288 protein-coding genes, 1 tRNA gene and 17 pseudogenes (2 of these 306 only partly in view) are annotated in these 228,736 nt (G+C 46.3%); 235 read left to right on the top strand and 71 right to left on the bottom strand.

Translation table 11 applies throughout. The features are described 5' to 3' along the window. The 3 genes from RS881_RS47430 to RS881_RS47420 all read right to left on the bottom strand — a co-directional run. Nucleotides 1-307: the 5' portion of an STN domain-containing protein gene (locus RS881_RS47430; protein ID WP_315817213.1), read on the bottom strand. It extends 608 nt beyond the left edge of the window; 307 of the gene's 915 nt are visible here — the first part of the coding sequence; the start codon lies at nt 305-307; its stop codon lies beyond the left edge, outside the window. A 310-nt stretch (nt 308-617) separates the two neighbouring features. Next, complete coding sequence (locus RS881_RS47425) at nt 618-1,205, bottom strand: FecR family protein (protein ID WP_315824835.1); 588 nt, start codon at nt 1,203-1,205, stop codon at nt 618-620. Further along, nucleotides 1,202-2,554 (bottom strand): RNA polymerase sigma factor, encoded by a 1,353-nt coding sequence (locus tag RS881_RS47420; RefSeq protein ID WP_315817212.1) that lies wholly within the window; start codon nt 2,552-2,554, stop codon nt 1,202-1,204. The genes RS881_RS47425 and RS881_RS47420 overlap by 4 nt, the downstream gene beginning before the upstream one ends. A 624-nt stretch (nt 2,555-3,178) precedes the next feature. Between RS881_RS47420 and RS881_RS47415 the strand changes: the two genes are divergently transcribed. The 9 genes from RS881_RS47415 to RS881_RS47375 all read left to right on the top strand — a co-directional run bounded on the left by RS881_RS47415 (nt 3,179) and on the right by RS881_RS47375 (nt 7,701). Next, nucleotides 3,179-3,508, top strand: coding sequence for a DUF4861 family protein (locus RS881_RS47415; protein WP_315817211.1), 330 nt, complete (start codon nt 3,179-3,181; stop codon nt 3,506-3,508). After that, complete coding sequence (locus tag RS881_RS47410) at nt 3,493-3,666, top strand: hypothetical protein (protein WP_315817210.1); 174 nt, start codon at nt 3,493-3,495, stop codon at nt 3,664-3,666. The genes RS881_RS47415 and RS881_RS47410 overlap by 16 nt, the downstream gene beginning before the upstream one ends. Further along, a complete protein-coding gene (locus RS881_RS47405) occupies nt 3,651-3,989 on the top strand; it encodes a DUF4861 family protein (protein ID WP_315824834.1) in 339 nt (112 codons plus the stop codon). The genes RS881_RS47410 and RS881_RS47405 overlap by 16 nt, the downstream gene beginning before the upstream one ends. After that, complete coding sequence (locus RS881_RS47400; protein WP_315817209.1) at nt 3,953-4,468, top strand: DUF4861 family protein; 516 nt, start codon at nt 3,953-3,955, stop codon at nt 4,466-4,468. The genes RS881_RS47405 and RS881_RS47400 overlap by 37 nt, the downstream gene beginning before the upstream one ends. Nucleotides 4,469-4,806: 338 nt before the next feature. Beyond that, on the top strand, nt 4,807-5,139 hold the full coding sequence (locus RS881_RS47395; RefSeq protein WP_315817208.1) for a hypothetical protein: 333 nt from the start codon (nt 4,807-4,809) through the stop codon (nt 5,137-5,139). After that, nucleotides 5,114-6,058, top strand: coding sequence for an ABC transporter permease (locus RS881_RS47390; RefSeq protein WP_315817207.1), 945 nt, complete (start codon nt 5,114-5,116; stop codon nt 6,056-6,058). Before RS881_RS47395 ends, RS881_RS47390 begins: the two co-directional genes overlap by 26 nt. Before the next feature lie 41 nt (nt 6,059-6,099). Then, nucleotides 6,100-7,245 (top strand): ABC transporter permease, encoded by a 1,146-nt coding sequence (locus tag RS881_RS47385; protein ID WP_315817206.1) that lies wholly within the window; start codon nt 6,100-6,102, stop codon nt 7,243-7,245. Then, a complete protein-coding gene (locus RS881_RS47380) occupies nt 7,176-7,481 on the top strand; it encodes an ABC transporter permease (protein ID WP_315817205.1) in 306 nt (101 codons plus the stop codon). The genes RS881_RS47385 and RS881_RS47380 overlap by 70 nt, the downstream gene beginning before the upstream one ends. Continuing rightward, nucleotides 7,474-7,701 carry a transposase gene (locus tag RS881_RS47375; protein WP_315817204.1) on the top strand — a complete coding sequence of 76 codons (228 nt, stop codon included), beginning with the start codon at nt 7,474-7,476 and terminating at the stop codon, nt 7,699-7,701. Before RS881_RS47380 ends, RS881_RS47375 begins: the two co-directional genes overlap by 8 nt. A 396-nt stretch (nt 7,702-8,097) precedes the next feature. Here the strand turns inward: RS881_RS47375 and RS881_RS47370 are convergent, their stop codons facing one another. After that, complete coding sequence (locus RS881_RS47370; protein ID WP_315817203.1) at nt 8,098-8,451, bottom strand: hypothetical protein; 354 nt, start codon at nt 8,449-8,451, stop codon at nt 8,098-8,100. A 277-nt stretch (nt 8,452-8,728) separates the two neighbouring features. Here RS881_RS47370 and RS881_RS47365 point away from each other — a divergent pair, with 277 nt between their 5' ends. The 6 genes from RS881_RS47365 to RS881_RS47340 all read left to right on the top strand — a co-directional run bounded on the left by RS881_RS47365 (nt 8,729) and on the right by RS881_RS47340 (nt 13,772). Further along, nucleotides 8,729-9,109, top strand: coding sequence for a hypothetical protein (locus tag RS881_RS47365; RefSeq protein ID WP_315817202.1), 381 nt, complete (start codon nt 8,729-8,731; stop codon nt 9,107-9,109). Nucleotides 9,110-9,749: 640 nt separating this feature from the next. After that, nucleotides 9,750-10,085, top strand: a complete 336-nt coding sequence (locus tag RS881_RS47360; protein WP_315817201.1) for a hypothetical protein — start codon at nt 9,750-9,752, stop codon at nt 10,083-10,085. Further along, entirely contained in the window at nt 9,995-10,927 is a 933-nt protein-coding gene (locus tag RS881_RS47355) for a sensor histidine kinase (protein WP_315817200.1), read from the top strand. Before RS881_RS47360 ends, RS881_RS47355 begins: the two co-directional genes overlap by 91 nt. Nucleotides 10,928-11,171: 244 nt before the next feature. After that, nucleotides 11,172-12,641 carry a CTQ-dependent lysine 6-oxidase LodA gene (gene lodA / locus RS881_RS47350; protein WP_315817199.1) on the top strand — a complete coding sequence of 490 codons (1,470 nt, stop codon included), beginning with the start codon at nt 11,172-11,174 and terminating at the stop codon, nt 12,639-12,641. Between the two features lie 36 nt (nt 12,642-12,677). Next, nucleotides 12,678-13,100 (top strand): hypothetical protein, encoded by a 423-nt coding sequence (locus RS881_RS47345; RefSeq protein ID WP_315817198.1) that lies wholly within the window; start codon nt 12,678-12,680, stop codon nt 13,098-13,100. Nucleotides 13,101-13,199: 99 nt separating this feature from the next. Next, nucleotides 13,200-13,772 carry a hypothetical protein gene (locus RS881_RS47340; protein ID WP_315817197.1) on the top strand — a complete coding sequence of 191 codons (573 nt, stop codon included), beginning with the start codon at nt 13,200-13,202 and terminating at the stop codon, nt 13,770-13,772. Between the two features lie 300 nt (nt 13,773-14,072). Here RS881_RS47340 and RS881_RS47335 read toward each other — a convergent pair whose 3' ends face one another. The 16 genes from RS881_RS47335 to RS881_RS47260 form a co-directional block, all read right to left on the bottom strand. Continuing rightward, nucleotides 14,073-14,609, bottom strand: a complete 537-nt coding sequence (locus RS881_RS47335; RefSeq protein WP_315817196.1) for a hypothetical protein — start codon at nt 14,607-14,609, stop codon at nt 14,073-14,075. A gap of 837 nt (nt 14,610-15,446) precedes the next feature. Continuing rightward, nucleotides 15,447-15,761 (bottom strand): hypothetical protein, encoded by a 315-nt coding sequence (locus tag RS881_RS47330; RefSeq protein WP_315817195.1) that lies wholly within the window; start codon nt 15,759-15,761, stop codon nt 15,447-15,449. A gap of 1,682 nt (nt 15,762-17,443) precedes the next feature. Then, nucleotides 17,444-18,334 (bottom strand): RHS repeat domain-containing protein, encoded by an 891-nt coding sequence (locus RS881_RS47325; protein ID WP_315817194.1) that lies wholly within the window; start codon nt 18,332-18,334, stop codon nt 17,444-17,446. Further along, nucleotides 18,279-18,839, bottom strand: coding sequence for a hypothetical protein (locus tag RS881_RS47320; RefSeq protein ID WP_315817193.1), 561 nt, complete (start codon nt 18,837-18,839; stop codon nt 18,279-18,281). The genes RS881_RS47325 and RS881_RS47320 overlap by 56 nt, the downstream gene beginning before the upstream one ends. After that, nucleotides 18,779-19,087 (bottom strand): hypothetical protein, encoded by a 309-nt coding sequence (locus tag RS881_RS47315; protein ID WP_315817192.1) that lies wholly within the window; start codon nt 19,085-19,087, stop codon nt 18,779-18,781. The genes RS881_RS47320 and RS881_RS47315 overlap by 61 nt, the downstream gene beginning before the upstream one ends. Continuing rightward, nucleotides 19,071-19,322: a hypothetical protein gene (locus RS881_RS47310; protein ID WP_315817191.1), complete on the bottom strand. Its 252-nt coding sequence runs from the start codon at nt 19,320-19,322 to the stop codon at nt 19,071-19,073. The genes RS881_RS47315 and RS881_RS47310 overlap by 17 nt, the downstream gene beginning before the upstream one ends. A 296-nt stretch (nt 19,323-19,618) precedes the next feature. Continuing rightward, on the bottom strand, nt 19,619-20,866 hold the full coding sequence (locus RS881_RS47305; protein ID WP_315817190.1) for a hypothetical protein: 1,248 nt from the start codon (nt 20,864-20,866) through the stop codon (nt 19,619-19,621). Between the two features lie 14 nt (nt 20,867-20,880). Continuing rightward, on the bottom strand, nt 20,881-21,201 hold the full coding sequence (locus RS881_RS47300; protein ID WP_484557645.1) for a DUF6443 domain-containing protein: 321 nt from the start codon (nt 21,199-21,201) through the stop codon (nt 20,881-20,883). A gap of 47 nt (nt 21,202-21,248) precedes the next feature. After that, entirely contained in the window at nt 21,249-22,763 is a 1,515-nt protein-coding gene (locus RS881_RS47295) for a DUF8696 domain-containing protein (protein ID WP_315817189.1), read from the bottom strand. A 14-nt stretch (nt 22,764-22,777) separates the two neighbouring features. Beyond that, nucleotides 22,778-22,951, bottom strand: coding sequence for a DUF8696 domain-containing protein (locus RS881_RS47290; protein WP_315817188.1), 174 nt, complete (start codon nt 22,949-22,951; stop codon nt 22,778-22,780). A 53-nt stretch (nt 22,952-23,004) separates the two neighbouring features. Next, complete coding sequence (locus RS881_RS47285) at nt 23,005-23,376, bottom strand: DUF8696 domain-containing protein (protein ID WP_315817187.1); 372 nt, start codon at nt 23,374-23,376, stop codon at nt 23,005-23,007. 16 nt (nt 23,377-23,392) lie between these two features. Beyond that, entirely contained in the window at nt 23,393-23,791 is a 399-nt protein-coding gene (locus tag RS881_RS47280; RefSeq protein ID WP_315817186.1) for a hypothetical protein, read from the bottom strand. After that, the gene (locus tag RS881_RS47275) at nt 23,788-23,925 is read right to left on the bottom strand and encodes a hypothetical protein (RefSeq protein ID WP_315817185.1); all 138 of its coding nucleotides are present in this window, start codon (nt 23,923-23,925) and stop codon (nt 23,788-23,790) included. The genes RS881_RS47280 and RS881_RS47275 overlap by 4 nt, the downstream gene beginning before the upstream one ends. Before the next feature lie 87 nt (nt 23,926-24,012). Continuing rightward, nucleotides 24,013-25,977: a hypothetical protein gene (locus tag RS881_RS47270; protein WP_315817184.1), complete on the bottom strand. Its 1,965-nt coding sequence runs from the start codon at nt 25,975-25,977 to the stop codon at nt 24,013-24,015. 140 nt (nt 25,978-26,117) lie between these two features. After that, the gene (locus RS881_RS47265) at nt 26,118-27,128 is read right to left on the bottom strand and encodes a hypothetical protein (RefSeq protein WP_315817183.1); all 1,011 of its coding nucleotides are present in this window, start codon (nt 27,126-27,128) and stop codon (nt 26,118-26,120) included. 150 nt (nt 27,129-27,278) lie between these two features. Beyond that, nucleotides 27,279-28,718: a hypothetical protein gene (locus RS881_RS47260; protein WP_315817182.1), complete on the bottom strand. Its 1,440-nt coding sequence runs from the start codon at nt 28,716-28,718 to the stop codon at nt 27,279-27,281. Nucleotides 28,719-29,508: 790 nt separating this feature from the next. On the opposite strand from RS881_RS47260, the gene RS881_RS47255 reads away from it, so the two are divergent. The 11 genes from RS881_RS47255 to RS881_RS47205 all read left to right on the top strand — a co-directional run bounded on the left by RS881_RS47255 (nt 29,509) and on the right by RS881_RS47205 (nt 38,031). Beyond that, nucleotides 29,509-29,691, top strand: a complete 183-nt coding sequence (locus tag RS881_RS47255) for a hypothetical protein (protein WP_315817181.1) — start codon at nt 29,509-29,511, stop codon at nt 29,689-29,691. Nucleotides 29,692-30,483: 792 nt separating this feature from the next. Further along, nucleotides 30,484-30,711, top strand: coding sequence for a response regulator transcription factor (locus RS881_RS47250; protein WP_315817180.1), 228 nt, complete (start codon nt 30,484-30,486; stop codon nt 30,709-30,711). Between the two features lie 123 nt (nt 30,712-30,834). Continuing rightward, entirely contained in the window at nt 30,835-31,131 is a 297-nt protein-coding gene (locus RS881_RS47245; RefSeq protein ID WP_315817179.1) for a LuxR C-terminal-related transcriptional regulator, read from the top strand. 105 nt (nt 31,132-31,236) lie between these two features. Next, nucleotides 31,237-32,076: a two-component regulator propeller domain-containing protein gene (locus tag RS881_RS47240; protein ID WP_315817178.1), complete on the top strand. Its 840-nt coding sequence runs from the start codon at nt 31,237-31,239 to the stop codon at nt 32,074-32,076. 34 nt (nt 32,077-32,110) lie between these two features. Next, entirely contained in the window at nt 32,111-32,629 is a 519-nt protein-coding gene (locus RS881_RS47235; RefSeq protein ID WP_315817177.1) for a hypothetical protein, read from the top strand. Then, nucleotides 32,626-32,949 (top strand): two-component regulator propeller domain-containing protein, encoded by a 324-nt coding sequence (locus RS881_RS47230; RefSeq protein ID WP_315817176.1) that lies wholly within the window; start codon nt 32,626-32,628, stop codon nt 32,947-32,949. The genes RS881_RS47235 and RS881_RS47230 overlap by 4 nt, the downstream gene beginning before the upstream one ends. A gap of 142 nt (nt 32,950-33,091) precedes the next feature. After that, complete coding sequence (locus RS881_RS47225; RefSeq protein ID WP_315817175.1) at nt 33,092-33,541, top strand: triple tyrosine motif-containing protein; 450 nt, start codon at nt 33,092-33,094, stop codon at nt 33,539-33,541. 44 nt (nt 33,542-33,585) lie between these two features. Next, on the top strand, nt 33,586-34,341 hold the full coding sequence (locus RS881_RS47220) for a sensor histidine kinase (RefSeq protein WP_315817174.1): 756 nt from the start codon (nt 33,586-33,588) through the stop codon (nt 34,339-34,341). Between the two features lie 66 nt (nt 34,342-34,407). Next, on the top strand, nt 34,408-36,654 hold the full coding sequence (locus RS881_RS47215) for a ligand-binding sensor domain-containing protein (RefSeq protein WP_315817173.1): 2,247 nt from the start codon (nt 34,408-34,410) through the stop codon (nt 36,652-36,654). Between the two features lie 154 nt (nt 36,655-36,808). Beyond that, complete coding sequence (locus tag RS881_RS47210) at nt 36,809-37,528, top strand: sensor histidine kinase (protein WP_315817172.1); 720 nt, start codon at nt 36,809-36,811, stop codon at nt 37,526-37,528. 239 nt (nt 37,529-37,767) lie between these two features. Then, nucleotides 37,768-38,031: a sensor histidine kinase gene (locus RS881_RS47205; protein ID WP_315817171.1), complete on the top strand. Its 264-nt coding sequence runs from the start codon at nt 37,768-37,770 to the stop codon at nt 38,029-38,031. A 39-nt stretch (nt 38,032-38,070) separates the two neighbouring features. On the opposite strand, the gene RS881_RS47200 is transcribed toward RS881_RS47205, so the two are convergent. The 3 genes from RS881_RS47200 to RS881_RS47190 form a co-directional block, all read right to left on the bottom strand. Then, nucleotides 38,071-39,045: a YeiH family protein gene (locus tag RS881_RS47200; protein ID WP_315817170.1), complete on the bottom strand. Its 975-nt coding sequence runs from the start codon at nt 39,043-39,045 to the stop codon at nt 38,071-38,073. Nucleotides 39,046-39,264: 219 nt separating this feature from the next. Further along, the gene (locus tag RS881_RS47195) at nt 39,265-39,696 is read right to left on the bottom strand and encodes a LysR substrate-binding domain-containing protein (protein ID WP_315817169.1); all 432 of its coding nucleotides are present in this window, start codon (nt 39,694-39,696) and stop codon (nt 39,265-39,267) included. Nucleotides 39,697-39,725: 29 nt separating this feature from the next. Further along, entirely contained in the window at nt 39,726-40,013 is a 288-nt protein-coding gene (locus RS881_RS47190; protein WP_315817168.1) for a LysR family transcriptional regulator, read from the bottom strand. A 797-nt stretch (nt 40,014-40,810) separates the two neighbouring features. On the opposite strand from RS881_RS47190, the gene RS881_RS47185 reads away from it, so the two are divergent. The 13 genes from RS881_RS47185 (at nt 40,811) to RS881_RS47130 (ending at nt 49,283) form a co-directional block, all read left to right on the top strand. Next, the gene (locus RS881_RS47185; RefSeq protein WP_315817167.1) at nt 40,811-41,071 is read left to right on the top strand and encodes a sigma-70 family RNA polymerase sigma factor; all 261 of its coding nucleotides are present in this window, start codon (nt 40,811-40,813) and stop codon (nt 41,069-41,071) included. Between the two features lie 5 nt (nt 41,072-41,076). Beyond that, nucleotides 41,077-41,250, top strand: coding sequence for a sigma factor-like helix-turn-helix DNA-binding protein (locus RS881_RS60925; protein ID WP_350340027.1), 174 nt, complete (start codon nt 41,077-41,079; stop codon nt 41,248-41,250). Nucleotides 41,251-41,283: 33 nt separating this feature from the next. Next, nucleotides 41,284-42,171, top strand: coding sequence for a FecR family protein (locus RS881_RS47180; RefSeq protein WP_315817166.1), 888 nt, complete (start codon nt 41,284-41,286; stop codon nt 42,169-42,171). Between the two features lie 10 nt (nt 42,172-42,181). Next, the gene (locus RS881_RS47175; protein WP_315817165.1) at nt 42,182-42,625 is read left to right on the top strand and encodes a hypothetical protein; all 444 of its coding nucleotides are present in this window, start codon (nt 42,182-42,184) and stop codon (nt 42,623-42,625) included. A 54-nt stretch (nt 42,626-42,679) separates the two neighbouring features. Next, nucleotides 42,680-43,417 carry a carboxypeptidase-like regulatory domain-containing protein gene (locus RS881_RS47170; RefSeq protein ID WP_315817164.1) on the top strand — a complete coding sequence of 246 codons (738 nt, stop codon included), beginning with the start codon at nt 42,680-42,682 and terminating at the stop codon, nt 43,415-43,417. A 49-nt stretch (nt 43,418-43,466) separates the two neighbouring features. Beyond that, nucleotides 43,467-44,045: a hypothetical protein gene (locus RS881_RS47165; protein ID WP_315817163.1), complete on the top strand. Its 579-nt coding sequence runs from the start codon at nt 43,467-43,469 to the stop codon at nt 44,043-44,045. Beyond that, on the top strand, nt 43,955-44,902 hold the full coding sequence (locus RS881_RS47160) for a TonB-dependent receptor plug domain-containing protein (RefSeq protein ID WP_315817162.1): 948 nt from the start codon (nt 43,955-43,957) through the stop codon (nt 44,900-44,902). Before RS881_RS47165 ends, RS881_RS47160 begins: the two co-directional genes overlap by 91 nt. 6 nt (nt 44,903-44,908) lie before the next feature. Then, nucleotides 44,909-45,646, top strand: coding sequence for a DUF4249 family protein (locus tag RS881_RS47155; protein ID WP_315817161.1), 738 nt, complete (start codon nt 44,909-44,911; stop codon nt 45,644-45,646). A 46-nt stretch (nt 45,647-45,692) separates the two neighbouring features. After that, a complete protein-coding gene (locus tag RS881_RS47150) occupies nt 45,693-45,983 on the top strand; it encodes a DUF4249 family protein (protein WP_315817160.1) in 291 nt (96 codons plus the stop codon). A 120-nt stretch (nt 45,984-46,103) separates the two neighbouring features. Beyond that, nucleotides 46,104-46,796, top strand: a complete 693-nt coding sequence (locus RS881_RS47145) for a glycosyltransferase family 2 protein (RefSeq protein WP_315817159.1) — start codon at nt 46,104-46,106, stop codon at nt 46,794-46,796. Between the two features lie 239 nt (nt 46,797-47,035). Continuing rightward, the gene (locus tag RS881_RS47140) at nt 47,036-47,743 is read left to right on the top strand and encodes a polysaccharide deacetylase family protein (protein WP_315817158.1); all 708 of its coding nucleotides are present in this window, start codon (nt 47,036-47,038) and stop codon (nt 47,741-47,743) included. A gap of 10 nt (nt 47,744-47,753) precedes the next feature. Next, entirely contained in the window at nt 47,754-48,341 is a 588-nt protein-coding gene (locus RS881_RS47135; protein WP_315817157.1) for a glycosyltransferase family 25 protein, read from the top strand. 318 nt (nt 48,342-48,659) lie between these two features. Then, nucleotides 48,660-49,283 (top strand): class I SAM-dependent methyltransferase, encoded by a 624-nt coding sequence (locus RS881_RS47130; RefSeq protein WP_315817156.1) that lies wholly within the window; start codon nt 48,660-48,662, stop codon nt 49,281-49,283. On the opposite strand, the gene RS881_RS47125 is transcribed toward RS881_RS47130, so the two are convergent. Continuing rightward, nucleotides 49,275-50,285 carry a LacI family DNA-binding transcriptional regulator gene (locus tag RS881_RS47125; RefSeq protein ID WP_315817155.1) on the bottom strand — a complete coding sequence of 337 codons (1,011 nt, stop codon included), beginning with the start codon at nt 50,283-50,285 and terminating at the stop codon, nt 49,275-49,277. The two genes, RS881_RS47130 and RS881_RS47125, sit on opposite strands and share 9 nt — an antisense overlap. Before the next feature lie 172 nt (nt 50,286-50,457). On the opposite strand from RS881_RS47125, the gene RS881_RS47120 reads away from it, so the two are divergent. The 37 genes and pseudogenes from RS881_RS47120 to RS881_RS46925 all read left to right on the top strand — a co-directional run bounded on the left by RS881_RS47120 (nt 50,458) and on the right by RS881_RS46925 (nt 81,510). Further along, a complete protein-coding gene (locus RS881_RS47120; RefSeq protein WP_315817154.1) occupies nt 50,458-50,718 on the top strand; it encodes a carboxypeptidase-like regulatory domain-containing protein in 261 nt (86 codons plus the stop codon). Between the two features lie 23 nt (nt 50,719-50,741). Further along, nucleotides 50,742-51,257, top strand: coding sequence for a TonB-dependent receptor plug domain-containing protein (locus tag RS881_RS47115; RefSeq protein ID WP_315817153.1), 516 nt, complete (start codon nt 50,742-50,744; stop codon nt 51,255-51,257). Beyond that, on the top strand, nt 51,257-51,709 hold the full coding sequence (locus tag RS881_RS47110) for a hypothetical protein (RefSeq protein ID WP_315817152.1): 453 nt from the start codon (nt 51,257-51,259) through the stop codon (nt 51,707-51,709). Before RS881_RS47115 ends, RS881_RS47110 begins: the two co-directional genes overlap by 1 nt. Nucleotides 51,710-52,076: 367 nt before the next feature. Continuing rightward, nucleotides 52,077-53,657 (top strand): SusC/RagA family TonB-linked outer membrane protein, encoded by a 1,581-nt coding sequence (locus RS881_RS47105; protein WP_315817151.1) that lies wholly within the window; start codon nt 52,077-52,079, stop codon nt 53,655-53,657. Nucleotides 53,658-53,676: 19 nt separating this feature from the next. Further along, nucleotides 53,677-55,379, top strand: a pseudogene (locus tag RS881_RS47100) (RagB/SusD family nutrient uptake outer membrane protein). 21 nt (nt 55,380-55,400) lie between these two features. Continuing rightward, nucleotides 55,401-56,287: pseudogene (locus RS881_RS47085) on the top strand (DUF5017 domain-containing protein). Nucleotides 56,288-56,368: 81 nt separating this feature from the next. Beyond that, entirely contained in the window at nt 56,369-57,148 is a 780-nt protein-coding gene (locus RS881_RS47080) for a sodium:solute symporter family transporter (RefSeq protein ID WP_315817146.1), read from the top strand. Beyond that, nucleotides 57,118-57,477 carry a sodium:solute symporter family transporter gene (locus RS881_RS47075; protein ID WP_315817145.1) on the top strand — a complete coding sequence of 120 codons (360 nt, stop codon included), beginning with the start codon at nt 57,118-57,120 and terminating at the stop codon, nt 57,475-57,477. The genes RS881_RS47080 and RS881_RS47075 overlap by 31 nt, the downstream gene beginning before the upstream one ends. Further along, the gene (locus tag RS881_RS47070) at nt 57,474-58,217 is read left to right on the top strand and encodes a hypothetical protein (protein ID WP_315817144.1); all 744 of its coding nucleotides are present in this window, start codon (nt 57,474-57,476) and stop codon (nt 58,215-58,217) included. The genes RS881_RS47075 and RS881_RS47070 overlap by 4 nt, the downstream gene beginning before the upstream one ends. Nucleotides 58,218-58,259: 42 nt before the next feature. After that, nucleotides 58,260-58,808: a hypothetical protein gene (locus tag RS881_RS47065; protein WP_315817143.1), complete on the top strand. Its 549-nt coding sequence runs from the start codon at nt 58,260-58,262 to the stop codon at nt 58,806-58,808. Beyond that, nucleotides 58,805-59,023 (top strand): hypothetical protein, encoded by a 219-nt coding sequence (locus RS881_RS47060; RefSeq protein ID WP_315817142.1) that lies wholly within the window; start codon nt 58,805-58,807, stop codon nt 59,021-59,023. The genes RS881_RS47065 and RS881_RS47060 overlap by 4 nt, the downstream gene beginning before the upstream one ends. Continuing rightward, nucleotides 58,972-59,523 (top strand): hypothetical protein, encoded by a 552-nt coding sequence (locus RS881_RS47055; protein WP_315817141.1) that lies wholly within the window; start codon nt 58,972-58,974, stop codon nt 59,521-59,523. The genes RS881_RS47060 and RS881_RS47055 overlap by 52 nt, the downstream gene beginning before the upstream one ends. Before the next feature lie 29 nt (nt 59,524-59,552). Continuing rightward, nucleotides 59,553-60,317 carry a glycoside hydrolase family protein gene (locus tag RS881_RS47050; protein ID WP_315817140.1) on the top strand — a complete coding sequence of 255 codons (765 nt, stop codon included), beginning with the start codon at nt 59,553-59,555 and terminating at the stop codon, nt 60,315-60,317. A gap of 74 nt (nt 60,318-60,391) precedes the next feature. Then, nucleotides 60,392-60,667 carry a hypothetical protein gene (locus RS881_RS47045; protein ID WP_315817139.1) on the top strand — a complete coding sequence of 92 codons (276 nt, stop codon included), beginning with the start codon at nt 60,392-60,394 and terminating at the stop codon, nt 60,665-60,667. A gap of 37 nt (nt 60,668-60,704) precedes the next feature. Continuing rightward, a complete protein-coding gene (locus RS881_RS47040) occupies nt 60,705-61,901 on the top strand; it encodes a carbohydrate-binding protein (protein WP_315817138.1) in 1,197 nt (398 codons plus the stop codon). Continuing rightward, entirely contained in the window at nt 61,822-62,658 is an 837-nt protein-coding gene (locus RS881_RS47035; RefSeq protein ID WP_315817137.1) for a hypothetical protein, read from the top strand. Before RS881_RS47040 ends, RS881_RS47035 begins: the two co-directional genes overlap by 80 nt. Further along, nucleotides 62,616-63,239 (top strand): hypothetical protein, encoded by a 624-nt coding sequence (locus RS881_RS47030; protein ID WP_315817136.1) that lies wholly within the window; start codon nt 62,616-62,618, stop codon nt 63,237-63,239. Before RS881_RS47035 ends, RS881_RS47030 begins: the two co-directional genes overlap by 43 nt. After that, complete coding sequence (locus RS881_RS47025; protein ID WP_315817135.1) at nt 63,236-63,517, top strand: hypothetical protein; 282 nt, start codon at nt 63,236-63,238, stop codon at nt 63,515-63,517. Before RS881_RS47030 ends, RS881_RS47025 begins: the two co-directional genes overlap by 4 nt. An 8-nt stretch (nt 63,518-63,525) precedes the next feature. Further along, nucleotides 63,526-64,116, top strand: coding sequence for a hypothetical protein (locus RS881_RS47020; protein ID WP_315817134.1), 591 nt, complete (start codon nt 63,526-63,528; stop codon nt 64,114-64,116). A 13-nt stretch (nt 64,117-64,129) separates the two neighbouring features. Then, complete coding sequence (locus tag RS881_RS47015; protein WP_315817133.1) at nt 64,130-65,548, top strand: SGNH/GDSL hydrolase family protein; 1,419 nt, start codon at nt 64,130-64,132, stop codon at nt 65,546-65,548. A gap of 139 nt (nt 65,549-65,687) precedes the next feature. Further along, nucleotides 65,688-66,773, top strand: a complete 1,086-nt coding sequence (locus tag RS881_RS47010; protein WP_315817132.1) for a glycoside hydrolase family 97 N-terminal domain-containing protein — start codon at nt 65,688-65,690, stop codon at nt 66,771-66,773. Next, nucleotides 66,748-67,110, top strand: coding sequence for a glycoside hydrolase family 97 catalytic domain-containing protein (locus RS881_RS47005; protein ID WP_315817131.1), 363 nt, complete (start codon nt 66,748-66,750; stop codon nt 67,108-67,110). Before RS881_RS47010 ends, RS881_RS47005 begins: the two co-directional genes overlap by 26 nt. Then, a complete protein-coding gene (locus RS881_RS47000) occupies nt 67,046-67,489 on the top strand; it encodes a glycoside hydrolase family 97 C-terminal domain-containing protein (RefSeq protein WP_315817130.1) in 444 nt (147 codons plus the stop codon). The genes RS881_RS47005 and RS881_RS47000 overlap by 65 nt, the downstream gene beginning before the upstream one ends. A 71-nt stretch (nt 67,490-67,560) precedes the next feature. Then, on the top strand, nt 67,561-67,788 hold the full coding sequence (locus RS881_RS46995; protein WP_315817129.1) for a hypothetical protein: 228 nt from the start codon (nt 67,561-67,563) through the stop codon (nt 67,786-67,788). Then, nucleotides 67,770-68,027: a hypothetical protein gene (locus tag RS881_RS46990; protein ID WP_315817128.1), complete on the top strand. Its 258-nt coding sequence runs from the start codon at nt 67,770-67,772 to the stop codon at nt 68,025-68,027. Before RS881_RS46995 ends, RS881_RS46990 begins: the two co-directional genes overlap by 19 nt. A 23-nt stretch (nt 68,028-68,050) precedes the next feature. Continuing rightward, nucleotides 68,051-70,342 carry a hypothetical protein gene (locus RS881_RS46985; RefSeq protein ID WP_315817127.1) on the top strand — a complete coding sequence of 764 codons (2,292 nt, stop codon included), beginning with the start codon at nt 68,051-68,053 and terminating at the stop codon, nt 70,340-70,342. Nucleotides 70,343-70,403: 61 nt separating this feature from the next. Continuing rightward, nucleotides 70,404-71,042 (top strand): sugar-binding domain-containing protein, encoded by a 639-nt coding sequence (locus RS881_RS46980; protein ID WP_315817126.1) that lies wholly within the window; start codon nt 70,404-70,406, stop codon nt 71,040-71,042. Further along, nucleotides 71,039-71,599: a glycoside hydrolase family 2 TIM barrel-domain containing protein gene (locus RS881_RS46975; RefSeq protein WP_315817125.1), complete on the top strand. Its 561-nt coding sequence runs from the start codon at nt 71,039-71,041 to the stop codon at nt 71,597-71,599. The genes RS881_RS46980 and RS881_RS46975 overlap by 4 nt, the downstream gene beginning before the upstream one ends. After that, nucleotides 71,572-72,399, top strand: coding sequence for a glycoside hydrolase family 2 TIM barrel-domain containing protein (locus tag RS881_RS46970; protein WP_315817124.1), 828 nt, complete (start codon nt 71,572-71,574; stop codon nt 72,397-72,399). The genes RS881_RS46975 and RS881_RS46970 overlap by 28 nt, the downstream gene beginning before the upstream one ends. 161 nt (nt 72,400-72,560) lie before the next feature. Then, nucleotides 72,561-74,846 (top strand): FAD-dependent oxidoreductase, encoded by a 2,286-nt coding sequence (locus RS881_RS46965; RefSeq protein WP_315817123.1) that lies wholly within the window; start codon nt 72,561-72,563, stop codon nt 74,844-74,846. A gap of 236 nt (nt 74,847-75,082) precedes the next feature. Continuing rightward, complete coding sequence (locus RS881_RS46960; protein ID WP_315817122.1) at nt 75,083-75,358, top strand: hypothetical protein; 276 nt, start codon at nt 75,083-75,085, stop codon at nt 75,356-75,358. Further along, nucleotides 75,358-75,840 carry a M60 family peptidase N-terminal accessory domain-containing protein gene (locus tag RS881_RS46955; RefSeq protein ID WP_315817121.1) on the top strand — a complete coding sequence of 161 codons (483 nt, stop codon included), beginning with the start codon at nt 75,358-75,360 and terminating at the stop codon, nt 75,838-75,840. Before RS881_RS46960 ends, RS881_RS46955 begins: the two co-directional genes overlap by 1 nt. A 20-nt stretch (nt 75,841-75,860) precedes the next feature. Continuing rightward, nucleotides 75,861-76,446, top strand: a pseudogene (locus tag RS881_RS60920) (M60 family metallopeptidase). 73 nt (nt 76,447-76,519) lie between these two features. After that, entirely contained in the window at nt 76,520-76,657 is a 138-nt protein-coding gene (locus tag RS881_RS46940; protein ID WP_315817118.1) for a hypothetical protein, read from the top strand. Between the two features lie 128 nt (nt 76,658-76,785). Further along, nucleotides 76,786-77,418, top strand: a complete 633-nt coding sequence (locus tag RS881_RS46935) for a hypothetical protein (RefSeq protein ID WP_315817117.1) — start codon at nt 76,786-76,788, stop codon at nt 77,416-77,418. Nucleotides 77,419-78,962: 1,544 nt separating this feature from the next. After that, nucleotides 78,963-79,673: a peptidase associated/transthyretin-like domain-containing protein gene (locus RS881_RS46930; RefSeq protein WP_315817116.1), complete on the top strand. Its 711-nt coding sequence runs from the start codon at nt 78,963-78,965 to the stop codon at nt 79,671-79,673. Nucleotides 79,674-80,253: 580 nt separating this feature from the next. Beyond that, a complete protein-coding gene (locus RS881_RS46925; RefSeq protein WP_315817115.1) occupies nt 80,254-81,510 on the top strand; it encodes a hypothetical protein in 1,257 nt (418 codons plus the stop codon). 246 nt (nt 81,511-81,756) lie between these two features. On the opposite strand, the gene RS881_RS46920 is transcribed toward RS881_RS46925, so the two are convergent. The 3 genes from RS881_RS46920 to RS881_RS46910 all read right to left on the bottom strand — a co-directional run bounded on the left by RS881_RS46920 (nt 81,757) and on the right by RS881_RS46910 (nt 84,177). Continuing rightward, entirely contained in the window at nt 81,757-82,839 is a 1,083-nt protein-coding gene (locus tag RS881_RS46920; protein WP_315817114.1) for a copper amine oxidase, read from the bottom strand. A 260-nt stretch (nt 82,840-83,099) separates the two neighbouring features. Next, the gene (locus RS881_RS46915; RefSeq protein ID WP_315817113.1) at nt 83,100-83,444 is read right to left on the bottom strand and encodes an ROK family protein; all 345 of its coding nucleotides are present in this window, start codon (nt 83,442-83,444) and stop codon (nt 83,100-83,102) included. Next, nucleotides 83,362-84,177 (bottom strand): ROK family transcriptional regulator, encoded by an 816-nt coding sequence (locus RS881_RS46910; protein WP_315817112.1) that lies wholly within the window; start codon nt 84,175-84,177, stop codon nt 83,362-83,364. Before RS881_RS46910 ends, RS881_RS46915 begins: the two co-directional genes overlap by 83 nt. Before the next feature lie 300 nt (nt 84,178-84,477). Here RS881_RS46910 and RS881_RS46905 point away from each other — a divergent pair, with 300 nt between their 5' ends. The 37 genes and pseudogenes from RS881_RS46905 (at nt 84,478) to RS881_RS46735 (ending at nt 106,832) form a co-directional block, all read left to right on the top strand. After that, entirely contained in the window at nt 84,478-84,984 is a 507-nt protein-coding gene (locus tag RS881_RS46905; protein WP_315817111.1) for an AGE family epimerase/isomerase, read from the top strand. Beyond that, nucleotides 84,981-85,409, top strand: coding sequence for an AGE family epimerase/isomerase (locus RS881_RS46900; protein WP_315817110.1), 429 nt, complete (start codon nt 84,981-84,983; stop codon nt 85,407-85,409). The genes RS881_RS46905 and RS881_RS46900 overlap by 4 nt, the downstream gene beginning before the upstream one ends. Continuing rightward, nucleotides 85,369-85,476 (top strand): AGE family epimerase/isomerase, encoded by a 108-nt coding sequence (locus RS881_RS60915; RefSeq protein WP_350340026.1) that lies wholly within the window; start codon nt 85,369-85,371, stop codon nt 85,474-85,476. The genes RS881_RS46900 and RS881_RS60915 overlap by 41 nt, the downstream gene beginning before the upstream one ends. A 28-nt stretch (nt 85,477-85,504) precedes the next feature. Further along, entirely contained in the window at nt 85,505-85,984 is a 480-nt protein-coding gene (locus RS881_RS46895; RefSeq protein WP_350340025.1) for an FAD-dependent oxidoreductase, read from the top strand. Next, nucleotides 85,882-86,841, top strand: a complete 960-nt coding sequence (locus RS881_RS46890; protein ID WP_315817108.1) for an FAD-dependent oxidoreductase — start codon at nt 85,882-85,884, stop codon at nt 86,839-86,841. The genes RS881_RS46895 and RS881_RS46890 overlap by 103 nt, the downstream gene beginning before the upstream one ends. A 47-nt stretch (nt 86,842-86,888) precedes the next feature. Next, complete coding sequence (locus RS881_RS46885; protein ID WP_315817107.1) at nt 86,889-87,269, top strand: carboxypeptidase-like regulatory domain-containing protein; 381 nt, start codon at nt 86,889-86,891, stop codon at nt 87,267-87,269. Beyond that, nucleotides 87,263-87,505, top strand: a complete 243-nt coding sequence (locus RS881_RS46880) for a TonB-dependent receptor plug domain-containing protein (protein ID WP_315817106.1) — start codon at nt 87,263-87,265, stop codon at nt 87,503-87,505. The genes RS881_RS46885 and RS881_RS46880 overlap by 7 nt, the downstream gene beginning before the upstream one ends. Next, a pseudogene (locus RS881_RS60910) lies at nt 87,502-87,549 on the top strand (hypothetical protein); the annotation flags it as partial. The gene RS881_RS46880 and the pseudogene RS881_RS60910, both read left to right, overlap by 4 nt. A 3-nt stretch (nt 87,550-87,552) precedes the next feature. Then, nucleotides 87,553-88,011 (top strand): hypothetical protein, encoded by a 459-nt coding sequence (locus tag RS881_RS46875; protein WP_315817105.1) that lies wholly within the window; start codon nt 87,553-87,555, stop codon nt 88,009-88,011. Then, nucleotides 88,008-88,973 (top strand): SusC/RagA family TonB-linked outer membrane protein, encoded by a 966-nt coding sequence (locus RS881_RS46870; RefSeq protein WP_315817104.1) that lies wholly within the window; start codon nt 88,008-88,010, stop codon nt 88,971-88,973. The genes RS881_RS46875 and RS881_RS46870 overlap by 4 nt, the downstream gene beginning before the upstream one ends. After that, nucleotides 88,973-90,079: a SusC/RagA family TonB-linked outer membrane protein gene (locus RS881_RS46865; RefSeq protein WP_315817103.1), complete on the top strand. Its 1,107-nt coding sequence runs from the start codon at nt 88,973-88,975 to the stop codon at nt 90,077-90,079. Before RS881_RS46870 ends, RS881_RS46865 begins: the two co-directional genes overlap by 1 nt. Nucleotides 90,080-90,096: 17 nt before the next feature. Beyond that, nucleotides 90,097-91,802 (top strand): annotated as a pseudogene (locus RS881_RS46860) (RagB/SusD family nutrient uptake outer membrane protein). A gap of 19 nt (nt 91,803-91,821) precedes the next feature. After that, complete coding sequence (locus RS881_RS46850) at nt 91,822-93,492, top strand: DUF5018 domain-containing protein (RefSeq protein WP_315817100.1); 1,671 nt, start codon at nt 91,822-91,824, stop codon at nt 93,490-93,492. Nucleotides 93,493-93,570: 78 nt separating this feature from the next. Next, nucleotides 93,571-94,917, top strand: coding sequence for an alpha amylase family protein (locus tag RS881_RS46845; RefSeq protein ID WP_315817099.1), 1,347 nt, complete (start codon nt 93,571-93,573; stop codon nt 94,915-94,917). A gap of 168 nt (nt 94,918-95,085) precedes the next feature. Further along, the gene (locus tag RS881_RS46840; protein ID WP_315817098.1) at nt 95,086-96,198 is read left to right on the top strand and encodes a metallophosphoesterase N-terminal domain-containing protein; all 1,113 of its coding nucleotides are present in this window, start codon (nt 95,086-95,088) and stop codon (nt 96,196-96,198) included. Next, the gene (locus tag RS881_RS46835) at nt 96,114-96,560 is read left to right on the top strand and encodes a calcineurin-like phosphoesterase C-terminal domain-containing protein (RefSeq protein ID WP_315817097.1); all 447 of its coding nucleotides are present in this window, start codon (nt 96,114-96,116) and stop codon (nt 96,558-96,560) included. The genes RS881_RS46840 and RS881_RS46835 overlap by 85 nt, the downstream gene beginning before the upstream one ends. Before the next feature lie 451 nt (nt 96,561-97,011). Beyond that, on the top strand, nt 97,012-97,656 hold the full coding sequence (locus RS881_RS46830; RefSeq protein ID WP_315817096.1) for a DUF5009 domain-containing protein: 645 nt from the start codon (nt 97,012-97,014) through the stop codon (nt 97,654-97,656). Between the two features lie 73 nt (nt 97,657-97,729). Further along, complete coding sequence (locus RS881_RS60905) at nt 97,730-98,149, top strand: DUF5009 domain-containing protein (RefSeq protein WP_350340330.1); 420 nt, start codon at nt 97,730-97,732, stop codon at nt 98,147-98,149. Further along, nucleotides 98,041-98,412 carry a hypothetical protein gene (locus RS881_RS46825; RefSeq protein WP_315817095.1) on the top strand — a complete coding sequence of 124 codons (372 nt, stop codon included), beginning with the start codon at nt 98,041-98,043 and terminating at the stop codon, nt 98,410-98,412. Before RS881_RS60905 ends, RS881_RS46825 begins: the two co-directional genes overlap by 109 nt. A gap of 6 nt (nt 98,413-98,418) precedes the next feature. Further along, on the top strand, nt 98,419-98,730 hold the full coding sequence (locus tag RS881_RS46820; protein ID WP_315817094.1) for a hypothetical protein: 312 nt from the start codon (nt 98,419-98,421) through the stop codon (nt 98,728-98,730). Between the two features lie 34 nt (nt 98,731-98,764). After that, nucleotides 98,765-99,136 (top strand): GDSL-type esterase/lipase family protein, encoded by a 372-nt coding sequence (locus tag RS881_RS46815; protein WP_315824832.1) that lies wholly within the window; start codon nt 98,765-98,767, stop codon nt 99,134-99,136. 210 nt (nt 99,137-99,346) lie between these two features. Then, the gene (locus tag RS881_RS46810; protein ID WP_315817093.1) at nt 99,347-100,384 is read left to right on the top strand and encodes a sodium:solute symporter family transporter; all 1,038 of its coding nucleotides are present in this window, start codon (nt 99,347-99,349) and stop codon (nt 100,382-100,384) included. A 53-nt stretch (nt 100,385-100,437) separates the two neighbouring features. Then, complete coding sequence (locus RS881_RS46805; protein ID WP_315817092.1) at nt 100,438-100,752, top strand: hypothetical protein; 315 nt, start codon at nt 100,438-100,440, stop codon at nt 100,750-100,752. Then, nucleotides 100,706-101,041 (top strand): hypothetical protein, encoded by a 336-nt coding sequence (locus RS881_RS46800; RefSeq protein ID WP_315817091.1) that lies wholly within the window; start codon nt 100,706-100,708, stop codon nt 101,039-101,041. Before RS881_RS46805 ends, RS881_RS46800 begins: the two co-directional genes overlap by 47 nt. Next, the gene (locus RS881_RS46795) at nt 101,038-101,310 is read left to right on the top strand and encodes an SGNH/GDSL hydrolase family protein (protein ID WP_315817090.1); all 273 of its coding nucleotides are present in this window, start codon (nt 101,038-101,040) and stop codon (nt 101,308-101,310) included. The genes RS881_RS46800 and RS881_RS46795 overlap by 4 nt, the downstream gene beginning before the upstream one ends. Continuing rightward, nucleotides 101,276-101,641 carry a GDSL-type esterase/lipase family protein gene (locus RS881_RS46790; RefSeq protein ID WP_315817089.1) on the top strand — a complete coding sequence of 122 codons (366 nt, stop codon included), beginning with the start codon at nt 101,276-101,278 and terminating at the stop codon, nt 101,639-101,641. The genes RS881_RS46795 and RS881_RS46790 overlap by 35 nt, the downstream gene beginning before the upstream one ends. A 236-nt stretch (nt 101,642-101,877) precedes the next feature. Then, nucleotides 101,878-102,072 (top strand): hypothetical protein, encoded by a 195-nt coding sequence (locus RS881_RS46785; protein ID WP_315817088.1) that lies wholly within the window; start codon nt 101,878-101,880, stop codon nt 102,070-102,072. Nucleotides 102,073-102,103: 31 nt separating this feature from the next. Further along, nucleotides 102,104-102,238, top strand: coding sequence for a hypothetical protein (locus tag RS881_RS46780; RefSeq protein ID WP_315817087.1), 135 nt, complete (start codon nt 102,104-102,106; stop codon nt 102,236-102,238). Beyond that, nucleotides 102,190-102,384, top strand: a complete 195-nt coding sequence (locus RS881_RS46775) for an SGNH/GDSL hydrolase family protein (protein WP_350340329.1) — start codon at nt 102,190-102,192, stop codon at nt 102,382-102,384. The genes RS881_RS46780 and RS881_RS46775 overlap by 49 nt, the downstream gene beginning before the upstream one ends. Further along, nucleotides 102,381-102,578 (top strand): SGNH/GDSL hydrolase family protein, encoded by a 198-nt coding sequence (locus RS881_RS46770; RefSeq protein ID WP_315817085.1) that lies wholly within the window; start codon nt 102,381-102,383, stop codon nt 102,576-102,578. The genes RS881_RS46775 and RS881_RS46770 overlap by 4 nt, the downstream gene beginning before the upstream one ends. A 91-nt stretch (nt 102,579-102,669) precedes the next feature. Beyond that, nucleotides 102,670-103,602 carry an alpha/beta hydrolase gene (locus RS881_RS46765; RefSeq protein WP_315817084.1) on the top strand — a complete coding sequence of 311 codons (933 nt, stop codon included), beginning with the start codon at nt 102,670-102,672 and terminating at the stop codon, nt 103,600-103,602. Nucleotides 103,603-103,719: 117 nt separating this feature from the next. After that, nucleotides 103,720-104,658 carry a DUF4434 domain-containing protein gene (locus RS881_RS46760; RefSeq protein WP_315817083.1) on the top strand — a complete coding sequence of 313 codons (939 nt, stop codon included), beginning with the start codon at nt 103,720-103,722 and terminating at the stop codon, nt 104,656-104,658. A 256-nt stretch (nt 104,659-104,914) separates the two neighbouring features. Beyond that, complete coding sequence (locus tag RS881_RS46755) at nt 104,915-105,541, top strand: 6-phosphogluconolactonase (RefSeq protein ID WP_315817082.1); 627 nt, start codon at nt 104,915-104,917, stop codon at nt 105,539-105,541. Beyond that, nucleotides 105,520-105,768 carry a hypothetical protein gene (locus RS881_RS46750; protein WP_315817081.1) on the top strand — a complete coding sequence of 83 codons (249 nt, stop codon included), beginning with the start codon at nt 105,520-105,522 and terminating at the stop codon, nt 105,766-105,768. The genes RS881_RS46755 and RS881_RS46750 overlap by 22 nt, the downstream gene beginning before the upstream one ends. Then, complete coding sequence (locus RS881_RS46745; protein WP_315825040.1) at nt 105,738-106,148, top strand: hypothetical protein; 411 nt, start codon at nt 105,738-105,740, stop codon at nt 106,146-106,148. The genes RS881_RS46750 and RS881_RS46745 overlap by 31 nt, the downstream gene beginning before the upstream one ends. Further along, nucleotides 106,031-106,432, top strand: a complete 402-nt coding sequence (locus tag RS881_RS46740; protein WP_315824831.1) for a hypothetical protein — start codon at nt 106,031-106,033, stop codon at nt 106,430-106,432. Before RS881_RS46745 ends, RS881_RS46740 begins: the two co-directional genes overlap by 118 nt. Nucleotides 106,433-106,523: 91 nt before the next feature. Beyond that, on the top strand, nt 106,524-106,832 hold the full coding sequence (locus RS881_RS46735) for a hypothetical protein (RefSeq protein ID WP_315817080.1): 309 nt from the start codon (nt 106,524-106,526) through the stop codon (nt 106,830-106,832). 68 nt (nt 106,833-106,900) lie between these two features. Here RS881_RS46735 and RS881_RS46730 read toward each other — a convergent pair. The 4 genes and pseudogenes from RS881_RS46730 to RS881_RS46715 form a co-directional block, all read right to left on the bottom strand. Further along, nucleotides 106,901-107,118 (bottom strand): annotated as a pseudogene (locus RS881_RS46730) (helix-turn-helix domain-containing protein); the annotation flags it as partial. Continuing rightward, the gene (locus RS881_RS46725) at nt 107,108-107,377 is read right to left on the bottom strand and encodes an SDR family NAD(P)-dependent oxidoreductase (protein ID WP_315824830.1); all 270 of its coding nucleotides are present in this window, start codon (nt 107,375-107,377) and stop codon (nt 107,108-107,110) included. The gene RS881_RS46725 and the pseudogene RS881_RS46730, both read right to left, overlap by 11 nt. 106 nt (nt 107,378-107,483) lie before the next feature. Continuing rightward, entirely contained in the window at nt 107,484-108,044 is a 561-nt protein-coding gene (locus RS881_RS46720) for a hypothetical protein (RefSeq protein ID WP_315817079.1), read from the bottom strand. Between the two features lie 272 nt (nt 108,045-108,316). Then, nucleotides 108,317-108,847 (bottom strand): sigma-70 family RNA polymerase sigma factor, encoded by a 531-nt coding sequence (locus tag RS881_RS46715; RefSeq protein ID WP_315817078.1) that lies wholly within the window; start codon nt 108,845-108,847, stop codon nt 108,317-108,319. Between the two features lie 211 nt (nt 108,848-109,058). Between RS881_RS46715 and RS881_RS46710 the strand changes: the two genes are divergently transcribed. Both RS881_RS46710 and RS881_RS46705 read left to right on the top strand, forming a co-directional pair. Then, nucleotides 109,059-109,772 carry a FecR family protein gene (locus RS881_RS46710; RefSeq protein WP_315817077.1) on the top strand — a complete coding sequence of 238 codons (714 nt, stop codon included), beginning with the start codon at nt 109,059-109,061 and terminating at the stop codon, nt 109,770-109,772. After that, nucleotides 109,769-110,296 (top strand): hypothetical protein, encoded by a 528-nt coding sequence (locus tag RS881_RS46705; RefSeq protein WP_315817076.1) that lies wholly within the window; start codon nt 109,769-109,771, stop codon nt 110,294-110,296. The genes RS881_RS46710 and RS881_RS46705 overlap by 4 nt, the downstream gene beginning before the upstream one ends. Nucleotides 110,297-110,604: 308 nt before the next feature. On the opposite strand, the gene RS881_RS46700 is transcribed toward RS881_RS46705, so the two are convergent. Next, nucleotides 110,605-111,582 (bottom strand): GlxA family transcriptional regulator, encoded by a 978-nt coding sequence (locus tag RS881_RS46700; RefSeq protein ID WP_315817075.1) that lies wholly within the window; start codon nt 111,580-111,582, stop codon nt 110,605-110,607. A 127-nt stretch (nt 111,583-111,709) separates the two neighbouring features. Between RS881_RS46700 and RS881_RS46695 the strand changes: the two genes are divergently transcribed. The 18 genes and pseudogenes from RS881_RS46695 (at nt 111,710) to RS881_RS46620 (ending at nt 126,209) form a co-directional block, all read left to right on the top strand. Continuing rightward, on the top strand, nt 111,710-113,257 hold the full coding sequence (locus RS881_RS46695; protein WP_315817074.1) for an MFS transporter: 1,548 nt from the start codon (nt 111,710-111,712) through the stop codon (nt 113,255-113,257). A gap of 683 nt (nt 113,258-113,940) precedes the next feature. Then, nucleotides 113,941-114,600, top strand: a complete 660-nt coding sequence (locus RS881_RS46690; protein ID WP_315817073.1) for a hypothetical protein — start codon at nt 113,941-113,943, stop codon at nt 114,598-114,600. A gap of 1,244 nt (nt 114,601-115,844) precedes the next feature. Then, nucleotides 115,845-116,186: a hypothetical protein gene (locus tag RS881_RS46685; RefSeq protein ID WP_315817072.1), complete on the top strand. Its 342-nt coding sequence runs from the start codon at nt 115,845-115,847 to the stop codon at nt 116,184-116,186. After that, nucleotides 116,165-116,863 carry an RHS repeat domain-containing protein gene (locus RS881_RS46680; RefSeq protein ID WP_315817071.1) on the top strand — a complete coding sequence of 233 codons (699 nt, stop codon included), beginning with the start codon at nt 116,165-116,167 and terminating at the stop codon, nt 116,861-116,863. Before RS881_RS46685 ends, RS881_RS46680 begins: the two co-directional genes overlap by 22 nt. 20 nt (nt 116,864-116,883) lie before the next feature. Then, nucleotides 116,884-117,195 carry a hypothetical protein gene (locus RS881_RS46675; RefSeq protein WP_315817070.1) on the top strand — a complete coding sequence of 104 codons (312 nt, stop codon included), beginning with the start codon at nt 116,884-116,886 and terminating at the stop codon, nt 117,193-117,195. Continuing rightward, nucleotides 117,144-117,551, top strand: a complete 408-nt coding sequence (locus RS881_RS46670; RefSeq protein WP_315817069.1) for a DUF6443 domain-containing protein — start codon at nt 117,144-117,146, stop codon at nt 117,549-117,551. Before RS881_RS46675 ends, RS881_RS46670 begins: the two co-directional genes overlap by 52 nt. Nucleotides 117,552-117,640: 89 nt before the next feature. Next, nucleotides 117,641-117,826 carry a hypothetical protein gene (locus RS881_RS46665; RefSeq protein WP_315817068.1) on the top strand — a complete coding sequence of 62 codons (186 nt, stop codon included), beginning with the start codon at nt 117,641-117,643 and terminating at the stop codon, nt 117,824-117,826. Between the two features lie 109 nt (nt 117,827-117,935). Further along, entirely contained in the window at nt 117,936-118,601 is a 666-nt protein-coding gene (locus tag RS881_RS46660; protein ID WP_315817067.1) for a hypothetical protein, read from the top strand. Between the two features lie 330 nt (nt 118,602-118,931). Then, nucleotides 118,932-119,141, top strand: a complete 210-nt coding sequence (locus tag RS881_RS46655; protein ID WP_315817066.1) for a hypothetical protein — start codon at nt 118,932-118,934, stop codon at nt 119,139-119,141. After that, nucleotides 119,138-120,313, top strand: coding sequence for an RHS repeat domain-containing protein (locus RS881_RS46650; protein ID WP_315817065.1), 1,176 nt, complete (start codon nt 119,138-119,140; stop codon nt 120,311-120,313). Before RS881_RS46655 ends, RS881_RS46650 begins: the two co-directional genes overlap by 4 nt. Further along, nucleotides 120,306-121,304: an RHS repeat domain-containing protein gene (locus RS881_RS46645; RefSeq protein ID WP_315817064.1), complete on the top strand. Its 999-nt coding sequence runs from the start codon at nt 120,306-120,308 to the stop codon at nt 121,302-121,304. Before RS881_RS46650 ends, RS881_RS46645 begins: the two co-directional genes overlap by 8 nt. Nucleotides 121,305-121,309: 5 nt before the next feature. Continuing rightward, nucleotides 121,310-121,771 carry a hypothetical protein gene (locus RS881_RS46640; RefSeq protein WP_315817063.1) on the top strand — a complete coding sequence of 154 codons (462 nt, stop codon included), beginning with the start codon at nt 121,310-121,312 and terminating at the stop codon, nt 121,769-121,771. Between the two features lie 17 nt (nt 121,772-121,788). Then, entirely contained in the window at nt 121,789-121,995 is a 207-nt protein-coding gene (locus RS881_RS46635; RefSeq protein ID WP_315817062.1) for a hypothetical protein, read from the top strand. Nucleotides 121,996-122,102: 107 nt separating this feature from the next. Then, nucleotides 122,103-122,519: a hypothetical protein gene (locus RS881_RS46630; protein ID WP_315817061.1), complete on the top strand. Its 417-nt coding sequence runs from the start codon at nt 122,103-122,105 to the stop codon at nt 122,517-122,519. Nucleotides 122,520-122,646: 127 nt separating this feature from the next. Further along, the gene (locus tag RS881_RS46625; RefSeq protein ID WP_315817060.1) at nt 122,647-123,195 is read left to right on the top strand and encodes an RHS repeat domain-containing protein; all 549 of its coding nucleotides are present in this window, start codon (nt 122,647-122,649) and stop codon (nt 123,193-123,195) included. An 82-nt stretch (nt 123,196-123,277) separates the two neighbouring features. Beyond that, nucleotides 123,278-123,562, top strand: coding sequence for a colicin E3/pyocin S6 family cytotoxin (locus tag RS881_RS60900; protein WP_350340024.1), 285 nt, complete (start codon nt 123,278-123,280; stop codon nt 123,560-123,562). 76 nt (nt 123,563-123,638) lie between these two features. Next, nucleotides 123,639-123,896, top strand: a complete 258-nt coding sequence (locus RS881_RS62035; protein ID WP_425476324.1) for a DUF7683 domain-containing protein — start codon at nt 123,639-123,641, stop codon at nt 123,894-123,896. Nucleotides 123,897-124,632: 736 nt separating this feature from the next. After that, nucleotides 124,633-126,209, top strand: a pseudogene (locus RS881_RS46620) (IS1182 family transposase). Nucleotides 126,210-126,262: 53 nt separating this feature from the next. Here the strand turns inward: RS881_RS46620 and RS881_RS46615 are convergent. Further along, a complete protein-coding gene (locus tag RS881_RS46615) occupies nt 126,263-126,757 on the bottom strand; it encodes a hypothetical protein (protein ID WP_315817058.1) in 495 nt (164 codons plus the stop codon). 303 nt (nt 126,758-127,060) lie between these two features. On the opposite strand from RS881_RS46615, the gene RS881_RS46610 reads away from it, so the two are divergent. The 65 genes and pseudogenes from RS881_RS46610 to RS881_RS46285 all read left to right on the top strand — a co-directional run bounded on the left by RS881_RS46610 (nt 127,061) and on the right by RS881_RS46285 (nt 172,829). Further along, nucleotides 127,061-128,299, top strand: a complete 1,239-nt coding sequence (locus RS881_RS46610) for a hypothetical protein (protein WP_315817057.1) — start codon at nt 127,061-127,063, stop codon at nt 128,297-128,299. Between the two features lie 535 nt (nt 128,300-128,834). Beyond that, complete coding sequence (gene nusG, locus RS881_RS46605; protein ID WP_315817056.1) at nt 128,835-129,182, top strand: transcription termination/antitermination protein NusG; 348 nt, start codon at nt 128,835-128,837, stop codon at nt 129,180-129,182. Between the two features lie 72 nt (nt 129,183-129,254). Continuing rightward, nucleotides 129,255-129,617, top strand: a complete 363-nt coding sequence (locus RS881_RS46600; protein ID WP_315817055.1) for a nucleotide sugar dehydrogenase — start codon at nt 129,255-129,257, stop codon at nt 129,615-129,617. Between the two features lie 40 nt (nt 129,618-129,657). Further along, nucleotides 129,658-130,539: a nucleotide sugar dehydrogenase gene (locus tag RS881_RS46595; protein WP_315817054.1), complete on the top strand. Its 882-nt coding sequence runs from the start codon at nt 129,658-129,660 to the stop codon at nt 130,537-130,539. Nucleotides 130,540-130,620: 81 nt separating this feature from the next. Continuing rightward, nucleotides 130,621-131,549: pseudogene (locus tag RS881_RS60895) on the top strand (SDR family oxidoreductase). 41 nt (nt 131,550-131,590) lie between these two features. After that, nucleotides 131,591-132,217, top strand: coding sequence for a polysaccharide biosynthesis/export family protein (locus RS881_RS46580; protein ID WP_315817052.1), 627 nt, complete (start codon nt 131,591-131,593; stop codon nt 132,215-132,217). Next, nucleotides 132,178-132,402: a hypothetical protein gene (locus RS881_RS46575; protein WP_315817051.1), complete on the top strand. Its 225-nt coding sequence runs from the start codon at nt 132,178-132,180 to the stop codon at nt 132,400-132,402. The genes RS881_RS46580 and RS881_RS46575 overlap by 40 nt, the downstream gene beginning before the upstream one ends. Nucleotides 132,403-132,416: 14 nt before the next feature. Then, a complete protein-coding gene (locus RS881_RS46570) occupies nt 132,417-132,998 on the top strand; it encodes a Wzz/FepE/Etk N-terminal domain-containing protein (protein ID WP_315817050.1) in 582 nt (193 codons plus the stop codon). A gap of 101 nt (nt 132,999-133,099) precedes the next feature. Next, nucleotides 133,100-133,615: a GumC domain-containing protein gene (locus RS881_RS46565; RefSeq protein WP_315817049.1), complete on the top strand. Its 516-nt coding sequence runs from the start codon at nt 133,100-133,102 to the stop codon at nt 133,613-133,615. Then, nucleotides 133,561-134,082: a GNVR domain-containing protein gene (locus RS881_RS46560; RefSeq protein WP_315824828.1), complete on the top strand. Its 522-nt coding sequence runs from the start codon at nt 133,561-133,563 to the stop codon at nt 134,080-134,082. The genes RS881_RS46565 and RS881_RS46560 overlap by 55 nt, the downstream gene beginning before the upstream one ends. Then, nucleotides 134,073-134,774, top strand: coding sequence for a CpsD/CapB family tyrosine-protein kinase (locus tag RS881_RS46555; protein ID WP_315824827.1), 702 nt, complete (start codon nt 134,073-134,075; stop codon nt 134,772-134,774). The genes RS881_RS46560 and RS881_RS46555 overlap by 10 nt, the downstream gene beginning before the upstream one ends. A 280-nt stretch (nt 134,775-135,054) precedes the next feature. Next, nucleotides 135,055-135,366, top strand: coding sequence for a glycosyltransferase family 2 protein (locus RS881_RS46550; protein ID WP_315817048.1), 312 nt, complete (start codon nt 135,055-135,057; stop codon nt 135,364-135,366). A 38-nt stretch (nt 135,367-135,404) separates the two neighbouring features. After that, nucleotides 135,405-135,800 (top strand): hypothetical protein, encoded by a 396-nt coding sequence (locus tag RS881_RS46545; protein WP_315817047.1) that lies wholly within the window; start codon nt 135,405-135,407, stop codon nt 135,798-135,800. Between the two features lie 231 nt (nt 135,801-136,031). Continuing rightward, the gene (locus RS881_RS46540; RefSeq protein ID WP_315817046.1) at nt 136,032-136,706 is read left to right on the top strand and encodes an ABC transporter transmembrane domain-containing protein; all 675 of its coding nucleotides are present in this window, start codon (nt 136,032-136,034) and stop codon (nt 136,704-136,706) included. Nucleotides 136,707-136,780: 74 nt separating this feature from the next. Next, the gene (locus RS881_RS46535; RefSeq protein WP_315817045.1) at nt 136,781-136,960 is read left to right on the top strand and encodes a hypothetical protein; all 180 of its coding nucleotides are present in this window, start codon (nt 136,781-136,783) and stop codon (nt 136,958-136,960) included. Continuing rightward, nucleotides 136,957-137,121 (top strand): hypothetical protein, encoded by a 165-nt coding sequence (locus RS881_RS46530; protein ID WP_315817044.1) that lies wholly within the window; start codon nt 136,957-136,959, stop codon nt 137,119-137,121. Before RS881_RS46535 ends, RS881_RS46530 begins: the two co-directional genes overlap by 4 nt. Before the next feature lie 73 nt (nt 137,122-137,194). Then, complete coding sequence (locus tag RS881_RS46525) at nt 137,195-137,725, top strand: ATP-binding cassette domain-containing protein (RefSeq protein ID WP_315817043.1); 531 nt, start codon at nt 137,195-137,197, stop codon at nt 137,723-137,725. Between the two features lie 106 nt (nt 137,726-137,831). Next, nucleotides 137,832-138,909: pseudogene (locus tag RS881_RS46520) on the top strand (DegT/DnrJ/EryC1/StrS family aminotransferase). Nucleotides 138,910-138,912: 3 nt separating this feature from the next. Then, a pseudogene (locus tag RS881_RS60890) lies at nt 138,913-139,622 on the top strand (WbqC family protein). 28 nt (nt 139,623-139,650) lie between these two features. Continuing rightward, nucleotides 139,651-139,986: a hypothetical protein gene (locus RS881_RS46505; RefSeq protein ID WP_315817040.1), complete on the top strand. Its 336-nt coding sequence runs from the start codon at nt 139,651-139,653 to the stop codon at nt 139,984-139,986. 93 nt (nt 139,987-140,079) lie between these two features. Beyond that, nucleotides 140,080-140,574 (top strand): hypothetical protein, encoded by a 495-nt coding sequence (locus RS881_RS46500; RefSeq protein ID WP_315817039.1) that lies wholly within the window; start codon nt 140,080-140,082, stop codon nt 140,572-140,574. Continuing rightward, a complete protein-coding gene (locus RS881_RS46495) occupies nt 140,571-141,119 on the top strand; it encodes a GNAT family N-acetyltransferase (protein WP_315817038.1) in 549 nt (182 codons plus the stop codon). Before RS881_RS46500 ends, RS881_RS46495 begins: the two co-directional genes overlap by 4 nt. Nucleotides 141,120-141,189: 70 nt before the next feature. Beyond that, entirely contained in the window at nt 141,190-141,531 is a 342-nt protein-coding gene (locus tag RS881_RS46490; RefSeq protein ID WP_315817037.1) for a glycosyltransferase family 2 protein, read from the top strand. A gap of 7 nt (nt 141,532-141,538) precedes the next feature. After that, the gene (locus tag RS881_RS46485) at nt 141,539-142,012 is read left to right on the top strand and encodes a hypothetical protein (RefSeq protein WP_315817036.1); all 474 of its coding nucleotides are present in this window, start codon (nt 141,539-141,541) and stop codon (nt 142,010-142,012) included. Between the two features lie 3 nt (nt 142,013-142,015). Further along, the gene (locus RS881_RS46480) at nt 142,016-142,456 is read left to right on the top strand and encodes a WbqC family protein (protein ID WP_315817035.1); all 441 of its coding nucleotides are present in this window, start codon (nt 142,016-142,018) and stop codon (nt 142,454-142,456) included. Then, the gene (locus RS881_RS46475; protein ID WP_315824826.1) at nt 142,339-142,824 is read left to right on the top strand and encodes a WbqC family protein; all 486 of its coding nucleotides are present in this window, start codon (nt 142,339-142,341) and stop codon (nt 142,822-142,824) included. Before RS881_RS46480 ends, RS881_RS46475 begins: the two co-directional genes overlap by 118 nt. Before the next feature lie 342 nt (nt 142,825-143,166). Further along, on the top strand, nt 143,167-143,598 hold the full coding sequence (locus tag RS881_RS46470) for a phytanoyl-CoA dioxygenase family protein (protein WP_315817034.1): 432 nt from the start codon (nt 143,167-143,169) through the stop codon (nt 143,596-143,598). A gap of 42 nt (nt 143,599-143,640) precedes the next feature. Beyond that, nucleotides 143,641-144,222, top strand: a complete 582-nt coding sequence (locus RS881_RS46465; RefSeq protein ID WP_315817033.1) for a GNAT family N-acetyltransferase — start codon at nt 143,641-143,643, stop codon at nt 144,220-144,222. Nucleotides 144,223-144,396: 174 nt separating this feature from the next. Further along, nucleotides 144,397-145,230, top strand: a complete 834-nt coding sequence (locus RS881_RS46460; RefSeq protein ID WP_315817032.1) for a glycosyltransferase family 2 protein — start codon at nt 144,397-144,399, stop codon at nt 145,228-145,230. Between the two features lie 12 nt (nt 145,231-145,242). Next, a pseudogene (locus RS881_RS46450) lies at nt 145,243-146,069 on the top strand (glycosyltransferase family 2 protein). A 199-nt stretch (nt 146,070-146,268) separates the two neighbouring features. Next, nucleotides 146,269-147,003 carry a glycosyltransferase gene (locus tag RS881_RS46445; protein ID WP_315817029.1) on the top strand — a complete coding sequence of 245 codons (735 nt, stop codon included), beginning with the start codon at nt 146,269-146,271 and terminating at the stop codon, nt 147,001-147,003. A gap of 198 nt (nt 147,004-147,201) precedes the next feature. Continuing rightward, nucleotides 147,202-147,618, top strand: coding sequence for a class I SAM-dependent methyltransferase (locus RS881_RS46440; RefSeq protein ID WP_315817028.1), 417 nt, complete (start codon nt 147,202-147,204; stop codon nt 147,616-147,618). Further along, nucleotides 147,551-148,606 (top strand): FkbM family methyltransferase, encoded by a 1,056-nt coding sequence (locus RS881_RS46435; protein ID WP_315817027.1) that lies wholly within the window; start codon nt 147,551-147,553, stop codon nt 148,604-148,606. Before RS881_RS46440 ends, RS881_RS46435 begins: the two co-directional genes overlap by 68 nt. A 97-nt stretch (nt 148,607-148,703) precedes the next feature. After that, nucleotides 148,704-148,823 (top strand): hypothetical protein, encoded by a 120-nt coding sequence (locus RS881_RS60885; RefSeq protein WP_350340023.1) that lies wholly within the window; start codon nt 148,704-148,706, stop codon nt 148,821-148,823. Nucleotides 148,824-148,876: 53 nt separating this feature from the next. Continuing rightward, a complete protein-coding gene (locus RS881_RS46430; protein ID WP_350340022.1) occupies nt 148,877-149,218 on the top strand; it encodes a glycosyltransferase in 342 nt (113 codons plus the stop codon). Then, nucleotides 149,215-150,102 (top strand): glycosyltransferase, encoded by an 888-nt coding sequence (locus tag RS881_RS46425; protein WP_315817025.1) that lies wholly within the window; start codon nt 149,215-149,217, stop codon nt 150,100-150,102. Before RS881_RS46430 ends, RS881_RS46425 begins: the two co-directional genes overlap by 4 nt. Before the next feature lie 9 nt (nt 150,103-150,111). Next, on the top strand, nt 150,112-150,345 hold the full coding sequence (locus RS881_RS46420; RefSeq protein WP_315817024.1) for a glycosyltransferase: 234 nt from the start codon (nt 150,112-150,114) through the stop codon (nt 150,343-150,345). A gap of 127 nt (nt 150,346-150,472) precedes the next feature. Then, on the top strand, nt 150,473-150,961 hold the full coding sequence (locus RS881_RS46415; RefSeq protein WP_315817023.1) for a glycosyltransferase: 489 nt from the start codon (nt 150,473-150,475) through the stop codon (nt 150,959-150,961). Then, nucleotides 150,871-151,527, top strand: a complete 657-nt coding sequence (locus RS881_RS46410) for a glycosyltransferase (protein WP_315817022.1) — start codon at nt 150,871-150,873, stop codon at nt 151,525-151,527. The genes RS881_RS46415 and RS881_RS46410 overlap by 91 nt, the downstream gene beginning before the upstream one ends. Next, nucleotides 151,524-151,799: a hypothetical protein gene (locus RS881_RS46405; protein ID WP_315817021.1), complete on the top strand. Its 276-nt coding sequence runs from the start codon at nt 151,524-151,526 to the stop codon at nt 151,797-151,799. Before RS881_RS46410 ends, RS881_RS46405 begins: the two co-directional genes overlap by 4 nt. Continuing rightward, entirely contained in the window at nt 151,796-152,302 is a 507-nt protein-coding gene (locus RS881_RS46400; protein WP_315817020.1) for a hypothetical protein, read from the top strand. The genes RS881_RS46405 and RS881_RS46400 overlap by 4 nt, the downstream gene beginning before the upstream one ends. Beyond that, nucleotides 152,215-153,006, top strand: coding sequence for a hypothetical protein (locus RS881_RS46395; protein ID WP_315817019.1), 792 nt, complete (start codon nt 152,215-152,217; stop codon nt 153,004-153,006). The genes RS881_RS46400 and RS881_RS46395 overlap by 88 nt, the downstream gene beginning before the upstream one ends. Before the next feature lie 11 nt (nt 153,007-153,017). After that, nucleotides 153,018-153,629, top strand: coding sequence for a polysaccharide deacetylase family protein (locus RS881_RS46390; protein WP_350340021.1), 612 nt, complete (start codon nt 153,018-153,020; stop codon nt 153,627-153,629). 17 nt (nt 153,630-153,646) lie between these two features. Beyond that, a complete protein-coding gene (locus RS881_RS46385) occupies nt 153,647-153,832 on the top strand; it encodes a hypothetical protein (RefSeq protein WP_315817017.1) in 186 nt (61 codons plus the stop codon). A gap of 2 nt (nt 153,833-153,834) precedes the next feature. Next, nucleotides 153,835-154,833: a GNAT family N-acetyltransferase gene (locus RS881_RS46380; protein WP_315817016.1), complete on the top strand. Its 999-nt coding sequence runs from the start codon at nt 153,835-153,837 to the stop codon at nt 154,831-154,833. A gap of 434 nt (nt 154,834-155,267) precedes the next feature. After that, nucleotides 155,268-155,594, top strand: a pseudogene (locus RS881_RS60880) (glycosyltransferase); the annotation flags it as partial. A gap of 56 nt (nt 155,595-155,650) precedes the next feature. Next, entirely contained in the window at nt 155,651-156,436 is a 786-nt protein-coding gene (locus RS881_RS46370) for a glycosyltransferase (protein ID WP_315817014.1), read from the top strand. After that, entirely contained in the window at nt 156,420-156,614 is a 195-nt protein-coding gene (locus tag RS881_RS60875) for a sugar transferase (protein WP_350340020.1), read from the top strand. The genes RS881_RS46370 and RS881_RS60875 overlap by 17 nt, the downstream gene beginning before the upstream one ends. Before the next feature lie 46 nt (nt 156,615-156,660). Continuing rightward, complete coding sequence (locus RS881_RS46365) at nt 156,661-157,035, top strand: sugar transferase (protein ID WP_315817013.1); 375 nt, start codon at nt 156,661-156,663, stop codon at nt 157,033-157,035. 152 nt (nt 157,036-157,187) lie between these two features. Continuing rightward, nucleotides 157,188-157,487, top strand: a complete 300-nt coding sequence (locus RS881_RS60870) for an ATP-grasp domain-containing protein (protein ID WP_350340019.1) — start codon at nt 157,188-157,190, stop codon at nt 157,485-157,487. After that, nucleotides 157,418-157,735, top strand: coding sequence for an ATP-grasp domain-containing protein (locus RS881_RS46360; RefSeq protein ID WP_315817012.1), 318 nt, complete (start codon nt 157,418-157,420; stop codon nt 157,733-157,735). The genes RS881_RS60870 and RS881_RS46360 overlap by 70 nt, the downstream gene beginning before the upstream one ends. Continuing rightward, the gene (locus RS881_RS46355) at nt 157,732-157,995 is read left to right on the top strand and encodes an ATP-grasp domain-containing protein (RefSeq protein ID WP_315817011.1); all 264 of its coding nucleotides are present in this window, start codon (nt 157,732-157,734) and stop codon (nt 157,993-157,995) included. The genes RS881_RS46360 and RS881_RS46355 overlap by 4 nt, the downstream gene beginning before the upstream one ends. Next, nucleotides 157,979-158,218, top strand: a complete 240-nt coding sequence (locus RS881_RS46350) for an HAD family hydrolase (protein ID WP_315817010.1) — start codon at nt 157,979-157,981, stop codon at nt 158,216-158,218. The genes RS881_RS46355 and RS881_RS46350 overlap by 17 nt, the downstream gene beginning before the upstream one ends. Further along, complete coding sequence (locus tag RS881_RS46345; protein WP_315817009.1) at nt 158,161-158,634, top strand: HAD family hydrolase; 474 nt, start codon at nt 158,161-158,163, stop codon at nt 158,632-158,634. The genes RS881_RS46350 and RS881_RS46345 overlap by 58 nt, the downstream gene beginning before the upstream one ends. A gap of 1 nt (nt 158,635) precedes the next feature. Beyond that, nucleotides 158,636-158,803, top strand: coding sequence for a hypothetical protein (locus tag RS881_RS46340; RefSeq protein ID WP_315817008.1), 168 nt, complete (start codon nt 158,636-158,638; stop codon nt 158,801-158,803). Continuing rightward, on the top strand, nt 158,800-159,807 hold the full coding sequence (locus RS881_RS46335; RefSeq protein ID WP_315817007.1) for a DegT/DnrJ/EryC1/StrS family aminotransferase: 1,008 nt from the start codon (nt 158,800-158,802) through the stop codon (nt 159,805-159,807). Before RS881_RS46340 ends, RS881_RS46335 begins: the two co-directional genes overlap by 4 nt. 62 nt (nt 159,808-159,869) lie before the next feature. After that, nucleotides 159,870-160,052 (top strand): hypothetical protein, encoded by a 183-nt coding sequence (locus tag RS881_RS46330; RefSeq protein WP_315817006.1) that lies wholly within the window; start codon nt 159,870-159,872, stop codon nt 160,050-160,052. Further along, nucleotides 160,028-160,603 carry a nucleoside-diphosphate sugar epimerase/dehydratase gene (locus RS881_RS46325; protein ID WP_315817005.1) on the top strand — a complete coding sequence of 192 codons (576 nt, stop codon included), beginning with the start codon at nt 160,028-160,030 and terminating at the stop codon, nt 160,601-160,603. Before RS881_RS46330 ends, RS881_RS46325 begins: the two co-directional genes overlap by 25 nt. A gap of 94 nt (nt 160,604-160,697) precedes the next feature. Then, nucleotides 160,698-161,869 (top strand): annotated as a pseudogene (locus tag RS881_RS60865) (UDP-N-acetylglucosamine 4,6-dehydratase). Nucleotides 161,870-162,784: 915 nt separating this feature from the next. Further along, on the top strand, nt 162,785-163,393 hold the full coding sequence (locus tag RS881_RS46310; protein WP_315817002.1) for a G8 domain-containing protein: 609 nt from the start codon (nt 162,785-162,787) through the stop codon (nt 163,391-163,393). Then, nucleotides 163,390-164,925, top strand: coding sequence for a PA14 domain-containing protein (locus tag RS881_RS46305; RefSeq protein WP_315817001.1), 1,536 nt, complete (start codon nt 163,390-163,392; stop codon nt 164,923-164,925). The genes RS881_RS46310 and RS881_RS46305 overlap by 4 nt, the downstream gene beginning before the upstream one ends. A 402-nt stretch (nt 164,926-165,327) precedes the next feature. Continuing rightward, the gene (locus RS881_RS46300) at nt 165,328-165,897 is read left to right on the top strand and encodes a G8 domain-containing protein (RefSeq protein WP_315817000.1); all 570 of its coding nucleotides are present in this window, start codon (nt 165,328-165,330) and stop codon (nt 165,895-165,897) included. After that, nucleotides 165,822-169,352 carry a PKD domain-containing protein gene (locus RS881_RS46295; protein ID WP_315816999.1) on the top strand — a complete coding sequence of 1,177 codons (3,531 nt, stop codon included), beginning with the start codon at nt 165,822-165,824 and terminating at the stop codon, nt 169,350-169,352. The genes RS881_RS46300 and RS881_RS46295 overlap by 76 nt, the downstream gene beginning before the upstream one ends. Nucleotides 169,353-172,015: 2,663 nt before the next feature. After that, nucleotides 172,016-172,207: a hypothetical protein gene (locus RS881_RS46290; RefSeq protein ID WP_315816998.1), complete on the top strand. Its 192-nt coding sequence runs from the start codon at nt 172,016-172,018 to the stop codon at nt 172,205-172,207. Nucleotides 172,208-172,271: 64 nt separating this feature from the next. Continuing rightward, nucleotides 172,272-172,829 carry a DUF3885 domain-containing protein gene (locus tag RS881_RS46285; RefSeq protein ID WP_315816997.1) on the top strand — a complete coding sequence of 186 codons (558 nt, stop codon included), beginning with the start codon at nt 172,272-172,274 and terminating at the stop codon, nt 172,827-172,829. A gap of 1,946 nt (nt 172,830-174,775) precedes the next feature. Here the strand turns inward: RS881_RS46285 and RS881_RS46280 are convergent. Continuing rightward, nucleotides 174,776-175,045, bottom strand: a complete 270-nt coding sequence (locus RS881_RS46280; RefSeq protein WP_315824825.1) for an HAD family hydrolase — start codon at nt 175,043-175,045, stop codon at nt 174,776-174,778. Continuing rightward, the gene (locus RS881_RS46275) at nt 175,039-175,428 is read right to left on the bottom strand and encodes an HAD family hydrolase (protein WP_315816996.1); all 390 of its coding nucleotides are present in this window, start codon (nt 175,426-175,428) and stop codon (nt 175,039-175,041) included. The genes RS881_RS46280 and RS881_RS46275 overlap by 7 nt, the downstream gene beginning before the upstream one ends. A gap of 303 nt (nt 175,429-175,731) precedes the next feature. On the opposite strand from RS881_RS46275, the gene RS881_RS46270 reads away from it, so the two are divergent. Beyond that, a complete protein-coding gene (locus RS881_RS46270; protein ID WP_315816995.1) occupies nt 175,732-176,118 on the top strand; it encodes a hypothetical protein in 387 nt (128 codons plus the stop codon). Nucleotides 176,119-176,272: 154 nt separating this feature from the next. Here the strand turns inward: RS881_RS46270 and RS881_RS46265 are convergent, their stop codons facing one another. Both RS881_RS46265 and RS881_RS46260 read right to left on the bottom strand, forming a co-directional pair. Continuing rightward, nucleotides 176,273-176,959, bottom strand: a complete 687-nt coding sequence (locus RS881_RS46265) for a LytR/AlgR family response regulator transcription factor (RefSeq protein WP_315816994.1) — start codon at nt 176,957-176,959, stop codon at nt 176,273-176,275. Nucleotides 176,960-177,133: 174 nt separating this feature from the next. Further along, on the bottom strand, nt 177,134-177,979 hold the full coding sequence (locus tag RS881_RS46260) for a sensor histidine kinase (RefSeq protein WP_315816993.1): 846 nt from the start codon (nt 177,977-177,979) through the stop codon (nt 177,134-177,136). Nucleotides 177,980-178,301: 322 nt separating this feature from the next. Here RS881_RS46260 and RS881_RS46255 point away from each other — a divergent pair, with 322 nt between their 5' ends. From RS881_RS46255 to RS881_RS46205, 11 genes and pseudogenes are all read left to right on the top strand, one after another. Next, a complete protein-coding gene (locus tag RS881_RS46255) occupies nt 178,302-178,457 on the top strand; it encodes a hypothetical protein (RefSeq protein ID WP_315816992.1) in 156 nt (51 codons plus the stop codon). A gap of 124 nt (nt 178,458-178,581) precedes the next feature. Then, nucleotides 178,582-178,989 (top strand): heparan-alpha-glucosaminide N-acetyltransferase domain-containing protein, encoded by a 408-nt coding sequence (locus tag RS881_RS46250; RefSeq protein WP_315816991.1) that lies wholly within the window; start codon nt 178,582-178,584, stop codon nt 178,987-178,989. 76 nt (nt 178,990-179,065) lie between these two features. Next, a complete protein-coding gene (locus tag RS881_RS46245) occupies nt 179,066-179,455 on the top strand; it encodes an acetyltransferase domain-containing protein (protein WP_315816990.1) in 390 nt (129 codons plus the stop codon). A gap of 80 nt (nt 179,456-179,535) precedes the next feature. Further along, on the top strand, nt 179,536-179,772 hold the full coding sequence (locus RS881_RS60860; protein ID WP_350340328.1) for an EamA family transporter: 237 nt from the start codon (nt 179,536-179,538) through the stop codon (nt 179,770-179,772). 133 nt (nt 179,773-179,905) lie between these two features. Then, nucleotides 179,906-180,127, top strand: coding sequence for a hypothetical protein (locus RS881_RS46240; RefSeq protein ID WP_315816989.1), 222 nt, complete (start codon nt 179,906-179,908; stop codon nt 180,125-180,127). A gap of 97 nt (nt 180,128-180,224) precedes the next feature. Next, entirely contained in the window at nt 180,225-180,779 is a 555-nt protein-coding gene (locus RS881_RS46235; RefSeq protein ID WP_315816988.1) for a DPP IV N-terminal domain-containing protein, read from the top strand. After that, nucleotides 180,743-181,348 (top strand): DPP IV N-terminal domain-containing protein, encoded by a 606-nt coding sequence (locus RS881_RS46230; RefSeq protein WP_315816987.1) that lies wholly within the window; start codon nt 180,743-180,745, stop codon nt 181,346-181,348. The genes RS881_RS46235 and RS881_RS46230 overlap by 37 nt, the downstream gene beginning before the upstream one ends. Nucleotides 181,349-181,453: 105 nt before the next feature. After that, nucleotides 181,454-182,082: pseudogene (locus RS881_RS46220) on the top strand (alpha/beta hydrolase family protein). Nucleotides 182,083-182,565: 483 nt separating this feature from the next. Further along, on the top strand, nt 182,566-182,829 hold the full coding sequence (locus RS881_RS46215) for a hypothetical protein (protein ID WP_315816984.1): 264 nt from the start codon (nt 182,566-182,568) through the stop codon (nt 182,827-182,829). Next, a complete protein-coding gene (locus tag RS881_RS46210) occupies nt 182,826-183,842 on the top strand; it encodes a glycoside hydrolase 5 family protein (RefSeq protein WP_315816983.1) in 1,017 nt (338 codons plus the stop codon). Before RS881_RS46215 ends, RS881_RS46210 begins: the two co-directional genes overlap by 4 nt. A 202-nt stretch (nt 183,843-184,044) precedes the next feature. Then, on the top strand, nt 184,045-185,232 hold the full coding sequence (locus tag RS881_RS46205) for an FG-GAP repeat domain-containing protein (RefSeq protein ID WP_315816982.1): 1,188 nt from the start codon (nt 184,045-184,047) through the stop codon (nt 185,230-185,232). Nucleotide 185,233: 1 nt separating this feature from the next. Here the strand turns inward: RS881_RS46205 and RS881_RS46200 are convergent, their stop codons facing one another. From RS881_RS46200 to RS881_RS46190, 3 genes are all read right to left on the bottom strand, one after another. Then, nucleotides 185,234-185,389, bottom strand: a complete 156-nt coding sequence (locus RS881_RS46200) for a hypothetical protein (RefSeq protein WP_315816981.1) — start codon at nt 185,387-185,389, stop codon at nt 185,234-185,236. Further along, the gene (locus tag RS881_RS46195; protein ID WP_315816980.1) at nt 185,383-185,622 is read right to left on the bottom strand and encodes a hypothetical protein; all 240 of its coding nucleotides are present in this window, start codon (nt 185,620-185,622) and stop codon (nt 185,383-185,385) included. The genes RS881_RS46200 and RS881_RS46195 overlap by 7 nt, the downstream gene beginning before the upstream one ends. Before the next feature lie 852 nt (nt 185,623-186,474). Beyond that, entirely contained in the window at nt 186,475-187,140 is a 666-nt protein-coding gene (locus RS881_RS46190; protein WP_315816979.1) for a carbonic anhydrase, read from the bottom strand. Nucleotides 187,141-187,277: 137 nt separating this feature from the next. On the opposite strand from RS881_RS46190, the gene RS881_RS46185 reads away from it, so the two are divergent. From RS881_RS46185 to RS881_RS46145, 9 genes are all read left to right on the top strand, one after another. Further along, nucleotides 187,278-187,430 (top strand): hypothetical protein, encoded by a 153-nt coding sequence (locus RS881_RS46185; RefSeq protein WP_315816978.1) that lies wholly within the window; start codon nt 187,278-187,280, stop codon nt 187,428-187,430. 512 nt (nt 187,431-187,942) lie between these two features. Then, a complete protein-coding gene (locus RS881_RS46180; protein ID WP_315816977.1) occupies nt 187,943-188,410 on the top strand; it encodes an RNA polymerase sigma factor in 468 nt (155 codons plus the stop codon). Between the two features lie 175 nt (nt 188,411-188,585). After that, nucleotides 188,586-188,960: a hypothetical protein gene (locus RS881_RS46175; protein WP_315816976.1), complete on the top strand. Its 375-nt coding sequence runs from the start codon at nt 188,586-188,588 to the stop codon at nt 188,958-188,960. Then, entirely contained in the window at nt 188,957-189,811 is an 855-nt protein-coding gene (locus tag RS881_RS46170; RefSeq protein ID WP_315816975.1) for a FecR family protein, read from the top strand. Before RS881_RS46175 ends, RS881_RS46170 begins: the two co-directional genes overlap by 4 nt. 287 nt (nt 189,812-190,098) lie before the next feature. After that, nucleotides 190,099-190,557 carry an STN and carboxypeptidase regulatory-like domain-containing protein gene (locus RS881_RS46165; protein ID WP_315816974.1) on the top strand — a complete coding sequence of 153 codons (459 nt, stop codon included), beginning with the start codon at nt 190,099-190,101 and terminating at the stop codon, nt 190,555-190,557. Between the two features lie 93 nt (nt 190,558-190,650). Further along, nucleotides 190,651-191,166, top strand: coding sequence for a TonB-dependent receptor plug domain-containing protein (locus tag RS881_RS46160; protein ID WP_315816973.1), 516 nt, complete (start codon nt 190,651-190,653; stop codon nt 191,164-191,166). Between the two features lies 1 nt (nt 191,167). Continuing rightward, the gene (locus tag RS881_RS46155) at nt 191,168-193,363 is read left to right on the top strand and encodes a SusC/RagA family TonB-linked outer membrane protein (RefSeq protein ID WP_315816972.1); all 2,196 of its coding nucleotides are present in this window, start codon (nt 191,168-191,170) and stop codon (nt 193,361-193,363) included. Next, nucleotides 193,321-193,671 carry a hypothetical protein gene (locus tag RS881_RS46150; RefSeq protein WP_315816971.1) on the top strand — a complete coding sequence of 117 codons (351 nt, stop codon included), beginning with the start codon at nt 193,321-193,323 and terminating at the stop codon, nt 193,669-193,671. Before RS881_RS46155 ends, RS881_RS46150 begins: the two co-directional genes overlap by 43 nt. An 11-nt stretch (nt 193,672-193,682) precedes the next feature. Continuing rightward, complete coding sequence (locus RS881_RS46145) at nt 193,683-195,215, top strand: RagB/SusD family nutrient uptake outer membrane protein (protein ID WP_315816970.1); 1,533 nt, start codon at nt 193,683-193,685, stop codon at nt 195,213-195,215. 211 nt (nt 195,216-195,426) lie between these two features. Here the strand turns inward: RS881_RS46145 and RS881_RS46140 are convergent, their stop codons facing one another. Genes RS881_RS46140 through RS881_RS46125 form a run of 4 tightly spaced genes read right to left on the bottom strand, consistent with a single transcriptional unit; the run spans nt 195,427 to nt 197,181 of the window. Then, nucleotides 195,427-196,146: a LytR/AlgR family response regulator transcription factor gene (locus RS881_RS46140; RefSeq protein ID WP_315816969.1), complete on the bottom strand. Its 720-nt coding sequence runs from the start codon at nt 196,144-196,146 to the stop codon at nt 195,427-195,429. After that, nucleotides 196,143-196,658 carry a sensor histidine kinase gene (locus RS881_RS46135; protein ID WP_315824824.1) on the bottom strand — a complete coding sequence of 172 codons (516 nt, stop codon included), beginning with the start codon at nt 196,656-196,658 and terminating at the stop codon, nt 196,143-196,145. Before RS881_RS46135 ends, RS881_RS46140 begins: the two co-directional genes overlap by 4 nt. Then, on the bottom strand, nt 196,652-196,912 hold the full coding sequence (locus tag RS881_RS46130; RefSeq protein WP_315816968.1) for a hypothetical protein: 261 nt from the start codon (nt 196,910-196,912) through the stop codon (nt 196,652-196,654). The genes RS881_RS46135 and RS881_RS46130 overlap by 7 nt, the downstream gene beginning before the upstream one ends. Beyond that, a complete protein-coding gene (locus RS881_RS46125; RefSeq protein WP_315816967.1) occupies nt 196,909-197,181 on the bottom strand; it encodes a hypothetical protein in 273 nt (90 codons plus the stop codon). Before RS881_RS46125 ends, RS881_RS46130 begins: the two co-directional genes overlap by 4 nt. A gap of 141 nt (nt 197,182-197,322) precedes the next feature. On the opposite strand from RS881_RS46125, the gene RS881_RS46120 reads away from it, so the two are divergent. The 5 genes from RS881_RS46120 (at nt 197,323) to RS881_RS46100 (ending at nt 200,634) form a co-directional block, all read left to right on the top strand. Continuing rightward, nucleotides 197,323-198,261, top strand: coding sequence for a hypothetical protein (locus RS881_RS46120; RefSeq protein WP_315816966.1), 939 nt, complete (start codon nt 197,323-197,325; stop codon nt 198,259-198,261). Continuing rightward, nucleotides 198,258-199,070 (top strand): hypothetical protein, encoded by an 813-nt coding sequence (locus RS881_RS46115; RefSeq protein WP_315816965.1) that lies wholly within the window; start codon nt 198,258-198,260, stop codon nt 199,068-199,070. The genes RS881_RS46120 and RS881_RS46115 overlap by 4 nt, the downstream gene beginning before the upstream one ends. Nucleotides 199,071-199,285: 215 nt before the next feature. After that, on the top strand, nt 199,286-199,774 hold the full coding sequence (locus RS881_RS46110; RefSeq protein ID WP_315816964.1) for a Crp/Fnr family transcriptional regulator: 489 nt from the start codon (nt 199,286-199,288) through the stop codon (nt 199,772-199,774). A gap of 114 nt (nt 199,775-199,888) precedes the next feature. Further along, nucleotides 199,889-200,170, top strand: a complete 282-nt coding sequence (locus RS881_RS46105) for a DUF2306 domain-containing protein (protein WP_315816963.1) — start codon at nt 199,889-199,891, stop codon at nt 200,168-200,170. A gap of 41 nt (nt 200,171-200,211) precedes the next feature. Next, the gene (locus RS881_RS46100; RefSeq protein WP_315816962.1) at nt 200,212-200,634 is read left to right on the top strand and encodes a hypothetical protein; all 423 of its coding nucleotides are present in this window, start codon (nt 200,212-200,214) and stop codon (nt 200,632-200,634) included. 226 nt (nt 200,635-200,860) lie between these two features. Here RS881_RS46100 and RS881_RS46095 read toward each other — a convergent pair whose 3' ends face one another. The 9 genes from RS881_RS46095 to RS881_RS46055 form a co-directional block, all read right to left on the bottom strand. Beyond that, a complete protein-coding gene (locus RS881_RS46095; protein ID WP_315816961.1) occupies nt 200,861-201,136 on the bottom strand; it encodes a DUF4249 family protein in 276 nt (91 codons plus the stop codon). 29 nt (nt 201,137-201,165) lie between these two features. Beyond that, the gene (locus RS881_RS46090; protein ID WP_315816960.1) at nt 201,166-202,005 is read right to left on the bottom strand and encodes a DUF4249 family protein; all 840 of its coding nucleotides are present in this window, start codon (nt 202,003-202,005) and stop codon (nt 201,166-201,168) included. Further along, the gene (locus RS881_RS46085; protein WP_315816959.1) at nt 201,908-202,204 is read right to left on the bottom strand and encodes a hypothetical protein; all 297 of its coding nucleotides are present in this window, start codon (nt 202,202-202,204) and stop codon (nt 201,908-201,910) included. Before RS881_RS46085 ends, RS881_RS46090 begins: the two co-directional genes overlap by 98 nt. A 44-nt stretch (nt 202,205-202,248) precedes the next feature. Beyond that, entirely contained in the window at nt 202,249-203,475 is a 1,227-nt protein-coding gene (locus RS881_RS46080) for a TonB-dependent receptor plug domain-containing protein (protein WP_315816958.1), read from the bottom strand. 53 nt (nt 203,476-203,528) lie between these two features. Then, the gene (locus tag RS881_RS46075) at nt 203,529-203,900 is read right to left on the bottom strand and encodes a TonB-dependent receptor plug domain-containing protein (RefSeq protein ID WP_315816957.1); all 372 of its coding nucleotides are present in this window, start codon (nt 203,898-203,900) and stop codon (nt 203,529-203,531) included. Then, the gene (locus tag RS881_RS46070; protein WP_315816956.1) at nt 203,894-204,385 is read right to left on the bottom strand and encodes a carboxypeptidase-like regulatory domain-containing protein; all 492 of its coding nucleotides are present in this window, start codon (nt 204,383-204,385) and stop codon (nt 203,894-203,896) included. Before RS881_RS46070 ends, RS881_RS46075 begins: the two co-directional genes overlap by 7 nt. Before the next feature lie 167 nt (nt 204,386-204,552). After that, nucleotides 204,553-205,176, bottom strand: a complete 624-nt coding sequence (locus tag RS881_RS46065; RefSeq protein WP_315816955.1) for a FecR family protein — start codon at nt 205,174-205,176, stop codon at nt 204,553-204,555. A 225-nt stretch (nt 205,177-205,401) separates the two neighbouring features. Then, complete coding sequence (locus RS881_RS46060) at nt 205,402-205,719, bottom strand: hypothetical protein (protein WP_315816954.1); 318 nt, start codon at nt 205,717-205,719, stop codon at nt 205,402-205,404. 73 nt (nt 205,720-205,792) lie between these two features. Then, a complete protein-coding gene (locus RS881_RS46055; RefSeq protein WP_315816953.1) occupies nt 205,793-206,323 on the bottom strand; it encodes an RNA polymerase sigma-70 factor in 531 nt (176 codons plus the stop codon). Between the two features lie 94 nt (nt 206,324-206,417). On the opposite strand from RS881_RS46055, the gene RS881_RS46050 reads away from it, so the two are divergent. Genes RS881_RS46050 through RS881_RS46040 form a run of 3 tightly spaced genes read left to right on the top strand, consistent with a single transcriptional unit; the run spans nt 206,418 to nt 207,185 of the window. Further along, nucleotides 206,418-206,630 carry a YwbE family protein gene (locus RS881_RS46050; RefSeq protein ID WP_315816952.1) on the top strand — a complete coding sequence of 71 codons (213 nt, stop codon included), beginning with the start codon at nt 206,418-206,420 and terminating at the stop codon, nt 206,628-206,630. Between the two features lie 15 nt (nt 206,631-206,645). Continuing rightward, a complete protein-coding gene (locus tag RS881_RS46045) occupies nt 206,646-206,876 on the top strand; it encodes a hypothetical protein (RefSeq protein ID WP_315816951.1) in 231 nt (76 codons plus the stop codon). A 48-nt stretch (nt 206,877-206,924) separates the two neighbouring features. Beyond that, complete coding sequence (locus RS881_RS46040; protein ID WP_315816950.1) at nt 206,925-207,185, top strand: hypothetical protein; 261 nt, start codon at nt 206,925-206,927, stop codon at nt 207,183-207,185. A 411-nt stretch (nt 207,186-207,596) separates the two neighbouring features. On the opposite strand, the gene RS881_RS46035 is transcribed toward RS881_RS46040, so the two are convergent. The 16 genes and pseudogenes from RS881_RS46035 to RS881_RS45955 all read right to left on the bottom strand — a co-directional run bounded on the left by RS881_RS46035 (nt 207,597) and on the right by RS881_RS45955 (nt 220,368). Next, nucleotides 207,597-208,145 (bottom strand): collagen-like triple helix repeat-containing protein, encoded by a 549-nt coding sequence (locus tag RS881_RS46035; protein ID WP_315816949.1) that lies wholly within the window; start codon nt 208,143-208,145, stop codon nt 207,597-207,599. Nucleotides 208,146-209,020: 875 nt separating this feature from the next. Further along, entirely contained in the window at nt 209,021-209,320 is a 300-nt protein-coding gene (locus RS881_RS46030; RefSeq protein WP_315816948.1) for a DnaJ-like cysteine-rich domain-containing protein, read from the bottom strand. A gap of 805 nt (nt 209,321-210,125) precedes the next feature. Beyond that, nucleotides 210,126-210,650 carry a hypothetical protein gene (locus RS881_RS46025; RefSeq protein ID WP_315816947.1) on the bottom strand — a complete coding sequence of 175 codons (525 nt, stop codon included), beginning with the start codon at nt 210,648-210,650 and terminating at the stop codon, nt 210,126-210,128. A gap of 266 nt (nt 210,651-210,916) precedes the next feature. Then, nucleotides 210,917-210,990: transfer RNA gene (locus RS881_RS46020), tRNA-Met, on the bottom strand. A 190-nt stretch (nt 210,991-211,180) separates the two neighbouring features. Beyond that, on the bottom strand, nt 211,181-211,636 hold the full coding sequence (locus RS881_RS46015) for a PorP/SprF family type IX secretion system membrane protein (protein ID WP_315824823.1): 456 nt from the start codon (nt 211,634-211,636) through the stop codon (nt 211,181-211,183). A 65-nt stretch (nt 211,637-211,701) separates the two neighbouring features. After that, a complete protein-coding gene (locus RS881_RS46010; protein WP_315816946.1) occupies nt 211,702-212,202 on the bottom strand; it encodes a type IX secretion system membrane protein PorP/SprF in 501 nt (166 codons plus the stop codon). A gap of 91 nt (nt 212,203-212,293) precedes the next feature. Next, nucleotides 212,294-213,331 (bottom strand): PKD domain-containing protein, encoded by a 1,038-nt coding sequence (locus RS881_RS60850; protein WP_350340327.1) that lies wholly within the window; start codon nt 213,329-213,331, stop codon nt 212,294-212,296. 272 nt (nt 213,332-213,603) lie between these two features. Then, a pseudogene (locus RS881_RS45995) lies at nt 213,604-214,413 on the bottom strand (PKD domain-containing protein); the annotation flags it as partial. Continuing rightward, nucleotides 214,326-215,399 carry a PKD domain-containing protein gene (locus tag RS881_RS45990; protein WP_315816944.1) on the bottom strand — a complete coding sequence of 358 codons (1,074 nt, stop codon included), beginning with the start codon at nt 215,397-215,399 and terminating at the stop codon, nt 214,326-214,328. The pseudogene RS881_RS45995 and the gene RS881_RS45990, both read right to left, overlap by 88 nt. Next, on the bottom strand, nt 215,396-216,439 hold the full coding sequence (locus RS881_RS45985) for a hypothetical protein (protein ID WP_315816943.1): 1,044 nt from the start codon (nt 216,437-216,439) through the stop codon (nt 215,396-215,398). The genes RS881_RS45990 and RS881_RS45985 overlap by 4 nt, the downstream gene beginning before the upstream one ends. 73 nt (nt 216,440-216,512) lie before the next feature. Continuing rightward, entirely contained in the window at nt 216,513-217,376 is an 864-nt protein-coding gene (locus RS881_RS45980) for a PKD domain-containing protein (RefSeq protein ID WP_315816942.1), read from the bottom strand. A gap of 282 nt (nt 217,377-217,658) precedes the next feature. Further along, nucleotides 217,659-218,464: pseudogene (locus RS881_RS45975) on the bottom strand (pyridoxal phosphate-dependent aminotransferase). Nucleotides 218,465-218,504: 40 nt separating this feature from the next. Further along, nucleotides 218,505-218,852, bottom strand: coding sequence for a hypothetical protein (locus tag RS881_RS45970; protein WP_315816941.1), 348 nt, complete (start codon nt 218,850-218,852; stop codon nt 218,505-218,507). 27 nt (nt 218,853-218,879) lie between these two features. Continuing rightward, entirely contained in the window at nt 218,880-219,275 is a 396-nt protein-coding gene (locus RS881_RS45965; RefSeq protein WP_315816940.1) for an SET domain-containing protein, read from the bottom strand. A gap of 188 nt (nt 219,276-219,463) precedes the next feature. Further along, the gene (locus RS881_RS45960; RefSeq protein ID WP_315816939.1) at nt 219,464-219,910 is read right to left on the bottom strand and encodes a DUF1573 domain-containing protein; all 447 of its coding nucleotides are present in this window, start codon (nt 219,908-219,910) and stop codon (nt 219,464-219,466) included. 14 nt (nt 219,911-219,924) lie between these two features. Continuing rightward, nucleotides 219,925-220,368, bottom strand: coding sequence for a DUF1573 domain-containing protein (locus tag RS881_RS45955; protein WP_315816938.1), 444 nt, complete (start codon nt 220,366-220,368; stop codon nt 219,925-219,927). Nucleotides 220,369-220,509: 141 nt separating this feature from the next. Between RS881_RS45955 and RS881_RS45950 the strand changes: the two genes are divergently transcribed. From RS881_RS45950 to RS881_RS45920, 6 genes and pseudogenes are all read left to right on the top strand, one after another. Beyond that, a complete protein-coding gene (locus tag RS881_RS45950; RefSeq protein WP_315816937.1) occupies nt 220,510-221,280 on the top strand; it encodes a thiamine pyrophosphate-dependent enzyme in 771 nt (256 codons plus the stop codon). After that, nucleotides 221,240-222,901 carry a transketolase C-terminal domain-containing protein gene (locus RS881_RS45945; protein WP_315816936.1) on the top strand — a complete coding sequence of 554 codons (1,662 nt, stop codon included), beginning with the start codon at nt 221,240-221,242 and terminating at the stop codon, nt 222,899-222,901. The genes RS881_RS45950 and RS881_RS45945 overlap by 41 nt, the downstream gene beginning before the upstream one ends. A gap of 86 nt (nt 222,902-222,987) precedes the next feature. Beyond that, a pseudogene (locus tag RS881_RS45935) lies at nt 222,988-223,301 on the top strand (TRIC cation channel family protein). Then, a complete protein-coding gene (locus RS881_RS45930) occupies nt 223,283-223,606 on the top strand; it encodes a trimeric intracellular cation channel family protein (RefSeq protein WP_315816933.1) in 324 nt (107 codons plus the stop codon). The pseudogene RS881_RS45935 and the gene RS881_RS45930 overlap by 19 nt, the downstream one beginning before the upstream one ends. Nucleotides 223,607-223,740: 134 nt before the next feature. After that, nucleotides 223,741-224,514, top strand: coding sequence for a PhzF family protein (locus tag RS881_RS45925; RefSeq protein ID WP_315816932.1), 774 nt, complete (start codon nt 223,741-223,743; stop codon nt 224,512-224,514). Between the two features lie 63 nt (nt 224,515-224,577). Continuing rightward, on the top strand, nt 224,578-224,898 hold the full coding sequence (locus RS881_RS45920) for a hypothetical protein (RefSeq protein ID WP_315816931.1): 321 nt from the start codon (nt 224,578-224,580) through the stop codon (nt 224,896-224,898). A gap of 105 nt (nt 224,899-225,003) precedes the next feature. Here RS881_RS45920 and RS881_RS45915 read toward each other — a convergent pair whose 3' ends face one another. Continuing rightward, nucleotides 225,004-225,726: a YebC/PmpR family DNA-binding transcriptional regulator gene (locus tag RS881_RS45915; RefSeq protein ID WP_315816930.1), complete on the bottom strand. Its 723-nt coding sequence runs from the start codon at nt 225,724-225,726 to the stop codon at nt 225,004-225,006. 161 nt (nt 225,727-225,887) lie between these two features. Continuing rightward, nucleotides 225,888-227,306, bottom strand: a complete 1,419-nt coding sequence (locus tag RS881_RS45910) for an amino acid permease (RefSeq protein WP_315816929.1) — start codon at nt 227,304-227,306, stop codon at nt 225,888-225,890. A gap of 291 nt (nt 227,307-227,597) precedes the next feature. On the opposite strand from RS881_RS45910, the gene RS881_RS45905 reads away from it, so the two are divergent. Next, complete coding sequence (locus RS881_RS45905) at nt 227,598-227,960, top strand: hypothetical protein (protein ID WP_315816928.1); 363 nt, start codon at nt 227,598-227,600, stop codon at nt 227,958-227,960. Between the two features lie 20 nt (nt 227,961-227,980). Further along, nucleotides 227,981-228,736, top strand: the 5' portion of a protein-coding gene (locus tag RS881_RS45900) for a dicarboxylate/amino acid:cation symporter (RefSeq protein WP_315816927.1). The gene runs 357 nt beyond the window's last position; only the first 756 of its 1,113 coding nucleotides appear in the window; its start codon is at nt 227,981-227,983; its stop codon lies beyond the right edge, outside the window.

The following is a 228,736-nucleotide window of genomic DNA, read 5'->3' as shown; positions in this document are numbered from 1 at the left end:
GCTCCTCATCAATAGTGCGGGCAGTACTGGTACGTGGTGGCGTTAGTAAAACACTTTCTTTGAATAACTCGTATTCAAAAGGCTGGTCTTTAAAAATAAGGGGAAGTATTTCTTCAATGGTGGCGTTGCGAACCTGCAGACTTACTTTATTGGCATGGGCCAATAAGACGGGTTTGTAAATGAAGCGGTAATTGGTTTGCTTTTCTATTTCGGTGAATACAGTTTCCAGCGAAACACGCTGCATGGAAATAGTGATCAGCCTCTGTTGAGAAGTAGGATTGCGTTGGGCAAATCCTACAGCACTCAAAAGCAAGCAAGTTATGGTCAATAATAAAATGTTGGTTCTATTCACGCCGACCCTGTTGTTATGGTTACTCTGCTTCCTCCGCTTAATTAGGAAACTTTTCACATCCCCGTCTTGGCCAGGTATAGGTTTTTCAACAGGGATATAAAACTAAAAACTGCGAACCAGGAGCAAATATAGCTCTTGGTTCGCAGTAGAAACAAGATTGCTGCATGTTTGTGTGCATGCAGCACAGGATGGCTTAATGATTAATGGGAAATACGATGGATTCCAAATATTTTTAGTGACCTTTTAGTTAACCTTTTGAATACCATTATGTTATTACGATCTTTTTATCCTTACTGTTCAGTTCTAACTTAATTCCCTGTGATCTTAATACCTTGATTACGTCTTCGATAGCATACTTTCGTGAAATTTGACCTTTCAATGACGTTTCCGGGATCTTACCGGCATACTCGATTTTCAGGTTGTACCAGCGCCCGATTTCCTGCATCGCTACTTTTAGACCATTTACGAGGTTGATCTCATCATTCATCCAGGGTACAGCAGTGGCAATATCCACCTCCAGTACTTGCTGAACTTTTCCGCCTCTGTCAACCAATGCTTCCTGACCAGGTTTCAGCACCTTTTGAACCCCTGTTTTGGTGGTTAGTTTTACCGAACCATGCAACAGGATGGTTTTCACCAGGGCGTCATCCGTATAAGCGTTTATGTTGAAACGCGTTCCCAATACTTCAACGATACCTCCATCTCCCAGCGGAGAGCTAATAGCCACTTTGAAAGGCTTATCAGCCATGGGGGCAACTTCGAAAAAAGCCTCACCGGTTAGTGAAACATTTCTTTCACCACCGGCGAAGGCTATAGGAAAACGCAATGATGAAGCCGCATTGAGCCAAACTATGCTTCCGTCGGGAAGAATAACCTGGAACTGCCCGCCCTCGGGGTAGATACAGTATTGTAAAGAACTTCCGATCCAACAGCTATTGGACCCTTTCCATTGGCCTCATTGACACCGTGATATTGCAATTGCCCATTGGCCTTCGATATCGTAATACCTTGCTGATCAATTTTCTGCTGGTCGGTGGAATTGTCCAACACCATCTTTTGCCCATCAATCAGGGTAAGGGTGGCTTTGGCACTACCTGGAACAATTTTCCTGGTTGATGATGGGCCACTACTTTGTTGGTCGGCCATTGGCTGCGGCGTGGCTGGTTTGAAATACCACCAACCTGCCATAGCAACACCCAAAACAACAGCTGCTGCGGCAGCATATTTCCACCACAGGCCACCAACGGGATAAAGTGGTTTTACTTTTGCCGTAGGTTCTATCTGTTGGATGGTTTTCTGCCAAATGGCTTCTGTGTCAACCCGTGCATAAGCTTTCAACTTTTCAGTTAAAACCTTTTCATCAGATAATTCAACAAACAAAGAGCGATTTTCTTCAGATTCGGCCAACCACACTTGTAACTCATTTTCCTCCTCCTGGCTCAAAGTCAGCACCCGACGCTTGTTAATCAGGTTTAATATTTTTTTCGACTTTTTCCATAAGTAATAAGGTGATGAATTGAGTTTTGAGCCAGTAACTCTGCCGTGATCCTTAATATAAACAGCAGGTGTTGGCTTTTTGACAAAAAAGATTTTTATGTTTTTATTTTCTTTTTCCGAAGCCTGGGAAGCGCCATCGGCCGGGGCTTTGTTAATACCCTGATAAGTAAGCACCAGGCAGAAAAGGAATTGCAGCAGGAAGATCTTTCCGCGCAATAATTGCAGGGCCCTGGCTTTCTGGTTCAATACATTACGTGTTGAAATCCCCAATTTGTTAGCCGCTTCTTCTGTGGTGGCCCCTTCAAAATAAACCTGTTCAAATACAGCCCGGCATTTCCGGGGCAATTGCTCTATATACGGGTATAGTTTTTTGATGAGTTCGGTTTCAACCAGTTTGCGGAAGAAATCTTCTTCCCGGTCGCCCATCAGGTAGGATATTTCGTTGTTGGAGTTGGCTCGGCGTTGCTTTTGTTTCACCAGGTTTACACAAGCATTGCGTGTAGTGATGCGCAAAAATCCTTTTATATGGCCTTCATCACTGAATTGGGCCCTTCCATGCCACAATTTGGTGAATGTATCCGATACAATATCCTCTGCTTCTTCTTTATCCAGCCCATATTGTTCCGCCAGGTAACACAAGGCACGATGGTGCTCCTTGAATACCTCTTTAAAAGTATCCCCATTTCCATCCCGGAAGGCGACCATCCAATTTGACTTATCCTGGAATTTCGGGGTCATCACAATAGATGTTGGCGGCTGCTTGCGCTTTTTAGGTTGAATAAAATAAATAGATTACTTGCCTGCCATATTGGGCAGCGCAAAAAGATAAGGCTTAACCTGTTCAGGGAAGAAATGATCCAAAAAAATCAAACCCCGGCAAAACAGTTCATTTGATAAGGGGAGAGTTTGCCAATAATGTAACCGGGTAGTTGCCAGACTTGCAAGGTACCTGTATATGCCTTATTTATACAGATTCTATGCAATTGCAACATTACAAAATAAAAAGTAAACCTCCACCGGGTTCATCTATTCTAATAAGCTTGTATCCGCTATTACGGTCACTCAATGAGGTAATAAATTACCCCTATTGACCCCGGTGGCTAAATTATTTGATGTACATCAAGTGCATTTTCCCGTTAAATTGGCCGGACAATTCCCTTTTTATCAGGTCCTGCTTCCTATGCATCAATTAAACATGCAAGTTTCGCTCAATAGAAAAATCCCTACTTATTATCTTTTGGTTATAACATCTACTGCTTTACTTTTCGCACTACTTGGGTGATGATCCTGTAGGGTTTATATTGTGCTATAAATAGCAAGCCATAAAATGTGGATTATGAAATTATCTTCTTTGAAGCACCAGGCAATGGGCTCCCTGCTCCTTGCCCTGGCCCTTACATCCTGCCAAGACAAAAAAATACTCAACTGATTATTGAAAATAATGGTGTAGAACGGCCACAGGAATTGATCGTTATAAAAAGACCGGTACTGGAAACCAAGGTGGATAGCCTGTCGGCAGGTAAATACTTGCTGCTGGGGGAGGGTGGCCGGCCGCTGGTGGTACAATATGATGACTATGATGGTGATGGGAACTGGGACGAGCTTGCTTTCCTGCTATCTTTAAAGGCCGGCGAGAAAAAGTATTGGATGTATCCATAGCCGATGGGCCTGCCACCATCAAAGCGGCTGTACTGGCACATGTAAGGCATAGACGAAAGAATGCCGATAATACATTTGGCAATAACCTGCTTACTGATTCGGTACCTGCTGGTCAGCCCGCTACTGATTTTCCAAACAACCGCTGCCTGCTTTCTTAACGGAGGGACCGGCCTGGGAAAATGATAAAGTAGGATTCCGGCTTTATTTTGATGTCCGCAATGGAAAAGATATCTGGGGTAAAACGACTGCCCGCATGGTGCTGGATGAGGTAGGTACTGATACTGCCAAAAATTACCATGCCCTGGCCGATTGGGGAATGGATGTGCTGAAGGTAGGTAAATCATTGGGTGCAGGGGCTATGGGGGTATTGATGAGGGATGCAGCGGGAAAAGATACGCTGGTGCGCCTCGGAGGCCTCAATATGGGCAGCATTTTTATGAGCAGGTGGCAGATGGACCTGTGCGGGCCATTTTCCGGCTGAAATATCCTGAATGGAAACCATTGGATAGTACCCATACGGCGGCGTTTGCCGAAGAGATATCTATATGGGGAGGCCAGTATTTTTATGAAAGTACGGTATATGTAGCTGGTCTTCCTGCCGATGCCAGGTTGGTATCGGGTATTGTGAACCTGCACAGCCATGCTGCGCAGCAAATGGATACTGCCGGTTATAATGTATTGTATACATACGATACGCAAAGCGAGAACAAAGACAACCTGGGCATGGGCATTTTGCTGGCGCAAAAGGAATTTGATCATTTTATCACTACGCCCAATGTCAATACGGATGTACAGAATACGTATGGAGTGGCTTTCAAACCAGGCAGGGATCGGATCACTTATCGTTTTTATGCCGGCTGGCAACCCAGTGATGCGCAATTTGCCAGTGAAGCCAGCTTCCGCCAATTCATGATACAGGAAATAAAACGTAGTATACCGGTCAAAATCTCATGGCAATAGTAGTATAAGGGTGCCAGACCTGTTATATGGCTTCAACCTGGTGGCTGGTAACACCTACACATTACTACCTTAAAGAACCTGCCCGGCAGGGGCGACACTACACAAACGAAAGGTGTCACCGCTTATGGGTAAAGATTTTTCTTTCGGTCTTCCGGACTTTCGGTCTTCCCGACTTCCCGCCACCAGCCCGGAAAACGTACAGTTTGTACCGTAACCGGACAGTTTACGAACCTCTCATCCAGTTATAATATCATGGTTATCAAAAATATATTACCTTGGCACAACGATGGATACACTTGTATGGAAACTAATATTTTAAGGATCAAAGTCATTTAGCCATGAAGGATCAGGATCGTATCTGGACATTGGTGGCCCGAAAACTGGCTGGTGAAGCCAGTTGGGATGAACGCAAAGAGTTGGAGCTGCTCTTGCACAAATACCCGGAGATGACCTATACGGTGGAGATGCTCCTGAATTTGTGGGCGCAGGAAAAACCAGCTGAAAACGACGCAGCAGAAGAAGCCTTCGACCGGTTGATGCAGAAGATGACCCGCAAAAGGAACAATCAGCGCATGCTGCTACGATGGCCAGCCGTATTCCCTGGAAAAAAGCCCTTCCCGGTCGGTTCGTTTGTACAATACGATCATGAACAGCGGCGGCCTGTTGAATAATTATTTCAAAACATCCTGCCGTACGCTGTTGCGCAGCAAAACTTTTTCGGCCATTAATATCATTGGCCTTGCCGTAGGTATGGCAGGCGCAATTTTGTTATTGCTATGGATACAGAACTTATTCAACTTTGATAATTTCCATACGAAAAGAGACCGTATTTACCAGATCTACAACCGGGAAAAACCGGGCGGCGAAGTACATGTTTGGAACAGCACTTCCCACCCCCTGGGGCCAGCGCTGAAAGCCGGCTGGCCACAGGTAGAAGAAGCGGTGCGTATGAACTGGGTGGGCGCTTTTATCCTGAAGTATGGTGATAAACAACTGCAGTCGCAAGGTTTCTTAACCGATGCTGGTTTCTTCTCCGTATTTGACTTTCCATTCCTCAAAGGCAATCCTGCCACCGCATTAAAGGAGACACATTCCATCGTACTCACTGAAAAAACAGCTCAAAAACTTTTTGGTGAAGAAGAAGCCCTGGGCAAGGTGATCCGGATCGACAGCAATGTCAACTTTACAGTGACGGGAATCCTTAAGAACCTGCCTGCCAATTCGCGTTTTGGTTTTGATTACCTGGTGCCCTGGGGTTATACAAAGGAAGTAGGCTGGGGCAACAATGACTGGGGTAGTAATTCCATTAATACCTATGTTTTGCTGAAGCCGGGCGTTAGTGAAAGAACGGCCAATGAACTCTTTGCCAATGTGATCAGGAAAAACGATCCAAAAATAAAGACCCAGGTATTTCTACATCCTATGAAGAAATGGCTGTTGTGGAGTCGTTTTGAAAATGGGAAGATCGTAGGAGGTGTGATCGACGAAGTTCGATTGATGGGCATTATCGCTGCTTTTATTTTGCTCATTGCCTGCATCAATTATATGAATATGAGTACGGCCCGCAGTGAAAAAGGGCCAAAGAAGTAGGCATCCGCAAGGTAGCGGGCGCCGGCAGAAATTCACTCGTAGTGCAGTTCATCAGTGAGTCCATGATCATTGCCCTGGTAGCTGGCTTGCTGGGTCTTATCATTGCCCAATCGGCCCTGGGATGGTTCAATCGTTTATCGGGCGATCGTTTAACCATTCCTTATCAACATCCGGGTTTCTGGCTGGCCGCGCTGGGTTTTGTATTTTTCACCGGCCTGTTGGCGGGTAGTTACCCTGCCTTTTACCTCTCTGCCTTCAAACCGGTAAAAGTATTAAAGGGCACTTTTAAAGCCGTGCATGCCCTGGTTACTCCCCGTAAAGTGCTGGTGGTGGTTCAGTTTACTTTTGCTATCATCTTTATCATTTGTACGGTCATCATTTACCGCCAAATACTCCATGCGCAAAACAGGGATATGGGTATTAATATGGACAAGCTGGCCTTTGCCTATGTGAAAGGCGACATGTCTAAGAACTATCCACTCATTAAGCAAGAACTACTGAACAAGGGTTTGGCCAGCTCTGTTACCCGTACCAATTCGCCGGTGACTGATATCTGGAGTAATACCGATCGATACAGTTGGGAAGGTAAAGCGCCCGATCAACATGTTGGGTTTGCACAATTCCTGAGTGATGACGATTTTACACAAACCATGGGTATAAAAGTGATCGCCGGGCGTGATATCAATACCAAAATGTATCCTACCGATTCAACGGCTGTATTGCTTACTGAATCGGCGGTAAAACAAATGGGATTAAAGCAACCGATCGGACGGATCATTAAAGGTGAATTCAACGACTGGCATGTGGTAGGGATGGTGAGTGATTTTATTCCCGGCAACCCGTTTCAACCCATTGTTCCCATCGTATTGCAGGGGCCTAATAAAGACTGGTTCGGCGCTGTCAGTTTCCGGCTGAAGAATACCTCTAAGGAAGAACTGGATAAAGTAGCCCAGGTATTCAAAAAATACAATCCCGATTATCCTTTGAGTACTACCTGGCGCAGGAAGCGTATATCAATAAATTCCGTGGTCAAAAAAGTATTGGTGAACTGGCCGCTGTGTTTGCGGGCCTTACCATCCTTATTTCCTGCCTGGGTTTGTTTGCCCTGGCTACCTATATGGCCGAAACCAGGATCAAGGAAGTTGGTGTACGCAAGGTGCTGGGAGCCTCGGTATCGGCTATTGTAAGCTTATTGTCAACCGGCTTCCTGAAACTGATCTTAATTGCCTTCCTGGTTGCTTCCCCGGTTGCGTGGTGGCTAATGCACAGTTGGCTGCAACATTTTGCTTATCGTATTGATATTGGGTGGTGGGTATTTGGTCTTACCGGGCTGGTATCTGTACTGATAGCCATTTTAACGGTCAGCTACCAGGCCTTGAAAGCTGCTTTGTCGAGCCCGGTGAAGGCCTTACGTAGTGAATAACCTATCCATTAAACAACAGGCCCGGGAGAACCTTCATACGCAACTGGGGCAGGCACTAAAGAAGCGACGTGGCATAGAGGTCGAAAGCTGCTTTGGCGACATTAACCACAATATGGGGTTCCGTGGCTTCCACTTGCGTGGCCTGCGTAAGCAAAGCCAGTTTTTGCCACTTGGCCGTCCCCGCAACCTGGTACCTACGCAGAGCACCTACCGATCTTAAAATATATAGCCGCCAAGGTCGGCCATATATTTTTCCTTCTATTGAGGTAACGACCTTTTGGATCAGCCCCAGATCAAAGAATCGAGGACGATTTTATACAGAAGTAACAGGAGAAGCTGAACCAGGTACTCTATTGGAAACTTATCTTCTGCTGCATTACTCAATGCATACTTGTACTCCCAATTGCCGTTCTTAACTTTGGTGACCTCGATGATCAACTGATGTTCTGAACAATCGGCGGATTCTCGATCTCAGGTATATACGGTTTGTAAATATTCGATGTATACCTAATTCCTTTTAACGGTTTTGTGTAACCGGATATGCTCCCATTTATTAGAACCCTCCGGCGGGTATAGTACATATACTGCCACCCGGCAATTGTCCACCTTTCCGGTATTACCGCAAGACTGACGCGATACGCCCACCGAATGTTCCCCTTTTGGCGTGAGAATGCTCGTCCAACAATAGCCCCACTAGTTCAAAATCCTGAAAAATGGGATTTGTGTCTTTAGCTACTTTATCAAAGCCCGCCCGGGTGCCCCACGCTGATTCACTTATAAAATGCTGCATCCGGTAATAACCACTGTCTACCACATGCTCCACCATTCGCTCTATATTCCCCGTGCCGCTTTGAAATAATCCTTCTACGTATGGCACAGAGAGGCTCAACTTGTTGGAGGTGATGGTTTTAAAGACCTGGCCATTGCTTCCCATATATTTTTCGAGCCGCTTTTCATCGGCCGGGTGCATCAGGTTTTGACTATGTCCTATATCTATATACGTTATTTACATCACGCAAAAACATCTAATTCAATTCATTTCTCCATTTTTTTAACTTGTAAAAGCAGAACTAATCTCTCAATTATTAAAACTGGTGTTGACGTAAGAACGATTATTTGTAACTTAGTATGAGCTGATTAACCCTTATAAAGGATAGTAAGAAATCAAAGGTTATACAATAGGAACTCGACTAAACTGCCGTAAATTAACATACTCGCTATTTCTTCACACACAAAAAAAAACGATTATGAAAAAGACGATCAAATTGTTTTTTGCTACCCTCCTGCTATTTGTAGGTAGCTCCTTTACTACTGCCCCAGCATTTTCTGAAAGCAAGGCTGCTTTAGGAAAGAATGTTGCTAGTGCCCGTGTGCATGCAAACGTCGGCCTGACAGTGGTGAATGTGAGCAATATTGAAGCACAGCTACCTGTTATGGCTTACAGTCTTTACAATGGCCCAACCAGTACTTACGGTACCGTTGTAGATTTGTACAATTACGACCTGGAAGTACAGGGAGGTGATATTTTGTACTTCAAAAGTGACTTACTCCCATTAATATTAGGTTACACGATAACTGCTGCTGAAGTTGCCAGTGGCAAAATAACCGTGGTGGCGTCTATTCCTTAAAAGTAGAAGGGTGTCAAAAGTACGATACACCCTCTTTTTATTCGGGCCCCTGCCGGAGACTTGTAGCCGTTTAAGCAATTCTCAGGGGCCTTTTTTTACTCTTTTGAGTAAGGGCTGTTTTGTAATTTTAAGTTAGCACACTAAAAATTACAATGGCTAAAATAAATACTTCCGTAATATTTAAGAAATACAATCAGCAACCATCTTTATTGCTCCTTCTCTGGAAGAACTAATTGGCGAAAAGCACTTTGTTCGGGTAGTCGACGAAGTTGTAGAGTTTATGGATATCAGCGACTTAATTAATTTGTATCATGGCGGCGGCACCAGTACAGCCTCCCCGACTTGCGGACAATTGATAATTTACGTAGCAGCAAGGCTAAAGATGTCATAGAGATTCTTTTTAAGGAAATGCTGGAATTCCTGGTAGTACACCAACACAAAATAGTATGGAGGAAGAATGCTGAACGCTATGGGCAAAAAGTGTGGAAAAATGCCGGGACCAGTTTAAACAGATAGATGAGTTGAATAAATAGGAATCTATTGCAGGGAAGGTGGCTGAACTGATCCAGGCTGGCATATTTTTTTAAGGATGTGTAGTATACACGTAAGCACCATGCCGGTAACAGTTGAAAGTAACTTTATGAATCACGATGTACATACCGGCCCCGCCGCTATAGACCTACTGCTGGAAAGCGATGGCTTTTACAAAAAAATGCTCCAGCAACTACCCGTAGCTATTTACTCGTGTGATAATGAAGGATATATAAGATTCTTTAATGAAGCTGCGGCAATGCTTTGGGGGCGTGAGCCGGCATTGGGCAAGGAGCGTTGGTGTGGTTCGTGGAAAATGTACAGGCCCGATGGTACCTCACTGCTGCCCGAAGTTTGCCCCATGGCCATTGCCCTCAAAGAGGGAGAGTCGTTCAGGGGCAGGAAATCCTCGTTTATCGCCCAGATGGCAGCAAACGTTATGTAATCTCTTCCCCGCAACTTGTTATGGATGATACCGGCCAATTGAAAGGGGCAGTCAATATGCTTACCGATATTACCGCCCGCAGGCAGGCAGAAGAAAGGATGGAATACCTGGTGCAACTCAATGCAGACCTCGAAAGATCGAACCACGAGCTGGAACAATACGCCTACATTGTCAGTCATGACCTGCAGGAGCCTTTGCGCAAGATCCAGACCTTTGCGGAACTGCTCAAAACGAATATTGATGACCCGGAGGCGGTGGAAACGTATTACAATAAGGTCGATGCTTCGGCCAAACAGATGACGGGCCTGATCAACGATGTGCTGAACTATTCCCGGCTTTCGCGGTCGGAGCAAGCATTCACAGCAGTAAACCTCAACCAGGTATTGGAGGACGTAAGGAATGATTTTGACTTATTGATCGAGCAAAAAAATGCCATCCTTACTGTTGGCCTCCTCCCTTTGGTGATGGGCGATTACCAGCAACTGCGCCAGTTATTTGGCAACCTGGTGAGCAATTCCCTGAAATTTAATGAACAGCAGCCACGCATACAGATCAGCCATACCCTGGTTGATTCACCATCTGGCCTACCAGCAACCGGGCAGCCAGCGGGCCGCTATGTTAAGATCATTTTCAACGATAATGGCATTGGCTTTGACCAGCAATATGCCGATCAGGTATTTGTGGTGTTCAAGCGGCTCAATAACCGGCAATTCTACAGTGGTACCGGTATTGGGCTGGCATTGTGTAAAAAGATCGTGGAAAAACATGGCGGCATCATCAGCGCCAGAAGTAAATTGGGTGCGGGCGCCACTTTTACTATTTTCCTGCCTCCCGGCAATTAAAGACTGCCTATCACCTGCCTGGAAGCTAGTAATAAGCGATGATCCGGATTTCATTTTTCTATAACAGTGGTTGGCCTTCATGGCGCCTCCATGATTCCACAGGTAATTCTCTTCGGATTCTCTTTGCTTCCCTGGGATTCAAATCGGTTTTGAGATTTGTAAAGCCGGCTGTTTATAGTTTCAACTGTTGATGAATAAAGGCATTGTTGCTATTATTTACAATAGGTCAATAAATTGAATAATAATGGCGATGCGGGTGGAGGATGAGCCACTGATCAGCTATGGCGGATCGAGTACCTGGCATGATGATATTTCTGATGGCCCGGTGTATTGTACCATTACTTTCAATGACCGCACTGCCCCGGCAAATCTGCGGGCATGGGTGATCGTTGGCTATCCGGATTTTGCCCCGGAAATTGTGAACATATCGACGTTGAGTGATACCATGTTTGATGTAGGAGTACGTTGCTTTGCACTGATTCCGGAAATGTATTACCGTGGTGAATTTGTAGCCACTTACGAGGCTAATTATGAGCGGGATATTTTGCCCATCATGCACCGGATGGCCCAATACCAGTGGGTTTCAAATATTCAGCCGATGCTGGCTTTTGCTTCCAATATTTTTGACTTCACCGATAAAAGTGAAGCAAACCGGGCCAACCGTGAAAAATATTTTTCCTATTTCAGGGGCCCGAATGGCCTTCATGACGATTCGCCCTATCAACCATCAGGTACTTTGTTTATGGAAAACGGTGCGGATATATTTCCGATGATGCCACTTAATTCGGGCAGCAATTCGGTGAGCAATACTACTTTGATCAAATTTCTTGCATTAAATGAAACGCAATATTTCCTGATGGGACAATGGGCCAGGGGAGTCTTTTCTACCGGGGATGTGAGCCCGTACCCTGTGAGCCCACTTGATACGGCCAGTGTGGGCAATTGTGCGGGACTGCCGATGTGTCCGGGGATAGAAGTGACCTGGAATATGCAAAACCCAGCAGTTTACGGGAGCCCGTTTGTGATACAGGACAGGGTCGGCAAAAATGGTTATAACAGTTCGGGACTGAATCCTTCGCGGGATGAATGTGAGGGAGGCGGCTGCCAGCCGGGCGACCTGACGAAGCGGATGGCCTGTCCCTGGCAGGCGGATTTTTTCCAGTGTACGGTTCAGTATGTAAATTTCACTGACCCTGCCGTGAATAAAATTCCCAATGAGGATGGAGATGGATTGAAGCCTATGCCGCCTACCTATTATTCTTATTGGTGGCCACCTCAAAGTCCATGGGATGTGCTGGTGGGTGAATTAGGTCCGGAGGGGCAGGCTGCTTCCAATGGACCTGCGGGCCAGCAGATGAATTATCAGCGTGGGATCAACAATTTTGTGCAGATGGTGGAGTATTGGTTTTCGCTGGCTTTTATCCGCAACCGGAATGCGGGGGCTCCTGATTATCCTTTCTTTACAGAAACGGAAAGGAACAATGAATTGTTCTCTTTTACGAATATGCCTGTGAGTGCTATCAGTGGCAATGAAACGGATGCGGAAACGACGATCCCGGTATTTTATATGGAAACAACAGGTTCCAAGGTGGCTTCCAGGAGTGTGCGTGCGCAAAAGCTGGTAGCGGCGTTGGAAGAGCGGGCTTTTAAAGCGATTGCAGTAAAACCGGATGGATTGGGCTTGCCACGTTCGGATACGCGTAAAAGGCGTTAATTGATTGTATGCAAATGATTACAACGGATGTGCTGATTGTTGGCGGCGGCTTTGCAGGGGCCGCCGCCAACGATCAGCTTATTGCAATATGGGGATGGTATTTCTGTAACCATCGTGGAGCAGAGTGATCTGGATATACGGCGGGTGGGAGAACATGTGAGTGCCGGGATATTCGGGTTGCTGGATTACCTGCAACTCAAGCAGTCGGATTTTGGCGCGGGTTGTTTTGTGCCCACGTATGGCAATACTTCTTATTGGGGTATTGACCAGCCTGTAATACGGGACTCGATCTTTACAACAGAAGCTGCCAGTTATCAATTAGACAGGACGCAGTTTGATCTTACTTTATTGCAGCGGGTATCGGACATAGGGGGCATATTTTTCCACGCACAAAATGCACCCGGTTTTCGCAGGTCGAAGATGGTGGATGGGAAGTGTTGTTACAGCATCCGCAACTAGGGCGTTTTGGTATTCGTGCGCGTTTCCTGATCGATGCCAGCGGTCGATCTGCTTCGGTGTGCCGCCAGATCGGTGTGGGCATAAAAAGACGATCACCTGATGGGGGTGGGCGCCTTCCTGCCATTTGGTGAGGGGACTAAGTTGGCCCATATTACTGTGCTGGAATCGGTAGAGCAGGGCTGGTGGTACTGTGCTACTCTTTCACCAGACAGGATGACGGCTGTATTCTTTTCGGATGCAGATATTGTATCGAAGCAGGCTTATCATACCATGGCTGGCTGGACAGGGCTTTTACAACAAACGAGGCAGGTGAAACAGTTGTTACAGGGAGCTAATGCCAATGAGGAGTTGTGGGTAAAGAATGCGCATACGCAGATCTCTCATTGTATTGACAGCCGGTCTTTCCTTGCTATTGGTGATGCGGCATTGGCTTTTGATCCGGTATCTTCTTTTGGGATTGGGTTTGCGATCACTTCGGCCTGCCAGGCGGCGGCCATTGTATTGCTTGAATTATCAAAACCTGAACGGCAACGGATCCTGGCTTATCAACGGGATCTCGAACGGCATTTTAATCAATACCAGGTTTTGCGCCGGAAGATTTATGGTCATGAGCGTCGCTGGCCTGCTGCTGCATTCTGGCAGCGCCGGCAGGAAAAGATGGCCACTGTATAAGCTTAGACAAGGTTTCAACATTTTTCAGGAGAAGACAGCGTGGTTACTAAAGCGTAGTGTGCCAGGAGTGAACCAGCCTGTGCATAACCTGCGTATTGCCAGCCTATAGCCTACACATTGTCTACACATAGCCTACGCATAGCCTAAGTCATTAATGTATAGTGGTTTAGGCCTCGTTTAGGCTATGTGTAGGCTATGCCTGGGCAATATGCAGGCAATATCCCTGCAGGAAGATACCAATTCCAGACCCTGTGCCGTAGTGTTGCCAGTCGCTGGTAGGAGGCTTGGCAGTGGACCAATTCAAATATATACACTTTTTATACTGATCCCCTTCTCTCTGCACGCCTGCCTGAATAACTGATCCCGCCTTCGCCATGCCCGCAGTTCAATGGATATATATTCACCAGGCGTTTTCTTCACCAGCCCCCGCTCAACAGACCTCAAGCCGCGCCTTGCGCGGCGATTAGCGGGCTTCAACTTCGTGGCCGGCCCATCTACAGGTAGTTGCCTGCCGCCATACTGCTTCACCAGGTAAGCTATTATGTCTTCCTCTTTCCATTGGTATTTCAGCCAGGTCATTGCTTCACCCGTGAGCTTACGGTAGAGCCTGTGCTTTTTACGGTTCACCGGTAGTGCCCCATATACACTTGAAGCAATGCGGGCAGCATGGGCCAGCCAGGCAGCATATTGCATCGTTTTACGGAAGGCAGGATCTTTCTTTACCCGCTTACCCGTGAGTGTACTGCGGGATCGCATATAATACTGCCCAAACATCCGGTATACCGTAATGGCACCTACGGTACCGGTAAATGATGGTGGTGAGGTAAGTCGCGCCATAACATTGAATTTACCTAAAGGTAACGAGTACCAATGTGCTGCCGGGAGCAGCAAATGCAAAACAACAGTTTCCGGCATATTCAATTAGAAACCGATAAAAAAGTCACATTTTAATCCGCCGGCTTCAATCCCCATCCCCTACCAGCCTGTTCGTCAAATGTATTCCAATGCTGCTGCAAGGGGCCTCACAGAGACCAAAAAGGGGCTAAGTTGGTACATGCTTCGGGTATAAAGCGCATACGCCTAAGCGGGCCCCGAACAAGGCCCTAACAAGGTACGAATGAGACAGGAATCAGGTCCAAAGAAAATGATTACAACCCACCTACTACCACCTGCCCCGCCTGGCTATTTAAACGCACACAGATCCTGCATATAGCCAGTACACTTTCAAACTGCACCAGTGGGTCCGGCAAAATAATCTCATTTTACTATTTTTTGATTGCATCAACGTGATGAGCTGCTGGTCAGGACTGACAGTAGCTCACTGGAAGCATTTTTATTTTATGCTCTCTTTAGATAAGGGGTTTTCATAATTGCCTTGTGCCATTTGTCGTCATAGTACACAAATCTGATTTTTTGACTTCTTGCCGGTTTATTGTTTTGTAACCAGTTGCCTAATTATTAATTCCGGTTTTTAGCGGATTTTAGATAAATATCTATAGCATTAACTTGGCTTTCGTCAGTCGTTATATTACCTTGCTTGTCAATAAATCTAGTATAAATATTCCCAGATTGTTTTGTTGATGCAATATGAGCTGTATCATATTGGGGACGATGTCAGGCTTTTATGGTGGTCTTTTTTGCTAATCATTTTTCTTGCCGTACTTTTTTTTCATACTACTCATGCCATTTCTGTAAGTCTTCTTTTGAGAATACTAGCTTCCCAAATAAAGTTCCATCGGAATGAGCTTCAATTCCTGTATTAACCTCCATGAATTCTATAGAAGGAGTCGCACCAACATAAACAGTGTCATTCATACTTGAATAAGATATTGAATCTAAGATATGAAAATGATATATGAAATCGTCGCTGCCTGTTTGGGTGTTTTCCATAGGCGGCTTTGATGGTTTTTTATCTGAATCTTTCCTATTTGAATCGCATGCTGTTAAAGAGCAAACTATAATCCAAACCCATTTTGATTTGATTTTCATTTTTCTACTGATTTTATAATATTATCCTCAACTAGATGAAGAGATATATCTTTTCTTTCCACAATTGGCCTACCCCAAAAGTCAGATACGACTATTCTGGACGTAACGGCGGTTCGCAGCAGGCGATACAAAGCTCATGTACGAGCCAGGCGAGGAACTTATACAACCGTTACCATGAATCAGGAAATGGAGCAGGGCAAAGAGCAATTAGTATACGGCAATAAACCTGCCAGGATAATCATTGATGCTGTCTGTAATGAGCATTAAGATGGCGGCTTAGGAACTGACCTATTTAATTTGTTTAGAAAACAAGTGAAAGCGGATATAGGTTTTAGTTTGAAGGATGCAAGTGCGTCAACGTACAGAGCACTGCTTCATACTTGCAAGGGATGGGGTATTGGCTACGGTTATTTTGATAAATTTAATTTTGATAGTGGGACATACGTTCCACGATTCTCTTTGGCTGTTTGTAAGTTTGTGCCCGGTACATCACTTGTGCGATTTACTTGATACCCCAGCACAGTACCCTGCTGTTTATACATTGTATTGTTACGATCTCCATGTATATTTCCCCTGCACCCGGTACTTTTTCATGATCATACGCCGTTTGTCATCAAACTCATAGCGGAAGCATTGCTCATTCAATCAAAATGAAAACATTCCAGAAGAATCAGGGAATCAGTAGTTCGGAGAGGTGGGGTTCTAGCACCCATCCACAAAAACCATCAGCAGCATACGCTAGATTGGGGATAGTAAGTCATTTTTTTCGGAAACTTTAACTTAAGCCCTTCAATTTCTTTCTTTACAAAAATCATAATTTTTATTGGTAAGCCACTACACCCCTTATATGTTCCGCCGAAGGGTGAATCTAAGAAAGAAGGAAGATATTTTCTATCAAGGCTATCGGCACGAAAATCTATCGGACGGCGAAGTTTGACCCCGATTTTTGCAGAATTTTTTTACTAAAAAGTGGATCTTTCCCATAATCACCCCTTAATAGAAAAACGTCATTTCCAGCTTTCAAATAACCAGAATAATCTAAGTACGGTGACTTATCCCTCCTTAAAATGTAAATATCTAGAAATTTGAATTGATTGCCCTGACTAAATGAAATGGAATAAAAACAACTGACGAATCAAAGGTCTTCCGATCTGCTTTTGCAACCTCATACAATAATTCATACAAACAAGAATCTACTTTGTACTCGGATAACACTTGGTTAAAATACAGGCTGTCAGTATCTTCTCTTTTTGCATTTTGGAGGTATAGGCTTTTTTTTCTGTCCAATACAGGAGTTAGTTAAAAGTAGGAAAATGCTATAAAGAGGTAATAGAAATTTCATTTTTATTGCTTTTTATTCCTTTTCTTATTGTCATGTATTATTATCACGGGATCTAAACCGGTTGCACTGTTTTACTATTAAAAGGTATATAAATGCCATTGCTGGGGTAAATATGTTAGAATTTACGTTTGGTGCAAATGTCTCCATAACGTTGGCCACTGCGATATCACTTGATCTGTCACCCCTCCCTGAAGGATAAGTAATTCCGTCTGGATGACTGTGAGTAAATTCTACCAGTTTACTTGGGTCGGCTTTGATCACTGGATCGAGGAATATAGATAGGCCACCATATTCACCTGTTTCGCTGTGTGAAGTAGATAAGAAATTAGGATTACCATCTCTAAACTTGAGTATGGACATTCAACTTTAGAGTTTTTTGAGGTAAATTCAAAAGTTGAGTAGCCTTGTCTTTGTCATCGACTTTCATATAATCATAATTTACAAGCTTTCCATCTTTTTTAATAGTCATATTTACGACATTGTCCAAAATTCCTTTTTCCACTTCAATAGATTTATTTTTATCTACCTTATCATTCGATTTGCTTGCAAACAATTTATCTGTTTTATCATCTGTCTTTCTTAGTAGCCGTATTCTCCCTTCCCTATCAAGTTGATAATCATCCGTAGGCTTCATCCCATCCGGATCAATAAACCTGATGGGGTTATCAAATGCATAATTGTACGGCGAGTGTCTTCTCATTTTGTCTGCTAATGGATCTACTACATGCCACCGTCCAATCTGCGGATCAAACATCCTGGCCCCGTAATCTATAGTCTCCAGCCCACTGCCATCGCTAAACTCCCGCTTTTGCTCTTCCTTGCCATTAAACTTGTACTTATTGTACTGCTTGCCGGCGGCTTTTGAAGTGATGCCTGCCTTCGTCAACCCAAAAGGATAATAGTGTGTTTCTTCCAGTATAGGCCCAGGGGTGTGGGTAACGGCCAGGTTGTCGAAGTATACCGGCAGGTTGGATTCATTACTGACGTACACATAAATATAGCCATTCCGGGCTATAGTAAGCGGACTGTTGATGTAGGTATTGTGCAGTTTATAGCCCCCACCCGCCAGTACCGGGTTGGCCCCGCCGCCCACAAACTTCAACTGTTCATCAAAGAGCAGGTAATTCACGAAGGCTTTGGCATTGTTGGCGCCAGGGTTATTATTAGAAATAAAATTACCCAAGTCCGCATTGTTGGTACCAATGCCACTTACCTGCGCCGGGGTCAGCACGCCCTTTATTCGCTGTTATCGCGCTACTGCCCGTAAATGCCGCCAATAATTCGGTCACGGCCAGGGTGAGTGGACTGCCTGCCCCGCCACCAGGCAATGTATAAAACGATTCGGCCATGATCTTCACCTTATCGCCCGCCATGACTTTTAGTACAATCCCCAGCCCGGTCTTTTCGTTGGCCAGCCCACCATGTACCCGGTACAGCTTGTTCTCGAAACTGGTTTGGGTAGCGCCGGTGGTGGCTTTGTCGATCCTGCGTCCGTTCACGATATTAAAGAAAGCCGATTCTTTTTGAAGTCTTGCATCTTCTACCGTTGCCGCCGGGTAACAAATGTCTTCTTTTTGTTCCGTCAGCACCATACGTACACTACCCAGGTGATCTTTGAGGAAGTAATCATACACGATCCGGTTGGGCTGCGGAGTGCATACCGCACTGTCTACCCTTACCAACCGGATACGCCCTTCCTCATGACCGATGAACTGCAAAGTGTCATTCTGATACACGGCACCCCCTGGTACAGGGTTACCATGGTATCTACACCCGGCTCATATACCGTCTTCTTTAGTTTATTGCCTGTGGCATCATAGAGGTATTCTATTGTCCCTTTATTGCTGCTGCCATCCTTTTTAATGGTCACCTTAGCCGGCAGATTCAGGTAATTGTATTCCACGCCATTGCCACCACCAAAAGTGACCATATCCTTATTGAGGTCTTTGACCATATTGCCATTGGCATCATAACTGTAATCCACCGTACTGCTGTTTTTGCTGCCTGCTGACGGATGTTGGTTGGATGTGCGGAAGTCGCCCAGGGGTGGATGGTTCACTGACGCCATCTATCACATTGAGCAGCTTATTGCTGCCCGCTATATAGTTGTAGGCCAGGTTGTCGATCAGGGTACTGCCGCCGGACTTCCAGCCCTTCTGGTTCATGGTGAGGATATTGCCATTGGCATCATAACTTAACCCCGTGGTGCTGAAGTCCATACCCGCATTGAGGTTGAAGTTGCTGCCCGTAAACTGCTTAAACTGGGCACCCGTCAGCCGGTTTATGGCATCATAGGTAAAGTCATAGCGCCGTACGCGGCTGTCGCCGGCACTCTTCCACAGCGTACCCGCTATATTGCCATTGAAGAGGTTGCCGGCATAGGGATCGGAGAGTCCATTAACACTAAGTGCATTGTTGTCATAGGCCAGTTCAAAACCAAAATAACGTCCGGCGGCGGGAGCAACCAGTGTCGTATCCCTGGCATACGTACGGTTTACACCGAGTAGCCAGCCCCTTATATTGTAATCGTTGACCAGGGAGTCCAGCGGGCCGCCGCCAGGGCCACCGGTGGGGGCGAGTACTTTTTCTTCAACTGCCCCAGGGCATCGTACTGCAATTCGGCTATTGTTTTGTAAGCGCTCATGGCATTGCTGTTCACCAGGGTATGGCTTAGTTTCTTTTCGGTTTTAACTACCCTGCCCAGGTCATCATAACTCATTTGTGTTACCACAATGGAGGTCTGTGCATTGGCGCCCGCTTTCTCGGTTTTGCTGATCAGTAGCAGGGGCTGTCCTGCAAAACTGTATTGGGTGGTTTGTACATCGGTGCCGCCACTTACGTTGGTGGCCTGTACCTGCGTCAGGCGGCCTTTGTCATCATAAAAGTTGATGGTGTATAAATAAGTACCAGTGCCCAATACTTTGGTGCGGCTGCCGGTCACCAGTCCTTTGATGAGGCTGCTTTGCAGGGTGGCATTTTGCGGATAAGGCCAGGTAGTATTGGAAGGTGTTTGCAGGTAAGCATCGTACACATTACTACGGGTGGCACTTAATGGGTTGCCATAGCTGCTGCGCCAGTTGTAGTTGTCATAAAAGGTATTGGTCAGTTCTTCGATGGTTTGTCCGGCGAGGCCGGGATAGGTAGAACTGCCATAAGCTGCCGTGTAATGGGTAGCCAGGGTACTGCTGTTGTTCCACAGGCCGGTAGCTACCGGCCGGTTGATCTCATCGTACTGGCTGTACAGCCATTTTACAGGGCTGCCACTGCGCATATTGGCATCCTGTGTAAGCACCAGCCGGTCGCGGGTATCGTACACCATGTATACTTCGCCTGCACCCGGCACTTTTTTGATGATCATACGCCGTTTGCCATCAAACTCATAGCGGAAGCATTGCTCATTCAGGATCAAACCACTGCTGTAGTTGATATTCCAGCTATTGGCCTGCAGCAGTTCTACTCCCCGGGGCTGTACAACGCAGCGCAATAGCCCATACACATCATAAGCGTAGTAGGTGCAGAGCCAGCCGTAATGGCCTTTACCGGTGCCGGTATCCACGATGGCAGTATTTTGTACTTTCTTCAGCACCACCTGGCCTTCGCTGTTGGTAAAGGTAATGACCTGTTTGTGGTGCTCATCCTGCGTTACCTGTTTAAACAAGGTACCGGCATCGTACAGGCTGTCGCAGGTGTAGGTAGCAAACACCCCCATGGTACCGCTGTTGGTGACAGCCCAGATGCGTACGCTATCGGTAATCGTATTCACATACAATTGGGTCTCTATCCCCGGTCGCTGCCTGCCCAGCTATTGCCGGGCGCCAGTTGTTTTAAAGGCCTGTTGAGTGGTGAAGGCTCAAAGATGGTTTGGCTATAGCCATAATTTTCACCGGGATACCGGGTGCCGGTAAAAGTGGCCTGCTGCTGGAAGGGATTGAGCTTAAAAGCACCATCATTTACCGATGCATTGCCACCAGTGGTATTGGCCGCAAAAGGCAGGTATTGGTATTGCTCGCGGCCCATGGCATCATATACTACCGGCATGACCAGGTCCATTGGAGAACTTCCTGTAGCCAGTGAACCCTGCTTTACGACGGTTTGTATCGGCCTGCCCAGGCCATCAATATACTGGGTGGTTTGTTTTACGTCTTTCAGGGGCGGGTGATGAGGCTGGCATCATCGGTATCGGGAGCCGTGGCATCCCAGGTACGGATATAGTTGATGGTAGTGACATTGTAGGCGGCCGGTGTAGCGGCCACGGGCTGGGTCATAGAGATCAGCAGGGGTTCGCTGAAGGCTGTAAGGCCATTACTGCTGACCTGCCGGCGGTACCAGGTGGCGGTGGAGAGGTTGCCGGGTGTATAGTTTTGGGTGGTCGCACCGCCAATATTAGTCCAACTGCTATTGTCTAAAGATGTTTGCCATTGCCAGGTATAGCTGCCGTTGCCGCCGGTGGCGGTAGCGCCGCCCAGTGAGCCCGGACTGGTACCAGCCGTAATGGTTTTACTGCCGGGTTGCAGGCTGCCGGCTATGAGTTGACCATACACCGTTACTGTTACCACATTGCTGTTTACCGATGCCCCATTGCTGGTTACCGCCCGGCGGAAGTAAGTAGTAACAGGCAGGTTGCCGGGCGTATAGTTCAGACTTGTGGCACCACCGACAGTTGTCCAATTGGTATTTTCGGATGATTGCTGCCACTCGTAGGTATAAGATCCATTGCCACCAGTGGCAGTGGTGCCGGTCAGCAACCCCGGGGCGGTATTGTAGTTGATGGAAAGAGCAGCAGGCGACAAAGTACCTGCCGCTAATTGCGGATACACGGTTACGGCCACAGTATTGCTGTTTAGGGTTACGCCATTACTGGTTACAGAACGCCGGAACCAGGTATTGGCGGTGAGGTTGCCCGGCGTATAGTTTTGAGCCAGTAGCGCCGCCAATATTGGTAAAGGTGGTATTATCGGGCGAGGATTGCCATTGATAAGCAAAGTGCCATTGCCGCCGGTGGCTGCGGTGCCAGTCAGCAACCCCGGGGCGGTATTGTAGTTAATGCCGATGCTGGCAGGTGTTACAGTTCCAGGTACCAGTTGCGGATACACCGTTACCGCCACAGTATTGCTATTAACAGTTACGCCATTGCTGGTCACAGATCGCCGGTACCAGGTATTGGCTATGAGGTTACCCGGCGTATAGTTTTGAGCCGTAGCGCCGCCAATGTTCGTATAAGTGGTATTATCGGATGAGGATTGCCATTGATAGGCATAGGTTCCATTGCCACCAGTGGCTGCGGTGCCAGTCAGCAACCCCGGGGAGGTATTGTAGTTGATGCTTGCACTCGCAGGTGTTACACTGCCTGCCACCAGTTGAGGATACACCGTTACCGCCACAGTATTGCTATTAACAGTTACGCCATTGCTGGTTACTGTACGCCGGTACCAGGTATTGGCTATGAGGTTACCGGGTGTATAGTTTTGAGCCGTAGCGCCGCCGATGTTGGTATACGTACTATTATCGGGAGAGCTTTGCCATTGGTAGGCATAGGTGCTATTGCCACCAGTGGCCACGGTACCAGTGAGTAAACCCGGCGACGTATTGTAGTTGATGCTTGCACTCGCAGGTGTTACGCTGCCTGCCACCAGTTGGGGGTACACAGTAATTGTCACCACATTGCTGTTGAGGGTTACGCCATTACTGGTAACTGTACGCCGGTACCAGGTATTGGCGGTGAGGTTACCGGTGTATAGTTTTGAGCCGTAGCGCCACCAATATTGGTAAAGGTGGTATTGTCGGGTGAGGACTGCCATTGGTAGGCATAGGTTCCATTGCCGCCGGTGGCTGCGGTGCCAGTCAGCAACCCCGGGGAGGTATTGTAGTTGATGGATGCGCTGGCAGGTGATACGGTACCTGCTACCAGAGCAGCAACAACGGTAACGGTAGCTGTATTGGAAATATAGGGGTGCCATTCTCGTAGGTGAACAAGCGGAAATAAGTGTTTGCGGTAATGGGGCCTGCTGCACAGGAGCTACCGGAAGTAGCACCTGATATATTGGTCCAGGTGCTGCCATTGGGAGACGACTGCCATTGAAAGGTATACATATAAGGATAGGACCCACTTCCCCCACTGGGTGCTGTAGCCGATAATGCAGGTGCCGTACCCGATACAATGGTTTGGCTGGATGGACTTACCACACCCGGGGTTACAAACTGGGCCGGCAAGGTAGCTGGCAGCAAGGCAGTTATTAGCAAATAAGTGTATCGTATCAATGTTGACAGAAGCATAAAAAGTAATTTGAGGTTAATATTCTCCCGGTACTTTGGTCCTGGCAATGTTTTCTGCCAGTTGTAAATCCAGGCTATCGGCCCCGCCCAACTGGGCATACAGCTTTCCCTGCCTGGTCAGGAAATATTTACTGCCAGTTACACCGGGTTCTGTTTGCCGGTTGTTGTTGCTTTTATCGGTGAGCCATTTCAACAAGCTTTCCGGTTCAGTGCCCGGGTCCAGGGCTGTGCTGCCAGCGCTAATGATTACCCCTGCCTGGATAGCGCTTTCATAGATGCCGGTAATGGTGGTCGCTGATACATTACAGGCCGACACACAAACCAACCCGATGATGGTCATACTGTCGCCCAACCTGCTTTTAAACCGCACCAGTTGGTTCACTATGGCTGTATCTTCCTGCAAGGGCAGGATCATGACCAGCACTTTTTGCCGGCCAGGCTGTCCAGGGCAATGGTTTGGTTGTTGATCGTTGTAAGGGTGGCCGATGATTGTGCAGTTCCCTGCAGGTACAGCAGGCAGTTTACCAGGAGAATGATCAATTGTTTCATGTGTACTTGTTTAATTGCTTTTTATTCAAAGCCGGCTTCGCTAAACCCTGCCTGACATTTTCCATTTTTCACTAAAAGTGATTGATGCTATAGCAGGGTGTTGAACCTGTATTCAATCCTTTTCAGAACCCGGTTGTCCTGGTCTTTTATCAACTTCAGCCGTCCCAACAGGTCATATTCATAATAAATGGTTTTACCCGAAGGGTCAGTCATGGAAGCCATGCCATACAGGGTTGTATAAGTATAAGTAGTTACCAGCGCCCGGGTACCGGCCAGGCCGGTACGGATCTTATCCAATTCCGTTCGGAGCACCGCATTGGAAGCGGGGTTGTTGATTACCGATATATTAATAAATCCCAGTACAGTACTGAGGGTGCTGCCGGTAATTTTGGCAACGGCATAGGTGCGGTTATATCCCCAGAGTATAATTTCTTTGTTATCATCTGTCTTGTATTGTTCCCGCGGGTTGCCGCTGCTGTCATAGGCGGAATAGTTGATCACCATGGAGTCGGTAGCTGTTCTGAAACTGCGGAATGTTTTGAGGTGTACCAGGCTGTCGTTGTTGAATTTGCCGAACAGGTATTTTGCGCCATGCAGGAAAGAGTAGCTGCCGCCTATGTCCTTGATGGAGTCGATGACCTCCAGTGGCGCCAGGTAGTTTTTATCCAGCAGGGTAGTTTTCATGGTTTGTTCATAAGCGCTTAAACCAAACTTAAAATCGTTGTTGCTGGTAAAGGGATATTTATAACTGCGTTGTTTTATTTTTTTATTGCTGCTGGTGGTCACCTCGCTTTTTAAATAGTAGTACTCATTGTAGCTGGCATAATCATAAAAGGTGGAATCTTTATTATAACCCGAAGGGGTATAGGTGGTTTCTATCGTATAAGCAGGGGTCCAGAATATTCCTTTTACCCCATATTTATTACAGGCTACGAACCCTACACTATTAAATGGAACTGGCTTAACATCAGTATACAATGCATTATAAGCACCTACATACCAGTAAGGTTTATACTTGATACTATATATGATTGGCGAGCCAGCCTGCTGATTATATACCATTTGTTTTTGTTGCAGCAACATACCATTCTGATCATATATCTTCTGGCCAACCAGGTGCCCCCGCCGGTAACCATTGTCTTGTGTTGGTACATACGGAAAGCTTGATGGAGGAAGGTCCGGCGCATAGGAAAACAATTGATCTGTCCATCCATTGGCGCTATCGATGGTGCGTACCTCGGGATACACGACAAAGGAACCTCCATCAGCAGCCAGTGGATAGCTGCTTCCCGGGCATAATGACAGGTACTCGCAATTGGAGTTGCTGGTATTTTGCATTTGAAGAATATTGACCGGCGATACCAGCAAGCCACTGGTCAGGGTAGAATCAGTAGAGTACATCTTGTATTTATACTGTCGCCTGTTGATCCTGTTGGTGGCCGGATCATAATCCCTGATCTCCTTCACCCGTATGCCACCTACGGGGCGGGCTACTTTGTAAAAACTGCCATACGGCGTGGATACGTTACTGTCTATTAAAGTACATTCCTGCCAGGATCCCGCAATACCACCCATGGTACAGGACATTTGATTGGGATTGGCGCCAATAAATACATCAATGCGGTAATACCCATTGACCAATAATTTATTGCCCGTTGGGGCTCCAGTAAAAGTGGCCACGGGGGCGCCTCCATACAGATCGGTCGGATTGCTTACCCGCATGATCTTTACGGTATAGGTTCCGCAGGTCACATGCGGATTACTCAATGTGTAATAGAATTCCGAACTCCCGGTCGTGCTACTGATGGTAAACAAACGCTGTAAAACAGGCTCGGTAGTACCATTGTTAAAAAAATCTGTTTCATTAAAACCCTTGTTCACGGTATAAGGGGCCAGGAAGGAAGGATTGGGGTGATACCTGAAAAAATCGCCACTGGCAAATGCCTGGTTACCTTCATAGTCCAGTTCCCGGTATCCACCGGATGGGAAGGTAATCTTTCTTAACACATTGGCCCGGCCATAGATCCAGTTCGCATTCCGGTTGGCATACATGGTCCAATCGAGTGTCGTATTGGTACTTGTAACGGTATAAATAATATTGGGAATGAGACCAGTGTTAAGATTCGGTATACCATTGTAAAAGCCCCAGATATCAACGCTGGGAGAAAAAACTGTGGGCAGGTTTTCCGATTCTATATAGTCAAATTTGGTAGTGACACTGTCGGTGCCGGAGGTTCCTGCTTCGGCAAAGTTGACCAGCTTTTGGCGGTTGTTGGCAAAGCTGGTCCCATAGTTGAACCTGTATTGTTTTTCAGGTTATTGCCCGGATCATATAGTTGAACAGAAGTAATGCGCTTAGGGCCCGACGGATAAACCGGTGAAGAATTGACCAGGATATAGCCACTCCTGGCATCGATCCTGGATACCAGTAATTCGGAACCATCAGTAGTTACCGATCCCTGATCATAAGAAGTATTGAACCGGGCGCAAAACGGGCCTACCGGACCAACGTGTAAGAAACCGCCGGAATAGGTGGAGAAAGTATTGCCGGTACCGGTATAAGTAAATGAGATCCGGTTCTCTCCATTCATATCCTCTATATAATCCAGGTAATAAGAGATGGAAGAGATGCTGGTACTGCCAGCCCCTCCATTGCTATAATAGGTCGACTCATTCGTAATCATATGTCCAAAAACATATTTATTACCTCTTTCGTCGGTAATGGTCCAGTTTGTAAAACCAGTATACTGGTCGGGTATTCCGCCATAATCAATTTTTATTCCATCGTTTTTGGCGAGGATGATCTGCCCATTCTCTTTGATAAAGAATTTGCCGCTGTACCCATTGAAGCTATACATGAATACATCTGCTTCCATATCAACCTCGCCAACGTCAATATTGTCTACATCGGTCAGGTAACATCCCCAGGTGGAGGGACGGAGGGAACTGGCGCCATTCAGGATGCCGCCCCGGTCATCGGGGCGCTTGCCCCTAACCATCTGTGTGATCCTGCCTCCGCCATCATTGAGGTTAAACCCCAAACCAATGGGGCCGCCCAATTCTTCTACTTTAATACCACCTGTGCTGTTGTAATCCAGGGAAAGGTTGGCGGCTATAGGACCACTGGAAACACCGAAAAGGGGAAAACTGATGGGAACGGTGCCGGCATAAGTTCCAATGGGTCTTTCCAGTGTCTTAAACAAAGCAGCAGCATTGGGTGGGATGGGTTTTGCCTGTGGTAAGTTTTCCTGGTATTGCCCAATTGCCTGTGTACTTATATACAGTACAAAAAAGATAACAAAGCTTTACAGCACATATAGTTTTGGTTAATTGTTGTATGAGGTTATTTCAGATCATAGCCCACGCGGAATACAAAAGGCTGCGCCCGTGGCACCTGCTGGTAGGATAGTGCATCCCATAGCAATTGTATTTTGCCTTTGAACTTTTACCCGCCTGGTATTTTTGCTAAGGCCGAACAGGCCGCTACGCTGCCAGGTATCGCTCTTCGGAGGGGACATTGGAATGCCTGGCGCAGCGCCCGTGACGTTGCTTACATTCAGGGGCCGGTAGTTCATTTCAAAGCCACCGCTGAACCAAAAGCTGTTCTTTATCTGCCAGTCAATAAAACTCCTGATACCGGCGCCCTGGTGGGTAATTTGTATATGATCCCATCCTTGTCCCCAACCCAGTTTATAGGCAGCGCCAATACCCACGATAGATCTATCATTGAGCTTGTACCCCAGGGAAATTGCTATATCGGTGGTAACAGGAAAATAATTGGTGGCTTTTTGCGACTGGATATTGGTGCCCAGTTCCAGGCGCTGTTTAAAGCTTTTTGTTTTTTGGGTATTGGGCTTGAAGTTGGGCATGTCTTCCTCCCGGCCTGGTATGACACCGTTAGAACCTGCCTTTAGTATCTTATCTTTTAACTTACTCAGTTCGGCCTGGGCGGTTTGCAGTTGCTGTTGAAATTGTTGCTGGGCCTGGGGGCCACCAGCAGCCAGTTGTTGCTGGATCATACCGGATACCTGTTCACGGGTTTGCAAACTGGCATAACTAATACCTGAAAAGGCATTGTCATCACTGCCCGGCAGGCGGAATAAAGCAGCCAGGCGGCTGTGGCGGCGCATAAAATCCTGGAACACCCTGGTATTGCTTAACAGGTCGAGTGCCTTGCGTTCAATTTTGGCGGGATGCTTCAATATTTCTTTGTATTCATTCACCTGCTGGCTATAATAGTATACCTGCTTGTTGAGTTTGCCGATCTCCTTACCCAGGCCCAGCCCCTGCAGCTTTTCGCGGAGGTATTGGTGCCGCTGCTGCAAGATGGCCTGCAGGGTTGCTGTTTGCTGAAACCCTTTTTCCAATGCCTGCAGGTCGCCCATGCTTTGGGTTAGCCGATCTGTTGCCCCTTTGGCTTCTTGTAGCAGGGAAGGGTTTTGTTGCAGGAATAGCAAGCTGGTTTGCAGGGTATCCAGGAAAGGGATATAGGGCGGGTCGCTGGTAGTGTTATTGACTGTTTGCTTGAGTTGCTGGTAATACCCTGTTGTTTTACCAAACAGTTCATGGGCTGCGGCGGTATCCTTCCTGGCCAGTTTGCGTTTGAGCCGCTGTTCCTGTCGCAATATTTTATGCAGGTACCGCGTCGCTTGTTTGTCAAGTTTACCTTGAATAGTTTGGGCGGTTTGGCTGATCTGTCCGAAGAACCTGACTGGCAGGAGGGTCATTGGATCATAACCAGGGCGTAGCTGTTGGCATAGCCCAACAGTAGGAAACACCATTATGCCTACCATAATGGCAAGAAGATTTCGCATAAGCAATTGGCTTAAGGAGTAAACAATAAATTATTACCAGGATACAATGACTTGCATAGTACCTGATCACTGAATTGGCAGGGAATGTACTCGAGTTTTTATCACTAACTGTGCAGATGGCTGGATGTGAGCCTGTGCAAATGTATCATTGCTACGTTTGTCAATAATAGCAATTAGTCCATTACGTTCCAAAAAACAATGCCGGTTTAACCATTCTTTGCATACTTTACTCATGGCAGCTATAATTTTGCCATGCCAAAGGTGCGAATATGCTACTCCAATGCCATATCAACACAATTAACGGTCAATAAGAACATACGGATCAATAGACTTCATCATTACGGGGAAAATGCGCGGAATACTTACTATACAACGTTAGGATGTTTTGCCCGGATTACCAAATGGTGCTGGTTAAAATGCCGGTTATTGTATACGTTTATGATTATCGTCAAAAAACCAAAGGGATGATTAAACGCAGGATGATGCAGGCAGGAACGTCCGGAAAGTCGGGATGTCCGAAAGTTGGGAAGTCGGAAAATTTGTGGGTAATGAAAGATATTAAGGTCCGAAGACCGGGCAGGAAAACCGGCATTAGTGCCGTGTCTATAGGTTTTCCTGTCTTGTTTGTCGCTTACCTTATTTCAGGGCTATTTCCTGGTTACCAGGCGTTCAAAAGTGTATTTTCCTCACCGTTCGGGGCAGGGCTCATGGCTTGCGGCTAACTTTGCCACTACCCACTTACCGGAATAAACGAAGAAATCTTTGTCAAATGCTGTCTTATCTTTGTTTCATTATGGAAGGTCCCATCGTTATTGTTGTGCCCTACCGGGGAGAAGAAATGGAGTTTTTATTGCAGTGGCAGTCTTTGGGTTATACTCATCGGTTCAGGGTGGAAGTAGAAGGTGTAGAAGTGTTTTTGAGCCCGATGAGGAGAAATTGTACCGGGCGGTGATTTTCCCGAACAAGCGGCGGCCCAGAAGGTCGATTCTGCTTTTTTGCAGGCCAAAACAACAGTATTGCAAGATGCACTTAATTAGTAGCAAAAATAGGGTACGGATTAGCTGTTCATAGAGCGTGGGATTGAAAAGAGAATACTGGATTTAAGCGTATTCAAACTACTAAAAACCTTTTTCAATGTTCCCTGCAAAACAGAAAAGACTCCCAGAAAGTGGGGCCGACTACAGTTGACCTTCCCAACGATCCCCATGGATGTGAAAAATCACCCGTACCCAACCATCACCCCGGAAGTCTTTCTGATTTCCCATTGTTCTCATCGCCTGTGCAAAAATATAACGGCATATACATGGCCGCACGTATGTTTAAATAATCTTGCAGTTTGCTATTATTTCGGTAAAACCAACCCGTTTGGAGCTGTATTAGCTTTAGGGGTAAAAAGGAAAGGAACTGAAAGGAAAGGCAGAAAAAAAGGTTTTATTCAAACGGTCAGGTACAAATGTAAAGCAGAATGTATAGTTTTCATCAATCTCGTAATATCCCTAGCAACATTTAGAAATACAACGATAGGGTAAACTCTTAGGCGGGACCGCACAAATGCCTTAAAATAGCTTTGAATTAGGGTGGAGGGCGAAAGGCGACTATTACGGGCAGATGTAAAAACGGCAAAAAGCTGCGAGAATAGAAAAAACTATCAAATTTTCGTTGTTATTTGACCCATAAATATGGATATTTCCACCAAATTGCTACTTGCATTATATATTTTTGTATAGCATTACCAAAACGTACCATGTCTAAAATACTAATTATTGACGACCATTCGATTATCAGGGTGGGCATTGGTTTTCTTATCCACCAGGAAATCCCATCTGCCAGCATTGATGAGGCAAAAAGTGGCGATGTTGCCGTAGCGCAGCTTAAGAAGAATACTTATGACCTCATTATTCTTGATGTTAATATCCCCGGCACAGATACCATTGATTTCATCAGCTATCTGCTTACAGCTACCCCCACCTGAATATCCTGATCTTTACCATGAATCCGGAAGAGTGGTACGGCAGGCGATTCCTCAAGATGGGGGTAAAAGGTTTTCTCAATAAAGAATCCCCGGAAGAAGAGATTAAAAGCCATCTGGACTGTATTGAAAGGCAATCGATACATCAGTCCCGAGCTGGCCCAGATCATTTCCATGGATGCTTTGGAGAAAAAGAAAGAAAACCCTTTTGATGAATTGAGCAACCGGGAGTTTGATGTAGCCATGCGGCTTACCCGGGGCGACTCTGTATCTGCTATAGCGGAGTCGCTTAACCTGCATGCATCTACCGTGGGAACCCACAAAGCACATATCTTTGAAAAGCTGAATGTGCAAAATATTATTCAACTGGCAGACCTGGCCAGGTTGTACGACGCGAATGCAAGTTTGGGTAACAAAAGTTAAAAGCCGCTGTTCTACGTTGCGGCATTTTCAAGGCCTTGTTCCTTTATCTTCCTACCTTAATATTTTTTAAATGTTACGGATGCAGATAATGCATTACTTAAGCCTATGAGATCAGTGCAACGGCATAACCTGGCCGCCATTTTATACCTACTTCTCTTGCTTCCTGGCCCCACGATGGCCCGGCAGCAACCGGCTCCATACTTTTCACAGCATTCCTTCCTTCACTTTGACGATGAAAATGGTTTACCCTCCAACGATGTTACCGGTTTTTATGAAGATGTAAATGGGTATTGCTGGTTTACCACCCAATTTGGCCTGGTAAGGTTTGATGGCAAGAACTTCCTGCATTTCTTTTCGGGCAACGTACTTACGCTAGGCTCTAACCGGGTAGCCGGTTTAAGTGGCGACGGAAAAGGCAACCTGTTTTTTACCAGCGAAGGCGGAGGCGTTCACAAAATTGAAGGGGATGGACGGATACAATATTTACCAGGCGCTGCCATAGGAAATAATTTCCTGATGGGCAATCATGGATATGTACTGGACTTACGACCCTACCGACGGAATGCCGTCGATTCGATCAGGATGATGCAGGAACCGCTTTTGGGTAGAGGGTCTTTTGTTACCCAGGAATTTTACCCCGAGGCCAACGGTAACGCCTGGTTCCTCGGCGCCACCGGCATCAGTTATTATCAACAAGGCCATTGCCAGTGGGTAGATAGTATAAACTACAATGTTGTAAAGCATTTTTATACTCATCAAGCGCTTTTTGTGGTGGACACTATTGGCAATATAGAGGTATACCAGGCAGGGGTAAAAACAAAACTTAGGTTCCAATTATCCAATATGCTGTCGGCCCTGAAAGAGAAAGGCCGCCCTGATCTTAATAAAGCCCGTTTTTCTCCAACCAAACTGGCATGTTCCTCCGGTATGGTGATCACTTGCTGAGCTTTGATTTTGACGGAAAGGAGCTTCGCCCCTTATGGTTATTGCACAACCTGCAATTGCCCATTCCCAATGGCGTCTATTATTCAAGCAGGTACCGTATGTACGTCATGAGTACCAGTACCAGTGGGTTTTATCTGGTACGGGAACGACCTTTACGGTGCACAGCTTTTCAGAGGGGATGGAGAACAGTTTTACAGCTACTACTGAAATCCGACCGATGAAAGTATTGGCCACCAATGGGCTGTTGGTTACTGCCGATACGGTGGTAAGGGTTTATCCGCTGTATAGTATTGCCTGGAATGCGCTGCTTAAAGACCGTGACCGGCATACCTGGTTGGTAGCCAGGGATACCCTGAAATGCCTGGATAGCAACCTCAAAACTTTACAATGGTGGAAACTGACCGACTCGCGGTTAGCCAGTATACAACAGGATGCTGCTGGTACCATCTGGTATGCTACGGATGAGGGCCTGGCCAGGATAGACAGCGGGCAACTGCATATTGTATACCAGGGGTATAAAAATTTGGCCGTACGCAATGTTTATTCCTTTTGAATGATACAGCCCTTTGGATAGGCACTACCCAGGGGCTATATATGTTTCATAAAAAGAACAACACGATTACGCCTGTAGCTGCTATGGCTGGCAAGTATGTTCGGCATATTTACCAGGCAAGGGATGGGAATTACTGGATTGGCACCTATGGCCAGGGATTTTATACTTACCGCGATGGGCAGTTCATTGCTTTGCCACTGGATAAAAAGGCTACCTGGCTGCGGCCCATTGTTTTATGGAAGATGATAATGGATACTTCTGGATACCTACCAATTATGGCTTGCTGCAAGTGCGAAAAGTGGCGCTGGAAGCCTGGTTAAAGGATAGGGAAAGAGAGGTATATTATCATTACTACGACAAATACGATGGGTTTATCACCAGGGAATTCAACGGCGGCAGTAGTCCGGTGGGCCTCCGGTTGCAGGATGGTACATTTTCCCTTCCATCTATGAAGGGGCTGGTATGGTTCAACCCCTGCAAGTGCAACCGATATTGCCAGCGGGCACTATTCAAATTGATAAAGTACAGTATGATACCCTGGTTATGGATCTTAGCCAGCCAATAAGGTTTGAGGCTGGCGCCCGCAATATGCGTTTCCACATCTCTTCTCCTTTCTTTGGCAATATGGCCAATTATGTTCCTGAATACCGGATACAGGGTTCTAATCAGACCTGGATGACGGTTCCTGCAGATAATGTGATTGTTGTTAGTTCACTGCTTCCCGGTAAATACCAATTGGAGATTCGCCTGCGGCAGGGCTTTGGCGCCAGTAATTATACCAGCAAGGTATTGTCCTTTTCCATTGCTCGCTTTTGGCATGAAACAACCTGGTTCAAGATACTGGGAGCCATTGCGAGCGCTATCGCCCTGGCATTGGTGATCCTCCTGATCCATAACAGGAAAAAGCAATAATCCACCGGCAATTAATAGAAAGTAAACAACAATTAGAGCGGTTGGTGGCCTATAGAACCGAGGGATTACAGCAAGCCATATCGAACCTAAAGGATACTGAAGACAACTTACATCAAAGTAACCTGTTGAAAGACCGGCTTACCTCCATTATCCTGCATGATATCAGGTCGCCTTTACGGTTTATGAACCTCATCAGTAATCAACTCTCCCAGGCATTGGTCATGGACGATACTGAATCCTTAAAAGCATTGATCGCCGAACTGAAAAAATCATCTGATCAGCTCGACATATTCACCAGGGAATTTCTGGTATGGCTTTCTTCCCAACAATCGGGGTTTAAGGTAAAGCGGGAGTACATAGATGTGCAGCAATTGTTGAAAGAGGCCGAAGGCCTTTATCGTAACCTGCTTGGCTGGAACAACAATGACCTGGTATTGGATGTAGTACCCGAAGTGAGCTTGTGGGCCGACCGGCAATTGCTGAGGATCGTTTTGCATAACCTGGTGGACAATGCCAATAAGCATACTGATGGGGGCACTGTTTGGATAAGTGCCTATTTTTCAAAAGAACAACAGGTAACCATTAAAGTGGCCGATTCCGGTAAAGGGATGGCAGTCTCAGAATTAGAAATGCTGAAAACCTGGCTCAAGGATGGAAAGAACCAGATCGTAACGGATGGTACGGGTAACTTAGGTTATAGGATCATCCGCGATTTTTTGATCATCATGAAAGGAACGATTGCTGTTGAGAGCTGGTTGGGATCTGGTACTACGGTGACCATCCTGTTTCCGGTATCCTGACCAGGTTTCACGGCTTTGGTATATATTTAATGAATGTCTGAACGTTGATTGTGTCAACCTGTGCCTATGGGTGTAATAAAGCGGCATGGCCTGCTAACCATATTAGTCTTTTTCTTATTGATACCCGCCTGCTTGATTGCCCGGCAGCAGCTACCGCCATATTTTAAGGGCTACCATATCACCCATTATGATGATGAAAGCGGCCTGCCCTCCAATGATGTTACTGGTTTTTATGAAGATGCGAAAGGCTATTACTGGTTTACCACTCAGTTTGGCCTGGTTCGTTTTGATGGACGGGATTTCATGCACTACTATACGGGTAACTTGCCCTCTCTTGCTTCCAACCGGTTGTATTCGTTGAACAGTGATACCAGTAACATGGTTTATTTTGGGGATGAAAGTACAGGGGTACATCTTATCGATAGCAATGGGCTGATCAAGCTGGTACCGGGGGCCAGAGCCCGCTTTAATTTCCTGATGAGCCAGCATGGCTACACGCTCGATTTACGCAAATACCTCAACACCAAAGCCGATTCCATCAGGATCATGACGACGGTAAAGGATACCAAATTTTACCTGGCTATGCATGAGTTCTATAAGGATAGCAATGGCCATGTATGGTTTGTAAGCGGACACGACATCAGTTATTTCAAGGATGGGCATTTTTTTCCTGTAGATTATTATGATGAAGAAGAGTGGCGGCATTTTTATATAGACAATACGCTTTTTGCAGTGGATTCTATTGGCAGGATCAGCGTATATAAAGCGGGCAGCAAGATCAATTTGTCATTTTCCCTCCAAAATATACTGGCAACGGGTAAAAAGATGCCTGGCCTGAAGCAGTTCGTATTTTGTTCTAATAAAATGGGTACTTTTCTGCAATATGAGGGACAACTATTTGCGCTCAGCTTTGATGGCCGCGCTATTCATACCAGGCTGCTGTTAAAAGACCTCTCCCTGCCCCTGGCCAAAGATATTTATTATTCCAAACGGTATGGCATGTACATACTGCGCACGAGCACCAAGGGGTTTTACCTGATCAGGAACCAGCCTTTTACTGTGCGCAGCTTTACCGATAAAGATGGTCTTATTGAGAATAGCTTTACGGCATCGGTAGAAGTGAATCCTATGGAAGTGCTGACCACCAATGGGGTGTTGTTTACAGCCAATGAAGCCAGGCGCATATATTCTAACGACCTGCTGGTGTGGAATACGATGTTAAAGGATAGCAAGCAGCAGGTTTGGCTCATGGCGGGTGATACGTTGCTTTGTCTCAATAATAAATTACAGGAACAGAAACGCTGGATAGTACCCAGCGATACGCACCTTAAAAGCCTCCTGGAGGATGATCGGGGCACCATCTGGTATTGCTCCAACAGCGGTCTTTCACGGATCGACAATGGCCAGATGAAAACCTTGTATTCCGATTACCCTCATTATGGCCGTGCCCAGTGTATGTTCCTTTTAAATGACAGTACCATTTGGCTGGGTACCACAGATGGGCTTTATAGCTATCATATAAAGACGAAAACCATTACGCCTGAACACGACATGGCCAAGCATTATGTACGTAATATATACCGGGCAAAGGATGGAACCATCTGGATCGGTACGTATGGACAAGGATTCTTTACCTATCGGAATGGACGTTTTATAGCCTTGCCACAAGATAGGAAACACAGCCTGGCCACTGCTCATTGCTTTATGGAAGATGACAAAGGGTACTTCTGGATACCCACCAATAAAGGTTTATTCCAGGTAGCCAAACAAATGTTGGAGGCCTGGATTGCCAATAAAGGCCTGCAGGTATATTACCATTACTACGACAGGAATGATGGTTTTGGCTCCAATGAATTTAATGGTGGCAGCAGCCCGGTAGGTATCACGCTACAGGATGGGAGTTTCTCCCTGCCTTCCATGATGGGGCTTGTATGGTTCCATCCTTCACGAGTGGAGCCCGACCTGCCTGTACAGGATATATTTATAGACCGGGTAATGGCGGATACACAGGAAGTGAAATACCAGGGAGACATACAATTTGAACCAGGTTCAAAGAAAATGGGTTTTCTCTTTTCATCCCCCTTCTTTGGCAATAGAGATAATTTCTTCCCCGAATACCGGATATCGGGAGTTGATAAATTCTGGACACCCGTACCGGCAGATAATAATATTGTGATCAATTACCTGCGTCCAGGTATTTATACCCTCGATATACGATTGCGGCATGGATTCGATGCCCATGCTTATACCAGCAAAACACAACGATTTACGATTGCCCCATTTTTTATGAGACCTGGAAATTCCTGGTATTGATGATATTGCTGGGGACGCTGTTGATGGCAGGGGGTGTTTATATGTACAATAAGCGGCGTCCCCAAAAGCCAGGGAACGGGAACAGATCCTGGAACAACAGGTACAGCAGCGTACCAGGGATAAGGATATTATAGTAGAAAAATTAGAGCACACGGTGGCGGAACTGAAAGTATCGGAAGAAAGCTTGCACCAGAGTAATTTACTCAAGGATAAACTGACCTCGATCATCCTGCACGATATACGCTCTCCGCTGCGCTTTATGAATTTGGTTAGTAACCAATTGCATAACGCACTTTCTACAAGCAATAACCAGCCACTGACTGCATTGACCGCTGAATTGAAGAAGTCGACCGATCAACTCGATGCATTTACGCGTGAATTCCTGGTATGGCTAAATGCACAGCAAACCGGGTTCAGGTTACGGAATGAGCATGTATATCTAAAAGAAATGTTTGAAGAGGTTGCTATTTTTTTCCGGAATATCATGAACTGGAATGAAAATACCCTGGAAGTAGGTGTGTCGGATGATATCAGTATGTGGACGGATAAACAATTACTGCGTATCATATTGCACAATATTATTGACAATGCCAATAAGCATACTGAAAATGGAATGATCAGGCTGAGTGCTTACCTGGAATCTGATGACCGGTTGGTGATCAAAGTAGTAGATACGGGAAAAGGTATGCGTCATTCAGAACTTCAGGAATTGCAAGACCGGCTGGAAGATGAAAGGAATGCCTTTGTTACGGATAGTACGGGTAACCTGGGATACAGGATTGTGAGAGATTTTGTTAATAAACTGAAAGGACATATCTCGGTGGAAAGCGTTTTTAATAAAGGCACCACTGTTACCATTTCCTTTCCTATATAATGCCTGTTTAGCGGTGTATAAAAACGGTTGCTAAAGCCTACGAAATTAAATCAATGGCAGGTATTTACTCTACCGCTAGTTAAAGAAGCCTGCGAGTTTTACCAGCCTATCCTTGCCTGGAATCATAATCAATTGGAGATAGACGCGGAAGAGGAGGTGAGTACCTGGGCCGACCGGCAACTACTACGGATCATACTTCATAATTTAATTGATAATGCCACAAGCATACGGAGCAGGGCGTGATTAGGTTAAGTGCCTCCCTATCGGCAAACCATCGACGGTCGCTTAAGGTAGTCGATACAGGTAAAGGAATGAGTCCTGCAGCATTACAGAGATTACAAAATCGCCTGACAGAAGGGGAAGACCTGTTTGTGACCGAAGCAACAGGCAATCTAGGTTACAGCATCATCCGTGACTTTGTGCGCAAACTGAAAGGTACTATTGCAGTGGCAAGTGAGCCAGATAAAGGAACTGCTGTAACTGTGTTGTTGCCGATAGAATAATTAGGGCATCGGCGACGCTTCTTATTCTGCTTTGGGATATTACCAGTGTAATACCGCCCACAGGGAGCCTGCAGCAATCAGCACCCACAATACAATTCCTTGCAACAGCGGTTTAATACCTACAGCCCGCAACACTTCTACTCTTAGTCCGCAACCGATCAGGAAAAGGGTGAGCGTGAGTCCAGCCCTGGCGCCGCCCACCAGGTAGGGGCTGATGGCAGCTACTGCCGGAACGTAGCTGTTAAATACAATACCAGCTATGAACAGTCCAATAAACCAGGGAAACTTTATCCGGTTATTTCCTCCTTTGAAGAGGAAACCCGAAAGCAGGCTCACAGGAACGATCCATAGCGCCCGGGCCAGCTTTACTGTGGTGGCAATTTCCAATGCCTGGGGGCCGTATTTGGCGGCTGCACCGGTAACTGAACTGGTGTCGTGAATAGCGATGGCGCTCCATAAGCCAAATTGTTTTTCTGATAGGTGTAATGCATGGCCAATGGCGGGGAATAAGAACAAGGCGGCTGCATTCAAAATAAATACGGTACCCAGCGCCACCGACAATTGTTTTTCACGGGCCTGAATGACTGGAGCAACAGCGGCAATGGCGCTACCGCCGCAAATGGCCGTACCGGAAGCGATGAGCCAGGAGCTCGTCTTGTCGGTCTTGAACAACCTGCCCAGTAAAGCGCCGGCCAGCAAGGTACCAAGGATTGAAGCGGTTGCCAGTAAAATGCCTTCTTTGCCAGCCTTGAGGGTACTACCCGCTTGCATGCCAAATCCGAGGCCCACTACCGAGATCTGTAATAACAAATGGGTAGCTTTATGGTTGAGGTGCAACCAGGGGTGGCCAATGAACTGGGCAATCACAAAGCCCATCAACAGGGCAATAGGTGGACTAATCAGCGGTGACAGGCATAAAACAATGGCTGCTATGAATATAAGTTCCCGGGTGGTAATGGTACGATCCCAGATCTTTTTCTTTGCCGTGGTAGTTGCCTTATTCGCTGCTTCCATAACCTCTTGTATTTATGAAGGCAAAGTTCCTGTAAGGGCAGTCAGGAATGAAATGGTAATAAGTTATGGCTCATTACTTCTGGTTATGATGGCGGGCAAATTCCATGAATAAGGTAGGCAGTGGTTCAGTTTCTCCATGCGGGAGGGCAAAATAAAAATGCCTTTCTATTTGGAGTCCCTTTACATCAATGATGCAACATTCCTTGTGTTTCAATTCTTTTAGTACGGCATGGATAGAAAGGAAGGCCATACAGGGGGCGTGGGTAGATAACTTTTAATACTCTCCGAATTACCCAATTCCATTTCTACTTTTAACTGTGTCATGGCAATGCCCTGCTGTTGTAAAGCATGGGCGATTACTTCCAACGTGCCCGAACCGGGTTCCCGCAGGAGTAGGGGGATTTTCTTTAACTCCTCGGGCTTGATCGCATTTTTAAGGGCCAGGGGATTGTTGATGCCCGATACCAGTACGATCTCGTCTTTTAAGAATGCCTGGTATTTAACGGTTTTATTTTTAGAACGGCCTTCAATAATGCCCAGATCGATCTCTTTGTTGTACAAAGCCTGTTCTATTTGCTCGGTATTGTTGATGAGCAGTGTTACGCGTACTTCTTTAAACTTTTGGTGAAATGCTGTCAGGATGGGCGGCAATACATATTGAGCTACAGTAGTGCTGGCGCCTATTCGAGCTGCCCACTGGTACGGTGGGAGAGGTTGCTCATTTCAAACTCCAGGTTGCGGTAGATCCTGAACAATTGTTCTGTGTACTGTAACAAGGTTTTTCCCGCAGTAGTTAATTTAATGCGCGTGCCATTGCGTTCAAACAACCGGATGCCCAACTGCTGTTCCAGTTCACGGATATGCTTGGTAACGGCGGGCTGTGTAATAAATAATTCTGTAGCAGCCTTTGTAAAATTAAGCCGCCTGGCTACTGTATGAAATACCTGTAGGCGAAAATCAAAAATCATGATCGTATAGCCTTTTTTGTCTCTTATTGGCCTGTGCCAAGAGCGAATAGGCCATACAAATATCGTTCTATGGCTCCATTTCGGTATGCCTTTTTCTGTTGTTTAATTCAATTTTATAATCGCCAGGTTGTGTTTAAAGTTGTCAACGATCCCATAATGATATGCGGCATAGATCAGTACGTTATCAAATGAAGCAAACCTGGCACGGGGAGAAAACTGGCGGCCTATGGTTTAAGTATAGTCGTACTGCAGTATCCGGTTGAAGCTGCCACCAATGTTTGCTTGTTGCATTTAAATAGCCCTTCATAAAACATCTTTCCACAACCATTGTTGATGGCTACATAGGTACCCTGGACAGGGCGAAAAAAGCGTGAATAAATTGGGCTTTTATGATCTTGTTCTCTTTTACGATAGCCAATTGGCCTCAAGCGGGGAAAGGGGGCAGGAATAATAGGGCAATACAGGCAGGGGTCAGTTGTAGCTTAAGCATATCAATTTTAAACGTATAACTATGTTACTAGATTATGAAGTGTACACCATTTTGTTGAATACCATTTTTTTACAAGTATCCCCGGTTAAATTGCCAGAATTGTGTGAAATAAAAATAGCGGCCTTTCCATTTCCATCATTTATGGTATTTTCACGGATAAGATCCGTTTAACCGGTTGCATGTCAACGCAGAATACATATCAGCATTTTCAAGAGGCATTCTATACTTACTATGAGCCCCTATGCCGGTATGCGTATACCTTGGTGAAGGATTATAATGCCTGTGAAGACATTGTGCAGGAAACCTTTTGAAGATATGGGAGAAAAAGCAGGAACTCATCGGCACAGTTGGTCTGAATTTCTATTTGTTTAGGGCAGTACGCAACAATTGTCTAAGTTTCCTGGAGAAAAAGCAAAAGAACATTATTAGTACACTTAGGGACGAAGATGTGGCAGACCTGCCGGGGGAAAAAGATCGGGCAACTGTGGATACGGGTAAGGATTATGATACGTTATTAAAAGAGGCCATGGATAACCTGTCCCCAAGTGCCGGGAGGTATTTATCTTGAGCCGGGTGAGTGACCTTACTTATCAACAGATCAGTGAAACCCTGGACATATCTGTAAAAACGGTTGAGAACCATATGGGTAAGGCCCTCAGGATATTGCGTTCCTATGTTCGGGGCAAACAGGCTTGTATTTTAGCGCTTAGCTTGCTTTTCTTTTCTAAACGGATAGGGGTATCCTGAATTTTTATGTTATTATACCAATAAAGTATAGAAATGATTCCAGGTGATACGATTATAAATATCATTGCAAAGCAGCTCAATGGCCGGGCTACTGCCGAAGATCAGGCTCAGCTACAGCAATGGCTGGAATTAGATCCCACCAACCAGCAGGAATATGAAGAACTGGTAAAAGCCTGGGAGGAAAGCATCCGCCTTACGGAGCAACATAATTTTAAAACAGATGAAGCCTGGGCCAGGATAGAAGCCAAAACAAAGCCCGCTGAGGTGGGTGAAGTTACAGGCCGTACTTTCAACTTATACCCCCGTCGCCTGGCTGTGACCGCCGCCGTTGTAGGCTTGCTAATTGTGGGGGGCTACTTATGGAACCACTATCGAACCTCCTGGCAGGAGTTGGCAGCAGGTAATAATAATAAGTCCCTCCAATTGCCGGATGGTTCCACAGTGCTGTTGCGAAAAGGCGCCACCCTAAGGTACCCCCTTCATTTTGAGGGGGAAGAAAGGCTGATCCGCTTATCAGGCGAAGCCTTTTTTACTGTACAAAGAGATGAACATCAACCTTTTGTTGTCATGACTGACCATGCCGCGGTGCGGGTATTGGGGACCTCTTTCCTGGTAAATGCCGACGATAAAACGGAGGAGGTGATCGTAGTAGCTGGAAAAGTGTGCGTTATCAGTAAACACCTGGCAGGACAGCAAGTAGAACTAACCGCTGGCCAGCGTACTGTATTGCAAAATGATCAATTTCAACAAAGTGCGGTTACCGATTCCAACTTTATAGCCTGGAATACGGGCTTGCTCGACTTTAAAAACACCCCCTTGTGCAAGTGCTGGAAGAAATGCAGGATTATTATGAAGTGCCCATCGGCCTTGCCCCCAGCAAAAGCCCCTTATCGCTCCCCATACAGTAACAGTCAGGTTTAATAACCAGCCTTTGGAACAGGCTTTGGAAGAAATCAGGCTCGTAACGGGTTTGGACATGAAAAAGAAGGTAATGAATTCGTTTTTATATGAAATAATTAGCTTCCTTTGCTGGGCATCTGCACCAACCCCAACCAGCAATTTACAGGAACTAAGGCATGAAACGAATCAGTTGCATACTTTTATTGCTATGCTGTTATCAGCATATTGCATGGGCGCAGAAGTCGGTCTTTTCCAGTCGTTCGTATACTCCTACTTTTCAAAAAGCCCCCTTAAAGATTTTCTGGATGATATTAATCATAGTGGCAAAGCCATTATTGAGTATTCTTCCAATAACCTGGATACGGCTAAGATCATTACACTTACCGGTGCACCTGCTACATTGGGTGCGGTTCTACAACAAGTGCTGAAAGATCAAAAGATAAGTATCCTGGAAAAAACAATAAGATCATCCTGATCCCCTCGCCTGTTCCACTGCCTGATGATTTCTTTATTTCTTACTATGCTGTGTATGGCCTTATCAAAGAAACCGTCAGCGGAGAGCCCCCTGGCCGATGCTACCATTTGGCAGCCCGCACTTCAAAAAGGCAGTTTGTCCAATAGTTTTGGGCATTATACTTTACTACTGCCCGAAGGAAAACAGGTAGTATTGATCTCTTATGCCGGCTACAATAGTCGCAAAGTGGAGCTGGACCTGCGGGAAAATATAAGGATGGATCTTACCCTGGAGCCTAAAAGCCAAATCCAGGAAGTAACTGTTACCGCCGTAAATGGAACCGGGCAAAATCCGGATAACCTTGCTAGCAGTGCAGAAGCTGCACAAGATATGTTCCTGGGCGAACCCGATGTAGTACGTTCTCTGTACATGCAACCGGGTGTAAAAAATATTCCTGAAATAACCAATGGCCTCCTGGTAAGAGGTGGCAGCCCAGATCAGAATGTTTTCTTACTGGATGGTAATATGGTATTCAACCCCACCCACCTGCTGGGTACCATGTTCATCATCAATAGAACATCCGTCAAATCACTCCATCTCTATAAAAGTAATTTCCCGGCCCGGTATGGCGGTGGCTTGTCATCCGTGATAGATGTGGTTACCAAGGATGGAAATATGCAGCAGTGGAAAGGGGAAGCCAATGCAGGTGTGCTGGCAGGATCATTTACTGTGGAAGGCCCCATTAAAAAGACCGGTCGGCCATCATGGTCTCTTTCCGCCATAGTTGGATCAATCCCCTGTTGCGGGCTATGAACTCTGGGATTGGCGTCAACTTTTACGATCTGCATGTAAAGTTTACGCAGTGGATCGGGAAAAAGATAAGTTGATGGTAGATGTGTATTCGGGCCAGGATGACCTAAATCTGCATCGGGATTATACCAATAATGTACAACGATGGGGCAATAGAACGGCTTCCCTGGTTTGGAACAGGCTCCTGGCTCCGAAAGCATTCCTGACTAGCTCCGTCAATTTTAGTCAATACAAAAATATCGCGGGCTTCAGGTATAACCTGTATGATAGTACAGGCGCTTCCAGGCAGAACCGGGTGTACAATACTTATTCTTCTATTCAGCGGTTCAACGTTCAATCCAGGCTTGAATTCACCGCCACTAATAATGTACGGTTTGTTACCGGCCTCAAGGCCAACTTTACGAAGGTGAAGCCCTTTGATTCCAATATCTCTTCTGATTTTTTGACAAACCAGATGACTTTTCCGACTTTCCACCGCTCTCATTCCGGGAATTTGTGTTCTTCTTTGAAAACGAGATCAGGCCCGATAAGCAATTCTTTGTGCGGCCAGGCATACATGTATCTCATTTCAACAACAATGGGTTTAATTACACGTCCTGGCAGCCCCGCTTATTGGCTACCTACCGGTTGAACAAGCGCCACCAACTCAACTTTTCCTATAACCACATGACCCAATACCTGCACCTGGTTACCAATCCATACCTGGGTGTGAATGGTGATGCCTGGGTGCCCAGCACCAAAATGCTGAGTCCGGAAGAGTCGGATATGGTCAACCTGGGATACATTTATCGCGACAGGAAGAAGTTTATGTTAACAGCAGAAGTGTATTACAAAGAGCTGAGAAATGTGACCAATTACGTGGAAGGCAAAAACCTGTTTTTGAATACAGCCGATTGGGAAGAAAATGTACAGTCGGGCAAAGGATGGTGTTATGGATTGGAAGTTAAAATGGAGAAATCGACCGACAAATGGTATTTGCAGGCGGGCTATACTTTGTCCTGGAACTGGCGTCAGTTCAAAGGCATTAACAATGATGAGAAATTTCCTTTCAAATACGATCGAAGGCATAGCCTGAATATGGCCGGAACGTACAGGCTTAATAAGCACTGGAACTTTTCAACAATTTGGACATTTTCAACAGGCGATGTATTTACTTTGCCTGATAGGGGGTATCCTGATTTTGATGATGCCCAGCAGATATTCAATCCATTGTCGCCCAAGGAATACCGGCTTATTTACCATTCTTCGGCCATCAATCAGTACCGTACACTTCCTTATCACCGGCTTGACCTGGCAGCCACCTATGAACAAAAGTACAATAAGAGCCTTACTTCAAGGATCAGCATGGGTATCTACAATATTTATGGATCGCCCAACCAGTATGTATATGACCTGGAAGGAACCATGGGTAAGCGATCGCTGGTTGTTACTACCCAATACCAATTCTTTAAAGTAACCCCTTATATCTCTTATACATTCGCTTTTTAATACAGTATGTCAGTTAAGTCTTTTCCATACCATTTCTTTTGCAAAGCTGCCACTGGCAGCTTATGGCTGATAGGGTTATTGCTGGTGACGCAAACTTCCTGTAAGAAAGGATTTACCTCCCACCAGTTTGAGGACGATCACCTGGTGGTGCTGGCGGAGATATCGGCTGCCGATTCTGCAAAAATTCCAGTGGGTAAAACCATAAAGGTGGGTAATGGAGGTCTTATCCGGTTTGAAAAAGTGAATGATGCCACAGTAACGCTTACTGAAGATAAAACCCATACCTGGGTATTACAACCCAACTATGGCTGGCAATTTGCGGCTAACCCCACTACTGTATTTACCAATCGGAAACGATACAAATCCAATACCCATTACTCCATTGAGGTTAAGCATCCTACCATGGGTATTGTAACTGCTTCCACCTTTATTCCTCCTTTTCCCAAATGGGCCTTTGTTGATACTGGTACCGAAATGTACCAGGGTAAGAAAGTGCTGGCAGTAACCCTCAGTGTTCAGGATCCGGCTGATAAGGATGATTATTATATCGTAGAGGTGGTTAAAGAACTGTTGAAACCAGGCCGCTACTTTTACTACCGGGGGTACGATATGATTATAATACCCCACAAGGGAAAAACTTGTATGAACAGGTCAAGAATACCCCGGGGTACATCTGTCGAACGATTCGGTATCCATCAACAAATTTTTACGGCTGGAGCTTTATACCCAAGATGCCAATACTGAAAATGCCCGGTTTGATAACCTGAAAAACCCTTTTCGCCGACTGTTCATGACCGACAAAACCTTCAATGGACAATCCTATACCATTAAGTTTTATATAGACCAGCAATTCTTTGTAGCTACAGAACCCATGCAAAAAGGCCGGGTTCGTATCCAGTTTAAAGCTGCCAGCAAAGAGTTATTCGATTACTTGCTGGAATATGAAAAATACAAATCGGATTTTGGATCTATTCCTGCCAACCAACTTCCATCTCCCACGGGAAATATTAGCAAAGGCCTGGGCATATTTGGCGGATCGGCCAGGAGAGAGCGCATCTACTATTTTGATAAACTCTGGTAGTCTCCTGTTTTCTATGGGCCGGGACATATGATAAGGCCACCAATTATTTTTTACTTGCTCTGTAGGGGTAAGCTCTTATCGGCTGTTTTACTATCGTAAGGCCTAAATTTTACCATTTTTATGAGCTATGCCCAACTTTCACCGGTTGCCGGAACGATTCCAGGTGCGGTAGTGCAGTTTAAACCAGTTTTACCCACTGAACTGAAAATAAGTGCAGTGATTATCACGTATAACGAGGAGAAGATCATCCGCAAAACCTTGCAAAAGTTGTCCTGGTGTGATGAAATTGTGATCGTAGATAGCTATAGTACAGATAATACGGTGGCCATTTGTCAGGAATTTGGCTGCGATGTGTATTCCCGCACGTTTGATGGATATGGAAGTCAGAAACAATATGCCATTGCCAGGGCTACCAATGACTGGGTGCTTTGTGTGGATGCCGATGAAATACCAACCGATGAATTGGTTCTGGAGATCAGGAGCATTAGTCCGGATACTGCTTATGCAGGTTTTTCTTTTCCCATGAACCTTGTTTTCCTGGATAGGGAATTCAAGCATGGAAAGGAGAGTGGTCGCCACTTCTTGCGTTTGTTCAACCGCCAGAAAGGGGGCGTCACGAACGAACAAGTGCATGAAAGTTTCCGGGTGGAAGGACCTGTAAAAAAATTGGAGCATACGATACTGCATTACAGCTATACCAGTATTCACCAATGTATTGAAAAGCTTAACCGCTACTCAACCCTGTCTGCCGGGATATCCTATGGCAAAGGCAAAAAAATCGGCAATGGCTGTCTTGTTCGGCCTGCCTTTTAATTTCATTAAGTATTACCTCCTGGAGCGGAATTGTCTGAATGGCATGAAAGGTTTTTACTGGTCTGTTTTTGCTGCTTATTATCATTTTTTAAAATATGTAAAGCTGAAAGAATTACAGCAAATAAATAAGCGGCCTGCTATAGTTCGGGAGACTGTATATGCTTGATTGCTAAATTATTACATCTAATTTCAAAAGAAGTATTTTGTTATTTCCTGCAACGCATCCTTTAAGGGTTTTAATGTATCATAAGGTCTGTGCTAATGGAACTGCCGACCTGCTTACTGTACCGGCGAACGTACTGGAATCGCAATTGCATTATTTGCAACAGGAAGGCTACCAAACCATCCTGTTGAGTGAATTAGTAAACCATATCCGGCTGGGTAGCCCCTTACCGGAAAAACCAGTACTGATCACATTTGATGATGGGTATCGGGACAATTTTACGACGGCCTACCCGATCTTTGAAAAATTTGGTATGAAGACCAATATTTTCCTGGTTCCAGCTTTTCTGCAGGAGGCAGTAGGCAAAGGAACTATGGGAACATCTCCTTACTTGTGGCTGGAAGATATTGAGGCCATGGACCCTGGGTTAGTAGAATATGGATTGCATTCCTTCGACCATAAAAGCTATAAAACACTGCCCAATAAGGCGGTTGAGGCTGATTTGCACCAGTGTAAAACGGCGCTTAGCGCCATGGGCATTCCTTTCCAGCCCTGCTTGGCATTCCCTTATGGGGCCTATCCCAAGAAAAATGCCATGAAACACCTGGAATTCCAAAAGTCCCTGGCCGCTTGTAATATTGTAGCAGCATTCCGCATTGGTAACCGGCTGAATGCCCTGCCACTCAATAATCCATTGCTAATTCAACGACTTGATATACAGGGCGGAAACAATTTTAAAAAATTTACACGGCTACTTCGCAAAGGAAAGACCTTGTTTGGGTAAATTTGCCCCGATGGATAGAGATTTCAGGGCCCTTAACGCTTATTTCGACAAGATCTATATACTCACATTACCCCGTTTGAAAGAGCGGATAGAGCATTTTACGCATGAACTGAGTGGGTTGAACTATGAAATTTTCTATGGCATTGACAAAGAAGAGATCACCCTCGAATCGCTCAAACAACAAGGGATCTACAATACTGCCGCCTATACTGACATTTATAAAAAGCAGTCGGACATGAATCCCGGTATGTTGTGTTGCTCGCTGGGGCATGTAAAAATATATGAGTCCATCATCGCCAATAAGTACCACAAGGTGCTGATACTCGAAGATGATGCTTTTCCACTAACTGAAAACCTACCTCTTTTTCCTCAGATTACGGCCGAATTACCAGCCGATTGGGAAGTCTTCTACCTGGGGTATGAAGGCAATGAGATCTTCGGTTGGAAGTCAATGGTCAAGCGGATATTCTACATGACATTCCCTTTCCACACATCGTTGCGTTTGTCACGTGCTATTTTTCCAACTATTATCCAAGACCAATTACTCCACATATTGCCCGGGCAGGTTTCCACGATTGTACCCATGCCTACGGAGTAACCCTGGAAGGCGCAAAAATTACTACCACAGCAGACACCAGTGGTATTTAATGCTGACAATCTATTGTCGTATGCGATCGCTACCGATAAAATAAAAGGTTATATCGGCCGGCCTAAATTGTTTAATCAGCGAACAGCCAGGTATGAAATACGTTCCCTTACTTCCAGTTAGCGCAATACGCGACCACTCGAAGCATTGATGTTTAATTGTTTTGTAGCCTCCGCTTGATTTAGCCAGGACCAAAGGTGCCTTCTATACCCGGAAGTTCGTATTTTGTAAAGACCTATATACCTACCCCACCTAAAACCCTAATAACCGATGCTATTCAAATGGATTAAAAGGTCGTTCATTGGCCAAACAAGATTCAAATGGGACAAGCAATATGTAAGAGGCAACTGGGAGTGCTTAAAATCTCCGCTGGAACAAATGCGATTTGATGCGGTGCGCAATTACATAAAGAAATATTCTAATAAAGGGAATATCCTGGAGGTAGGTTGTGGAGAAGGGATATTACAAGCCGGTATGAGTAAGCATAGTTACAGGAAGTTTTTGGGAATTGATATTTCAGAAATCGCCATTCAGCGAGCGGCGCACCTGGCGGATACAACTACTGAATACCGGACGGCCAATATGGAAAATTTCAGTCCAGCTGAAAAGTTTGATATCATCATTTTTAATGAAGTATTGTATTATGCCAGGAATCCCAACCAGTTAATGGCCCGGTATATGGAATTCCTGAACCCGGAAGGCTTTATTATAGTGTCCATTTTTCAAACAAGTAGTAATATCAAAGTAATGAATGGAGTTGAAGCAAAATTCAAGTCCATTGATGAAATGGTTTCCAGCAACGAAATAGGAAGCTGGTGTTGTAGGGTATACAGTAAAAACAACCTGCCAACGCTCATAACCTTGCTGCTTTATTGCCGCTATGCCTTAACTTGACTTACGCACAATCAATTCTGTTTTCAATACCCGAATAATGGATTTCCATTCTGATATATCACGGCTTATTTGATCAATTAACAATTGAGCAGCTGTACTACCAATTTCTTTCACCGGTTGAGAAACCGTGGTGAGTGCCGGTTCTATTAAACCTGAAATATTATCATTGCTGAAACCTACAATAGCAATATCCCTGGGAACTTGCAGCCCCTTCTTTTTAACGATCTGCAGTGCTTCAATAGCCGTTGGATCATTGATGGCAAAGATGGCATCGGGCGGATTGTCAAGCCGCAGGAGGTGGTTTACGTATATCTTTACTTTTGCTATAGTGAGGTCATAAGGAATGATCAGTTCTTCGTCAATGGGGATATTGTATTTCTTTAATGCATCCCGGTAACCACGTAATCGTTTTACGCTAATGGCCAACGTATCGGGGCCTGCCAGGTGGGCAATTCTTTTTTTCTTTCGCTTGATAAGATGTTCTACTGCGCGAAAAGCTCCTTCATAATCATCCACCACCACCTTGGGCACATTCATATCTTCACAAACGCGGTTGAAAAATACAATGGGAATACCTTTTCGCTCAAATACTTTCAGGTGGTCAAAGTTCCTGGTCTCTTTGGTGATCGAAACCAATAGCCCATCTACCTGGCTGGCCAACATTTGTTTGGTATTGGCTACTTCCGTTTCATAGTTTTCATTGAATGACCAATAATGGTATTGTAGCCTTCGCGGGCGGCTACCTCTTGTGCCCCCATGATCACCTGTGGGAAATAGGAACTGATAAACTCGGGCACAATGATCCCAATGGTATTGCTTTTTTGTTGAGCAGGCTAATGGAAAGCATGTTGCGTTGATAATCCAACTGCTCGGCCAGTTCCAATACTGCTTTACGCGTTTTTCACTTACACTGGGATGCCCTGTTAATACCCTCGATACAGTAGATTTTGAGAGGTTGAGCTTTTGGGCAATGTCTACAATCGTTATCTGATGACGCTTCATTAATGAGGATTTGACTATTAATGATATTTTAATTAACCGGATACAAAGAAAGGATAATTTGCATCACGATGGGAATGTTCCCGCAAAATGGGAATGTTCCCATGATAAATAGGCCATTACTTTTTTGTCTTACTGTCTGTATTTGGCATTTTTGTTAGAGAAGTTACGCCGTATGAAAAAAATTATTGCCTGCAATTCATCTTGCCTTGCTAACGATCGTATTATTGTTCACTGCCAACTCCCAGGCCCAAAAAGCCCCGTTACGCCCAAGGTTATTACCGGAAAGATCACCAACGCTGTTACCAATGAAGCATTGGACGGTGTTACCATTCAGCTAAAGGGTAAATCGGCATCGGCTGTTACCAATGAACAGGGTATATATAGCATTAGCGTGGACAATGTACAAGGGTCGGTCCTTGTTTTTCATTTGTAGGATATACAGATAAAGAGGTAAAATTGACTGCCACTACCACTATATACAATGTAAAGCTGGAAAGTAGCCTGAAGGATTTGGAAGATGTGGTGGTAATTGGTTATGGAACTGTGCGTAAGAAAGACCTTACGGGATCGGTGGGGCAGGTAAAAGTGGGTGACATTAAAAAAGCGCCGGTAGCTTCATTTGAAGATGCATTGGGAGGGCGCGTGGCGGGTGTACAGGTAGGAGCGGTAGATGGACAGCCGGGTAGCAGTAACCTCATTACCATCCGTGGTGGTAATTCCATTACCCAAAGCAATGCGCCATTGTATGTTATTGATGGTTTTCCTGTAGAAAACCCTTCTAATAATACCTTTAATCCAGACGATATTGAATCCATTGAAGTACTAAAAGATGCATCTGCTACAGCCATCTACGGGGCCCGTGGCGCCAATGGGGTGGTGATCGTTACTACCAAAAAGGAAAGGCCGGCGCACCGGTGGTTACTTACAATGCCTGGTATGGTTTGCAAAAAGAGATCAACCGTCAGGAAGTAATGAACCCTTATGAATTTGTAAAATACCAACTGGAATTGCTGCCGTCGCAATCCACCGCTTTGTACCTGGATAATGGGAAAACGCTGGACTATTATAAAAATGTTCGTGGCGTTAATTGGCAAGATGAAGTATTTCGTACCGCTCCCATGCAAAGTCATAGTGTTTCTGTGAGCGGAGGCAATGGCGGAACCAGGTATGCCTTATCTGGCTCCCTGCTGGATCAGGATGGCATTATCGTTAACAGTGGTTTTCAGCGTTACCAGGGAAGGATCGTATTGGATCAAACGGTGAATACCAAATTGAAAGTAGGTGTGAACCTAAACTATTCATCCCTGAAGGCCAATGGACAAATTGCTACCAATGGCGGCGATAATGGTATTAATGCCTCGTCCTACTTGTTTTATAGTGCCTGGGGATATCGTCCCATCACGGGCGATTCCTGGCCGACCTAAGTTTCTCGGATGACGCTTTTGATCCGGATATTACTTCCAGTACCGACCTACGGGTTAATCCCATTGTATCGGCTAAAAATGCTTACAATGTTGCTTTTACCAATGCCCTCTTTGCCAATGCTTACCTGGAGTATAAAGTACTAAAAAAATTTAACCCTCCGTGTAACGGGTGGAATTACCAGGAATGCAGTACGCAGGGAAGTATTCAATAACTCCAAAACGGCGGCCGGTAATCCTCGTACAGTATATGGCGCTACAAATGGCGTCAATGGTTCTATCAACAATAATGTATTTAGTAGTTGGCTGAATGAAAATACCCTTACCTGGAATCAGCGTTTCAACAAGGACCATGTGTTGACAGTAGTAGGTGGTTTTACTTTGCAAAAACAAGACGCTTATAGACGGTTTTACGGCCAACAAAGTGCCCAATGAGTCTTTAGGGATTAGTGGACTGGATGAAGGCACACCCTTGGTGAATATGTCGTCTGAATCCGAAGCGGCCCAGGCTTCTTTCTTAGGCAGGGTGAATTACAACCTGAAATCCAAATACCTGTTCACTGCTGCTTTCCGGGCCGATGGATCATCCAAATTTGCCAATGGCAGCCGGTGGAGTTATTTCCCTTCGGGCTCTTTCGCCTGGCGTATCAGTGAAGAAAAATTCATGAAGAAACTGTCTTTTGTATCAGATGCCAAATTGCGTGTGAGCTATGGTATTACCGGTAATAACCGGGTGCCTGATTTCTCCTACCTGTCCGTGTTAAGACAAACTGGTTTTACCAATGGTAGCGGCAATTCTACACCCGGGTACTATTTTAATAATATACATATACCAGGTTCGGCACCGGTGGAAGTGGGCAATGTTTTCTTGAAATGGGAACGTACAGCACAAACTGATATAGGTCTGGATCTGGGTTTCTTCAATAACCGGATAGGTCTTACGGTAGATTATTATTATAAAAAGACCAGTGACCTGTTGCTGAATGCTTCCCTGGCTGCTTCATCCGGGTACCTGAATGGTCTTAAGAATATAGGTAAAGTATCCAACCAGGGTCTTGAATTTACCCTGAATACTGTGAATATTGACAATAAGAATTTTGGATGGAATACCAATTTCAATATTGCCTTTAACCGCAATAAGATCCTGGAACTAAACTATGATCAACCCAGCATTACTACTCGTGTGCAGGCCTGGAATGATAACTTTAATAATTCCCTGCCTTACCTGGCCAAGCCTGGAATGCCGGTGGCTTTGTTTTTCGGATACCTGTCTGATGGCTTATACCAGATAAGTGATTTTAACCAGTTGCCCAATGGTTCCTATGTATTGAGAGAAGATGTACCCAATAATGGCCAGGACAGATCGGTTATAAAGCCCGGCTATGTGAAGTATGTAGATATTAATGGTGATGGGGTAGTGGATGCTAATGACCAAACCTTTATTGGCAACCCCTTGCCAGTTCATGTAGGTGGTTTCTCTAATAACTTTCGTTATTACAATTTTGACCTCAACGTATTTTCCCAATGGTCTTATGGCAATGATATTATGAATGCCAACCGCCTTGTATTTGAAGGCATGGAAGGAAGGCCTTATCTCAACATGTTTAAATCATTTGCCAACAGATGGACGCCCGAAAATACAAATACCAATATGCCGGTGGCAGGCGTAACCAGCCCCAATGTGTATTCTACCCGTGTGATAGAAGATGGATCTTTCCTGCGATTGAAAACAGTTTCACTGGGCTATAACTTGCCAGCGCCTGTACTGAAGCGAATAAAGATCAAAGGTATCCGGGTATACGCTGCGGCACAAAACCTGGTTACCTGGACCAATTATTCTGGAGTAGATCCAGAGGTTTCTGTACGCAACAGCGCGCTCACACCGGGTTTCGACTGGTCGGCTTATCCAAAAGCCAGGACTATTACCGTAGGTCTTAACGTAACATTCTAACGAATAAATTGCTTTGAATATGAACGTGCATCGTGAATCGTCAATTGCGAATAAGCTACGAACTGCTAGCTATGAGCAAGGAGCTCAATACAGTAGCAACCATACGAGTCAAGCGGCTTGCAGCTCAAACCTCGCAGCTCGCAGCTCATGGCTCACAGCTGTAATAATAATTGCTGTTGGAATAATATTCAGCGCCTGTAACAAATTCCTGGATACCAAACCCAAGGATTCTATTACACCGGATAATTATTATAAAACACAGGAAGACCTCAATAGGGCGTTGGCATCTGTATATGACCGGCTGGGTGATCGTCGTACCTATGGAAGCGCCTTGTATGGTTATCTTTCCTTTAGTGATGAATTTTTCCTGAAAAGCCAGGTAACCGGTTATATGTCCAATACCATCGATGCCTCCATGCTGGAGCTGAACCGATGCTGGGAAGCCTTGTATGTGGGAATTGAACGAGCTAATATGCTGTTGGATAATATAGGCCGTGCACAGGTAAGTGATTCTTCCAGGAATGAGGTAAAAGGGCAAGCCTTGTTTTTAAGGGCCTTCTATTATTTTACCCTGGTGGACAATTTTGGTGCAATACCCTTGAAACTAACTTCCACCAGATCGCCTATTGAACCTGCCTTGCCACGCACACCGGTAGCAGATGTTTACGCACAGGTCGTGAAAGACTTACAGGAAGCCGAGGGGATAACACGTGATATTACTTTCTATGGTTTTAATGGCCGCATTTCCAAAACAGCTGTACAGGCCATGCTGGCCCGGGTATACCTTGCCATGGCGGGTTATCCCTTACGCGATGAAGCCAAATATGCGGATGCACGAACGTATGCGTTGAAAGTGATGCAATCGGATATGCATGCATTGAATCCCAGCTTTTCGCAGATCTTTATCAACCATGCACAGGATAAATATGATATCAAAGAGTGCCTCTGGGAGGTTGAGTATTATGGCAATAACCAGGAAGTCATACGCGAAGGTGGTTATGTGGGTTCCTGGATGGGCGTGTATTGTCCCAACGTGGATACTGGTTTTGCTTATGATTATGTACATACAACCGCTAAATTATACAACGCCTATGAAGCCGGCGATACCAGGCGGGACTGGACAATAGCGCCTTATCGCTTTGTACCGAGTGGCTCCGGTGGAACCCTGGTGAAAGTTACAAGAACCAACTGGGCATCTACAGAGATCTATGAGCGTAGTGCCGGTAAATGGAGAAGGGAATATGAATTATTTAAACCCAAGAACCAGGACTTTACCCCGATCAATTTTCCCATGCTCCGTTATTCGGATGTATTGCTCATGTTTGCCGAAGCAGAGAACCAAGTAAATGGTCCTACACAAGCAGCCTATGATGCAGTGAATATGGTGCGCCGGAGGGGGTTTGGAAAACCTGTCAACGCACCGGATGCTACTGCCGACCTGCCCGCTGGCCTGGCGCAAGTGGATTTCCTGGAAGCTATTAAAAGGAACGTTTTTGTGAGTTGGCTTATGAGGGATTGCGTAAGCATGACCTGGTTCGTTGGGGAAGTTATGTGAGCACCATGCAGCAAATGGTTACGCAATACCAGACTGGCATGCCCGCCACCCTGTCTCCTGCAGCTATTGGACAGGCTGGCAGGATAACATCCAGAAGCATATTGTTTCCCATTCCCAACAGTGAGATCGCTGTGAACCCTACTATTGCACAAAACCCCGGTTGGTAAACATCCTTTAACCCGAATACGATGGCTATGAATAAGATCATTTCCTTTTTCAGTATATGTCTTTTGGCCGTTTCCTGTACCAAGCGGGATGAGATAGGGACACCTGTATTTGATGTCACCACTACAGCTACTACCTATAAAGTAGGAGATACTATTACATTTAACATTACAGGCGATCCCCAAAATATTGTTTTTGGTCGGGTATGCCGGGCAGCATGTATGAATACAGGGACAGGTTATTCACAACCGGTAATAAACTATTGGTGAAATTTAATACCTATCAACAATTTGGCGTCCGTAATAACCTGACTGTGCTGGTATCGACTAATTTCAATGGAACGTACGATACTACCAATGTAAAAACAGCTACCTGGACAGATATTACCTCAAGGGTAAACCTTTCGCAGGGGGCCGACCAGGTGCAGTCGGGAGCGGTGGATATGTCGGAATTTACAGATGGTAATAAATCGGCTACGATTGCTTTCCGCTACATCACTACCAGCTTAATAACCCAAAACCGCTGGGTGATCCGTACTTTTAATGCCGATAACCAATCGCCTGAGGGTACCATAACACCTATGGCCAATATGACAACAGCCAGTTGGAAAGCGGTGAGCTTTCAGAATCCGGCAACCGTTTGGTCGATCACCAGCGCCCAACTATTGTTACAAGGCAGTGCCAATGCACTGGATGATGACTGGGTTCTTAGCAAAAGCTTTAATCCAAATGCCGCATCACCCGACAAAGGGATAGTTATCAAAAATATTACAACCAATTTAACCAGGTATGCAGCAGCAGGCGTATATACAAAACCAGGTACGTATAAGGTAGTGTTTGAGGCCACCAACGCTTCCTATAAAAACCAGGCAAGCACATTTAAAGAAATTACATTAACGATAATTCCTTAAGGTAAGCGGCAAGTAGAGAAGGGCCATTGGTGCCTGCCATCCGCTACTCGCCATTTACCACTCGCTTTTTATCATTACTCTATGGATTCTACAATAGACACCACCGTCATCGTTGTTTTCTCCATCTTCATCATGATGATCGGTTTCCTGTTTGCCCGAACAGGCAGGAACCTAAAATCCTTTTTTGCAGGAGGCGAATCTGTACCCTGGTTTATTGGTGGGTTATCCTTATTCATGAGTTTCTTTTCGGCAGGTACTTTTGTAGCCTGGGGTTCCATTGCATACCAGCATGGCTGGGTGGCTATTACCATCCAGTGGACTATGTGTATAGGTGGCCTGATCACAGGTATGTACCTGGCGCCCAAATGGAAAGCTACCGGCAACCTTACAGCGGCCGAGTTTATCCGTGAACGCTTGGGCACACAAGTTCAAAAAAGTTATATCTACATTTTCATGTTGGTATCCCTGTTCATTAAAGGGTCAGTATTGTATTCAGTAGCCAAACTGGTAGGTTCCTCTTTAGGATTTCCGCTGATCCCTGTTACCATTGTGCTGGGATTATTCATGATCGCCTATACCGCCGTAGGTGGATTGTGGGCTGTAATGGTAACAGATATTTTACAGTTCGCGATCCTGACTGCCGCCATCCTCATCATCATGCCACTAGCCTTTAAAGCGGCAGGTGGAGTGGACCATTTTATGCAACAGGCGCCTGCGGGATTCTTCCAACTGGTGAATGGTGAATATACCTGGGGATTTATCCTGGCTTTTGCTTTGTACCATATTTTTATATCGGGGGCAACTGGACCTTTGTACAGCGCTATACCAGCGTGGATAAGCCCAAATCGGCTTCCAGGGTAGCCTACTTGTTTGCTGCTCTGTATATCATCAGCCCCATTTTATGGATGCTGCCTCCCATGGTATATAAAACCATCAATCCCTCTTTGTCGGGACTGGATACAGAGAATGCTTATCTAATGATCTGTAAACATGTATTGCCTGCCGGCCTGATGGGATTGATCCTTACTGGTATGTATTTCTCTACTTCCGCTTCGGCCAACACTGCCTTGAATGTAGTATCGGCCGTATTCACCAATGATATATATAAAGGTTCCATCAATCCACAGGCTACCGATAATAAACTAATGCGCATTGCCCGCATTTCTTCTTGGTTTTTGGCTTGGGTATGATTGGCATTGCCCTCATCGTTCCCTATATTGGTGGTATCGTAGAATTTACTTTGAGTATTGGTGCTATTACCGGCGGACCTTTATTAGCGCCGCCTATCTGGGCATTATTTTCTAAACGCTTAACGGGTAAAGCTACCCTGTTTATTACCCTAATCAGCCTTTCCGTCAATCTTGTATTTAAAGTAATACTACCGTTAACTGCCGGATATAAACTTAACCGTGCAAACGAAATGCTGGTAGGCGTGGGGCTTCCTTTTCTGATGCTGGCTATCTACGAGTTGTATGCTCGCTACAAAGGCCATGGAAAAGAAGAATACCGGGCTTATCTGCAACGTAAGGCAGAGCGGAAAGAAAATGCTGCACAGGTTACCGAGGAAGAAGCATACGAGGTTAACAAGCAAAATAAATTCGGTTTGCATGTCATTGCATTCTCGCTGGCGTTTATTGCTGCCCTGCTCTTTATACTGAGCTTGCTCACTACTTCGGGCGGGGGCATTGTAGCCGGTATAGCTGCTGTTATTCTGTTGTGTTCTTTTATTCCCTGGCGTGCTGCCCGTAAGGTACAGTTGCCTCCCGTGGCAACAAAAATGGCAGTAGTATTACTTTGTAGCATCTTGTTGTGTATTGTAGGTAAACCTGCCTTGGCGCAAAGAGAGCTGCTTCTACTGCAAAGCTTTCTTCTTCTACTTTACAGCTGGCATGGAACAGAAATACCAATGGGTGGCAGCTTCAGCAAATAGCTGTTAGAAAAGACAACCAATGGGTTACTATGCCGGGCGCCAGTGGACAATATACTATCTTGTATTCAGCACAAAAGCCGGATTCTATTCCCCCTAACGCTATATGACGAACAAGGGAAACTGGTTTCTTTTCCTGAGCCGCAATACCGGTATACCATTCCCGTATGGAAGGAAGCCACCCAGCCGGTAGCTATGAATACAGCTGGTCAGGCCACCAGTTTTTATCCTGCTGCTGTTAGATCAGGTAAAAATGAACTATGCTTTGCCCATGAGTCTAAGGAGGCTACAATCACAGCCCTTTGGAAAATGGATAAACAATATGAAGGTGATATCCTGGTAAACATGTCACTAATTGCCAAACAGGATGGTTATTATTCCCTGTCATCTCCATCTTTAGCCATTGTTGACAATAAAGACCTTGCCTGGGGCATGGTGCCCGGGTATTTCAGGGTAATGCTGTCGAGAAAAATTTGGTTAAGGCTTACGCTTATGGGCAGGGTATTCCTGCAAAACCAGTGGTGGCTCGTGAGCGAACGGCCGCCACTTTATCTCCCCTTATTACCAACAAACAAGGTATTACCGTTGCTGTGATACCAGCACCTGGTACGGGCCGCGATCCCTGGGAAAAAGACCGCAGTACCCAAAATACCTGGCAGTTGGGATTGTCGCTAATGAACCGGCAGGCGCAATTAACACCTACCGCCTGGCATCCCGTATTGGCCCAAAAGGTTCTTTCCTTCGTAGCGGCGATAGCGTGCATTTTACCTTCAGGTATACCATACAACCAGCCAACTGGTACACAGTAATTAAACATGCTGTCAACGATATTTACCGGCTCAAAGATTTCCTGGCATTAAAAGAAACGAAACAATCGCTTACCAGCCGGATACTGTCCATGCACCATTATGTAGTAGATGACAGTACCTCCAAATGGCGGAAGGAACCATACCAGGGCCTCACCATTGGGGCGCAGGATTACCAGGGCGGTGTGTATGGAGGAGATGGTGATGCTATTAAGAATGCTGACTATGGAGCCATGTGGATGCTGGCCCGTGCTTCCAACGATCCTATATTGCAACAAACCCGCTTGCCGTACGTACGCAATTTTAAAATAACCCAACAGGATCAAACACCTGGGTTCTTCTATGGCGCAGCAGCCGGGCAGTACTATCTTCCCAAAAGCAAAAAGTTCACGGAAGAGTGGGGGCCTTATGTAGAGCCCATTGGCACCACCTACTATATGCTGATGGATATTGGCAACGTATTATTGTTCAATCCTGCCGATACTGCATTAAAAGAGAATTAAAAGCAGCTGCCGACAGGCTGCTGGCCTGGATGGGCACCGATGGTCAGTGGGCTATAGCGTATGATCATACTACACAAAAGCCGCTGTTCACCGACCTGGAAGATCTGCGTCCTACCTTCTATGGTTTGCTCATTGCTTATAAATTGTTGGGTGAAAAAAAGTATTTGGTAGCTGCCAGTAAAGGAGCCGATTGGTACATTACCCATGCCGTGAACAAGGGGCACTTTACCGGTGTGTGTGGAGATACACGTTTTGCTCCTGATTTTGCTACCGGTCAAAGTGTACAGGCATTATTGGATCTGTATGATTTTACAAAACAGCAAAAACATTTGCAGGCAGCCATTGCTGCTGCTAAATTGTACACCACCTCCATTTATACCCATCCCATTCCTACGCGCGCCCCCAAAACGGCACGGGGATTACCCAGGCAGGATTGGGAAATAAGCCAGGTGGGTTTGAGTTTTGAACATGGCGGCAGCATTGGTTCCGCTACCCATCGCGGCCCCATCTTATTGGCCAGTCATGCAGGTATGTTTATTCGTATGTTCTCCATCACCCATGATTCCCTGTTCCTTACCATGGCGCGTACCGCCGCCCTGGGCCGGGATGCTTTTGTAGATCCGGCTACCAGTGTAGCGTCCTATTACTGGGATATTATGAACAAAGGGGCTGGCCCTTATCCGCATCATGCCTGGTGGCAAATAGGATGGATCACCGATTACCTGCTGTCCGAAGCCGAGCTGCGTAGTCAGGGTAAACTGCGTTTTCCACGGGGATTTATTACCCCAAGGTAGGTCCACATCAATCCTATGGATTTGCCGCAGGAAATATCTACGGCCATCAGGCCGACCTACTTCTGAAAGAGGGCATGTTGCATACGGATAGTCCATACCTGGATTATTATGGCGCTATTGATACAACCGGAAAAAAACTGTTCTTCATCTTATTGAATAATGATGATGAACCATTGCATACTACTGTTCAGGCCGCCTATAATAAAGTGTTGGATAAGGATATGATAGCACCTCAATCCATGTACGCCATTGATGCCAATGGTAAACGAACCCGGTTGAATAGCCAAAACGATTGGCCGCTGGCCATTCCTGCTTATGGGATACAGGTTATAGAGATTAGTTACCAGTAACTGATCCGTCCACCTTTAGAAGGTGCATCACCCAGATATGAAAGTTTCCTATATATACCAGCTTACAGCTGCCTTCATGCTAATGATGGTGGCCGGAATAACGGCTCCTGCCCAACAACACAGTTTTCTACTGGAAGCGGAAGATTTCCAGTTTAAAGGTGGTTGGATCACAGAACAGGAAGGCGGTAAAGGATATTTGAACAATCAGCTATTACGTGTAGTATCTGGCAAAACACCGGCAGTAGATGCTATCACTGTTATCAATGTGAAGCAGGCGGGTACTTATGCCGTGTGGATACGTTCGGCCGACTTCCCCGATAACCGGCCGGGCACCCGTTTGTTTCGCCTGAAGGTGAATGAACAATCCCTCGAAGAAGCAGGCAAGCATGGTAAGGCAGGCTTTTATTGGGAAAAGGTAGGACAGGTTACATTGGCTGCCGGGGAAACAGTGGTTCGTCTGCAAGATAGCCGGGGTAATTTTGGCCGTTGCGACGCTATTGTGTTCTCACAGGCCGAAGGCTTTGATCCCAATACACAAGCGTTGTCTACACTGGTGGCACTTAGGATTAAACCAGTACCGCAGAAAGCCACCCATGTTAAATACCCCGAATTATCACAAGCTACTATTGACCCTCATGCCGCAGCAATTGCTTCCATTACCAACGAGCAGTTACGCCTGCGTTTTGTACCCGTCAATACATCTGCTACGGAGAAAAGGCTGGCTACCAAAACAGCCATCCGGCAGAAAGGCCACTGGATAGATATGAATGAACAGCGGGAAGACCACCGGATATATATCATCAGGGCCGATAATCCCCAACTTAGCTTTGGTAATTTCTTTCCCTCCTGGAACGGCTCTATTGGGTTAACCTCCTTTACCAATAGCGGAAAGGAATACAGCATACTGGAAACCGACAATACCCTCAATCCCTTTCTGGCAGGTCAGGTTACCGAAGCTATCCCTGTGGCGGCCCGACAAATAAATAACAATTCCATTGAAGTAAAATATACGGTAGGCGGTGAGCAGGTATTGAAAGGCGTATGGACCATTCAACCTGGTGACCGGCATATATCCCTTTTGCTACAGTTTAAACCCGTACGCAATGGTTACTACAGTATGGGCGTGGCTGCTTTTCAAAGCATAGCGGTCGATAGTGCTAGCAATATCCAGTTGCCCCCATGTTCCAATACAAACGATTATCACCACAACCTATATTATTGCCTTCAGGCATGATGCCCCAGCCGGTAGCCATTGCCGAGGAAAAAGGGGTGATGGTCTGTTCTCCATTTTTACCAGTGGCCTGGTGCAATCCTTTCCCTCCTCCGATTGGGGCAGCGCTTACAGCAGCCCCATGGGTTTTAGCATTAAGAATGAGGTAAACAGGGTGCAGCCGGTGGCTTTTGCACCGGTCATGGGGCTGGATGATTCAAAATTAACCGCAGGACAAACCATTCAACGTGATTTTGCTATAGGGGCCATCGCAGGCGGATGGAATGAAGCCCTGGAATATATTTCGGACAGCATTTATAAAGTAAAAGATTACCGCAAGCAGCATACCGCTTCGCTTACTGAAGCTGCCTTCAATATGATTGACCTGGTGAAACAGGATGCGGCGGCTGGCTGGGATGCCAGGCTGAAGGGTTTTTATGATATTGAGGCCAACCCTGCTGTAGTACCTACCGTTGTTCATGCAGCGCCACTGGCCATCATTTCAGCAGCCGTATTAAGCCGGGATGAAGAATTTTACCTGACCCGTGCTTTACCAACTATTGAATATACTTTATCCCGCAGTGGATTCCGATGGGCAAAAGCCGTATCAGGAACTCCATTCAACAGCGATAAAAATCATTACAGCTCAGTCCGTATGGATCACAGTTTACCACCAACTATTTTGAAGGGCTGTATGCTTTACTGGGCCAGGCCAATCCCTGGCTTACCGCCATTGCTTTGCCCGATGGCAATATCCGTGCTGCCAAAGGGTATTCAGTAGAAGTGCCCACTTGGACACAGAAGCTGGCTGCCTGGCGGTTGACCAAAGAAGATAAATGGTTAACGGCTGCCCGGGCCAATGCCGATCAATTCATTGCCACACAGGTATATGGAAACCTTACCAAACCTTTATCGCGCCTGCCTTTCTACAACGCTTCTTTTTATGCGTATTGGTGGGACCTGGCCGATTTGTATGATGCTACCAAAGACGATCGTTACCTGCAAGCTGCCGATGCATCGGCTTACCATACCCTGGCAGGCATCCGTAGCTACCCGCAGGTAAAGGATACCCTGCAAACTATCCATCCCCGTAATGAATTTGAAGGCAATACTACTATGTGGTGGAAAGGCGATAAAAAATACCGCCTGGGTTTTCCCCGTATCAAAGGTGATGCTCCGGAAAGGCAGGTGCTGCAAGCCCTGGTATCTCCCGTAGGGTTAGGATTTGAACAACCCTTTACTTATTTCGGACCCGGTAACACGGTAAGACCGGTATTTATGTCCAGCTGGGCGCCACATCTCCTTCGCCTGTACCAGTATAACCACAAAAGATCTTTGAGACCTATGCACGCAATGCTGTGATCGGCCGTTTTACCAATTATCCTGGTTACTATGCCACTGGTTTTACTGATATTACCTTGCAGCCCGATTTTCCCTATAAAGGCCCCGATGTAAGTTCCATCTATTATCACCATATTCCGCCTCACCTGGCCTTCACTCTTGATTATGTCATTACCGAAGCCATGCAACGTTCCAATGGTAAAGTGCAATTCCCCTATGGCAAGCAGGATGGTTTTGTATGGTTCAATAACCGTGTATTTGGAGGTGGAAAAGGAACCATCATGGATGATAAAAAGTAAACCTGTGGATGAAAAAGGGGCTGATCACCATCGACAATCCGGAAGTGAATTATGTAACCGGAATTTCAGACGATCGTTTTTGGATATTGTTGATGAATGAAGCACAGGCTGTGGCGCAAACCAATATAAGTATTGCAAAGGAAGTGCCTGTAGCTGATCAGGTCAGCGTCAACCAATACAGTAATCATTCAACAAAGAAGGGAACCCTGGCTATCAACAAGCGGAGCACATCCCTGTCAATCCCTGCAAAAGGATTCACGGCCTTGTCTATTCCCCTTGCCTCCAGGCCAGTTTCAAAGCCCTTGCCGCCAGTAGCCAATGGTATGAAAGTAATTGACCTGGGTGCTCCCTGGGGTAAATGTTATGTATTCAGGATACGGAGCCCTTTTGGATGGGATTCTATGTATGGCTATGTAGAGGCGGGGCCAATAGAAGGAGCTACTATAACAGCTACGATCAATGGACAATCAGTTACACCAACTGCCTACCCCTATGAGTGGAGTTTTTATAAAATAGCTGCCAATCAACCGGTAAAGGGAACGCTTCAACTGAAAACGGCAGATAGTAAATCAATAACAATACCCATTGAATTTGAGTAAAAGTAACCATTGTATGCGTAATTGTCTATTCTTATCCGTAATACTGCTTTTAGCAGGTAACAGTTTTGCCCAAAGCAATAAAGCAGATGCGGCGTATGAAGAGCGGATCAGGGCTGCTTCGCAGGCAGGGGCTTCCCCGCTGTTCTTTAACCCTGCCGCAGCCGATATACCAATAATAGCACCCCTTGAATTTGACAATGGCCGGGAATGTACGGTACGTAATGGCCTGCCAAACTTCTTTCACAATGCCGCAACCGGAAAACCTATGACCATGGGTTTTATTGGTGGCAGCATTACGCAGGCTGTCTACGGCTATCGCACACGCGCTGCCCGGTATATTCAATCCCTTTATCCCAATACACCCATGAAAGCCATCAATGCCGGCATATCCGGTACGGGCACCGATTTGGGAGCCTGCCGCCTGCACGAACAACTGTTGCAATATCATCCGGATATAATATTTGTGGAATTTGCCGTCAATGGCGCCTACCGCGAAGGGATGGAAGGGATCATCAGGCAGATATGGGAATTTGATCCTGCGATAGAGATCTGCCTGCTGTATACCATACATCATGAGCAACATGCGATCTATACAGCAGGAAGGGTACCGGATAATATCCGGGGATTGGAAGAATTAGCCGATTACTATGGCATACCCTCCATCCACCTGGGTATACAACCTGCCTCGATGGTACAGGAAGGAAAGCTGGTTTGGCGATCTGATAGTAAGACCATTCCAGCTAAGATCGTTTTTTCAAACGATGGCGCCCATCCGCTTCCTGAGGGCGGCGATTTATATGCTGGCGCCATTGCCAGGAGCCTGATTACCCTGCAAAAGAATACGCGCTCACGCAAGCATGTATTACCGGCGCCACTCCTGGCTGATAACTGGGACAATGCCCATATGTACGCGCCTGCTGAACTGGCTGTATTCAGTAGCGGATGGAACCGGATCAATCCCAACGACAGTACTTTTCTGAAGCAGTTTGCCCCTTGGTTTCCCTATATCATGAAATCAGAACAGCCAGGTGCGTCTTTAACATTCAGGTTTAAAGGCAATATGTTCGGCTTTTTCGATATCGGTGGTCCCGAAGCAGGGCAGCTCACGATAGAAGTGGATGGCAAAATGGTTAAGCTATCACTCGTGCTACCCGGCACACGTATAGCCACAATATCAGATACAGCGGGTATGAGTTTGGTCAACAGGTTCAATAATTTTTGCAATAACCGCTACCGCGGCCAGTTTGAATGTATTAAAGTATTGTACGGAGAGCATACTGTTACTATAAAACTATCGCCTGAAAAGGCCGATAAACGTAAAGTGCTGGGCGAAAATCAACTGGCCGATATCACTGCCAATCCTGCTAAATACGACAGGACAGTGGTGTACCTCGGAAAGATCCTGGTGCGTGGGGAGATCCTATCAAAGTGAAAGAGCCCACTCGTTCCAGGTTCATCGCTCATAAGTTTGTATTCCTTGGGAACATTCCCGCCAATTGGGAACATTCCCACTCTTTTTTGATGTGAAAAGCCTTGCTGGCAGCTACTGCAAGGCGCTAAATTTGAACCCGATGCGTTTATTGCTAACCATATATTGCTTGTTGACCGCCACCTTGTTATGGGCTGATGACTCCCTGGTATTGCAAAGCCCCCAACGCCAATTGCAGGCGACACTCTTTCTGCATAAAGGAAACCTGATGTACCGCTTACAGGCAGGCAAGGAAGTATTGGTGGGTGCCTCTTCGCTCGGACTGGCTTTTGATAACCGGGCAATAGGCATCAACAGTCAGAACCTTAAAATGGTGAGGCAATACCAGATCAATGAAAAGGGGCCTTCCCGCCTCAACAACAATACAGCCTTTAATCATTGTACTGTTTATATTGTGGCTATACAAGGTGATCAGGTTGTTGATACAATAGAGCGCAGATTGTTCAACAATGGTTTTGCTTTCCGCTATATGCCCATAGGAATAGATCGCCGGCAGGTAATAGAAGAGCTGACCAGTTTTGCTCTACCTGCTGCCTCAACTGTTTGGTATTCTGAAAGGAACAGTGAGTGGAAATTGAAATCCTATGCCGGCTTGTGGTTGTCAACTGCCGTAGAAAAATTGCCGGGCATTTCATCCCAGGGCCCCATACAAGGCAAGCCCCTGGTAGTTGAACTGCCCACCAAAAAGTATATCGTGGTTACCGAAGCGGCCCTATATAATTACAGCGGTATGCGCCTGAAAGCGATAGGCAATAATACTGTGCAGGTAAATTTTACGGAAGGCACTGCAGGATTTGCAGTAAAAGGTACTATGAAAACTCCCTGGCGTGTAGTGTTGTACGCCCACAATTTGCAGCAACTGGTCAACAGCCAGGTGATCGAAAACCTGAACCCTGCACCCGATATCCATCTCTTTGCCGAAACAAGTTATATACAGCCGGGCAAATCAGTATGGAGTTGGATCACTCGCAATGAGCATTATATGGAACCGGCAGAAGAGATCAAATGCATAGATGCTGCTGCTGCACTTCAGTTTGAATACACCCTGCTGGATGAAGGATGGGAAACCAAGTGGCCCCACAAATGGCAGCAGTTGAAAGAACTTTTGCCAATATGCTGCACAAAAGAAAGTGGGCGTCTGGGTGTGGAAACATTCCAAAGACATTAGAGATACTGTTCAACGCAATGCATTTTTAGACAGCATCCATAAGGCCGGCGCTGTGGGCCTTAAAACCGATTTTATGAACAGTGAGGCCAGCGACCTCATCGACTTTGAGATCGGCCTATTGCAGGCTGCGGCCAAAAGAAAACTGATGGTCAACTTTCATGGATGCCATGCCCCTACCGGCGAAAGTAAAACCTGGCCCAATGAAATGACGCGCGAAGGCATCCGGGGTATGGAGCTCAATATCATGAAGGAGCCCATCCCCGCCTGGCACAATGCAGCCCCTGCCATTTACCCGGTTTATTTGCGGTCATGGCGATTATACGCCTGGTTTCTTTAGCAATAAAGCCAATACCAGTTATACGCACCAGCTGGCTTTATTGTACCTGTTCAATTCTCCCTTTCAATGTATAGCCGAGAACCCGGTAACCCTCTTGAATGAGCCGGTGTACAAACCCATTTTGCCCTTGTTAAGAACATTGCCGGTAACCTGGGATGAAACCATTGTATTGCCGGGAAGTAAGATTGGTAAGCTGGCTGCTTTTGCCAGGCGCAAAGGGAAGGATTGGTATGTTACGGCGATCAATGGCTCGGATACTGTAACGAACTTCACCTTGCAGCCTTCCTTCCTCCTCAAACAAAAAAAAATACAAAGCCTATATCGTATCAGATGCGTCGCAGAATGCAGGATTTGTTACGGCAGAACAAGCTATTGGTAAAAATTACAATCAGCAATTTAGCCTGCCACCTGCCGGCGGATTGGTTATTCAAATCAAAAGCGAATAAGGATATGGCCTACTCCCCAACCAGGTATATGTTGAGTATGGTGTTGTGTTACTTGCTGGCTGGTAAGTTACCCGCACAAGTGCGTGTGCCTGCCGGGCAAAACAACATTGTGATCCGTTGCGGCCAGCAGAACTATACCCTTTCACCTGCCTTCGTGGTATTGTACAATGCAGCTGATCCTGGCATGGCTTTAAAACCTGCCGGCATCAAAAAGTGGAATACAATGTACTAACCTGGAAAGTACAAGACAGCAGCAAAGCCGATTTTGTACAGAAGAAGATAAATGCTTCTGTAGCCGGTGATGGATTTGATGACCGTATATTAAGAACCAGGTCCGAGTGGAGAACCGCCAATATTTTTCAAGCTGGTGAACGTATAGAAGTAAAGGCAACCGGCACCTACAAAAAAGGAGATACTGTTTTTTTCATTATCCCTGCATCCCCGCTTTCAAACTATCCGTTTATCTTTTGACAGCTGCAAAACCGTACCCACTTTTGCAGTATTCCTTCAGGCCACTTCGGTCTGGTTATTATAGTATTGGCTATGCTGGTGCCCCTGCTTTGACGCAGGATAAAACTGCGGCACTTTGGCAACCCTTGATATGGCAGGAAAAACGGGCGCCTGATGCAGCCTATCTTACGCCTGCCTTCATGGCCACCCTTCCTGCTACCCTCGTCAATGATGGCATCAACACCATTGGTATATTGGCAGCTCCGAAAGAAATCCCCTTTCAGCCTTTGCCCATGCTGGCCAATAGCCGTTTTGGCGTTGCCTTGCTCAATCAGCAGGGTCAACTGCAGCCCCAGGTATATGCACCCATACCGGGCGGTTTTTTATCACAAATGAAACCGGGCGATGTATTTGATTTTGGTTTCTACCTGGTTACAGCACCTGCCTCCATCAATGATACCTATCAGCAAATGGCCCAACAGGTATTTGGCTTTAGCGATTACCGCCGTAATGATATTGCCTCCCTCAATACAGCACTGGACAATATGGTGGATTACTCCTTGTCCCAATACGCCTGGTTCATTGATAGCCTGAAGGGTTGCGCATATGCTACCGATGTGCCCGGCGCTGTTAAAAACGTATCCAGCTTGAACCCGTTGGAACTGGCACTGGTGCGCGATGATTCCGTCATGTTTGAAAAAAGGGCCTATCCCTTAATGGAATTCATGTTATCGCGAGAGAAGTTCTTATTTAGCCTCGATAGTACCCAAAAGATCCAAAGCCCTTCCCGTAAACTCAAAGGCCCCATTGCGCCTTTATCCGAACTGGTGGCCCTGTACAATATTTTCAATAAGCAAAATGACTTCTACCTGGGGATGGCGCAAAAGGAATACAATTTTGCACGGATACGCAACCTGGATGTGAAGGAGAAGGGAAATAACTGGATCAATGCCATGTACCTGTACCAGGCAACCGGCGATAAAAGTTACCTGCAGGCCGCCACCACCAAAGCCAATGAATACCTGGCCCAAAGGATCACACAGGCACAAACAAGTTTTAATGATCCATTACAGGGTAGTTATTTCTTCTGGCCCACTTTTACCGGCCGTTGGATTGAGTTTCTCCAATTGTATGAACTTACCCAGGATCAACGGTACCTCGATGCTGCCCGGCAGGGAGCCCGCCAGTATACCCTCTTTACCTGGATGTGCCCGGCCATACCCGATAGCCTGATCACAGTAAATAAAGACGGTAAAGCACCTATGTACTGGTACCTCAAATCAAAAGGCCATCACCCCATGTTTTACCCGGAAGAAAAGGCGCCCGCCTGGCGTTTGTCGGAAGCGGGCCTCACGCCCGAATCCTCAGGTACCTCCACCGGTCACCGCGGAATCTTCATGGCCAATTATGCTCCCTGGATGCTGCGGTTGGGATATTATACCCGCGATACCTTCCTGATGCAAGTAGCCAAAGCAGCCATCATTGGCCGGTACAGGAATTTCCCTGGCTACCATATCAATACAGAAAGGACTACTGCTTATGAAAAGGTGGATTTTCCTTTGCATGAACACAAAGACCAGAGCGTAAACTCCTTTCATTACAACCATATTCTGCCAATGGCTTCCATGCTATTGGATTATTTGGTAACCGATGCTTTTGTACGCAGCAAGGGTAAGATCAGTTTCCCGTACGAATACATGGAAGGATATGCCTACCTGCAGAATAACCTGTATGGCGCACAAAAAGGGAAGTTCTACACAGAGAATGAGGTACAACTCTGGATGCCTGCCCGTTTATTAGCCATCGACAATACCGAGTTGAATTATATAGCAGCCCGTAAAGACAACAAACTGTTATTGGCCTTTACCAACCAATCTGCCAAACCTGTTCTCGCTAAAGTAACCATTAACCCCACATGGGTCAGGTTAAATGGGAAGTCCTCAGTAAGTACCATTACGGGTAAACTAATAAAGGCGCTTACCCACAGCAGTTTTGCTATTCAAGTGCCTGCCAATGGCCAGGCTGCGGTTACCGTGCAGGGTGCCGTGGCGGCCTCTTCTTTCCAGCAAAAGATACTGGATATACGCAAAGGGGATGCGGGCCGTGACTATGCAAAACTAGCTATGGGCAATGCACATGCCCTGCTGTTTGACCTGGGGCAATACAGTCGTAGGCTGTATGTATACCTGGAAGATGATGATAATAAGTATCGTAAAGCATCCCTGCTGTATAAAGCAGCCAATGGAAAAGAAGAAAGGTTGGACGACAATGGCTATCCCTTTGAATTCACCGTACCGGTTGAAAAGGACAAACTGTACAATTTTACTTGTCACTGACTGATACCAAAGGACAGGAGCACCAAAGCGAACAAGTATTACTGGGTAGTAAAAATAGCTGATGAATAAATTTGTGCTGTTCATATTGTTAATTCCTGCCATGGCATTTGCACAAGGCAACAAGCAGCTTGCTTTGAATGAAGGCTGGACCTTTGCCCTGGACCCGGTAAAAATAGGCGAAGCCGATAAATGGTATACGGCCGGTTTTGCTTCCGGATCCTTTGATAAGGTAAATGTGCCGCATAGTTTTTCGGTCGATAAACGATACTTTAATTATACAGGTACAGCCTGGTACTTTAAGAAGTTTCAGGCCGCAGTAGTACCAACTGGGTATAGGGCTTTTCTCCGCTTTGATGCCGTGTTTTATAAAACGAAGGTTTGGTTCAATGGTCAATTGGTAGGAACCCATGAGGGAGGTTATACTCAATTTGAATGGGATATTACTCCCTGGTTGCAATCGAAGAATACCCTTTCCTTGTTGGTCAACAACGAATGGGATACCACTACCATACCGGGCGCCAAAACTGCCGGTACAACTTTACGTCCCAATGCTACTCAATTGTATGCCTGGATGAATTATGGCGGTATTACCAGGCCTGTTTACCTGGTTATCCGTCCGGACCTGTACGTTCAAAAAGCACAGGTCATTGCCGAGCCCGACCTGCAAAAGGCAATGCGCGTATCCGGATCAAAGCAATGATCAGTAATCTTACTGCACAAAATGCCGGGGAGACGGTAACAGCCAATGTGTATTATGCCGGGCAGAAAAGCAATATCCGTTTTAAGCCCATCGTCATCCAAGTGGCGGCCAATAACAACCTTAGCGTTGTATTGGAAGGCATAATGCCCGCTGCTGAAGTTAAACGCTGGTATCCCGATGAGCCCAGCCTCTATACGGCCGAAATAATAGCCGGTAAAGATACTTTGACTACTTCCTTTGGTATCCGCAAAGTGGAAGTAAAAGGCACCCAGTTATTGTTGAATGGAGAACCCATCCGCATGGGTGGTTGTAACCGGCCTTTGGATTATCCCAACTATGGTTCCCTCGATCCTGAAGCGGTAATGGCAAAAGACCTCACGCTGATCAAAAATGGCAACCTGGAATTTTCCCGCCTCAGCCATTATCCCGTTTCTGAAAGCTTGTTGGACTGGGCCGATAAAAATGGCCTGCTCATCATTGCCGAGGCAGGCAACTGGCAAATGACACCCAAGCAGATGGCTGATCCTCAATGCGGACCAAATTCCAATCGCAAATGAAAGAAATGATCGAACGCGACTGGAATCATCCCTGCATCATTGCTTATAGCCTGGGCAACGAATTTCAATCACAAACACCCGAAGGGCAATCCTGGGTAAAGGACATGAGTGCATTTGTGAAAACACTCGATGCCACCCGGTTGATCACTTTTGCCAGTTTTAATGTATGGCGTCAATATGTAAAGAAGCCCGAGGATGAAGCATCGCAGTATGTTGATTTTATCAGTGCCAATATCTATGACAATCATTTGCAATGCCTGCAGCATATTCCTGAGGTATATCCCAATAAGCCCGTTTACATCAGTGAATTTGGTATCCGGTCTACCGTCAACAATAAAGAACAGCAACGCATTGATTATTTCAGGAAAGCAATAGAGGCATTTCGCCAGTGCGATTACCTGGTGGGTGCATCTGTTTGGACACTGAACGATTACCAAAGCCGCTACCCTGGTACCGATGCTGATGGGTACAGGGCATGGGGGCTCGTAACCCCTGCCCGTGAATTGCGCGAGAGCTATACTATACTGCAGGAGGAGTTTTCACCAGCCATACTGGAATTGGTAAAGCGTGAAGTAGGCAAAATAACCGTACGCATTACAGCTCGTAACAATTTCCCAGCCTATGCCCTGCGCAATTACCAGGTACAATGCAATGATGCCGCGGTAAAGCTAAAAACATTAAAGCCCGGCGAACAGCAGGAAGTGACATTACCCCTGGCTGTTACCAATCAACAGGAAACGATTAAAATATCCCTGATCAAGCCAGGTGGATTTGTAGCGGTAAATAAAATATTTAAGTAGGCTAGTGGGAATCGCAGATTAGCAGATGTAGGCAGATTGCGCGGATTCGAATAGAGGGCCTGTGATGAAACAAAAATTTAAAACTGTATTCGCTAACAGCTCGTAGCTCAAAGCTCACAGCTTGTATTTAAAAACCTTATCAATAATATTTAATCCGGATAATGATGAAATTGGAAAACTACGGCAACAGTAAACGTTCTTTTGTAAACAGAGACATAGAAGCGGACCTCATTGTAACAGGTGGCGGTCTTTCCGGCGTATGCTGTGCCATAACCGCAGCCCGTCAGGGCCGCCAGGTAGTATTGGTTCAAGACAGGCCCGTATTGGGTGGCAATTCCAGTAGCGAAGTACGGTTGTGGATATTGGGCGCTACTTCTCATATGGGCAATAACAACCGGTGGGCCAGGGAAGGTGGCGTAGTTGATGAGATCCTGGTCGAAAATACCTACCGCAATCCCGAAGGCAATCCTGTGATATTCGATACCATCTTATTGGATAAGGTAGTGAGTGAACCCAATATCACCCTCTTGCTGAATACGGCCGTGTATGAGGTAGAAAAGAAAGATGCTACCACCATACAATCAGTAAAAGCCTTTTGTAGCCAAAACCAGACGGAATATGTTTTATCGGCTCCCTTGTTTTGTGATGCTTCGGGCGATGGGGTAGTGGGATTTCTGGCAGGAGCCGCCTTTCGTATGGGCGCTGAAAACAAAGAAGAGTTTGGAGAGAAATTTGCCCCCACGGAAGAGTATGGTGAACTACTAGGCCATACTTTATATTTCTATAGTAAGGATACAGGCCGGCCGGTTACCTATGTTCCCCCTTCTTTTGCATTACAGGATATTACAGAGATACCCCGCTTTAGATCATTCAATGCAAAAGACTTTGGCTGTAAACTGTGGTGGATAGAATATGGCGGCAGGATGGATACGGTACACGATACCGAAAAGATCAAATGGGAATTGTGGAAAGTAGTATATGGCGTTTGGAATTATATCAAGAACTCCGGTAATTTTCCCGAAGCTGCCAACCTCACCCTCGAATGGGTAGGCACCATTCCCGGTAAAAGAGAAAGCAGGCGGTTTGAAGGCGATTATATGATGATCCAGCAGGATATCGTGGAGCAACGCCTGCACCACGATGCTGTAGCCTTTGGTGGATGGTCGATTGATCTGCATCCGGCCGATGGCGTGTTTAGTGAAAAGCCGGGTTGTAACCAATGGCATAGTAAAGGCATTTATCAAATACCTTATCGCAGTTTGTACAGTAAAAATATTACGAATCTCTTCTTGGGTGGTCGTCTCATCAGCGCCTCCCATGTGGCTTTTGGTTCTACCAGGGTAATGGCTACCGCCGCTTATGCTTCACAAGCCGTGGGTATGGCCGCAGCACTGTGCAGGGAAAGGAATATATTGCCGGCTGCTGTAATAACCCAGCAATACATTACCCAATTACAACAACGTTTACTAAAGAGTGGACAATTCATTCCGGGTATGGCACTGGCCGATCAGGAAGACCTGGTGCAATCGGCTGTAATTACTGCTTCTAGTGAATTGGTATTGGAAGAACTGCCCGAAGCCAACCTGTTAAAACCTTTGGTACTATCTGTAGCGCAGATGGTGCCCTTGCAAAAGGGAAAGGTGGCTCCTTTTGTATTCCACGCACAGGCTGATATAGCCACTACCCTCGAAATTGAATTACGGATTAGCAGTAAAACTGCCAACCATACACCCGATATTACCATCGCTACCCAGGTAATGGACATCCAGCCTGGCAGGAATTGCATACAGGTAAAGTTTGATGCGGTTATGCAGGAACAGGCTTATGCCTTTATCACTTTTGGCAAGAACCCGCAAGTGCAACTCCATTTTTCAGAGAAGCGGGTTACTGGTCTGCTGTCAGTGTTCAACAGCATCAACAAAGCCGTATCCAATTACGGGAAGCAAACACCTCCGGAAGATATTGGCATGGATGCTTTTGAATTCTGGTGCCCACAACGCAGGCCTGAAGGACACAATATAGCTTTCAAGTATCCTGCAGGGCTGCCTGTGTTTAAGGCAGAGAATATACGAAATGGCATCGACAGGCCTACCACCCAACCCAATGCCTGGGTTGCCAACTGGTCGGATGAATCCCCAGCACTTACCCTTAGTTGGAATGAACCCAGGGAGATTAGCCATGTAGATTTGTTCTTTGATACAGATTATGATCACCCGATGGAATCTGTTTTAATGCAGCATCCAGAGTCGGCCATGCCTTTTTGTATCAGAACTTATCGTATAAAAGATGAAGGCGGCAATATTATTGCAGAGAACAATGACAATTATCAAACTCATAACCGCATCAGGCTGAACAGGCCCCTCACTACCAGTAAACTGATTATTGAAGTGGAACATCCTTCTTCCCAGGTACCGGCAGCCGTATTTGCAGTACGCTGTTATAGATAATCGATCTGGTAACCAGGCAAATGAAGATTGTTTTTTATTTCAGTTAGGAATATTTTGGTCTATAATGAAGTAATACAATGCTGCTTTGAAAGGGCTTTTAAACTTTGGCATGGAAAACGTCCGCTGAATACAGGCAATTGTAGGTAATATTTTCGTGCAACCGGTTGAGCAAAAACTGCATAACTAAATTTATTATCTTGTCTCATTCACTCAACCCAACTTTAAGAAATAGCCTAATGAGATCAAGATTAATACTATGCTGCCTATTTTCAGGTCTTGCCTCCTGGGCGAATGCACAATCACCTGCTGATGTAGACAAAGATCTTTCCTTGTTCCAAACCCCAATGGCTACGGCGCTCAAGGAAAACATCAAACAAAAGGACCTTGAAAAGATTACCACTCCACAGTTGAGAGAAGCCGCGCTTTCAATGCTGGAAAAAAATACAGCGCACAATACCGTATTGCTGATTACCAGGCATACCTCACTCCCACAACCCTTGGGAAAGAACTGATGATTGGTGACGGCTACAGCAAATACGAGAACATGACCGGCATTTATTTGCCGGTTGGGAAACACATTGTCCTCGTAGAGAACATTACAGCAGAAAAAGAGGTAAAACTGTTGGTTCCCAATTGGAACCGTCATGCTCCGGATGGTATCGACCCCACGAAAGACCCTGCTGGCTGGGGCATCGTAAAACAACAATTCAAATTGAACAATGGCGTAAATATTATTGATGTGAAAGGCTTCGACGGATTGGCGTATGTTGATTACTATTCCGATGCGCCTGAAAAAGAGAACCCTATTAAAATACACTTTGTGGGCGCCAAAGTGAATGGCTATTTCGATATCAAGAAAAACAATGATACAGACTGGAACAACTTGATCGATAATGCTGTTTATCCGGTGCTGGATGCAAGAGGAGCTCATATCCAGATTGTTTACCCCACGGCCGATTGCAAAAATATGCTTACAACAGGGGTGTTGAACTGATCAGCAATTACGATTCACTGGTGTATCGTCAGCACCGGATCTTAGGTTTAATAAAATACAACAAGGTTCCTAAAAATCATATCCTGGCGCGTGTAAACTACAACTACTATATGTTCCGGGACGGCGATGGGGTAGCTTATATGGGTACAACACCCGGAAATGCTATGCCGCTGGTGGTCGATCCGGCGCGCGTCATCAAAGGAGATCCTTGCTGGGGCTTCAGCCATGAAGTAGGTCACGTACACCAGGTACGGCCTTTTTTTAACTGGGGGACTGGGAGAAGTGAGTAATAATATTTTCTCATTGTATGGAACCACTTCTTTCGGTAACAAGAGCCGGTTATCGGAACAAAAGAATTACCAGAAAGCCAAGGATAGCATCATTGCCAGAAAGATCAGTTATTTACAGGATAAAGATGTATTTAATCGCTTAGTGCCTTTCTGGCAACTGCAGCTTTATTTCGCGGGCGTTGGTAACTACAAAGATTTCTATCCCGATCTTTTGAATCATTTCGTCAACAAGGTGCTGCGGCCCGGCCTGCGGGTTCAAAGTCAAGAGCAGAGAACTGGGGAAACAGGGGACGAAATCCTGCCGAGTCTCAATTGAATTATGTAAAAACTGCCTGCGAGATCAGTAAAACAGACCTCACTGAATTCTTCGATAAGTATGGCTTTTTTACGTGGGTACCTTTGATTATGACGACTACGGTAAGTATAAATACAATATGACTGAGGAAATGGTCAATACCTGCAAAGCCGCCATCAAGGCCATGAACCTGCCAAAACCCAAGGTGGATATCAGTACGATGGAAGATTAATAAGTATAAACTGAACAGGTGTATAAAAGCCGAACTTCCGGAAATGCCCGGTCGTTCGGCTTAATTTTTAAAAGAAATGCTATATTTCCGATTGAGACCCGTTGCATACCATAAAAAGAATAACCCCAATGGCAAAGAATATTCATTTAAAATGTGGCATTAAAAACTGCCACCACGGTCATGAATATATATACAGCTCAATAGGCCCAATTGCTATTACTGGTCAATTCAGAGACGAGCAATCGAAAGGCGGAAATTGGGGTGGACTTTTACCCAATAAGCCTGAAATTGGGAGATTGTATGAACTTACGCTATATGGACCCCTGAAAATAGACCTGGATGATAATTTTTGGGTACTTTATCTTGATCCTTATTCGCTGCATGAAGGCATTGGAGGTGAAACTGATTTTGAAAACAGCTTTGCTTTTTGCCTTTGTAAACAGGTTGAGATTATTGAAGTTCAGGAAAGTTGTATACGACTTACTATAAGCGTCATTGAAATTCATGACTTACAAGAGCTGCTTGCCTATCCTTATCCTAATTATGGGTATTCCTCAATTTTAGACGATGAAGCTATTTCAAGAGATCATTACCATATTGAAAATTTGAAACATTACAGTTTGATTACTATCAATATACAAAGTGACATAGGTTGGAACTACATTGTAGCGAAAAAGACAACAAGAGTATCATTGTTGCTGAAAACACTTGGGATTTTCATGAGAATACCTGGAAGCTGCTGCATGAAGAGCTTACGGTAGAACAAGAAAAAAAGATACGGCATACAACATGGGCTTGCTTGATTTTCACCTTTACACCACCTCCTTACCAGGGTATTGTTCCTCGACTCCTATATGCTGCTAAAGTAACCCCCTTGTTTTGGGCTATATATTCATTTTTGAAATAATGCATTCGCTTAATTACAAACTTAAGAGCGTGTTAACATTTGCAACTATACTTTTGAGTGACAATACTAACCCTGAATGAGGACATATTTACATGACTTTATCCTGATATTATGCTGCCTTTTCATTATACCTACCGCAAATGCACAACTAGAAAAGATCTATCTCCATCCCAAAGCAGCCGGTAGTGAAAAACAATCAAAATTTGTAGACTCCATACGGTTTATCCCTTTAGAAGTAAAAGAAGATGTTGAATTGACGATGTATAATCAGGTCGATATAACAAATGATTACTTCCTGATAAAGGATTATGTTGGTAGGGCAATTCTTCTGTATGCAAAAACGGACGTTTCATTAAAAAAATAAGCTATAAAAAATTAGGGGAAGGGTTTTATCCGGTTTATGACGAACATACCAACCAGGTCTTATTTTTTGGAAATAATAAAAATTATTCACTTACACCCAGAGACGAAGTAAAAATAAGGTTGGATTGGAGTAATCCACGTAATAAAAAGTATTATAAAAATATACGATTGACTTAAACGATACATCGCTTACCATTAAGAAAGATATTCCGCAACAAAACGACATTTTACATGCTTATCATTATTACGACGATTTTTACGGCGCGGGAGAAATTAATACGAGCGAGCTGTACAAGGATAGCCTGGATTATGAGTTTAAGATTTACCAGGGGAATCAGTTGGTGAAATTTTTTTCCCCTACAACCGTATTCATGAACCCAGATTTTTATTTGCACATGAAGGCATTGGTATCAATAAAACGGATACACCTTATATCCACTTTATTACCCGTCCTTATTGCGATACCATTTACAAAATGGTGAGAGATAGTTTATCGCCTGTATACCAGATAGTGCTGCCTTTGGAAAATAGTTTGCCGGCATCATTTTTTACCAAGTCCTTTAAGAATAAGACTGAGCGGGAGAATTTTCAACGTAACAATGGCTGGATGATCCACCAGGTTTATTCATTTTATGAAACGCCGCGGTTCATTTATTTTTGGTAGCCTATCTAAGTAATTACGAAACTTACATCTATCGAAGGCAAGACAAAACCACCTACAAGGTCAAAAATATTAAGCCAGACAGCAGCCAGTATAATTTATCGTTACTAGGCGAATTTGGGATCTCACGAAAGAACGACAGGATCTACAAAACACAAAAGGCCGGCGACATTCTTACTTTCTTTGAAAAAATAAGAACGTTCCGGTCCCTCCGGAACTGGAAAACTTTTTTAAAAATAAGCCTCCTGCTACAACACCCGTCATTATCGAATTCAAATTTAAAAACTAACCTTGAAACAGACTTTCCTTGCCTGTTTTTACTGATCCTGTCCACACTGACCTTTAGCCAAACCGGTAAGCTAACAGGTTCGGTCATGGACCTTGAAACCAAAACGCCGCTTGAACTGGCAACAATAACCGTTTTAGGACAGGATTCTTCGATGGTTGCCTATCAACTGTCTGATAAAAATGGCCTATTCAACATTGAAAAATTACCGCTGAAGCGAAAGTTACTGGTAAGTGTTTCTTATACGGGATACATTAGTTACTATACCTCTATTCAGCAGGATGCAGCCAAAACGGATACGCTAGCTGTATTATTAACGCTGAATAGTAAAGATACCGTAGTGGTAACGGCTAGAATTCCCATCCGGATGAACGGCGACACCCTGGAGATCAATCCCGCAGCCTTTAAGATGAAAGAGGATGCCGTTGTAGAAGAATTATTGAACCAGGTTGACGGTATTACCATCTGGGCTGATGGAACCATAACGGTCAATGGCAAAAAAGTACAAAATCTCCTGGTTGATGGAAAGCCGTTTATGGGATCAACAGATTCCCGCGTAGCCACCCAGAACCTTCCTAAATCTGCTATCGAAAAAGTACAGCTTTATCAGGAGTACGATCGAAGTAAGATCGGTCAGCCAACTCAGCGCAAAGATTCACTGCTCACGATGAACCTAAAACTAAAAGAAAAAAGCAAAAAGGATACTTCGGCAAAGCAGGGGTTGGCTATGGCACCCTTGACCGATTTGAATCCGATCTTTCCTTACAAATGTATAATAAGAAGAGTAGTATTGGTATAGGAGGCGGTATCAATAATATCAATAAAAATATCGGAAACCTACAGGAGATATTTCAAAGTAACACCTACAGAAATTATAACCCTAACCTATACAATGTAGGCCGGTTTGGAACCAATGGCATCAACAAAAATCATAGTATTGGTGGTGTTTTTGTACATAATTTTTTGAATCTGCCAACAGCCGGCAAAATGACCGGCTTACCCTCAATTACAATAAATCAGGAACCAACGCATATATTACCGACCAAAGTTACGAGAACAGAACGACGATCGATAATCCGCAGTTTATTCGCGATGAGGGTGTGGAAAGCAATCGGCAGGACAAGCATGCTATCGGGTTGAAATATCTTAAGACCAATAGCTACAACGATAACCTGGACATAAATGGTGCAATAAATACCAACAGAGAGAACGGTCATTCATACCGTTCAACTGAAGTAAGAGATTCCATGAATCAGTTACAAAGTACAAATCGTACGACTACACAGAATAGTCAAAGATCGGATGATGAATTACTGAATATATCTTTTAGTAAATCCAATAATGAGGATCCGTTACAAGGCTTTAACAGTCAAGTCGGAATGAGCCGTGTAAATACGGTGTCGGAAAGAGACATGGTAAGTGTATTTGAGTCCACGACCGATAGGAGTAAGAATACTTACATCAACCGGCATTACACCACCAATAGCCAAAGGGTTAACATAACCGGAAACCTTGATTATGCAGGTTTTAAAAGATTGCTGTTGGGAAGGTATAATTTGTTTGGAGTAAACCTCCAGTTGGGCCAATGGTTTAATTATACCCGTACAACAGATAATACCCTCGTAACTGATTATGACACTGTTGCGAAAGTGCGTAATTTTAATAGTAACCTCTCTTACTCAAATACGGGAGATGTGCTTGAGTACACGCCTTTCGTGTCCCTGGCAAAGGATTTTTACAATTACAATGAAACATCATACCGAAGCTTCAATATGCAGTTTAAGCTGCTGGAAGATCTTAAAACCGACAAAAATACCTCCTCCTTCGCAAAAAGAAACCTGACCCGCTCTTTCCAGTTTTTCCGGTATGAAGGGGCACTCAGTTATCAATATGCCAAAATAGATAAATACAACTATTACTTGTCGGCTAATTACACCAAATCCATGGAGTATCCTTCCATTGACCGGCTATATACCATTGTTGACGATGTCAATGCCTATGAGATCAGAATTGGTAATCCGAACCTGCGAAACAGTATTAACCACGCGATTAACCTGAACGCTCATTTTAATAGCGAAAACAAAGGATCGCCGTATGCTATCAATGGCAATATGTATGGTGGGTATTACCTGTCATTGGATCCTGTGACAGACAGTATCATGAATGATCTTTCTGGCAAAAGGACCTATTATTCTACGAATGCAGATAAAGCCAGTAACATTAACCTCAACTATAATCTTAATATATCGAGAAAGATCAATAAAAATAATCTTCAGCTCATGTACAATGGCGAATTCAGGACTGGCAAACAACCCAATTATATTGACGGGTTCAACAACATTAGTAAAACCATTAGTTTGCTCAATCAATTTACCCTTCAATTCTCACTTAGTTCAACGCTTGTATTTACTGTAGGTCGAACTTTGCAACATAATAAGACCACGCCAACTGCTCCGGGGCTGAATTCCTTTAAAAATAACAGCACTACCTCAAAGCTCGGGATCGTTGTCAACTACCCGGCTGGATTCACCTTTAGCAGTACGGTGGATCATATTGCCAACTCTAATTTAAATAAGCCCATTGTTCTCTGGAATTCATTCGCTACTTACCGGTTTATGAAGCAGCAGGGGAGTTAAAGTTTTCGGCGATGGATTTGCTAAAAAATATCAGAACATCAGCAACAGCGTCAATGCTTATGGAACTACCACCAGGATTTCGAATGGGTTGCAACAATATTTCCTGCTGACGTTTTCTTATTACCCGCGCAAGTTTGGCAAAACGGAGGTCAAAAGACAAGAAACGAATTGAGTTTCCCCTTCATGTCATTACAAAGGCCAGGACGAAACGCCTGGCCTTTGCTATTATAATGAACATTTACAACCTTATTTCATATCCACCGGTATAAACACCAGCGGCGTAGGCAGGCAAGAGGCGCCAGGAGGGGAATAAGTAAAGCGAATGGTTTGCTCCTCTCCATTCCCAGCTGGTGGAAATACCTGCACCAGGATGGCCTCAGGCGCTTTTCTGGTGATTAACTTGTCGGAGGGCAATTGAATGATCCCCTCTTTAAACTTACCTTTACTTACTACCATGGTATTGGCCATACCGCCACACCATTGTCCATTATCAGCCCGGGAGTTCCAGGTTACCAGCGCCAGCCCACGGCCATCAGTACTCTTCCATTTCATCTCTACTTGGTACATCACCCCATAGTTGCCAGCCAAACCAGCTACTTGGCTACTGGTATACTCCTTGCCCACTACCCAGGGATCGTTATTGCCATCGGCCATAATGATCTGACGGATGCCATTTTTAGTATCAAGTGTTTCTTGGGTCAACACATTGTAATTGGATACACCAAATGTACCACGACCGGCATTATTACCCTTAAATGGCAATATCGTTTTAATACGGTCAACAGCTACAGTGACCGGGGTTTTAAGATCCGTTTGTAAAATGCTGATCTCTCCGGGCTGGTCGATGATGAATTCATAAAAACCATGTACCAGTTCATCATATTTAGCTACATATTTCTCTTGTGCAGGATCAATGGCCAGTGACTTGCCCGGTTTAATGATCCGTACCGTGGTTTGTGGTTGGGCGGCAAAGAAATCGGCCAATCCTTGTTTACCAGCGAGGAAATAATTGGTAGTTGGTTTCTGCGATGAGTATTTCAACATACGCAGGCGCATATCGGTCTTACCCGTATTCTTGATCACCGCTGCAATCCGTGTTTCTATCTTGGCCGGCTCTTTTACGCCATTCACATTGTATACATATAGCCTTACTGCGCCTGGTTCTACCGCTTCGCGCAAAGCAATCGCTTCAGGTACCCTGATGTATTCAGGATCATCCGAAATAAGGTATTGCGGTCCGGGTAGTACGATCTTCCGGTAGCCGATCTGCTGGAATTTTTCGGTCAGTAAACCCGGCAGCTCCACAATACTACCCTGTGGAGAGGCCAAAATACGTTTACTAAGTTCGGGAGTAATTTCCTGGGCAAAAGAGGGAGGGCTGTTACCAGGCTGCCGCTAAGCAGGAGGGACAGGCAACCTGCATTCGTTAATAACTTTTTAATCATGAGTCTGCAATGGTAGATTAGTTAAATAATATTTTTATTAACCATTGCGAATTTAGTAATATAATTTAATAATAGAGTGCCTTTATCCAGCTTTACCTATTTTTTTAATCTAGGCCGCCCCATTAACCGGCTCCTGGCACGCAGCTATTTTATCGACAACAATTTGTCCCGCGCAATGAGGCAACCCCCAATTACACCGGCCTTTTCCTGCAGTTTAGACATATGGAGCTGCGTATCATTGTTGACCAGGCTAAGGGAGAATTTATTTAATGCACTACGAATGGGGAGCCGGATATAATCGCCTGTTTCGGCTAGTATACCACCCAGGATCACCAGTTCAGGATTGAAAATATTGATGAGTACCGATATGCCGCGCCCAATCTTTTCGCCTATTTCAGCGATCAGTTCAATACAAAGAACATCCTCCTTCATGGCTGCCTGGATGATATCGGAAAGGTGGAGGTTCTCGGGCAATTTGTTCTTCTGCATCAATACCGAGGTTGATCCCAGAGATATGGCCAAACTCACCCCCAAACCCCGATTTGCCGCGGTAGATCTTTCCATCGATCATGATACCCAAGCCAATCCCATAATCCATATTCACAAACAATACATTCTTCTCCTCCTTTACCAGTCCATTGTGAAACTCACCATAGGCCATGGCCCGGGAGTCATTTTCCAGGAAAGTATGGATGCCCGTGATCTTTTCAATAGTGGCGCTGAGCGGCTCTTCATGAAAATGGAAGAAACTATAGCTATACCCATTTTCACTATTAATACGGCCCGAGAGGTTAAGACATAGGGCCAGGATATTCCGGTGTTCATCTGGAAGCCGGCTGATAAAGGTTTGTATCACCTTTACCAATTGCTCAAAAGCTTCCTTGGTATTCACCAGTAAGTAGGGCACATGCATCTCGGCCTTTACCAGGTTCTTCTTGAAATCCAGCAGCCCTATATTAATATAATAGTGTTTTACATCCACCCCCAGGAAGAAAGCCGAATCGGCTACCAGCCCGTACAGGTTGGCTTTGCGGCCACCTCCTTTTGAATCTTCCTTTCCATAATCCTGCACCAGGCCGTCTGATATCAGCTCGTTGATCAGGCTCGTGATCTTGGGTACACTGACGTTCATCTCTTGCGCCAGGTCGGTAATGGTGGTATTGCCTGTTTGGTCCAGGTGATTGATGATGGCCCTTTTAAATGATCTATTCTTATAGGCCACCCCGAGGTATTTTCCTCTGAGAATATTTCAAATATGCTTTGTTTAACTGCCATAGCCGGATCGGGATAAAGTTTTTCATTAACTAAGATAAGAGAATAGGTTTTAAATAATAAATCTGCCCTAATTGAGATTTTTTTAATAAAAAAATTTACTAATTATGATTGTTTAATAAATTAATTATTAAATTTACCTGCAAAAGTAAAACAAATTAATAATAACAAGGATTTATGGCGTCGGATGTTAGAAATGGAAGCCTGACAGAAGAATTACCTGCTGAAAACCAACTGCTTTATAGTTCCTATGCGGCCCTTTACCGCGATGATGGTAGATAATGTGTTGCCGTTCTGGCTCAAACATAGCCGGGATGAGAAGAACGGCGGTTATTTCACTTGTCTCAAACGCGATGGTAGCGTGTATGATACCGATAAGTTCATGTGGTTGCAAGGCCGGCAGGTATGGTGCTTTAGCTATATGTATAATAATGTAGCCCAAAAGCAGGAATGGCTGGATATGGCCTTGCATGGTGCTGCATTTATGGAAAAATATGGCCGCGATACTACTGCGGGCAACTGGTATTTTTCTCTGACAGCCGAAGGTAAGCCCCTTACACAACCTTACAATATTTTCAGTGATTGCTTTGCTGCCATGGGTTTTGCTTCGCTCGATAAAGCCGCTCCCAACGACCGGTATAAACAAATAGCAGTCGACACGTTTGAAAACATACTACGTCGCAAGGATAGCTGGAAAGGTATTTACAACAAAGCTTATCCCGGTACAAGACCCTTAAAGGTTTTAGCCTGCCCATGATCCTGTGCAACCTTTCGCTGGAACTGGAACATCTGTTAGGTGCCGGCCGGGTGAATGAATTCATTCCAACTGTGATCCATGAAGTGATGGAGGTATTTTATCAACCACAGCACGGACTGATCCTGGAAAGCGTTCAACCCAATGGGGCCTTTTCCAACAGCTTTGAGGGCAGGCTCATCAATCCGGGCCATACCATCGAAGCCATGTGGTTCATCATGGACCTCGGACGGCGTATGAATGACCAGGCCCTGATCCGTAAGGCATGTGATATTATGCTGCATACCCTGGAATATGGATGGGACAAAGAATTTGGCGGCATCTTTTATTTCCTGGATGTATTGAACAATCCCCCAGCAATTGGAATGGGACCAGAAGTTATGGTGGGTGCATGTGGAAGCATTGGTGGCCTTGGCCAAAGGGTATGAATTAACCGGCGATGAACGTTGCTTCAAATGGTTTAAGAAAGTACATCAATATACCTGGCCACCATAGTAATAGATGCTACCGAACAGGGGATGTAATGGCCGCCACCGGCGCTGCATATTCTGTAGGAATGGATAGCCGTCATGATACCGGCGAAGAGCAGGCTCCCGAAAAAGCCAATGATATTATTCAGGACCTTACCTATGTGGCCATCTTAAAAGATTATGGTAAGAGCGCCAATAAAACCATCCCCAGGCCCGAAGGATATAATGCTGCTGAGTTTAATTGCGCTTGCGATGTAAGCGATCCCGCTTCCTTCGACAGTCCACAAAACAATTGTTATCGCATGATCCAGTATGGTCGTCTGCCGGGTAACAAGTACATGATCAACTGGCCTAAATGCGGCAATGATATTTACCTCCACCTCGTTGAAAAACACCAGCCGAAAGAGAGCTGTTATTACACCAGGCCAAATTGCATACCCTGCGTTTTATTTATTACCTGCAAACCGGATTGGGTTATAAGAACCTGGGCCTGGCCGATGATGAATTCCCTACCAGGGATAAATTGCCCATGATCCCCTATCACCGCGAATCACGCCGGTTGAAAGGATTGGTGCAACTAACAGTTAACCATGTGGCCCGTCCTTATGAAATGACCGATCCCCTTTATCGTACTGGTATTGCTGTAGGCGATTATACCATTGATCACCATCACCTGAAAAATCCCGCGGCTCCCGCTATTGATTTTGTAAAGATCAAAGTGCCTTCCTACAATGTGCCCATGGGCAGCCTCATACCCCGTAGCGTAGAAGGCTTGATCGTGGCCGAGAAAAGCATTAGTGTTACCAATATTGTAAATGGTGCTACCCGTTTGCAGCCCGTAGTACTTCAGTTGGGTCAGGCAGCCGGCTTGTTAGCCGCCTTGTGTGTACAACAAAATAAACAACCGGCGCAGTTGAGCGTGCGCGATGTTCAGACCCATTTGCTGAAGGCCAATGGCTACCTCATGCCGTTTATTGATGTACCTCCTTCCGACCCCCAGTTCAGCACCATTCAAAAGATAGGCGCTACCGGTATATTAAAAGGAACCGGTGTTCCTTATCTCTGGGCCAACCAAACCTGGTTCTATCCCAATCAGCCCATCAGTGCTTATGAACTCGTTCAGGGCCTTCGATCATATTATCCCGCTTTAAAATCCTATTGGGCAGCTTCCGGCGAAATGCTCACCGTATCCGAACTGATCAAAATATTCAAAGCAGCAGGCACCGATGTTACCGAATCACAAGTGACAGTGGAACTACGCAATGCTTCCATAAACCTTTCCCATGATGCTGGCGGCCATACGCTCAACAGACGGTCTGTTGCTGTATTGCTCGACAAATACCTTCATCCTTTCGAGAAGTCAATCACTATTTCGGGCAACCTGGAATAGCAGGCCTTAAACATTCTAAACCTCCTTTTTAACCAATGCAGTTGTATATGAGACAATTCCGGCATCTTTTGTTTGCAGGGCGCAGGATCTGGCTGCTCGCATTCTTTATGACCTACCATCTGATAACGATGGGCCAGTCAAAAACGGTTTCAGGAACCATCCTGTCTGCTGATGGGCTTCCATTAGCCGGCGTATCTATCCTTATTAAAGGCACTACCCAGGGCACTTCTTCTGATGCAGAAGGAAAGTTCGTTTTGCCCATTACAACCAGTAGAACCATCCTGACGGTATCTATGACGGGCTATTCGCCTCAAACCATGACTGCCAATGCGGGCGAGCATTTGAAGCTAACCCTTGAAAAGACATTAAAAGACCTCGATGAGGTAGTTGTAGTAGCCTATGGCCGTCAGAAAAAGGCAATGTGGTAGGTTCCGTTTCACAAATCAGTGGCGATGTGCTGAAACAAGCGCCTGCTATGAACGTCACCAATATGCTGGCTGGCCGTTTGCCCGGTGTAACCACCGTGCAACAATCAGGCCGCCCGGGTGCTGATGATGCCATGATCAGGATACGGGGTATTGGCACTTATAACAGTAGTACCCCCTCATTATTATTGACAACGTACAACGTCCCTCTTTCAGCCACCTCGATCCCAGTGAGATAGAAAGCATCACCATATTAAAGGATGCCGTTTCTACAGCTGCCTACGGTTTGCAGGCAGCCAATGGTATTATCCTCATTACTACCAAGCGTGGTAAAAGTGGCAAACCTGTTGTAAGTTATGATGGTGCTATAACAGTAAGTCAAAATACCCGTTTCCCCAAATTCCTGAATGGTCCCGATTATATGGAATGGTACAATAAGGGGATTGATATGGATAATGACTACAATGACCATACAGGCGCTTCGCTGCAACCGTATGTGTACACCCAAAAACAAATTGATGACCTGCGCAATGGTACCAATACGAACCCTTTATTGGGCAATACAGATTGGCTCGACCAGTTGGTAGGACGGGAAGCTATCAGCCAGCAACATGCCGTTACCATACGTGGAGGTACCGATAAAGTAAAGTACTTTACCTCTGTAGGTATGTTGGATCAGGACGGTGTAGTAAAAATACAGGCTTCAAACGCTACAATGTACGTTCCAACCTCGATGCTGAATTGAATGAAGTATTCTCAGTAGCGTTGGACCTGGGCCTTCGTCAGCAATTGACCAATACACCAGGTATTTCTCCCGATAACAATGCCTACCTGAACCCCTTTTATCAGGGTGTTCGCATGTTGCCCAACCTGCCCATGTATGCACCGAATGGCTTACCGGTGGGCTACCGTAGTAATGCCGGGTGGGTAAATCCCATTGCTTCGGTGGAGAAATCGGGCTACCAGCGTGGACAAACCAACGTATTCCAGGGTAATATCGCTTTCAAAATAAAAGTACCTGGCGTAAAAGGCCTGGAAATGAAATTACTGGCAGCTTACGACAAAAGTAGCACTGAAAACAAGAGCTGGTTGACACCTTATACCTTGATGGGGCGTGATAGAGATATGGTGACGGGTGATTTCCAAGTTGTCAATACTTTACCTGGTATCACCAAAACCACCCTGCGCCAATCGTATAGCCAATACAACCGCAAAACTTTTCAACCCAGCATTACCTATACCAACCAGTTCGGCGATCATGCTGTGAGTGCCCTCGTATTGTATGAATGGTCTCAGCAGAAATCAAATGTATTCTCTACTGGCGCAAGCAACTTTGCGCTGACTGATCTGCATGAGATCGGTTATGGCAGCAAAGCCAATGATGACCTGATATCGCCCACAGGCTCCAGTGCTATCGACGATTCGAGAGCGGGTATGGTGGCGCGCGTTAACTATACCTTTAAAGACAGGTACCTGCTGGAAATAGCCAGCCGTTATGACGCTTCTGTAAACTTTATGCCTGCCAAACGTTGGGATATCTTCCCCGCCGTAGGCGCTGGCTGGGTGATCAGCAAGGAATCCTTCTTCGACCGCCTGAGCAGTACCGTCAATTACCTGAAACTGAAAGGTTCTATTGGTAAAGTAGGTAACGACAATGCTGCCAACTTTGCTTACATGCGTACCTTCTCCTTACCACTTCCCCGGTAATGGTGATCGGTGGTGTGCCCGTAGCCGCTTTGTTCACTGGCAATCCGCCTAATGAAGACATCCATTGGGAAACGGCTATACAAAGTAATGTAGGCTTTGAATCTGTACTTTGGAATGGTCTGTTGGCATTCGACTTTGAATGGTTTTATAAAACAACCAAAGATATCCTCGATGGGGTAGGTGGTCTTTATCCTGCTACTATTGGTGGATATTTCCCTGCTACCGTAAACTATGGTATCGTGGATAACCGTGGTTTCGATTTACAGATCAGACACCGCAATCACATCAATAAATTCCAATATGGTGTTACTGCCAATTTGAACTGGGCCAAGAATAAGATCATCCGTAAAAATGAAAGTTCAGGTTTACCTGCCTGGCTACGTGAAGTAGGCCAAAGCATTGGCGCCAAGCGTGGTTTTGTAGTAGATGGTATGTACCAAAACTGGGAAGAAGCATCCAATGCTACTTCACCCAGCGGAAGCTTTGTAGCTCCTGGTTTCTTTAAATACCGCGACCTGAATGGCGATGGCCGTATCACCCGTGCTGATGATTTTACAGTTATTGGCCGTAGCAACCTGCCCGAACTGATGTATGGTCTGAACATTGACATGTCGTATGGCGGTTTTGATTTCACGGCCCTCTTCCAGGGTGCAGCCCTTGCCAATGTAAACCTGGCAGGTACCTACGAAGGCTCCAGCGGTACGAGTGGAGTAGATGACAATACACCTTTTACCAAAACCTTCTATGGCTATGGTAACTCTCCTTACTTCCTGGTAGAAAATTCATGGACACCCGATAATCCCAATGCTGCATTCCCCAGACTTACATCGTATAAGTCGACCCTTTCTTCACACAACGCACACATCAACTCTGGTTGGGTGCGCGATGGTTCTTACATCCGTCTTAAATCGGCTCAATTGGGTTACCGCCTGCCCGCAAGAATGCTCGGCAGGATCAAGGTTCAGCAGGTACGCTTTTATGTTTCCGGCTTCAACCTCATTACCTGGGATAAGCTGAAGTACCTCGATCCGGAAATGCCCAACGTGAACAATGGTTTCTATCCGCAGCAACGCATGTTCTCGGGTGGTGTAAACATTACTTTCTAATCTACAATTCTCACTTTATGAGCAAATCATTTTCTATCATACAAAAAACTTTACTGGCGGCAGGCATACTGGTGGGCGCCCAGAGCTGTGATGTAGATATCATGCCTACCGACAGGTATACGGAAGGAACGGTTTGGTCCAATCCAGCCAATGTAGAGCTGTACATGAATGGCATGTACAATGAGTTCAAAACCTTTCAGTTTGGCGCCTTCCCCATTGGCTACGACAATGCTACTGATGCCCTGACTGATATAGAAAAGTATACTTCTTCCGTATTGGGTAATGGTACCGTCAATGCATTGGCTACCGATGCCTCCCGGGTTAATGCCGCAGGCCCTATGTTGAACTACTGGTCTTCAGGATATGGCCGTATTCGCCGGGTAAATGAATTCCTCGATGGATTGGCCAAAAATGCCCCATTGGATGAAGCCACCAAGAAGAAATATGAGGCCGAAGCCCGTTTTGTGCGCGGCTATGTATATTTCTGGCTCGTCAAACTGCATGGTAGTGTGGTGTTGATGGAGAATATGGATCAGTATAAGACCAAAGACCGTCAGCGTTCTTCCGAAGAAGAATGCTATAAATTCATAGCAGCTGATTTTTCTTTTGCTGCCGAAAACCTGCCCAAGACCTGGGACGCTACCCGTACCGGTAAAGCTACCAAGGGGGCTGCTTATGGTATGCTGGCGCGTACCTGGCTCTATGCCGCTTCAATTGCCGAAAATGATAAGAAGCAATACAACCAGGACGATAAAACGGGTGTAGCCACTGGTAATGCCCAAACCTATTACCAAAATGCAGCCAATGCTGCCAAAGCGGTGATGGACCTGGCAAATGAAGGTATCTATGCGTTGGAATCAGATTTCAATGCCATCTTTACCAATAAAAATACAAAAGAGGCCATCTTCAAAATTGACTATGTATCTCCACAGGTTACACACAACTTTGACCTTGGCTTTGCGCCTCCCGGTGATGACAAGGCCAATTGCCTGGTGTATGGTGTACCCACTGCCGAGCTGGTCAATGAATTTGAAATGAGCGATGGCAACCCCTTTTCCTGGAGCAATGCTACCCAGGCTGCCAATCCTTATACCAATCGGGAGCCCCGGTTTTATGCCACCATATTGTACAATGGCGCTTCCTGGAAAGGACGCACCATCAATACTACTCCCACCAATGTAACAGAAGGATTTAAGGAGTATGCTTCTATTACCGAGCCCCGTACCACCGTTACCGGTTACTACATCAAAAGATGCTGAACCCCGTGGTGAACAATTTTGTACAAAACAAAAGTTCCCAAAGCTGGATCGAACTACGTTATGCCGAGATCCTGCTGATCTATGCCGAAGCCAAGACCAAGCTCAATGACCTGGGTGCTGCACAGCAGGCATTAAGCGATCTGCGCAACAAACGTGGCCTGCCAAATACAACAGCTGCCACTGCCGCCCGCCTGATGCAAGCCATCGAGCATGAGCGCAAAGTAGAACTGGCTTTTGAAGGCCATCGCTATTGGGACCTCCGCCGCTGGCGCAAAGCACATATTGTATTGAATGGAGTACGTTTTACCGGTCATCGTGTAACTGCTTCCGGTGGTGGATTTAAATATGAATCCATTAGCTGCGATAATATGGACAGGCAGTTCACGCCCGCCTTGTACTATATTCCTATTCCGCAATCGGAATTACAGAACAATGCAGCCCTTACTCAAATAAAAGGATGGTAAACTGTTTAAAAGATATTACATGAAAAAAACGCTCTTCCTCTTCATAACAGGTCTTTCTACAGCCGTGGCCCTGATCCCCGCCTGTCGCAAGGCCGATCCCGTCATCCGCAAGGAACAAAGCAACCTGGCTGATATTTACCTCACTACGCAGGGAGCAGGCAAAGACCGCCTGTTCAATCCCCGCTACAGCAACGATACGGTGTATTTTGATGTACCCTGGTTTTACCCGGCTACTTCCGATAACAATGTTGACATCACCAAAATGATTGTACGCGCTACCATTCCAGGCGATGCCAGCATCAGTCCGTCCCTGGGTGGAGTGATGGACCTTACCAAGCCGCTTACAGTAACCATTACAGCTGGCAATGGTGCCCAATCGAAATATGTGATCATGACCAAAAAGGTGGGAGACTTGTCCGTTAACAGCGCTAAGATATCTCTTACCAACGGTGGCACTACCGAAGAAATAGAAGGCGTTGTTCAAGCCAATGAGATCTTGTTCTATGTAATGCCTGGCACCAATGTATCAAATGCTACGCTGACCTATGACATCAACAAGCACTCCAAAGGATCTATTACTTATGGAGCTTCGATCAACCTTTCTTCCAATGTGCCTTTTAGCGTGACTGGTGTGGACGGAGTAGTTAAAACCTATACCCTGCGTGCACTGGAACCCGTGAAACTGGCCTATGGTGTAGGTATCAACCGCAAGTTGTGGAATAAGCCTGGCGCTGAACTGGGTTTCACCGCCAACAACGAAGTGTGTCTGGCCGTAAGTGGTGATAACCTGGTACTAACAAGAAGAACCACGCCTGCTAAGTTCAGCGTGTTTAATCGTTTCACTGGAGCGTACATAAAAGATATGTACAATCCATTTACCGCTACGAATTTCCAGGTGATCAATGATTCAGCCGATCACCTCCTGGCTGCCTCCTGGGCACCCAAGAACAGCAAGTTTATCCTGTATCGCTACAACGATGTGAACGATGCGGCACCCGTTAAGCTGGTAGAATGGACCAATAATAATCCTGCAGCCATTACCGGCGACGGTGGTGTAGGTAGAAGAGTGAACGTATATGGCGACCTCAATGGCGATGCCGTGATCATGGCGCCTGCCGGTCAATCGGCCGTTATTTACAAATGGCGTATCGTGAATGGGGTGGCGGTGAGCCAAACACCTGAAGTGATCACGTATAAGTCCATTACAGGTGGTTCCTCCGTATTCATGGGGTATTATGCCGAAGCGCAGCCCATTGGTACTGGCCCCAATGCCGATTATTTTATCAACTACCAGTTTGAAGTAGCCCTGGTAAATGGTACCACTCATGAAAGAACGGCCGGTTTTGCTGCCATGCCCAATGTAGTATTCACCATGCCCACCGCCTACAACCGGTTCAACAATGCCAATTACCTGTCCATTGTGAAGTACATCAATACCTACGATTTGAACAAGGTGCAGATGTCATTATTTGATGTTACCCGGACTTCCTCCATTAGTATGGCGCCCGGCAGCCCCGATTATGGTTCTTTCAATGTATTTAATTCCGAAGAGCTCAACGGAACAGCCAATGGTAATGGAACAGCCGATATTGCCGTGGGATACTCCAACAACAAGGAGCGGATGCAGGTGTACATGTTGCTGACCAATGGCGGTATCATGGCGCATGAGTTTACCAATTATGCCCCATAATAAATCATTCGTTACCGGTTTCCGGTTGCTCGCAACTGGAAACAGGTATCAAAAAATAGTACAACCAAACAGATGATCATGAAATACTTCTTATCCCTCATAGGTATTGCATTACTCCTGGGAACAGCCTGTAAAAAGTCAGATTCCCCTGGTGGAGGCCCCGTTAACCCGGTGGATACCTCCAAGCCTGTAAAACCAGGCAGGAATGTAATTGCCTGGGTAGACGCCCGCTCCAATGTATTTGGCACTTATGGAAGATTGAATGATACTACCGCCCTGAAGAAAGTATTGGATACCCTGCAGGAATCGGGTGTTACCGGACTGGTGATCGATGTAAAAGGCAGCAGCGGTTATACCATGTATCCCAGCGCCTATACAAAACAATTGACCACTTTTGATGGCAAATCACTGCCTGCCAATGTGGACTATGTTGGGTATATGATCAAAGAAGCCCGCAAGCGCAACTTTAAAGTATATACCTCCATCGTTACCATGGTAGAAGGTGATGGCAACCGGCAGGTAGGACCCGTATTTGATGACCCTGCTTTCAAACAATATGAAAGTATTGTATGCGATGTAACCGGCAAACGTGTACCCGTTACCACTACCGGCCGTAATGCTTTTGTAAACCCCGCTCGCCCCGAAGTACAGGAACGTGCTTTGAATATCGTAAAAGAGATCGTTGGTAAATATGATATTGACGGATTCATCCTCGATTATGCCCGCTACACCGATATCGACGCCGATTTCTCTGATTTCTCCAAGACTCAGTTTATCAACTTCCTCAAGGAAAAATTCAACGACAATGCAGCGGCCAATATGAATTTCCCTAATGATATCGTAACCACCTGGAGATCGAGCAATGGACAAACCCTGCCTGCTGTTACTGGTAAATACTATCAAAAATGGTTACTCTATCGTACCGGTGTAATTCATGACTTCTTCAAAAAAGCCCGCGCAGCAGTAAAAGGCGTGAAGTCGAATGTAAGCTTTGGTGTTTACGTAGGCGCCTGGTATACCACTTATTACCAGGTAGGCGTAAACTGGGCCAGCGAAGAATACGATCCATTTAATGACCAGGAGATCCGTTTTGACTGGGCCTATCCCAATTATGGTAAAAATGGATATACTGAGCAGCTGGACCAGCTGATGACCGGCAACTACTTTACCCAGATCATGTTGTCGGAGAATGCCGCTACAGCCAACCTCAAATACCATTGGTGGAGCGTGGAAGGTTCTATCAACGGTACCAAATACATCACCAAAAACAAAGTGCCTTTATATGCCAGTATCGACATGGGTAATGTAGACTGGCCCAATAAAGGAGAGATATCCAGGGCTATCAAGTATATTCTGAACAATACATCCGGCGGTATCATGCTGTTTGATGTGGTACACGTATATGCCCCCAATACAACCGCCTGAAGCAACCTTTATGGGATGCTATTAAGGAGGGTATCAAGCAATAAGCGGCTCACCCTGGCCTAAAGGTGGGTCACTCTGCAGTGCTGCATTTGCCGGTTGGCAGAGTGGCTCACCTTAAAGGAGCCAGGGCTTGACGAGACAACATTGATGCACGATTCACGACTCCCGATGAGATATTCAAGCGCAATATATTTACTGGTCATGTTCCTGGCAGGAGGATTTAATGGCTTTTCACAGGCCCAGGACCCATCGCCTGCAGTGCATGTATTATTGAAAGGTAAGGTGACCGACAACAGTGGCAAAGCCCTGGCCAAGGTAGCAGTGACCGATGGAACAAATATTGTACATACCAACCACGCCGGTGAATATCGGCTGGAAAGCACCCGCGAAGCCATGTTTGTATACATTACCCTGCCATCAGGTTATGAGATACCGGCAACGGATAACATGGCACTCTTTTACAAAGAGATAAAACCGGTAAAAGGGCAGTTCACCGCCAATTTTGTACTGAACAAGTTAAAGAGGTCCGACAACAGGCATTATGCCCTGGTGTGGGCCGACCCACAGATCAATAATATTGAAGAAGCCAATCAACTCCATGCTACGGCCGTACCCGATACCAAAGAACATGCCTTGCAATTGGCCAAAACCGCTCCCGTACATGGTATCGCCGCCGGCGACCTAAGCTGGGATGCACCTCCCATCATACCCGAATACCGGAAAGCCATTAAAGAAACAGGTGTTCCATTCTTCCAGGTATTGGGCAACCATGATATGGATATCAACGTGCGTACCGACGAACAATCCGATAGCACCTTCCGCAGATCCATGGGCCCCACCTGGTATTCCTTCAACCGGGGCAAAGCACATTACATCGTGCTCGACAATGTGTTCTATTATTCCGACGGCTACAATTACATGGGGTATATTACCGAAAAGCAATTCAAGTGGCTGGAGCAAGACCTGCGCACAGTAAAACCCGGCGCCCTCGTATTTGTCTCCATGCATATTTCGGCCTATACCAATGAAAAAGCACGCACCAAAGCAGCAGCCGATCATCCAGGTGATGTGACCGTAAACAGGAAATTCCTGTACCAATTATTAAAGCCCTTCCAGGCCCACTTTCTCACCGGCCACACCCATTACAACGAAAACATCATTCACGATAATATTTACGAACATATCCATGCAGCCGTATGCGGCACCTGGTGGATCAGCCCCTTTGTGGCGATGGTACGCCCCGGGGTTATGGGGTGCATGAGATCAATGGTGATAGCGTAAGCTGGTACTATAAAACAGTAGGTCAGCCTAAGGACTACCAGATGCAGGTATACAATAAAGGCAGTTATAAAAATAAGCCCAACGATATAGCTGTCAATGTGTGGAACCAGGATGATGCCTGGAAAGTAGAGTGGTATGAAGATGGCGTATTCAAAGGCGCCATGCGCCGCGAAACAGATTATGATGCCAATGTGGTGGCTTTCCTGACGGGGCCCAACCGGCCCGCCAGGTATCCCTGGGCAAGGCCACTGTTGACCGATCATCTCTTTTTCGCTACGCCATCGGCCACCGCCCAATCTGCCACCATTGTAGTGACCGATAGATTTGGAAATAAATACAAGGAAGAACTGAAGTTGAAATAGAGATTAGTTAACAGGTTGAGAAGTTGAAAAGGGAATCGCAGATTACGCAGATTTGAATGGATTTCGCGGATGGAAGGAAGGCTCCTGCGCCTACTGCGAAGCAAAGATTATCCTAAAGAGGTGACACCTTTCCCTGGCTTCGAAAACGAAAGGTGTCACCTCTTCAAGAACGATTGCCGACTGCCGATTCACGATTGCCGTTTTACATTATCCTAAAGAGGTGACACCTTTCCCTGGCTTCGAAAAACGAAAGGTGTCACCTCTTCAAGAACGATTGCCGACTGCCGATTCACGATTGCCGTTTTACATTATCTAAAGAGGTGACACCTTTCCCTGGCTTCGAAAAACGAAAGGTGTCACCTCTTCAAGAACGATTGCCGATTGCCGATTCACGATTGCCGATGTATTCAGCTCGCAGCTCATAGCTCGCAGCTCAAAGCTTATTCAAAACATGCACCAACGTAACAATAGTTTAGACGCACTCCGGGGCCTGGCTATATTGGCCATGGTTTTATCAAGTAGTATTGCCTTTGGCATATTGCCTGCCTGGATGTACCATGCCCAAACTCCGCCCCCTGGTCATGCATTTAATCCCAGCCTGCCGGGCCTAAGCTGGGTAGACCTCGTATTTCCCTTCTTCCTTTTCAGTATGGGCGCCGCCATACCCCTTGCCCTCAATAAGAAAATAAAGGAAGGCATCACCTTCCTGCAGGTAGTATACATTGCCGCCAGGCGCTATTTATTGCTGGTGTTCTTTGCCTTATTTACCGTGCATGCCCGTGCGGGTATCATGAGCAGCGATCCGTACCCTCTTTATTACCTGCTTTCAATTACAGCTTTTGTTCTCCTGTTCTTCCAGTTTTACCAACCCGTCAATCCAGCTCATAAAAAGCTGTTTGTTGTCGTCAGGGTAATAGCCTTTGCTGCGGCTGCTGCCATGCTCTGCCTGCTTCCTTTTAAAGATGGCAACGGTTTTTCACTCAACAGAACCGACATCATTATTATCGTATTGGGCAATATGGCTTTCTTTGGCACCCTGGTATGGTGGTTCACCCGTAATAATCCCTGGATACGCATGGCCCTACTGCCTTTTTAATGGCTGTACTCCTGGGGGTAAGGAAGCTGGCTCCTGGAATGAAGCCTTGCTCCAATGGTCTCCCTTGCCCTGGATGTATAAGTTTTATTATTTAAAGTACCTGTTCATCATTATCCCCGGCACCCTGGCGGGCGACTGGTTACTGAAGTACAGGACCCAACATACTTTTACCAGGGGCGATAAAAACAAGCCCAATACCCGCCTTGTCTCATTTTTAGCCTTTGTCATTATCGTAATCAATGTAATATTGCTGTTCGGCAGGCATCTTTTTGCCAATCTTATCCTCACCATGGTTCTTTGCCTGCTATTATACAGTTGCCTCCAAAAAAAAAATAAACAACACCACGAACCTTTATTAGCGGCCTTTTTAAAGCCGGTACTTATTTGTTGTTGTTGGGGCTGTTTTTTGAAGCTTTTGAAGGAGGCATTAAAAAGGATCCTTCCACCTTTAGCTATTACCTGGTCACTGGTGGATTGGCCTTCTTTATGCTGATCGCTTTTTATGGCTTGCAGTTTACAGCCATCGGAGAAAGGATCGTACATTATTTGAGCCTCAATGGCCGCAATCCTATGGTAGCCTATGTCACAGGCAATCTCCTGTTATTGCCTGTACTGCACCTCACCGGTGGAATGACTGTTTATACAGGTATGCAAAAAGCAGTGTGGCCCGGATTCTTGAGCGGCCTCCTGTTCACCGCCCTTGTTTCCCTCGTCACCGTATGGTTTACGAAGCGTGGGTGGATGTGGAAGACATAATATTCAATGGAAACAGTAAATAATTTTATGAGGTTAAAGCCATCCTATTCCGTAGTAAAAAAAGCAGCAGCCATGGCCTGCCTGTTGCTCAACGCCACCTGGGGTTTGCACGCGCAAACCGTAGACAGCTCCTACCATAATTATTTATACGATAGCAAGCTGGCTTATTTTAAACAATTGCCGCCAGCCAGGAAGGCCCTCGTATTTTGGGGTGATAGCATTACCGATTGGGGCGATTGGGCCGAGCTGCTGAATTTCAAAAGGCTATCAACAGGGGCATTGCCGGCGACAATTCCTATGGCCTCCGCGCCAGATTGAATGAGGTATTGCGGCATGATCCCAAAAACTCTTTATCCTCATTGGCACCAATGATATCAATAAAAAGATACCCATAGACAATATTATAGACAATTACAAAAAGATCATCCTCGAAGTAAAGCGCCAATCACCAGCCACCACCATCTATGTGCAAAGCGTGTTTCCCATCAATAACCAACTCATCGGCCGCCAGTACTATTCCGGCACCAATGAGCAGATACTCGTATTAAATACTGCATTGAAGGCCATGGCTGCCGAGCTGCAGGTAAGGTATGTAGAAGTATATGGCCAGCTGCTCGATGCGAGCGAACAACTCGATGCCCGCTATACCTACGATGGATTGCACCTTTCGGGCCTCGGTTACCAGGCCTGGGTAAACTATTTAAAACAACAAAAGCTATTGTAATCACCAAAAACGAAGCAAGCGTACTCACAACTGACAACTCACTATCATGAATCTCTCCACCTTAGACATTATCATCATCTTACTCTACCTCCTGGTCATCATTGGCCTGGGGTTCTGGATATCCAAAAAGCCTCCAAAAATATTCAGTCCTACTTCCTGGGCGATAACAATATCAAATGGTATTGGCTGGGCTTCAGCAACAGCAGTGGCATGTTCGATGTAAGCGGCACCGCATTTTATGTGGCCTTGTTGTTTATCTATGGCTTTAAAGCGGCTTGGTTGCCCTGGCTATGGCCCATCTGGAACCAGATATTTGTGATGGTGTTCCTGGCTATTTGGATACGACGCAGTAATGCGATGACAGGGGCCGATTGGATCATCAAACGATTTGGCGATGACAGGGGAGGGCGACTCGCCCACATGATCGTTGTGATCTTTGCCATAGTAAGTGTGATCGGATTTATTGGTTATGTATTTGTGGGCATCGGAAAATTTGCTGCCAATATCCTTCCCTGGGACCTGTCCAATGCCTTATTCACCAGCCAGCAAACCTATGCCTTGATCATCGTGATGTTAACGACCCTGTATACCGTGAAAGGGGGTATGTACAGTGTGGTAGCCACCGAGGTATTACAATACGGTATCCTGGTGGTGAGCTGTATCCTGGTGGTCGTGTTTGCAGTAAAGGGCGTTGATTATGATGCCTTGCACCAACGCCTGCCGCAAGGATGGGCTTCCTTCTGGCCCGAGTGGAAACTCAATGTAAATTGGGACAATTTTTCACAGGCTACTCAAAAGGTGGAAGACGATGGATTTATATGGTTTGGAGCCCTCGTACTCATGATGATTGGCAAAGGTATCTTTGCCAGCCTGGCCGGTCCGGTACCTGGTTTTGATATGCAGCGTATCCTCAGTGCTAAAAAGCCGTGGGAAGCAGCTAAGCTCTCGGGATTTACCAACCTCGTATTGTATATCCCCTTGTTCATGATGGTAAGCGCTTTGACCCTGATCGCTTTCAATAATTTTATGCCTACCCTGCAAGGCCAGGCAAAGCCCGATTTTGAGGTGATCTTAAGCCAGGTGGTAAGCAATTATTTACCTGCAGGTATCCGGGGTGTTGTTCTGGCCGGTTTACTGGCCTCTTTCATGAGCGCTTTCTCGGCTTTTGTAAACGCTGCCCCTGCTTACCTTGTGAACGATTTCTATAAAAATATTTCAGGCCCCATGAAAGCCCCCGCCATTATGTAAAATGCAGCTACCTTACTTCCATTGCCATTATAGCCATTGGTTGTTTCTTTGGATTGTTTGCCGACTCACTCAGCTCACTCACCCTGTGGATCTCATCGGCCCTCTATGGTGGCTATGCCGCCGCCAACGTATTGAAATGGATCTGGTGGCGCTTTAATGGTTATGGCTATTTTGCCGGTATGCTGGCTGGTTTATTATCTGCCACCTTTGTACCCAAACTAATGGCCGCATTGAGCAAGAACTATTTCACCGAATACAAAGAACTCTTTGGCAGTGGTATCGGTACCCTGATCTCCTTTTTTTATCATCCTCGTTTTATCCATGTCGGCCAGCGTAATCGGTTGCCTCCTTACGCCCATACCCGATAAGAAAGTATTGGAAACCTTCTATGCTAATACCAGGCCCTGGGGTTTTTGGAAACCTGTATTGCAATGGGTACAACAAGTAAATCCTTCCTTTGAGCCCAACCGCCAGTTCAAATGGGATATGCTCAATGTAGTGGTAGGCATTTGCTGGCAAATGAGCATGGTAATTATGCCTATCTTCTTTGTATTTGGATATTTCTCCTATGGCTTTATGGCAGTTGGCGTATGGATCACCTGTATGATCATCTTAAAGTTCACCTGGTACAACAGGCTTAAAATAACAGCAGCATGAACAGTAGAATCTATTTATTAGCAAGCGCCCTGAGCGCCGGATTGAGCAGTATGGCCCAAACCAGCGAATCACTCGACACCAGTTATGCCAATGGCTATTACAATGAGCAGGTGAAGTTTTTCAGCAACCTCCATCCGCCAAAGAACTGCGTCGTTTTTTTGGGTAATAGCATTACCGAAGTAGGCCGCTGGAGTGAATTGTTACCGGCCGATAAAGCCATCAACCGGGGTATCAGTGGCGATAATTCCTGGGGTGGTCAACCGCGTTGATCAGGTATTGACTGCAAAGCCACGTAAGATATTCCTCATGATTGGCGTAAATGATATCAAACGGGGCACGCCGGTTGCCAATATTGTAGCCAATTATGAACGCATCATCGAAAAAGTAAAAGCCCAATCACCCAGGACCACCTTGTACCTGCAAAGCGTTTTACCCGTAACAGAGTCCATGCTGGCTGCTATCTATGCCAGGATCAACAACCAAACTATCCGCACCCTCAACGATAGCCTGCGGACTTTGGCTGCCAAACACCACCTGCAGTACGTCGACCTGCACAATGCTGTGTTTGCCGATGCACAGGGACAGTTGAAAAGGAATTAACCACCGATGGCCTGCACTTGAAACATGCAGCTTATATCCTGTGGGCCGATTTCCTGAAAAACAAAAATATCTATAATGCTAGGGCAACCGCGAAGATCAGTAAAGGTGGGTCTCCCTGCAGCCCGGCAAAGCAGCGCAGCAGGGAGACTCACCTTGGCAGCAAAGGGCTTACAACTCAAAGGGTATTTCCTCGTTGCCTATATGCCTCGTTGCCTTAATGCCTAAAAAAAAGAACCATGAATAAATTCACCTTTTCCCTTGGCAGCCTGCTCTTCCTGGCCGCCGCACTTCAGGCACAGCAGCCTGAGAAAAAGATCGACAGCAGTTATAACAATACCTATTACCAGGGCAGGATGGAATTGTTCAATACCTTGCCCCTGCAACAAAAAAGGTATTGTATTCCTGGGCAATTCCATTACCGAACGCGGTAACTGGAGCGAATTATTACCCGGACAAAAGATCATGAACCGCGGCATTGGAGGCGATAATACCTTTGGCGTACTGGCGCGACTGGAAATGGTGGTCAAAGCCAACCCCAAAAGGTATTCCTGCTCATTGGTATCAATGACCTTAGCCGCGCCCTGCCCAAAGAGGTGATCCTGAACAATTACGAGCGTATCATTAATTACATCAGGACCCAGTCGCCCAAAACTGCCTTGTATGTGCAAAGCGTATTGCCTTTGTATGAGCCCCTCACTACAGCGGCTTACCTGAAGAATAAAAAGACAGCATTCTACAGTTGAATGTGGGGATCAGGCAATTAGCAGATAAATACAAGCTGACCTATATCAACCTGCATGAGGTATTTGCCGATGCCAATGGCGACCTGAAGAAGGAATATACAGCCGATGGCATTCACCTCAAACCAGCGGCCTATGTATTGTGGATTGATTTCCTGAAAAAGAAACGTTTTTGTGATCCCTTCTTTAAACATTGAATAGTAGACATAAAAGTATGCCGCTCTGCAGTACTGCAACTGTGCGTGGCAAAGCGGCTCACCTTAAACCGGAAGTAAAAATATTGTTGTTATGCGATCAATGGTAGTAAGTATATTCCTGGCAATCTTTGCCTTTTGTTGCGCAAATGCTCAGCAAGTACCGCGGCTCACTTATGCTATCAAAGAAAAGGACACCCTGTGGGTAGATCAATACAAAGCCAAAGGCCCGGCCAATGGCATATCCGTATTGTTTGTGCATGGCGGTGCATTTACTGGTGGCGATCCTGCCAACCAAACCCCCATGGCCGATGGACTCACCAACCTGGGTTACCAGGTATTTGTGATCAAATACCGTTTATACCTGAAAGGTAAAAGCTTTGGTTGTGAAACCGCTACTCCCGAGAAACTGAAAGCCATCCGCCTGGCCGTAGAAGATGCGGCCGATGCGACTAAATATTTGACTATCCATGCTGTTGCCTTGCAGGTGGATACCACTAAAATATTCATTGCAGGAAGTAGTGCGGGCGCCGAGGCTATCCTGAACCTGGTATACAATCCCTTTGTACGCAAAGGCGATAAAACCTATAAACCTTTTCCTTATGCCGGTGCTTTGTCATTTGCCGGCGCTGTGCTGGACATCAACAATATCGATGCCCGGCCACCCCTGCCTTTATTCCTGATGCATGGCACCAACGACCAATTGGTGCCTTACGGTACTTCGGCCCACCGTTTTTGCAAAGCAGTAGATGCCGGCTGGATGATGTTATTTGGTGCCCATACCCTGTATGAGGCGTTTCAAAAAAGAAACTGGCCTGTGGTGCTGTATACCTATGAAGGCAAGGGCCATGAAGTAAGCAATTACATGTTCAGGAAGTTTAAAGAAATGGATGAGTTCATGAAATTGGCGGTACAGGGTTTTAGCGTACCCATTTCGCATATCGTAGTTAAAAAGAAGAGTAAAATTAAAATAGTCACCGGCGTCCCTCACACTCGCTCGCCTCTGGCGAGTGAGTGTATTCTGTAGCCTCTGGCTACTTTTAAAATGAAGCCGGAGGCTTGAAAATATACGTCATCCCGCCATGCGGCGGGAACGCTGGCAACTGAAAAAGCCTCTGGCTTGTTATTTACAAAAAATACCATTATGAAAATTACAGGCACCTTCCTCGACGAGATCAGTCATGATATTCCCCACCAAAATTGGGGAGCAGATGAATGGCGGAGGGATTTTGAATACATGAAAGCCATTGGCATTGATACCGTGATCCTGATCCGTAGCGGCTACCGGAAATTTATTACCTATCCATCCGAATACCTCATCCGGGAGCACCAATGCTACCGGCCTCCGGTCGACCTGGTAGAGCTATTCCTGCAACTGGCCGATGAGCTGGACATGCAATTCTACTTTGGCCTCTATGATAGCGGCAAGTACTGGGATACAGGCGATATGCAGCATGAGATCGACAGCAACCGTTTTGTCATTGATGAGGTGTGGAAGCGATACGGCCACCACAAGAGCTTCAAAGGCTGGTACCTCAGCATGGAAATAAGCCGCAAGACCAAGGGCGCTACCCATGCTTTCAAAACATTGGGCATGCAATGCAAGGCCGTGAGCAATAACCTGCCCACCTTGATTTCGCCCTGGATTGATGGCAAGAAAGCCGTGATGGCAGCTTCTGCGTCACTTAGCAAGGAACAGGCCGTGTCGCTGAAGGAACACGAGCAGGAGTGGAGTGAAATATTTGCCGGTGTACAGGGAGCTGTAGATGCCGTAGCCTTCCAGGACGGACATATTGATTACCATGAACTGGATGATTTCTTTGCCATCAATAAAAAGATGGCCGATCAGTTTGGCTTGCAATGTTGGACCAATGCCGAGAGTTTTGACCGGGATATGCCCATCAAGTTTCTGCCCATTAAGTTTGAGAAACTGCGCCTGAAGCTGGAAGCCGCAGCCCGCGCAGGATATGATAAGGCCATCACTTTTGAGTTTTCTCATTTCATGAGCCCCCAATCGGCTTATTTGCAAGCCGGTCATTTGTACAATAGATACAAAGAATATATCGGGGAGAAGATCATTTAAACAATACCCATGTGGAAACGAAGAGGTGACACCTTTACCCTTGCGAAACGAACGAAAGGTGTCACCTCTTTAAGGAAACCTCTTTCGGGAACCAACGCGAGTAACCATTTCAAACAAAGGCTCACAGCTCGTAGCGCTGTAAAGGTGGGCCTCCCTGCAGTCCGGCAAGGCAGCGCAGCAGGGAGACTCACCCTGGTAGCAAAAGGCTCGTAGCTCATAGCTCGTAGCTGGAATCTCTTAACCTCAATCAGCATCAATGTTAACAACTCATACAGCCTATAAGCAAGTGGCATTTGAAAAAATAGCCGTGCAACAATTTACAACTCCGGCCAGTGCCTCCCTGCAGACTGCACAGGAAATAGCCTGCCTGATCAGGGATAAACAATCCAAAGGTCAACCGGTCGTATTGGGACTGGCCACTGGCTCCACACCCAGGCGGGTATACAAAGAACTCATCCGCCTGCACCGCGAAGAAGGGTTGAGCTTCAGGAACGTGATCACTTTCAACCTCGATGAATATTTTCCCATGCAGCCCGGCGCTTTGCAAAGCTATCGCCACTTCATGCAGGAAAACCTGTTCAATCATATAGATATTGATCAGACCAATTGCCATTTGCCCGACGGTAGCCTGCCTGCTGAGCTGGTAAAACTTCATTGTGAGCAATACGAAAAGATGATTGAAGCAGCAGGCGGTATTGATTTCCAATTACTGGGTATTGGCCGTAATGGCCATATTGGTTTCAATGAACCTGGTTCCCACAACAGTTCTGTTACCAGGCTCATTACCCTCGACATGGCGACGCGCCTGGATGCAGCTGCCGAATTTGGTGGCATGGCCAATGTGCCTAAAAAGCCATTACCATGGGCGTTAGCACCATCCTGAAAGCGAAGAAAGTGGTACTGCTGGCCTGGGGCGAAAACAAAGCCGCCATTATCCGCCAGGCCGTAGAAGGCCCCGTTACCGAATTTGTACCCGCTTCCTGGTTGCAAGCTCACCCACAGACAAAATGTATGATCGATGATGCGGGCGCCAGTGAATTGACCCGTAATAAAACACCCTGGCTTATCGACCAGGTTATATGGGACCGCAGCATGATCAAAAGGCCGTAACCCAATTGGCCGTAAGCCTGCAAAAGCCCGTACTGAAACTCACCAACAACGACTACAATACAAACGGACTGAGTGATCTGCTGGTATTGTATGGCCAGGCGTATGATATCAATATTGAAGTATTCAACTGGCTGCAGCATACCATTACCGGATGGCCGGGCGGCAAACCCGGCGCCGATGATACCAACCGGCCCGAAAGAGCCCAGCCTGCAAAAAGCGCGTGTTGCTATTTAGTCCACACCCTGATGATGATATTATTTCCATGGGTGGCACCTTTCAGCGACTTGTTGATCAGGGGCATGAAGTACATGTGGCGTACCAAACTTCGGGCAATATTGCCGTGGCTGATGATGAAGCATTGCGGTTCATTCGTTTTGTGACCGACTTCAATCAGCAGTTTGCTATTGCCAATAAAGAGGCAGCAGCTATTTATAAAAAAGCAGTCACCTTTTTGGAAGAAAAGGCCAAAGGGGAGAAAGACATTGAAGAACTGCGTTACGTAAAGGGTATTATCCGTCGCGGCGAAGCCCTCAATACCTGTCGTTTTACCGGTGTACCCGAGGAACATATCCATTTTATGAACCTGCCTTTTTATGAAACAGGGCAGGTAGAAAAAAAAGCCCCTGGGCGAAGCAGATTATCGCATCACCCAACAACTCATTGAAAAGATTAAACCCCACCAGGTATATGCAGCCGGCGATCTGGCAGATCCCCATGGCACCCACAAAGTTTGTCTCGATGCCATACTAGAAGCCATGAAACGCCTCAAGCAAGAGCCTTATATGAAGGATTGCTGGTTGTGGTTGTACAAAGGCGCCTGGGCAGAGTGGGATATCCACCTGATTGAAATGGCAGTGCCATTAAGTCCCGGCCAGGTATTGAAAAAGCGGACCGGCATTTTCAAACACCAATCACAAAAGGATGGCGTCGTATTCCAGGGCAGCGATAGCCGCGAGTTTTGGCAACGCGCCGAAGAACGCAACAAAGCCACCGCCGACCTGTACAACCTCCTGGGCCTCGCTGAATATGCAGCTATGGAAGCCTTTGTAAAATGGGCATATTAAAGCAATAGAAATGAAAAACCAATGTTGATTAACCCGCTGGGTACGACTCAAAAGCTATATAGCATCTGCTAATTAAAAGATTGTCGAAATTCCAGGGGCGATACATTGGTTTTTCTTTGAAGAACTTATTAAATGATTGCGGATGTTCAAAGCCTAGCCGGTAGGCTACTTCTGCAACTGTTAGGTTGCTGCCGGACAATATTTCTTTCGCTTTTTCTACCAGTGTATGATGAATATGCTGTTGAGCATTTTGCCCGGTTAATGAACGCAGCATATCACTCAAATAGCCCGATAAGCCCATAACCTGCATTGTTATAAACCACATCGATGTCGCCCATGGCTATTGCTTTTTGGGCAGTAGCATTTATTTGTTCCACGTTGGTCACATCCAATGGCAGCTGCGTAATATCCTTTTCCTGGTTTAGTTCTTTTTCGTTTTCAGGTTTCCGCATCGTGGCAATCACTTTCCAACCATTCCCTGCAAATAACTTGGCTGTTGCTTTACCCAATCCGGTGGAAGCGCCAGTAATAAAAATCGTCTTCATTGTTTGTACTTTATTTGAAGTACAAAGGTTGGCCATTACAATTTGCCGGGTGTAGCCCAATTGAGGAATGTTGTAGCCGAATCGAATGATCTTTATCACAAAGGATCTACTGAGTGAGTACATACTCCGTCCAGGAATACTGGCTAATCGTTTCATTGACCCTTCGTCGAAGCTTTCGGTATTCGTGCAGGTAATATAGCGTCTCGAAGGAAGGACGTACAGAAGGAATATGTTTGAGGTCAGGCCGTTGCCTACCCTGCTTTTTCAGTGGATGTCTGGTTTTATTGCGGTAGGAAGGATTGAGCGAAGTACTTTTGTATGGCCGGATGTTTACACTGGCTTGGGCATATTGATGGTTCAGGTATTCAATAATGTCTTTTTCCTGCCATTGCAGTTTAAGCCATTGCATCGCCTCTCCAGTGAGTTTGCGGTACAGGGCATGTTGTTTCCGGTGGGCGGGCACAGCAGTATAGACCGCCGATGCAATTCGGGAGGCCTTTGCTAGTAAACCCGCATACATCATCGTTTTGCGGAAAGCAGTATCTTTCTTCACCCGCTTGCCAGTCAACGAACTACGTGTACGCAGGTAATACCTCCCATACATCTGGTAGATGCAAACGGGGCCAATGGTGCCCGTAACAGGTGGTATGCAATTAAATCTGGCCATAAAACATATGCTACTTTAAGTTAATGAATAGTAGCGTACTGGCCAAGTATTCCTGGGTGGAAACCTTCATTCGAAGGCCGTAATTGTTGCGTTGAAGGTAAATTACTTTCATTCTGGCCCCAACCATGTGTCAACCTTGCCTTATCCTTATAGGTTAAAGCGCACTTTCCTAAGCGAATGCCGAACATGGTGCGAATTTGGTAATAATTAAACAGGAAGATGGTCCCGGTGAGGGTCGTACAATTTGTTGACAATAAATGGATTAGAACGATCTAATCCCAAAGTGCAGTGATCAGAATAATAACCGGGAGCTTATCCGCAGTAAAATGCGTACGCAGCGTATACAGTGCCTCATTCATGTGCTTTTCAATCGTATTGGTACTGATGTTCAACCGGGAGGCGATTTCGCGGTGCGATAACCCTTCTTCTTTTACCAGCCGGTAAATAGCCTGCCGCCGGGGAGGCAGCGATTCAACAATCGCATCATATTCCCGCAATACTTCTTTCAACAACAACCCCTCATCGGCTCCGCAAACGGCCGGCTGCTGTTGCCCATATTGCTCTGCGCGTAAAGCTGCGCGGGCTGCTTTCCGGATATGATCAATGATCAGGTTGTGGGCATACGTACGCAATAACTGAAGGATCGATTCATCATCATCCACCTTGTCCATATTTTCCCAAAGCCGGATATAACATTCCTGTACAATATCATCCGCTATGCCACGGTCGCGCATATTGTACTGCACAAAACTGATCAGACGGTCCTTCGTTGAAAAGTACATCTTTTCATAACGCGCTGTCAAAGCCTTTTTGTTATGGATGGAGAATGCCATGGAAAGATAATAAGCCAGTGCACTAATATAGATGCCGCAAAATTGAACATCCTGCTACGGAATTCACCCCTGCCAGGGAGAATTAATAATTCCTTAATTGCTGATCACTTCCAATGTTAAGCCTGTATTAACTCCCAAAACAGAATAACGGCACACACCCTTGGCATCGTGTAATACAGGTATGCTTGATAAAGAACTTTTGAGAAAATACCTCGATGGCCAATGTACCGATGAGGAAAAATTACACGTCAACAAGTACCTGGCCAGCCACCAGGAAGAGATACCTGCACTGGAAGCACTGTTGAATAGCGCATGGGATAAAAGTCGTCACAATGCGGTGTCTGAAGAAGAAACCATAAAACATCTCCATCGACTCAGGAGCCGCTTGTATCCCCAAGCGGGTAGGGTAGTGCCTATGCAGCAAGGCAAACGTCGTTACCTGAGGTATGCTGCAGCCGTTGCAGTCCTGGCCATCCTGGTGCCTGTATTGTTTTGGCAAAAACCATCAACGCGGCAGGTAGCGGCCAACCTGACCTGGGATTCAATAATCAACAAAAGCACCAGTTCCCTGCACATTGTTTTGCCCGATAACTCTACTGCCTGGGTTAGCCCCAATAGCACCTTGCATTGGAATATGCAGGCCGTCAACCAGCGATTGGTGCGACTGCAGGGAGAGGCTTTCTTTGATGTTACCCACCACCCTGATCAACCTTTTATTGTACAAACCGGTCCCATTATTACCCGCGTACTGGGTACCGCCTTTAATATTGAAGCCTATGAAAAAGAGGCCTCCCTGCGCATCTCACTGGTAAGAGGAAAAGTAGCGGTAGAAAAACAATTACCCGGCCCCCTGGATCCTGTGGCTAAAAAATGGGGCAATGCATTTGCTGATTGAAAGCCGGTTGGCTGAATGAAGTGACTTTCAAAAATTTCAGGGTAAGCTTATTGGTAGATGGACAAAAAGGCGGCAATATGTTTTCCCAAACCAATCACAAGAACAATGAATTTGGCAATACAAAAATTACACTGCCTGGTCGCGATGGTGGTATTGTTGGCGATGGGGTAGTATTGGGTGCTGATAATAAGTATACCCCCAATACCGTGAAGGTAAATGCCAGGGCTTACTATGAAAATGTATATGCCCGGAGCAATCCCGAGATGAATATATTCGATGCTTCCTTTCTCAAGATAAGGGAAGTGCGGATTGAATACAACCTGCCACAAAAATTATTGAGTAAGGTAAGGTTTAAGCAAACCTCCATTGCCTTGTATGGAAGAGAGCTGTTCAATTTCACCAAATTCCCAGGCTTCGATCCGGAAGGAGGCAACCTCAACAGCGGCACCCTTACGCCTGGTGTGGAACTGGCCCAGTTCCCCTCTACCCGGAATATGGGTATCAACCTTACCTTCAAATTTTAAGATAAGTTGTTGAAGGGTGGGTCTCAAAGGGCGGCTCACCCTGATCTAAAGGTGCCTTACATTTAGAACTCTTTTAAAAGATATGATCATGCGTAGCAATAATATATACTTTATCATATTGGTAGCCTGCCTGTCATGCATGGGTTGCACCAAAAAGTTTGAATCCATCAATACCGATCCCATACGCCCGGCATTGCGATAGACCATTCCGTAAAAGGGAATTCCACGTTTTATGGACTTAGCAGGGGCGATAACACCATCATTAAATTTGAATTGCAATGAGGGGCAGTCCCCATTGCATAACCATACTATGCCATTACCGGCCGGTTGTATTTATTGCGGTATTGCACCGGCGATAGACCCGTCAGCTTCTTAAAAGTGGTGCGGAAGGCCTTCGTATCCGAATACCCTACTTTATACATCACCTCATTCACGTTTTCACGGGAGGACTCCAGGCTCATTTTGGCCGCTTCTATCTTTACCCGCTGTATGTATTCTACCACCGTATTGGAGGTGGCCTTCTTGAACCGGCGTTCCAGGTTCCGGCGGCCCATCGAAAACATGCCCGCCAATTGCTCTACCGTGATCCTTTCCTGGAAATTCTGCTCAATGAATAATTGAGCCTGCTTGATCGGCTCATCCTCATGCCCTTTCTGACCATTGAACATAATGAAAGGCGATTGACTGCCCCGGTCGATTTCTATCTCAAATACTTTGGAACATAGAATGGCTATATCACGCCCCGCATATTTTTCAATAATGTATAAGATCAGGTTGAGATAACTATAGGCCCCGCCGCTCGAATAAATACCTTGCTCATCCGTAATGATCTTTTCCGGTACCAGCGTTACATCCGGAAACATCCGCCTGAACTCATTGGCGCCCAGCCAGTGCGTGGCGCATTTTTTGCCCTTTAATAAACCCGTTGAAGCCAATAAAAAGGCTCCCAGGCAAAGGCTGGCAATCTCGGCGCCACCTTTGTATTGCTGCACGATCCAGGGAAGAAAATCCTTATTGATCTCCAACGCCTTCTGTAGGTCGCCATGTACAGCGGGTATCACCACCAGGTCCGTTTTAACAACATCCTTCACCGTCAGTTCAGGATGAACAGTAAACAGGCCGTCATTCAATTTCGTTTCTTTTGTAAGCCCTACCAGCTGTACTTTGAACAGGGGATCCCGGCCCATGCTGGTCACCAGGCCATTTACTTCCGTAAACAATTTCAAAGGCCCCTCAATAGCGCCGAGAATGGCCCCTTCTGGTACGAGGATGGTTAAATGTTTCATTCTCCAAATGTAAGCAGAATGACTGTCGCGATCAACCCCTTATATTGCCGTATTTGCACCCCTTTCCCATGCACGATTATCAATAGGTTTGCCCTTTCACAGTAGCAAACCCGCCTAAAAGTATAGCATGACCAACCTTACCGAAAATAGTACAACACAAACGGCTCCACCCAAGGCGGCACGTAAAACGTGGTTTGGACTGGCCATCATAGCCCTGCCTTGCATCTTGTATTCCATGGACTTAACGGTCCTAAACCTGGCAGTGCCCCAATTGAGCGCCAGCCTGCAACCTACCAGCACCCAGCTCTTGTGGATCATGGATATCTATGGTTTCCTCGTAGCTGGTTTCCTCATCACCATGGGTACCCTGGGCGATCGGATCGGGCGGCGTAAATTGCTCATGATTGGCGCCGTAGCTTTTGGGGCCGCTTCCGTATTGGCGGCTTATGCCAATACCGCCGGCCAGTTGATTGCCGCCCGGGCAGTTTTGGGTATAGCAGGCGCCACCCTGGCCCCTTCTACATTATCACTCATCCGCAATATGTTTCTCCATCCCACACAGCGCACCCTGGCCATTGGCGTGTGGGCAGCCAGCTATTCTGCCGGCGGTGCCATCGGTCCCTTGATAGGTGGTTTTATGTTGGAACATTACTGGTGGGGATCAGTATTCCTGCTGGCCGTACCCGTTATGGTCTTGCTGTTGACCCTGGCTCCCTTGTTATTGCCCGAATTCAAAGATCCCAGGGCGGGCCGGCTGGATATCTTCAGCGCCTTCCTGTCCCTATTGGCAGTATTGAGCATCATCTATGGCCTTAAGCAAATAGCCGTGGAAGGATTTACCTGGCTCTCCCTGCTATTCATTGCCATTGGTATTGGTATGGGCTTTGCATTCCTGCGCCGCCAGGCCACCCTGGCCGACCCGCTCATTGATATCCGCCTATTTAAAATACCTGCTTTCAGCGCCTCCTTATTCATTTATGGTATGGGCTGCTTTGTCATGTTTGGTTCTTTCTTCTTTACCTTCCAGTACCTCCAATTGGTGCTGGGCCTTACCCCCTTCCAGGCAGGCTTATGGTCACTTCCCTCCTTTACTGGTTTCATTGTGGGCTCCATGTTAGGTCCTTTCTTCCTGAAGTATATATCTCCTGGCAAGTTCATGACTGGCGCACTACTCCTGGCGGCGGTGGGTTTTATCCTACTTACCCAGGTAACGGCTGCTACAGGTATTGGCCTGCTGGTGGTAGCGCTGATTTGCACCGCATTGGGTTTTGCTCCCGTAGTAACAATGGCTACCGACCTCATCATTGGTTCCGCACCACCCGAACGGGCAGGTGCGGCCGGGGCCTGCTCCGAAACAAGTGCTGAATTTGGCGGCGCCCTGGGTATGGCCATCCTGGGTAGCGTAGGTACTGCCGTTTATCGCAGTCACATGAATGCCAACCTTCCTGCAACTGTACCCAAAGCTGCCGCAATCGCAGCCAAACAAACCCTCGGCAGTGCTGTAACCGAAGCAACCCAATTGACCGGCAACGCCGGTAATGAATTGCTGCTTGCCGCAAAGAACGCTTTTGTATCAGGATTGCAAATTACTGCCGGTGCCAGTGTACTCATTATCGCTGTACTTGCCGTCCTGGCCATTACCCGCCTGGGGAAAGTACAGCCTGCACAACATTAACTTAACAGACAACTCTATTGAATGCCCGGTAGCCTTGCTACCGGGCATTTGCACAGTTATCCGTCAAAACTACACGGAAATAACCCCAAACTGCACAGTTAAGGATTTGTACTTGGTTAGTTGGGCCATGACCATTTACTTCGCATAAACTCAATCCCTAAACCAACCCTGATGATCTGTATGAGAAATATAATGGAACTACAACCTGTTAAAATCCTCCCTAACCATTCGTTCACTCCTATTACCAGGGAAAGCCCATTCTTCATTGATAAGTTGATTCATTTGAGGTTTTTATCAATCCTTATACATAGGACACCAGGCTCCATTGCTCCAACGGAAATTTTTTTAACACAACAGACCGGATATATAATTAAATTATCAAAACATGAGGCGAGCGTTAACCAGCATTGTACTGTTATTATTAGTATTGAAATGCAATAATCTTTTTCCCAACAAAAATTGCCCGATATCGTTCCTCCTTCCCCAGCAGCCCAGCAGTTTCATAAGTATGGGGATTATCCGGTATCTATGTACACCGGTATACCTCAAATCTCAATTCCTGTGTATGAGATCAAATCAGGTAGCCTTTTTTACCAATCACCATAAATTATCATGCGTCCGGGTTTAAACCACAGGAAAGAGATGGTATCCTGGGCCTTAAATGGACCCTTAATGCAGGCGGCATGATCTCCCGCCAGATCAGGGGAACACCTGATGATCTTTCACCCAATGGATACCTGGTAGCGAATACAAAGCATACCCAAAATACGCTTCCCTCGCTTAGTAATTTGGCTGCCTATGACTACCTCAGTGAGGTAGATAAAAAAATGAGGGATTCCGAATTTGATATTTTCTTTTATTCGGCGGGTGCCAATACCGGTAGCTTTGCTTTAAAGGGAAGCAATGTTGGAGGCGAATACAAGGCGACAACTGTTTTTGCCGGCAATAAAAAAACGGAGAAACTTACGGCCAATATCAATCAGACCAATAAACGGATTGAATCTTTTGATTTTGTCAATGAAAATGGAGTGATATACCGTTTTGGGAGATCCTTCACCACGGGGGCACTGGCCGATGAAAGAACCGGTAACTATGAAGCTGCCTATGCCAGCCAGGCCATTACCAGCTGGTTGCTGACCGAAATGATCTCTCCTGACTTTGTTGATACCATTAGGTTTATTTATAATGATATCTCACATAGCACCTTTGTTGCTCCCAACTATGTTACAACCCTTACTTCAGAACGGGAAGGTGGAAACTGTTATGGAGGATATGTGGCTCCCCGCCCACCTCAAATACCAGTTATGCGGGAATTTATAATTACTACCAAACAAGATCATTGAAAGAGATCAGGTTTAGAAATGGCAAGATTAACTTTAACTATACCACTGGTAACATACTGTTGACTTCTATCGATGTACTCAATAATGGCAACAAGAATATCAAATCACTTGATTTTGTTACCTCCCCTATAATTCTGCCACGAATTACAATAATTCACATGTTAAACTAGACCGTATCAATATCAATAGTGGAGAAGTGTACCAATTCAATTATAACGATAACCCGCTGAATGGCGGGGAATTAAGGGAAGATTGGTGGGGTTTTATAATGGAGGCGCTTATCCGAGTTGCATGATACCCTCATTTTTATATAAAAACAGCCACATCGTGGGGATAACCTTAGCAGAGAAGCTACGGAGGACATGAAAAACCTGATGTTGAATAAGATCACTTACCCAACAGGTGGTAACACCACTTTTGAGTATGAAATAAATCAATATCGCTCTCATACAGGAGTCATTAAAAATGCCGGTGGACTAAGGATTTATCGTATCATAAGCGACAATGGGTATGGAAATATAATCACAAAAAAGTATAAGTATGGAGTAAATGAAGATGGGGCCGGTGTCATTATTCACGAGCCCATTATTCAGAATATGATTAGTCATAGATATAGAATGTACTGGGGTCAGCATCTCCGCAGGGATGCCCAATAAATGATCCTGATGTTTTCCAATACCAGGATTGGTCATATGCTTTGGCAACGACCTGGGCGAATTATGCATCGTCTCTTACCAATTATAGTGCGTCTGTTTATTACAAGGAGGTTACTGAGTATCAGGAGAACATAACTGAACCTGCTAAGCCGGCAGGAAAAACGGTGTATAAATACAATCATCCGGCAGGTTCTATTGCTTCTTTTAATGTTGCAGGGAACGACTATTATCAAACTACTTTTAGCTATTATGCCCTTCCTAAGATACCCGAGTTCGAATTTGATATCCTGCCAGCTGATCGGTTTGGGCAATTGGAAGAAAAATATATTTATAAAAGAGAGGGTACTAACTATGGACTGATCCAGTCTGAAATTAATACCTACACTATTCAACAAGGGGAGGACTTATCAAGTTTGCAGGTTTACCGGTATGCCTCCTATAGCCGCGATCCGCTAATAACGGCTGATTTTGAAAGGTTGTTTATAGAAAATCCGGCCGGGCATATCGGATTCACACTTCCATATAACTTTCAGCCCTTTCAATCCCCTCCCCCTGATTTATTATACGTATACTATCCGGTCGGGAACTTTGTTGTTGAATACACAAACCATTACGCAGTATTCAGGTGCCGATGCCATGGTTACTACAACGAATTACCATTATATAAACAATAGCCTCCCTTTTGCCGTTGAATCCCTCGCTAGTGATGGCAAGACAAGGCGAACTGAATATACTCGTGTACAGGATCTTACCGGCATTACCTTACCAACTGCATTTAGGGAAGCTGTTGATACCATGCTCCGCAGGAATATGGTAGCACCTGTCATAGAAGAAAAAAGCATCGTATTGGATTTTACTCAGGAAAATAGAATACAGGCTTCCCTTAAGAAAACTACTGCTTACCAGGTGTGGGGGCCTGCAAAAAAATAATACGCCCTGGAGCCATTCAATATTATAATCTTGATGTTCCCGCAGGAAGCATTGTTTTTTTGGCCTACGATAACCAGGGTAATATCATTGAATTGTCAAAAGAAAATGATGCACCAAATGCCCATGTCTGGGATTATAATAATGAATATCCCATTGCACAGGTCACCGGCAGTACGGTCAATAAAATAGCTTATACCTCCTTTGAGGCCGATGGCTGGGGAGGCTGGGAAGTAAATCCCGGTTCCATCATTGATGCCACTAAAGGCTTCAATGGCACTAAATCATTTTCAGGAGCCATACGGAAAACTGTACCATCAGGCAATTATACTGTTACACTATGGGCCAATACCGGAGGTTTCGCAACAGTCAATGGCCAGTCAGGAACACCGGGAGTTACAAGGGGTATATGGCAATTATTTACCTGGAATTTAACCAATGTGTCTTTTGTAGAGGTCGCCTCTGCCAATATGGATGAGGTCAGATTATTTCCCCAGGGAGCATTGATGACCACCTATACCTATGAGCCTCTGGTAGGCATGACGAGCCAATGCGATGCCAATAATCGCATTACTTATTACGAATACGATGCCTTCGGCCGCCTTAAGACCATCCGCGATGAGAATAAAAATGTGCTCAAAACCATCGACTACCAGTACCAGAAAAACCAAAACCAATAACCCACCTTATCCCTGCAATCATGAATCAGCATACCACTAACCGTCAATATGAGTTGGGCCCCTGCCTGCTACTGGTTTTCCTGGTCCTGCAAACCCTGGTCCAGGCACAAACCCCTGTTCCATTAAAAGACCCCTATAGCAGCAATACCAAAGTCAACTTCATCCGCACCTGGGATGCCAAAGCGCCGGAGCAAAACCCGGCTACCCTCATCACCCGGCCTCTGCGCGATGTACAACAAACCACCGCTTATTTTGATGGCCTCGGGCGCCCCTGCAAACCGTGGTCAAACAAGGTTCCCTCACCACCGGCAGCAGCCCGGTGGATATGGTGAACGCCGTAGTCTATGATGAATTTGGCCGTGAACAATACAAGTACCTGCCTTTCAGCGCCAACAATGCAGGCAGCAATCCTTCTGTCAACGATGGCCTCTTTAAAGCCAATCCCTTTCAACAGCAGGCACAGTTTTACAATAACCAGCTCACAGGACAGCCTGGCGAGACCAGCGTGGGGTCCAACAGCCTCAACTGGGCTTATGGTCAGACCATCTTTGAAGCCTCTCCCTTAACCGCGTACAGGAAAGCTTTGCACCAGGCGCCAATTGGGTGGGTACTAATGCACAGGTCAATGAAGCCAACCGTCGCTCTACTAAAATCAAGCATTATTTCAATACTGCCACCGATGACGTGAAGATCTGGTCCATTACCGATGTGGCCAATGGATGGGGACCTATGCCGTAACCGGCGTGTATCCGCCAGTGAACTCTATAAAACATCACGGTGGATGAACAAGGCAAACAGGTCATTGAGTTCAAAGACAATCAAGGCCAGGTCATCCTCAAAAAATACAATTCTCCGCCACCGCCGATAATGGCAGCGGAAGCAATTATGATGGCTGGCTTTGCACCTACTATGTATATGATGATTTCAACAATCTCCGGATTGTTGTCCAACCCAGGGGTGTAGAATTACTGATCCAGAATAGCTGGAACACCACCTGGAACAACAGCGTCATCCTCAAAGAACAGTCCTTCCGTTATGAATACGATGCCCGCCGCCGCATGACAATGAAAAAGTGCCCGGCGCAGGGGAGGTATGGATGGTCTATGATAAATGGGATCGGCTCGTGCTCACACAAGATGCCAATCAACGGCCAAACCAAAAGTGGCTATTTACCAAGTATGACCAACTTAACCGGCCCATCATGACCGGTTTTTATACCAATTCTACTCAAACTTCTTTAACTGCCATGCAGGGTTACCTCAATACCCAAAACCTGGCCCGCTTTGAAACCTATACACCCGGTACGGTAGAACGGTACACTTTTACAAATTCTTTTCCGGTAAATACCCTGGCCAATGTCCTGTCGATGAACTTCTATGATGATTATAGCTGGAGTGGCTGGCATGGACCAGATTGGAACAATAAAGACAATAGCTTCGACAACTATTTACTCACGGCCAGTACCACTCTTTTCCCTTATGCCGAACCGGTTATCCAATCTGTCAATACCAGGGGTCTTGTAACGGGTGTTTGGCAACCCAATTCTGCTCCGGGTTTATTGGTTAGCTATGTATATGATAACAAAGAAAGGGTAATACAAACGAAAAACTTTAATATTACCGAAGGCCGCGATATTACCACTACCCAGTATAGTTTTAGTGGTCAACCCCTGGTCATTGTAAACCACCTGGATAAAAAGGCACCAATCCGCAAACACATACCATCATTACCAAACTGAATTATGATGACCTGGGACGCCTGCTCACTACTACAAAAACTGTCATTAGCAATATTAATGGGCAAGTTCTTAGCAAACCCGAGCAAGTCATTGCAAGCAACGAATATGACCCGCTCGGTCAGTTAAAAACAAAAAATATCACCAGCCGGAGGTCCAGGCGGCGGGCCGCTGGAAACGCTCACCTACGACTACAATATCCGAGGCTGGCTGCTGGGCGCCAACCGTGGTTACCTCCTAAATCAAGGAACTGCCAGTTATACCGATAAATATTTTGGGTTTGAGCTGGGTTACGACAATTGTACCCAGAGTCCCGGCTCCTGTGCCGATGGCGTGTATCAATACAATGGTAATATTTCCACCAGCGTTTGGAAAAGCAAAGGCGACCAGGTACGCCGTAAGTTCAATTTCCAGTACGATGCTGCCAACAGGTTGGGCAAAGCAGGTTTCTACCAGAATTCCACACCCGGCACCGGGGGAACTGGAACTACAGTGAAGCCAATTTCAGTGTCGGTGGTTTTGATGCCGACAATGGGTATATGATGAAGTACGATGCCAATGGCAATATCCTCTCCATGATACAACATGGCATTAAACCGGGCAGTGCTGATTTCTACCTGGATGCCTTACGTTATAAATACAAGGAAAACTACAGCAGCAATCAGCTTGAACAGGTATTGGATGAATGGAATGTTCCCGATACCAAACTGGGCGATTTTCATTATACTGGTACTAAAACCGATTCAACGGTAGATTATACATACGATCCCAATGGCAATCTCGTATCCGATGCTAACAAGAACATCAGTTCCATAACTTATAATCACCTCAATCTGCCACAAATAATGCAAGTTAGTGGTAAAGGAAGTATAGAATATGTGTATGACGCCTTTGGGGGCAAGCTAAAAAAACAGGTAATCGATTTGACCCAATCCCCGGGTAAGGTCACCAATACCTTGTACCTGGGTGGAGCCGTTTTCCAGGACGACACACTCCAACTCATCGGTCATGAAGAAGGGCGCCTGCGTTATGTGAAAAGAAAGTTCGTCAATGGCGATAGCACCTGGAACCTCGTGTACGATTACTTCCTCAAAGACCACCTGGGCAATGTGCGCATGGTACTTACCGAACAAGCCGATACCGCCCAGTACCTGGCTTCCATGGAAACGGCTTACCGTACAAAGGAGGAGCAACTCTTTTCCAATATTGCTCAGACCGCTATTGCCAAAACCAGCGTACCGGGCGGTTATCCAACCAATCCCAATCCCGTTACAAGCCCTAATGATATAGTGGCGGCAGTAAATGCCAGTGGTAATAAAATCGGCCCGGCCATTGTACTGAAGGTCATGAGTGGCGATAAGGTCGATATTGGGGTAAGCTATTTTTACCGCAGTGGCGGCACCTACAACGATGGCGCCAGCATGGTGCCCACCATCCTGTCCTCGTTGGCTGGTGGTATTGTAGGCGCAGCAGGACAGGCCAAGGGCACCCTGGCCCAGCTCAGCGCCAATCCCGGCCCCCTGGCAAGCGCCGTGACCAGTTTCCAGACTGCTCACCAGCCTTCCCAGGCTGGCAACAGCAAACCCAAGGCCTACCTCAACTGGATATTACTTGATGAACAATTAAAATATGTGGCAGCCAGCAGTGGCGCCCTGCCCGTAGGCGGCGCCAATGCCGTGCTCGCCCCTTGCCCAGTCCGCCATCCCCATGACTAAAAATGGATTTCTGTATATTTACGTCAGCAATGAAACCCAGAACTGGGACGTGTTCTTTGATAACCTGAGCGTACAGCATATTACCGGCCCCATCATGGAAGAAACCCACTACTACCCTTTTGGACTTACGATGGCAGGGATAAGCAGTAAGGCATTAAAATCTAACTACACTGAGAATAAGTATAAGTATAATGGGATTGAGCAGAATACAGATTTTGATCTAAGCATGTATGATGCTTTTTACCGGAACCTTGACCCTCAGATTGGAAGATGGTGGCAGGTTGATCCCGAGACAGAAGACATGGAGATGTGGTCGCCGTATGTATCTAACTATAACAATCCGCTTTTATATAGCGATCCCCAAGGCGATTTTCCTATTCTCATACCGATAATCGCTTATGCTATCGCAGTTGGCGAAGCGGCCGCAACTACAGGATTAGTTGTAACCACTACAGTAGTTGCTGCCAATGCAGCCCAAAAACACTACAATGCAAATGCTGGTACCGTCAATGGCTCTTATATTTCTGGTAGCCCTTTAGGTCTTACAACAGGAGAAGCTTATCAAAAGTTGCATGCGCCAGCAGTCCAGAAAGGAAATTCTATAGAAAAGGTTACACTTTACCAGCCCAAGGATGTGGTCGTCGTAAAAGCAAAAGGTACATCTAATCCTACGGTTAAGAAGAGTAAAGAAATAGGGCAGGAAGCTCATAGGCAAATACAGAAAGAAATAAAAGATAAAGATCCAGGGGCGCAAATTGAAAAGAAGATGGAATTGAAGGATGGTACAGTAGTAAGAAAGGATGCAGTAGAATCTGACGGTACGCCAGTGATAATAAAGCCAGATACAAAAACAGGAAGAACCTCAGCACAAAAGCGAGAAAAATTATTACTGAATAATGGTGAAAAACAACCCAAAACAATGTTATACGATCCCAAGAACCCTGCATACCTCCCTCAGTCACCTACATATATCGGACCCAAAAAACAATAATAATTATGAAACTTGCTAAGGCAAAATTGTTAAAAAATTTACGTAATGAACTATTTAAAATGGGGTATGATGAAATAAAGGATTCCATTACTGCTGCGGAGGGGCTCTTTATTAAGAGGCTCCCATCAAATTTCTATCTAAGTTTAGGTTTTACAATTTCAAATTTCTACGATTCACTGTTTACAGCAGATTTCTATTTATCTAAAACTACATTATGGGGTGCAACATGGGGAGATATACCCCGTGAAGCATACAAAAGAGTAGGTGCCTTTTTGACTAAGGAAGAGAGAGCGCTTTACTTAGATACAATATATAATAAAGAGGGCGTCATTGATGCATGGTGGAGCGGGGATAAGGATGAAGATTTTGATAAATTTATTCAGGTTGTAAACATTACAGAAGAGCGATTCTTGAAACAAGATGGTTTGTTTGATAAAGTAGAGAATAGTTCAGAAGTAAAGAGCTAGTTGATTATGTTTCGGCAGTGTTTGACATAATCGACAAAGGCTTAGGTAATATGATTGAATATCAATTTATACCCGATGCCAAAATTGGAGATATTCCTGCTGATTGGTTTAAAGCTGCGGAAATAGCACTGAAAAATAACGACGCAATTCTAAATAAAAATACCGTAAAGAGATTGGCAGCAGATGCCTGGCGACAAAGAAATATTAAATATAGGGGCAAGTAGCGGCGAGTTAGTTAATAAGTAACCACATTTTTGAAGGTGGAAGCCCCTTCACTAACGCAAGTAGAAAATGCTAGCCACGTACGGCAGGGTACTTGAGCTTGAATGGTATGGCGTGGGCAGCAACCAATCCCGTTACAAGCCCTAACGATATAGTGGCGCCAGTAAATGCCAGTGGTAATAAAATCGGCCCGGCCATTGTACTGAAGGTCATGAGTGGCGATAAGGTAGATCTGGGTGTAAGCTATTTTTACCGCAGTGGCGGCACCTACAACGATGGCGCCAGCATGGTGCCCACCATCCTGTCCTCGTTGGCTGGTGGTATTGTAGGCGCAGCAGGACAGGCCAAGGGCACCCTGGCCCAGCTCAGTGCCAATCCCGGCCCCCTGGCAAGCGCCGTGACCAGTTTCCAGACTGCTCACCAGCCTTCCCAGGCTGGCAACAGCAAACCCAAGGCTTACCTCAACTGGATACTGGTTGATGAACAATTAAAATATGTAGCGGCCAGCAGTGGTGCCCTTCCGTAGGCGGCGCCAATGCCGTTCTTCCCCTTGCCCAGTCCGCCATCCCCATGACTAAAAATGGATTTCTGTATATTTACGTCAGCAATGAAACCCAGAACTGGGATAGCTTGTCCCGACAGTAACTGTCGGGATGTTCTTTGATAACCTGAGTGTACAGCATATTACCGGTCCCATCATCGAGGAAACTCACTATTATCCTTTTGGAATGACCATGGCGGCCATCAGTTCCAAAGCCATCGGAATGCTTGATAATAAATTTGAGTACAATGGCAAAGAGAAACAGGAGAAAGAGTTTAGCGATGACAACGGGCTGGATTGGTATGATTATGGTGCCAGAATGTATGATCCGCAAATTGGAAGGTGGCATGTGGTAGATCCTTTGACTGAAAATTATTCTGAATGGACGCCTTATGGATATGTATTAAATAATCCACTCCTTTTTATTGATCCGGATGGCATGCAGGTTGTTGAGTCAAATGATAGGATTGTATACACAGGAGAAGAGGCGAAAGCCATTTTCGAAATCCTCCAATTGAGTTTTAGAATTAGTGATAACGCAAATCCGGATCAGGATAAGAAAAATAAAAAAACGACTGATGAAAAACAGGATAATGGTTTAAATCAAAAGATTCCACGAAGAAGGAGGAGGCAAACAAGCAAGAACAGGCTACCCAGCTAGGACATTATCCTCCTCCAAAAGAACTACCAGGATTTCCTGATGCTCAAAAGCCAAACGTCTAAATCAAAGAGCGAGATGGAAGTTGCCCGATGGGTCGATATTGGAATGGGATACTAAGAAAGGTGAGGTGGAAGTATATGATAAAACCGGTCAGGTTCATAAAGGCGGGTTTGATCCGAAAACCGGGAAACAACGTAGCCCCGCACAACCTAATCGTAGAACTAATAAGATTGAAGGGACCGATAATATCAGTACACCAATTATTATTATTAAAGTATTGGATAGGATAGTAAGCAGGATAATAAGATTACCCCAGCAAATTATTTCAACGCCGGATATGTGGCAGCCTGCTAAGGTAATATTGTAATAGGATCTTGAAAGTTTCTGATTTACTCATCTTTATAAGAAATTCGTAATTCAAAGTTTTTTACAAAATTGCACTCATGTTTAAGGTCGAGAGAAATATAAGCCTATTTAGTATTGATGACGAAAGCCTGGTTGAAGAGATTAATGTCGATATCCTTCCGTTGGAAGCCTTACGTAATATATTTAAACCGAATGCCGATGACCCTCAAATGTACCTTGTCTATGATATCGGTGAGCCTGAAGCTGAACAATTGAACAGGTATTTAAATGTACAGTTCGATTTCACTAAGTATACCTATCATTTATATTGCTATGACGTTTCAACCGACGATTAAGTTAAATAGGTTTGGGATGAGTTTTTCTGAAACTTGTTACTTAATAATTTCTGACCCACATAAACATGTCATGCTAAGTAGTGCATGGCATGTCTGTGTCTGCTTAGGCTCCTTGCAACCGTCAGCTTTCCGTTTCTAAGGAAGATATAAAGCAGATATTAAAAAATTAACGATTAGCAACAAATGAATAGAATCACAACACTATTTTTGCTGTCCTTCTCTTTATTATTGGTGCAATGTAAACCCGTGAATCACCTGGGTAGGCATAACCAGCAATTGCGTTACACTATGCAGATGAAAGCAACCTGCTCACCGCAAATAACGGATGGTCATAAAGTTTTTATTTTACCAGCTATTCCACATCCGAACTATAATCCCCAGCCAATTTGCAGTTATGAAGAGGGTAAGCTTTTTAATGGTTATACCAGTAAATAAAAATTGAATTGCTGGGTGAGCTTCTTTCTTTCGAAAAGGACACCAGTTTATGTGCTAAGCCTGTTTGTAATTATGGGCACACCTCAAAGCAGGCGCCAGCTACCCGGGTGTATACCATACAAATAGATGCTTTATATTTACTGACTACCCTCGTTGCCATGGATTATACACCTTTTTACGCTCCGGGCTGACCCAAAAGGTCAGTTTGTTTAAAGAAGTAAGGGTTGACCCCAAAAGGTCAGCCCTTACTTTTAGAGTAGGGCTGTTTTGTAATTTTAAGTTACCACACTCAAAAATTACAATGGCTAAAATAAAGACTTCCGTAATATTTAAGCAATACAATCAGCAACAATCTTTATTGCTACCCCCTTCTCTGGAAGAATTAATTGGCGAAAAGCACCTTGTCCGGGTAGTCAACGAAGTCGTAGAGTCAATGGATATCAGTGACTTAATTATTCTGTACAAAGGCGGCGGCACCAGTTCCTACCATCCCCGGATGCTGCTGAAAGTGTTATTATATGCCTACAGCGTCAAGATCTACACTGGCCGTAAAATAGCCAAAGCGCTCAGTCAGGATATACATTTTATGTGGCTCAGTGGTATGAGCCGGCCTGACTTCCGGACCATCAATAATTTCCGTAGCAGCAAGGCCAAAGAGGTCATAGAGCAGCTGTTTAAGGAGATGCTTGAGTTCCTGGTAGCGCACCAATACATTAAGCTGGAGAACTACTTCTGCGATGGCACGACCTTACGGGCCGATGCCAATCAACACAAAATGGTATGGAAGAAGAATGCAGAACGCTATGGCGCAAAGAATATAGAAAACTGCCGGTCGTTGTTTAAGCAGATCGATGAGTTGAACAGGCAGGAAGAAACAACTTACGGTACAGCAGACCTGGAAGAGCATGGAAAGGCGTCCTTTATTACACGGGAAGCCATTGCAGAGAAAGTAGCTGAATTGAATGATACGATCCGTACAACTACAGCCAAAAGAAAGCGTCGCAAGGCAATGACACTGAAAAAGAAGCTAAAGGAGGCTGAACATAAAATAGACAAGTACACCAATCAGATCACCAAAGCCGGCAAGCGCAGTGGCTACAACAAAACAGACCCTGATGCCAGCGCCATGATGATGAAAAACAAAGTGGAGGTTCTCCCTGCCTACAATATAATGGCTGGCAGTGAAGAGCAGTTCATTACCGGTATCAGTGTTCACCAGACAACCAATGATGGTGTTTGCTTTGAAGGTCACCTGCAGCAGATAGAGCAACAACAGCCCTGCAAACCGGACAGGATCATCGCTGACAGCATCTTTGGTACAGAACAGAATTACGAATTGTTGCAGAAAAATGAGATAGAGAATTATATGAAGTTCCCACTTTATCATAAGGAACAAACAAAGGGGTACCAGAAAAACCTTTTTCTAAAGGAGAACTTCTCCTATGACCCTGTAACCGACAGTTACGGATGTCCCAATAATGAGCTGCTTGTTTTTAAAGGCAAACATCAGAAGACGCATAAAAGAACCGGTTACAAGTCTGAAGTGAGACTATATGAGTGTAACAATTGTGCTGGCTGTCCCTTATACCAACAATGCTGCAAATCCACCAAAGGGTACAACCGGAAGATAGAGGTGAATGAAAAGCTTGAAGCCTATAAGCAACAGGCCCGGGAGAATCTTCACACAGAACTGGGACAGGCATTAAAAAGCGACGCGGTACAGAGATCGAAAGTTGCTTTGGCGACATTAAGCACAATATGGGCTTCCGTCGCTTCCACCTGCGTGGCCTGCGCAAAGTAAAAACAGAGATTGCGCTGGTAGCCATGGCCCATAACCTTCGAAAGGTATATCTCAATGGTGCCAAAAGGGCTTCCTGACTGCAAAAACAGGCTCTCAAGGGTAGCTTTACTCCCTGATCTTCTACACAAGCTCATAAATACCCGAAAAACTTACTGCCATAAAAATTATATAGCCCGCCAGGGCGGGCCATATAATTTTCTTCTTTTGGGGGTATCGACCTTTTGGTCAGCCCCAAATAAACGATGATCCGGAGAAAATGACAGAGGTCTACAAGATTTATAAAAACTGGTTTATCAGAAATATGAAAAAAGAATTCCTGAATTACGATCTGCCTTTGAAAGGAAGCCATTATGAATGGTACGGAGCTGACAAAAAACGGCAATTTATTTTCAGTGATACTTTTCATATCCAGGCTTTGAATCAGCCGGCCAGCGTCATCGGAGTCTGCAGGTTTTAAAATTCCACATTGAAACCAATTATTTCCAGGGTTCCAGACCCTACCGTATTTCCTGCTTGCTGAATCGAAAGGTCCGAAAACCTTCTGGTACAGTTTATCGGCCTCCAATCGCTTGTTTCTCAACCTATCCCCAAATGCTAACAACCTTTCATGATTCTTATCACTCATATTCGCACAGTTGTTGCTAATACTGCAATCAGCGCTCAATCACTACAATCCCTCCCAACTTGCGTAATCAGCGATTAAGTCAGCGATATACCCCTATACGTCAAAAAAAAATGAATGGCTAAGAGTAATCCATTATAAGAATATTTCATTTAATCGGGGAATTGTGTTACTTTTCATATAGCGACAGACAGCTAAATTCTTTCCTTTGGATCACCCCTACCATTATTCCTAATACGCCACTATTATTTCAGATTGCTTGAGTTGGTTACCCCTGCTTAGGATACCAGCTTAAAAAGGTATATCATGGCCAGGAAACGAACTGCTGTCAATGAAAATGCATTACCGCTGTTGAAGCGCTTGATAAGGATCAAACTGAACCTTAATTGCACCAGTACTTCCCACATACAACAACTGCAACACGATATCCAACTGGTAACAGACGAATACCTCTCCCCACAAACACTGAATCGTTTTTTTGGGATCATTCAAACCGGCTTCAATCCATCTATACATACCTTAGATACCCTGGCCAGATATGTGGGGTATAAGTCATTCTCCGAATTTGAACTATTGAACACCCAAAAGGATGCCGAGCAGATCAATGCTACTTTTACCTCCCGGTTTATCGTAGCCATATTCTCCCAAATAAACCCCGAAGAGAATATAGAACCGGGGATCCTGCAGGTGATAAAAAATATTGCCTCTTTAATGGCCGACAACCGGCAACTGGCGGCTGAAGTGTATTGCGCCATGGCCCCCAGCGTGTTTGGACGTAAATTCTTCTTCGAGCAATTTGTCAATATAGATGCCCTCAATAGCGTTTATGGCGATGGCTTACAGTATTACCTGTTGAATGCCCATAACAGAGAACAGAAGTTTTTTGCTTACATATTGTATTGTTACCGGTACTTCTTAACCGCACAAGCCGGCTTATTCCAGAAATACTTTAACCTGCTGAATACCTTCCGCCAATCGGAGATCATGACCTTTCACCCCTTACTGATCGACCGTTACTATGCCGTGCTGGTGTTTAACCAGGTAATGGGTAAAAAGGATAGTAGCGCTACTGATAACCTCAAAGGCGATTTGATCGATTTCGATATCTGGTCTTCCCATGCCAAATCATGTTATTGCGCCGGCTACCTGGTAGGTGATGCCCTTTTGCTATCGGGTGAATTTGGCCGGTCTTGGGAAATACTCAACAGCGATGAAATAAAACCTTCTTCCTTGACCGGTTGCTTGCAGGAAGAGTTTATAACCCAGTTGAATATTTTAAAGCTGATGAGCGGTTTCTTTTCCAATCACATCAGTACCAAAAGAGCACTTTCCTTATTCACGGAATTAAATGATAAACCTTTGCCTGTATTGCTGCATGATTACTTAAGCTTTTACATGCTCTTCCTCAAACGAAGTTTATTTCCCAAAGCCGTTGTACGCAAGGAGGTAAATGAACAGATACAATACCTTATTCAAAAAACAGGCTTTGTATATTTCAAAGAGTTCGATCACCAGTTGAATAGATCTGAGTCAATATCATTATGAGCGTTAATTAATGGAGATTAATGGAAGAAAAAGACGAAAAAAACATTGCACCTTTACGCTCACGATTGTCTTTACCCAATTATCCTCTCTAATATCCTCATAGTTTTTCTCTTGTAACGTTCCTTCAAACTGACCGCCATTCCTCATCCTTGTGAATAGCCCCGATTCCGCGTAATGCTATTCTTTGCCGCACATTCTCATTCGATCCTACTGCTTTGCAGGCAGTAATGTACTTTTTTTACCCGCTATTCAGTACAGCTGGCCACTTTGTAGATGCCAGTGGTCGCTGGATTGGTTCACTTCTTTTTTCTTTTATAAACCCCTGCTGTGACAGGGGGAAGCGAAGCTTTTGTCTTTTCAGTTTTGACCCCATAATAATACAACCATTATGAAAACGGGAGTACAATGGTATGCCGTATATACCAAACCCTGCTGGGAAAAAGAAAGTTGCCGGATTGCTTGCCATGAATAGTATAGAACACTATTGTCCTTTGCAAAAATACAAAGACGATGGAGCGACCGGAAAAAGATCATTATGGAACCCTTGTTTAAATCGTATGTATTTGTACGTGTGTTGGACAAAGAACAAACTGCCGTTAAACAGGTGAGCGGCGTACTCAATTTTGTAAGTTACCTGGGCAAGCCTGCCATTATCAGGGATGAAGAAATAGATACCATCAAACTATTCCTGAACGAATACCCCAACATTCGCCTGGAACGCCTGGAGTTCAATGTAAATGACCGCGTACGCATTCTAAGCGGCCCCTTAATGACCATGGAAGGCGATGTTTTGGAAGTGAAACATAAAACAGTTAAAGTATTGCTGCCCTCCCTGGGCTTTACCATGATTGCCGAAGTAGAAAAAAACAACCTGGTTAAATAACCATACGGCCCGCCCATAATGGCAACTGGCCCCTGTCGTCTGCACAGATCGCGTAAATACTTAAAATCAAGTATGAAAGAATACAAAATTGCCATCATTGGCCTTGGCTATGTTGGCTTACCCCTGGCTGTGGAATTTGCCAGGAAATACCCTGTAGTTGGCTTTGATATCAACGGGAAAAGAGTTGCCGACCTGCAGGCAGGTTATGATTGCACCCTCGAAACCAGCAGCGTTGACCTCAATGAGGTATTAAAAGACAACAATGACCCATCACCTGGCTTGTTTGTTACCAACCTGCCCGAAATGTTGTGGAATGTAAATGTGTACATCGTTACCGTACCTACCCCCGTGGATAAGCACAACAGGCCGGACCTCACACCCTTAAAAAATCCAGCGCTACCGTGGGCAGGTTTTTGCGCAAAGGTGATATTGTAATTTATGAATCGACCGTATATCCCGGTGTCACCGAAGAGGAGTGCGTACCCGTATTGGAAAAATATCAGGCCTTACTTTTAATAAGGACTTCTTTGCAGGGTATTCACCCGAACGTATTAACCCCGGCGATAAAGAACATACCGTTACCAAAATAAAAAAGGTAACCTCAGGTTCCACACCCGAAGCGGCCGCTATCATCAACAACCTGTATGCCAGCATCATCACCGCGGGCACCCACCTGGCCCCTTCCATCAAAGTAGCCGAAGCAGCCAAAGTAATTGAGAATGCCCAACGCGATATCAACATCGCTTTCATCAATGAACTGGCCAAGATATTCAATTGCCTCAATATAGATACCGGAGATGTATTGGCAGCCGCCGCTACCAAATGGAATTTCCTGCCCTTTAAACCCGGTCTGGTAGGCGGACATTGCATTGGCGTAGACCCTTACTACCTGGCCCAAAAAGCAGTAGAGGCAGGTTATCACCCCGAGATCATCTTAGCCGGCCGGCGCCTGAATGATGGCATGGGAGCCTATATAGGTAGTGAAGTGATTAAAATGATGGTTAGAAAAGGCATCCAGGTTGCTGGCAGTAAAGCTCTCATCATGGGCATCACCTTTAAAGAGAACTGCCCCGATGTAAGGAATACAAAAGTGATCGACATCATTAAATACCTCAAAGGATACCATATACATGTGGATGTATTCGATCCCTGGGCCGATCCGGGAGAAGTACAACATGAATACTGCATCAGCATCCTGCGGGAGCTACCAGCCGGCAATAATTTTGATGCCGTCATCGTAACCGTGGCCCACCAACAGTTTACCCATGAGATGATTAAAAAAATCTCCAATGGCCGCAGTATTCTTTTCGATGTGAAATCAGTATTGGATAAAGAATTGGTCGACGCACGCTTATAAAATTACCCCTATGAATCATCAGCAATACCATACTTCCAGCCTCAGTAGCTATAGTTTCCTCGTTACAGGGGAGCAGGATTTATCGGCTCCAATATCGTCGATTACCTCGTCCAATACAGGGCCGGCCATATCCGCGTGCTGGATAATTTTTCTACCGGCAGCCTGAATAATATCAAAGCCTATGCAAACCTACCCAACTTCGGGCTGGTGGAAGGCGATATCCGCGATGCCGCTGCCTGCCGCAAAGCCATGGAAGGTATTGATTTTATTACCCACCAGGCTGCGCTGGGTTCAGTACCCCGCTCCATTAATGATCCCATTACTACCAATGAAGTGAATATTGGTGGATTCCTCAACATACTGATTGCCGCCAGGGATGCAGGCGTTAAAAGAATGGTCTATGCGGCCAGTTCCAGCACCTATGGCGATCATCCGGCACTCCCCAAAGTAGAACAGGCCATTGGCAAACCCCTTTCTCCTTATGCTGTAACCAAATACGTGAACGAACTCTATGCCGATGTGTTTGCTGCCTTGTATGCCTTCCCTACCATCGGACTGCGCTACTTTAATGTATTTGGCCCCGGCAAAATCCCGCTGGCCCTTATGCAGCCGTAATACCCTTATTCATGGAGGCCGCATTGAAAAATGAAAGCCCCGCCATCAATGGCGATGGTACCACCAGCCGCGATTTCACCTTTGTTGAAAATGCCGTACAAGCCAATATCAGGGCCTTGTTTGCACAAGGTATTACACAACACGAAGTGATCAATATCGCTGTCGGACAGTCAACCACCCTCAATGAATTATGGGAGCATATTTGTTCCCTATTGGATACAGATATATTGCCCGTTTACCGCAATGAACGAAAAGGCGATGTGAAACATAGCCTGGCCGATATCAGCAAAGCCAGGCAAATGATCGGTTATCAGCCCGCCATCCAAATCCGGCAGGGCTTGCAAATAGCACTGGAATGGTACAAAGCCAATACTTACCAATCCATCCCCTCATGATCTTGTAATTGTTTTCTGATCACTTATAAAATAGCATCCCCATGAAAAAGTATGCTTTCTTGCCCGTAAGATTATCCGCCCTGTTATTGTTGATGCTGGCCATCCAAACACTGTCCTGCACCTCTTCCCGTAAGCTCAATTACTTCAACAACCTGCCCGATTCAACCATCGTGATGTTGCCGCCCGTAGTAGAAGAGGAACGGGTGATCGGTAAGGGCGATGTAATGGATATCTTATTCAATGCCAAAGACCAGGAGGCAGTAAGCCCCTTCAACAAACAAACCAGCACCCTGGCCGTTTCTACTACACCCGGCGCTAAACCAGGCGGCCTGCCACCTGCCCCTGCCCAGAGTTATACAGTAGACCCAACCGGGTATATAGAAATGCCCGTCATCGGTAAACTGGAAGTAGAAGGGATGACCTTGCGTCAACTAAAGACCAGGCTCACTACCCTGGTGAACCCCTATATCAAAGACCCCATTGTGGAAGTGAAATTCACCGCCTTCCCCGTTACCGTATTAGGCGAAGTGAGGGCCCCGGGCACCTTTAACCTGTCGGGCCAAAGAACCACCGTATTTGAAGCCCTCGCAGCAGCAGGAGATCTGCCGAATAGCGCTAAAAATACAACGTGCACCTGTACCGAGATTATGGTAAATACCGCTCTGTAACCAAAATAGACCTTACCAATAAAAGCCTCCTGTACAATCAACAGGTCTTCCAAATGAAACCCAATGATGTATTGTATGTGCAAACCAGGCGTGGCTCCATCTTTAAAGAAGACTTTGGGTTAGTGGCCTCTATCGTAACCCTGGTGGTAAGCATTGTTACATTGGGAATCACTCTTACCAAATAGAAAAACTGATATTCATGGAACAAACATACGTGGAAGCGAATGAAAGCAATACCAGCTTTGATATAAAGCGGTTCTTTTCCAAAATCGTCAAGAACTACCTATGGTTTATCGCAGCCATTATCGTATTTGTAGGCGGTGCTTATGCTTATTTGCGTTTCGCCGTTCCCTTATACCAGGTAGCAGCCTTTATACAGGTACAACCACCCAATGATGCAACCAATATGTTGGGCGGATCGCCATTCGCTTCCCCCGGCGCTGCCAGTGCCAGGAACTACCCCGATATCAATGGCGAAATATTTAAGCTCCAATCGGCTTCACTGATTGGCGAGGTGGTTGATTCCCTGAAGCTCGACATTGAATTGACTACCATGGGCAGGATACAACACAAACCTGTGGCACTCGATCAGTTGCCCTTCGCCATTAGCGTTAAACGAAAAGACAAAAAACAAAAAAGCCCCGCTTATACCCTTAGGCTGAATAACGGCGCTTTTGAATTGCAGAACGAAAAAAAAAAAGATCAAAGGCCAGTTTGGCCACCCATTGATCCTGGAAGGCGATACCTTATTGCTGCAGCAAACTGCTGCAGCCACCGTTAACAAGTACAAAGAATTACAGTTGCGTTTTTAAACCGCCAAAGCGCCATCGGCAATTACGTAGGCCGGTTAACCGTAACCCAGGTTCCCAAGGGGGGATGGGTATGTTGCAGGTAGTCATGCGCGATGAAATTCCCCAACGAGCCCAACGCATTGTGGATGTATTGATCTACCGCTATGACCTGGCCAATTATGTATTTAAAAATAAATCCCTCCGCTCTGAAATTGAATTCCTCGACAATCGCTTGGCCACCGTAAATGAAGAATTAAATACCCAGGAGAATTACGTCAGAAACTTTAAAGCCAGCAACAAGATCAACGATGTATCCTCTTCGGCCAATCAACTACTAAGCAGCCTTTCTACTATCGACACCAAAAAAAGCGACAATGAATACAAGGAAAGCCTGCTGAAACTGATTGAGACCAATATCAATACCTACAACGGGAAAGAAGAAAGGATCAACGTACCCGGATTGCAGGATGTAGACCTCGTCAACCTCGTGGGCAAGTACAACGACCTTGTAGCCCAAAAAAGTACCATACTGGAACAGGGAGCCCCCTCGACCTGCGCCTGCCGCCTATTAATACCAAACTGGAAACCACCAGGAGCAATATTGTAAACCGTGTCAACAGCCTGAGGCAGGAACTGACTACCAGCAATAACTTCCTTTCCAGCCAGGAACGCAGCACTTCCGGCCGTTTTGTAAGCCTGCCCGAAAAAGAAAAAGATTATATACAGGTCAACAGACTACTCAATATTAAACAGTCCCTATACGTATTCCTCTTACAAAAGAAAGAAGATAAGAATATAGAATTTGCTTCATCAGGCATCCAGGGATCGCGTATTGTTGACTGGAAAGTAAATGGCGTACAGGATCCAAAACCTTCCATGGTATATGCCGCTGCTTTTATGGCCGGTTTGTTTCTACCCGCTGTTGTCATACTGGCCCGGTTCCTGCTGAACAAAAGGATTGAAACGCCCAGTGAGATCTATAAGGCTACTACCTTACCCATTGCCGGTGAAATCGCCTTTGTTGGAAAAATGAACGATGAAATGGTCATTAAGACCGATAACGTATCCCCGTAGCCGAACAGTTCAGGACCCTCCGTACCAATATCTCCTACCTCAACCATGGCATACCCAATAAAATATTGCTCATCACTTCCGGCATTAGCGGAGAAGGCAAGAGCTTTATCAGCATCAACCTGGCCAATACCCTGGCCATTAGCAACAAGAAGACCATTCTCATTGAGTTCGACTTACGCAATCCTTCCCTGGCTGTCAGCCTGAATGCCGATAGTACCAGGGGCATGGCCAATTACCTGGCTGGTGAAATAGAGATCGACCAGATCATTCAACCAGTCAACAATTCCGAAAACCTGTTCTTTATTAGTTCCGGTATTCCCCTGCCTGCCAATCCTGGTGAGATCATTTTAAACAACCGGATCCAACCATTAATCGACCACCTTAGACAGCAGTTTGACTTTATAGTAATGGATACACCACCCATCGAGGCCGTATCAGATGCATTAACCCTGGCCAAATGGGCCGATTCTTCCTTCTTTGTGATCAGGCATAAATATTCTTTGCGTTCTTCCCTGGTGCGCATGAACCACCTGTATGAAGACCACAAACTGCCGCGCCCGGGCCTCATTATTAATGGCATCAAACCCGGCGAAGGATTCAACAATGTACATGGGTATGGCTACGGTTACGGCGATATGGACAAGATGAAGAAAAAGAAAACCAAAGAACGAACGAAACTTAAAATAGCCTGAGGTCGGCAGTTAAGTCGCCAGCCTTCCCTAATGGTAGGGTGGGTCGCCCTCTCAGGGATATTGTGTACCCACAAATAATAGCTTTCCCTTCAGTCGCCAGCCTCTGGCTGGTGACGTGTATTTCCAGGCCTCCGGCTTGGTTTTTAATCCAATGTAGCCTGTCGAAACGGACTAAAGGCCTTTCTTCCGGACTTTCCGACTTCCGGTCTCTCTTCACAAACCTTATCCTGGTCATGAATACAACAATAAAAACACCCTTTCAGGAAATGAACCAGGCAGCATGGAACCCGTAGTCAGCATTTGCATGAGCACCTACCGCCATGAGCGATTTATTAAACAGGCTATTGAAGGTGTGATGAGGCAGCAAACCAACTTTGCCATCCAACTGGTGATCGGTGAAGACTTTTCGGATGATGGAACAAGAGCCCTTTGTGAAGAAATGGCCCATCGTGATAGCCAACGTATTAAACTACTGCCCTCCGACAAAAACTACGGGCAGAACCATAACCTCTCCCGCACCATGGCGGCCTGTAATGGCAAATACATCGCCATTTGTGAAGGAGATGATTATTGGATTGACCCCATAAATTAGCAAAGCAAGTACAATTCCTGGAAGAGCACCCTGATTGCGTGATGTGCTTTCATCCCATCAACACCGTCAACCAGGATAACCAATTGCTGCTGCAACAACCACCAGCATCAGCAATAACATTTTATAAAGGCAATGATTTCTTTCACATTTTCGTACCCACCCTGTCCCTGGTTTTCCGGAACTGCCTTCGCTATTTTCCTGAGGAGTTTTACCAGGTCAGGAGCACCGATGCGTTCATTGTAGCCATGCTTTCCGGTTTTGGTAATGGCGCCCGGCTGGGTTTTGTGGGCGGCTGTTACCGTAAACATGAAGGTGGTTTGTACAACAGCTTAACCACCCTGGAAAAATACAAACAAGCCATCCGTACCCGCAAGTTGATGAAACGGAGTCCCTATTTTAAAAAGAACAACGCCGCGAGATCCGCCGCGAATTGATCCGCCGCGAGGTCCTTTACCTGAAAATATTCCTGAAACGCAAAGAACTTATGAACTGCTTCCGGATGCTCCTTTTTTACGTCAGCTTTTAATAAATATTGCTCAAAGGGCGTTCACCCCTTTATCCACAGGTTGGCGGCTGTCACCCTGAACCTGTCGAAGGAATATAAAATGTTTTTCTTCCGGACTTTCTGACTTCCCGGCTTCCGGACTTAACCTATAACCCAACTTGTGCAACTAAAATACAAGAACAACTTCTGGGGCTATTTTAATTTCTACTACCAGATCGTTGGTAACCGGTTATTGTTATTCCTGGGCCTTAGCGTATTGATCAGTTGCCTCGATGGCATTGGGTTGGCCATGTTCATTCCCCTCTTACAGGCAGTATCAGAAAAGGGAACAGCGGGCGGGGAACATTCCCTCGGCCACCTTCATTTCTTTACCGATTTCATCCGCTGGCTCGGACTGGACCTTACCGTAACCACCATTTTAGCGGCCCTGGTTTTACTTTTTGTCCTGAAAGGATTGGTACGCTTCGCCCAATTGAGCTACTATGCCAAATTAAGACAGCTATTCATTAAGAAGATACGCTTTAGCCTCGTCAACAATTTGCAGGCCCTGTCCTATACCGCCTTTTCTAAACTGGATGCCGGTAAAATACAGAATACCCTCACTGTTGAAGTGCAGCGCCTGTTCCAAACCATGAAGTATTACTTCGATGCTGCACAGGCATTCGTCATGTTAAGTACTTATATGGTCCTGGCCTTCCTGGCCAATTACCAGTTTGCCATATTGGTAGGTATTGGCGCGGCTTTGTCCAACCTCATCTACCGGAAGATATATAAGGCCACCAAAAAGCCTCCGTTGAACTGTCTAAAAAGGGAAGCGATTTTAATGGCTTCCTAACCCAAACAACTTTATACTTCAAATACCTGAAATCGACCAATACCTTCAGTCGCTATGCCCGCAAGCTCAAACACGTGATCAATGATGCCGAGCACCTCAATAGAAAGATTGGCAATATGAACGCCATTACTACCAGCGTAAAAGAACCCATGATCATTGTGGTTGTAACCCTGGTCATCCTGCTTCAGTTGAATTGGATGGGCGCCAGCCTTAGCACCATCATCCTGAGCCTATTGCTTTTTACCGCGCATTGAGTTTCCTGGTAACCGTACAAAACCATTGGCAGGGGTTTATTGAGAACATTGGCGGTATGGACGCTGTGGCCCGTATGCTGGAAGAGATGAGTACCCTGCGCGAAGAAAAGGGAAACATCCCTTTATCACCATCGAACAACAGATCACCTTGCGCGATGTAGTGTTTTGTTATGACAATAAAACTGTGCTAAATGGTATCAATATTGTAATCCCAAAAAGAACACCGTCGCCCTCGTGGGCGAAAGCGGTGCGGGAAAAACAACCATTGCCAATATGATCGCCGGCCTCTTCCTGCCTGCCAGTGGGGAATTGCTGATTGACGAAGTGCCCCTCCGGCAAATTGACCTGGACACCTACCGCGACCGCATCGGCTATATATCCCAGGAATCAGTGATCTTCAACGATTCTATTTTCAACAACATCACTTTCTGGGCCGATCCTTCACCCGATAATATCAAACGTTTTGAAGAAGTAGTGGAAATGGCCTCCCTCAAAGAATTTGTACAGGCACAGCCCGGAAAAGAACATTCCCGGCTGGGCGATAATGGCCTCTTAATATCCGGCGGACAAAAGCAGCGCATCTCCATTGCCCGTGAATTATACAAGAATACCGCCATCCTCATCTTTGATGAAGCCACCTCCGCCCTCGATTCAGAAACAGAGCGCATCATCCAGGAAAATATTGAAAAATTATACGGCAACTTTACCATGGTCCTCATCGCCCATCGCCTAAGCACCATCAAAGGGCCGATACCATTTATTTGATCGAGCAGGGTAAGGTGTCCGCCTCAGGTTCATTCGATGAAATGATCTATAAATCATCCCGGTTTAAAAAATTAGTGTCCCTCCAGGCATTCTAATACCTACCATTATGATTCCTGTAACCAAGCCCTTTCTGCCACCCGTTGAAGAATATGAATCCTTTATCAGGGATATCTGGCAACGCCAATGGTTGACCAACAATGGCCCCCTGGTCAATGAGTTTGAATTGAAATTAAAATCCTATCTCGATGTGCCCCACCTCCTGTTTGTATCCAATGGCACCATTGCATTACAATTGGCCATTCGGGCGCTTGAACTTAAGGGCGAGATCATTACCACACCCTTTTCATTCATCGCCACCACCAGCAGCGCCATGTGGGAAAACTGTAAACCAGTGTTTGTTGACATCAACCCGGCCACCCTCAACATCGACGCCACCAAGATCGAAGAAGCCATTACTCCCCAAACATCCGCTATCCTGGCCACCCATGTATTTGGTAATCCCTGCGATATCCAGGCCATTGATGAAATTGCCAAAATCCACAACCTGAAAGTGATCTATGACGCTGCCCACTGCTTTGGTACCAAATACCAGGGACGTTCTGTATTTTCTTATGGCCATATCAGCACCACCAGCTTTCATGCTACCAAAATATTCCATACCATCGAAGGAGGCGCCGTATTTACACAAGACCCAGCCCTCCTTAAAAAATGGCCTATATGCGGAACTTTGGTTTCGATGGCCCCGAAAACTTTGCCTGCGTTGGCATCAATGCCAAGAATTCCGAATTCCATGCAGCCATGGGCCTGGCCAACCTCAAATATGCCGATGAGATTCTGGCCAAAAGAAAAGAACTGTATTTATATTATGTAGAGAACCTGGAACGACTCGATAAAGAATGGCAACTCATCCAGAAGAATACCGTGTACAACTATTCCTATTTACCCATCCTGTTGCCATCAGAAGAACACATCAAAAGATCGAGTTATACCTCAATGCCAACCTCATATACCCCAGGCGCTATTTCTTTCCGTCCCTGCACACCCTAAACTTCGTTGACAAATACGATTGTCCCATCAGCCTTTGCGTTTCAAAAAGGGTCATGTGTTTGCCAATGCATCATAAACTATCAACTGAAGAGGTAAATTTTGTAATCAGGATATTGTATCGGGCACAGAACTATTAAATCATGAAGATAGCGATCATGCAGCCCTATTTCTTTCCTTACATTGGGCAATTCCAGCTTATTCAGGCCGTAGACAGGTTTATTTTGTGTGATGATGTCCAATACATCCGCCATGGGTGGATCAACAGGAACAGGATATTGAAAAATGGCGATGGATTTCAATATGTCATTATACCCGTGGTCGCACATAAAAGCCGCGAGTCCATCAAACACATCAAAGCCGTAGAAGGAACAGCCTGGCGAAACACCATCCTCCATCAAATGGAGTACTACCGGAAAAAGCCCCTTATTTTGAACCCGTGAAACAACTATTACGCCATTGCCTCTCATCCGGTGAAACAAATATTACCCTCCTCAATGGTCGTTGCCTCCAGGCTGTTTGCGAGTATATCGGCATCCCTTTTAAACTGGAAATATCTTCCAGGCTTGGACTCAACTATGCCGGTATTCAAACCACCTGCGATTGGGCCCTCCGTATATGTGAGCAACTGGGCGCTTCTGCCTATTACAATCCGCCCGGTGGGGAAGTACTATATGAAAAAGAACAATTTTCCAATTGCAATATTGAACTGCACTTTGTGAAACCCCACTTCAGGGAATACGATCAACACAACGGCGGCAGTTTTATGCCGGGCCTTTCCATCATTGATATTATGATGTTCAACCATCCGGCCCAGATCAAAGACATGTTAACCGATTATTCTTTATTATGAATCCGATAGGGGGTATTACGAATTGGAATTGCCAAAGGGAGTCTTTAGTTACCACAATACCCCTTATGCATTCAAAAGTGGCCGGGCATCCCTGCACTTTATTTTACAATTGCTTAGGCCTTCACGTGTATATATTCCCTTTTATACCTGCAATGGCCTCCTGGATGCTTTTGATGCAGCCCATACCAGTTACCAGTTTTATGAAATTAACCACCTCCTGGAACCCGATGAATTACCCCAACTGCACAACCATGAATACTTCCTGTACATTAATTATTTTGATGTAAAGCGACAGTTCATCCAGCAGCTTTCAGCCAAATATGGTGATAAATTGATCGTAGATTGTACCCAGGCTTTTTCATGAAAGGCAATGGCCGCTCCTGGTTCTTTAATTCTTGCCGCAAATATTTTGGCGTACCCGATGGGTCCTTCCTCTATGCCCCCAGCATATCAAAAAATGCCACCCGTAGCAAGAAATGAACAATACCTGGTATCACACCTCATCAACCGGTTCAACAACCATGTAAAAGAAGGTTATGGTGCCTTCCTGGAAAATGAGGTCCTGTGCGATACCGAAATTACAGGCATGTCCAAATTGAGCGAATACCTCCTTTCTCACATCAACTATGAAGAGGTGATTGAAAAAAGATATACCAATTACAATTACCTGCATGCCATTTTTACCGAACAGCATTTGTTTCCGCCCGAACCTGGCGATGATTGCGTGCCCATGGTATATCCCATTTTTCTACTGAAACCTCCCAATAGGAAATTACTCGCCGATAATGATATTTTCATCCCTACCTATTGGAGAGATGTACTGGATAGAAAGCAACCAGGCTTTGAGATCGAAAGACTATTGACACAGCATTTACTGCCACTCCCCATAGATCACCGCTATAACCTGCAACACATGGAAAGAATCGTTAAGCTGATAAAACACATCCAATGAACCCATCCGTTTACATTAGACCCCTGGTAGTACAGGATGCCCTGATCTCTTACCAATGGCGCAATAATCCCCGTATCTGGCGATTTACCGGTGCAAGACCCGATAAATACATCACGCCCGAAATGGAAACAGCCTGGCTATTTGATGTACTGAGGCGGGAAAATGAAAGAAGATTTGCCATTTGCCTGCTGATGGACAACAAATACATAGGCAATATTTTCCTCACCGATATCCTGGAAGGCGAAGCCCAGATGCACATTTTTATTGGTGAAATGGAATACTGGGGCAAACGCCGTGCCTATGAATCCATTTGCCTGATCTTTGACTATGGATTTAATGAATTAATACTCGACACTATCTATGTACAGATCAACTCAAAAAATGCAGCCGCCATTGTATTGGGCAAATTGGTAGGTTTTAAAAAGGTATCCGAATATTATGATACCAACAAGGAAATGATGCTCGAGAAAATGATCTTTACCCGTAGCAGATACGAACACCAGGAACATTTGAGCAATGCCAGTAATGAAATAGATCAACTCTGATGACTCCCATGAACAATCCCCTGTCGCCGCAGTTCTGTGAATTTCAAAAAATACGCAAATGAGCTTACCATTGATCTCAGTATGTATCATCACCTACAACCATGAGAAGTTCATCAGGCAATGCCTGGAAGGCGTTGTTATGCAAAAGACCAACTTCACTTTCGATGTGATTGTAGGTGAAGACTGTTCCACCGACAAAACCAGGCAGGTCGTTGCCGAATTTGAAGCACAGTATCCGGGTATCATCAAACCCGTATACCATGCCCGCAATGTAGGGGGCGCTCGCAACGGATATGAGTTTTGCTACCCAAAACTCACCGGTAAATACATCGCCATCTGTGAAGGCGATGATTATTGGACCGATGAGTACAAACTCCAAAAACAGGTCGATTTTTTTAGAACAGAACCCTGATTATGTAATGTGCTTTCACCGCGTGCAAACCGTAGATGAGAACGACAGGTTACTCAATGGGCAGCGCCCTTCTCCCAACATTGAGAAATTCAACCGGAAGGATATCTTTCATATCAGCATTCCTACCTTATCCGTCGTATTCAGAAAATGCTTCGACCGGATACCACCCGAAATGTTCAATGCGAAAAGTGGCGACACATTCTTATTCGGCCTCCTTGCCAGTTATGGTAAAGCCGCCGACCTGGGATTCCTGGGCGCCCACTACCGTAAACACAGCGGAGGCGTCTTCAGCCCTAAAAAAATGGTCGAACAATTTGTCCAGGCCATAGAAACCCGGAAACTAATGCAGCGATCTTCCCTCTTTGCCAAAGAACAAAAAAGAGAGATCCGCCGAGAGATCATTAAAAGAAAGATCCTCTACATTAAGTATTTCTTAAAGAGATACGAACCCCTCAACTCTTTTAAAATCATTATCACCTAGATTATGCGTGTTTTGTCGCTTGTCCCCTCCGATGAGCAGGATCTATTGACAGGCCAGGTTCCCACTGCCAATAAGATCGCCATCATGCAACCCTATTTCCTTCCTTACCTTGGATATTTTCAACTGATAAAGGCCGTAAATGCCTTCGTTGTATACGATAACATAAAATATACCAAGAAAGGCTGGATTAACCGTAATAGAATTCTGTTGAACGGCAAGGATACGCTGTTTACCATTCCATTGGCCAGCTCTTCCGATTTCCTGCCCATCAGCCAGAAGTTTATTGCCATTGATTTTGACAATAAAAAGAACATATCCTGGCCAAGATCCAACAAGCTTACCGGAAGGCCCCCTATTTTAATGCCGTCTTCCCTTGCCTGGAGGCCATCTTTAATTTTGAAAGCTACAACCTGTTCGAATTTATATTTTATTCCCTGCAAATGATGGTGGGCCTTTTGCAGATCAATACACCCCTGATCGTCTCTTCCACACTACCTGTTGATTCCGAAACCAGGGGAAACCAAAAAGTATTGGCCATTTGCCAAAGCCTGGAGGCCACTACCTATATTAACCCCATTGGAGGTATTGGATTGTATACCGGCAAGGAATTCAAAGATCATGGCATCAACCTGTTTTTCCACAATATGACAGTCGTGCCTTACAACCAGGCTGGTAACAACTTTATCTCTCACCTGTCTATTATTGATGTGCTGATGTACAATAGCCCCGAAACCATCAATGAAATGCTGAATCAATACAAACTACTCGAACCTGCCGATATCGTGATCACCGCCAACTATTCAAATAAATAATATGCTAACTACTATTCAAGAACCAATGAGCACTCCTGCGTTCTTAGCCAATATCAGGGAGCGCGGTTGGGTCCACTTTAAACAAAACCTGGAACCCTCTTTTGTAACCGGCCTCAACGAGGGCATGACCGCCGCCTACACTACTTGCAAAAACGTACAGGTTAAGAATGGAGTTGACGTGAACACCGACGGCACCGTACACCATCTATTAGGACAAGAGCCCGTTTTCTTGGACTTTATCCGTCGCCTGGAATTGCATGATTATATCAAAGCATTTTTCAACGCCCCTATATCCTCAATTCATTTGGCGGCGTCATCAATTTGCCCCACAAAGCATCCTATGTGTGCAATATCCATCGCGACATCCGCACCTTTTACAATATTCCCATGATGATCAATATGCTGGTGATGCTCGATGATTTTACCCTCGACAATGGCGCTACCTGGTTTTTGACCGGCTCCAATAACAAAGACGAAAGGCCCGATGAAACCTATTTCTACCAACAGGCCGACAGAGCCGTTGGTAAAGCCGGTGATATTATCTTATTCGACTCCCTTTTATGGCATGCTGCCGGTAAAAACACCACCGATAAAGTGCGCAGGGCCCTCACACTTACTTTTTCCAGGCCCTTCATGAAACAACAACTGGATTATCCCCGCCTTATTGGGTATCACCGGTACGATAGCCGTGAATTTAGCGAAGACGTATGCCAGGTAATAGGATTCAATTCCAGAGTACCCGCTAATCTGAACGAATGGTACCAGCCCCTGTAAAAGATTTTATAAACCCGGACAAGGGTAATCAATCATTTACCTATGCCATTTACATTAAGAGAAATTTGCCACAACGACCTGCCACTGATCAATAAGTGGCGCAACGACCAGGAGATCATCAGCTTGCTGGGCAATAATTTCCTGTACATATCCAACGATGTGGATGCTGCCTGGTTTGAACAATACCTGCAAAACAGAGACAAAGCCAGGCGTTTTGCTATACTGGACACTACCAGTAACCGCATGATCGGTACCACCCAGTTAACCGCCATCCATCCCATCAACCAATCGGCCGAATTTTCAATTGCCATTGGCGAAAAAGAATACTGGAACAAGGGCGCTGGTCAAACCGCTTCCCGCATCCTGTTGCAACACGCCTTTGACGATCTGAACCTGCACCGCATTTACCTCACCGTATTGGTACGCAACACCAGGGCCGTTCATTTATATGAGAAAATAGGTTTTGTACACGAAGGCATATTGAGGAAGTCCATGTACAAACAGGGCGTATTCGAAGACCTGGTGATGATGTCCCTCTTAAAGGAAGAATACTTTGAAGAAGCACCTCTCCAATCAGCCGGCACCCTTACCCAAACCTATTCCCTGCTTACCGAACCCGTGTAATGATTGGATGAGTCCCATGGAGCCGGTCAAGGGGGCATGCCCCGCCAGGACCTATAGCTTTGTAAAAATATTCATGCCCCTTTAGGGGCTCCAGCTTTGTAGAAACGAACGTCAACAAATTCCATTTGCCCTGTAGGGGCAATCCTCTTCTCAACCCCGATTATTGGCTTGTCGATGAATACCCCGCTTATTTCAGTTTGTGTTGTTACCTATAACCACGAAAACTACATCACCCAATGCCTCGAAGGCATCCTGATGCAGCAAACCAATTTCCCTTTCGAGATAGTTGTGGGCGAAGATTGTTCCACCGACAATACCCGCGCCATCATAAAGCACTTTGAGCAACAATACCCAGGCATCATAAAGCCTATTTACCATGAACACAATGTAGGTGCCGCCAGAAACCATTTTGAACATTGCTTCTCAAAGATCCAGGGCCGGTACATTGCTATTTGCGATGGAGATGATTATTGGACCGATCCCGGGAAACTGCAAAAACAGGTTGATTTCATGGAGCAGAACCCCGCCTGCGTATTGTGCTTTCACCGCGTAAAACAGGTTGACCAACACAATAACATCATTCAGGAGCAGGAACCCCTTAACACCCCTGTCTTTTACCAATGGCATGATATCCTGCACATCAGCATCCCTACCTTATCCGTAGTATTCAGGAATTGCCTCGACCATTTTCCCGAAGAGATCTTCTCCGTCAAAAGCGGCGATACCTTCCTGTTTGGAATGCTTTCCCGATTTGGCGGCGCAGCCGACCTGGGTTTTGTAGGAGCTCATTACAGAGTCCATGCCGGTGGCACCTACTCGGGTAAAAGCCAGGTAGAACAATACCGCCAAACCATCCATACCAGGAAACTGATGCAGCGATCTCCCTACTTCAGTAAAGAACAAACCGATGAGATCAAAAAAGAAGTAGACCGGAGAAAACTAAGGTATATCAAACACTTTATGAAGAAAGGCCAGGTAACCAACTGCCTGAAAATACTTTTCACTTAGCACCAATTAGCCATGATCACCATTATTACACCTACTTGGAACAGAGAAGTACTGGTTCAAACCACCATCCAAAGTATTCAACAACAAACCTACCAGGATTGGGAACTCATCATTGTTGACGATGGTTCCACCGACAATACCCAACAGGTCCTGCAGCCCTACCTGGCCGATAAAAGGATCCGGTATATCAAAAACACAATTCCGGACAGGCTGATAGCCTCAATACCGGTGCCTTGCAAGCCAGGGGCGATTTCATCACCTTCCTCGATAGCGATGACGAAGCCTACCCCAACTGGTTGCAAACCGTATATGAACATATCAAAGAGGATACAGGCATTCTTTGCGTAGCGGCCATTCGCAAATACCCCAATGGCGCTTTGATCAAAGAAGGCATGAACGCCTTCAGGTTCTTTGGTAAAACCATTTACCTCAAGTTCACCTGCGGATCCCTCTTTATCAGGCGTACTATATTTAATGCCATCCAGGGATATGATGCCACTTTGAAATCCAATATCCAAACCGACCTGGGTTACCGGTTATTGGCCTGGTTACGCAATTCATCCCTCAATGCCGTCGTGGTGAATGAATACCTGGTTCAGATCAATGTACATGAAGGAGAGCGTATTCGCACCAATTGGAAAAGAAGAAGAGAAGGCGGCATCCAGTTCATTAAAAAGCACTATGGTTTTATTTATGAGAACGACCGCCGCGAAATAGCCAATATCTATTCTACCATTGCTTATTCCAGCTATAAACTCCGCCAGCGCAATGAATCCGTAAAGTATTTACTCAAAGCCATCCGCCACAACCCCTGCGCTGGGTCAATTATATGCGTGTAGTAAAATATGCTTTGCTATAGTTCAGCATGGGGCGCCCGCTAACCGCAGCTCACACGCGTCCGGGATTTTAATAACCATTAATTAAATGACCCAGATAAATTTCCCTCAGTCGCCAGCCTCTGGCTGGTGACGCCTATTTCAAAGCCCCTGGCTTTTTGCGTGTCACCTTAAATAAATGACCTGGAATAAATAATACCTTATGTCCCAAAATGTTTGCGTTGTAATTGTTACCTACAACCGCCTCGAAACACTGAAAACTGCCCTGGACCATATCCTGGCCCAAACCCTTACGCCGGCTGCTATTTTGATTGTCGACAACAACAGTACCGATGGCACCAGGCAGTTCTTGGAAACATTGAAAGACCAACCACCTATGCAGTGCCTCTGCCTCCCCACCAATACAGGCAGCGCCGGTGCTATTGCACACGCTATGAAAGTGGGACTTACAGTTGGTACCTATGATTATTTCTGGATACTCGACGATGATACATTTTATGAAAAAAAGGCCCTAAGAGAATTAGTAGATCATATCAGCCGATCCAGTTTCGACCTCCTGGGCCTGCATGGCGCCCTCATCCGGTTTGGTAAAAAACACCCCCTCGATCCACAACAAAAGTTGCAGCCTGCCGACTATGCCCTGATCGACGGTGCCCTGATAAAAACCGCCGCCATTCAAAAAGCCGGCGTAGTAGATGAAAAGTTCTTCATGATGTGCGATGACCATGAATATTGCATGCGCCTGAAAAACATGGATGCAAGATCGGCGTATTACAAAGTGGTACCGATAACCGCCTCTACCTCGGCGGCCAGGGAAGGTTTACCAGGGCTACCCTGTGGAGAGGGTACTATTCATCCAGGAACCACCTGCTCATCATCAAACAATATTTTTCCCTCACCAATTTGCTGGGTTATGCATGGCTGCAGGGAAAATTGATCCTCGCTGCCGCAATATGGGCGCCCGATCGCTTTCAGCGCATAAAACTAAGACTCGTAGGCATATGGCATGGCTTGCGGGGCATAGGCGGAAAAACACTCGACCCACAAACACTGAGGTTTAAACCCGTGAAATAATAAAACCTAACATGAACCGGCAATACCAGGTATCATCTTTCAGAATTTAAAAACCTACACAGTGAAAGGAAAGAAATTTAACAAGCAGGTTGTAAATACACTACGGTTTATTTACAGGCTCGGGCTCATTAAGGCTTTACTCATTTTCGTTTCCATTTTTGCAGCAGCCGAAGAATACAAAATAAAATGGAAGGGCCGCCAGGTACACCTTAGAAAAGCCACCACCGACTTTTGCGTATTCCGCCAGGTACTCGTCTTCGATCAGTATACCATCAAAGGATTGAAGTCCGAAGAAGTCGAAACCATTGTTGACCTGGGCGCAAATATTGGCCTTTCTGTTTTGTACTTCAAAGTTAAATACCCCAGCGCCAGGATCATTGCTGTTGAGCCCGAAAAAGAACTTCGACCTCATGGTCAAAAACCTGTCAGGCCTCCCGGATATCTATTGCCTCAACAATGCCATCTGGCATTCCAATAAATCCTTAGGCATCTTCGATACCGGTGGAGGTGAATACAGTTACCTCGTAAAAGAAGAAAGCGAAGATGAAAAGGCCGTCACCCGCTCAATAACTATTAATGACATCATTGAAAAATACCAACTCCTAAAGATCGACCTGTTGAAAATTGATATCGAAGGTTCCGAAAAGGAACTCTTCTCAGGTAACTATAACTCATGGCTTTCTAAAGTGGGTGCTATTGTGATCGAAGTGCACGATTGGTTCAGACCAGGATGCGCCGCTGCTTTTTCAGAGCCATCAGCCGCAGAGAGTATACCATGTCCTTTAAAGGTGAAAACATCACCATTATTTTCGACAACGACAAAAAGGAACCCAATACCAACGAACAAATCCAAACCGATAACCAACCCTTTTCAGCCATTGGCCTCAACTACAACCTTCCTGCCTGAAAACAAACTGCCGGGTTGGAGCAAGCCCCCTGTTCAGCCACTACCAACCCTCAAAGTATTGTTTGTGATCGATACCCTCCAGGTGGGCGGTGCCGAACAAAGCCTGTTGGATATCACCCCCGGCTTAAAAAAAGTAAAACCTGTTATTTGCCACCTCTATGCAGGCGAGGCATTGAAACCCCAATTTATCAACAGCGGCCTGCCCGTTCATTCCGTTGGCCTCCAACAGAAGTATGGTTTCATATCCGCTTATCGCGCCTTGAAAAGGATAGTACACAAGGAACAACCCGATCTAATAGTGGCCTGCCTCACCCGTTCCGAATTAGTAGCCCGCGTAGTAGCCCATGTAAGCAACGTGCCAGTCATCGGCACCTTTGTAAGCGACTTGTATGGAAAGGCCTATAACCAATCCTTGTCCATCAAAGCCAAAATAGCCGTATCCTTCTTCAGGTTATTGAACAGGATCACCGCCTCTTATTGTAAAGGATTTATTGCCAATTCAGAAGCCATAAAAACGTTAAATGCTATTCAGTTAAGGCTCCCACCAGAAAAAAATTGAGGTCATTAACAGGGGGAGGGATAGCAATCGGTTTTCATTCCTGCCTCGCAGCACATTTCCAGGAAAACCCGTCCGTTTCCTTAATGTAGGAAGACTGGTGTCGGTTAAAGGCCAGCGTGATCTCATCCTGGCCTTCAAAACCTTTGTGCAGCATTGCCCCGGCGCCATTTTACATATCGCAGGTGAAGGCCCCGAAAGGGACTCCTGGCTCTACTGATCAGCGCCAATGCCCTACATCACCAGGTTGAATTATTGGGCAACCGAAACGACTTGCCTCAACTGATACAACAGTATGATTGTTTTGTATTCCCTTCCTTAAGCGAAGGTTTCAGCGGATCCGTAGTAGAAGCCATGATGGCAGGATTACCCGTGCTGGCCAGTAATATACCTGCCAACCGGGAGATCATTCATCACCTCGTAACCGGTTATTTGTTTGAAGCAGCGTCAACAGCCGCTATTGCACAATCCATGACCTGGTTTTACAACAACCAAACCCTGGCAAATCAATTGGCCCTGGCTGCGCATGCCCACGCCCTACAGCATTTTGAACTCGGGCAGATTGCCGGAAAATTAGAACACTATTTACACCAGCTAACAGCCACAAACCCATGACCATTCTTCACCTGGTACAGAAACCCCAAATGAGAGGTGCCGAGATCTTTGCTGCACAGTTGGCTAGCCATACCCACCGCCATGGCCACAAGGTTATTTTGGTACCTATATTTCCAGGCAATATCCAATTGCCCTTCGAGGGTAAAACCATTAACCTGGGTGGTAAACCAGGTCATCGCTTATTCAATTTCACCGCCTGGCGCAGGTTGGCCCGCATCATCAAACAGGAAAAACCCGATCTTATCCAGGCCAATGCAGGCGATACCTTGAAGTATGCCGTATTCTCCAAACTCATCTTCCGGTGGAAACAACCCATCATTTTCAGAAATGCCAGCACCATCAGCCTATATATCAAAACCTGGCCGGCCAGGCAATGGAACCGTTTTCTATTTCGCCATACCGACAGCATCGTGTCCGTTAGTAAAACCGCTGCCAGCGATTTTGCTACCCTGTATCCCAGGTTCCTCAACAAGATCGTGATCGTTCCTATTGGCATTGAAGAAACTCCCGTAGTACAAAAGAAGCACCCCGCCCTGCTCAATGGCAGCGGTCTCCACCCCGTTTTCGTCCATGTAGGTGGCTTTACCTATGAAAAGAACCATATCCGCCTCATTGCAATATTCCAGGACCTGCTCAACCTGTACCCGGCCGCCCGCCTGCACCTGGTAGGAGATGGTCCATTAAGAAAAGACATTGAAGAAATAGTACGCCAAAAAGGATTGACCAACTATATCCGCTTCTTAGGTGCCCAAAAAGACGTGATGCCATTGATTGCCGCAGCCGATGTTTTACTATTGCCCAGCATCATCGAAGGATTGCCCGGCGTGATACTCGAAGCTTTTATTGCAAGATACCCGTGGTGGCTTATGATGTGGGTGGAGTAGGGGGAGATCTTGATCAACCACGATACCGGCCACCTGGTAAGGAAAGGCGACGAAAATGCCTTTGTACAAGCCATCTGCGATGCCATCGAAAACAATGAAGAAGAACGTTACCTCCTGCAGAATGCACACCAACTCGTCGTTTCCGGTTACCTCAATAAATGGATTGCCAGCCGGTTTATTAAAGTATATGAATCCGTAGTGCGCCATTGGCAGGAAAGCCGCCATGTACAAAAACTGATATAGCCCTCACCATGAATACCAATGCTACCATCCTTGCCCATAAAAAGGCCAGCGGCCCAACCAGCCATTCCCGTACTCCACATCATCAAATCACTGGGGCGGGGGAGCCGAAATCCTCCTGCCCGAGTCATTGAATAAACATGACCGCGAAAAATACCATTTTCATTACCTCTACTTCCTGCCCTGGAAAAACCAGGTCGTCAATGAATTGGAAAAAGCAGGCGGCACCGTTGTTTGTTTCCCTGCCGGTAACAATATCCGCATTGTAATGCAGCTCAGCAAGATCATTGCTTATGTCAGGAAGCACCATATCCAACTCATCCATTGCCATCTGCCCTGGGCAGGCATTGTGGGCAGGCTGGTGGGCCGATTAACCCGTATCCCCGTTGTGTATACCGAACACAACAAATGGGAACGCTACCATAAGCTCACCTATTTCATGAACAAGCTTACCTTTTCTAGCCAGCAACAAGTCATTGCCGTATCAGGCGAAGTAGCCCGGTCTATTAAAAAAATTACCACCGGCAAATGCCGCCTATGCAGGTGGTGCAAAATGGTATCGACACCGATAAGTTTGCCGCCCACCAGCCCATCGAACGGGATATACACAGCGAGTTGAATATCCCGCCGGGCACAACAGTGATTGGTATTGCCTGCGTGTTCAGGGCTCAAAAACGCTTGACCCAATGGTTGGAAATTGCCAGCCAGCTACATGCACTACACCCCAATACCTGCTTCATCATTGCAGGCGATGGCGTATTGAGAGAGCAAGTACACCAGAAGGCCAGGTCCCTGCACTTGCGGTCCTGCGTCTACTTCCCAGGATTGCAAACCGATATCAAACCCTGGTTAAAAGCCATCGATATTTTTATGATGACCTCCGAGTTTGAAGGATTGCCCATTGCCTTGCTCGAAGCCATGAGCATGGGCTGTATACCAGCCTGCACCGATGCAGGAGGTATTCCCGAAGTAATTGATGACAACAACAATGGCATACTGGTACCTGTAAACAATCCATCCTTATTAACCCAGCGCATTTCCGCACTGTTGGACCAACCCGGTCAACTGCCAGCTTTAAAACAAGCCGCACGCGATACCGTTGTCCGCCATTTCAGTATGCAAAAAATGGTGTCACGGTTGGAAACCATTACCATCACCTTATTCAAAAAGAATCCTGAGCTATGATTGGCGCCATCATTTTAATCCTATTACTCTTTGCTTGTACCCTGCCCCTGTTGCAGGTACTAAAAGCCCGCTTTACCTGGCTACCCCTGGGATTGTTGAAAGCATTGTTTTGGTACCATATCCTCTTTGCTTTTATTTATTATATCTATGTACAGTCCTCCGCTTCCGATTCCGTGGCTTATTTCAACCGGGCACAAACAAACTATGAAACCTGGATCGATGCCTATGGAACAGGCACCCCTTTATTGATTTCATGGCATATCCCTTTGTGACTATCCTTGCGTTCTCTTATGAAATGATGATGTTCTTATTTGCTTGGATGGGCTATTGGGGATTTGTATTTTTCTACATCGTTTTCCGCGAGAACATCCGGTACAAACATACCCTCAAAGGCATTGACCTCGTGACCCTCATCATTTTCCTGCCCAATATGCATTATTGGACAGCTTCCCTCGGTAAAGGCTCCATTATATTCCTGGGCATAGGTATGGCCATGTATGGTCTTAGCCGCTTGAAGAGCCGTAAACTGCCCTTGCTGATAGGCCTTCTTATTGTATACCATGTGCGGCCACATGTTTTTTTCATCATGGCCCTCGGTATCCTGGCGGGATTGGTAACAGCCCGTGAAAAAGTACCCTTGTACCAAAAACTCATCGTCATAGCGGGTGTAGCCGTAGCCGTTTTTATTTGTATGATGATGTTATGGCTTTTGCCAACCTCGATAGCGAAAACCTGTTCCAAAGCTTCGACGACCTGTCCAGCCACCGTTCAGTAGAATTGGCCAAGGCAGGGTCGGGTATTGATATCTCTGGTTATCCCCTCCCATTGAAATTATTTACCTTCTGGTTCCGTCCCTTGTTTGTCGATGCACCAGGCCCTATTGGTATCATCGTATCTTTTGAAAACCTGTTTTACCTGTGGCTGGCATCCAGCGCTTTCAGTCCTGGCTTTTTTAAATTCATGAGCAAAGCCTCCGCCCTCGTTAAAACCAGCGCCGTAGCATTTCTAGCTACTTCCGTGGCTTTGTCCGGCACCTTGTCCAACCTGGGCATCATCATCCGTCAAAAAAGCATGGTCATGTATTTCTTCTTGTTCATCTTGATCATGTTCATGGATTATAAAAAAGCATCGCCGTCAACCGGAAGAAAAAAGTACAAGCCCAACAACCAGCATCAACCATTTCTCCGCAACCCTTATCAGTCTCTCAGTCGCCAGCCTCTGGCTGGTGACGGGTATTTCAAAGCCTCCGGCTTTGTCAGCTCGAAGCTCGTGGCTCGAAGCTCGCAGCTTGTATTTCCCAGCTTGAATCCCTTAATGAAATCAAACATGCAAGCCATCTTTACCATATCACTCGATTTTGAACTCCACTGGGGCGTATTTGATAAAAAGACCGTCAACAAAGAGAAACCTGCTACCGCAATACCCTGCAACTCATACCCCGCATGTTGGAGCTGTTTACCAAATACAACGTCCATGTAACTTGGGCGACCGTGGGCAGCTTATTTGCCAAAGACCAGTTACAGTGGGAACAATTAAGGCCAGCTATTGAGCCCCGTTATTCCGTGGAAAAATATTCCGCTTACCAGTATGCTATGCAACAGACTTTACCAGCCCAATACCATTGGGCCCATTTTGCACCCGGTATCATACAGGCCATCTTGCAATATCCCGGTCAGGAACTGGGTAGCCATACCTTTAGCCATTACTATTGCCTGGAACAACAACAGGAGCCACGTGCTTTTGAGGCCGACCTACAGGCTGCCCAAAAAGCCGCCGCTCTATTCAATAGCAAACTCACTTCCCTCGTATTTCCGCGCAACCAGTTTAATCCGGCTTACCTGAAAACTTGCTACGAGCAAGGCATCACCACCATTCGATCCAATCCCGCCAATTGGTTCTGGAGTCCCGTTACCAATAAAGGAAGTGGCCTGGTGCGCAAATTAGTACGTACTGCCGATGCTTATATCCAGGTGGGTGCGCAAAGAACATCTTACCCCGTAAGCACTATCAAAAAATACCGGGCGAGCCCCTTCAACTACCCGCCAGCCGCTTCTTACGTCCCTGGCGGTCCAAATACCAATTTGCCAATAAGTGGCGCTTAAACCGTTTGTGCCAGGAATTGCGTACTGCCGCTATCCGCAAAGAGTGCTACCATTTATGGTGGCATCCCGAAAACTTTGGCGACCACCCCCGGCAAAATATGGAAGGCCTTGAAACCCTGTTAAAACAATACCAACAATGCAAAAACAAATACGGCATGCAAAGCTGGAATATGGGCGAGTACTATACCAACCTGCACCATTAGCCATGTTGGTTCGTCCCGCTACTCCCGAAGATACGCCCGCCATTATAGAGCTCCTCCGCAAATCATTGGGCGAATCTTCCATACCCAAATCCCAGGCACTCTGGTCATGGAAACATGACCAAAATCCCTTTGGCCCTTCTTATATCCTGGTGGCCGAAGACGGTCATCAACTCGTCGGTGTACGTGCCTTCATGAAATGGGAATGGTTAAGGAATGATAGAATATACAAAACCGTCAGAGCCGTTGATACAGCTACCCATCCGGCTTACCAGGGCAAAGGCATCTTCAAAAAACTCACCCTGCAGCAATTGGATACTTGCCAGCAGGAAGGTGTACTATTTGTATTCAATACCCCCAATAGCCAAAGCAAACCCGGCTACCTGAAAATGGGCTGGGTAGAGCAGGGCAGGATGCCCTTGAAGATTAAACTCCTGAAGCCATTCTCCATCCTTCGCGCAAAACTATTTGATAAAGAAAAATATACCCGGCTGGAAGATGATCCTACCCCTTTTCAAAAATGGACACAAGGCGTATTGAACAGCCTGGAACACCTGGTGCAAAAAAACGAACAACTGACCACCCTGCTTTCACCACAGTATATATCCTGGCGGTATGCCAATAACCCTTTATTCAACTACAACTACTTTACCGACCAGGAAAATTTTTTACTCATCAGCCGCATAAAGCGACATGCCTTTACCAAAGAACTACGGCTGGTTGATTTTGTAAAACTGAATCCCAGGGCTGATCACGGTTTTCTCAATAGCGCCATTAAAAGACAGGTCCTGCCCTTTTGTGAACAACAACAAATAGATTTTATTTCCTTTTCCGGGCAGCAGTTCAAAACCCATCGTGCTGACTTCCGGTGGATGGGCCCATTGCCCGTGCGGCCATTAGGACCCATTATTACTTTAAGAGACCTGAACATGAAAGATGATTTCCGGTATTTATTAAATACCCAAAACTGGTCCTATGCCACCGGCGACCTCGAACTATTTTAGAAAGGAAAGCCTGTCGCCGGCGGATTCAGGGTGGGTCGCCCTCGCAGGGCGGCTCACCCTGATCTGGCGTCGCTTGTTGAATATCTGTGGCAGGTTTTACTTCCCGACTTCCGGTCTTCCGGACTTACCGGACTTTCCGTCTTCCGGACTTCCCGACTTACCGGACTTCCGGACTTTCCGTCTTCCGGACTCATTCAACTACCGGCACTCGCTCGCCTCTGGCGAGTGAAGCTATTTTGTAGCCTCCGGCTACACACCCGACAGCCCTTCGAAACCGACTAAGCCCGATTTAAAGACGCCTCTCAAAGAACAATAGAAGGTTTTCTTCCGGACTTCCCGGACTTCCCGACTTCCGGACTTCCCGACTTCCGGACTTCCCGACTTCCGGACTTCCCGACTTCCGGACTTTCCGACTTCGGACTTATTTAACTACCATGAAAGCAAAACTCGTACGTATCACCACAGTGCCCATTTCCCTCAAAGTATTGCTCAGGCAGCAGCTTCGTTTCATGTCCGATCATTTTGAGGTATTGGCAGTATCTTCTCCTGGTCAAATATTGGAGGAGGTGCGACAGGCCGAAGGTGTACGCACCACTGCTGTTACCATGACACGCGCCATCACCCCCATCAACGACCTGAAGGCCCTATGGCGATTGTACCGGTTATTTGCGAAAGAACATCCGGCTATTGTACATACCCATACCCCCAAAGCTGGTTTATTGGGTATGATCGCTGCCAGGCTAGCCCGTGTACCTGTTCGCCTCCATACCGTGGCGGGCCTTCCTTTGATGGAGCAGCGAGGGTTCAAAAAAAGATATTGGAGTGGACCGAACGCCTCACCTATACCTGTGCCACCAGGATCTATCCCAATTCAGGCAAACTGGCTGATTTTCTGCTGGACCATAAATTTTGTAAGCCTGCCAAAGTGCAGGTATTGGGCAATGGCAGCAGCAATGGCATCGATACCAGCTTTTTCCAAACCAATGAAGCCCTGGTACAAACCGCCACTGCTTTACACAAAAAACTGGCCCTGGAGCCCCGTCATTTTGTTTTTGTGTTTATTGGCCGGGTGGTTAGAGATAAAGGCATTGAAGAACTCGTAACCGCCTTTACAGAACTGAAGAAAACACATCCCCATATCAAGCTACTATTGGTAGGACCTTATGAACCAGCCCTGGATCCCCTGAGCAAAGAGACCCTTGCTGCCATCACGAACGACGATGATATTATACAGGTCGATTTTCAACAGGATATCCGGCCCTGGTTATTGATTAGCCAGGTCCTTGTGTTTCCTTCCTACCGCGAAGGTTTCCCCAATGTACCCATGCAGGCTGGTTGCTTCCGGTTGCCCGCCATTGTAACCGATATCAATGGTTGCAATGAGATCATTGAACAAGGACAAAATGGGTTGCTCATACCCGTAAAGAACAAAGCAGCCCTTCGGGAGGCCATGGAAACATTGCTTACCAACAAAGCCTTGTACGCACACATGCAAACCCGGGCCCGGCAACTGATCACCGAACGGTATGATCAAAAACATTTCTGGTCTTTATTACTCCATGAATACCAACAACTCCTAAACCAGCATGCCCTTGTATCCTAAATATTTCAAACGCCTCATTGATGCTATCCTAAGTTGCCTGGCTTTCTTGCTGGCCTTGCCCCTATTCCTGCTCATTATGCTCATGCTGGCAATAGCGAACCGGGGCAATCCCTTCTTTTGCCAACACAGACCAGGTAAACAGGGTCGCATCTTTTATTGCTCAAGTTCAGGACCATGAATAACCGAAAGGATTCCGTGGGCCACTTGCTACCCGATGAAAAAGATTGACACCCCTGGGAAAACTCATCCGTAAAACTTCCCTCGATGAACTACCCCAATTGATCAATGTAATAAAAGGCGACATGAGCCTGGTCGGGCCGCGCCCCTTGCTGGTAGAATACCTGCCCCTCTATACCCCGGAACAGAACAGGCGCCATGAACTACGGCCCGGCATCACCGGTTGGGCCCAGGTCAATGGACGCAATGCCATTACCTGGGAACAGAAGTTTCAACTCGATATATGGTACGTAGATCATATCAGTGCTCCATTAGATGTTAAAATAATGGCCCTTACCATAAAGAAAGTGTTTAGAACCGAAGGCATTAGCCAGCAAGGCCATGCTACCATGCCTGCATTTAAAGGAATACCAAATACATGAATATACTCATCACATCAGCCGGGCAAAGAGTGTCACTCGTCAGGGCGTTTAAAAAGAGCTAAGCCAGCTTTTTCCTGGCAGCAAAACCTATACCACCGATATGAATCCCTGAGCTAAGCGCTGCCTGCAACGTAGCCGATGCTTATTTCAGGGTGCCAGGAGCCACAGACCCAGGATACATCGATGAACTAATGGCCCTTTGCATGCGCCAGCGCATTAAAATGATCGTACCTACTATCGATACCGAGCTCATGGTACTGGCCCAACACAAAGAACCATTCACTAAGGAAGGAATTCAGATCATTGTCTCATCCTTGTCATTTATTGAGCAATGCAGGGATAAAAGAAAGATCAACCTGTTCTTTCAGCAACGGGGCATCCCGTGCCGGCTTCCATCGACAAACAAAATCCCAGGTTCCCTTTATTCATCAAACCCTATAACGGAAGCCTGAGTGCCGATACCTATATCATTCACCAGCAGGCCGACCTATTGCCTCATCACCTGGCCAATGATAACTTCCTCTTTATGGAATACCTGGCCAAGCAGGATTATGATGAATACACCGTGGATATGTATTACAACAAAGCCGGTCTCGTTAAATGCATCGTCCCCGAAAAAGATTACTCGTACGCGCGGGCGAGATCAATAAAGGCATCACCTGCAAAAACGGCTTATTGCTATACCTCAGGCAAAAGATGACTTTTATCGAAGGTGCTGCTGGTTGCTTAACCGCCCAGTTCTTCCTGCATAAAACAACCGGCCAGGTAACCGCTATTGAGATCAACGCACGTTTTGGCGGTGGTTTTCCCCTTTCCTACCATGCCGGCGCCAATTATCCCCGTTGGCTCATAGAGGAATATTTCATGCAACAGGAGATACCCTATACCGAAAATTGGGAAGATCAACTTTTAATGCTTCGTTACGACGATGAAGTACTCGTACATGCAAATAAGAATTAAACCCAATACCTTTTTTGTTTTCGACCTGGATGATACCCTCTTTCCCGAGATCGATTTTCTCCGGTCCGGCTTCAGGGCCATTGCCGCCAAACTGGCGCCCCTGATCGGTGCCGATATCTATTCCAGGATGTGGCAACAGTACAGCAGCGGAGAAAATGTATTCCGGTGGATACTCAACAATACAGCAACCACTTACCCGGTATCACCATCGAAACCCTGTTAACAGCATACCGCGAACATGTACCCAACATACAACTCAATACCGATGCGGCTGTTTTCCTGGAGCGTTTAAGCGCACTTTCCATTCCTGCTGGGTTAATTACCGATGGACGAAGCATAACACAAAGGAATAAACTAAAGGCCTTGCAACTCAATCCTATTTCAACGATGTCATCATCTCCGAAGAGTTTGGGTCCGAAAAACCCGATGAAAAGAATTACCGCTACTTCGGCCATAAATATCCCGGTCATGAGTTTTATTATTTCGGCGATAATACTACCAAGGATTTTATCGCCCCTGCCAGCTTGGGTTGGTTCACGGCTTGCCTGCTCAACAGAGGCACCCATATCCATACCCAGTCATTTACCGGCAAGCCATGGCCATCCTGCCTCATTGCCTCATTTGATGAAATACAATTGATATGAATCCGAAGATCTGGTTATCATCTCCCCATATCGGCGAAAACGAATTGCACTATGTACAGGACGCTTTTGCCACAAACTGGATAGCCCCGCTGGGACCTCATGTAAATGGGTTTGAACAGGACCTGCGGCATTTTTACGGGAAAATGTTGAGGTGGCCGCATTGAGTGCTGGCACTGCAGCCCTCCACCTGGCACTTGTCATTACAGGTGTTCAGGCTGGCGACGAAGTGATATGCCAGTCCATGACCTTTGCGGCTTCTGCCAATCCCATCCTTTACCAGGGGGCTACTCCGGTTTTTGTCGACAACGAACCCACTACCTGGAATATATGCCCCAGGCTGCTGGAACAAGCAATTCGTGATCGTATCCAAAAAGGCAAAAAGCCCAAAGCCATCATCCTCGTGCATCTCTATGGCATGCCCGCCCAATTGGACCAGATCCTGCCCATTGCACGGCACTATGAAATACCCTTGATCGAAGATGCCGCCGAAGCATTGGGCTCCACTTTTAATGGCCAGCAAGTGGGCACCTTTGGCGATATCGCCATCTTTTCCTTCAATGGTAATAAGATCATTACCACTTCCGGAGGAGGCGCCCTCGTATCCGCCAATCCCAACTATGTAAACAAAGCCCGTTTCCTGGCTACCCAGGCCCTGGATCCAGCACCCCATTACCAGCATTCACATATAGGCTACAATTACCGCATGAGCAATGTATGTGCTGGTATCGGCCGCGGACAGATGGAAGTATTGCCCCAACGCATCCTCCAGCGACGCGGGAACTTCAATTTCTACCAACGTGCCTTTGAAGCAATACCCGGCATTCAGTGTGCCGCTGAACCTGCTCCTGCTTATTATTCCAATCACTGGCTTACCACCGTACTTATTGAAAGTAACCGGTTCACCAGCGAAGACATACGCCTGGCCCTCACAAAAGACAATATCGATTGCCGCCCCTTGTGGAAACCCATGCACCTGCAACCCGTATTTGCCCATGCCCCTTTTTATGGCAATGGAACCAGCGAACAACTCTTTGAAAAAGGACTTTGTCTGCCATCAGGTTCCAACCTTACCTACCTCGAATTAAACAGAGTAGTAGCCCGTATCTATGAAACCATTGCCTCCAAACACAGGTCCGAAGATCTTACTGCAAACACCATTGCTGAGTAAACCTGTTCTTTGATTCATTCCTGCCGCGGAAGCCAATCATTTAACCAACGTAAACAATGATTATGAAGAAGCTGTTTTCCTACGCCAAATCAGTACCCAGATGGGTTGTATTGCTGGTTGACCTGGCCATTAATGGTGCCTCGTTCTCCTTGTCGTATTTTATCGTTAAACAATTCCAGTTCCAGGAAATTTTAAGAGGCCACTTTTTATTTACACCTTTGTGTATGTTGTTATTGCCCTCTTGATCTTTTTCCTCATGCGTATCCATACCGGCATTATACGGTATTCCAATATCCATGATATGATGCGCATCTTTTTGGCCGTATTGATGGTGAGCATCATTTACCCTGTAGCTACCGAATTCTTTGTAGCACAGCGATACCATATCCGCTCCCTCAACATTGCCGGCGTACTCCTCGTTAATTTTTTTATTGCCTCCTCCCTCCTCATCCTGATGCGTACCCTCGTTAGAGGCTTCTACCATTCCATCAAACGCATCTCCAATACCCACAAAGAGAACGTCCTGGTATATGGCGCCGATCACGAAGCCATACTCATTAAACAGGCCATCGAATCAAGCCCCACCAATAAATTCGTGATCGCGGGTTTTATTGAGAACAATGCCAGCCGCATCAACTCCTATATTCAACAGGTCAAGATCTATCATATCAGGGCCCTGGGGTTGTTGAAGATCAAAAAGAACATCGATAAACTCATCCTAAGGAATGATCAGCTTACCAGCCAGGATAAAAAAGCCGTGATCGAAAAATGCCTCAATTGGGCATCAAGGTACTGACCGTACCCCTTCCGATCAATGGGTATATGGCAAACTAAGCATCAAACAAATTCAGGAACTACGTATTGAAGACCTCCTGCAGCGAGAGCCCATTGTGATCAACGGACAGCACATCAACAATGAACTATCCGGCAAGCGTATCCTCATCACTGGCGCGGCGGGCTCCATTGGCGCCGAGATCGTTCGCCAGGTATTGTCCTACCAACCCGATACCGTTATCCTATGCGATCAGGCCGAATCCGACCTGCATGAAATGCAGCTGGAGGTAGAAGAGACCTTTCCCCATGTTAAAGTAAAGATATTCATTGCCAGCATCCGCGATCGCAACCGCATGGAAATACCCTTCCGCCAATACCATCCCGATATCGTATTCCATGCCGCAGCCTATAAGCATGTGCCCATGATGGAAAAAAATCCGGCCGAAGCCATCCTTACCAACGTATTAGGAACCAGGATCGTAGCCGACCTGTCCGTTTTCTTCAACGTCCACAAGTTTGTGATGATCTCTACCGATAAGGCCGTCAACCCTTCCAACGTAATGGGTACCTCCAAACGCATCGCCGAAATGTATGTACAGTCCCTTTCTAATATTGTGCAGAATAAAACCGCCGATGACATCGTTCACATCTATAATTCATGGAGCAGACAATTTATCTACTACGCAAGGAATTCTAAAACAAAATTCATCACTACCCGGTTTGGCAATGTACTGGGATCAAATGGCTCCGTTATTCCCCGCTTCCGAACCCAAATTGAAGCCGGCGGCCCCCTTACCGTAACCCATCCCCTCATTACCCGTTTTTCATGACCATCCCCGAAGCTGTGCAACTCGTACTCGAAGCGGCGACCATGGGTAAGGGATCTGAAATATTTGTTTTTGATATGGGCCGGCCTGTTAAGATTGCTGACCTGGCCCTGAAAATGATCCGCCTGGCAGGGCTCGTTCCGGAAGAAGATATCAAGATCGTGTATACCGGTTTAAGACCCGGAGAAAAATTGTATGAAGAACTACTCAACAGAGAAGAGAAAACACTGCCCACCCACCACGATAAAATAAAGATCGCCCGGGTAGTACCTTGTTGCGATCAGGCTGTTATGGATATAGAAGAACTTATCAGCATCAGCCGCCATGGAGATGATTATGCCCTTGTAAAAAAGATGAAAGAACTTGTGCCCGAATTCAAATCCAACAATTCCGAGTTCGAAGAATTGGATCAGGTCCAACCTTTAAAAGAAGCCTTCTTACAAAAAGAAGTCGCGTATTAGGTTGTCAGCCTGTCGAAGTCGGGTTAAGACTTTTCTTCCGGACTTTCCTCCCGATAGCTATCGGGACGGTCTTTCGGACTCTAAAGGTGCCAACCCTCGTTGCCTTGGTGCCTTGTTGGCTCGTTGCCTCGATGCCTCGATGCCTCGTTGCCTCGATGCCTTGTTGCCTCGTTGCCTTTAGGGTGGGTCGCTCTTCAAAGCTTGTCCCCCTTCGCGGGAAGCAGCTCACCCTGGTCTAAAGGAGCCTGTCGAAGGGTATTTATTCATGCCCCGTTAGGGGCACCAGCTTTGTAGAAATGTATGCCAATAAATTCCAATTGCCCTGTAGGGGCAATCCCTTACATAGCTTCGATTCAAAGGAGCCTGTCGAAGGGTATTCATGCCCTGTTAGGGGCACCAGCTTTGTAGAAATGTATGCCAATAAATTCCAATTGCCCTGTAGGGGCAATCCCTTACATAGCTTCGATTCAAAGGAGCCTGTCGAAGGGTATTCATGCCCCGTTAGGGGCACCAGCTTTGTAGAAATGTATGCCAATAAATTCCAATTGCCCTGTAGGGGCAATCCCTTACATAGCTTCGATTCAAAGGAGCTTGTCGAAGGGCTGTCGAAAGCGCCTTTAGGGTGGGTCGCCCTCCAAGTCCCGCCAACTGGCGGGATCTCCCTGGCCATCCCTTGCTGCTTTTAGATCAGCGAAATCCATTTCAATCCATAAATCAGCGATTAAATCAGCGTTCATTGCAAACCCGCCGCCACTTTTTACGTAATGCCTTCCTTACAGCAGCCTGCCTGCTCCTGGTACCCGGTCTGCGTGCCAGGAAAAGAATACGGCGACAGAATGCTGTGGGCTGTGCGCCCATGCGCGAAGTTGAGCCTGCTGACCTGACCGGCACCATCAGCAGCGTACGTTCAGGCAAATGGTCCGACCCGGCTACCTGGGAGGTAAATTGCCAACTCCCCTGGATAGACCCCTCATCACTTCAGCACATACCATTATTTATGACAGCGGGCATACCACCATTGCCGGACTCATCATCAGCAAGGGCGCTACCCTCGTTTTCGACAGCGCCAGGTCACTCTCCCTCCAAAGCACCACGAATATCGTAGTAGAAGGCATCCTCCAAATGCGGCCGGCTGCTGCCTCCCATATCCATACCCTGCGTTTCATCAATATTGATGAAACCAAATTTGAAGGGGGCATGAATGTAATGAACACCGATACCGGCTTATGGGTAATGGGGGCTGGCCAGTTGGACCTGGCAGGTGCCGCCAAAACTGCTTGGACCCATGCTACCCATGCCATACCTGCCGGGGTCGTCACTATTCCCCTTAAGGCAACAAAAGGCTGGCAGCCGGGCGATGAGATCAGCATTACCCCTACCGAGCCGCCTACCGTAGGCAATTCCTATACCACTGGTTTTGATGAAAGGACCATCAAAGCAGTAACTGCCGCTTCTATTACTATTAGCAGTGGCGCCAGCCGCAACCACCCCTGGTCAATAAACAGTGGACCGCCGAGGTCATGAACCTGACCCGCAATGTACGCATCGAAGGCACTGAAAAAGGACGGGCACATCTCTTTATCCGTTCTTCTAAACCACAGTCAATATTATATACCGCCTTCCGCTATATGGGGCCGCGTAAAGACACCAGGGGTTCACCCGCTACCGAATTGATACCTGGCCGCTATGCCATGCATTTCCATTATTCCCACGATGGCAGTCGTGGCTCCATGGTAAAAGGCAATGTGATCCGCGATACCGGCAACCACAGCTATGTACCCCATGTATCACACGGCATACAGTTCATCGACAATATCGCCTACAACGTAACCGAAACCGCCTTCTGGTGGGACCCCGGCGACCCTACCCATGATGTGATCTATGACCACAATATAGTGGCCGGTTGCAAATTCGTACCGCGTTCCATCGACATGAATGCCGAAGATGCGCCTACCTTCTCCTCCAGCGGTTTTGCATTGAATACCGGCGATGGCAATATTTGCCGCAACAATGTAGTAGTAGCGGGTGGCCAGGGCGATTATGGCAATGGGGGCGCTTATAATTGGGAAGCCGTGATCAATGAAGGCGTGTGGATCTTTCACGATAACATGGCCCATAACAACCACAATGCCCTGCGTGTATGGCAAAACTCCACCCGCAACCATGTGATAGATGATTTTATTGCTTATCATAATGGCGTCGGCATCTTCCACGGTGCCTATGCCAACAACTATACCTACAATGGTGGTATATACTACGGTAATACCTTGTTGATCAAAGCCGCCTCTTCCAACTCCAACCGCGTTAGGTTAGAGAATATTACCGTGGATGGTGCCGGTATCATTGATCATGGTATTGAAGTAATTCATAGCCCACTGCCGGGCGACAAACCCGTTTTCATCCGCAATGTAACCATCCGGGGTTGTAAAGTGGCCGCCCTCATTGATGCCGCAGCGCCCGAAATACATTCAACCGATTTGGTCCAATGCAATATTGAAGGCCCTCTTATTTTACACAAAGACGCCGCAGCAGGCGAAACCATTCGCGTGCAATCCATTCATGGAACACCTTACCAAATTACCCAATCAGGTAAAACCACCATTGCACCTTTTGCCGCCACCTCCTGGGGCAATGGCAAGGGACTGAAGGCCGAGTATTACAATGGCATTGACCTCACAACTCCCGCCATGACCCGCATTGATTCCAATGTCAGCTTTACCGAGTGGAGTACTGGTGTGCATTATGCTATTACCAGTAAAACTTATGCCGTACGGTGGACCGGACAGGTTCAGGCCCAGTTCACAGAAGAACATATTTTTTGCCTGGGCTCCGGTGGAGGTCACCGTTTATGGATTGATGACAAACTGGTCATCGACAACTGGGTTGAACATTACCCTGGTCTTTTCAAATCTGCCGCCATGCCACTCATAGCAGGCGAACGCTACAATATTAAATTGGAGTATTTTAATACAGATGCCCGCACTGGCATGGGCCTGCTCTGGACATGCCCCGGCTTGCCACTCGAATACATTCCCCAAAGCCAACTCTACGCCTAAGTTATCTTCCGCTCACATCCCCACTCCCCATTTCCTTCCCCAATCTATCTTCCACTCGCAGCTCACAGCTCGTAGCTTACCTTCGACCACTCATCATTTGCCTTCTTCCCCTCTCGCCACTTACCACTTACTACTCGCCTTCTTCCCTTTCAACCTATCAGATCCCAACAATCCGCGAAATCTATTCTAATCAGTGTAATCTGCGATTTTCGCTCGCAGCTCGTAGCTCACAGCTCGAAGCTTGTCTTCCCCATTTGATATTTATCAATCCCACATTCATCAATTACCAATTCCCATAAAGTCTTTTACAGATAGTGATTGTTCTAGTTTCTGGCATCTCCGGCATTATAGTTGATTCAAATGTTCGACTGATTTCTTAAGAGAAACCAAATAAATACCTTTATGAAAAACACCAGAAGGCGCTTCCTTCAAAGCGTATCTCTGACTGCTACCGGCATGGCCCTGATTCCCTCCCCGGTAGGTGCAAATAAAAAATTAGGCCGGCGTTCTTCCGCAATTGGTTGTGCTCCCGAAAAGATCGTTGCCCTCGTAGGTACCATGAGTAGCATGCAATCTGGTAAATGGTCCGATCCCGCTACTTGGGGCGGCAAACTGCCCGCTGAAACCGATACGCCCCTCATCGCTGCCGGTACTACCGTCACATTTGATGTAGCTCAAACTACCGTGGCCGGTGTCAACATCAGCCCTGGTGCCACTTTGCTATTTGATGCCAATCAATCCGCTACTTTACAAACTACTGCCAATGTCGTAGTGGAAGGTAAATTGCAGATGCGCCCTGCCAATGCAGCCGTTATCCAAACAATACGTTTTGCCAATGTCGATGAATCCAGGTTTGTAGGCGGTGGTATGAATGTATTACCCAGCGATGTGGGACTATGGGTCATGGGCGCGGGCCTGTTGGACCTGTTTGGTACTTCCAAAACATCCTGGACCAGAGTAGAGGGGCGGTAGCTGCTGGTGCTACTACCATAACCGTAGAAGGCGCTGTAAACTGGCAGCCAGGCGATGAGATCAGTATTACCCCTACCGAGCCCCCTACCGTGGGCGCTGCATTTTCAGCAGGCTTTGAGGAAAGGACCATCAAAGCAGTGGCCGGTACTTCTATCACATTAAGCAGCGGCGCCAGTCGCACCCATCCTGTGGTCAACAACCAGTGGACCGCCGAAGTAATGAACCTTACCCGCAACGTAAGGATTGAAGGCACTACTTCTGGAAAAGGACATATATTCATTCGTTCTACACAACCCCAATACATAAAATACACCGCCATCCGTAATATGGGCGCCCGCAAGGATAGGGGTGGTTCCAGTGCGGCTGAACTGGTGGCTGGACGCTACGGTATGCACTTCCACCATTGTATGGATGGCAGCCGTGGTTCCGTGGTCGAAGGCAATGTTATCAGAGATGCCGGTAACCACAGCTATGTACCCCACGTATCACACGGCATCAAATTCATAGACAACATTGCATATAATGTTTTAGAGACCGCCTTCTGGTGGGACCCAGGCGATTCTACCCATGATGTGATCTATGACCACAATATCGTAGCCATTGCCCGCTATGTCACCGGCTCCTTGAATATGAATGCCGAAGATGCCCCTACCTTTTCATCCAGCGGCTTTGGGCTCAATACCGGCGATGGAAATATTTGTAAGAACAATGTAGTAGTGGCCGGTGGTCAGGGCGATCATGCCGATGGTGGCGCTTATAACTGGGAAGCCGTGATCAATGAAGGCGTATGGATCTTTACTGGCAATATGGCCCACAACAGCGATTGTGGATTGCGCGTATGGCAAAACTCTACCCGCAACCACGTAGTAGAAGATTTTGTTGCCTACCACAATGCCTGGGGTATGTTCCATGGCGCTTATGCCAACTCCTATACCTATACCGGAGGTTTCTTCTATGGCAATGGTATCGAGGTCAAAGCCGCCTCTGTTAACTCCAACCGCGTACGATTGGAAAACATCACCATCGATGGCGCGGGTATCATTGATTATGGTATACAAGTCATTCATAGCCCCTTGCCCGGCGACCGCCCTGTATTTGTACGTAACGTAACAATTCGTAATTGTAAGGTAGCCGCCGTATTGGATTCAGCAGAACCCGAGATCCATTCTACCGACCTGATCCAATGCGATATATCAGGCGCCATCACCGTACACAAAGATGCCGTAGCAGGTGAAACCATCCGCGTACAACCCAAATCAGGCCAACCCTACCAGATCACCAAAGCCGGAACTACCAATATCGCTCCCTTTGCCGCCACCGTATGGGGCGTTGGCAAGGGCCTGAAAGGAGAATATTTTAACAGCAACAATTTCACCAACCCGGCCATGACCCGTATCGACTCCAACGTGAGCTTTACCGAATGGAGTGCTGGTGTCCATTATGCCATCACAGGCACTGTCTATTCAGTACGGTGGACTGGTAAGATCATGGCCCAGTTTTCAGAGCCCCATACTTTTTACCTGGGTTCCGGTGGTGGCCATCGGTTGTGGATCGATAACAAAGTTGTATTTGATAGCTGGGTCGAACATTATCCCGATCAATTCAAATCTGCCCCTGTTACACTCGTAGCTGGTCAGCTCTATGATATTAAACTCGAATATTTTAACAACGATGCCGGCACCGGCATGGGATTATTGTGGAGCGCCCCCAGCTTGCCTGTTGAGTATGTGCCCCAAAGCCAGTTGTATACCGATGCCGTAGTCATTCCTCCCAACCAGGGGCCGGTGGCCAATGCAGGTACCGATATCGTGATCAACCTGCCCGTCAACAACACAACCCTAAACGGTACTGCTTCCTTCGATCCTGATGGGTCCATTACCGCGTACCAATGGACCAAGCTCAGCGGCCCTTCCCAGTTTACCATCGCCAATCCGGCGGCTGCCACCAGTCCCTTGAACAACCTCGTAGCTGGTGTATATGTTTTCCGGTTAAAGGTCACTGACAACAAAGGCGCTACCAACGAAGACGATGTGCAGGTAACCGTCAATGCCACTGCCAACCAAACACCCGTGGCCAATGCAGGCGCTGATATCGTAATGACCTTGCCTGTCAACAGCACTACCCTGAATGGTACTGCGTCCAAAGATCCTGATGGCTCCATTGTTGCCTATGCCTGGTCAAAAATAAGCGGCCCTGCACAGTACACCATTACCAACCCAACCGCCGTCACTACAGCCCTTACCGGTTTGGCAGCAGGGGTATATGCCTTCCGCTTAAAAGTAACCGACGATAAAGGCGCTACCCACGAAGATGATGTGCAGGTAACCGTCAATGCGGCTGGCAACCAAACACCCGTAGCCAATGCAGGTGCCGATATCGTAATCACCTTGCCCGCCAATAGTACCACCTTAAATGGAACCGGTTCCAAAGACCCCGATGGTAGTATTGTAGCCTATGCCTGGACCAGGATCAGCGGGCCTGCACAATTTACCCTGGCCAATCCTGCAGCAGCTTCTACTACCCTCACCAACCTGGTAGCAGGGTCTTATGTATTCCGTCTGAAGGTAACCGATGATAAAGGCGCTATAGCCGAAGATGATGTAACCGTTACCGTCAATGCGGCAGGCAACCAATCCCCCGTAGCCAATGCCGGACCGGATATTAACCTGCTGCTGCCGGCCAACAGTACCACCCTCAATGGATCTGCATCTAATGACCCCGACGGTTCCATTGTTGCCTATGCCTGGTCAAAAGTGAGCGGCCCGGCACAATATGCCATGGCAACACCTACGGCGGCCATTACCGGCTTGCTTAGCCTGGTAGCCGGTACCTACGTATTCCGCCTGAAGGTAACTGATAATAAGGGGGCCACCCACGAAGATGAGGTTACCGTAACCGTGAATGAAGCAGGCAACCAGCCGCCCATCGCCAATGCAGGATCCGATATCGTGATCAGCTTACCCGTCAATGTAACCGTTCTCAATGGTTCCGCCTCCCGCGATCCCGATGGCACCCTCGTTTCCTATACCTGGACCAAGGTGAGCGGACCGGCAGGTGCCGTCATCAACAACCCCACTGCTATTTCACCTGTGCTGTCCAACCTGGTGGTGGGTATCTATGTGTTTCGCCTCCAGGTTAAAGACAATAAGGGCGCCACTGCCGAAGATGATGTAACCATTACCGTGAAGGCCCAGCCCGCTGAAGGGTCTGCCACCCTCGTCGTCAAAGTAATGCCCAATCCGGCTCCCAATTACTTCACCTTACAGATCACCACCAATATGAGCTATCCGGTTACCATTGGTTTTTACGATAGCCGTGGCGTGTTGGTCGATAAGGTCATCAGGTCCGGTAGAAGCATTACCCTCACCATTGGTACCAGTTGGGCCAAGGGCGTTTATTATGCCGTGGTCGAACAGGGCAATCTAAGACGGTTGGTCACCTTAATGAAGGTGTAGACCAGGCCACGGGACTTACCCAATAGCGTTTTTAACCTCCATGCTTATATACAAAGCTCCGCCACCAGGCGGGGCTTTTTTATCAAAAGTTAAGGCCGCAGGTGGAAAAATCATACTCCCAAAAACATCCCTCGGACAAAATGGGTGAAATCCCTCTACCAGTAAACTTATTATTGAGATAGTTTTGACTCAGCAAGGAATCCGATTTCAGGAAAGCAAGTAACCATACCCGCTCATAGGATCGGCTGGAAGAATACACAGCTTACTTGATTTCCAGGAACCAGTTTTGTTGGTTAATTAAATATTAACAATCATCAATAATTGATGTTATGGCCAGATACTATCATGCTTTGAGTGATTCACGATTTTTTATATTTGATATCACCATTTTTGGCCTCTTTTTAGCCTGATACCCTGGGCCATTTTCCGGTACAATTGGCCATTTGCTGCTGTCACCTGCTTTATTTTTGGGTATTTGTATTTCTACTTCTATCGTCGAAACAAACGCCTGCGTTATATATGTACTGGGCTTTCTTCCATTATTTATGGTATGATCTGCTTTAGTATTATTCCATTATGCAGTAACAGGCCGATCAACTTTGAAGGAACAAAGCAGGATATATCCGTTGCACTGGCAATTGCTGGGTTCATTGCCAGCTTTTATTGTCACATAAAAGAATACCGGGAGGTCTTCAGCCTGAAAAACGAGTACCATAGGGCAACTTTCTCCCTTACAGAAGTAAAAACAAATAGGCTCGCCGTAATTGTGTTGATAACCTCGTCAATAATATTTGCCGTATCTCTTAAGTATGCCATTCAATATGTTAAAAGCATACACTAGGCTGCAAGAAACCCTCATCCATGGTCCAGGGAACGGTCATCTTAATTTATTATGGCTGGTGCATGGTACAAAGGTGGGTCGCTCTGCAGCCTGGCCCGTGCAGCCCTGTAGAGCGGCTCACCTTCATCAGGAGTTGGCATACTTGTGCTCCCTGCTCCTAACACTCGCTAACACTCGCTCGCCTCTGGCGAGTGAGTGAATTCCCCCAACCCTTGGCGCAGGGAACTGTCATCCAAATTTTATTTGTTTGCCCCTGGCGAAAGGTGGGTCGCTCTGCAGACTGGCAAATGCAGCGTTGTAGAGCGGCTCACCTTCATCTCCCTTGGCGCAAGTATCCAGCGTGAGGTTTGTGTGGAAGCGTACTTGTGCTCTTTCTGCCGATCTTCAAAATGATATAAGCTAATTAATCACTCATGAAACATATTAGAATAGGGCTTGTAGGATTGGTAATACTGATAGTATCTGCCTTTTTATCTTGTAGTAATCCAAAACCATCCTATGATGTTGACTTCTATTTCCCCGACGCTAAGACAAGTAATAAGTTGTTGACCTTTGTGTATGAGTACGGACTTAGAAAGAGAGGAATCTATGTAAGCGCAGACTCATTGTTGGCAATGGCAGATAACCTCCAAAAAAATATTTAGGTGGCGTTGGCGTAAATGGGACAATGATCTTGGATGATGATTATATTGAGTTCAAGCCAGGGTTCATAAGTTCAATGACCTATGATGGCTTTAGCCCTTTTAAAATTCCCTATTCAGATATGGACAGTGTAAAAGCGAGCCTTTCTTACTAATTATGAAAGCCGCTGTAGTCAATACTAAAAACGGAGAATTCAAATTTCAATTAAAAAGGCAAAGCATTGGTACACCCCTTTCAAATTCAACGACGAAGAAATTTGTAAGTATCTCAACCAAAAAATAGGTAATTAGAATTCAACATCGGTTAGCTTAGAAAACTTTTGCCAGTTAAAAGGTGGGCCACTCTGCAGCGCTGCATCAGCCGGGCGGCAGAGTGACTCACCTTAAAGGTGCGACAAGATTAACTATACGACATTGAATTAGAATTTAAAAACGAATCCTGGCGCTTGTAGGCCCCGGGCTCTTGTGTAGGGTATACTTATTCCCCATCCCGTATATAACCTGGCCCTCTGCCAGTCCTCTTGTACACAGCCCACTGATCCCAATACCTACAGCCAGCAATACCAGCCAATTCCTCATATTAAATCTCCTTGCTCGTTCTACTTACTGTATCGTCCCGATAGCTATCGCGATTGAGCAGTGCCACGGTTACATCGTTGCCAGGTCCCAGCGCCAGGCATTTGAGCGCCAGTTCGCCGGCCGCTTTCTCCTTGTCTCCGCTGGCCCACTGTCATGGCCCGGCATTTCGTATGTACTATACAAGGGTCCTCAGGTCCTTTTCTTGAACAGAGAATGGTTTATGAATTTGGAATTGAGTGCAAATAGGCGTTTTATTATAGGTAGCAAGGCACTATTGTTGGAAGAACAATTTTTGCACATGGTTGTAAACCAATTATGTAGACGGCGGTTTTTGGTTTATAGAATGACTTGAAGTAACTTGTCCTTCCTATGATCGCTTTCTTTCAAAAAATAACAGATGTACGTTGACTTTTCGATAAAGCAATTTATGTAGTATCTCCGGAAGACTTACTTATTTCAAAAGTAATATGGATACAGGAGTATCAATCGGCGCAACAGGCAGAAGATATCAAAAATCTTGCTGCTATTGAATATATGGATTGGCCTTATAGTAAGAAATGGATCAGTAAATTGAATCTGAAAACTTTTGATTTATTAACAGTATGAATGATACACCAGAATACATAAAGGAGCTGCAGTTAAAAATATGGCTTTCGAAATCTCCAAGTGAGAGACTTAAACAGTTTATGGAAGATAATGCTTCTTTATTCCAGTTTTGGAAGGCTGCAAAAGTAGCTGAAATTAAGGCTAATGATTCTAAAGTTGAAACTAAAACAATGGATTTCCCACATTAACACCATAGTCGAAAGCGCCAATTATGTATTGGGGCATATACGTAGAGTCCTTTAATTAAAGTAGATGACTGCAGAAGAATTCAAAGCGTTTTGGGACGCCAATTTTCCGGAAACGATACCAGTATCTCATTATTTCAGACATGACTATCCCGATAGATGGTTCAGGATTCATAGCTTGCCCCAGTCAAAGCGGTATCCAGGCGATGACCAGGAATGGAATATCCTACTCAATAGGCAGAACCAGATCATTACCGACCTGATAGGCGAAAATGAAAATTTCCTGTTGGTCACTGGTGAGCATACACAGGAAGGCTATACAGAGTTACATCCCCTTACCGAGGCTGATTCTATTGCGCAAATCCCCTTTATTTTACTGGAAAAGATCGATCTTCATCAAGTAAGCCCCGATGTATATGAAACAGGAGCGTTTTACCACCCAATGTTCAGCGAACAAATTTGGATACCTCGAAAATTCGATTCTTTGCTCAGAGACATGGCGGAGGATAACCTACGCGTAATTTTCATTTCAATAGAAAAGGAACTGATGATTGCACCTTACGACGGTGGCGTTGATTTTATTCTAAAAAATAGCCCCGCTCTCACGAACGGGGCCATTGCATAGTAACACCAGGTCAATACAGGTGATGGCATGCATTACTGTATGTACTTACCAAACATTGACATGTTGAAAATCAGGCTACCTAACCGTTAGCTCCTAACAGTTCAAGCCAAGGCCCTTGTCCCGGCCAAAACCTGCCTTCCATTCTGCTGTTACTGTCGCAAGGAGCTGTCATCCAAATTTTATTTGTTTGCCCCTGGCGAAAGGTGGGTCGCTCTGCAGACTGGCAAATGCAGCGTTGTAGAGCGGCTCACCTTCATCAGGAAAGAGGTGACACCTTTCCCTTACCACGAAAACGAAAAGGTGTCACCTCTTGGCTCCTGGCGCAAGTAGGCAGCCCGGTAACTGTACCAGGCGTACTTGTGCCGTCGAGCCCTGGTGGCTGGCTCACCAAAGCCTTTCATAGATCACAGCAGCAAAATGAAAACCAGTGGCAATAGCCCTCAGCCGGTAGCCATCAACAAACTGCTAATGGCGAAACCTTAAGGCCAACTGCTAGAACCCAACCGCTAATAGCCCAACCTGGGCGCTAAAAGCCAGGGCTGATAGCTGAAACCTAAAACCTGACTGCTGACTCCTAAGGCTCACAGCTCACAGCTCGTAGCTCGTCGCTCCAAGCTGGTATTCCCAAGTGTTGCACAACACTCCTCGTACATCAACCGTGCTTAGGGGCCCCGTCCACACAGTCGATCAGCTTCTTTATTGATACTCCGCCAAACCCCTCAAAAGAGACCCAACGAAGCAAAAGTTCATAATCTGCGAAATCCATTTAATCCTTGCATCTGCGTTTCAATCCGCGAAATCACTTTAATCCCTTAATCCGCGATTATATCCGCGTTTAAATCTGCGAAATCTGTTTAATCCATTAATCTGCGATTCTATCTGCGATTACAAACATACAACACCAGGATACCCTTTTCCAACACCCCATTGCCGGTTTATGTCGAAAGCGCTATAAATCGACGTCAATTACGTCGATTTATAGCGCTTTCGACATAAAATAGCCGAAACGACAAAAACACATTTGGAAATGGCCTATCCAGTGTCGTACGTTTGCCCTGCAGTGTTACTGAAAAAGAAAAGAAAGAATAAGCATAAGGACCAGAAGCAAAGCACAGAAGACAACAGTAAAGAATTTACAAAGCTCTGAGTAATCAATAATCAGTATCCCTTCAGTATCCCTTCAGTATAGCTTCAGTATACCTTCCCTATAGATAGAGTATACTAATAGCACTAAACACAAAAACAGCCCATTTTTGCACAAAGTGGCAGGGAAGCTGGCGCCTCCCACCCAAAGCAACAATGGATGTAGATAGGTTGCACCGCGGGCAACCGTTTCACAAAGTTCTTTGATCGGGTGGTCTTTCTTCACTCAACTGCTGGCTCACCAGGCTTTGCCGAAGGCGCCTTCCGTAAAGCCTCAAACATTCAGCAGTGCACAGCGATAGAAAGACCGCCTGACCAAAGGACTTCAATAAAAGAGGGGAATTTTTCATGGATGTATTCCTGGCCGGCAGGAGAGCGAGCCAATAGTTCCTGGTTGGCGGACAAAGCATATAGCAGGATGCTGTTTCCTCGAAGGGGCCATTGCCCACCTCACCTTCAACAAAATCCAAGGTCAGTAGGAAACCATCATACGCAGAAAAGAAAAAGAGGACACCTTCAGTTGAGTGCACCAGGAACAAGAAGAAAGAAAACACCTCCCCCTCAAAAGAATAGAACCTGGGCCACCAGGCAATTAAAACAACAACTTAAATCATACAAAGCACATGACCGGTTATCGCGCTTTCCAGACTTCCGGCCATTTAACAGCATATCATCCCGTGCAATTCCAATCAGCACAATCCCCCTGAATCCGCGTCATCTGCGTTTCAGATCCGCACAATCAGCGCTTAAATCCGCGCTGCAAATCCCCGTAATCCGCGATTCAATCCGCGATTAATCAGCGATTAATTCTGCGATTCCACGATCAACAACACCTCAATCAGGTCATTGATAATAAAATCCGGTCTGGCACTGGCTAACTGTTCATAAGTATGTGCCCCCGTCGTAATACCGATGCTGTAGCGGCATCCGGCATTGCGGCCCTCTTCAATATCGATGATCGAATCACCTACTTTCAATACCTGCTGTGCATCCGTAATGCCTTGTTCCTGCATAGCCAATAAAATCATGGCAGGGTGGGGCCGGTTGGCCGGTACATCCGATGCCGTTACCAGCCCATCAAAGTCGATACCTTTTTCCAGCCGATCTTTTCGATCAGTCCTTCTGCTGTGGTGCGGTTGTACCCCGTATTCATCACTACCCGGATTCCTTTGTTGCGTAACTTATGAAAAAGTTGTGTGGCATTCCGTTGTTCCGTGATCGGTTGCGTGGAATACGCAATGTCTAATAACACTAAAAACTGTTGGAAGATCTCATTTGCCAGGGCCTCATTGTCAATACCCTCCAGTGCCAATACACTCCTGATCGCCTGCAACTTCTCTTTGCCTGCTCCCGCTGCCAGCACCTGGTCCAGCGTAAACTCAAATCCTTTTTCATTAATAGCCTGTTGCACTGCCTTATACACCAGGTTGTCCTCATTGACGGTAGTGCCCGCCATATCAAAACTGCCAAACTGATCATGCCGTAGTATTTATTGATGGTAGATGATGAATTGATGTTGATGGAGCCTCCGGCTCTTTTTTAAAGAATGCCGTAAGCAATATGGTGATGGCGCTTAATAACGCGATCAACCCAACCGTTGGGAAAATTACCGATTTGTTGCCCGTGTGATCAATAAGCTTGCCCATCACCGGTTCGCCAATCGCTGCAAAAATATAAGCACACATATTCATAATGCCCGTACCCGCCCCTGCAAATAGATCCCGAAAAGATCATCCGCCGCCTGATTACCATAAGAGGGTTGCACAACTACAACTTTACCGACTTCAAAAATGCCTTTGAATTTCTAAACCTCCATGCCCACAAATATCCCTTTGCTGCCATAGTAGAGAATGAGTTCACCCTGCAGGAGGTCAATGAGGCATTTGCCATGCCGTTGCCCACAGGCCATTGCGCGTTGGCGTCAGGATCGAATAAATCAAAATACCTCACTTCTCCATCCAATTCAAAAAATCAGTCAAATCCCTGGCGCAAGGAACTGTCATCCAAGTTTTATTTGTTTGCACCCTGGCGAAAGGTGGGTCGCTCTGCAGACTGGCCGGTGCAGCGCTGTAGAGCGGCTCACCTTCATCAGGAAAGAGGTGACACCTTTCCCTTACCACGAAAACGAAAAGGTGTCACCTCTTAGCCCCTGGCGCAAGGAACAGTCATCCAAATTTTATTTGTTTGCCCCTGGCGAAAGGTGGGTCGCTCTGCAGACTGGCCGGTGCAGCGCTGTAGAGCGGCTCACCTTCATCAGGAAAGAGGTGACACCTTTCCCTTACCACGAAAACGAAAAGGTGTCACCTCTTAGCCCCTGGCGTATGCAGCCTGGCCCTTGTGCCTGGCGTACTTGTGCCTACCTCCTCGAAGCAAACGAGCCGACTGCCGGCCTTACTTCTCCATCCACCCCAAAAATCAGTAGCCTTGGCCTTACTGATAATCACCGGATCAACCCCGGGTAAAGTAAGCCGCACCAACAACTTACGATCATAATACACTTCTACTTCCTTGATCCCTTTAAACGCCACCAGGTACTGCCGGTTGGCACGATAAAATAAACCAGGATCAACCACCGATTCAATATGGTCCAGCGGATCCGTGAGCCGGTACAGTTGATTGTCCCTCGTGTATAACGTCACCCCTTCCTCCATGATGCGGAAAAACATTATATCCCCTACAGCCACCGGGATCAGCTTCTCCCGGTAACTCACCAGGAAGGTCGATTTGTAGGACTTCTGATTGCCCGCCATACCCTTTAATAACGAGGTCAGCTTTTCCTGTTCCAGTTGTGGGGCCTGTTTGTGTAGCAGACTATTGATCTTGTCCAGGCATTCTATGAGCAAACTTTCATCCAGTGGTTTCAACAAATAATCAATCCCATTATTACGGAAAGCCTGGATAGCATATTGATCATAAGCCGTACAAAATACCACCGGACAGGCGATGCGCACCTGCCTGAACAGGTCAAAGACCAGTCCATCCCCCAATTGAATATCAGAAAAATAAGGTCAGGCATATCGTTATGGTCAAACCATTCCAGGCCCCCTTCCACACTGTCCACGATGCCAAGGATCGTATAATCCGGCTGTAAGGACTTGATCGATTCCTTCAGGTCCCTGGCCGTTTGCACTTCATCTTCTATGATCAAAACCGTCATATAATTAGCGTATCGGTAGCAGCACTTCAAAAGCCTGCTCATCCTTTTTAATAATAATGTCTTTTCCTTTTAACAATACATACCGCCGGCTGACATTCGATAACCCAAGCCGGGAGGAAGCCGTTTCCACTGCCTTTACCTGCAAATTGTTCCTGACCGCCAGGTAGTCGCCGGCCACCAAAATAGAAATATACAAAGGCCGCTTCATCGAAAGCCCATTGTGTTTTACCGCATTTTCTACCAGCAATTGCAACGTATTGGCTGGCATACCATATCCCAGCACCGTATCGGGTACCTGTATCTCCGTGCAAAGCGCATCTCCAAACCGGATGCGCAGTAAATATAAATACGAGCGCATAAAATCCAGTTCCTCACCCAGCGTTACCATCGGTTTGTCCTGGTGCTGCAACATATACCGGTACACCGAAGCCAGCTCTCCTATAAAGTTGACCGCTTGCTGCGGATCGTGTTTCGTGAGCGATTTCAGCGTGGTGAGCGAGTTGAATAAAAAATGAGGGTTCACCTGTTGCTTCAGCGCTTCATGTTCCGCATTCAGATTCTCCCGTTTCAACAGCTCATTCTCCAGCGCCATATCCCTTTTCTCAGCATTACTGTCATACACATGTTTGATCAGTAAGATCAGCGTATTGAACAGGAATAGCGTAAGACAAATAAAAAACCAACTGCTGAAAGAATGACCCCAATTGCCCCGCGTGGTTGAAAGTAGTTTGCCCGTCAGGTCCAGCAGTAGCCCGATGCACAAGTAGATCACGATCGACAACCCGTACGAAAGCGCGATCCGGCCATAGCGCCTGCCTGATTTCCGGAAATCAACCAATCCAAAATTCATACACCACTGCGAAAAGATGATCAGGAAAGAAGAAATAAAATGCAGTAGCGTCGTAGTACGACTGCTATCCGAAAGCGCCAGGGCAGCCGGAAAAACAATGCAACAACAAGCCCTTCCTTAATACGATATGTGCTGACCAGCCTTTTCATCAACAACAATAATAATCATCCAATTTACCCAAAATACCCAACACCTCCCCAAACGGGCAATTGGGCCCGTCAACCTGTCCAAATGCCCCTTGTATTCCTGCTCCAATACCAGAATTACCACCAATTTTAACTACTTAAATGCCATTCCCTAACTTACCAGTAATACCCCTCCAATGAAAAGGATACATACCATTGATTTTGCCAGAGGCCTCGTCATGATCATCATGGCCCTCGACCATGTGCGCGACCTCCTCCATATTGATTCCATCACCCTAAGCCCTACCGATTTCAATACCACTATACCCACCTTGTTTTTACCCGCTGGATAACACATCTCTGCGCACCCACTTTCGTATTTTTATCAGGCGCTTCCGTTTTTATATCCTTACAGCGCAACCCTTCCCCCAAAAGGGCAGGCGCTTCCTCCTGAAGCGTGGCCTGTACCTTATCCTGTTGGAGTTTACCCTCGTTAATTTCGGACTGTATTTCGACCTCGGCTTTCACAACTTTATTTTCGAGGTCATAGCAGCCATTGGAGTTGGGTTCATCATGTTGTCCTTCATGAGTAAACTATCCTGGAAAACAATAGCCATCATAGGCCTGGTCATCATATTTTGCCACAACCTCACATCCCTCATTCCATTTGCACAGGACTCAAAAACCATGGCCATTCTTTCTCCTTTGTTCAGTCCCGCTGGTTTTGTACTGGGCAAGTCCACCCTGATCATCGGGTACCCACCCATTCCCTGGTTGGGTATCATGCTCGTAGGGTACGCGGCAGGGCGTTATTTTGAGGTCGACAGTGCCCGGCGAAAAAAACCTTCACCCGTGCAGGATTCATTGCCTTGGCCTTATTTGTAGCCATCCGTTTTATCAACCTATATGGCGATACCCCCTGGTCAACCCAAAAAGCCCCGTCTATACCTTTCTTTCCTTCATGAACATTACTAAATATCCTCCTTCCTTATTGTTTTGTCTGTCTACCCTGGGCATCACCCTCCTGCTATTGGCTGCTGCCGAAAACTGGCAGGGGCGGCTGTCCGGCATCGTGATCAAATATGGTAAAGTACCTTTATTCTATTTCCTCCTCCACTTTTACATCATTCATTTGATCCTGCTTGTGATCCTCCTGGCACAGCGCATTTCCTGGTCACAAATGGAATTTGCTACCGGCACCTTTGGCAGGCCCGCCAATATACCCACCGGTGTACCCCTTTGGGCCATTTACCTGCTATGGGTTGGCGTAGTCATCTTATTGTATAAACCCTGCGTTTGGTTTGGCCAATACAAAGCCACCCACAATAAGTGGTGGTTGAAATATTTGTAGCTAAGGTAAGCGCCTGGCCACCCCCATTTACCACTAGGTAGCCTCCACTTCTTACCGTATTTGCTCCCAGCTCTTACCTCATAGCTCGTAGCTGTATTTCCCCACTCACCCAATACCATATCTACATACTGGAGTCAATTTCCCAGGCCGGCGTATTCATCAACCTCGATCCCGTCATAGGCGCCCTCATCGCCGTTATTTTCCTGGGCGAACACCTTCATGTATGGCAAATAGCAGGAGCCGCTTTAACCCCCTTGGCGTATGGTTGTATATGTTCAGAAACCGGTAATATTGGTAAAGCCTGCAGCAACGAATAGTGATAATTTTAGGCTCCACAAAGCCTTCACTCACTATGCATAAATTTGTTCCCGTATTACTCCTGCTGGCCATTACCCGCGGCGGCCCACTCAATGCCCAAACCGTTTCCCCTATCAGCCTTCCCATGAAGAAATGGTGAAACGGTACAAGCGGGCCGCTCAAATAGACAGCGCTACCAAAAACACCGTATTCAAAACCACCGTTACCATCAACTACCTGCCGGGTGGCAAAACCGCCTGGTACCGCAATCTCCTGCAGGATAGCGTACAGCAATACATTTTTGTCGATATCGCGAAAGCGAAAAACAACCCCTCTTTCAGCCCCAAAAACTGGCAGCCGCCTTGCAGCAAATAGGCATCGCCATCGATTCACTACGGCCTTTCATTACCCCGGTCGATATTACGCCCAATCAACAGGCCATGCGTTTCACTTGCCAGGGCCATTACATCGAATGCAACCTTACTTCCTATTCCTGTACCAAACTGCCTGCCCCGCCGCCGCATACTCCTGCCAATCGCCCCCTGCCCGTTTCAGGTTCAACAGCGCTTTTCCCAATGGCAACACCGCTCCCAATCAACAATGGGAAGCATACATAGACCAGGGCAACTTGTTTGTAAAGCCAACCAAAGGAGGCGAGCCCATTCAGTTTACCACCGATGGCAAACCTGATAAGCCCTATGGCGGTGTTTATTGGAGCCCCGATAGCAAGTACCTCACCGGTTATCATATCAATACCGTAAAAGACTCCTCCGTATTTTATATCCTTACCGCACAGCCAGGCACTATGCGCGGCCAGTTGCGCTCACAGCCTTACAAACAACCCGGTGATCCCTGGACCATCTACACACCATTTATTTTTCAGCTCGACCAAAAGAAAGCCGTGAAAGTAAATGCCGGTCCCATTGATTTTTATCAGCGCCCGAACCCCATTGGCGCACGGGCGATCCCCGCTACTATACCTATGAAAAAATGGACCGCGGCCACCAGCGTTTCCGCATACTGCTAGTCGATGCTGCCAATGCCATAGCCAGCACCCTCCTCGATGAACAAACAAATACTTTCATTTATAACAACCGCAACTTTACCCATTACCTCACCACCAACCAGTTGATCCGTACTTCAGAGAAAAATGGCTGGAACCATATCTACCTCGTTGATCTCCTGTCAGGCAAAGAACAACCCGTTACTACCGGTAATTGGGTCGTACGGGGCGTAGATTCCGTCGACCCGGCTAAGAAAGAGATCTGGTTCCGTGCTAGTGGTATGCAGGCAGGGGAGGACCCCTACAATATCCATTATTACCGTATCAGTTTTGATGGCAGGAACCTGAAAGCCCTCACCCCGCTACTGGCAACCATACCCTTGTCATGTCTGACGATAAAACCTACTTTACCGATACCTGGTCCCAGGTCAACACAGCGCCCCGTACCATATTGGCCCGCACCGCCGATGCCAAAGAGATCATGTTATTGGAAGAGGCCGATCTGTCACTTTATGAGCGGGCAGGTGTACGTCCTCCCGAAGTATTTGTGGCCAAAGCCCGTGATGGCGTTACCGATATCTGGGGTATCCTAAGCAAGCCTTCCGATTATGATCCATCCAAAAATACCCTGTCCTCGAAAATATCTATGCCGGCCCACATGATGCCTTTGTGCCCAAGAATTTTACCCCTACAGCGAAATGCAAAGCCTGGCCGAACTGGGTTTCATTGTAGTAATGATCGACGGCATGGGTACCGCCAACCGCTCCAAAGCCTTTCATGATCTATGTTGGAAAAACCTGGCCGATGCAGGTTTGCCCGACCGATCTTGTGGATCAAAGCCCTTGCCCAAAAGTATTCCTTTGTAGATGCGGGCAGAGTGGGTATCTATGGCACTTCTGCCGGCGGACAAAATTCCACTGGCGCCTTACTTTTTCATCCCGAATTCTACAAAGCGGCCGTTTCAGCCTGCGGTTGCCACGATAACCGCGTAGACAAACAATGGTGGAATGAACAATGGATGGGGTACCCGGTAGCAAAACATTATGATGACCAATCCAACGTAACCAATGCCTTTAAGCTGCAGGGCAAACTCTTGTTGATCGTAGGAGAGGCCGATACCAATGTACCGCCCGAATCCACATACCGCGTAGCTGATGCCCTGATGAAGGCAGGCAAAAGTTTCGACCTCCTGTCCATTCCCGGTATGGGCCATAGCGATGGCGGCAATTATGGCCGGATGCGAAAACGCGATTTCTTTGTAAAACACCTCCTGGGCGTAGAACCTCCCGATCGCAATGCCGGCGAACTGCCCCCACTGCCGAAGTAGGCCGCGAACGCTGGACCTTTCAATAACCTAAAATCTTAATCCTGTTCAGTCACCAGCCTTCCTGTTCAGTCGCCAGCCTCCGGCTGGTGACGCCTATTTCAAAGCCTCCGGCTTTGCCACCTCCGTTCACAGCTTGCAGTTTACCACTCCTGCCTTTAATCCGTGTAATCCGTTTTAATCCCTAAATCAGCGATTGTCAGTCGCCAGCCTTCTCAGTCGCCAGCCTCTGGCTGGTGACAGTTATTTCAACGCCTCTGGCTTTGCCCCGCTCGCAGCTCGTATCTCACAGCTCGTAGCTTGTCATTCCACGATTGACGTAGTAATGATGTAGTAAAAAGCTTCTGTTCTCACCGTTTTATCCATTTGGATGTAGAAGCGATGTAGTGCCATTTTTCTTTCCCCCTGTACGGATCACTAATTTTACCACCGCTAAAAGTGTCAATCATACAAATCTAAAATAGGATGAAAAGGAAATGCTTTGCCATGTGCGTAATCACGTGTTTAGTGGTCATGACCAGCTATACCCAGCCTTCAAAACAAGAACCTCCATCAGCCGTCGTAAAAACAGAATTGCGTAAAACAACCAGTGGGTACCAATTATACAGGGCAGGCCAACCCTATTTTGTAAAAGGGGCGGGCGGCAATGCCTATCCTGCCCGGATTGCTGCCTATGGGGGCAATTCCATCCGCACCTGGGGTACCCGCGGTGCACAAGCCGTATTGATTCTGCCCACAAATACGGCTTGACCGTTTTGCTGGGCCTCGATGTGGCCCGCGAACGTCATGGCTTTAATTATGATGATACCCTAGCCGTCACCAAACAACTCAACCAATTGCGTGGTGAAGTGATCAAATACAAAGATCATCCTGCGCTCCTGGCCTGGGGCATTGGTAATGAGCTGAACCTCCAATACAAGAACCCCAAAGTGTGGGATGCCGTGTCTGCGATTGCTAAAATGATCCATGCCGTCGATCCCAACCATCCTGCTACCACCGTATTGGCAGGCATCAATAAAAACCTCGTTGATCTGATCAAAGAAAGGTCCACCGGTCTTGATCTCCTGTCCGTCAATACCTATGCCGGACTGGCCACTTTACCCGCCACCATTCGTAATGCCGGTTGGGAGGGCCCTTACCTCGTAACAGAGTGGGGGCCCACCGGCCATTGGGAAGGATTGCAAACAACCTGGCAATCCTCCATTGAGGAAACCAGCAGCGAAAAGGCAGCCGTGTATAAAAGCCGCTATGAATATTCAGTAGAACGTGATCGCGAAAAATGCCTGGGTTCCTATGTATTTCTCTGGGGTCAAAAACAGGAGCGTACCCCTACCTGGTATGGTGTTTTTACCGATAAAGGGGAAGAATCCGAAGTAGTAGATGTCATCCAATACCTCTGGTCAGGCAACTGGCCTGCCAATAAAGCTCCTCATTTATATTCTTTGCAATTGGATAATAAGAAGGCCATTGACAATATTTACCTGACTTCGGGTGCCAATGTCAATGCCATCGCCGTAGCAACCGATCCCGACCGCGATCCACTCACCTGGCGTTGGGAAGTGGTGCCCGAGCCCACCCAATTAAGCGAAGGTGGCGACTTTGAAGCCAGGCCCAAACCAATAGAAGCGTTGATCACCATCCGCGGCGAAGGAAAGGTCACCTTGAAAACCCCTGCCAGGGAGGGCGCCTACCGCTTATTCCTGTACATCACCGATGGCAACAACAACGTGGCCACCGCCAATATTCCCTTTTATGTAAAGTAATTCAGCTCCCTGTTCGGTATCTGTTGCTTTTTACTATATTCATTGTGAACTTGCCATAGGGTGGGTCCCTTCAAGGGCGGCTCACCCTGTGTACGTTCACCCTGAGCTTGTCGAAGCGCAGTAAGGGGTTTTCTTCCGGACTTCCGGTCTTCCGGACTTTCGGACCCTCAAAGGGCGGCTCACCCTGGTCAAAAACGCTATCATGAAATCAACAGACTTTTGCCCACGCGTCATACTCGTCCTTTGCATTACAGCAATATCCATCCTGCATGCCCATGCTCAGCCCAAACAACAAAAAAGATCATCAGGTACCTTTAAAAAACATACCATCAGCGCCGTCTTTGTATCCGAAGGCGCTGCCGTGGGCGATGTTAACAACGATGGCCGTATAGATGTATTGGCCGGCCATTATTGGTATGAAGCTCCAGGCTGGCAGCGCCACCTGCTCCATGCCGATACCTTAGATCCCGTCAAAGGATACAGTACCACCTTCCTCAATTTTTGCCTGGACGTCAACAACGATGGCTGGGCCGATCTCATCCGCTTCGACGTGCCGGGAGGCCCTTGCCGATGGTATGAGAATCCTAAAAATGCCAATACCCTTTGGACAAGCCACCTCATAGTGCCATCTGCCGGTATTGAAACACCTTTATTCATTGATGTAGACCAGGATGGTCGAAAAGACATTGTTTGTAATGACCCAGCCAATAAAGAAGTGATCTGGTTAAAGGCCCCTGCTGCCAAAGGCCATACCAACTGGCAACGTTACCTCATCAGTAACGATAGCCTGCGCGCCACCCATCGCTATACACATGGCATAGGCTGGGGCGATGTGAATGGCGATGGTAGAAATGACTTGATCGTAAAGATCGGGTGGTGGGAAGCCCCTGCCGATGTTAAAAGCCCCCAATGGAATTTTCACCCCGCCAACCTGGGCGAAGATTGCGCCAATATGTTTGTAGTAGATGCCGACCTCGATGGGGATCCAGATATCCTTTCCTCTTCCGCCCACAATTACGGCATCTGGTGGCACGAACAACAGGAAAATAACAACAGCGGATCCACCTGGACCACCCATTTGATCAGCAAACAATTTTCCCAATCCCATGCCATGGCTATGGACGATATCAATGGAGATGGATATCCCGATCTGATCACCGGCAAACGTTATTTTGCCCACAACGGAAAAGACCCCGGCGCCTTTGAACCCGCCGTACTCTATTGGTTTGAATTTCAACCTGGCAAAACACCCCGTTGGATACCCCACCAAATTGACAACAATTCCGGCATCGGCAACTCCTTCGTAGTACAGGATATCAATAAAGATGGATTATTGGATATCATTACTTCCAATAAAAAAGGCGTCTACTTTTTTGAACAACTGAAATAACTTACACCAACTCCACCACCACAATTTCATTGCCATACAGGTCATAACAATGCAGGAACGAATATGCCGGAGTGATCACCGGCTCCGTTTTGATCCTGACCCCATTGTTGAGCAATTGCTCATAGAGCACATGCAGTTCCGTGGTATAGATCACCATGGCCGGCTGTTCACCTGTCTGACTGCCAATCCTGCTTTGCTGCGTCTTCCCCTCTGCCTGTAGGAACCAGATACCTGCTTCCCTGTACCACCTGAGCCAATATGTAAAAATCGTTGCCCTACATCCGTAGTCAATTCAAAGATCTTTTGGAAACCGAAATTCCTGTTATAGAATCCAAAGGCTTGATCGTAGTCCTCTACCAGGACGATCATCCTGCCAAAATAATTCTTCATATCCTTTTATTGTTGTAATAAATAATGATGCGTTGCCTCCTTTAGTAAAAAATATAAGAAGCCTCATCCCTTGGTTCCACCCAGTTATAACCAATCTTTTGCCAATGCACTTCATAGCCATCAAGCCCCAGACATTGAATGTATTCCTTTCCGCAAACAATAAAATCCTTCCAGAAAGCCAATAGGAATCCCCATGTTGTTTGAAGTACACTTCGGCCGAAAAATAATCCCGGAACCAGGCATGGATATAGGCCACTCCGCCCGGCCTGTATAGACAGTCCTGTAAAACAACAGTATGTTTTAAACTCGCCCAGGTAGTAAAACCCAGGTCAAGGGCAATAGCCTGATACCCATGTTTTAATTTAACTTCCTCCGGATGGTCCAATAGCCATTGAAATGATTTACCCGTGAAGGCAGGTACTTTAAGTAACAACCTGGCTGCTGAAAGCGAAGCAGGCGAACCCTTATAAAGATCCTTGAGTAAAAAGACTGTGCGGGTTTTTAAGGCGCGTAACCGTATCGGTTGTAGTAAGTTCATATAATTTCCTTTTTGCCAATCACCCACAGCTTGGCGGAAATTAAATAAACAATGATGCTGGAAGAATAAAGGGTGAATTGATCTTTTGTGGGAACAGGCGGCCCTTCCACCTGTCACAAATATAGGCGCAGAAACGAATACCGGCAAATAAAAAGGCCCTGCTCTGGCAGGCAGGCGCCTGATTATTAGTAATAACCTTGATACCTTACAAAAGGCCACTTTCCCACTTTGCATATCATATACCGCCCCCTGTATAAGGAGTTCCTTATTTTTCTCCATCCCTGCCAGGATCGGACTATGCTTACGGATGTTTTCTATTGTAAGCCTGACATTCTGTTCACACACCGCATGAACAAAACTGCCATTCTTAGAACTTTTTCACCGTTAAATCCCGTTAAGCTCGTAACCGCAGGTCGTATCCGCGCCAGCAACGCAGTGATATTACCCAGCTTTACATCATCAATGGCCGACTTGATCGCGCCGCAATCCTCATGCCCCATTACCAAAATCACCCGGGCTCCTGTAACCCGGCAACTAAACTCCATGCTGCCCAGCAGATCTTCATTTACAATGTTTCCTGCTACACGTCCTACAAAAATATCCCCAATGCCCCGGTGAAATACATCCTCTACCGGAACCCGTGAGTCCAAACAGGAAAGGATCATCGCTTTCGGAAACTGATTCAGCGCAGCAGCTCTTATTCTTGCCGAATTGTTCCGGATCGTCAGATGATCATTCACAAAATCATTATTCCCGTCTTTTAAGATCTTAATAACATCTGCAGGTGCTAAGGCTCTTTGCTGCTCTTGCGTTAATACCGTATTGACCAGTACCTCTGCACGGTCTATCACAACTTGCCCCGGCTCCGCAACAGCCGACCCTATAGTTGCAGTGGCAGGCGCTTTATCCTCCCCTCCACAGGAATACAACAATCCCATAATACATAAACCTAAAACATAAATCGAAAAGTACTTTCTCATAATAGTTAGGTATTGAGTGAATAATAAAAAAAACGAAAAGTAAGGGTGGATAAAAAAGAGGGCACTCATTAGCGTAGGAGACGGGAGGATTGTTGCTATCACTAAAATATACTTCTTTTTTGATAAATCCTTTTCCGGTGTTAAACCAGTTGATCATACAACATGCACCCGACTATGTACTAGTAGATCACCGCAACATCGACCTCCAAACCATCACCGCCTTCTTTACTCCATTCCCCTCCAATGGCGCAGCTTTTCCAATGAGCAGCTATTTGATTTTAATGGATTGAAAGGCCGTTTATCTTCCTCCTCTTATATGCCCGCTCCCAACGAGCCAGCTTATCAACCCATGATCAATGACCCCTGCACTCGCTCGCCTCTGGCGGGTGAGCCTATTTCGTAGCCTCCGGCTACATTCCTGACAGTAGCCTAAAGATGCCAGTCAAAACCGACTTAGCCGCGCTAATTCTACACTCGCTCGCCTCTGGCGAGTGAGCCTATTTCGTAGCCTCCGGCTACAGACCTGAACAGTAGCCTAAAGATGCCAGTCAAAACCGACTTAGCCGCGCTAATTCTACACTCGCTCGCCTCTGGCGGGTGAGCCTATTTCGTAGCCTCCGGCTACATTCCTGACAGTAGCCTAAAGATGCCTGTCAATACCGACTTAGCCGCGCTAATACCGTTCCTCCCGGCGATTAACTTTTCATGTATAGAAAACAACCTGCAGTAGATCGAATTAACCTAAATTTGTTTTGCTACTATTGGTATAATTTATACGCGAAACCAAACAACCCTGCCCTGAGTGATACATGATCAATCAACCGTTGAAAAGGAGCTGCTATTATTGGTGGCAGCTGGCAACGAGCAGGCTTTCAGGAAATTGGTACTGGATTATTCAGGATTGCTATTCAAATTTATCTACCAGCATATTGACGACAGGCCCCTGGCCGAAGAAATCGTCCAGGATATATTTGTAAAACTCTGGCTCAAAAGAGAAACCCTCCCTCATATACAAAGTTTTCGTTCTTTCTTATTGATTGTTTCCCGAAACCATGCTTTCAATGCCCTTAAAAAGTTGGCACGGGAAAAAAACAAGGAATGGGAATGGCAACAGGAGATGACCCGGTCTGATGCAGAAGAAAACAACCACCAGGAAATACTGTTTACCCTTATGCAGGAGGCTATTGAACACCTCCCCCACAACAACAAAAAGCCTGGACCCTGTGCAGGCACCAGAGCTATAAGTATGAGCAGGCCGCTAGTGAAATGAACGTGTCGAAGGATGCCATCAAAAATACCTCCAGTATGCCAATGCCGCTATAAAAAATACATGTCAGACAAGCTACCCCTTGCCATGCTGTTAATATATACTTTCTTTAAAAATATATCCCACCTATATCCCCTTTTTGCCGTTTGCGTTGTCTCTCGATATACAACCTATCTATATGGAGACTGGCAATACCAGGCTGGACGAATTGTATGCAAAGTGGTTTAATAAAACAGCCACCCCGCAGGAAAAAGCGGAGTTAATTGAATTATTGGAATCAGGTGCCACCAAAGCCGGATGGGCGCCTTTAATAGAAAGAATATGGGATCAGTTGCAGGACGACCATAGTTTTTCATTACAGCAAAAACAACAGCTGGCAGATAAGATATTGAATCAATGGCCAGCCGAACCTATGCGGGAGCCTGCTGCCCGTATTATCCGTTTTCGGTTTACCTGGGCGGCTGCTGCAGCCATCCTCCTGTTGATAGGATCTGTATTCGTATGGAAAATGCTGACCGATAAAAAGCCCATCCCAAAGAATACAGTGCAGTGACCACGAAGCCCGAACCCATTTTACCAGGGCGTAATGGCGCTATCTTAACCCTGGCCGATGGCCGGCGCATCGTGTTGGATAGTGCCGCCAATGGTATCATCGGCAACCAGGGTAGTGCTCAGATATCCTTGCAAAATAACCGGGTGATCTACCAGGCGGGCGATGCCCGGGATGCCGGCACAACAATGGTCTACAATACCATGTCCACACCCAAAGGCCGGCAGTTCCAACTGGTTCTGCCCGATGGTTCTAAAGTGTGGTTAAATGCCGCCAGTAGCATTACCTATCCCATCGCATTTAACAATAAAGAAAGGAGAGTCGAAATAACCGGTGAGGCCTATTTTGAAGTAGCACATGATAAAATAAAACCTTTCATCGTACAAACAAAGAACCAGGAGGTACAAGCATTGGGCACCAGTTTTAATGTATATGCCTATGATGATGAAAGCCTTGAAAGAACAACCCTCCTGGAGGGAAGCGTACGTGTGAATGCTACCGACAACAATCCATCATCCAGCCATCCCCCACGTGTGGTTACTTTAATACCCGGTCAGGAGGCCCAGATCAATAACAAGATCCAATTGCTGTTCGTCGCCAATAACGTAGGCGAAGCTGCGATCGCCTGGAAGAACGGATATTTCAATTTAGAGAACATCCCCTTCGACCAGGTGATGAAACAATTGGAACGCTGGTATGATATACAAGTGCTATATGAAAAAGGAGTGCCCAATTTAAGCTTCGTGGGAGGCTTAAGCCGGAACATGACCCTTGAATCCCTCATCAGGGCCCTCAAGGTTTCCGAAGTCCATTTTAGAGTAGAAGCTGGCCGTAAACTGGTCGTCTATAAATAAAGCCCATGATGGCTGTCAAATAAAAAACCGGATCATGCGGCAACATGACCCGGCCAAAAAAACACTACCTGGCAAGGGAGTGAGTCGTCATGGCATTATAAACCGTTGGCTAACGGATCTTTTAATAACCAAAACTGTTGTAAGTTATGCAAAAACTGTTTATCCAGTAGGGAAGAGTAGAGCGCACTCACCCAATAGGATTTCCGCTTACAGCCGGCTAGGAGCAGCTCCTCAGGTGGCTTAGGTAGCAAAATTTGTAAGGTCATGAAACTAAGTGCTTTTTTCTAATGGCTTTCTGCCTGCAGGTTTCCGCCCATGCAGATTCCCAAACCATTACTTTGTCCGGCAATAACATCTCCCTGGAAAAAGTATTCACCGCCATTAAAAAACAAACCGGATTCATTGTATTCTGTAACAAGGAATTACTGTCAAATGCTAAACCCGTTTCCGTATCTGCCACGGGCATGCCATTGACCGAATTCCTCAACAAGGCCCTCAGCGACCAGCCCCTGTCTTACATCGTCGAAGACAAAACCATCGTCATGATGCGTAAGACTACACCGAAAGCTGTACTGCCCGATAGCGTGGCCGTACCCGATGTGATCATCTCCGGACAATTGGTCAATGCCGAAACCAGGGAGCCCATCAACTCGGCTTCCATCTCCATAAAAAGTACCAAACAAGGAACTACCTCTTCTACAACCGGACAATTCTCCCTCCAGGGGTCGATGAATCCGCCATTATAGTGATCTCCTCCGTGGGTTTTACCCCTGGAGATTCCCGTTTCCCGCCTGCTGGCCATTCCTGCCGGTGGCTCCATTTCATTGGGCGAAAATACCTTGTCCAAAGCAGTTGGCGGCGGCTTCATCATTCAATTAAAAGCCTTACCAGCTTCTTTGAACGAAGTAGTGGTCGTAGCATTTGGACAGGTTAAAAAGAAAGACCTTACCGGTTCAGTAAGTACCCTTTCATCTCAAGCCATCAGCCAGCAACACGTTACCACTTTGTCAAGAGCATTGGAAGGAATGGTATCTGGTGTACAACTGTCTACCGCAAGCGGTCAGCCAGGTAGCGAAGCTGCTATCCGCGTACGCGGTTTAGGTTCTTTGACTGCAGGATCCGATCCATTGGTAGTTGTAGATGGCGTACCCAGCGCATTTCCCCTTTCTTCATATAACCCCGCCGATATTGAATCCATCGTGATCTCAAAAGATGCAGCTTCCAATTCACTGTATGGTTCCCGCGCCTCCAATGGCGTTATCCTGGTAACTACTAAAAAAAGGTACCCGGGGCAAAACGAAGATCAATTTCGACGTACGCCTGGGCCAAAACAGCCAGGGCGTACCCGATTTTGATATGGTAAAAGATCCCGCCGAATTTTATGAACTCGCCTGGAAAGGTATTTATAACTACGTTCGATATAGCAACGATCCGGCTGCTGCGGGCCTGCATCTCAATGATGCAGATGCCCGCCAGTATGCCAGTAAAAACCTCTTTACTGCCAACGGTGCCGCCATCCAAAACCCCAATTTCCTGGGCAATTACATGCTGTATGATATCCCCGCCGGTACCACACTCATTGATCCCGCAACAGGAAAGATAAGGCCCGATGCAAAAAGATTGTATTATGACGACTGGAACGATTACTTCATTAAGAAAACTTTCAGCCAGCAATACAATGTGAGCCTGAGCGGGGGCAATGATAAAACAGACTACTTCATGTCCGTTGGCTACATGAGCGATCCTTCCTATGTAATGGGTTCCGATTTCAATCGCTACAATGCCCGTTTGAAAGTGAATACCGTTATTACCAACTGGTTGAAAGGGGGCATGAACCTTTCCTATTCCCGTCGCTATTCCAATGTGCCCAACTATTCAGGCGGTACCGTTAATAACAACGTATTTGCCTTCAAAGATTATTTCGCACCCACCTGGCCCCTGTTTGCTCATAACCAGGATGGCAGCATTCGACGCAACCTTAACGGTGATATCATGTACGACCTGGGCACCGGCGAAACCTGGTCCCCTTATGGGCCTACCAAACGCGCCAGCTTCACAGGGTATAGCCCAGCCATCTATTTTGAGAAAGACCTGGCCGAGCAAACCTCCGATGATTTCTCTGGCCGCGCTTTCCTCGAAGGTACTTTCCTGAAAGACTTCCGTGTAAAACTGGATTTCTCCCTCGACAATATCTATACCTATAACAAAACCTACGGCAACAACGAGAGCGGTACCGCTGCACGGGATGCACAGGGATCTATTTCCGGTTTTTGGGCAAAAGGAATGAACCTGAATGCCATACAAACCATCAATTACATCAAGGCCATTGGCGTCCATTCAATCGATGTATTGGCCGGTCATGAATACCGCTGGACACGCGGCGACAACATGAGTGGTACCAAGTCCTTGATGTTTGCGCCCAATAATCCCGATATGACCAATGCCATCCGAATCAACAGCCTTACCGGCAATGGCGTTAGCTCAGCATTGGAAGGATACCTGTCAAGGCTCAGCTATAACTACGACAGCAAATATTATTTAACTGCCAGCATCCGTACCGATGGCTCTTCCAATTTCCGTTACGATAAATGGGGCACCTTTTGGTCAGTAGGTGGCGCCTGGAGGGCCAGTCAGGAAAAATTCATGGATAAAACTTCCTCCTGGCTTACCGAACTGAAGTTACGCGCCAGCTATGGTACATTGGGTAACCAAAACGTAGGCGCCAATCGATGGACCGATGTGTGGGCCATCTCCAATACCGGTTCTATCGAAAATCCGGTACTGGGTATCTACCAGGCCTCCTTTGGCAACAAAGCCCTTACCTGGGAAAGCAATAACATTTTTGATGCCGGAATGGACTTCCGTATCTGGGATCGTTTCTATGGTACCGTGGATTATTTCCATCGTAAGACCGTGGATATGTTATGGGCAAAACCATTACCCGCTTCTACCGGTCAGGCTTCCAAATTGGAAAACGTAGCTTCCCTGCTCAATACAGGTTATGAAATAGAGCTGGGCTATGATGTGATCCGCAGCAAAGATTGGAACTGGACCGTAAGCATGCGTGCTTCTCATTATGAAAACAAATTACTGTCCATCCCTCCGGGCGTGGGTTCTGCCCTCCTGAATGGTAACTACGAAGAAGGCAACTACCTCCGTGGCGAAGGCAAAGACTACTATAACCTGTACATGTATAAATATGCCGGCGTAGACAAGGCTACCGGCGAAGGCTTATTGTACAAGGAACTGCGGGCTACCGATAACCTGTCATTATACCCCGGCAAGAAAGTAGGCGATATCGTTACTACCAAAGGTAGCGATGGTACCAAGTTTGAACTGGGTACCGCCTCCCCCGACCTGGTAGGTGGTTTTAATACCCAGCTGCAGTACAAGAACTTTGATTTCGCTTTGATGACCAGTTGGCAAATTGGGGGTAAAACCATTTCATTGACCTACCAAAACCTCACCCTGCAAAGATTACTGGGCATTCATAAGGATATGACAAAGGGATGGACCCCGAAAATCCCGATTCAAATATCCCCATGTTCATGAACGGTGCTCAAAGCTATTACAACAGACCCGTCGGTGGAGCCCAGGGGCAATATGCTGATTGGGCCTTGTTTGATGCTTCTTATTTTAATATCAGGAACGTGAGTTTGGGTTACCGCCTGCCACAGGCACTGGCTGCCAAAAATGGCATCGAGGCACTGCGCGTATTCTTCAGTGTAGATAACCTGCATTTCTTCTCTGCCAAAAGAGGACTGGACCCCAGACAATCTTTTGATGGAGGTTCTACCACCGCAGCCTTTGGTTTTCCCCAAACCCGTACCATCACCTTTGGTATCAACCTGACCCTCTAAATGAAACAATCATGAAAAAAATTATCATCATAGCAGGAAGCATTATTTCCCTCCTGAGTTCCTGTTCCAAATCATTAAATATAGACCCGGCTGGCACCATGACCCGGGAGCAATTGCAGGAGATCATTAAAACAAAACCCGCCACCGTATTGGAGCCCATGGTGACCAGTATGGTATCCCAGGTCAATGGATTTGTTCCCGTCAATTCAGTCGACTCCAGGAATTTCCTGGTGAGCAACATGCTGTTGAACCTCAAAGGCAATGATATGGTACTGGCCCATACCAATGGTGGATGGCTGGTATCTGATTACCAGATGCTGAACTATCGTGAAGAAAACCAGGCCCGCGCAGGACTCTACTGGGGCATGTATTACAAGTGGATCTTTTATGCCAACCAGATACTCGACCTGGTCCCTACCGATTTTGATCCCTCCGTTACTACCGATGCGAATAAGCTCATCATGAAATACAAGGCCGCTGCCCTCACCATGCGCGCCATGAGCTATACTTACCTCATGTGGCTGTACCAGGACGATTACTTGCATGGTGGAAACACCAAACCAGGTGTTCCTTTGTATACCACCGTTGGTGGTGAAGAAGACCGGGCTCCAGCCAAAGATGTATGGGACCTCATAATGGCCGATGCCATCCAGGCTGTAGATTTATTCAAGGCTTCGGGACTGTCCAACAAATTCAGCAAGGTTGATTTTGATGCATCAGTAGCTTCCGTAGTACTGGCCCGCGCTGCCATCACCATCGGCGATTGGCCCAAGGCCATTGCCGCTGCCAATTATGTGGTACAGGAATATCCTACCCTGATCAATGAAGCTCAGTACACCACCGCCGGTATGAGTAATATCACCCTGCCCGAAACCATTTTTGGGTACGATTTTTCTACCGCATCCGGAAAAGGTACCAGCTCCTTCCCCGGTTGGATGAACATTAAAGGCGAAGGCGGTTATGGCGGCAACCAGGGATCCTGGGTGGCCATCGATCAACGCCTGTATGATCAGATTTCCCCTACCGATTACCGCCGGAAGAACTTTGTATCCGCCCCATTTGTAGAATACAAATACGCCAGCTCCCAATTGCCCGAGAAGCATTTCAAGTATTACAGCTATAAGTTTGCTGCTCCCGCCATTGATGCCAATACCCCCAATTACAACCAGGATGATATTTTTATGCGCACTTCCGAAATGATACTCACCAAGGCCGAGGCCGAAGCACGTGCAGGTCAGCATGGTGATGCCCAAACGACCCTTTATCAGTTGGCGCGTGAAAGAGATCCTTCTTATGTTAAGTCCTCCAGTACCGGCGATGCCTTACTGAAGGAGATCCAATTACAACGCCGTATTGAATTGTGGGGAGAGGCAGGCTTTGAGTTTTTCGACAACAAGCGTTGGAATATTGGTGTTAGCCGCGCTGGTTCTGCCAACCATACCAATCAATTGGTAGTGCCTGCCGGAAAACTATTCACCTTGCAGATCCCGTTGGCTACCGAGCTCAACTACAATCCCCATATCAAGGAACAAAACCCTTTATAAAGAACCAAGCCCCGTTTTTAATTCTAATAGGCTTCATCAGGTGTAGGGCATCCTTAATCCGTCAAGTGAACGAGGTACCCTTCACTATGCTCGACCCAACCTAAAGGGCTCCGCCAATGCGCGGGGCCCTTTACTTTTTTATAGAGCATGGTTATTACCAATACACCCGACTGATTACAAACCATAAAATTCATTAAAGAATCCTACACTGTTAACGTTCCAAATGCCCATTGGCAACATGCTCCAGGAAAGCAGTTTTGTACACATGACTCAGCGATAGCTCTTCCTCTCCAACGTATACCGAACTGTTGTTGTAGCCCGTCACATGCCTTGCATTAATGATGAAAGATTTATTTACCCGGAAAAACGATTGCTGCGGTAGCACCTGATGAATCGTTTTCAATATCATATTTGTCATGATCTTCCGGTCTTTCAAATGCAGGATCACATAATCTTTAACCCCTTCAATATAAAGCAAGTCATCAAAATTGATCTTATTATGCCGGCCATTGGCCCTGATATAGATATAGTCCTTTTCAATAGCTGGCGCCTCGGCTACAGCTGCCACAGTATGCAACAGTTTTAAATAATGAGTGGCCTTATCAACCGCCTTACGAAACCGCTCCGGACGGATGGGTTTGATGAGGTAATCAATGGCATCCAGCTCATAACTTTCAGGGGCATATTCACTATACGCAGTGGTAAAGATCACCAGTGTGCCGCGCGGGATCGTTCGGGCAAATTCCAATCCATTGACATCGGGCATTTCAATATCCAGGAATACCAGGTCGGGTAGCGCCGTCGCCATCATCGATGCCGCAGCATCCGTATCGCCAAAGGAGGCCAATAAGGTCAATTCAGGACAGCCGCCAATCAGGTGCCGGATGCCTTCCCGCGCCAGCGGCTCATCATCTACTACAATACAATTCATAATTGCAATATGAGCATTACCGTATATTGATGCGTCAGTTTATTCACCTGTATACTGTGCCGCTCCGGAAAAAGCAACTCCAGCCGCCGGCCAATATTCACCAGCCCCAGGCCGCCAGGTTCTACCCCATTCCTGCCGGGGCCCTGAGGCCTTGAATTACTACAAGTAAAGTACAAGGTTTTACCCTGCAACTCAAATTGAAGGTGTACATAAGAAGCGTTCTTAGCCTCTGCACTGTGCTTGACCGCATTTTCTGCAAACGTAATGAACAGCAGCGGAGGAACCATCACCAGTGGAAATTGTTCTGGTTTGGTAATACTGAAGGAAAAATGATCCCGTCGGATACACTCCAGTTCGAGCAGGTTCTGCAGAAATTTGATTTCTCCCGGCAACGGAACCAAAGGCGCCCGGCTGCCGTATAATTGATACCGCAACAGGTCAGACAGACTGTACAGTACTTCACTGGCTTTATCAGGATCAGTGCGCGTCAGCACATTGGCATTGTTCAGCATATTGAACAAAAATGAGGATTCACCTGGCTCTTCAATTGCTCCAGTTCCGCATGCAGCTTTTCATTCTCCATGTGGGCCATACGGTAATTATCCTTCACCCAGCGTTGAAACAGTTTGATGGCAGTGGAAGCGGCGACCAGGATACCGAGGGCTATCGAGAAACTAACCACTGTACTGATCTTTTCATCTTTGGTTTCCTCCGGACGGATTTGGAATTGCTTCAAAGCATTGCCTACCTGGTTGAACAGGATCACATAAAAATTACCGCTGCCAGCGTCGACAAAACGTACTGTATATATTTCCCTTTGAACAAGTATCGCGGCACCAGCAGGTACATATTGAAATAGGGCAATACCAGTATCATAACCAGCGTACCACCCATCAACACCAGGAACATATTGGGAGGATACTCAGAGGCATCGCCGCTATACACCAGCATAGCCAGTAAGACGAGGATGCTGAAGTGCCTGATCAGCCTTCTTTCCGGCGAAACCAGCAATCGTACAAATGGGTCTTTATACATCTGTCAAAAATAAAATAAACAACATTTGGTTTCGTATAGATTTAGGTGCGTTTCATCGGGTTTTGCGGCCAGTTTATCTAGTTCGTCAAATCAGATCAATGGACCGGATAGCTTTGGAGTTGAATCAGTTCCATTCAGCGCATGAAAACAACCATCCAGCTTATGCTGGCCTTGCTCCTGGTATTGCCCGCTTCGGCTAATAAATATGGCGAACATAAGATCATTGGCGATAGAAGTTTCCTGCACCTGATCACTGCATTACAGAATACCCCGGGAGGTGCAGGTTTTTTACAGTTGCTTGACCTCAAAACCGATTCAATAAACGGTACCTGTTATTTTGGCGCATTAAGCCAGCATGCCCCTGTTTCCTATGGCGTATTGAATGCATTAAGTGGCGATCATAGTAGCAATCCGTATCTCATGGAGGAGCAACTCAGGATGCAAGGTTCTGCCTTGCAACGTATCATGGCATTACACGAAGCCTATATCCGGATGGGGTACACCGCAGCGCCCGATGGCAAACTGGTGAAGACCGATTTCAACTACCTCATGCTGGCTGCAGTGAACATCCCCCATTTTTACGAATACAACAGGTCCTTTCAGCAGCAACTCAGGCATTTTGATCCCGCCATGATCAGGTTATGTCAAAACCCGGCGGCCATCAATACCGCTATGAATAAACTGAACAACACCAATGCCATCAATATGTATGTAACCATGCACCTCGTGGCGGTGGACCTGGCAGAACAAAGCGGACTGGCCGTCCGGAGTGACCCCGCTGCAGCCCGTCAATTACTCTTATATGCATTCCTGTTCAATGCCTTTGCCGACCATTTTCTGGAAGATGCATTTTCGGCGGGACACCTGGTAGTTAACCGTACCATTATGGCTTCTTTCACCAATAACAAGGCATTACATGACTTCTACAGCGAGTATGGCACTACAGTCGTAAACCGGAAAGGAGAAGTCTGGAAAGCCTATGGCGATGGCAGCTTCAACAATACCCATCATGCCTGGATGCAGGCCAATACCATAGATAAAATCAATATCCTTCTTTTACCCGCGAAGCCGACAGAGTGATTGAGGCCGTCAGCCTTTCACTGCAAGACCTCTTGCTGGCATTTGCTCACGCAGGAACAGGTGATAACCTATTACAGTTTCCCGCCAATGTAAAACAACATCCCCAATACCTGCTTGTACATATCAAAAGCCTCTCCCTTGTACCAATACCCTACAACACCGATCTGAAGACCCTCTTGCCCGATTCAATTAAGATCAATCCCGGAATGACCAGGGCAAGCCACCTCCTCCCTTTGCGCAATTTCATCCGCAGCAGAGTGGGCAACTCTTTTGTGGTGGGCATTAATGGAGCCACCTTTTCCAACGAATATTATAAAGCTTTGGAGTTTCGCCTGAATACCGGAAGCTTTTTAAAAAAGTACAGTTATGATAGTAAACAAGAAAAGCGTGGCACCCTTGATTATTGGAACGGGTATACCGTTTCATTTAGCAGGGGCACCTTTAGCCGGGTAAATAAAACCCAGGAGCTCGAGGAGTGGAGCTACCAGTTGAGGGCAGGTATCCGCTCAAACCTCGATTACTGGATCAGCAATAAAACTTTCATTGCCCTGTATAGTTATACCGAGACAGGCGTTCAATTCATACACAAGCACCCGTCGTTTGTATTTGTGCCTTCCATAGGCTGGCAGCCAGGCGCCTTATTCAATTTCAACTATTACAATATGCCCGGCTGGCTGCGTATCCCGGCCCAGCTCTTCCTGCCATTAAAAACCCGCATTGGTGCGGTGATCTCTCCGGCGAGAGGCCCCCAATATTTTCCGGTATTGATATGGATTATGCCTTCTGAAAAGACCTTGTTTAGGCGGTAGGTTTATCTTAATAGCTCAATTAATTGATAATTAATTGGTTTATGCGCAAGGAATACTGCGGTGATAATTTTGAGCCTGTTTATGATTGATATATGTACATTTATAGTAAACCCTTGGGCGATGCAGCATTACTATGACACCCTTTTGAATACATTTCCCTGATCATCGACATCCCCGAACATGACCGGGCACAATGCCGGCAAAACTTTAAACCCTTGCAGGTCGCGAAAGATACCATACTCGATGCAGCTGGTAAGATTCCCACACACCACAACTTTATTGTTTCCGGGTTTATGCGCAAGTATTACATCAATGATAAAGGAGAGGAAATAATTGTGGAGTTGAACAATGGCCCCCGGTTCTTTACCTCTTACTTCCATTTTGCACAACAAACCGTTACCAACGAATACCTCCAATGCATTACCGATTGTGAGCTGTTGAGAATTACCCATGCCGATGCCCAGAGTTCAGCCAAAACCAGCTACACACAAAAGGACTACACCATCAAGCTATTCCAGCAAATACAAAACGAAGACAGCCAGCGCATCAATGACCTGGCCAACCTCACCGCCGAGCAGCGGTATATGAAACTCATGAAAGAGGCGCCTGCCATCATCAAAAATGTGCCCCTTAAATACATTGCATCCTACCTGGGCATCAAACCCGAAAGCCTGAGCAGGATCAGGCGTGAGATTATTTCCTAACAATTGTTAAGTGGGAATTCCTGGTGCTGAAGTTACCTTTAGCCAATTACTTCAGCGCCATGAAACAAAGCCCCAGGCACTAGCCATACGCTCCTTTAGGAATACAGCCCGTTTTTGGTTCGTAGTCACCTATTTGGGACAGTTATTTTTGCCTCCTATATCATCCTGCTGTATTGGAGATCAGCTGCGCAGGGAAACTTTGAAAGGTGGAATACCGTCAATCCTGATTTCTACCTCAAAGGCGATGGCATGGGCAACCTGGTCTTTGGCTTGCATGTGGCATTCGCTGCAGTGGTCATGATCCTGGGGCCCTTGCAATTAATACCAGCCGTCAGGAAAAAGGCACCCCGGTTTCACAGGATCAGCGGCAGGATTTACATTTTTCTGCCTTCCTGATTGGCGCCGGAGGTTTATACCTTACCTGGGTAAGGGGAGCAGTGGGCGGACCAATTGCCCAGGTCACCATTTCCATCAACGCCCTGATCATCCTTGCCAGTGCTTTCTTTTCCATCCGGTATGCCATTCAACGGAAAATTAATTTGCACAACCAATGGGCCGTGCACCTCTTATTGGCCATGAGCGGTGTATGGTTCTTTCGCGTATTCCTGATGCTCTGGCTTGTCATCAACCGTGGACCAGTGGGCTTCGATCCCAAAACTTTTACCGGCCCTTTCCTGACCTTCCTGGGTGTATTTGTTTACATCTTTCCCCAGGCAGTAGCCGCTTTATACTTTAAAGCTAAATTCTCAGGAGAGCGCTCTAATAAATGGGCCTTCTCCGCCTTTCTCCTGATCATCACCCTTGCCATGGTGGTGGGTATCTTTGGAGCCGTTGCCGGTATGTGGCTCCCAAGATTATGAAAACGCTCTTTCCTGTGAATTAGCGGTGGTCAGCAATTCAACTACACTTCTTCCATGTAAAATAGCTTACTGGTTAAAAACGATAAAACAAAAGCCCTCAGGAATGAGGGCTTTTTTATGAAAGGAAGCGTAAGAGAATTTTTCCGGCCCATGCATATTGATACCATTCACGGCACAGCTTCGTTTGGTGGTATCCAATACAAGAAACTGCAGTGAGTCCTCTGTCTTACCAATAAAGCACCTTGTCGGATATCGTGGTGGCATAAAAAAAGCCAAGTGCCCCGCCGCTGATATTACCGTGTGCCGATGCAGGCGCCGGCTTATAGATATTGCCATTGACCTCCAACTGCCTGTTCAATACATTGAAATAATCATACGTTTCTTTGGTCAAAGCATGCAACCTGATCTGTACCGGATTGTGCCTTGGTCGTACGTTAGGATGATCCCAGTAGGGGTAATGCCCTGGAGGTAAACGATCATGCTGTACATTGAGTGGCTTCATACGTACCGGAATCGTGTTTACTCCCGTTGTTAAGAACTTATCATCAAATACATAATAGGGAGTGCACCGAGCGTGGCTGCCGAATAGATGCCGGGCGCCAGAAAATGATCGTACCGGTAGGCATGCAACGAATAGCTAAAGTTGAGCCCATAATAGTTTTTTTCATTGGGCAGATCTTTGAACCGGGCTACCGGGATCAGCCCCTTATTAAGATAAGGACTGAGCATGGTGTCCCTGGCCCAGCCCACACTTTCCAATGCCGGCACCCGGGGCATATAAGCTGAGGACCGGAATACAGTATCCCCAATCTGTACCTCCAGGTAATAAGTATGGCCGGACTGTCCTTTTATTTTCCTGCTTTGATAAAACCCACGCTCATTGGTCGTGGCACGATCGTCAACGTTGGTAAACACCGAATCGATGTTGGAATCACTGAATTGGGTAGAATCCCGAAAATAATATACATACCGGTCGATGGAGTGCGGACTGGGGATCAGCGTATCCTTTACACCGGCATCATCCGTAATAATAACAAGGGCATTTTTTACCGGCTCAGCACTGTCACGGTACGGAAAGTAGGGGTCGGGATCGACAACAAATCCCGCCGACTTAGTAACGCGCACATAATAGGGCCCCCACATATTGCTGATCCTTCCCTCTATCACATACTTTGGTTTGGCTGCCTGCGGAGCGAGCTCAAAATTCCGGGTACAACTGGCAATCGTTATCGCAAAAGAAGACTGGCTATATATTGTTGAATACGCATGATGATTAGAATTTAAAGTTGTAAGCAATCGAGGGAATAATACCACCGAAGTCCACCTGGTAGGTTTTGATGTACGAGTAGTTGCGTGGGTCTTGCCGGGCATACAGCGACACTACATTGCGGCGGTTGTAGACATTATAAACACCTAGCACCCATTCACCCTCAAATTTTTTGATGGCTTTGATCCTGCTTTGCCAACTTACACTGAGGTCCAGCCGGTGGTGTGCAGGTAAGCTATACCCGTTTCGCGTACTGTAATACAAAGAGCGGATGCCATTAAAAGCATAAGTTCCCAATGCCACCGTGGCACGGTTGCCACTACGAAATACCCAATTGGCAGAAAAGCTTAATCTTTTGGATAACGTCTGGTTGTATACGATCGAAAGATTGTGCCGCCGGTCGTAACTGGCAGGATACCATTCACCATTGTTGATGCCATCAATCTGCCGCGAAGCTTTTGACCAGGTATAACTGATCCATCCTTTTGATGCCCCTTTATTTTTTTGACCAATACCTCCACACCATATCCCTTCGCCTGCCCGGTCAATACCTGCGTTTCTACTTTATCATTCAGGAATAATTCAGCATTGTCGCGGTAATCGATCACGTTCTGCGATTGGCGATAGTACAGTTCCATACTTGCCTCCCAGGAGGCGTCTGGAAAAGTCTTGAATACACCGGCCGAAAAATGATCCGAATACTGTGGTTTGAAATGCGTATTGGAAGGCATCCAAAGGTCCGTGGGCAAACCCACCGAAGTATTCGTAAGCAAATGCTGGAACTGGTAATTCCGGCCGTATGCCAGTTTAAGCGAAAGGTCAGCAGATAATAAGAACCGGGCAGTGGCTTTGGGCTCGGCCCCAAAATAGGAGGCGACGATCTTTCCTTTACCATAAAAAGTGCTGTCCGTCACTGCTGTAGTGTCTGCATTGTACTGGTACACCAATGCATCTCCCAGTGCTGCAAAGCCAGTAGCCCGAATGCCATAAGATACACTTAGCCTTTTGTTTAATTGCTGTTCATGATTGAAGTAGGCAAATACCTGGGCCGAGCTGCGGTTGTTGAGCGTAATGCCTTGGTCGGGCAAATGAGTTGTATTGGAGATCGTTTTTCCAGGCGATACATCCTGAAAGGAAATGCCCGCACCAAACTTCAGCAGACTGTTTTTGTTCGTACTCCAATCGAAATCCGTTTTCAGGATCACCTCTTTCAGGTTGGCCCGCCAGGAGAAATCCCGGGCACTGTCAAGCATAAAGTACGTATACCGGTATTGACTGTACAGCAGCGAGGTATTCGCAAATAAACGTCTGTTGAAAATATGGTTCCAACGGGCAGTAACCGTAGTATTACCCCAGTTGGTACGCGTTTCCATATCGAGGGGAACCAGGTAAAAATTATCATGACCCGTATAAGCCGATAAATACAACCGGTCACGTGGGCCAAGCGCTGTATTGATCTTGGCATTCAGGTCGTAAAAAGATATCTTGTTCTTGCTGGTAGCCGCATCGATGATATTCATTTTGTAGGCTGTATTCAGCAGGGCGCCTGTATTACTATACCTGCCTGAGATCATAAATGAAGAGCTGCCTTTTTTTAGCGGGCCTTCCCAGGTAAGCCGGCTGGCGATCAAACCAATGCCCCCGTAAGCGAATGCTCCCTGTTATTGCCTTCTTTCATGCGGATATCTATCACAGAAGAGAGCCGTCCGCCATATTGAGCCGGGAATACACCTTTATAAATGGCCACATCTTTCAGCGCATCCGTATTAAAGGCAGAAAAGAAGCCCAGCGAGTGCGTAGGATTGTATACCGGCGCTTCATCCAGTAGGATCAGGTTTTGGTCGTAAGAGCCGCCGCGTACAGATAAATTCGTAGTGCCTTCTGCAGCAGCCTGAATACCCGGCAAAAATTGCAGACTCTTCAATACATCGGGCTCACCGCCGCCCATCGCTATTTTTTTGATCTCCAGCGTACTTAGCCGGTGATTGCCTGTCACCACATTTTGAACAATGCTTTTTTGCCGGCAGAAGAAACGATAACAGCCTGCATCGTATCTGCCTCTTTCACCTGCAGTGCTACATTATGCCGATAGCTTTCCCCGATGACCACCGTTTCATTGCTCTCTAAAAAGCCAACGTGCGAGCTGTTCAATACATAATCGCCCGAAGGCACCGTCAGCGAATAAAATCCATAGGCATTTGTAAGCGTGGTGTAGGTTTTATTGCCCGATAAACTGACAGTAGACCCGATCAGCGCTTCGCCCGATTGTGCAGCCGTTATAATTCCATATACCGTTGCCGTTTGTGTCGAAGTGCTGCCTGGCTTTTTTACCAGTATATAAGTTTGTATTTGTTCATATTGTAAACCGTTGTTGAGCAAAAGGTCATCGAGCACCTTCTTCACCGGCACATTTTGTTGCCGGTACCGGATATTGCGAATGCCGGCAATAGCATCCGTTTTATAGGTGAATTTAAAAGGCGTCAATTTTTCTATCGTGCTCAGGGCCTCCTTCAGGGTTACGTTTTTAGATCGATGCTAATGGTCACTTTGCTGATGTCCTGCGCATGGCTGCGGTTTATTATCAACAGGGCACAGGATACCAGTAACAGGATGGGGATGATCCGTTTCATACAATTTTTATGAGTGTTTGCTTATTCTATAATATAAACGCCATTCTTTTTGGCGAGGGGCCTGTCAATGACAGTGCTGAGAATGTCAAGTATTTGTTGAATACCAGTGCTTTTCTGGAACTTAACCCTAAGTTTTGCTTTTGCAAGGGTAGTGTCTTTAATGACGATCGAATCTTTGAATACCCTTTGCAGATCGGCTACAATGGCGCCCAATGACTCATCATCATATACCAGTTCACCCTGCTTCCAACCGGCTATCGCCAATGTATCAATGAGCTGTTGTTGAACCATACCGGCCTGTAGTTTGATCTGCTGCCCCTTTTCCAACGTAGCCAATACCTGGTCGCCTGCCTGTACCTTTACTTTACCCCGTTGCACAGATACCATCCGGTCGCTTTCTCCCGGGTAATCCTTGATATCGAAGGCCGTTCCCAGTACCGAGGTGGTAAGCGTACGCGAGTGAACAAGAAAAGGGAGCTTATCGGCATGTTGTACATCAAACCAGGCCTGACCCGACAGATCTACTATACGCTCCGATCCGGAAAAGCCAGCGGGAAATCCAATGGATGAGGCAGCATTCAGCCATATATGACTGCCATCAGTCAGCACTACTTCGTACGACGAACCACGTGCGGTGGAGATCACGTGATAACCGGCTGCATCACCAGCATCGGTAGTGGTATAGATGATCTGGTGATCCTGCTTAGTGATAGTAGTATGCCCCAGTGTTGCCAGGGGCCGTTCTTTACTTCATCAAGCCAAATCTGCGATCCGTCGGGCAGCGTCAGTACATTGTTGGCAACAGGTGTACCAGGCAGCGGAGCTGGCCATTATGCGCAACTACCGGCCCCGTATGACTGCTGCTGTTGCTTAAAAATAAATACCCGTACTGATCAATACCAGTACAGCCGCTGCAGCAGCCCACCGGTAAATAGTACGAATACGCGCACCGTGTACAGGAACATTCATTGCAGACAACCCTGCCTGCTGCCTGATCTTTGCCAACAGGCGCTTTTCATGTTCCGCCTCACTGGCAGCAAAGGAGGCTGGGATCTCAACAGCATGATCCTGTTGCGCATTGTACCACTGTTCCAATGCCTGTCTTTCGGCCAGGGTAATGGTACCGGCAACAAGTTTGTGAACAAGCGCCTGGTAATAAACAGGATCATTGACATCATTTTCAGACATGAAAAGGCATATTTACTATACAGGTAAGAAAACAAGACCTTACCCCTATGGGCAGGAATAATTTTTTTGAAGCCTATGACAGGAAGGAAAAAAAGGATTTTAGCGAGGTGCGCAGGTGCTTCAGTGCTTTCGTCAGCTGGTTTTCCACCGTTTTTTCTGCAATATCCAGCGTTTGGGCAATTTCCTTGTGCGAGAGTCCCTTTTCCCGGCTTAGTTCATAGATAAGTTTGCAGCGCTCGGGCAGTTGAGCGGCCGTTTGATGAAGCTGTTGCTGTAGTTCTTTATAATCGTATTGTTCTTCCACGTGTGTCGTGACAGGAGTAAGTTGTTGCATATTCCCCTCCTGTTGGCGCTGGCGGTATTTTTTATGGAGCAGGCTGTATACCTGGAATTTAACCGCGGCTGCCAGGTACGATTTCAGCGACTGTTGGATATTGATCTCCGACCTGCGTTTCCACAGATCGGCAAATACTTCCTGTACCACCTCCTCAGCGTCGGTAAGGTTATCGAGTTTATTAGCTGCTACCGAAAAGAGCAGTTTCCAATACTGGTGATAGATGGCCGTAAAGGCAGCTTCGTCCCCTGCGCCAGTTGGCGCAGCCATTCAATTTCTATATGAGATGGGGAGGACATGATAGGATGAGGGAATAAAAGTAGAAATAAATTTGCTATAATTTTGCATCCATAAGTTAAATCGTATGGACGGTCAATACAGAAAAGACATTTATCCTGGTCAGGAAGTAGCCATTATTCTTAAGAAGGATCAGCGAACAGGCAAGCTCACTTACGGCATTGTAAAGGAACTCCTTACTTCAGCAGCTTTTCATTCCCGTGGCATTAAAGTGCGCCTGGAAGATGGGCAGGTGGGCCGGGTGGCCGAAATTGAAGTCGTAGACCCGGAAGGAGAGTAGGGCAGTGCAGTGCTTATGAAAACTAGCCATACAAAGAAGTATTTTATATTAGCACCATTGTTTTACCTGCGAAATACCAACCTCACCAATGCCTTTATGACAAATTGCCTTGTTGAAAGTGCGCTGTTCAAAGGCGCATTGACTACAGGCTTTAAGTTTGTTGAGAATTATTGCTATGGTAATACACTTGGTCAAAAAGAGTTTGAATTAGAATTATTCAAAACCGATAGCTTTGATGGCTTATAAATTTGGTACCGCATAAAGTTTATTAAATAGGAACTCAAATCAAACGCAATGAACCAACAGGAAATGAACTTAAACATCCGGTATGATGCTCCGGATGAAGTTTGGGATAGAGTACCTGTAATTTACGAACAACTGAAAGGCTGGTTAGGATTTAATACAGATGACAAGTCTGTCAAAAATGGATCTCCTTACTGGTTTAGTTTTAACGAAAACGAAAAACATATAACCGCATCCCTTGAACCAAGCGGATTGCAATTTGTAGGGCTTATGGATGATGAGCAATGGGCTATTTGGGTAAAAAGAGATTAAAGAAATAGCAACAAGGGAACTAGGGTATAAAGTTGGAGAAATTGAATTAGGGGAAGTTGATTTCTGAAATGAATGCTGATCGGTCTAGCTTATATAATTTCCGCTTTAAGGTGAGTCACGCTGAAGCCTGGCTGATGCAGCGCTGCAGCGTGGCCCACCTTTGTAACTGGCAAAGGTTTTCTTAACTGAACGGCATTGTAACGTATGTCTCCATTATTTTCAGGGAATTAATGACGAGTGAACTTGTTTATCTGCCGTCCGCCTGAATCGTCGTTGCCGACGTTGCCACAGATGCAGTTCAAAAGAAAGCTGCTTGTCAGGAATGCCCTTCACCTGGCCACGGGTGGTACGGCCCTCCGGCGGCTTTGAACGGCGATAGGAGGGCCGCAACTTCGTTACCGGCCAATTCACTTATTCAGTAAGATTGAAATACTTCACGACAGCATGGTAGTCTGAAAGGTCAACTGCCGGAGCCCCTGCGGCGCGTCTTCCACCAGGTAATATGGAAGAGGCAGGAGCGACTATTACTTTGATCTTATTCCAAACTACCGTTGATCCATTGTAAGCCGTAAAACTTGCATTGAACAACCTTAATGAGAGTATAAATTTATTCCCCGTGGATGCACGTAGACTATAAATTGTTTGATACTGTACAGAAGTACCATATCCACCCACACCGGGAATGGGGTACCAGTCAGTACTATAGGCAGCCGGTATGTAATAAGCAAGTACCAGGCTCGAATCCATCCTTGCCTGCGTTACATTACTTAACGTCAGATCAGTGCCAATAGTCATCGAAATGGGGCCATTATACGTGTACATGATCACATTGGCATTTCCGGAAATGCCTTGTGGCCCCTGCGGCCCATCGACCCCTTGTGGGCCAGTATTTCCAGTATCTCCTTGCGGGCCCGTATCTCCTTTTTTGCAGGATAGGATAGTACTGAGGAACAGTAACACGACAAGAATAGATTTTAAATGTGACATAGTTTTTATTTTAAGCTATAAAAAGGAAAATGAGGAAAACAAAACCTTGCTAAGGTCGCAGGTATCATTACTGAAAATTATCAGGTTTAGCCATTGGCGGAGACCAGTGAGCAGGTGGGTTATATGTTTGCATTTTAGGTAAGATTTGCACTCCTTTCCGAATACCCGGTATGGCGAAACGGGTCCGACAGTTTCTGTAAATAATGGTTGTGTAGTAAGTCGTATCATAATGAACTTTTGACACAATGATACGATGGCTGGAAGGTGGTTTCCAAGTTGCGGTGTCGCAAGGTGTCGTAAAGCGTCTAAAATGTCCGGGCATGCCCGGTATAATTTGACTTACTGGTTGTTGGGCAGCGTTAGGAAGTCAGAAAACCAGCCTGTAAGGTAGTTGCCAATTGGGGTGATTTGATGATGCCAGGGCTGACCAGGAGCTGATCAGGTGTTGATCAGGGTACGATCAGGACTTACCCAGGGCTTAGGCGGGAGTTAACCAGGGCCTGACCAGGACTTTACCAGGGAAATACCAAGGGAATACCAGGCAATGATCAGGCAAACACCAGGGAAATCACGAAGTGTTCTTAGTTAAATAGGATGTCAATTGCCTCCCATCTCGCAATCTTTGTGCTTTATTTTGACAATCCGTAAGCATTATTTTTTTCCAGCACCGTTGCAATCGGAACAGGTGATGGTGGTTTGTCCCTGGCATTTGGTGCATTCGGTTTTTCCTTCTCCTTCGCAGTCCTCACAAGTTATTTTGCCTCGCCGGCAATCAAAACAATCTTTTTTACCATCACCACCACAGGAGTAGCATTCTTTGCTTCCTGATCCATTGCAATCACTGCATATCATTTCCCGGTAGTTCCCATCACTGTCATAGCCATACGCTGTTCCATCACCCAGGCAATTGATGCATCTTTTTCTCCTTCTCCATAACACCAGCTGCATCGTTCAAAACCATCACCTTCGCAGGATGAGCATTCGGTAGTACCTTCTCCTTCACAGTTCTCACAGTCAAGCTTGCCTTTCGCATCACAGAGTGAACATTCCAGTACTCCCTTTCCACTACAGGTTTCACATTTGAATTTGCAACTAAGATGTGCTATTAAAAGCGGGAAAACCAATAATGTAATAGCTGTTCTTTTCATAGTTATGAATTGGCGGTAATCCTCAATTTTTGTCTACAGAACTCATCCCGGGGGTAAGGTTGATCATTCCAATGAAAAAGAAACGGGGTAAACACCCTTTTTGCAAAAGAATAGGAGGTAGGCAAATGGGGTATATTGACAGTTTAATGGCTCAATTGGCCATAATTCCTGCACGGAATACAGTTATGGCCAGAATGGCAAACAGAGATAATAGTTGGACGATACTCTTTTTCAAAGGATTCTCCTCAATGGTACCTCGATAGGTTCGCTCTTCCTCCTCTTTGGGTCCTCATTGCTTCCTCGGGGCCCGAGGAGCCATTGAGGAGGCATTGAGGAAGATCCGGGGAAGCAATGAGGACAACCTGTGAGTTTTGTGTTATTCGTCCCAGGGCATTCGTCATTCGTCCCAGGTGTTTCCTCGGATCGCCCCAATTGGGAAGGAGTTTTCGAGGAAAAAAATACAGTTCGTCCCAAAACATGAGTCGTTCGTCCCATCTATCGGAGGAGGCCGTCCCATTTTTGAAAAACAGGAGGGGAGGCTGTTGTAGATTTGGGGTAACAAGTCAGGTACAAGGTGAGTCACTCTGCTGTCCGGTGGATGCTGCGTTGTAGAGCGGTCCATCTTTAGGGCCAGGTGTTAGTTAGCGATATGGAATCAGTCCAGGGCAAAGCCTACAGCCTTGCAAAAGTGATACCTTAGAGCTTCATTATAATTTAATAGAGTGGATTTTATCTGAAAAGGTTTTGACCAATACTTTGGTGTATTGTTTTGTTAGGTATAATGATAGTTAAGTATAGTTTTTAATCATGCAATTAACGAAATTATCCCAAAGATGATAGATAATGTAACGCCAAGCCATTCAATGAACCTTCCTTGTTTATTACCTGTAACAAGCAAAGTCGCAATAAAAATAAATGTACATTGAAATGAAATATATAATGCAATTCGTTTTGGATGGATAGTCAACCAGTTCCATTTTACCCAAGTATTAAATGACCATAGGAATATTGATGCAAGTAGTAGAAAAAGGCCCACAAAAGTGATTTTGTGTTGACCCCAGATACTTATTTGGGGAGTAGGCCTATTTGTTTGAAGATGATTAAAAGAAAGCGCAGGAGGTAGTTGAAGTTCATCTAACATTGAAAGAGACACCGCAAGAAGATCACTGTAGCTATCATTCCATTCTTTTGAATCAATCCGTCCTTTACTTTGGATAGAACTGAAGTTTATTTTTTCAAGATTGTAGATATAAAGTGTTCTTGGTAGCGATTTGAATACCAATATCACACGAATGTCAAAACTTATAAAGGATCCCAAAATACTTACCATACGAGAGGTTTTTCTTATTGCAGATCTTATAGATGTTGAACCCCGCATTATCTGGGATTTAATAACTGCGAGTATTAGGAAATAAAAATAAATAAATGCGGGTATTGAGGCCATTACAAAAACAATCGCTTGATATAGTTCATTATTAGTGTCAAGCAACAGTCCTTTTATTCGGTGAACAGAATTGTAGTGGGTGGAGTACTATCCGCCAGCTAAAACTGGATTATATAAACAAAAAGGCCTCACTTTCGTGAAGCCTTTCCGTGTACCGAGGATGGGAATTGAACCCATCACCTCAGGGTTATGAATCCTGCGCTCTAACCAACTGAGCTACCTCGGCAAAAAGTGTAAAATAATCTTACCATTTCTGCATAGATTTCTTTACAGGTGTAAAGTAAAACATTCAAATCTGTACAGTTTATTTTACGTTTTGGGCTGCAAAAATAGCTAAAATCACCTTTCGGCAAAAACTTAATTCAAAGAAAGTCAAAAAGTTCGGCCGGCCCGCCACCAGCCACCATCCCAGGACCTTAATACCCAACCGGACAAGCATACTTACTGGTAATCCGTGGTTTACAGGGGTTGTCACTGTCCTGCGGATAGGTGTCCACATCCCATACAAATCCCAGTTCCGAGCTACCCGTGGTATAGGAATACCGGTTATTACCCAAAGGCGCATCATGGGCAATACCCGCCCGCACCTTATGCCGCGTATTCTCCCGGCCCGATAAATTGAGGCTCAACGTCACCGTAAAAGCATCCATATCCCGGAAATTAATGCTGCTCCGGTACCATAAGCCCACACTGATGTCATAATTATTCTGCGTCACCTCAGCACCTACCTGCATGGAATTGTTCCTGGCCTGCCGGTACAGCAATCCCGCCAAACTGTACGACCAGCTTCGTTCGGGATTGGTATAGGTATACATCACATTGCCTCCCCACCGCACAGGCAGTTGACTACGGGCGGTATCGGAACTGGAGATCAGCGATTCATCCGGCCGGTTGATATGATGGCCACTGAAACCCAGTAAGAGCCGGCTGTTCTCTGTCAGGTTGTAATTGAAAAAGCCCCGGTGCCAAAATCAGGCCGCCACTTGCCATTATTCACCGCCGCATCAGCTCCGCTTCTGCTGCCCGGTATCACCCCATCCACATCGAGCTGATCGGCAAATACCAGTTTGCTGAAATCAATACGCCGCTGGGTCACCCCAAACTGCAGTCCCATCGCCAGAAACCATTTGGGCAACTCACCATTTTCGGCAGCCGATAAAGTAGCCGAACAAATGGTATAAGAATAAGAACCATAAATACCCGTTTGTTTTAAATATCCTTCACTACTATGCGTGCCCAGCAATCCAAACCCTCCTTTCAGCGAAGGCACGTATTTGTCCACCGATACCGCTGTATAGCTGAACTGCGAAGGGATGGTCCACCACTGGCGCCGGTGAATGGCGCTGAACCGCAGGTCATGTTCCCCCGATCCCGTTGCCGCCGGATTCAGATAAATGGGCGACAGAAAAGCCTGGGAAAAATAGCATCCTGCGCACAAACTTGCTGTCCGCCAAACGCCAATACCATCATCACAAATAAATATCTATTCATACGCCTGGTATTAATTAGTGCATAGCTCTATTATATTATCATCGTAAAATGGTTACAAAACCTGCTTTCACCGGTTTGCTGCTACCCGGATACAACATGCCTTTCCATTCAGTACCATTTCGGTATTTGGCTTCTATTTGCCATTGATAACTATCCTGCTGCACAGGCTGCCCGTTCACCCGGCCATCCCATCCCTGGTTGGGCGATCCATTGCCATCCAGACTGGTACTCTCAAATTGCAATTGCCCCCAGGCATTGAAGATCCGCAACCGGTATTGCGATAATCCTTTGCCCATGGGCAAAAACTGCCGCAAGCCTGCCTGACTACAACCAGGACAAATAGCATTGGGCACCTGCAAATAGCCGGCGAGGTAAAGTATGGTCACTTTTACAGCATCACTGGCCCGGCAACCGGTGGAATAGTCGATCGCCACCACCTTCACTATATAAGAACCGGTATCGGCATAACGATAAGTCACCTCACGGCCGCTGCGGTGTTGCCGTGTAGCATCACCCATATCCCAGTCGTATATTTTATTGGGATTGCCGCCAATGGAATCCTTGAATTGGAAAGTATAATTGGGTTGTTCCTGCACCACGCCTGGTGTTACCCTGATCACTGGTTTCAGCAAGGGTTGAATAGTGATAATACCCGCATTGGCCGTGTCACTGCACCCCACACTGTTTACCGGTACCACCCGCACCGTGAAGGCCGAACGGTCTTCGTTGGTACGTGGCACAGTAAAGCGATAAACAAACGGATTGCTGGTGCCTTCATGCCGGTCATTCACCATCCACTTGTATTGAATAGCGTCTGCACCAGTATAAGTTACGCCTGCTTTAAAGAAGATGGTCGTATCCGTATTGCAGGTTACCGGGTTCACCGGTGTCACTACTGCCCTTGGTGTGCTGAATACCTCAAAGCTGTAGATCGTACTGTCTATACAACCAGCAGCCGTTTGCACCACCAATTGTACCTGGTATTTACCAGGTGTATTGTACACATAAGAAGCAGTAAGCCCGCTGGCCTGGAATACACCTGCATTGTGATGCGAATCGTAAAATTTCCATTGTATATGTTGTGCCGCAGCAGCGCCCCGGCAGTTACACGAAGGGTAAAGGGCACACAGGGTTTATCAGTACCCACAACAATCTGAGGTAGTATCTTATCCACCACCACCACCTGTTGTTCGGTGGTATCTGTACAGGCTACGCCAAAATTGGTGACCGATTTGGCAACCAGCTTCACCGTATAGGTTCCTGCTTGTTTATATTGACGACTGCCATCAACGGAAGACGTCACCTGCCCATCGCCCCAATGCCATTCATAAGCCTGCGCATGTTGAGAGGTGTTGGTAGCACTGATCACACTATTGGTACATACCGGCGAGTTATTGACCGTAAAGCCAGCCACCGGCGTAGCATATACGGTTACCTGCCGTTTAATGGTGGTATCTGTACAGTTGTTGATGAGGCGGATAGTGATCGTAAAATTGCCCGCCTGGTTAAATACATGCGCTACCTGGTCCTGGTCATTGGGCGTCACGATCTCGGGTGTACCGTCCCCAAAGTTCCATACAAGCCGGGCGGCTCCCGCACTGCCGTTGTTGAATACGGCCGTATGTGGTGCGCAACCTGCTAATTGATTACCATTCACCGATACCTGTGCCTGGATGGTATTGGGCGATACCAGCAGCGAAATAGATTGGGTATCCCTGCCACAACGGTTTTCGGCAATAAGGCGTACAGTATAGGTGGTGATAGTGCCCGTATAATACACGTGATCCATCATCCCCGTTCTATAGGTGGTATCGCGTTTCCCATCGCCAAAATCCCAGTAAAAGGCCGTATGGTGCCCGGGTGAGGTATTGCGTATCTGTGCACGAAAAGGAGAGCAACCCTCAGTTTGATCTACGCCAAAACGGGCTTTCGCAGCAGCATATACCTTTACACTGTCCAGGTGATAAGTAGTATCACAACCGTTGAAAGCCTTCAACGTAATATAATAGGTGGTATCGTTATAACCGGGGCTGGGTGGAAAATTAATCCTACCGGGTTGAGCTTGTGTACTCAAAATACCATTGCCAAAATTCCAGAAGAACTGCACACCGGCAATTGAGCTGGAAGTATTTGTAAAATCAACATGCAAGGGGTGCATCCTTCTTTTGCTGATTGCCTGAAGCTGGCTATTACATTGGCAGCCGTTTGAAACGTCATTTGCATACTGTCGGCCTTACAACCCAATGCACTTTGTACCACCAGTTTTACCACCAGTGTTTGTCCGGCAACACTGATCAAATAGGAGGGAGGAGCGCCGGTATTGTTACTGCCGGCCAGGGCGCCATTCATATACCAGCTATACGTTCCATTCCCAGCAGGGAAAGTAGTAACACGGATCACTGTATCGAGGTTCACCGGCGAACACAGGGTAGTGTAGGGTGCAGTAAATTGTGCTTTGGCATCCGGGTTCACCTGCACCGGCACCTGTACCGTATCGCGGCAGCCATTGGCCAATGAGCCCATCACCTCATACGTAGTGGTAGCGATGGGCGTAGCTATTACTACATCCGTATTGGCATTGTTGAGCGTGGCTGCGGGTGTCCATACATAATTCCCTGCACCGGAAACCGTGAGTTGAATGGAACCGCCAATACATACCTGGCCAGTAGCAGGCTGTACCATCATATTGGGCTTGCGCCTTACAGTAATGTAAATGGAATCTTCGTTAACACAATTACTACCTGCAGCGGCCGTAAGTTTAAATCCATACGTGGTATCATTGGCCGTACCCGTATATTCCAGCGTAGCCGATGGATTGCCGCTTGTAGAGTTGCTTAGTCCGATCAACGGCGACCAGCTATAAGTAACGCCCGGTACGGGAGCTACTCCCAGCACCATGGTTTCACCACTGCATATATTTTTGTCATTCCCTGCATTGGCCACCGGTTTATCAGTGATCGTTACAGTAGTATTGACCGTGGTGACCAGGTTGCAGCTTTGATCCGTTACTTTCAGTTGAACAGCAAAGGTGCCGGTAGCTGCATAAGTAATATTGCCGGGCACTGTGCCCGTAGAGGTAGCAGGCGATCCATTGGCAAAAGTCCATTCATAAGTCAGCGGACCATTGGAATAACAGGCGTTCACAGAGGCCGTGGGGTAATCGCATTGTTTACACAAACCGCAGTAATAGCACCTATACTTACTTTGGGCAGTCCTTTTACATAAATAGTGGTTTCCTGGTACACGGGCGCGCAGGTGCCTGATGCGTTCTTTGCAGAAACGGTTAGACGTACCACATAACGGCCTGTTTGATTAAACCGGATCACCGGTGAAGCCGATGTATTGCTGGTGCCGTTCATAAAGGAATAAGGTGTTCCTTGGATGGTATTGCAAGTAAGCGGATCACTGTATTGTACCGTCCAGGCATAATCGTCACCAAAGCAACCACCAATAGGGGAGGAGTTGGTAAAGGTAACGTTGCCGGGCGTACAAAGGGTGTCGGTACTGGCAGTAAATGTTACTTGCGGAGGATTGCGTACACAGATCACCCGTTGCGTGCTGTCGAGGCCACAGCGATCATTGGCAATATATATCTTGATCGTATAATTACCGGGAGCGGTAAAGTTGATGCCAAACGAATGACTGCCGCTGGTCCACAGCAAGGCATTGTCATGGCTGCCATTCAAGGATCCCAGGGAGCCATTGGTGAGAGAGTAGCCCGTAGCGGGAGATATGGCCCATACTTGCTTGCCGGTATTGACACAGGTAGCCGTGGTGCCATTCACCGAGTTTACGATATTGCCAAACTGCGAAGTACTGTTAATGGTAACCGGGTTGTTAACACATACAGCCGCTGCCGGTAAGCCAATGCTTGCCCTTGGTTTTCCCGATACATAGATGGGCACTACCGAAGGACTGGTGGTGCCACAAGGGTTGGTGATCGTCAGGTAGGCGCCAAATGCATTGATGAAGGAACTGATACCATTATTACTCACCGTGCCGCAACTGCCACGATCAAAGAAATGCCCCACTACTGCCGGGGCAGGATGCAGGAACGTTTTTTCAAAAGAACCATCATTGATCAGGAAAGAATACAAAGTACCGGGTGGATTGGTATTTACCCCGTTGATGGTAAAACGAAGAGAGTCGGTGGCGCAAATATCAGTATTGCCCAGGCTGGCCAAACCCCTGCCGGATTGGAGCCTACAAACACCGTGTATCTTTTAATGCCGATACATCCATCCGTGCTGGTTACTTCTATCGATAGCGTACTGCTGCCCCGTGGAAAAGTATGTCGTATGATGGCGCCGGCGGGCCAGGTAGAGAAGGTAGAATCAGGTTGCCCATCCCCCATTTTATTACATAACCGGTATTGTTGCCTCGCGTAGTGGAAGCATTGATAAAACTGAAAGTGTAGGAGGGAATATTGCTGCAAAACTTGAAAGTAGGTATCCCATTGAAAGTACCAAAGTTCACCAGAGGATCCGCATTGCCAATGGCCGCATCCGGAACCCGGTTTACTGTTACCAACCTGGTCGTTGAATCCTTACAACCATAATAATTGGTAGCCACCAGCTTTACCGGGAAGGTTTGGTTGCCCGGAGGCCCCACTGCTTCAAGAAACGGATGCACCGGATCTTTTTCCGTACTGGTATTGCCGGGCGAAAAGGCCCATACATAACTGAGCTGATTGCCGGTGCTTCCATTGGAGAAGTTGATCGGTATATTGCCGCATACGTTGTTGGGACCGAAATTGAAACTCACCATTGGCTTTTCGTCCGACACCTGTACAATCACGAACATGGAATCGGAAAAGCCACCCCCACTGATCCGTTGCCAGGTAGTATCGAAACCCGGCTTATTGTACACTATGGGTGGTGGATTGATGCCAGCACCAGTGGCGGGTGTACCACCGCGGAAAAACCACTCGATAGTAATGGAACCCTGGCCCACACTTTGATAGGTGACCGTGCTGCCCTGGCATACGCGTACCGTATCGCCACTGTTCATGATCTTGCCATTGGCCCTGATGCCCGCAATCACCTGCGCGTGCAATAGCTTAGGCATTCCTGCCAATAACAACAATAAAAAGGAATAGGTCAATACACCCTTCAGGCACATGAGCTGTACTTAACAGTTAGAAATGATCAATATGTTTTGTTGCCAAACAATGGTTGGGTATATACAATAGGAAGTTGGGACTAGTAGCCTGGTCTGGAACCAATCTGGTCTTAAATATGGAAACTGGAGGAAGTGAGGGTGTGAAGGCGTAAATATATAAAGAATACTATATGCAGCAAGAGGCATTTCACCCAAAATGCAGGATTATCGTGCCTTTTACAAAAAAATAATCCCGGATCACCTTTTCAGGTGTCCGGGATGCTATCTAATATAGTGAAATCACTAGGCTTTTCGGCCAGGATACACTTTCAGTGCCGCTTCCAGGCAATCCATTGCCTTATTCAGATCATCTGCATTCAACACATAAGCCAGCCGCACTTCATTCAATCCAAGACCCTTGGTACCATAAAAACCGGTAGCAGGAGCCAGCATCACCGTTTGTTTTTCGTGTGCGAATGATTCGAGCAACCACTGACAAAATACATCGGCATCATCAATCGGCAACCGGGCAATGGCATAGAAGGCGCCACCAGGATTGGGACAGAAAACACCTTCCATCGCATTCAGTCTGCTCACCAGCACATCGCGGCGTTTCTTATATTCAGCCTTGGTAGCATCAAAATAATCTTCTGGCAGGTCTACCGCTGCTTCTCCCAATATCTGAGCAAAAGAAGGAGGGCTAAGCCTGGCCTGGGCAAATTTCATAGCCGTATCCAATACCTGCATGTTGCGGGTGATCATTGCACCAATACGACCGCCGCAGGCACTATATCTTTGGAGATCGTATCCATTAAGATCACATTCTCTTCCACCCCTTTCAAATGCATGGCGCTGATATGCTCACCATCATAGCAAAACTCGCGATAAGCCTCATCGGCAAACAGGTAAAGGTTATGTTTCTTGATGATCTCCTTCAGCGTTTCCATTTCCTCCCGGCTGTAGAGGTAACCCGTGGGATTGTTGGGATTGCACAATACAATGGCCTTTGTTTTGGGACCAATCGCTTTTTCAAAATCACTGATGGGAGGCAGGGCAAAGCCAGTTTCGATATGCGAAGTGATGGGCTTTACTACTACATCGGCTGCCACGGCAAATCCATTGTAATTGGCGTAAAAGGTTCGGGGATGATCACCTCATCACCGGCATCCAGGCAGGCCATGAAACCAAACAGAATGGCTTCCGATCCGCCCGTAGTAACAATGATCTGAGTATAATCGATCTCAATCCCTCTTTATGATAATACTGCACCAGCTTACGGCGGTAACTTTCATTACCGGCACTATGACTATATTCCAGTACTTTAAAATCGGCATGGCGCACGGCATCCAGCGCCGCTTTGGGCGTTTCGATATCCGGCTGACCAATATTAAGGTGATATACTTTTACACCTTTCTTCTTAGCTGCTTCGGCATAAGGAACCAGCTTACGGATGGGAGAAGGGGGCATGGTTTGCCCGCGATGACTGATTGTTAACATGCCGCAAAAGTAAGGAGGATTCCGACATCAAATAAACCCTTTACAATTCTTCGCACCACACTGGCAGGGTAGCTTGCCATCATGATGTGTTTCACCGTAATTACAGGTCAATTCTTCATTCACTTTAATGGGTCTTAAAGCATAAAATTCCACCCGGCGATGCGTGAGGCGCATATAGGTATTGGGATCGCAGGAGTGGTTGATATACCGCAGCTCATTGCTGTTGACTGAGGCATTCAACGCTTCGCCATTGTCAAATTCCACCATCGCCACGCGTTTCGTTTGCGCCGTAATGCGCCGCGCTTCGCGGATGGTGATGATCACCCCACCCAGGTCGCCAATCTTTTTGCGGGCAGGTATGCGTTCCAGCGCATAGGCTCCCTGGCCGTCGATCTGGCTTTGGGCTACTTTAATAGGATACAATACCCGGTATTCGGGGTAATCAACGTTTTTTGGAGGAAGTGGGTGGCATGGGTAGTAATTTAATGGCTGGCAAATCTACAGGATTGAATCCTTTGCCGATGATCCGGGGATAGTTAGGGGATACTTTATAAGCCAAAAAATCCCCATAGCCGAAGCTATGGGGATCTATATCAATTTATTAATGGGAATTACTTACCCTTTTTAGAACCTTTATCTTTTTCGTATTTGGCAAAATCCACCTCATTCAGCACCTCGCCTTTGATCCTGATCTCCATAGGAGTATCAATACCGGCTACTTTAATAGTAATGCTCTTGGTGAAAGTTCCCAGGGTGGCGGCATTGAAGCCGGCAGTAACCTTGTCTTGTTTGCCTTTTGCTACGGGCGCTTCAGGCTTAACGGGAGTAGTGCAACCGCAAGAAGCGATGGCCGATTCGATCACAATAGGCTTGTTGCTGGCATTGGAGAATACAAAATCATAAGTAACAGGTACATTTTGCTTGATCTTGCCGAAATCATGCTCTAACTCTTTGAATTTCACTACATCTGCTGCTTTTTGACCAGCAGCTGAAGGAGTTTGGGCGAACATCGTAGCTGATAATAGCAAAGCACTGAGAGCCAATACAATTCGTTTCATATCTAATTGGTTTTTTATTGTTTTAACAAAGATAAGGACGCATTTGCAGGTGCGGAAGTTGCCGGCGCCTTGTAAACTGTTCCTGTAATGACAATGGTTTTTGTTTGGTTATTGTTATACAAAATAGTTACAGTTTTGTTGAACGGTCCCTCGGCTGCTGCATTATACCCTACCTTAATAGAAGTAGTAGCACCGGGTTGGATGGGCTCACGATTCCACTCGGGAGTTGTACATCCGCAGGAGGCTTGAACATTGTCCAGGCGCAAGGCCTCTTTACTTGTATTGGTAACCTCAAATACATGGGTTACAGGCCGTCCTTGAGGGATTTTTCCAAACTCAAAACTGGCTTCTTTTAAGGCCAGCACCTCCGGTGGGGTCGACTTGCTGTCGGGAGCAGTTTGAGCCTGCGCGGCCGTTGCTAAACCTGCTACCAGTAATAGAATTATCCATTTTTTCATACTGCTAAGGATTTGGTTAAGAACCCTTCAAAATTACATTTTTAACGTACTTGCAGATAATTAATTTTAGCCCTAATGACAATTTTTTAACATCCCGGTAAAAGCAGCTCGTTGGGGGCATATAATCAATACTTTTACATCATGGAAAACACGATTCACAACCCATTGCTGACCAGCGAGAAACTTTCTTTCGACAAGTTCAGGGAAGAAGTACTCCGGGATTACCGGATGGCCTGTGAAAGCCGGGAAGCCAGCCTGATGGGCCGTAAAGAGGTGCTCACAGGGAAGGCCAAATTTGGCATTTTCGGTGATGGCAAAGAGGTAGCCCAGATTGCAGTCTCTAAATTCTTCCAACCCGGTGATTTCCTGTCGGGTTACTACCGTGATCAAACACTGGCATTTGCTACGGGAACAGCCACTTTGGAAGAGTTCTTCTCCCAGTTGTATGCTGATCCCAATACAGCCAATGATCCGCATAGTGCAGGCCGGCAGATGAACTCCCATTTTGCTACGCCCAACCGCGACAGTAATGGTGATTGGCTGGACCTGGTGAATCGTAAAAATATTGCAGCCGGTATGGCGCCTACCGCCGGCCAGATGCCCCGCTCCCTGGGTTTTGCCCTGGCATCAAACTTATTCCGGCATTCCAGCGCCTTGCAGGATATGCATGAACTAAGCGATAACGGTAATGAGATCTGTTTTTGTACCATTGGCGATGCTTCCACCTCCGAAGGACATTTCTGGGAAACCGTGAATGCTGCCGGTGTATTGCAGGTGCCACTGGCCATTTTTGTGTGGATGATGGATATGGCATTTCTGTACCCAAAAATACCAAACTACCAAGGGCTCTATTTCAGAAGCCCTGAAAGGAATGCAAAAAAAAGACCATACCAACGGTTTCGACATCTATAAGCTGAAGGCATGGGATTATGCCGGGATGTGCGAAGTGCTGGAATCGGCCCTGGAGAAAATACGGACCACCCATATACCCGCCTTGTTCCATGTAGAAGAGGTAACCCAACCGCAGGGACATTCCACCTCAGGCAGTCACGAACGCTACAAAACACCCGACCAGTTGGAATGGGAAAGAGAATGGGATGCCAATAAGAAAATGCGTGAATGGGTATTGGAAAATGAATTGGCCAGTGAAGATGAATTGATCGACATAGAAGTAGCTTCCAAAGAACTGGTACGCGATTGTAAGAACCGTGCCTGGGAAAAATACATAGCGCCCATCAAACAACAAGTAACTCAATGTGTAGAGCTGTTTGATGCGCTGATTGCACAGGGTATTGATGTACAGGGCGATATTGAAAAAGCCAAACATGAATTGGTCATTAACCGCGAGCCCCAACGCAAAGATGTGCTCCATACCCTGCACCGGGTGATCAGTGCTGCGGGCGATTCCTTACAGGCCAATGAGGTAAAAGCATTGTATGCTTCCCTTAAGCAGGAAGGATATGATTTTTACAATACCTACCTGTATGATGAAAGTGAGAAAAGCCCGTTGAAAGTAAAACCGGTAGCAGCTACTTATGCTGCTGATGCCCCCATGAACAATGGCTATGAAATATTGAATAAATATTTTGATATCCTCTTCAGCCACAATCCCAAAGTATTGGCTTTTGGGGAAGATGTGGGCAAAATTGGCGATGTGAACCAGGGCTTTGCCGGGTTACAGGCCAAGTATGGTCAGTACCGCATTTTTGATACGGCTATCCGCGAACTCACCATCATGGGCCAGGGCATTGGTTTGGCCATGCGTGGTTTGCGGCCCATTGCCGAAATACAATACCTCGATTATTTATTATATGGCTTACAGCCATTGAGCGATGATGCCGCCAGCTTGCATTGGCGTACCAAGGGAAGGCAGAGCTGCCCCCTTATTGTGCGCACCCGTGGTCACCGCCTGGAGGGTATTTGGCATAGCGGCTCACCACTAGGTATGATGATCCACTCCCTGCGCGGTATGCATATTTGCGTACCCCGTAATATGGTGCAGGCAGCAGGTATGTACAATACCTTATTGGATGGAAATGATCCAGCTATTGTGGTAGAATCTTTGAATGGTTATCGCCTCAAAGAAAAACTGCCTTCCAACCTGCTTGATTTCCGTGTACCCCTGGGTGTACCCGAAGTGGTGAAAGAAGGTACAGATATTACAGTAGTGTCTTATGGTTCTACCCTCCGCATTGCACAGGAAGCCGCTGTAGTGCTGGAAAAGGAAGGCATCAGTTGTGAAGTAGTAGACGTACAAACATTGTTGCCTTTCGATATCGATCATCATATACTGGCTTCTTTGAAGAAAACAAACCGCATTGTATTTGTAGATGAAGATGTACCGGGAGGCGCCTGTGGTTACATGTATGCAGAAGTAATGGAAAAACAGGGCGGCTATCGCTGGCTCGATGTATCGCCACGCACTATTACAGCCAAGGCCCACCGCCCCAGCTATGGCAGTGATGGTGATTATTTCAGCAAACCCAATCTGGAAGAAATTATTGATGTGATCAGAGAAATGATGGCAGAGTAAGGGATAGTGGTAAATATTCACTACTTACCACTCGCTTTTTAGTTAATACCCAAAAGCTAATAGCTAACTGCTAACGCCTGAGTTGAATGGAGTATAATTTCCTAAACATTATCGACATCCTTGGAACCATCGCTTTTGCTGCATCCGGTGCTTTTTCCGCTATGGAGCGAAAGCTGGACCCTTTGGTGTGGTTATCCTGGCATTTGCAACGGCTATAGGGGGCAGTACCTTACGTGATGTTATGATCGGTAGTGTACCCGTAGCCTGGCTGCGTAATGATATGACAGCCCTGGTTATTTTGGCTACTGCTTTTATCACCCTGTTCTTTGGACAATACGTAAAACAATTCCATAAAATCCTTTTTTATTTGATGCCCTGGGATTGGGGGTATTCACGTTGATCGGTATGGAGAAAGGGCTACGCATGGAATTGAGCCCAGGGATCTGTATTGCGTTGGGAACCATTACTGCCTGTTTTGGCGGCGTGATCAGGGATGTATTGCTTAATAATGTACCGCTAATCTTTCAACGCGAAATTTATGCCTCTGCTTGTATATTGGGAGGCACCCTTTATCTTTTACTTCAAAAAACAGGTATCTCCAATGACTGGAATACCATCCTGGCCATCCTCGTAATTGTTTTGATCCGTATTATTGCTATGCGTTATAAGCTCAAATTGCCCAGGGTGTATGAAAACAGGATGTGATCGCGGGTTGTACCGAAAGCTTGCGATAGTAGGTAGCGCGTAAGGTGAGCAGGAAGGGAGAATGTTCCGGACATGGTTACAGTTATTCATTTTTAGACACTTATTAACCAGTTGATAATTGAAAAACTCGAACTATGAAATTGGACCTTTATCAGGTAGATGCTTTTACCGATAAGTTGTTTGGGGGCAACCCGGCTGCTGTAATTCCCTTGCAGGAATGGATAAGTGATGAGCAAATGCAGCAACTAGCCATGGAAAACAACCTCAGTGAAACGGTTTTCTTTGTGCCTGCGGGCCCTACAGATGATTATGATTACCATATTAGGTGGTTTACACCTGCCTCCGAGGTCAATCTTTGCGGCCATGCTACCCTGGCATCGGCTTGGGTGTTGTACCATATTCTGGGTTACAATAAACCTACCATCCGCTTTCAATGCCTTAGTGGACTACTTACTATTACCCGCCAGGAAGATATTATCAGCATGGATTTCCCCGCCTGGAAACCACAGCCTTTGAAAGATTTTCCGGCCGACCTGGCCGTAGCCCTGGGCTTTGTGCCTTTTGTGAATGTGTATAAATACCGAGATTTCCTGGTGGAACTGGAAAATGAAGAAGCGGTGCGCAAGTGCCAGCCCGATTTTGTAAGGCTGAAGAGAATGGGAGAGAAGGCCATTATCACTGCGCGGGGCACCGACGTGGATTTTGTATCCCGTTTCTTTGCGCCCATTGTGGGTATTGATGAAGATCCGGTAACGGGTTCAGCCCATTCCCAGTTGATTCCCTATTGGGCAGAGAAGCTGGGAAAGACTAACTTGCGGGCGAAACAGCTTTCCAGGCGCGGAGGCGATTTGTGGTGTACCGCGCAAGGTGAGCGTGTCACCATTGCCGGACAATGTGTTTTTTCATGAAAGGAGAGATCAACCTATAGGTTTTCAGTAAACGGGAAGCCGTTCAGATCAAAATTAATAGACGTGTTATCAGCCAAAGAAAAACGATTTATCAAGTATTGGGAAGAGCAACGTACGGGCGGGCGCTTTTCTTATTTTGCCCTGTATATACCTGTCATTACAATTATTTGCAGCATCATCACTGCTTTCCTGTTTTCGATGTTGTCCGTAGTGGGCAGGGAATACTTTGTTGCAGTGGTGGTGGTTAGTGCTATTTTCTCAATAACCATTACCATTCTTACCTGGATCAATAATGAAAGAAAATTCAAAGCCATTATCCGGCGGGAGGTGAAAGAAGGAAGGTCGGCAGAGAATACAGGAGACAACATTCAGCATACAGAATAAGTACCAATATTTAATAATAGCGAAGGCCGTAAGCAGTTTTACATGTAACAACTACTTACGGCCTTCTTCTGTATTCTATAGGCTGAATGCTGTATTCTTGCTTTCCTACGCCAAATTATGGAACACCTTCTGTACATCTTCGTCCTGTTCCAGCTTATCTACCAGCTTCAGTACTTCCTGGGCTTGCTCTTCTCCCAGTTCAACAGGGGTGCCGGGTATCCATTCCAGTTCGGCGCTGATGGGGGTAATGCCTTTTTCTTCCAGTGCTTTTTGCATGTTGCCAAAGTCGGTAAAGCCCACACGCACTACCAATACCGTTTCGCCATTCTCACCAGTACCTTCTCCCAATTCTTCCAGGCCAAAGTCGATCAGTTCCAGCTCCAGGTCGTCGAGATTCAGTCCTTCGGGCTTTAACTTGAAAACGCCCATTTTCCTGAACTGAAAGCTTACACTATTGCTATTGCCCAGCGTTCCACCGCCCTTGTTGAAGGTAGATTTCACATTGGCTACGGTACGTACATGGTTGTCAGTAGCGGTTTCTACCAGGATGGCTACCCCATGCGGGCCATATCCTTCATAGAGGATCTCTTCATAGTTCTCCATTTCCTTGCCCTGGGCGCGCTTGATGGCGGCCTCTACCCGGTCCTTAGGCATGTTGACACTCTTGGCATTCTGCATACACCGGCGGAGGGCAGGATTGGTATGGGGGTCGGGACCGCCGGCTTTTACGGCAATGGCAATTTCCTTTCCAATACGGCTGAACTGTTTGGCCATTTTGTCCCAACGGGCAAACATGGTGGACTTACGAACTTCAAATATCCTACCCATAATATGATTAATTACTGATTATGATGATTTTATTCATGGTCCTGATCCCCAAAAACAGGCTGATCGGACCTTGCAGGGCTGCAAAAATAAAACATGCTGCTGGTATAAAAAAACGTCCCGGGAGAAGTTCCGGGACGTTTTTTATCTGAACAGGATCAATTTTATAAGTGATTGAGCTTACTATTCTTCTTACTGTAGGTGAAGTAGATCACCAGGCCAACGATCATCCAGGCGAGCGCTGTCAACTGGGTGACATGATCTAGTGAAATGATCATCGCAGTACAAACCAATACGCCCATGCTGGATACGAAAGGTACAGCCGGTGTTTTGAAAGGACGTACCACTTCAGGGTTCGATTTACGCATGATCCATACGCCAATGCTTACCAATACAAAGGCAAACAGGGTACCGATACTGGTAAGGTCGCCTGCCATACGGCCGGGAATAAAGCCAGCAAAAGCGCCCACGAAAAGGAGCAGGATCAGGTTTGATTTATAAGGAGTTCTGAATTTAGGATGCAGGTCGGCAAATACCTTGGGCAACAGGCCATCGCTACTCATAGAGTAGAATACACGGCTTTGACCAAGCAACATCACCAGGATTACCGAGGAGAAACCTGCCAGGATAGCAATGGTTACCAGGGTTTCGAGCCATTGGTGATCGACCATATACGTTTTAATGGCATAAGCTACAGAAGCTTCTCCGCCTTTATTTTGGAAGTCGGTGAACGGAGCTACACCGGTAAGCACCCAGGAGAACAGTACATAAAGGATGGTACAAACAACCAGCGAACCCAGGATACCAATAGGCATATCGCGTTTGGGATTCTTGGCTTCCTGGGCTGCAGTGGATACCGCATCGAAACCGATGAAGGCAAAGAATACGATGGCAGCGCCGCGCAATACCCCCATGAATCCATGATTGAAGGTGGGCGCATAGGAATAATGCGTACCGTCGGGCAGGATGGCATCAGGATGGTCGGCCGGGATGAAATAAGGCACATGGTTCTCAGGCCGCATATATTGCCAGCCGATCGCAATAAAGATCAATACAATGGCCACTTTTACAAATACGATGATGGCATTTACGATCGCTGATTCTTCCGTTCCTTTGATCAACAGCAGAGACAACAACAACAGGATCAGCAGGGCAGGTGCATTGAAAATACCAGTATGCAATACACCACTGGCGTCTATAGCAGACTCCAATGGCGAGTGGCACCATTCATATGGTATTGCCCCCAACAAATTATTTAAGTATTCACTCCAGGCAATAGATACAGTAGCAGCACCCAAGGCGTATTCGAGTACCAGGGCCCAGCCAATGATCCAGGCTACCAGCTCACCCATGGTAGTATAAGCATACGTGTAGGCACTACCCGCAATGGGGATCATGGAAGCAAATTCAGCATAACACAAACCAGCGAAAGCACAACCAACAGCTGCAATAATAAAGGAAACGGTAACAGCCGGACCGGCATGGCCACCTGCTGCTGCGGCTGTCCGCACAAACAGACCAGCTCCGATGATAGCGCCAATACCGAGGGCTACCAGGTTGCCGGCGCCAAGCGTACGTTTCAAGCCTTTCTCCGAATCGGCTGCTTGGGCTAGAAGGGTTGTTAATGATTTTTTCTGAACAAACTCATACAGTTGGTTATAGTTTATTATGTGACCAATATGGGATAAATAAAGTCGGAAAGATAAGGATTTATTAATCACAACTATTTTTAAAATCAGCCATTGGACAGGATTTGGGGCCAATGGTTACCCTCCTTATGTTGAACCATTGTTTTTGCCTTTATATCTTATATTGCGGCCTATTACCCAATAAGAAACGCCTTCATGAAGAAAAACAGGCTAACGATTTATATCTTGATTTCCATGGTACTGGGGGTACTGGTAGGATATATTATACATCAATATGGAACCGGGAGTAAGATATCCTATGCCCCTGCCAAAGATTTTACCGGAAAAGATACCCTTGTCTTGAATATCTCAGGAAATGAGCTAACCCAACCCATATACGTAGTTAAAGATTCTGCTTCTTACAGGAGACTGAAAGATAGTACCGAGGCTGGAACATGGCTGGTAGTTTCCAATTCAAAAGGTGAATATATCCCTGTTGCCCTGGCAGGGGTGAAAATGGTAACCTGCGCGATATTGAAAAAGGACCTTCGCATGGTGCCGCCACGATCACAGCCCTTCAATCATTCTCAGATAAGATCAAATTACTGACGACTATCTTTCTACGCCTGGTGCAAATGATCATTGCACCACTCGTATTTTGTACCCTGGTAGTGGGCATCGCCAAACTGGGCGACCTGAAAACGGTAGGCAGGGTAGGAGGTAAAGCCTTACTTTGGTTTATCTCTGCTTCGCTGATGAGCCTCTTACTAGGTATGCTGCTGGTGAATTTCTTTGAACCCGGCAAGGCCATAAGTGGACATAGCAGCATGGATATGGCAGGTGCCCAGGACTTGATAGGCAAGACACAGGAATTTTCACTGACCAAATTTGTGGAGCACGTGTTCCCCAAAAGCGTCATCGAGGCCATGGCCACCAATGAAGTACTTCAACTGGTAGTATTTAGTATCTTTTTTGGAGTAGCCACCGCCAGTCTGGGCGATTATGCCAAACCTGTAGTAAAAGGACTGGATGCAGCCGCACATATTATATTAAAGATGGTGGGCTATGTAATGAATTTCGCTCCTTTGGGTGTATTTGGAGCATTGTCGGCCGTCATTGCCACCAAGGGGCTGCAGATCTTCGTATTCTATGGTTATTATTTATTGTATTTCCTGATAGGCATCGCTTGTCTTTGGGCCATTTTATTGGGCGTTGGATATCTTATCCTACGCAACAGGTTACCTGCCCTGATGAAGCGAATTGCATCGCCCATGCTGATTGCTTTTAGTACTACCAGCAGCGAAGCCGTGTTTCCAAAGCTTACCCAGGAATTGGAAAGGTTTGGTTGTAAAGACAAGATCGTTTCTTTTATCCTGCCGTTGGGC

The sequence above is a fragment of the Paraflavitalea speifideaquila genome (assembly GCF_032395985.1).
Lineage (GTDB): Bacteria > Bacteroidota > Bacteroidia > Chitinophagales > Chitinophagaceae > Paraflavitalea > Paraflavitalea speifideaquila.
This window is presented reverse-complemented; position numbering and strand designations above follow the sequence as displayed.

Bases quoted from the DNA above. Each gene is read 5' to 3' on its own strand.
- RS881_RS47420 (WP_315817212.1), bottom strand. From the start codon at position 2,554: ATGGTCGCCTTCCGGGATGGAAATGGGGATACTTTTAAAGAGGTATTC.
- RS881_RS47395 (WP_315817208.1), top strand. From the start codon at position 4,807: ATGAAGGATCAGGATCGTATCTGGACATTGGTGGCCCGAAAACTGGCT.
- RS881_RS47390 (WP_315817207.1), top strand. From the start codon at position 5,114: ATGAACAGCGGCGGCCTGTTGAATAATTATTTCAAAACATCCTGCCGT.
- RS881_RS47380 (WP_315817205.1), top strand. From the start codon at position 7,176: ATGGCCGAAACCAGGATCAAGGAAGTTGGTGTACGCAAGGTGCTGGGA.
- RS881_RS47370 (WP_315817203.1), bottom strand. From the start codon at position 8,451: ATGCACCCGGCCGATGAAAAGCGGCTCGAAAAATATATGGGAAGCAAT.
- RS881_RS47365 (WP_315817202.1), top strand. From the start codon at position 8,729: ATGAAAAAGACGATCAAATTGTTTTTTGCTACCCTCCTGCTATTTGTA.
- RS881_RS47360 (WP_315817201.1), top strand. From the start codon at position 9,750: ATGAATCACGATGTACATACCGGCCCCGCCGCTATAGACCTACTGCTG.
- lodA (WP_315817199.1), top strand. From the start codon at position 11,172: ATGGCGATGCGGGTGGAGGATGAGCCACTGATCAGCTATGGCGGATCG.
- RS881_RS47340 (WP_315817197.1), top strand. From the start codon at position 13,200: ATGGGGGTGGGCGCCTTCCTGCCATTTGGTGAGGGGACTAAGTTGGCC.
- RS881_RS47335 (WP_315817196.1), bottom strand. From the start codon at position 14,609: ATGGCGCGACTTACCTCACCACCATCATTTACCGGTACCGTAGGTGCC.
- RS881_RS47330 (WP_315817195.1), bottom strand. From the start codon at position 15,761: ATGAAAATCAAATCAAAATGGGTTTGGATTATAGTTTGCTCTTTAACA.
- RS881_RS47310 (WP_315817191.1), bottom strand. From the start codon at position 19,322: ATGGACTTCAGCACCACGGGGTTAAGTTATGATGCCAATGGCAATATC.
- RS881_RS47285 (WP_315817187.1), bottom strand. From the start codon at position 23,376: ATGCTTCTGTCAACATTGATACGATACACTTATTTGCTAATAACTGCC.
- RS881_RS47280 (WP_315817186.1), bottom strand. From the start codon at position 23,791: ATGATCCTGCCCTTGCAGGAAGATACAGCCATAGTGAACCAACTGGTG.
- RS881_RS47275 (WP_315817185.1), bottom strand. From the start codon at position 23,925: ATGAAACAATTGATCATTCTCCTGGTAAACTGCCTGCTGTACCTGCAG.
- RS881_RS47270 (WP_315817184.1), bottom strand. From the start codon at position 25,977: ATGTATGCCAACCGGAATGCGAACTGGATCTATGGCCGGGCCAATGTG.
- RS881_RS47260 (WP_315817182.1), bottom strand. From the start codon at position 28,718: ATGGTAGGCATAATGGTGTTTCCTACTGTTGGGCTATGCCAACAGCTA.
- RS881_RS47255 (WP_315817181.1), top strand. From the start codon at position 29,509: ATGCTGTCTTATCTTTGTTTCATTATGGAAGGTCCCATCGTTATTGTT.
- RS881_RS47250 (WP_315817180.1), top strand. From the start codon at position 30,484: ATGTCTAAAATACTAATTATTGACGACCATTCGATTATCAGGGTGGGC.
- RS881_RS47240 (WP_315817178.1), top strand. From the start codon at position 31,237: ATGAGATCAGTGCAACGGCATAACCTGGCCGCCATTTTATACCTACTT.
- RS881_RS47235 (WP_315817177.1), top strand. From the start codon at position 32,111: ATGGTTATTGCACAACCTGCAATTGCCCATTCCCAATGGCGTCTATTA.
- RS881_RS47225 (WP_315817175.1), top strand. From the start codon at position 33,092: ATGGTTCAACCCCTGCAAGTGCAACCGATATTGCCAGCGGGCACTATT.
- RS881_RS47215 (WP_315817173.1), top strand. From the start codon at position 34,408: ATGGGTGTAATAAAGCGGCATGGCCTGCTAACCATATTAGTCTTTTTC.
- RS881_RS47200 (WP_315817170.1), bottom strand. From the start codon at position 39,045: ATGGAAGCAGCGAATAAGGCAACTACCACGGCAAAGAAAAAGATCTGG.
- RS881_RS47190 (WP_315817168.1), bottom strand. From the start codon at position 40,013: ATGATTTTTGATTTTCGCCTACAGGTATTTCATACAGTAGCCAGGCGG.
- RS881_RS47180 (WP_315817166.1), top strand. From the start codon at position 41,284: ATGATTCCAGGTGATACGATTATAAATATCATTGCAAAGCAGCTCAAT.
- RS881_RS47170 (WP_315817164.1), top strand. From the start codon at position 42,680: ATGGCCTTATCAAAGAAACCGTCAGCGGAGAGCCCCCTGGCCGATGCT.
- RS881_RS47155 (WP_315817161.1), top strand. From the start codon at position 44,909: ATGTCAGTTAAGTCTTTTCCATACCATTTCTTTTGCAAAGCTGCCACT.
- RS881_RS47150 (WP_315817160.1), top strand. From the start codon at position 45,693: ATGACCGACAAAACCTTCAATGGACAATCCTATACCATTAAGTTTTAT.
- RS881_RS47145 (WP_315817159.1), top strand. From the start codon at position 46,104: ATGAGCTATGCCCAACTTTCACCGGTTGCCGGAACGATTCCAGGTGCG.
- RS881_RS47140 (WP_315817158.1), top strand. From the start codon at position 47,036: ATGTATCATAAGGTCTGTGCTAATGGAACTGCCGACCTGCTTACTGTA.
- RS881_RS47135 (WP_315817157.1), top strand. From the start codon at position 47,754: ATGGATAGAGATTTCAGGGCCCTTAACGCTTATTTCGACAAGATCTAT.
- RS881_RS47130 (WP_315817156.1), top strand. From the start codon at position 48,660: ATGCTATTCAAATGGATTAAAAGGTCGTTCATTGGCCAAACAAGATTC.
- RS881_RS47125 (WP_315817155.1), bottom strand. From the start codon at position 50,285: ATGAAGCGTCATCAGATAACGATTGTAGACATTGCCCAAAAGCTCAAC.
- RS881_RS47120 (WP_315817154.1), top strand. From the start codon at position 50,458: ATGAAAAAAATTATTGCCTGCAATTCATCTTGCCTTGCTAACGATCGT.
- RS881_RS47110 (WP_315817152.1), top strand. From the start codon at position 51,257: ATGAACCCTTATGAATTTGTAAAATACCAACTGGAATTGCTGCCGTCG.
- RS881_RS47080 (WP_315817146.1), top strand. From the start codon at position 56,369: ATGGATTCTACAATAGACACCACCGTCATCGTTGTTTTCTCCATCTTC.
- RS881_RS47070 (WP_315817144.1), top strand. From the start codon at position 57,474: ATGATTGGCATTGCCCTCATCGTTCCCTATATTGGTGGTATCGTAGAA.
- RS881_RS47050 (WP_315817140.1), top strand. From the start codon at position 59,553: ATGGGCACCGATGGTCAGTGGGCTATAGCGTATGATCATACTACACAA.
- RS881_RS47045 (WP_315817139.1), top strand. From the start codon at position 60,392: ATGTTGCATACGGATAGTCCATACCTGGATTATTATGGCGCTATTGAT.
- RS881_RS47040 (WP_315817138.1), top strand. From the start codon at position 60,705: ATGAAAGTTTCCTATATATACCAGCTTACAGCTGCCTTCATGCTAATG.
- RS881_RS47020 (WP_315817134.1), top strand. From the start codon at position 63,526: ATGAAAAAGGGGCTGATCACCATCGACAATCCGGAAGTGAATTATGTA.
- RS881_RS47015 (WP_315817133.1), top strand. From the start codon at position 64,130: ATGCGTAATTGTCTATTCTTATCCGTAATACTGCTTTTAGCAGGTAAC.
- RS881_RS47010 (WP_315817132.1), top strand. From the start codon at position 65,688: ATGCGTTTATTGCTAACCATATATTGCTTGTTGACCGCCACCTTGTTA.
- RS881_RS47000 (WP_315817130.1), top strand. From the start codon at position 67,046: ATGCAGCCCCTGCCATTTACCCGGTTTATTTGCGGTCATGGCGATTAT.
- RS881_RS46995 (WP_315817129.1), top strand. From the start codon at position 67,561: ATGGCCTACTCCCCAACCAGGTATATGTTGAGTATGGTGTTGTGTTAC.
- RS881_RS46980 (WP_315817126.1), top strand. From the start codon at position 70,404: ATGAATAAATTTGTGCTGTTCATATTGTTAATTCCTGCCATGGCATTT.
- RS881_RS46975 (WP_315817125.1), top strand. From the start codon at position 71,039: ATGATCAGTAATCTTACTGCACAAAATGCCGGGGAGACGGTAACAGCC.
- RS881_RS46970 (WP_315817124.1), top strand. From the start codon at position 71,572: ATGCGGACCAAATTCCAATCGCAAATGAAAGAAATGATCGAACGCGAC.
- RS881_RS46965 (WP_315817123.1), top strand. From the start codon at position 72,561: ATGATGAAATTGGAAAACTACGGCAACAGTAAACGTTCTTTTGTAAAC.
- RS881_RS46960 (WP_315817122.1), top strand. From the start codon at position 75,083: ATGAGATCAAGATTAATACTATGCTGCCTATTTTCAGGTCTTGCCTCC.
- RS881_RS46955 (WP_315817121.1), top strand. From the start codon at position 75,358: ATGATTGGTGACGGCTACAGCAAATACGAGAACATGACCGGCATTTAT.
- RS881_RS46935 (WP_315817117.1), top strand. From the start codon at position 76,786: ATGGCAAAGAATATTCATTTAAAATGTGGCATTAAAAACTGCCACCAC.
- RS881_RS46930 (WP_315817116.1), top strand. From the start codon at position 78,963: ATGGACCTTGAAACCAAAACGCCGCTTGAACTGGCAACAATAACCGTT.
- RS881_RS46925 (WP_315817115.1), top strand. From the start codon at position 80,254: ATGAGCCGTGTAAATACGGTGTCGGAAAGAGACATGGTAAGTGTATTT.
- RS881_RS46915 (WP_315817113.1), bottom strand. From the start codon at position 83,444: ATGCAGAAGAACAAATTGCCCGAGAACCTCCACCTTTCCGATATCATC.
- RS881_RS46905 (WP_315817111.1), top strand. From the start codon at position 84,478: ATGCGGCCCTTTACCGCGATGATGGTAGATAATGTGTTGCCGTTCTGG.
- RS881_RS46900 (WP_315817110.1), top strand. From the start codon at position 84,981: ATGATCCTGTGCAACCTTTCGCTGGAACTGGAACATCTGTTAGGTGCC.
- RS881_RS46895 (WP_350340025.1), top strand. From the start codon at position 85,505: ATGGCCGCCACCGGCGCTGCATATTCTGTAGGAATGGATAGCCGTCAT.
- RS881_RS46885 (WP_315817107.1), top strand. From the start codon at position 86,889: ATGAGACAATTCCGGCATCTTTTGTTTGCAGGGCGCAGGATCTGGCTG.
- RS881_RS46865 (WP_315817103.1), top strand. From the start codon at position 88,973: ATGGTGATCGGTGGTGTGCCCGTAGCCGCTTTGTTCACTGGCAATCCG.
- RS881_RS46850 (WP_315817100.1), top strand. From the start codon at position 91,822: ATGAAAAAAACGCTCTTCCTCTTCATAACAGGTCTTTCTACAGCCGTG.
- RS881_RS46845 (WP_315817099.1), top strand. From the start codon at position 93,571: ATGAAATACTTCTTATCCCTCATAGGTATTGCATTACTCCTGGGAACA.
- RS881_RS46840 (WP_315817098.1), top strand. From the start codon at position 95,086: ATGAGATATTCAAGCGCAATATATTTACTGGTCATGTTCCTGGCAGGA.
- RS881_RS46835 (WP_315817097.1), top strand. From the start codon at position 96,114: ATGCGGCACCTGGTGGATCAGCCCCTTTGTGGCGATGGTACGCCCCGG.
- RS881_RS46830 (WP_315817096.1), top strand. From the start codon at position 97,012: ATGCACCAACGTAACAATAGTTTAGACGCACTCCGGGGCCTGGCTATA.
- RS881_RS60905 (WP_350340330.1), top strand. From the start codon at position 97,730: ATGTATAAGTTTTATTATTTAAAGTACCTGTTCATCATTATCCCCGGC.
- RS881_RS46820 (WP_315817094.1), top strand. From the start codon at position 98,419: ATGGAAACAGTAAATAATTTTATGAGGTTAAAGCCATCCTATTCCGTA.
- RS881_RS46810 (WP_315817093.1), top strand. From the start codon at position 99,347: ATGTTCGATGTAAGCGGCACCGCATTTTATGTGGCCTTGTTGTTTATC.
- RS881_RS46800 (WP_315817091.1), top strand. From the start codon at position 100,706: ATGTCGGCCAGCGTAATCGGTTGCCTCCTTACGCCCATACCCGATAAG.
- RS881_RS46795 (WP_315817090.1), top strand. From the start codon at position 101,038: ATGAACAGTAGAATCTATTTATTAGCAAGCGCCCTGAGCGCCGGATTG.
- RS881_RS46785 (WP_315817088.1), top strand. From the start codon at position 101,878: ATGAATAAATTCACCTTTTCCCTTGGCAGCCTGCTCTTCCTGGCCGCC.
- RS881_RS46780 (WP_315817087.1), top strand. From the start codon at position 102,104: ATGAACCGCGGCATTGGAGGCGATAATACCTTTGGCGTACTGGCGCGA.
- RS881_RS46765 (WP_315817084.1), top strand. From the start codon at position 102,670: ATGCGATCAATGGTAGTAAGTATATTCCTGGCAATCTTTGCCTTTTGT.
- RS881_RS46760 (WP_315817083.1), top strand. From the start codon at position 103,720: ATGAAAATTACAGGCACCTTCCTCGACGAGATCAGTCATGATATTCCC.
- RS881_RS46755 (WP_315817082.1), top strand. From the start codon at position 104,915: ATGTTAACAACTCATACAGCCTATAAGCAAGTGGCATTTGAAAAAATA.
- RS881_RS46750 (WP_315817081.1), top strand. From the start codon at position 105,520: ATGGGCGTTAGCACCATCCTGAAAGCGAAGAAAGTGGTACTGCTGGCC.
- RS881_RS46745 (WP_315825040.1), top strand. From the start codon at position 105,738: ATGGGACCGCAGCATGATCAAAAGGCCGTAACCCAATTGGCCGTAAGC.
- RS881_RS46740 (WP_315824831.1), top strand. From the start codon at position 106,031: ATGGGTGGCACCTTTCAGCGACTTGTTGATCAGGGGCATGAAGTACAT.
- RS881_RS46735 (WP_315817080.1), top strand. From the start codon at position 106,524: ATGAAACGCCTCAAGCAAGAGCCTTATATGAAGGATTGCTGGTTGTGG.
- RS881_RS46725 (WP_315824830.1), bottom strand. From the start codon at position 107,377: ATGAAGACGATTTTTATTACTGGCGCTTCCACCGGATTGGGTAAAGCA.
- RS881_RS46720 (WP_315817079.1), bottom strand. From the start codon at position 108,044: ATGGCCAGATTTAATTGCATACCACCTGTTACGGGCACCATTGGCCCC.
- RS881_RS46710 (WP_315817077.1), top strand. From the start codon at position 109,059: ATGCTTGATAAAGAACTTTTGAGAAAATACCTCGATGGCCAATGTACC.
- RS881_RS46700 (WP_315817075.1), bottom strand. From the start codon at position 111,582: ATGAAACATTTAACCATCCTCGTACCAGAAGGGGCCATTCTCGGCGCT.
- RS881_RS46695 (WP_315817074.1), top strand. From the start codon at position 111,710: ATGACCAACCTTACCGAAAATAGTACAACACAAACGGCTCCACCCAAG.
- RS881_RS46690 (WP_315817073.1), top strand. From the start codon at position 113,941: ATGATCTCCCGCCAGATCAGGGGAACACCTGATGATCTTTCACCCAAT.
- RS881_RS46675 (WP_315817070.1), top strand. From the start codon at position 116,884: ATGAATCAGCATACCACTAACCGTCAATATGAGTTGGGCCCCTGCCTG.
- RS881_RS46650 (WP_315817065.1), top strand. From the start codon at position 119,138: ATGATGAAGTACGATGCCAATGGCAATATCCTCTCCATGATACAACAT.
- RS881_RS46645 (WP_315817064.1), top strand. From the start codon at position 120,306: ATGACTAAAAATGGATTTCTGTATATTTACGTCAGCAATGAAACCCAG.
- RS881_RS46640 (WP_315817063.1), top strand. From the start codon at position 121,310: ATGAAACTTGCTAAGGCAAAATTGTTAAAAAATTTACGTAATGAACTA.
- RS881_RS46630 (WP_315817061.1), top strand. From the start codon at position 122,103: ATGGCGTGGGCAGCAACCAATCCCGTTACAAGCCCTAACGATATAGTG.
- RS881_RS46625 (WP_315817060.1), top strand. From the start codon at position 122,647: ATGTTCTTTGATAACCTGAGTGTACAGCATATTACCGGTCCCATCATC.
- RS881_RS62035 (WP_425476324.1), top strand. From the start codon at position 123,639: ATGTTTAAGGTCGAGAGAAATATAAGCCTATTTAGTATTGATGACGAA.
- RS881_RS46615 (WP_315817058.1), bottom strand. From the start codon at position 126,757: ATGAGTGATAAGAATCATGAAAGGTTGTTAGCATTTGGGGATAGGTTG.
- RS881_RS46610 (WP_315817057.1), top strand. From the start codon at position 127,061: ATGGCCAGGAAACGAACTGCTGTCAATGAAAATGCATTACCGCTGTTG.
- nusG (WP_315817056.1), top strand. From the start codon at position 128,835: ATGGAACCCTTGTTTAAATCGTATGTATTTGTACGTGTGTTGGACAAA.
- RS881_RS46600 (WP_315817055.1), top strand. From the start codon at position 129,255: ATGAAAGAATACAAAATTGCCATCATTGGCCTTGGCTATGTTGGCTTA.
- RS881_RS46580 (WP_315817052.1), top strand. From the start codon at position 131,591: ATGAAAAAGTATGCTTTCTTGCCCGTAAGATTATCCGCCCTGTTATTG.
- RS881_RS46570 (WP_315817050.1), top strand. From the start codon at position 132,417: ATGGAACAAACATACGTGGAAGCGAATGAAAGCAATACCAGCTTTGAT.
- RS881_RS46565 (WP_315817049.1), top strand. From the start codon at position 133,100: ATGTTGCAGGTAGTCATGCGCGATGAAATTCCCCAACGAGCCCAACGC.
- RS881_RS46550 (WP_315817048.1), top strand. From the start codon at position 135,055: ATGGAACCCGTAGTCAGCATTTGCATGAGCACCTACCGCCATGAGCGA.
- RS881_RS46500 (WP_315817039.1), top strand. From the start codon at position 140,080: ATGCCACCCGTAGCAAGAAATGAACAATACCTGGTATCACACCTCATC.
- RS881_RS46495 (WP_315817038.1), top strand. From the start codon at position 140,571: ATGAACCCATCCGTTTACATTAGACCCCTGGTAGTACAGGATGCCCTG.
- RS881_RS46485 (WP_315817036.1), top strand. From the start codon at position 141,539: ATGTGCTTTCACCGCGTGCAAACCGTAGATGAGAACGACAGGTTACTC.
- RS881_RS46480 (WP_315817035.1), top strand. From the start codon at position 142,016: ATGCGTGTTTTGTCGCTTGTCCCCTCCGATGAGCAGGATCTATTGACA.
- RS881_RS46465 (WP_315817033.1), top strand. From the start codon at position 143,641: ATGCCATTTACATTAAGAGAAATTTGCCACAACGACCTGCCACTGATC.
- RS881_RS46460 (WP_315817032.1), top strand. From the start codon at position 144,397: ATGAATACCCCGCTTATTTCAGTTTGTGTTGTTACCTATAACCACGAA.
- RS881_RS46445 (WP_315817029.1), top strand. From the start codon at position 146,269: ATGTCCCAAAATGTTTGCGTTGTAATTGTTACCTACAACCGCCTCGAA.
- RS881_RS46435 (WP_315817027.1), top strand. From the start codon at position 147,551: ATGGTCAAAAACCTGTCAGGCCTCCCGGATATCTATTGCCTCAACAAT.
- RS881_RS46425 (WP_315817025.1), top strand. From the start codon at position 149,215: ATGACCATTCTTCACCTGGTACAGAAACCCCAAATGAGAGGTGCCGAG.
- RS881_RS46410 (WP_315817022.1), top strand. From the start codon at position 150,871: ATGCCGCCTATGCAGGTGGTGCAAAATGGTATCGACACCGATAAGTTT.
- RS881_RS46405 (WP_315817021.1), top strand. From the start codon at position 151,524: ATGATTGGCGCCATCATTTTAATCCTATTACTCTTTGCTTGTACCCTG.
- RS881_RS46380 (WP_315817016.1), top strand. From the start codon at position 153,835: ATGTTGGTTCGTCCCGCTACTCCCGAAGATACGCCCGCCATTATAGAG.
- RS881_RS60875 (WP_350340020.1), top strand. From the start codon at position 156,420: ATGCCCTTGTATCCTAAATATTTCAAACGCCTCATTGATGCTATCCTA.
- RS881_RS46355 (WP_315817011.1), top strand. From the start codon at position 157,732: ATGACTTTTATCGAAGGTGCTGCTGGTTGCTTAACCGCCCAGTTCTTC.
- RS881_RS46350 (WP_315817010.1), top strand. From the start codon at position 157,979: ATGCAAATAAGAATTAAACCCAATACCTTTTTTGTTTTCGACCTGGAT.
- RS881_RS46340 (WP_315817008.1), top strand. From the start codon at position 158,636: ATGAATCCGAAGATCTGGTTATCATCTCCCCATATCGGCGAAAACGAA.
- RS881_RS46330 (WP_315817006.1), top strand. From the start codon at position 159,870: ATGAAGAAGCTGTTTTCCTACGCCAAATCAGTACCCAGATGGGTTGTA.
- RS881_RS46310 (WP_315817002.1), top strand. From the start codon at position 162,785: ATGGTCCGACCCGGCTACCTGGGAGGTAAATTGCCAACTCCCCTGGAT.
- RS881_RS46305 (WP_315817001.1), top strand. From the start codon at position 163,390: ATGAACCTGACCCGCAATGTACGCATCGAAGGCACTGAAAAAGGACGG.
- RS881_RS46300 (WP_315817000.1), top strand. From the start codon at position 165,328: ATGAAAAACACCAGAAGGCGCTTCCTTCAAAGCGTATCTCTGACTGCT.
- RS881_RS46295 (WP_315816999.1), top strand. From the start codon at position 165,822: ATGGGTCATGGGCGCGGGCCTGTTGGACCTGTTTGGTACTTCCAAAAC.
- RS881_RS46290 (WP_315816998.1), top strand. From the start codon at position 172,016: ATGAATGATACACCAGAATACATAAAGGAGCTGCAGTTAAAAATATGG.
- RS881_RS46285 (WP_315816997.1), top strand. From the start codon at position 172,272: ATGACTGCAGAAGAATTCAAAGCGTTTTGGGACGCCAATTTTCCGGAA.
- RS881_RS46275 (WP_315816996.1), bottom strand. From the start codon at position 175,428: ATGGCGGGCACTACCGTCAATGAGGACAACCTGGTGTATAAGGCAGTG.
- RS881_RS46260 (WP_315816993.1), bottom strand. From the start codon at position 177,979: ATGAATTTTGGATTGGTTGATTTCCGGAAATCAGGCAGGCGCTATGGC.
- RS881_RS46255 (WP_315816992.1), top strand. From the start codon at position 178,302: ATGAAAAGGATACATACCATTGATTTTGCCAGAGGCCTCGTCATGATC.
- RS881_RS46245 (WP_315816990.1), top strand. From the start codon at position 179,066: ATGAACATTACTAAATATCCTCCTTCCTTATTGTTTTGTCTGTCTACC.
- RS881_RS46240 (WP_315816989.1), top strand. From the start codon at position 179,906: ATGGTGAAACGGTACAAGCGGGCCGCTCAAATAGACAGCGCTACCAAA.
- RS881_RS46235 (WP_315816988.1), top strand. From the start codon at position 180,225: ATGCAACCTTACTTCCTATTCCTGTACCAAACTGCCTGCCCCGCCGCC.
- RS881_RS46230 (WP_315816987.1), top strand. From the start codon at position 180,743: ATGGACCGCGGCCACCAGCGTTTCCGCATACTGCTAGTCGATGCTGCC.
- RS881_RS46215 (WP_315816984.1), top strand. From the start codon at position 182,566: ATGTGCGTAATCACGTGTTTAGTGGTCATGACCAGCTATACCCAGCCT.
- RS881_RS46205 (WP_315816982.1), top strand. From the start codon at position 184,045: ATGAAATCAACAGACTTTTGCCCACGCGTCATACTCGTCCTTTGCATT.
- RS881_RS46200 (WP_315816981.1), bottom strand. From the start codon at position 185,389: ATGGTGATCTATACCACGGAACTGCATGTGCTCTATGAGCAATTGCTC.
- RS881_RS46195 (WP_315816980.1), bottom strand. From the start codon at position 185,622: ATGAAGAATTATTTTGGCAGGATGATCGTCCTGGTAGAGGACTACGAT.
- RS881_RS46190 (WP_315816979.1), bottom strand. From the start codon at position 187,140: ATGAGAAAGTACTTTTCGATTTATGTTTTAGGTTTATGTATTATGGGA.
- RS881_RS46175 (WP_315816976.1), top strand. From the start codon at position 188,586: ATGGAGACTGGCAATACCAGGCTGGACGAATTGTATGCAAAGTGGTTT.
- RS881_RS46165 (WP_315816974.1), top strand. From the start codon at position 190,099: ATGGCTTTCTGCCTGCAGGTTTCCGCCCATGCAGATTCCCAAACCATT.
- RS881_RS46155 (WP_315816972.1), top strand. From the start codon at position 191,168: ATGGTAAAAGATCCCGCCGAATTTTATGAACTCGCCTGGAAAGGTATT.
- RS881_RS46150 (WP_315816971.1), top strand. From the start codon at position 193,321: ATGGACCCCGAAAATCCCGATTCAAATATCCCCATGTTCATGAACGGT.
- RS881_RS46145 (WP_315816970.1), top strand. From the start codon at position 193,683: ATGAAAAAAATTATCATCATAGCAGGAAGCATTATTTCCCTCCTGAGT.
- RS881_RS46140 (WP_315816969.1), bottom strand. From the start codon at position 196,146: ATGAATTGTATTGTAGTAGATGATGAGCCGCTGGCGCGGGAAGGCATC.
- RS881_RS46135 (WP_315824824.1), bottom strand. From the start codon at position 196,658: ATGCTGAACAATGCCAATGTGCTGACGCGCACTGATCCTGATAAAGCC.
- RS881_RS46125 (WP_315816967.1), bottom strand. From the start codon at position 197,181: ATGTATAAAGACCCATTTGTACGATTGCTGGTTTCGCCGGAAAGAAGG.
- RS881_RS46120 (WP_315816966.1), top strand. From the start codon at position 197,323: ATGAAAACAACCATCCAGCTTATGCTGGCCTTGCTCCTGGTATTGCCC.
- RS881_RS46095 (WP_315816961.1), bottom strand. From the start codon at position 201,136: ATGAAGCCACTCAATGTACAGCATGATCGTTTACCTCCAGGGCATTAC.
- RS881_RS46090 (WP_315816960.1), bottom strand. From the start codon at position 202,005: ATGCCCGGCAAGACCCACGCAACTACTCGTACATCAAAACCTACCAGG.
- RS881_RS46080 (WP_315816958.1), bottom strand. From the start codon at position 203,475: ATGATCTCAGGCAGGTATAGTAATACAGGCGCCCTGCTGAATACAGCC.
- RS881_RS46060 (WP_315816954.1), bottom strand. From the start codon at position 205,719: ATGTCTGAAAATGATGTCAATGATCCTGTTTATTACCAGGCGCTTGTT.
- RS881_RS46055 (WP_315816953.1), bottom strand. From the start codon at position 206,323: ATGGCTGCGCCAACTGGCGCAGGGGACGAAGCTGCCTTTACGGCCATC.
- RS881_RS46050 (WP_315816952.1), top strand. From the start codon at position 206,418: ATGGACGGTCAATACAGAAAAGACATTTATCCTGGTCAGGAAGTAGCC.
- RS881_RS46045 (WP_315816951.1), top strand. From the start codon at position 206,646: ATGAAAACTAGCCATACAAAGAAGTATTTTATATTAGCACCATTGTTT.
- RS881_RS46040 (WP_315816950.1), top strand. From the start codon at position 206,925: ATGAACCAACAGGAAATGAACTTAAACATCCGGTATGATGCTCCGGAT.
- RS881_RS46030 (WP_315816948.1), bottom strand. From the start codon at position 209,320: ATGAAAAGAACAGCTATTACATTATTGGTTTTCCCGCTTTTAATAGCA.
- RS881_RS46025 (WP_315816947.1), bottom strand. From the start codon at position 210,650: ATGGTAAGTATTTTGGGATCCTTTATAAGTTTTGACATTCGTGTGATA.
- RS881_RS45980 (WP_315816942.1), bottom strand. From the start codon at position 217,376: ATGTGCCTGAAGGGTGTATTGACCTATTCCTTTTTATTGTTGTTATTG.
- RS881_RS45970 (WP_315816941.1), bottom strand. From the start codon at position 218,852: ATGTTAACAATCAGTCATCGCGGGCAAACCATGCCCCCTTCTCCCATC.
- RS881_RS45960 (WP_315816939.1), bottom strand. From the start codon at position 219,910: ATGAAACGAATTGTATTGGCTCTCAGTGCTTTGCTATTATCAGCTACG.
- RS881_RS45955 (WP_315816938.1), bottom strand. From the start codon at position 220,368: ATGAAAAAATGGATAATTCTATTACTGGTAGCAGGTTTAGCAACGGCC.
- RS881_RS45950 (WP_315816937.1), top strand. From the start codon at position 220,510: ATGGAAAACACGATTCACAACCCATTGCTGACCAGCGAGAAACTTTCT.
- RS881_RS45945 (WP_315816936.1), top strand. From the start codon at position 221,240: ATGCAAAAAAAAGACCATACCAACGGTTTCGACATCTATAAGCTGAAG.
- RS881_RS45925 (WP_315816932.1), top strand. From the start codon at position 223,741: ATGAAATTGGACCTTTATCAGGTAGATGCTTTTACCGATAAGTTGTTT.
- RS881_RS45915 (WP_315816930.1), bottom strand. From the start codon at position 225,726: ATGGGTAGGATATTTGAAGTTCGTAAGTCCACCATGTTTGCCCGTTGG.